This window comes from Streptomyces sp. NPDC029674 (assembly GCF_044903205.1).
Taxonomy (GTDB): domain Bacteria; phylum Actinomycetota; class Actinomycetes; order Streptomycetales; family Streptomycetaceae; genus Streptomyces.
On the sequence record NZ_JBJDPY010000004.1, the window covers coordinates 73,877 to 298,147 of the forward strand.

The 224,271-nt window shown below is 71.3% G+C and carries 212 protein-coding genes, 2 pseudogenes and 1 riboswitch; of the genes and pseudogenes, 111 read left to right on the plus strand and 103 right to left on the minus strand.

Translation table 11 applies throughout. From position 1 onward, the window contains the following. Positions 1-140: 140 nt before the first annotated feature. Complete coding sequence (locus ACI2L3_RS10810) at positions 141-641, minus strand: hypothetical protein (RefSeq protein WP_404752003.1); 501 nt, start codon at positions 639-641, stop codon at positions 141-143. A 272-nt stretch (positions 642-913) separates the two neighbouring features. Between ACI2L3_RS10810 and ACI2L3_RS10815 the strand changes: the two genes are divergently transcribed. From ACI2L3_RS10815 to ACI2L3_RS10825, 3 genes are all read left to right on the plus strand, one after another. Beyond that, positions 914-1,825, plus strand: a complete 912-nt coding sequence (locus tag ACI2L3_RS10815) for a winged helix-turn-helix domain-containing protein (protein ID WP_404752004.1) — start codon at positions 914-916, stop codon at positions 1,823-1,825. A 223-nt stretch (positions 1,826-2,048) separates the two neighbouring features. After that, on the plus strand, positions 2,049-3,479 hold the full coding sequence (locus ACI2L3_RS10820; RefSeq protein ID WP_404752005.1) for an endo-1,4-beta-xylanase: 1,431 nt from the start codon (positions 2,049-2,051) through the stop codon (positions 3,477-3,479). 152 nt (positions 3,480-3,631) lie between these two features. Continuing rightward, positions 3,632-4,339: a phosphatase PAP2 family protein gene (locus ACI2L3_RS10825; RefSeq protein WP_404752006.1), complete on the plus strand. Its 708-nt coding sequence runs from the start codon at positions 3,632-3,634 to the stop codon at positions 4,337-4,339. A gap of 7 nt (positions 4,340-4,346) precedes the next feature. On the opposite strand, the gene ACI2L3_RS10830 is transcribed toward ACI2L3_RS10825, so the two are convergent. The 23 genes and pseudogenes from ACI2L3_RS10830 to ACI2L3_RS10940 all read right to left on the minus strand — a co-directional run. Continuing rightward, positions 4,347-5,672 (minus strand): glutamate-1-semialdehyde 2,1-aminomutase, encoded by a 1,326-nt coding sequence (locus tag ACI2L3_RS10830; RefSeq protein WP_404752007.1) that lies wholly within the window; start codon positions 5,670-5,672, stop codon positions 4,347-4,349. A gap of 7 nt (positions 5,673-5,679) precedes the next feature. Further along, positions 5,680-6,231 carry a dTDP-4-dehydrorhamnose 3,5-epimerase gene (gene rfbC / locus ACI2L3_RS10835; protein WP_404752008.1) on the minus strand — a complete coding sequence of 184 codons (552 nt, stop codon included), beginning with the start codon at positions 6,229-6,231 and terminating at the stop codon, positions 5,680-5,682. After that, positions 6,228-7,454: a polysaccharide pyruvyl transferase family protein gene (locus ACI2L3_RS10840; RefSeq protein WP_404752009.1), complete on the minus strand. Its 1,227-nt coding sequence runs from the start codon at positions 7,452-7,454 to the stop codon at positions 6,228-6,230. The genes rfbC and ACI2L3_RS10840 overlap by 4 nt, the downstream gene beginning before the upstream one ends. Then, positions 7,451-8,407, minus strand: coding sequence for a glycosyltransferase family 2 protein (locus ACI2L3_RS10845; protein WP_404752010.1), 957 nt, complete (start codon positions 8,405-8,407; stop codon positions 7,451-7,453). Before ACI2L3_RS10845 ends, ACI2L3_RS10840 begins: the two co-directional genes overlap by 4 nt. Next, positions 8,404-9,705 (minus strand): hypothetical protein, encoded by a 1,302-nt coding sequence (locus ACI2L3_RS10850; RefSeq protein ID WP_404752011.1) that lies wholly within the window; start codon positions 9,703-9,705, stop codon positions 8,404-8,406. Before ACI2L3_RS10850 ends, ACI2L3_RS10845 begins: the two co-directional genes overlap by 4 nt. A gap of 5 nt (positions 9,706-9,710) precedes the next feature. Beyond that, complete coding sequence (locus tag ACI2L3_RS10855; protein ID WP_404752012.1) at positions 9,711-10,994, minus strand: DUF4910 domain-containing protein; 1,284 nt, start codon at positions 10,992-10,994, stop codon at positions 9,711-9,713. Continuing rightward, entirely contained in the window at positions 10,982-12,007 is a 1,026-nt protein-coding gene (locus tag ACI2L3_RS10860) for an NAD-dependent epimerase/dehydratase family protein (RefSeq protein WP_404752013.1), read from the minus strand. The genes ACI2L3_RS10855 and ACI2L3_RS10860 overlap by 13 nt, the downstream gene beginning before the upstream one ends. 3 nt (positions 12,008-12,010) lie before the next feature. Continuing rightward, a complete protein-coding gene (locus ACI2L3_RS10865) occupies positions 12,011-12,673 on the minus strand; it encodes a PIG-L deacetylase family protein (RefSeq protein WP_404752014.1) in 663 nt (220 codons plus the stop codon). Further along, positions 12,670-13,464 (minus strand): sugar phosphate nucleotidyltransferase, encoded by a 795-nt coding sequence (locus ACI2L3_RS10870; protein ID WP_404752015.1) that lies wholly within the window; start codon positions 13,462-13,464, stop codon positions 12,670-12,672. The genes ACI2L3_RS10865 and ACI2L3_RS10870 overlap by 4 nt, the downstream gene beginning before the upstream one ends. Beyond that, a complete protein-coding gene (locus ACI2L3_RS10875) occupies positions 13,461-14,705 on the minus strand; it encodes a class I SAM-dependent methyltransferase (RefSeq protein ID WP_404752016.1) in 1,245 nt (414 codons plus the stop codon). Before ACI2L3_RS10875 ends, ACI2L3_RS10870 begins: the two co-directional genes overlap by 4 nt. Further along, complete coding sequence (locus tag ACI2L3_RS10880; protein ID WP_404752490.1) at positions 14,702-15,913, minus strand: glycosyltransferase; 1,212 nt, start codon at positions 15,911-15,913, stop codon at positions 14,702-14,704. The genes ACI2L3_RS10875 and ACI2L3_RS10880 overlap by 4 nt, the downstream gene beginning before the upstream one ends. A 35-nt stretch (positions 15,914-15,948) precedes the next feature. Continuing rightward, positions 15,949-17,229, minus strand: coding sequence for an O-antigen ligase domain-containing protein (locus ACI2L3_RS10885; protein WP_404752017.1), 1,281 nt, complete (start codon positions 17,227-17,229; stop codon positions 15,949-15,951). Position 17,230: 1 nt separating this feature from the next. Then, positions 17,231-18,781 (minus strand): right-handed parallel beta-helix repeat-containing protein, encoded by a 1,551-nt coding sequence (locus ACI2L3_RS10890; protein ID WP_404752018.1) that lies wholly within the window; start codon positions 18,779-18,781, stop codon positions 17,231-17,233. A 15-nt stretch (positions 18,782-18,796) separates the two neighbouring features. Next, positions 18,797-20,764, minus strand: a complete 1,968-nt coding sequence (locus tag ACI2L3_RS10895) for an alginate lyase family protein (RefSeq protein ID WP_404752019.1) — start codon at positions 20,762-20,764, stop codon at positions 18,797-18,799. Then, the gene (locus tag ACI2L3_RS10900) at positions 20,761-22,953 is read right to left on the minus strand and encodes a bi-domain-containing oxidoreductase (RefSeq protein ID WP_404752020.1); all 2,193 of its coding nucleotides are present in this window, start codon (positions 22,951-22,953) and stop codon (positions 20,761-20,763) included. The genes ACI2L3_RS10895 and ACI2L3_RS10900 overlap by 4 nt, the downstream gene beginning before the upstream one ends. Positions 22,954-22,981: 28 nt before the next feature. Then, the gene (asnB, locus tag ACI2L3_RS10905) at positions 22,982-24,910 is read right to left on the minus strand and encodes an asparagine synthase (glutamine-hydrolyzing) (protein ID WP_404752021.1); all 1,929 of its coding nucleotides are present in this window, start codon (positions 24,908-24,910) and stop codon (positions 22,982-22,984) included. Positions 24,911-24,913: 3 nt separating this feature from the next. Continuing rightward, on the minus strand, positions 24,914-26,473 hold the full coding sequence (locus ACI2L3_RS10910) for a Wzz/FepE/Etk N-terminal domain-containing protein (protein WP_404752022.1): 1,560 nt from the start codon (positions 26,471-26,473) through the stop codon (positions 24,914-24,916). Next, positions 26,470-27,837, minus strand: coding sequence for a Wzz/FepE/Etk N-terminal domain-containing protein (locus tag ACI2L3_RS10915; RefSeq protein ID WP_404752023.1), 1,368 nt, complete (start codon positions 27,835-27,837; stop codon positions 26,470-26,472). The genes ACI2L3_RS10910 and ACI2L3_RS10915 overlap by 4 nt, the downstream gene beginning before the upstream one ends. Further along, positions 27,834-29,114, minus strand: coding sequence for a glycosyltransferase family 4 protein (locus ACI2L3_RS10920; protein WP_404752024.1), 1,281 nt, complete (start codon positions 29,112-29,114; stop codon positions 27,834-27,836). The genes ACI2L3_RS10915 and ACI2L3_RS10920 overlap by 4 nt, the downstream gene beginning before the upstream one ends. Then, positions 29,104-30,423, minus strand: coding sequence for a nucleotide sugar dehydrogenase (locus ACI2L3_RS10925; protein WP_404752025.1), 1,320 nt, complete (start codon positions 30,421-30,423; stop codon positions 29,104-29,106). Before ACI2L3_RS10925 ends, ACI2L3_RS10920 begins: the two co-directional genes overlap by 11 nt. Before the next feature lie 16 nt (positions 30,424-30,439). After that, positions 30,440-31,930, minus strand: a complete 1,491-nt coding sequence (locus ACI2L3_RS10930; RefSeq protein ID WP_404752026.1) for a sugar transferase — start codon at positions 31,928-31,930, stop codon at positions 30,440-30,442. A 586-nt stretch (positions 31,931-32,516) separates the two neighbouring features. Beyond that, on the minus strand, positions 32,517-33,710 hold the full coding sequence (istB, locus tag ACI2L3_RS10935) for an IS21-like element helper ATPase IstB (RefSeq protein ID WP_404752491.1): 1,194 nt from the start codon (positions 33,708-33,710) through the stop codon (positions 32,517-32,519). A gap of 231 nt (positions 33,711-33,941) precedes the next feature. Next, a pseudogene (locus tag ACI2L3_RS10940) lies at positions 33,942-34,031 on the minus strand (4-hydroxy-tetrahydrodipicolinate reductase); the annotation flags it as partial. Positions 34,032-34,231: 200 nt separating this feature from the next. Here ACI2L3_RS10940 and ACI2L3_RS10945 point away from each other — a divergent pair. Beyond that, positions 34,232-34,972 (plus strand): class I SAM-dependent methyltransferase, encoded by a 741-nt coding sequence (locus ACI2L3_RS10945; protein WP_404752027.1) that lies wholly within the window; start codon positions 34,232-34,234, stop codon positions 34,970-34,972. 83 nt (positions 34,973-35,055) lie between these two features. Beyond that, on the plus strand, positions 35,056-36,375 hold the full coding sequence (locus ACI2L3_RS10950) for an NAD(P)/FAD-dependent oxidoreductase (protein WP_404752028.1): 1,320 nt from the start codon (positions 35,056-35,058) through the stop codon (positions 36,373-36,375). 141 nt (positions 36,376-36,516) lie between these two features. On the opposite strand, the gene ACI2L3_RS10955 is transcribed toward ACI2L3_RS10950, so the two are convergent. After that, a complete protein-coding gene (locus tag ACI2L3_RS10955) occupies positions 36,517-36,747 on the minus strand; it encodes a chaplin (protein ID WP_404752029.1) in 231 nt (76 codons plus the stop codon). Between the two features lie 244 nt (positions 36,748-36,991). Continuing rightward, positions 36,992-37,897 carry a hypothetical protein gene (locus ACI2L3_RS10960; protein WP_404752030.1) on the minus strand — a complete coding sequence of 302 codons (906 nt, stop codon included), beginning with the start codon at positions 37,895-37,897 and terminating at the stop codon, positions 36,992-36,994. A 388-nt stretch (positions 37,898-38,285) separates the two neighbouring features. On the opposite strand from ACI2L3_RS10960, the gene ACI2L3_RS10965 reads away from it, so the two are divergent. The 3 genes from ACI2L3_RS10965 (at position 38,286) to ACI2L3_RS10975 (ending at position 41,942) form a co-directional block, all read left to right on the plus strand. Further along, positions 38,286-39,338, plus strand: coding sequence for a PucR family transcriptional regulator (locus ACI2L3_RS10965; RefSeq protein ID WP_404752031.1), 1,053 nt, complete (start codon positions 38,286-38,288; stop codon positions 39,336-39,338). 106 nt (positions 39,339-39,444) lie between these two features. Continuing rightward, the gene (locus ACI2L3_RS10970; RefSeq protein WP_404752032.1) at positions 39,445-40,662 is read left to right on the plus strand and encodes a cation:proton antiporter; all 1,218 of its coding nucleotides are present in this window, start codon (positions 39,445-39,447) and stop codon (positions 40,660-40,662) included. A gap of 11 nt (positions 40,663-40,673) precedes the next feature. Next, a complete protein-coding gene (locus ACI2L3_RS10975; RefSeq protein ID WP_404752492.1) occupies positions 40,674-41,942 on the plus strand; it encodes an ion channel protein in 1,269 nt (422 codons plus the stop codon). Here the strand turns inward: ACI2L3_RS10975 and ACI2L3_RS10980 are convergent. Both ACI2L3_RS10980 and ACI2L3_RS10985 read right to left on the minus strand, forming a co-directional pair. Then, a complete protein-coding gene (locus ACI2L3_RS10980) occupies positions 41,893-42,333 on the minus strand; it encodes an ATP-binding protein (RefSeq protein ID WP_404752033.1) in 441 nt (146 codons plus the stop codon). The two genes, ACI2L3_RS10975 and ACI2L3_RS10980, sit on opposite strands and share 50 nt — an antisense overlap. Continuing rightward, positions 42,333-43,214 (minus strand): MEDS domain-containing protein, encoded by an 882-nt coding sequence (locus ACI2L3_RS10985; protein ID WP_404752034.1) that lies wholly within the window; start codon positions 43,212-43,214, stop codon positions 42,333-42,335. Before ACI2L3_RS10985 ends, ACI2L3_RS10980 begins: the two co-directional genes overlap by 1 nt. 368 nt (positions 43,215-43,582) lie before the next feature. Between ACI2L3_RS10985 and ACI2L3_RS10990 the strand changes: the two are divergent. Beyond that, positions 43,583-44,542: pseudogene (locus tag ACI2L3_RS10990) on the plus strand (TerC family protein); the annotation flags it as partial. 251 nt (positions 44,543-44,793) lie between these two features. Here the strand turns inward: ACI2L3_RS10990 and ACI2L3_RS10995 are convergent. Next, on the minus strand, positions 44,794-46,257 hold the full coding sequence (locus ACI2L3_RS10995; RefSeq protein ID WP_404752493.1) for an amidase: 1,464 nt from the start codon (positions 46,255-46,257) through the stop codon (positions 44,794-44,796). A gap of 99 nt (positions 46,258-46,356) precedes the next feature. On the opposite strand from ACI2L3_RS10995, the gene ACI2L3_RS11000 reads away from it, so the two are divergent. Continuing rightward, entirely contained in the window at positions 46,357-46,989 is a 633-nt protein-coding gene (locus tag ACI2L3_RS11000; RefSeq protein WP_404752035.1) for a TetR/AcrR family transcriptional regulator, read from the plus strand. 9 nt (positions 46,990-46,998) lie between these two features. On the opposite strand, the gene ACI2L3_RS11005 is transcribed toward ACI2L3_RS11000, so the two are convergent. Next, positions 46,999-48,057: a VWA domain-containing protein gene (locus ACI2L3_RS11005; RefSeq protein ID WP_404752036.1), complete on the minus strand. Its 1,059-nt coding sequence runs from the start codon at positions 48,055-48,057 to the stop codon at positions 46,999-47,001. A gap of 184 nt (positions 48,058-48,241) precedes the next feature. On the opposite strand from ACI2L3_RS11005, the gene ACI2L3_RS11010 reads away from it, so the two are divergent. Together ACI2L3_RS11010 and ACI2L3_RS11015 are read left to right on the plus strand one after the other, a co-directional pair. Continuing rightward, entirely contained in the window at positions 48,242-49,663 is a 1,422-nt protein-coding gene (locus tag ACI2L3_RS11010) for an NAD(P)/FAD-dependent oxidoreductase (RefSeq protein ID WP_404752037.1), read from the plus strand. A 153-nt stretch (positions 49,664-49,816) separates the two neighbouring features. Next, complete coding sequence (locus tag ACI2L3_RS11015; RefSeq protein WP_404752038.1) at positions 49,817-52,567, plus strand: discoidin domain-containing protein; 2,751 nt, start codon at positions 49,817-49,819, stop codon at positions 52,565-52,567. Here the strand turns inward: ACI2L3_RS11015 and ACI2L3_RS11020 are convergent. From ACI2L3_RS11020 to ACI2L3_RS11035, 4 genes are all read right to left on the minus strand, one after another. Continuing rightward, positions 52,564-53,448, minus strand: a complete 885-nt coding sequence (locus ACI2L3_RS11020; RefSeq protein WP_404752039.1) for an alpha/beta hydrolase — start codon at positions 53,446-53,448, stop codon at positions 52,564-52,566. The two genes, ACI2L3_RS11015 and ACI2L3_RS11020, sit on opposite strands and share 4 nt — an antisense overlap. A 70-nt stretch (positions 53,449-53,518) precedes the next feature. Then, the gene (locus ACI2L3_RS11025; RefSeq protein ID WP_404752040.1) at positions 53,519-53,932 is read right to left on the minus strand and encodes a hypothetical protein; all 414 of its coding nucleotides are present in this window, start codon (positions 53,930-53,932) and stop codon (positions 53,519-53,521) included. Between the two features lie 154 nt (positions 53,933-54,086). After that, complete coding sequence (gene metE, locus ACI2L3_RS11030; protein WP_404752041.1) at positions 54,087-56,405, minus strand: 5-methyltetrahydropteroyltriglutamate--homocysteine S-methyltransferase; 2,319 nt, start codon at positions 56,403-56,405, stop codon at positions 54,087-54,089. Between the two features lie 165 nt (positions 56,406-56,570). Continuing rightward, positions 56,571-56,792: riboswitch (cobalamin riboswitch) on the minus strand. 24 nt (positions 56,793-56,816) lie between these two features. Continuing rightward, positions 56,817-57,332: a GNAT family N-acetyltransferase gene (locus ACI2L3_RS11035; protein WP_404752042.1), complete on the minus strand. Its 516-nt coding sequence runs from the start codon at positions 57,330-57,332 to the stop codon at positions 56,817-56,819. Positions 57,333-57,423: 91 nt separating this feature from the next. Here ACI2L3_RS11035 and ACI2L3_RS11040 point away from each other — a divergent pair, with 91 nt between their 5' ends. Beyond that, positions 57,424-58,299: an LLM class flavin-dependent oxidoreductase gene (locus tag ACI2L3_RS11040; protein ID WP_404752043.1), complete on the plus strand. Its 876-nt coding sequence runs from the start codon at positions 57,424-57,426 to the stop codon at positions 58,297-58,299. Positions 58,300-58,309: 10 nt separating this feature from the next. Further along, complete coding sequence (locus tag ACI2L3_RS11045) at positions 58,310-59,278, plus strand: LysR family transcriptional regulator (RefSeq protein ID WP_404752044.1); 969 nt, start codon at positions 58,310-58,312, stop codon at positions 59,276-59,278. A 26-nt stretch (positions 59,279-59,304) separates the two neighbouring features. Here the strand turns inward: ACI2L3_RS11045 and ACI2L3_RS11050 are convergent, their stop codons facing one another. Together ACI2L3_RS11050 and ACI2L3_RS11055 are read right to left on the minus strand one after the other, a co-directional pair. After that, a complete protein-coding gene (locus tag ACI2L3_RS11050; RefSeq protein ID WP_404752045.1) occupies positions 59,305-59,964 on the minus strand; it encodes a TetR/AcrR family transcriptional regulator in 660 nt (219 codons plus the stop codon). 54 nt (positions 59,965-60,018) lie between these two features. Beyond that, positions 60,019-60,960 carry an alpha/beta fold hydrolase gene (locus ACI2L3_RS11055; protein ID WP_404752046.1) on the minus strand — a complete coding sequence of 314 codons (942 nt, stop codon included), beginning with the start codon at positions 60,958-60,960 and terminating at the stop codon, positions 60,019-60,021. A 171-nt stretch (positions 60,961-61,131) separates the two neighbouring features. Between ACI2L3_RS11055 and ACI2L3_RS11060 the strand changes: the two genes are divergently transcribed. The 3 genes from ACI2L3_RS11060 (at position 61,132) to ACI2L3_RS11070 (ending at position 63,808) form a co-directional block, all read left to right on the plus strand. Beyond that, positions 61,132-61,773, plus strand: coding sequence for an HAD family hydrolase (locus tag ACI2L3_RS11060; protein ID WP_404752047.1), 642 nt, complete (start codon positions 61,132-61,134; stop codon positions 61,771-61,773). A 110-nt stretch (positions 61,774-61,883) separates the two neighbouring features. Further along, positions 61,884-63,059 (plus strand): acyl-CoA dehydrogenase family protein, encoded by a 1,176-nt coding sequence (locus ACI2L3_RS11065; RefSeq protein WP_404752494.1) that lies wholly within the window; start codon positions 61,884-61,886, stop codon positions 63,057-63,059. Next, positions 63,056-63,808, plus strand: a complete 753-nt coding sequence (locus ACI2L3_RS11070; protein ID WP_404752048.1) for an SDR family oxidoreductase — start codon at positions 63,056-63,058, stop codon at positions 63,806-63,808. The genes ACI2L3_RS11065 and ACI2L3_RS11070 overlap by 4 nt, the downstream gene beginning before the upstream one ends. Before the next feature lie 29 nt (positions 63,809-63,837). Here ACI2L3_RS11070 and ACI2L3_RS11075 read toward each other — a convergent pair whose 3' ends face one another. Next, positions 63,838-65,097: an MFS transporter gene (locus tag ACI2L3_RS11075; RefSeq protein WP_404752049.1), complete on the minus strand. Its 1,260-nt coding sequence runs from the start codon at positions 65,095-65,097 to the stop codon at positions 63,838-63,840. A gap of 353 nt (positions 65,098-65,450) precedes the next feature. On the opposite strand from ACI2L3_RS11075, the gene pstS reads away from it, so the two are divergent. Further along, positions 65,451-66,602: a phosphate ABC transporter substrate-binding protein PstS gene (gene pstS / locus ACI2L3_RS11080; protein ID WP_404752050.1), complete on the plus strand. Its 1,152-nt coding sequence runs from the start codon at positions 65,451-65,453 to the stop codon at positions 66,600-66,602. A gap of 27 nt (positions 66,603-66,629) precedes the next feature. On the opposite strand, the gene ACI2L3_RS11085 is transcribed toward pstS, so the two are convergent. Then, positions 66,630-67,841 carry a cytochrome P450 gene (locus ACI2L3_RS11085; protein ID WP_404752051.1) on the minus strand — a complete coding sequence of 404 codons (1,212 nt, stop codon included), beginning with the start codon at positions 67,839-67,841 and terminating at the stop codon, positions 66,630-66,632. A 289-nt stretch (positions 67,842-68,130) separates the two neighbouring features. On the opposite strand from ACI2L3_RS11085, the gene ACI2L3_RS11090 reads away from it, so the two are divergent. The 3 genes from ACI2L3_RS11090 (at position 68,131) to ACI2L3_RS11100 (ending at position 71,650) form a co-directional block, all read left to right on the plus strand. Then, positions 68,131-68,403 (plus strand): SCO0607 family lipoprotein, encoded by a 273-nt coding sequence (locus ACI2L3_RS11090; protein WP_404752052.1) that lies wholly within the window; start codon positions 68,131-68,133, stop codon positions 68,401-68,403. A 754-nt stretch (positions 68,404-69,157) separates the two neighbouring features. Beyond that, on the plus strand, positions 69,158-70,540 hold the full coding sequence (locus ACI2L3_RS11095) for a cellulase family glycosylhydrolase (protein ID WP_404752053.1): 1,383 nt from the start codon (positions 69,158-69,160) through the stop codon (positions 70,538-70,540). Between the two features lie 90 nt (positions 70,541-70,630). Further along, positions 70,631-71,650 carry a LacI family DNA-binding transcriptional regulator gene (locus ACI2L3_RS11100; RefSeq protein WP_404752054.1) on the plus strand — a complete coding sequence of 340 codons (1,020 nt, stop codon included), beginning with the start codon at positions 70,631-70,633 and terminating at the stop codon, positions 71,648-71,650. Positions 71,651-71,686: 36 nt separating this feature from the next. On the opposite strand, the gene ACI2L3_RS11105 is transcribed toward ACI2L3_RS11100, so the two are convergent. Continuing rightward, the gene (locus ACI2L3_RS11105) at positions 71,687-72,727 is read right to left on the minus strand and encodes a LacI family DNA-binding transcriptional regulator (protein ID WP_404752055.1); all 1,041 of its coding nucleotides are present in this window, start codon (positions 72,725-72,727) and stop codon (positions 71,687-71,689) included. Continuing rightward, a complete protein-coding gene (locus tag ACI2L3_RS11110) occupies positions 72,724-75,135 on the minus strand; it encodes a glycoside hydrolase family 2 protein (RefSeq protein ID WP_404752056.1) in 2,412 nt (803 codons plus the stop codon). The genes ACI2L3_RS11105 and ACI2L3_RS11110 overlap by 4 nt, the downstream gene beginning before the upstream one ends. 267 nt (positions 75,136-75,402) lie before the next feature. Between ACI2L3_RS11110 and ACI2L3_RS11115 the strand changes: the two genes are divergently transcribed. The 4 genes from ACI2L3_RS11115 to ACI2L3_RS11130 all read left to right on the plus strand — a co-directional run bounded on the left by ACI2L3_RS11115 (position 75,403) and on the right by ACI2L3_RS11130 (position 79,184). Further along, positions 75,403-76,722 carry an ABC transporter substrate-binding protein gene (locus ACI2L3_RS11115; RefSeq protein ID WP_404752057.1) on the plus strand — a complete coding sequence of 440 codons (1,320 nt, stop codon included), beginning with the start codon at positions 75,403-75,405 and terminating at the stop codon, positions 76,720-76,722. An 88-nt stretch (positions 76,723-76,810) separates the two neighbouring features. After that, the gene (locus tag ACI2L3_RS11120; protein ID WP_404752058.1) at positions 76,811-77,791 is read left to right on the plus strand and encodes a carbohydrate ABC transporter permease; all 981 of its coding nucleotides are present in this window, start codon (positions 76,811-76,813) and stop codon (positions 77,789-77,791) included. Further along, positions 77,788-78,669, plus strand: a complete 882-nt coding sequence (locus ACI2L3_RS11125) for a carbohydrate ABC transporter permease (RefSeq protein ID WP_404752059.1) — start codon at positions 77,788-77,790, stop codon at positions 78,667-78,669. Before ACI2L3_RS11120 ends, ACI2L3_RS11125 begins: the two co-directional genes overlap by 4 nt. A gap of 74 nt (positions 78,670-78,743) precedes the next feature. Next, positions 78,744-79,184, plus strand: a complete 441-nt coding sequence (locus ACI2L3_RS11130) for a four-helix bundle copper-binding protein (RefSeq protein ID WP_404752060.1) — start codon at positions 78,744-78,746, stop codon at positions 79,182-79,184. 70 nt (positions 79,185-79,254) lie between these two features. Here ACI2L3_RS11130 and ACI2L3_RS11135 read toward each other — a convergent pair whose 3' ends face one another. Beyond that, a complete protein-coding gene (locus ACI2L3_RS11135; protein WP_404752061.1) occupies positions 79,255-79,878 on the minus strand; it encodes an isochorismatase family protein in 624 nt (207 codons plus the stop codon). 108 nt (positions 79,879-79,986) lie between these two features. Continuing rightward, a complete protein-coding gene (locus ACI2L3_RS11140; protein WP_404752062.1) occupies positions 79,987-80,979 on the minus strand; it encodes a GlxA family transcriptional regulator in 993 nt (330 codons plus the stop codon). Between the two features lie 190 nt (positions 80,980-81,169). Here ACI2L3_RS11140 and ACI2L3_RS11145 point away from each other — a divergent pair, with 190 nt between their 5' ends. From ACI2L3_RS11145 to ACI2L3_RS11190, 10 genes are all read left to right on the plus strand, one after another. Next, positions 81,170-81,922, plus strand: coding sequence for a class I SAM-dependent methyltransferase (locus ACI2L3_RS11145; RefSeq protein WP_404752063.1), 753 nt, complete (start codon positions 81,170-81,172; stop codon positions 81,920-81,922). Next, entirely contained in the window at positions 81,919-83,058 is a 1,140-nt protein-coding gene (locus tag ACI2L3_RS11150) for a FecCD family ABC transporter permease (RefSeq protein ID WP_404752064.1), read from the plus strand. Before ACI2L3_RS11145 ends, ACI2L3_RS11150 begins: the two co-directional genes overlap by 4 nt. Then, complete coding sequence (locus ACI2L3_RS11155; protein ID WP_404752065.1) at positions 83,059-83,862, plus strand: ABC transporter ATP-binding protein; 804 nt, start codon at positions 83,059-83,061, stop codon at positions 83,860-83,862. It begins immediately after the preceding gene. Then, a complete protein-coding gene (locus ACI2L3_RS11160) occupies positions 83,859-84,875 on the plus strand; it encodes an ABC transporter substrate-binding protein (RefSeq protein WP_404752066.1) in 1,017 nt (338 codons plus the stop codon). Before ACI2L3_RS11155 ends, ACI2L3_RS11160 begins: the two co-directional genes overlap by 4 nt. Before the next feature lie 7 nt (positions 84,876-84,882). After that, entirely contained in the window at positions 84,883-86,004 is a 1,122-nt protein-coding gene (locus ACI2L3_RS11165) for a pyridoxal-phosphate dependent enzyme (protein WP_404752067.1), read from the plus strand. Beyond that, complete coding sequence (locus ACI2L3_RS11170; protein ID WP_404752068.1) at positions 86,001-87,284, plus strand: ATP-grasp domain-containing protein; 1,284 nt, start codon at positions 86,001-86,003, stop codon at positions 87,282-87,284. Before ACI2L3_RS11165 ends, ACI2L3_RS11170 begins: the two co-directional genes overlap by 4 nt. A 53-nt stretch (positions 87,285-87,337) precedes the next feature. Beyond that, on the plus strand, positions 87,338-88,561 hold the full coding sequence (locus ACI2L3_RS11175; protein ID WP_404752069.1) for an MFS transporter: 1,224 nt from the start codon (positions 87,338-87,340) through the stop codon (positions 88,559-88,561). Positions 88,562-88,689: 128 nt separating this feature from the next. After that, entirely contained in the window at positions 88,690-89,889 is a 1,200-nt protein-coding gene (locus ACI2L3_RS11180; RefSeq protein ID WP_404752070.1) for an acyl-CoA dehydrogenase family protein, read from the plus strand. Between the two features lie 76 nt (positions 89,890-89,965). Then, positions 89,966-90,706: a hypothetical protein gene (locus tag ACI2L3_RS11185; protein ID WP_404752071.1), complete on the plus strand. Its 741-nt coding sequence runs from the start codon at positions 89,966-89,968 to the stop codon at positions 90,704-90,706. Positions 90,707-90,752: 46 nt separating this feature from the next. Then, positions 90,753-91,313: a GNAT family N-acetyltransferase gene (locus ACI2L3_RS11190; RefSeq protein ID WP_404752072.1), complete on the plus strand. Its 561-nt coding sequence runs from the start codon at positions 90,753-90,755 to the stop codon at positions 91,311-91,313. Between the two features lie 36 nt (positions 91,314-91,349). Here ACI2L3_RS11190 and ACI2L3_RS11195 read toward each other — a convergent pair whose 3' ends face one another. The 4 genes from ACI2L3_RS11195 to ACI2L3_RS11210 are packed head-to-tail and all read right to left on the minus strand — an operon-like array spanning position 91,350 to position 96,623. After that, positions 91,350-91,826 carry a (2Fe-2S)-binding protein gene (locus ACI2L3_RS11195; RefSeq protein ID WP_404752073.1) on the minus strand — a complete coding sequence of 159 codons (477 nt, stop codon included), beginning with the start codon at positions 91,824-91,826 and terminating at the stop codon, positions 91,350-91,352. A 25-nt stretch (positions 91,827-91,851) separates the two neighbouring features. Next, the gene (locus ACI2L3_RS11200) at positions 91,852-94,134 is read right to left on the minus strand and encodes a molybdopterin cofactor-binding domain-containing protein (RefSeq protein WP_404752074.1); all 2,283 of its coding nucleotides are present in this window, start codon (positions 94,132-94,134) and stop codon (positions 91,852-91,854) included. 1 nt (position 94,135) lies between these two features. Then, complete coding sequence (locus ACI2L3_RS11205; protein WP_404752075.1) at positions 94,136-95,359, minus strand: oxygenase MpaB family protein; 1,224 nt, start codon at positions 95,357-95,359, stop codon at positions 94,136-94,138. A gap of 34 nt (positions 95,360-95,393) precedes the next feature. Continuing rightward, on the minus strand, positions 95,394-96,623 hold the full coding sequence (locus ACI2L3_RS11210) for an oxygenase MpaB family protein (protein WP_404752076.1): 1,230 nt from the start codon (positions 96,621-96,623) through the stop codon (positions 95,394-95,396). 119 nt (positions 96,624-96,742) lie between these two features. On the opposite strand from ACI2L3_RS11210, the gene ACI2L3_RS11215 reads away from it, so the two are divergent. The 6 genes from ACI2L3_RS11215 to ACI2L3_RS11240 all read left to right on the plus strand — a co-directional run bounded on the left by ACI2L3_RS11215 (position 96,743) and on the right by ACI2L3_RS11240 (position 103,920). Next, a complete protein-coding gene (locus ACI2L3_RS11215; RefSeq protein WP_404752077.1) occupies positions 96,743-97,426 on the plus strand; it encodes a TetR/AcrR family transcriptional regulator in 684 nt (227 codons plus the stop codon). A gap of 42 nt (positions 97,427-97,468) precedes the next feature. Further along, positions 97,469-98,611 (plus strand): acyl-CoA dehydrogenase family protein, encoded by a 1,143-nt coding sequence (locus tag ACI2L3_RS11220; protein WP_404752078.1) that lies wholly within the window; start codon positions 97,469-97,471, stop codon positions 98,609-98,611. Between the two features lie 89 nt (positions 98,612-98,700). Then, complete coding sequence (locus ACI2L3_RS11225) at positions 98,701-99,657, plus strand: oxygenase MpaB family protein (protein ID WP_404752079.1); 957 nt, start codon at positions 98,701-98,703, stop codon at positions 99,655-99,657. Next, positions 99,639-101,879 carry a tetratricopeptide repeat protein gene (locus ACI2L3_RS11230; RefSeq protein ID WP_404752080.1) on the plus strand — a complete coding sequence of 747 codons (2,241 nt, stop codon included), beginning with the start codon at positions 99,639-99,641 and terminating at the stop codon, positions 101,877-101,879. Before ACI2L3_RS11225 ends, ACI2L3_RS11230 begins: the two co-directional genes overlap by 19 nt. Before the next feature lie 249 nt (positions 101,880-102,128). Next, positions 102,129-102,377 carry an SCO4226 family nickel-binding protein gene (locus ACI2L3_RS11235; protein ID WP_404752081.1) on the plus strand — a complete coding sequence of 83 codons (249 nt, stop codon included), beginning with the start codon at positions 102,129-102,131 and terminating at the stop codon, positions 102,375-102,377. Positions 102,378-102,444: 67 nt separating this feature from the next. Further along, a complete protein-coding gene (locus tag ACI2L3_RS11240) occupies positions 102,445-103,920 on the plus strand; it encodes an MFS transporter (RefSeq protein ID WP_404752082.1) in 1,476 nt (491 codons plus the stop codon). Here the strand turns inward: ACI2L3_RS11240 and ACI2L3_RS11245 are convergent. Genes ACI2L3_RS11245 through ACI2L3_RS11255 form a run of 3 tightly spaced genes read right to left on the minus strand, consistent with a single transcriptional unit; the run spans position 103,889 to position 106,475 of the window. Further along, complete coding sequence (locus ACI2L3_RS11245) at positions 103,889-104,566, minus strand: response regulator (RefSeq protein WP_404752083.1); 678 nt, start codon at positions 104,564-104,566, stop codon at positions 103,889-103,891. The genes ACI2L3_RS11240 and ACI2L3_RS11245 overlap by 32 nt on opposite strands. Next, the gene (locus ACI2L3_RS11250) at positions 104,563-105,786 is read right to left on the minus strand and encodes a sensor histidine kinase (RefSeq protein ID WP_404752084.1); all 1,224 of its coding nucleotides are present in this window, start codon (positions 105,784-105,786) and stop codon (positions 104,563-104,565) included. The genes ACI2L3_RS11245 and ACI2L3_RS11250 overlap by 4 nt, the downstream gene beginning before the upstream one ends. Further along, a complete protein-coding gene (locus ACI2L3_RS11255) occupies positions 105,786-106,475 on the minus strand; it encodes a hypothetical protein (protein ID WP_404752085.1) in 690 nt (229 codons plus the stop codon). The genes ACI2L3_RS11250 and ACI2L3_RS11255 overlap by 1 nt, the downstream gene beginning before the upstream one ends. A 165-nt stretch (positions 106,476-106,640) precedes the next feature. On the opposite strand from ACI2L3_RS11255, the gene ACI2L3_RS11260 reads away from it, so the two are divergent. After that, positions 106,641-106,979 carry a hypothetical protein gene (locus ACI2L3_RS11260; RefSeq protein ID WP_404752086.1) on the plus strand — a complete coding sequence of 113 codons (339 nt, stop codon included), beginning with the start codon at positions 106,641-106,643 and terminating at the stop codon, positions 106,977-106,979. 86 nt (positions 106,980-107,065) lie between these two features. Beyond that, on the plus strand, positions 107,066-108,622 hold the full coding sequence (locus ACI2L3_RS11265) for a phytoene desaturase family protein (RefSeq protein ID WP_404752087.1): 1,557 nt from the start codon (positions 107,066-107,068) through the stop codon (positions 108,620-108,622). A gap of 45 nt (positions 108,623-108,667) precedes the next feature. On the opposite strand, the gene ACI2L3_RS11270 is transcribed toward ACI2L3_RS11265, so the two are convergent. Both ACI2L3_RS11270 and ACI2L3_RS11275 read right to left on the minus strand, forming a co-directional pair. Next, positions 108,668-109,021, minus strand: coding sequence for a VOC family protein (locus ACI2L3_RS11270; RefSeq protein ID WP_404752088.1), 354 nt, complete (start codon positions 109,019-109,021; stop codon positions 108,668-108,670). A 42-nt stretch (positions 109,022-109,063) separates the two neighbouring features. Then, on the minus strand, positions 109,064-109,537 hold the full coding sequence (locus tag ACI2L3_RS11275; protein WP_404752089.1) for a VOC family protein: 474 nt from the start codon (positions 109,535-109,537) through the stop codon (positions 109,064-109,066). A 117-nt stretch (positions 109,538-109,654) separates the two neighbouring features. Between ACI2L3_RS11275 and ACI2L3_RS11280 the strand changes: the two genes are divergently transcribed. Beyond that, on the plus strand, positions 109,655-110,782 hold the full coding sequence (locus ACI2L3_RS11280; RefSeq protein ID WP_404752090.1) for an NAD(P)H-dependent flavin oxidoreductase: 1,128 nt from the start codon (positions 109,655-109,657) through the stop codon (positions 110,780-110,782). Then, positions 110,779-112,398, plus strand: coding sequence for an acyl-CoA synthetase (locus ACI2L3_RS11285; RefSeq protein ID WP_404752091.1), 1,620 nt, complete (start codon positions 110,779-110,781; stop codon positions 112,396-112,398). Before ACI2L3_RS11280 ends, ACI2L3_RS11285 begins: the two co-directional genes overlap by 4 nt. Positions 112,399-112,416: 18 nt before the next feature. On the opposite strand, the gene ACI2L3_RS11290 is transcribed toward ACI2L3_RS11285, so the two are convergent. Then, positions 112,417-113,295 (minus strand): nitroreductase/quinone reductase family protein, encoded by an 879-nt coding sequence (locus ACI2L3_RS11290; RefSeq protein ID WP_404752092.1) that lies wholly within the window; start codon positions 113,293-113,295, stop codon positions 112,417-112,419. A 189-nt stretch (positions 113,296-113,484) separates the two neighbouring features. Between ACI2L3_RS11290 and ACI2L3_RS11295 the strand changes: the two genes are divergently transcribed. Continuing rightward, the gene (locus tag ACI2L3_RS11295) at positions 113,485-113,883 is read left to right on the plus strand and encodes a MarR family winged helix-turn-helix transcriptional regulator (protein ID WP_404752495.1); all 399 of its coding nucleotides are present in this window, start codon (positions 113,485-113,487) and stop codon (positions 113,881-113,883) included. Between the two features lie 82 nt (positions 113,884-113,965). Here the strand turns inward: ACI2L3_RS11295 and ACI2L3_RS11300 are convergent, their stop codons facing one another. Next, entirely contained in the window at positions 113,966-116,377 is a 2,412-nt protein-coding gene (locus ACI2L3_RS11300) for a penicillin acylase family protein (RefSeq protein ID WP_404752093.1), read from the minus strand. Between the two features lie 119 nt (positions 116,378-116,496). Between ACI2L3_RS11300 and ACI2L3_RS11305 the strand changes: the two genes are divergently transcribed. Next, positions 116,497-118,023 carry a fatty acyl-CoA synthetase gene (locus ACI2L3_RS11305; RefSeq protein ID WP_404752094.1) on the plus strand — a complete coding sequence of 509 codons (1,527 nt, stop codon included), beginning with the start codon at positions 116,497-116,499 and terminating at the stop codon, positions 118,021-118,023. Positions 118,024-118,029: 6 nt separating this feature from the next. Here ACI2L3_RS11305 and ACI2L3_RS11310 read toward each other — a convergent pair whose 3' ends face one another. Beyond that, positions 118,030-118,386 (minus strand): helix-turn-helix transcriptional regulator, encoded by a 357-nt coding sequence (locus tag ACI2L3_RS11310; RefSeq protein WP_404752095.1) that lies wholly within the window; start codon positions 118,384-118,386, stop codon positions 118,030-118,032. A gap of 127 nt (positions 118,387-118,513) precedes the next feature. Between ACI2L3_RS11310 and ACI2L3_RS11315 the strand changes: the two genes are divergently transcribed. Then, positions 118,514-119,344, plus strand: coding sequence for an ANTAR domain-containing protein (locus ACI2L3_RS11315; RefSeq protein WP_404752096.1), 831 nt, complete (start codon positions 118,514-118,516; stop codon positions 119,342-119,344). Between the two features lie 11 nt (positions 119,345-119,355). Here ACI2L3_RS11315 and paaK read toward each other — a convergent pair whose 3' ends face one another. Beyond that, a complete protein-coding gene (gene paaK / locus ACI2L3_RS11320; RefSeq protein WP_404752496.1) occupies positions 119,356-120,669 on the minus strand; it encodes a phenylacetate--CoA ligase PaaK in 1,314 nt (437 codons plus the stop codon). A 222-nt stretch (positions 120,670-120,891) separates the two neighbouring features. On the opposite strand from paaK, the gene ACI2L3_RS11325 reads away from it, so the two are divergent. Both ACI2L3_RS11325 and ACI2L3_RS11330 read left to right on the plus strand, forming a co-directional pair. After that, a complete protein-coding gene (locus tag ACI2L3_RS11325) occupies positions 120,892-121,737 on the plus strand; it encodes an alpha/beta fold hydrolase (RefSeq protein ID WP_404752097.1) in 846 nt (281 codons plus the stop codon). Next, on the plus strand, positions 121,695-122,078 hold the full coding sequence (locus tag ACI2L3_RS11330; RefSeq protein WP_404752497.1) for a chorismate mutase: 384 nt from the start codon (positions 121,695-121,697) through the stop codon (positions 122,076-122,078). The genes ACI2L3_RS11325 and ACI2L3_RS11330 overlap by 43 nt, the downstream gene beginning before the upstream one ends. Here ACI2L3_RS11330 and ACI2L3_RS11335 read toward each other — a convergent pair. Next, a complete protein-coding gene (locus tag ACI2L3_RS11335) occupies positions 122,057-123,148 on the minus strand; it encodes a YncE family protein (RefSeq protein ID WP_404752098.1) in 1,092 nt (363 codons plus the stop codon). The genes ACI2L3_RS11330 and ACI2L3_RS11335 overlap by 22 nt on opposite strands. Before the next feature lie 155 nt (positions 123,149-123,303). Here ACI2L3_RS11335 and ACI2L3_RS11340 point away from each other — a divergent pair, with 155 nt between their 5' ends. Continuing rightward, entirely contained in the window at positions 123,304-124,200 is an 897-nt protein-coding gene (locus tag ACI2L3_RS11340; protein ID WP_404752498.1) for a LysR family transcriptional regulator, read from the plus strand. Between the two features lie 128 nt (positions 124,201-124,328). On the opposite strand, the gene ACI2L3_RS11345 is transcribed toward ACI2L3_RS11340, so the two are convergent. Beyond that, on the minus strand, positions 124,329-124,502 hold the full coding sequence (locus tag ACI2L3_RS11345; protein ID WP_404752099.1) for a CsbD family protein: 174 nt from the start codon (positions 124,500-124,502) through the stop codon (positions 124,329-124,331). 293 nt (positions 124,503-124,795) lie between these two features. Here ACI2L3_RS11345 and ACI2L3_RS11350 point away from each other — a divergent pair, with 293 nt between their 5' ends. Continuing rightward, the gene (locus ACI2L3_RS11350) at positions 124,796-125,248 is read left to right on the plus strand and encodes an ATP-binding protein (RefSeq protein WP_404752100.1); all 453 of its coding nucleotides are present in this window, start codon (positions 124,796-124,798) and stop codon (positions 125,246-125,248) included. Between the two features lie 67 nt (positions 125,249-125,315). Continuing rightward, positions 125,316-126,185 (plus strand): SigB/SigF/SigG family RNA polymerase sigma factor, encoded by an 870-nt coding sequence (locus ACI2L3_RS11355; protein ID WP_404752101.1) that lies wholly within the window; start codon positions 125,316-125,318, stop codon positions 126,183-126,185. Here ACI2L3_RS11355 and ACI2L3_RS11360 read toward each other — a convergent pair. Beyond that, positions 126,182-127,792: an acyl-CoA synthetase gene (locus ACI2L3_RS11360; protein WP_404752102.1), complete on the minus strand. Its 1,611-nt coding sequence runs from the start codon at positions 127,790-127,792 to the stop codon at positions 126,182-126,184. The genes ACI2L3_RS11355 and ACI2L3_RS11360 overlap by 4 nt on opposite strands. 223 nt (positions 127,793-128,015) lie before the next feature. Between ACI2L3_RS11360 and ACI2L3_RS11365 the strand changes: the two genes are divergently transcribed. The 5 genes from ACI2L3_RS11365 to ACI2L3_RS11385 all read left to right on the plus strand — a co-directional run bounded on the left by ACI2L3_RS11365 (position 128,016) and on the right by ACI2L3_RS11385 (position 132,574). Continuing rightward, complete coding sequence (locus ACI2L3_RS11365) at positions 128,016-128,816, plus strand: crotonase/enoyl-CoA hydratase family protein (RefSeq protein ID WP_404752103.1); 801 nt, start codon at positions 128,016-128,018, stop codon at positions 128,814-128,816. A 173-nt stretch (positions 128,817-128,989) separates the two neighbouring features. Further along, the gene (locus tag ACI2L3_RS11370; protein ID WP_404752104.1) at positions 128,990-129,964 is read left to right on the plus strand and encodes a Zn-ribbon domain-containing OB-fold protein; all 975 of its coding nucleotides are present in this window, start codon (positions 128,990-128,992) and stop codon (positions 129,962-129,964) included. Continuing rightward, entirely contained in the window at positions 129,965-131,062 is a 1,098-nt protein-coding gene (locus ACI2L3_RS11375) for a thiolase domain-containing protein (protein ID WP_404752105.1), read from the plus strand. Next, entirely contained in the window at positions 131,055-132,221 is a 1,167-nt protein-coding gene (locus ACI2L3_RS11380) for a thiolase domain-containing protein (protein ID WP_404752106.1), read from the plus strand. The genes ACI2L3_RS11375 and ACI2L3_RS11380 overlap by 8 nt, the downstream gene beginning before the upstream one ends. Positions 132,222-132,331: 110 nt before the next feature. Continuing rightward, positions 132,332-132,574, plus strand: coding sequence for a DUF397 domain-containing protein (locus ACI2L3_RS11385; protein ID WP_404752107.1), 243 nt, complete (start codon positions 132,332-132,334; stop codon positions 132,572-132,574). A 25-nt stretch (positions 132,575-132,599) separates the two neighbouring features. Here ACI2L3_RS11385 and ACI2L3_RS11390 read toward each other — a convergent pair whose 3' ends face one another. Continuing rightward, positions 132,600-133,325 (minus strand): leucine-rich repeat domain-containing protein, encoded by a 726-nt coding sequence (locus ACI2L3_RS11390; protein ID WP_404752108.1) that lies wholly within the window; start codon positions 133,323-133,325, stop codon positions 132,600-132,602. A gap of 184 nt (positions 133,326-133,509) precedes the next feature. Here ACI2L3_RS11390 and ACI2L3_RS11395 point away from each other — a divergent pair, with 184 nt between their 5' ends. After that, positions 133,510-134,010 carry a hypothetical protein gene (locus ACI2L3_RS11395; protein WP_359640453.1) on the plus strand — a complete coding sequence of 167 codons (501 nt, stop codon included), beginning with the start codon at positions 133,510-133,512 and terminating at the stop codon, positions 134,008-134,010. A 167-nt stretch (positions 134,011-134,177) separates the two neighbouring features. Continuing rightward, a complete protein-coding gene (locus ACI2L3_RS11400; RefSeq protein WP_404752109.1) occupies positions 134,178-136,556 on the plus strand; it encodes a glycosyl hydrolase family 95 catalytic domain-containing protein in 2,379 nt (792 codons plus the stop codon). 76 nt (positions 136,557-136,632) lie between these two features. Here ACI2L3_RS11400 and ACI2L3_RS11405 read toward each other — a convergent pair whose 3' ends face one another. Together ACI2L3_RS11405 and ACI2L3_RS11410 are read right to left on the minus strand one after the other, a co-directional pair. After that, entirely contained in the window at positions 136,633-138,624 is a 1,992-nt protein-coding gene (locus tag ACI2L3_RS11405; protein ID WP_404752110.1) for an N-acetylmuramoyl-L-alanine amidase, read from the minus strand. 279 nt (positions 138,625-138,903) lie between these two features. Next, positions 138,904-139,311, minus strand: a complete 408-nt coding sequence (locus ACI2L3_RS11410; protein ID WP_404752111.1) for a RidA family protein — start codon at positions 139,309-139,311, stop codon at positions 138,904-138,906. Between the two features lie 119 nt (positions 139,312-139,430). Here ACI2L3_RS11410 and ACI2L3_RS11415 point away from each other — a divergent pair, with 119 nt between their 5' ends. Then, the gene (locus ACI2L3_RS11415; protein ID WP_404752112.1) at positions 139,431-139,811 is read left to right on the plus strand and encodes a winged helix-turn-helix transcriptional regulator; all 381 of its coding nucleotides are present in this window, start codon (positions 139,431-139,433) and stop codon (positions 139,809-139,811) included. A 79-nt stretch (positions 139,812-139,890) separates the two neighbouring features. Here ACI2L3_RS11415 and ACI2L3_RS11420 read toward each other — a convergent pair whose 3' ends face one another. The 3 genes from ACI2L3_RS11420 to ACI2L3_RS11430 form a co-directional block, all read right to left on the minus strand. Further along, a complete protein-coding gene (locus ACI2L3_RS11420; RefSeq protein ID WP_404752113.1) occupies positions 139,891-141,582 on the minus strand; it encodes an ABC-F family ATP-binding cassette domain-containing protein in 1,692 nt (563 codons plus the stop codon). Positions 141,583-141,756: 174 nt separating this feature from the next. Next, positions 141,757-142,029 (minus strand): hypothetical protein, encoded by a 273-nt coding sequence (locus ACI2L3_RS11425; protein WP_404752114.1) that lies wholly within the window; start codon positions 142,027-142,029, stop codon positions 141,757-141,759. A gap of 56 nt (positions 142,030-142,085) precedes the next feature. Further along, on the minus strand, positions 142,086-142,715 hold the full coding sequence (locus ACI2L3_RS11430) for a helix-turn-helix domain-containing protein (RefSeq protein ID WP_404752499.1): 630 nt from the start codon (positions 142,713-142,715) through the stop codon (positions 142,086-142,088). A gap of 145 nt (positions 142,716-142,860) precedes the next feature. On the opposite strand from ACI2L3_RS11430, the gene ACI2L3_RS11435 reads away from it, so the two are divergent. The 8 genes from ACI2L3_RS11435 (at position 142,861) to ACI2L3_RS11470 (ending at position 148,223) form a co-directional block, all read left to right on the plus strand. Then, a complete protein-coding gene (locus tag ACI2L3_RS11435) occupies positions 142,861-143,544 on the plus strand; it encodes an SAM-dependent methyltransferase (protein WP_404752115.1) in 684 nt (227 codons plus the stop codon). Further along, positions 143,541-144,011, plus strand: coding sequence for a DinB family protein (locus ACI2L3_RS11440; protein WP_404752116.1), 471 nt, complete (start codon positions 143,541-143,543; stop codon positions 144,009-144,011). Before ACI2L3_RS11435 ends, ACI2L3_RS11440 begins: the two co-directional genes overlap by 4 nt. A gap of 206 nt (positions 144,012-144,217) precedes the next feature. Continuing rightward, positions 144,218-144,790, plus strand: coding sequence for a hypothetical protein (locus tag ACI2L3_RS11445; protein WP_404752117.1), 573 nt, complete (start codon positions 144,218-144,220; stop codon positions 144,788-144,790). Positions 144,791-145,068: 278 nt separating this feature from the next. Continuing rightward, on the plus strand, positions 145,069-145,338 hold the full coding sequence (locus ACI2L3_RS11450; RefSeq protein ID WP_404752118.1) for a hypothetical protein: 270 nt from the start codon (positions 145,069-145,071) through the stop codon (positions 145,336-145,338). 42 nt (positions 145,339-145,380) lie between these two features. Then, a complete protein-coding gene (locus tag ACI2L3_RS11455) occupies positions 145,381-146,172 on the plus strand; it encodes an SMI1/KNR4 family protein (protein WP_404752119.1) in 792 nt (263 codons plus the stop codon). Between the two features lie 10 nt (positions 146,173-146,182). Continuing rightward, positions 146,183-146,860 carry a class I SAM-dependent methyltransferase gene (locus tag ACI2L3_RS11460; protein WP_404752120.1) on the plus strand — a complete coding sequence of 226 codons (678 nt, stop codon included), beginning with the start codon at positions 146,183-146,185 and terminating at the stop codon, positions 146,858-146,860. A 110-nt stretch (positions 146,861-146,970) separates the two neighbouring features. Further along, positions 146,971-147,489, plus strand: a complete 519-nt coding sequence (locus ACI2L3_RS11465) for a methanogen output domain 1-containing protein (RefSeq protein ID WP_404752121.1) — start codon at positions 146,971-146,973, stop codon at positions 147,487-147,489. Further along, complete coding sequence (locus ACI2L3_RS11470; protein ID WP_404752122.1) at positions 147,486-148,223, plus strand: hypothetical protein; 738 nt, start codon at positions 147,486-147,488, stop codon at positions 148,221-148,223. Before ACI2L3_RS11465 ends, ACI2L3_RS11470 begins: the two co-directional genes overlap by 4 nt. A gap of 3 nt (positions 148,224-148,226) precedes the next feature. Here ACI2L3_RS11470 and ACI2L3_RS11475 read toward each other — a convergent pair whose 3' ends face one another. Together ACI2L3_RS11475 and ACI2L3_RS11480 are read right to left on the minus strand one after the other, a co-directional pair. Further along, positions 148,227-149,060: an alpha/beta hydrolase gene (locus ACI2L3_RS11475; protein WP_404752123.1), complete on the minus strand. Its 834-nt coding sequence runs from the start codon at positions 149,058-149,060 to the stop codon at positions 148,227-148,229. Between the two features lie 161 nt (positions 149,061-149,221). Beyond that, entirely contained in the window at positions 149,222-150,409 is a 1,188-nt protein-coding gene (locus ACI2L3_RS11480; protein WP_404752124.1) for an aminoglycoside phosphotransferase family protein, read from the minus strand. A gap of 234 nt (positions 150,410-150,643) precedes the next feature. On the opposite strand from ACI2L3_RS11480, the gene ACI2L3_RS11485 reads away from it, so the two are divergent. Then, complete coding sequence (locus ACI2L3_RS11485) at positions 150,644-152,137, plus strand: hypothetical protein (protein WP_404752125.1); 1,494 nt, start codon at positions 150,644-150,646, stop codon at positions 152,135-152,137. Between the two features lie 26 nt (positions 152,138-152,163). Here ACI2L3_RS11485 and ACI2L3_RS11490 read toward each other — a convergent pair whose 3' ends face one another. From ACI2L3_RS11490 to ACI2L3_RS11505, 4 genes are all read right to left on the minus strand, one after another. Next, entirely contained in the window at positions 152,164-153,582 is a 1,419-nt protein-coding gene (locus tag ACI2L3_RS11490; protein WP_404752126.1) for a PP2C family protein-serine/threonine phosphatase, read from the minus strand. 405 nt (positions 153,583-153,987) lie between these two features. Further along, positions 153,988-155,088 (minus strand): SPFH domain-containing protein, encoded by a 1,101-nt coding sequence (locus ACI2L3_RS11495; RefSeq protein WP_404752127.1) that lies wholly within the window; start codon positions 155,086-155,088, stop codon positions 153,988-153,990. A 68-nt stretch (positions 155,089-155,156) separates the two neighbouring features. Beyond that, complete coding sequence (locus tag ACI2L3_RS11500) at positions 155,157-155,594, minus strand: NfeD family protein (RefSeq protein WP_404752128.1); 438 nt, start codon at positions 155,592-155,594, stop codon at positions 155,157-155,159. Between the two features lie 110 nt (positions 155,595-155,704). Continuing rightward, entirely contained in the window at positions 155,705-156,034 is a 330-nt protein-coding gene (locus ACI2L3_RS11505; RefSeq protein ID WP_404752129.1) for an STAS domain-containing protein, read from the minus strand. Positions 156,035-156,305: 271 nt separating this feature from the next. On the opposite strand from ACI2L3_RS11505, the gene ACI2L3_RS11510 reads away from it, so the two are divergent. Genes ACI2L3_RS11510 through ACI2L3_RS11525 form a run of 4 tightly spaced genes read left to right on the plus strand, consistent with a single transcriptional unit; the run spans position 156,306 to position 161,111 of the window. Beyond that, positions 156,306-157,538, plus strand: coding sequence for a polyprenyl synthetase family protein (locus tag ACI2L3_RS11510; RefSeq protein ID WP_404752130.1), 1,233 nt, complete (start codon positions 156,306-156,308; stop codon positions 157,536-157,538). After that, complete coding sequence (locus ACI2L3_RS11515; RefSeq protein WP_404752131.1) at positions 157,535-159,067, plus strand: phytoene desaturase; 1,533 nt, start codon at positions 157,535-157,537, stop codon at positions 159,065-159,067. The genes ACI2L3_RS11510 and ACI2L3_RS11515 overlap by 4 nt, the downstream gene beginning before the upstream one ends. Beyond that, the gene (locus ACI2L3_RS11520) at positions 159,064-160,098 is read left to right on the plus strand and encodes a phytoene/squalene synthase family protein (protein ID WP_404752132.1); all 1,035 of its coding nucleotides are present in this window, start codon (positions 159,064-159,066) and stop codon (positions 160,096-160,098) included. Before ACI2L3_RS11515 ends, ACI2L3_RS11520 begins: the two co-directional genes overlap by 4 nt. Then, positions 160,095-161,111, plus strand: a complete 1,017-nt coding sequence (locus ACI2L3_RS11525; RefSeq protein ID WP_404752133.1) for a DUF5914 domain-containing protein — start codon at positions 160,095-160,097, stop codon at positions 161,109-161,111. The genes ACI2L3_RS11520 and ACI2L3_RS11525 overlap by 4 nt, the downstream gene beginning before the upstream one ends. Before the next feature lies 1 nt (position 161,112). On the opposite strand, the gene ACI2L3_RS11530 is transcribed toward ACI2L3_RS11525, so the two are convergent. The 3 genes from ACI2L3_RS11530 to ACI2L3_RS11540 are packed head-to-tail and all read right to left on the minus strand — an operon-like array spanning position 161,113 to position 164,652. Beyond that, positions 161,113-162,687 carry an FAD-dependent oxidoreductase gene (locus tag ACI2L3_RS11530; protein ID WP_404752134.1) on the minus strand — a complete coding sequence of 525 codons (1,575 nt, stop codon included), beginning with the start codon at positions 162,685-162,687 and terminating at the stop codon, positions 161,113-161,115. Beyond that, entirely contained in the window at positions 162,684-163,412 is a 729-nt protein-coding gene (locus ACI2L3_RS11535; protein WP_404752135.1) for a class I SAM-dependent methyltransferase, read from the minus strand. The genes ACI2L3_RS11530 and ACI2L3_RS11535 overlap by 4 nt, the downstream gene beginning before the upstream one ends. A gap of 1 nt (position 163,413) precedes the next feature. Further along, a complete protein-coding gene (locus tag ACI2L3_RS11540; protein ID WP_404752500.1) occupies positions 163,414-164,652 on the minus strand; it encodes a lycopene cyclase family protein in 1,239 nt (412 codons plus the stop codon). Between the two features lie 136 nt (positions 164,653-164,788). Here ACI2L3_RS11540 and ACI2L3_RS11545 point away from each other — a divergent pair, with 136 nt between their 5' ends. Further along, entirely contained in the window at positions 164,789-165,553 is a 765-nt protein-coding gene (locus ACI2L3_RS11545; protein ID WP_404752136.1) for a ZIP family metal transporter, read from the plus strand. A 4-nt stretch (positions 165,554-165,557) separates the two neighbouring features. Here the strand turns inward: ACI2L3_RS11545 and ACI2L3_RS11550 are convergent, their stop codons facing one another. Then, on the minus strand, positions 165,558-165,947 hold the full coding sequence (locus ACI2L3_RS11550; protein WP_404752501.1) for a VOC family protein: 390 nt from the start codon (positions 165,945-165,947) through the stop codon (positions 165,558-165,560). A gap of 143 nt (positions 165,948-166,090) precedes the next feature. Here ACI2L3_RS11550 and ACI2L3_RS11555 point away from each other — a divergent pair, with 143 nt between their 5' ends. The 8 genes from ACI2L3_RS11555 to ACI2L3_RS11590 all read left to right on the plus strand — a co-directional run bounded on the left by ACI2L3_RS11555 (position 166,091) and on the right by ACI2L3_RS11590 (position 173,208). After that, the gene (locus ACI2L3_RS11555) at positions 166,091-166,981 is read left to right on the plus strand and encodes a LysR family transcriptional regulator (protein ID WP_404752137.1); all 891 of its coding nucleotides are present in this window, start codon (positions 166,091-166,093) and stop codon (positions 166,979-166,981) included. A gap of 86 nt (positions 166,982-167,067) precedes the next feature. Then, on the plus strand, positions 167,068-167,259 hold the full coding sequence (locus tag ACI2L3_RS11560) for a hypothetical protein (protein WP_404752138.1): 192 nt from the start codon (positions 167,068-167,070) through the stop codon (positions 167,257-167,259). Continuing rightward, complete coding sequence (locus ACI2L3_RS11565; protein ID WP_404752139.1) at positions 167,256-168,050, plus strand: hypothetical protein; 795 nt, start codon at positions 167,256-167,258, stop codon at positions 168,048-168,050. Before ACI2L3_RS11560 ends, ACI2L3_RS11565 begins: the two co-directional genes overlap by 4 nt. Then, on the plus strand, positions 168,047-168,973 hold the full coding sequence (locus tag ACI2L3_RS11570) for a DUF6895 family protein (protein ID WP_404752140.1): 927 nt from the start codon (positions 168,047-168,049) through the stop codon (positions 168,971-168,973). The genes ACI2L3_RS11565 and ACI2L3_RS11570 overlap by 4 nt, the downstream gene beginning before the upstream one ends. 50 nt (positions 168,974-169,023) lie before the next feature. Continuing rightward, positions 169,024-170,106 carry a serine hydrolase domain-containing protein gene (locus tag ACI2L3_RS11575; RefSeq protein ID WP_404752141.1) on the plus strand — a complete coding sequence of 361 codons (1,083 nt, stop codon included), beginning with the start codon at positions 169,024-169,026 and terminating at the stop codon, positions 170,104-170,106. Between the two features lie 5 nt (positions 170,107-170,111). Next, positions 170,112-171,065 carry a non-homologous end-joining DNA ligase gene (ligD, locus tag ACI2L3_RS11580; RefSeq protein ID WP_404752142.1) on the plus strand — a complete coding sequence of 318 codons (954 nt, stop codon included), beginning with the start codon at positions 170,112-170,114 and terminating at the stop codon, positions 171,063-171,065. A gap of 58 nt (positions 171,066-171,123) precedes the next feature. Continuing rightward, positions 171,124-172,074, plus strand: a complete 951-nt coding sequence (locus ACI2L3_RS11585) for a hypothetical protein (protein WP_404752143.1) — start codon at positions 171,124-171,126, stop codon at positions 172,072-172,074. A 129-nt stretch (positions 172,075-172,203) separates the two neighbouring features. Further along, positions 172,204-173,208 carry a Ku protein gene (locus ACI2L3_RS11590; RefSeq protein ID WP_404752144.1) on the plus strand — a complete coding sequence of 335 codons (1,005 nt, stop codon included), beginning with the start codon at positions 172,204-172,206 and terminating at the stop codon, positions 173,206-173,208. Positions 173,209-173,239: 31 nt separating this feature from the next. Here the strand turns inward: ACI2L3_RS11590 and ACI2L3_RS11595 are convergent, their stop codons facing one another. Further along, entirely contained in the window at positions 173,240-173,974 is a 735-nt protein-coding gene (locus ACI2L3_RS11595; RefSeq protein ID WP_404752145.1) for an NIPSNAP family protein, read from the minus strand. Positions 173,975-174,081: 107 nt separating this feature from the next. On the opposite strand from ACI2L3_RS11595, the gene ACI2L3_RS11600 reads away from it, so the two are divergent. Continuing rightward, complete coding sequence (locus ACI2L3_RS11600) at positions 174,082-175,074, plus strand: helix-turn-helix transcriptional regulator (RefSeq protein WP_404752146.1); 993 nt, start codon at positions 174,082-174,084, stop codon at positions 175,072-175,074. Positions 175,075-175,122: 48 nt separating this feature from the next. On the opposite strand, the gene ACI2L3_RS11605 is transcribed toward ACI2L3_RS11600, so the two are convergent. Both ACI2L3_RS11605 and hemC read right to left on the minus strand, forming a co-directional pair. Next, the gene (locus tag ACI2L3_RS11605) at positions 175,123-176,058 is read right to left on the minus strand and encodes a trypsin-like serine peptidase (RefSeq protein ID WP_404752147.1); all 936 of its coding nucleotides are present in this window, start codon (positions 176,056-176,058) and stop codon (positions 175,123-175,125) included. A gap of 128 nt (positions 176,059-176,186) precedes the next feature. Next, complete coding sequence (hemC, locus tag ACI2L3_RS11610; RefSeq protein ID WP_404752148.1) at positions 176,187-177,122, minus strand: hydroxymethylbilane synthase; 936 nt, start codon at positions 177,120-177,122, stop codon at positions 176,187-176,189. A 310-nt stretch (positions 177,123-177,432) separates the two neighbouring features. Here hemC and ACI2L3_RS11615 point away from each other — a divergent pair, with 310 nt between their 5' ends. Together ACI2L3_RS11615 and ACI2L3_RS11620 are read left to right on the plus strand one after the other, a co-directional pair. Beyond that, positions 177,433-177,906 carry a GNAT family N-acetyltransferase gene (locus ACI2L3_RS11615; protein ID WP_404752149.1) on the plus strand — a complete coding sequence of 158 codons (474 nt, stop codon included), beginning with the start codon at positions 177,433-177,435 and terminating at the stop codon, positions 177,904-177,906. Positions 177,907-178,050: 144 nt separating this feature from the next. Then, positions 178,051-178,614 (plus strand): hypothetical protein, encoded by a 564-nt coding sequence (locus ACI2L3_RS11620; protein WP_404752150.1) that lies wholly within the window; start codon positions 178,051-178,053, stop codon positions 178,612-178,614. 174 nt (positions 178,615-178,788) lie between these two features. On the opposite strand, the gene ACI2L3_RS11625 is transcribed toward ACI2L3_RS11620, so the two are convergent. The 3 genes from ACI2L3_RS11625 to ACI2L3_RS11635 all read right to left on the minus strand — a co-directional run bounded on the left by ACI2L3_RS11625 (position 178,789) and on the right by ACI2L3_RS11635 (position 181,917). Next, entirely contained in the window at positions 178,789-180,327 is a 1,539-nt protein-coding gene (locus tag ACI2L3_RS11625; protein WP_404752151.1) for an MFS transporter, read from the minus strand. Between the two features lie 144 nt (positions 180,328-180,471). Then, complete coding sequence (locus tag ACI2L3_RS11630) at positions 180,472-181,065, minus strand: sigma-70 family RNA polymerase sigma factor (RefSeq protein ID WP_404752152.1); 594 nt, start codon at positions 181,063-181,065, stop codon at positions 180,472-180,474. A gap of 117 nt (positions 181,066-181,182) precedes the next feature. After that, positions 181,183-181,917: a hypothetical protein gene (locus tag ACI2L3_RS11635; protein ID WP_404752153.1), complete on the minus strand. Its 735-nt coding sequence runs from the start codon at positions 181,915-181,917 to the stop codon at positions 181,183-181,185. 226 nt (positions 181,918-182,143) lie between these two features. Here ACI2L3_RS11635 and ACI2L3_RS11640 point away from each other — a divergent pair, with 226 nt between their 5' ends. Continuing rightward, positions 182,144-183,007 carry an alpha/beta fold hydrolase gene (locus ACI2L3_RS11640; RefSeq protein ID WP_404752154.1) on the plus strand — a complete coding sequence of 288 codons (864 nt, stop codon included), beginning with the start codon at positions 182,144-182,146 and terminating at the stop codon, positions 183,005-183,007. On the opposite strand, the gene ACI2L3_RS11645 is transcribed toward ACI2L3_RS11640, so the two are convergent. The 3 genes from ACI2L3_RS11645 to ACI2L3_RS11655 form a co-directional block, all read right to left on the minus strand. Beyond that, positions 183,008-184,264, minus strand: a complete 1,257-nt coding sequence (locus ACI2L3_RS11645) for a cation:proton antiporter (RefSeq protein ID WP_404752155.1) — start codon at positions 184,262-184,264, stop codon at positions 183,008-183,010. Between the two features lie 4 nt (positions 184,265-184,268). Continuing rightward, on the minus strand, positions 184,269-184,709 hold the full coding sequence (locus ACI2L3_RS11650; RefSeq protein ID WP_404752502.1) for a cation:proton antiporter regulatory subunit: 441 nt from the start codon (positions 184,707-184,709) through the stop codon (positions 184,269-184,271). Between the two features lie 182 nt (positions 184,710-184,891). Beyond that, positions 184,892-186,436, minus strand: a complete 1,545-nt coding sequence (locus tag ACI2L3_RS11655) for an ATP-dependent DNA ligase (protein ID WP_404752156.1) — start codon at positions 186,434-186,436, stop codon at positions 184,892-184,894. Positions 186,437-186,748: 312 nt separating this feature from the next. On the opposite strand from ACI2L3_RS11655, the gene ACI2L3_RS11660 reads away from it, so the two are divergent. After that, positions 186,749-187,162 carry an SsgA family sporulation/cell division regulator gene (locus ACI2L3_RS11660; RefSeq protein ID WP_404752157.1) on the plus strand — a complete coding sequence of 138 codons (414 nt, stop codon included), beginning with the start codon at positions 186,749-186,751 and terminating at the stop codon, positions 187,160-187,162. Between the two features lie 41 nt (positions 187,163-187,203). Here ACI2L3_RS11660 and ACI2L3_RS11665 read toward each other — a convergent pair whose 3' ends face one another. The 4 genes from ACI2L3_RS11665 to ACI2L3_RS11680 form a co-directional block, all read right to left on the minus strand. Beyond that, complete coding sequence (locus ACI2L3_RS11665) at positions 187,204-188,217, minus strand: Gfo/Idh/MocA family protein (RefSeq protein WP_404752158.1); 1,014 nt, start codon at positions 188,215-188,217, stop codon at positions 187,204-187,206. Positions 188,218-188,294: 77 nt separating this feature from the next. Next, on the minus strand, positions 188,295-189,521 hold the full coding sequence (locus ACI2L3_RS11670; RefSeq protein WP_404752159.1) for a D-alanyl-D-alanine carboxypeptidase family protein: 1,227 nt from the start codon (positions 189,519-189,521) through the stop codon (positions 188,295-188,297). Positions 189,522-189,692: 171 nt separating this feature from the next. Beyond that, on the minus strand, positions 189,693-190,184 hold the full coding sequence (locus ACI2L3_RS11675; protein ID WP_404752160.1) for a glutathione peroxidase: 492 nt from the start codon (positions 190,182-190,184) through the stop codon (positions 189,693-189,695). A 10-nt stretch (positions 190,185-190,194) separates the two neighbouring features. Next, positions 190,195-190,971, minus strand: a complete 777-nt coding sequence (locus tag ACI2L3_RS11680) for an ABC transporter permease (RefSeq protein ID WP_404752161.1) — start codon at positions 190,969-190,971, stop codon at positions 190,195-190,197. Between the two features lie 111 nt (positions 190,972-191,082). Here ACI2L3_RS11680 and ACI2L3_RS11685 point away from each other — a divergent pair, with 111 nt between their 5' ends. From ACI2L3_RS11685 to ACI2L3_RS11695, 3 genes are all read left to right on the plus strand, one after another. After that, positions 191,083-192,168 (plus strand): S-(hydroxymethyl)mycothiol dehydrogenase, encoded by a 1,086-nt coding sequence (locus ACI2L3_RS11685; RefSeq protein ID WP_404752162.1) that lies wholly within the window; start codon positions 191,083-191,085, stop codon positions 192,166-192,168. Beyond that, complete coding sequence (locus ACI2L3_RS11690) at positions 192,168-192,815, plus strand: MBL fold metallo-hydrolase (RefSeq protein WP_404752163.1); 648 nt, start codon at positions 192,168-192,170, stop codon at positions 192,813-192,815. The genes ACI2L3_RS11685 and ACI2L3_RS11690 overlap by 1 nt, the downstream gene beginning before the upstream one ends. A 140-nt stretch (positions 192,816-192,955) precedes the next feature. Continuing rightward, a complete protein-coding gene (locus tag ACI2L3_RS11695; RefSeq protein WP_404752164.1) occupies positions 192,956-193,669 on the plus strand; it encodes a DUF2470 domain-containing protein in 714 nt (237 codons plus the stop codon). Here the strand turns inward: ACI2L3_RS11695 and ACI2L3_RS11700 are convergent. After that, positions 193,634-193,921 (minus strand): hypothetical protein, encoded by a 288-nt coding sequence (locus tag ACI2L3_RS11700; RefSeq protein ID WP_404752165.1) that lies wholly within the window; start codon positions 193,919-193,921, stop codon positions 193,634-193,636. The two genes, ACI2L3_RS11695 and ACI2L3_RS11700, sit on opposite strands and share 36 nt — an antisense overlap. 144 nt (positions 193,922-194,065) lie before the next feature. Here ACI2L3_RS11700 and ACI2L3_RS11705 point away from each other — a divergent pair, with 144 nt between their 5' ends. Continuing rightward, the gene (locus ACI2L3_RS11705; RefSeq protein ID WP_404752503.1) at positions 194,066-194,590 is read left to right on the plus strand and encodes an isochorismatase family protein; all 525 of its coding nucleotides are present in this window, start codon (positions 194,066-194,068) and stop codon (positions 194,588-194,590) included. Positions 194,591-194,643: 53 nt separating this feature from the next. Here ACI2L3_RS11705 and ACI2L3_RS11710 read toward each other — a convergent pair whose 3' ends face one another. After that, on the minus strand, positions 194,644-196,017 hold the full coding sequence (locus ACI2L3_RS11710) for a HEAT repeat domain-containing protein (protein WP_404752166.1): 1,374 nt from the start codon (positions 196,015-196,017) through the stop codon (positions 194,644-194,646). 141 nt (positions 196,018-196,158) lie between these two features. On the opposite strand from ACI2L3_RS11710, the gene ACI2L3_RS11715 reads away from it, so the two are divergent. After that, positions 196,159-196,932: an SDR family NAD(P)-dependent oxidoreductase gene (locus ACI2L3_RS11715; protein ID WP_404752167.1), complete on the plus strand. Its 774-nt coding sequence runs from the start codon at positions 196,159-196,161 to the stop codon at positions 196,930-196,932. A 37-nt stretch (positions 196,933-196,969) separates the two neighbouring features. Here the strand turns inward: ACI2L3_RS11715 and ACI2L3_RS11720 are convergent, their stop codons facing one another. Continuing rightward, positions 196,970-197,761 (minus strand): hypothetical protein, encoded by a 792-nt coding sequence (locus ACI2L3_RS11720; RefSeq protein WP_404752168.1) that lies wholly within the window; start codon positions 197,759-197,761, stop codon positions 196,970-196,972. A gap of 116 nt (positions 197,762-197,877) precedes the next feature. Beyond that, positions 197,878-199,113 (minus strand): lactonase family protein, encoded by a 1,236-nt coding sequence (locus ACI2L3_RS11725; protein ID WP_404752169.1) that lies wholly within the window; start codon positions 199,111-199,113, stop codon positions 197,878-197,880. Between the two features lie 277 nt (positions 199,114-199,390). On the opposite strand from ACI2L3_RS11725, the gene ACI2L3_RS11730 reads away from it, so the two are divergent. Continuing rightward, a complete protein-coding gene (locus ACI2L3_RS11730) occupies positions 199,391-200,023 on the plus strand; it encodes a TNT domain-containing protein (RefSeq protein WP_404752504.1) in 633 nt (210 codons plus the stop codon). 61 nt (positions 200,024-200,084) lie between these two features. Beyond that, complete coding sequence (locus ACI2L3_RS11735; RefSeq protein ID WP_404752170.1) at positions 200,085-200,318, plus strand: hypothetical protein; 234 nt, start codon at positions 200,085-200,087, stop codon at positions 200,316-200,318. Here the strand turns inward: ACI2L3_RS11735 and ACI2L3_RS11740 are convergent. The 3 genes from ACI2L3_RS11740 to ACI2L3_RS11750 all read right to left on the minus strand — a co-directional run bounded on the left by ACI2L3_RS11740 (position 200,301) and on the right by ACI2L3_RS11750 (position 202,466). Then, positions 200,301-201,530: a GTP-binding protein gene (locus ACI2L3_RS11740; protein ID WP_404752171.1), complete on the minus strand. Its 1,230-nt coding sequence runs from the start codon at positions 201,528-201,530 to the stop codon at positions 200,301-200,303. The genes ACI2L3_RS11735 and ACI2L3_RS11740 overlap by 18 nt on opposite strands. A 5-nt stretch (positions 201,531-201,535) precedes the next feature. Next, positions 201,536-201,706, minus strand: coding sequence for a 50S ribosomal protein L32 (gene rpmF, locus ACI2L3_RS11745; RefSeq protein ID WP_404752172.1), 171 nt, complete (start codon positions 201,704-201,706; stop codon positions 201,536-201,538). Between the two features lie 250 nt (positions 201,707-201,956). Beyond that, complete coding sequence (locus ACI2L3_RS11750; RefSeq protein WP_404752173.1) at positions 201,957-202,466, minus strand: winged helix-turn-helix transcriptional regulator; 510 nt, start codon at positions 202,464-202,466, stop codon at positions 201,957-201,959. 104 nt (positions 202,467-202,570) lie between these two features. On the opposite strand from ACI2L3_RS11750, the gene ACI2L3_RS11755 reads away from it, so the two are divergent. The 7 genes from ACI2L3_RS11755 (at position 202,571) to ACI2L3_RS11785 (ending at position 206,622) form a co-directional block, all read left to right on the plus strand. Beyond that, positions 202,571-203,338, plus strand: a complete 768-nt coding sequence (locus ACI2L3_RS11755) for a class I SAM-dependent methyltransferase (RefSeq protein WP_404752174.1) — start codon at positions 202,571-202,573, stop codon at positions 203,336-203,338. 107 nt (positions 203,339-203,445) lie between these two features. Then, positions 203,446-203,628, plus strand: a complete 183-nt coding sequence (locus tag ACI2L3_RS11760) for a hypothetical protein (protein ID WP_404752175.1) — start codon at positions 203,446-203,448, stop codon at positions 203,626-203,628. A 133-nt stretch (positions 203,629-203,761) separates the two neighbouring features. After that, positions 203,762-204,043: a hypothetical protein gene (locus ACI2L3_RS11765; RefSeq protein ID WP_404752176.1), complete on the plus strand. Its 282-nt coding sequence runs from the start codon at positions 203,762-203,764 to the stop codon at positions 204,041-204,043. A gap of 14 nt (positions 204,044-204,057) precedes the next feature. Further along, on the plus strand, positions 204,058-204,234 hold the full coding sequence (locus ACI2L3_RS11770; RefSeq protein ID WP_404752177.1) for a hypothetical protein: 177 nt from the start codon (positions 204,058-204,060) through the stop codon (positions 204,232-204,234). A gap of 281 nt (positions 204,235-204,515) precedes the next feature. Continuing rightward, the gene (locus tag ACI2L3_RS11775) at positions 204,516-204,689 is read left to right on the plus strand and encodes a hypothetical protein (RefSeq protein ID WP_404752178.1); all 174 of its coding nucleotides are present in this window, start codon (positions 204,516-204,518) and stop codon (positions 204,687-204,689) included. Between the two features lie 105 nt (positions 204,690-204,794). Then, positions 204,795-205,412 carry a glutamate-cysteine ligase family protein gene (locus ACI2L3_RS11780; RefSeq protein WP_404752179.1) on the plus strand — a complete coding sequence of 206 codons (618 nt, stop codon included), beginning with the start codon at positions 204,795-204,797 and terminating at the stop codon, positions 205,410-205,412. 274 nt (positions 205,413-205,686) lie between these two features. Further along, positions 205,687-206,622 (plus strand): hypothetical protein, encoded by a 936-nt coding sequence (locus ACI2L3_RS11785; protein ID WP_404752180.1) that lies wholly within the window; start codon positions 205,687-205,689, stop codon positions 206,620-206,622. 605 nt (positions 206,623-207,227) lie between these two features. On the opposite strand, the gene ACI2L3_RS11790 is transcribed toward ACI2L3_RS11785, so the two are convergent. Next, positions 207,228-207,509: a hypothetical protein gene (locus tag ACI2L3_RS11790; RefSeq protein ID WP_404752181.1), complete on the minus strand. Its 282-nt coding sequence runs from the start codon at positions 207,507-207,509 to the stop codon at positions 207,228-207,230. A 969-nt stretch (positions 207,510-208,478) separates the two neighbouring features. Between ACI2L3_RS11790 and ACI2L3_RS11795 the strand changes: the two genes are divergently transcribed. Together ACI2L3_RS11795 and ACI2L3_RS11800 are read left to right on the plus strand one after the other, a co-directional pair. Further along, positions 208,479-209,390, plus strand: a complete 912-nt coding sequence (locus ACI2L3_RS11795) for a hypothetical protein (protein WP_404752182.1) — start codon at positions 208,479-208,481, stop codon at positions 209,388-209,390. Between the two features lie 123 nt (positions 209,391-209,513). Beyond that, on the plus strand, positions 209,514-210,065 hold the full coding sequence (locus ACI2L3_RS11800; RefSeq protein WP_404752183.1) for a hypothetical protein: 552 nt from the start codon (positions 209,514-209,516) through the stop codon (positions 210,063-210,065). A gap of 74 nt (positions 210,066-210,139) precedes the next feature. Here ACI2L3_RS11800 and ACI2L3_RS11805 read toward each other — a convergent pair whose 3' ends face one another. Continuing rightward, positions 210,140-210,367 carry a hypothetical protein gene (locus tag ACI2L3_RS11805; RefSeq protein ID WP_404752184.1) on the minus strand — a complete coding sequence of 76 codons (228 nt, stop codon included), beginning with the start codon at positions 210,365-210,367 and terminating at the stop codon, positions 210,140-210,142. Between the two features lie 482 nt (positions 210,368-210,849). Between ACI2L3_RS11805 and ACI2L3_RS11810 the strand changes: the two genes are divergently transcribed. Next, the gene (locus ACI2L3_RS11810) at positions 210,850-211,149 is read left to right on the plus strand and encodes a DUF6342 family protein (protein ID WP_404752185.1); all 300 of its coding nucleotides are present in this window, start codon (positions 210,850-210,852) and stop codon (positions 211,147-211,149) included. Between the two features lie 432 nt (positions 211,150-211,581). Beyond that, a protein-coding gene (locus ACI2L3_RS11815) for an IS5 family transposase (RefSeq protein WP_404752186.1) occupies positions 211,582-212,399 on the plus strand; the annotation gives its coding sequence in 2 pieces (ribosomal slippage) (positions 211,582-211,933 and positions 211,933-212,399; 819 coding nt in all). 30 nt (positions 212,400-212,429) lie between these two features. On the opposite strand, the gene ACI2L3_RS11820 is transcribed toward ACI2L3_RS11815, so the two are convergent. From ACI2L3_RS11820 to ACI2L3_RS11835, 4 genes are all read right to left on the minus strand, one after another. Next, complete coding sequence (locus ACI2L3_RS11820; protein WP_404752187.1) at positions 212,430-213,230, minus strand: GNAT family N-acetyltransferase; 801 nt, start codon at positions 213,228-213,230, stop codon at positions 212,430-212,432. A 125-nt stretch (positions 213,231-213,355) separates the two neighbouring features. Then, positions 213,356-214,882, minus strand: coding sequence for an amino acid permease (locus ACI2L3_RS11825; RefSeq protein ID WP_404752188.1), 1,527 nt, complete (start codon positions 214,880-214,882; stop codon positions 213,356-213,358). A 93-nt stretch (positions 214,883-214,975) separates the two neighbouring features. Then, entirely contained in the window at positions 214,976-216,010 is a 1,035-nt protein-coding gene (locus tag ACI2L3_RS11830) for a hypothetical protein (protein ID WP_404752189.1), read from the minus strand. Positions 216,011-216,860: 850 nt separating this feature from the next. Next, a complete protein-coding gene (locus ACI2L3_RS11835) occupies positions 216,861-217,790 on the minus strand; it encodes a LysR family transcriptional regulator (RefSeq protein WP_404752190.1) in 930 nt (309 codons plus the stop codon). Between the two features lie 114 nt (positions 217,791-217,904). Here ACI2L3_RS11835 and ACI2L3_RS11840 point away from each other — a divergent pair, with 114 nt between their 5' ends. The 3 genes from ACI2L3_RS11840 (at position 217,905) to ACI2L3_RS11850 (ending at position 219,743) form a co-directional block, all read left to right on the plus strand. After that, positions 217,905-218,432, plus strand: coding sequence for a DapH/DapD/GlmU-related protein (locus ACI2L3_RS11840; RefSeq protein WP_404752505.1), 528 nt, complete (start codon positions 217,905-217,907; stop codon positions 218,430-218,432). A gap of 340 nt (positions 218,433-218,772) precedes the next feature. Beyond that, a complete protein-coding gene (locus tag ACI2L3_RS11845) occupies positions 218,773-219,132 on the plus strand; it encodes a hypothetical protein (protein WP_404752191.1) in 360 nt (119 codons plus the stop codon). Between the two features lie 89 nt (positions 219,133-219,221). After that, positions 219,222-219,743, plus strand: coding sequence for a hypothetical protein (locus ACI2L3_RS11850; RefSeq protein ID WP_404752192.1), 522 nt, complete (start codon positions 219,222-219,224; stop codon positions 219,741-219,743). A gap of 404 nt (positions 219,744-220,147) precedes the next feature. On the opposite strand, the gene ACI2L3_RS11855 is transcribed toward ACI2L3_RS11850, so the two are convergent. From ACI2L3_RS11855 to ACI2L3_RS11865, 3 genes are all read right to left on the minus strand, one after another. Continuing rightward, complete coding sequence (locus ACI2L3_RS11855) at positions 220,148-221,674, minus strand: hypothetical protein (RefSeq protein ID WP_404752193.1); 1,527 nt, start codon at positions 221,672-221,674, stop codon at positions 220,148-220,150. A gap of 194 nt (positions 221,675-221,868) precedes the next feature. After that, complete coding sequence (locus ACI2L3_RS11860; protein WP_404752194.1) at positions 221,869-222,465, minus strand: DinB family protein; 597 nt, start codon at positions 222,463-222,465, stop codon at positions 221,869-221,871. A gap of 167 nt (positions 222,466-222,632) precedes the next feature. Further along, on the minus strand, positions 222,633-223,202 hold the full coding sequence (locus ACI2L3_RS11865) for a TetR/AcrR family transcriptional regulator (protein WP_404752195.1): 570 nt from the start codon (positions 223,200-223,202) through the stop codon (positions 222,633-222,635). Positions 223,203-223,245: 43 nt separating this feature from the next. Here ACI2L3_RS11865 and ACI2L3_RS11870 point away from each other — a divergent pair, with 43 nt between their 5' ends. Both ACI2L3_RS11870 and ACI2L3_RS11875 read left to right on the plus strand, forming a co-directional pair. Next, the gene (locus ACI2L3_RS11870; protein ID WP_404752196.1) at positions 223,246-223,557 is read left to right on the plus strand and encodes a VOC family protein; all 312 of its coding nucleotides are present in this window, start codon (positions 223,246-223,248) and stop codon (positions 223,555-223,557) included. Continuing rightward, the gene (locus tag ACI2L3_RS11875; RefSeq protein ID WP_404752197.1) at positions 223,554-224,261 is read left to right on the plus strand and encodes an NADPH-dependent F420 reductase; all 708 of its coding nucleotides are present in this window, start codon (positions 223,554-223,556) and stop codon (positions 224,259-224,261) included. Before ACI2L3_RS11870 ends, ACI2L3_RS11875 begins: the two co-directional genes overlap by 4 nt. Positions 224,262-224,271: the final 10 nt, after the last annotated feature.

Sequence of the window (224,271 nt, forward strand, 5' to 3'; positions counted from 1 at the left end):
CCTGTCCCCCCCCCGCGGCGGGGGGGGGGCACCTGTTGGCTTGTCTCTTGGCCTCTTTCCGTCCCGGGGGGGGGGGCCCCCCCCCCGCCCGCCCCCCCCCCCCCCCCCCAACCGGTCGACACGGCCGCAAGCGGCACGCTTCAGCGCAGGCCGTCGTAGCAGGAGGTGTAACCGCGGTAGCAGGTCTGCCCCTTGATGAGGTTCTGGTTTTCGTCGGTCATGTAGACCCAGACCCTGTCGGCCCCGCCGACGACGTTCGCGTTGAGGGGCAAGCGCACGTTTCCGGATCGGTTGCACCAGGTGCTGCTGCTCTTGAAGTCCAGTGAGGTGCTGCCTGCGAACGCCCGCCCGTAGTACCGCCGGCATCCGCTGGCGTTGGCCGTTCCGTTGACGTCGGCCGACCGGTTGTACCAGGTGACCGTGCCCCTGTAGTAGCTCGCCCCGGACTCGATCCGGAAGTGGCTGACGGGGTACTCGGCGACGGCGGCAGTGTCGGTGGCGCCAGTGTCGGTGGCGGCAGTGGCGGTGGCGGGTGCCGTCGCGAAAGCCATCCCCGCGGCGACCGACGCGGCCGCGGTCACGGCCGCGCCCACCTTCCTCGTGCGGCTGTTCACCTTCGATGTGCCCTTCAGTCTCACCATGACTACCACTCCCAGCCTCTTCGAGTGACGGGTGCGCAACCTCACCGCCGCGCGGAGGCAGCCACCTCAGGGCTGCCTCGGGTCGGGCCGTGAACGTTGCTGCCGTTGTCCGGCAACACGACGGAACCACACGCGGACCTCGCCCCGGAAAGCATTCGAGCCGGTTCAAATCCATCGTGACGACTGCTACCGTCGGCGCGGTGCTCACCCTGCGTGTAGACGCCGAAACAGTGTCCAGAACGCGGTTGGCCCCTTCCCCCGCGGCGGAGTCCATGGCGTGGCTGAGACTCACCGCGGCGTCGGGGCGGCACCCGGTGTTCGGAGACCCCGGACCGCTCGCCCGCGCGGCACTCTCCCATCCGGATGTCGCCCTGCTCGCGGACCTGTTGCCGCAGAACGGCGACACCTACACGCCCGACCTGCTCACCCCTCAGCCAGGGGCGGACGCGCACCGTCGTGACCTGCTCGACGAGCAGATCGCGCGGATCGAGGCCGCGGCGCAGGACGACCTCGAGACCCAGGTCTTCACCTACACCCGGACCCACTGGAACAGGCCGCTGCGGGATACGACCCGCCGGATCGCCGAGTCGGGGCGGCTGCAGCGACATCTCGCCAACGGACTCGCCCGGTTCTGGCGGGACACCCTCTCCGATGGCTGGCCCGAACTGCGCTCGGTCATCGACCAGGACATCGCCCACCGTGCGACGGCCATCGCCGCCCATGGCTTCGGCCGGGCGCTCGGAGCACTCCACCCCGACCTGGCCTGGGCAGGCGACGCGGTCACCCTCGCCACATCGTGGAACGGCGAAATCGATGTCACGGGACGGGATCTGGTCCTCGTCCCCGGCGTGCTCAACCGGCCCGACGTCATCGTCCAGGTCGACACTCCCGGGCAGTTCGTCCTCTACTACCCCGCCCGGCGGATCGGAGCCGGTCGGGACCGACGGTCCGGAAGGATCGCGCAAGTGGTCGGCAACGCCCGAGCGGCCTTGCTTGCGGACCTCGGAACCGCCCGCTCCACAGCGGAACTCGCCGCCCGGATCGGATGCGCTCCGGGCACCGTCTCCTACCACCTCGGCGCACTGCACCGCGCACGCCTCGTCACCAAGGTCAGGGACGGGCGCTACGTGTTGTACCGGCGGACCACACACGCGGCGGATCTGCTGAAGGAAGCCCGAGGCTAGGATCTGTCCGGTTCGCCGGACTTCCGGAAAGTTTCGGGCGAGGAGCGAAAACTTATCGGCGGGACGTATTGACGATCCACCGTCAATGCCTCAATCATCCCTGTCTGAGGAACCGGCTGAGGTTCGAGATGTCGAACTGTGCTGACCCTTGCTCGGGTTCCGCGCTGCAGTCCTTCCGTTCAGTCCTGCCGTGATTTCTGATTTCTGCCTTGGAGGCACCGTCATGGGCTTATATGTCCTCCCCAGACCTGATATCCGTCGAAAGGTCCGCGGGATGCTGCCGGCGCTGGTCGTCGGTGTCCTCGCCGCGGCCGCCACACTGGTCGCGCCGTCGTCCGCACACGCCGCCGAAAGCACGCTCGGCGCCGCTGCGGCGCAGAGCGGCCGCTACTTCGGCACCGCCATCGCCTCGGGTCGGCTGGGCGACTCGGCGTACACGTCGATCGCGAACCGTGAGTTCAACTCGGTGACGGCCGAGAACGAGATGAAGATAGACGCCACCGAACCGCAGAGGGGCCGGTTCGACTTCGCCGCCGGTGACCGCGTCTACAACTGGGCGGTGCAGAACGGCAAGCAGGTGCGCGGTCACACCCTGGCCTGGCACTCCCAGCAGCCCGGCTGGATGCAGAGCCTCAGCGGCGGCGATCTGCGCCAGGCGATGATCAACCACATCAACGGCGTGATGGGCCACTACAAGGGCAAGATCGCCCAGTGGGACGTCGTAAACGAGGCCTTCGCCGACGGCAGTTCGGGAGCCCGCCGCGACTCCAACCTCCAGCGCACCGGCAACGACTGGATCGAGGTCGCCTTCCGCACCGCCCGCGCCGCCGACCCGGCCGCCAAGCTCTGCTACAACGACTACAACGTCGAGAACTGGAACTGGGCCAAGACCCAGGCCATGTACAACATGGTCAAGGACTTCAAGCAGCGCGGCGTGCCGATCGACTGCGTCGGCTTCCAGGCGCACTTCAACAGCGGCAGCCCGTACGACAGCAACTTCCGCACCACGCTGCAGAACTTCGCCGCCCTCGGCGTCGACGTGGCCGTCACCGAACTCGACATCCAGGGCGCCTCGCCCACGACCTACGCCGCCGTGACCAACGACTGCCTGGCCGTCTCGCGCTGCCTCGGCATCACCGTCTGGGGCGTGCGCGACAGCGACTCCTGGCGACCGGAGCACACCCCGCTGCTCTTCAACTCCGATGGCAGCAAGAAGCCCGCCTACACCGCCGTCCTCAACGCACTCAACGGCGGCTCCACGACGCCCCCTCCGGATTCCGGGCAGATCAAGGGCGTCGCTTCCGGCCGCTGCCTGGATGTGCCCAACGCCGGCACCGCCGACGGCACCCAGCTCCAGCTGTGGGACTGCCACACCAGTACCAACCAGCAGTGGACCCACACCGCCGCGGGTGAACTCAGGGTCTACGGCAACAAATGCCTGGACGCCGCCGGCACCGGCAACGGCACCAGGGTCCAGATCTACAGCTGTTGGGGCGGCGACAACCAGAAATGGCGCCTCACCTCCGACGGAACCATCGTCGGTGTCCAGTCCGGCCGCTGCCTCGATGTCGTCGGGGGCGGCACCGCCAACGGCACCTCGATCCAGCTCTACTCGTGCTCCGGCGGAAGCAACCAACGCTGGACCCACACCTGAGTACACCTGAGTGACCGGCTGAGACCGGCTGATGATCCGCAACAGCGGCAAGGCGGTGGAGGCGCAGGGCGCCTTCACCGCCGTAGGGTGACGCGTAGACGGTGCCGACATGGTGCGCGGCCGAAGCGGACGAAACGGGAGGGCGCTGGTTCATGGCTGCCCAGCGGTCGGATGAAGAAGCACCCCCTCCTCTTGTGCGGTGGTCGGCGTTCGACGGGCCCGTGCTGCCGTCAGCGCTGCGCGCGTGGCTCGGAGTGGTCTCGGTCCTCGCCGCGCTGGGGGTCCTCGCGCTCGGGGTGCTGTACGCCGGGCACAGTGAGCCCGGCAGGGTCGACAGGTGGTTCGTCGAGCCGACGGCGGACAGCGTGGGGCAGCCGTGGCGGCGCGCCGCTCTGGCCACGGACTTTCTGGGGGAGCCCGCCGGAGCGGCGGCGCTGGCCGTCGCCATCGTGGCCGGCTGTCTGCTGCTCCGGTGGCTTCGCGCGGCGGTGCTCGTCGTGGTCGGCGGCGCCGTCGCCGTGGCGGCGACGATGCTGCTCAAGCCCCTGGTGGGACGCACCATCCACGGCGAAGGCAACCTGTCCTACCCGAGCGGGCACACCGCCTTCCTGACCGCGCTCGCCCTCGCGGTGGCGCTGCTCGCGGCCGGCCGGCTCGGCCTCGGCCGGGTGGCCGCTACGTTGCTCGTGCTCGCCGCGGCGCTGGCCGCCGGCGCCGCCATGGGCTGGGCGCAGGTCGCCCTGAGCGCGCACTACCCGACCGACGTCCTCGGCGGCTGGTGCACCGCGCTGGCGGTGGTCCCAGCAAGTGCGTGGCTGGTCGATCGGGTGGCCGACAGCCTTGAGGACAAACGTCGCTGACGTTACGTCACGCCGAGCGGCGGAACACCGGCTTCACCGGCCGCCCGCCCAACCACGGCGTGGGATCAGCCGCATCCAGCGCCTTCCGGTACACCGCACACGCCTGGGCCACCACCTCCACGGTGTGATCGATGTCCGCGTCGTCGAGCGCGCTGCTCACCACGAACGACGGGGCGAGCACGCCGCCCGCGAGGAGTTGGCGCAGGAACAGGGTGCGGTACTCCTGCGACGGCTGCCGGTCCTCGTCGAGGGTGGCGAAGACCAGGTTGCTGGCCCGGCCCCGGACGACGACGTGGTCGCCGACGCCCGTGTCGGCCGCGACGGCGCGGACACCGGCGGCCAACCGATCGCCCAGAGCGTGCAGTTGCGCGGTGACGCCCTCTTCGGCGTAGGTGGTCTGCACGGCCATCGCGGCGGCGAGGGAGTGGGTCTCCGCACCGTGCGTGGTGGACAGCAGGAACACCCGGTCGCCGGAGTGGCGAAGCCCGCCCCGCTCCATCAGCTCGCGGCGCCCGGCCAGCGCGGAGACGGCGAATCCGTTGCCCAGCGCCTTGCCGAAGGTGGAGAGGTCGGGGACGACGCCGTACAGGCCCTGGGCGCCCGCCTCCGACCAGCGCAAGCCGGTGATCATCTCGTCGAAGACCAGTACGCAGCCGTGCCGGTCGGCCAGTTCGCGCAGCCCCGCCAGGTAGCCCGGCGGGGGCTCGGTGTGACCGGCGGGTTCGAGGATCAGGCAGGCGACCTCGTCCTGGTACCGGGTGAGCAGCTCCTCCGTGGCGGCCAGGTCCCCGTACGGGAACGCCACGGTGAGCTCGGTGGTCGCCGCCGGAATGCCCGCGGACATCGGCGTGGTGCCGATGAACCAGTCGTCGGTGGAGAAGAAGGGGTGGTCGCCGCAGATAGCCACCCGCGGGCGGCCGGTGACGGCGCGGGCGAGGCGTACCGCCGCCGTGGTGACGTCGGAGCCGTTCTTCGCGAACTTCACCATCTCGGCGGTCGGCACGGTCGCCAGGAAGCGCTCCGCGGCCTCGACCTCCACGATGGAGGGCCGGACGAAGTTGCCGCCGCGGTCGAGTTCGCGACGCACCGCCTCGTTCACGCGGGGGTGGGCGTGGCCGAGGCTGACCGACCGCAGGCCGGAGCCGTACTCGAGGTAGCGGTTGCCGTCGATGTCCCACACGTGGGCGCCGTGGCCGTGGCTGATGACGGGGGCCAGGCCCTCGGGGTACTGGTCGTCGCCCTTGGCGTACGTGTGCGCGCCCCCGGGGATCAGGGCGTGCAGCCGCTCGTTCGCCGTCCGCGACTTGGGGAGTCGGAAATCTTCGCTGGTCACGCGGGCTTCAGCTCTCTCTCCGGGTCAGGACCTCGGCGAGGCTCGGCGCCTCTTGGTCCCGCTTCGACATCGAGGCGACCGGCAGCGGCCACGGGATGGCGAGCTCCGGATCGTCGAAGGCGATCGTCACGTCCTCGGCCGGGTCGTGCGGGCGGTCGATCCGGTACGAGGTGTCGGCGGTCTCCGTGAGCGCCTGGAAGCCGTGCGCGCACCCCGCCGGTATGTACAGCGTCATCTGTGTCTCGCCGGACAGCTCGAAGTGGGCGCGGCCCAGGTAGGTCGGCGAGTCCGGCCGCAGGTCCACGACGACGTCGAAGACCTTCCCGTACGAGCACCGCACCAGCTTCGCCTCGCCCGCGCCGGAGCGCAGGTGCAGGCCGCGCAGCACGCCCCGGGCCGAGCGGGACAGGCTGTCCTGGACGAAGGCGGCCGGGTCGAGGCCCACCGAGCGGAGGACGTCGGCGTCGAAGGTGCGGCAGAAGAAGCCGCGTTCGTCGGCGTACGGCGTCGGCTCGAACAGGTACGCACCGGCGATCTCCGGGACTTCGGTCACTTTCATCGGCTCTCCCGCAGGGCGTGGGCGTGGGTGGGGGCATGAGGGTGGGTGGTCGACGGGAAGAGGGCCGTGGTCAACTTGTCGAACTGCTCACGGAGTTGCCGGGTGGCGGCCCGGTTCCGCTCGGTGAGGGTGCGCCGCAGTTCCGTCGACTGCGTCTCCAACGCCCGGAACTGTACGAGCAGTTGGTCGGCGTCGACCTCGCGGGCCGGGTGGCGGTACGCGTCCAGGCCCATCCGGGCCATGAGCGCGTCGCTCTTCGCCGCGTAGCTGAGCGCGAGCGTCGGTGTGCCGGCCTTCAGCGCGCAGACCAGGTTGTGGTAGCGGGTCGCCACGACGGTGTCGGCTGCCGCCGTCTCCTTCATCAGGTCGGCGAGCGAGGCCGCATTGGCGGCGGTGACCAGCGGTGAGTCCACCGCGTCGAGGATCGCGTCGACCACGGGTGTGTCGCAGTCATCGCCGGTGAGCAGCCGGACCGGCCTGCCGTCCTCGACCAGCGCGCGGACGAACCGGGTCGTCCCTTCGAGGTAGTTCCGGTAGATCTCGTCGGCGCGGTCGCGGTCGTCGTTGCCGCCGTGGAAGGCCATGACGCCGACGCAGACCGTGCCCGACGGCGCGCCCGCGGGTGGCGTCGGCAGGGCGAAGGCGAGGTCCGGATAGACCTCGTCGTGCGCGGTGTCCACGCCCATCGCCCGCATCGCGTCACGGGACAGCGTGTCGCGGTACGAGCGGTACGTGGCGAGCCGCGCCGACCAGCGCACCAGGGCGCGGGTCGGCCGGTCGCTGATCGTGTCCGCGCCGACGCCGACCAGCGCGACCCGGGTGCCGAGCAGCCGGCCGCTCGCGCAGAGCAGGAACAGCGAGTACGGGAAGCCCCACGGCCGCAGCGGCAGCGTGGCCTCGAGCACACCCATGCCCGGCACGATCACCACGTCGTGCCGGCGCACCCAGGCAGCGGTGCGGAAGGCGTCGACGAGCTTGCCGAGGCCCTTGCCCGCGACCGCGCCCGCCCGTGACGCGGTCCGGTACTCCCCGCGGTACCAGTGCAGCCGCGTCGCGGGGATCCGGTACCGGGCCGCGACGGTCTCCGGGCCGCCGCACAGGGCGTCCACGACCGCCTCCGGGTGCTCGGCGCTGAGGTAGCCGAGCACGGCTTCGAGCGACCCGTCGTTGCCGAGGTTGCCGGAGCCCAGCAGGCCGAACACCCCGACGCGCACCGGCGTCACGCCTGCCGCCCTTCGCGGCCTTCGCGTCCGGCGACGAGGGCGTCGACGGAGACGGTGAGCTCGGCCGGGTCGACCGGGGCGCGGTCCTCGACCCGCTCACCGGCGCCCGGCCGGGCCCGGCTGGTCATCCAGGCGGCCAGGTGGCCGTAGCAGGCGCGCCGGTCGGCCGCGGACAGCGGCGCCCGCTGGATCGCCGAGACGAAGCCCCAGACGTACTCGGCGAGCAGCCGGGGCGTCGGGTGCAGCGAGCCCGCCCGGCGCGGATCCAGGTTGACGCACCGGGACCGCTTCGAAGGGTTGGCCCGCTCGGCGCGGGTGGGGTGGTCGCGGCGGAAGTACAGCAGCTCCGGCACCTGGTGGAAGGGCCCGTGCAGGCCGATCTCGGCGACGAAGGTGCGGTCGGCGTGGTGGTAGCTGTCGTGCGGCTTCACCCGGCGCAGCACGTCGGCCCGCATCACCCCGTAGAAGTCGTCGCCGCCGGGCTCGAACAGCATGCTGCGGAAGCGCTCGGGCGCGCGCGGCGACGCGGTGGCGAGCGTGTACTCGTACGGGACCTTCACCCGGCCGTCGCCGTCGATGACGGCCTGGTCGGCGTGGGCGAGGACGACGTCCGGCCGCTCGTCCAGCGCCTCCACGCAGCGCCGCAACAGGTCGCGGGCGTACAGGTCGTCGTGCGACGCCCACTTGAACAGTTCGCCGCGGCACTCGGTGAACACGTAGTTGTGGTTCGGCGCGGCGCCGACGTTCCGGGGCAGCCGGATGTACCGGATGCGGGAGTCCTGCGCGGCGTACTTGTGGCAGATGTCCTGCGTGCCGTCGGTCGAGGCGTTGTCGGAGATGACCAGCTCGAAGTCCTCGTAGGTCTGGCCGAGCAGGGCGTCGAGGGACTCGGCGAGGTACTCCTCGCCGTTGTAGACGGGCAGGCCGATGCTCAGCCGGGGATGGGCGGTCATGACGTCCTCACTTCACGGAGAGTGTTCTGGTGGTGCTCGCGCAGGGCGGACCGCAGCTGCAGCCACCACACGGCCGAGCCGGTGACGGTCGCGGCGGCGACGCCCCAGGCCGAGCCGACCGTGCCGGCCGCGGCCGCCCCGCCGAGTCCGCCGCTGACGTAACAGGCGGAGGTGATCAGCTGGACGCGCAGGCTGCGGCGGGCCGCGCCGAGCGCGCGCAGCCCGGCCGCGGCGCCGGTGCCGAGGCCGGCGCCCGCGACGCCGAGCGTGACCGGCACGATGAGCTCCGAGGCGGCGCCCCAGACGCCGCCGAGCACGAGCTCACCGCCCCGGTCCGGTACGAGGAGCAGCGCCCCGCCCCAGAGCAGCGCGGCGACGGCCTGCCCGCCGCCCAGCGCGAAGCAGAACGCGCCGAGGCGGTGCGGGGCCCGCCGCAGCACCCGGGCCGCCTCGGCGACGGTGACCAGGGACAGCCCCATCAGGACGGCGAGGAACGGGCCGAGCAGCAGCTCGGCGCCCCGGACCACGCCCACCGCGCCGACCCCGACGATCGCGCCGAGCCCGTACGCCCGCAGCTGGCTCGCGCCGCTGTTGCTGACGTTCTCGACCAGGTACCGGTAGCCGAGGTCGCGGTGCTCGCGGATCCACTCGCGCGCCCGGGTCGTCCGGGGCCGGATGCCGGACTGGAAGCAGCCGTAGACCGCGGCCACCGCGGCGGACCCGCCCCAGGCGAGGACGAACGCGGCGACGCTGCCCGCGCGGGCAGCGAGGACCATGGCAGGGATGAGCGCGACGCCCCACACGACGTCGTTGACGAACGCCTTCCGTCCGGCGCCGGCGGCGAAGAACGCGAACCGCCACGCGTCCTGCAGCAGCAGCCCCGGCAGCACGACGCCGAGGCAGGCGAACGCGGTCCCCACGCGGCCGCCGGCAGCGAGGCCGGCCGCCAGGGCCACCGCGCCGAGGATGGCACCGACGCCGAGCGCGGCGCCCGAGGCCCGGGCCGCGGCCCCGCGCCAGGACGCGTCCGGCACGCCGCTGAAGCGCACCACGAGCGGGTCGGTGGCCAGGCCGCGGGAGACGTTGAGGACCACGCCGTAGGTCACCCAGGCCAGGCTGAACACGCCGAACGCGGTCACGCCCAGCGAGCGGGCCACGTACACCCCCACCACGAAGTTGCTCATGCTGGAGGCCGCCTGGTCGGCGAGGCCCCAGGACAGCCGCCCGGCGAGGGCCCGCCGGGCGGAGCCTGCCGGTGCCGGCGCCGTCGTCTTCGAGCCCTCCTCCTCGGCGGTCATCGGTGTCACGCCTTGATCAGCCCGGCGCCGTGCAGGGCGTCGGCGGCGGTGGCGACGGTGTCGAACGGCAGCCCGGACCGCTCGGCGACGTCCAGCAGACTGTGCCCGCCGTCGGAGAGGTTGAGCACCCACAGCATGGCCATCTGGGCCTGCTTGGTGTCGCTGCGGCCGCCGAGCGCGTCGTACAGTCCGCGCCGGCCCAGCTGTGGTTCGCCGTAGGGGCTGAGGTTGAGGTAGCGGCGGTTGCGGTCGAGGACGGCGGACGCCTCGCGGCAGACGGCGAGCGTGTCCGCCATCGCCTCCGGGGAGACGAAGTCCAGGTTGTCCCCCGAGGTGTGGTACTCGGGATAGCCGGCGTACGGGGTCCGGGTGAGCGAGCCCACGCCGAGGTCGAACCCGGGCGAACAGAACTGCCGCTCGTCGTAGCCGTACGGCGTGAACTCCTTTATCTGGTGCGGCCGTTCGGAGGTAGAGAGGACGTGCCGCAGGACCCGGTCGATCTCCGCGTCGCCGCGCCTGCTCCGCTTGTACGTGAGCTGCCCCGGGTCACCGGCGCAGGCCAGCACCAGGCCGTGCTTGACCTGATCGATCCGCTCGGCGTTGCGGGCCAGCCAGGTGATCGCCCCGATGGTGCCGGGCGCGAAGATGAACCGGTAGGTGTAGTACGGGGTTTCCTCCGCCAGGGCCCGGGCCAGGAACGTCGCCACCGCGATGCCCGCCAGGTTGTCGTTGGCCAGCGACGGGTGGCAGACGTGGCAGGAGACGATCACCTCGTCGGTGACCCGCCCGGGAACCACGTGCTCGGCGTAGGTGAGGTGGCCGTCGGCGAGTGTGGAGTCGATCCGGACCTCGTACTCACCGTCCGGCATCGCGTCCAGGGTCTCCTGGGCCAGGCAGAAACCCCACTCCGGCTTGTAGTAACTGGTGCGGTACGGCACCAGGTCCGGCTGGTCCGGCAGGGTGTGCAGATGTCCGCGCAGCTCGGCCAGCGGCATGGTCGCCGCCACCGGCACGCTGTAGCCGAGCACGTGCAGGCTGGACGCGGCGAAGTCGACGATCCGGTTGCCCGCCGTGTCGGCGATGTACGCGTCCCGGATGTTCCACTCCTGCGGCACCGTCCAGTCGAGGACCTGCGTCCCGGTCGGCACCTCGTGCACCTGCAACGGCACGTACTCGTCGACGATCTCCAGGGTGGCGCGCACACCGTCCCCGGTGATGCTCCGGCACAGCGGGTACATCCGCTCCACCAGCGCGTACATCTGCTCGCCGGCCGTCGTCATCGGCGCCACCGCAGGGTGTCGTCGACGGCGCCGGCCTCGGACGCCGCCCGGAGCACGGCAAGACGGGTGAAGCGTCCCTCGAAGTCCTCCCGGGTCAGGCCGAACTTCCGGTAGGCGTCCGCGAGTTCGAGCGCGCCGCGCTTCACCGTCCACTCGCAGTCGAAGCCGGGCACCGCGGCGCGGAACCGGGAGAAGTCCACCCGGTACGAGCGCGGATCGGCGCCGGTCTCCCCGGTGATGACCACCTTCGAGCCGGCCACCGCCTCGGCGACCTGCCCGGCGATCTCCGCGACCGTGACGTTGTTGACCTCACTGCCGATGTTGAACGCCCGGTCGTGCACCGCCTCCCGCGGCGCGGTCAGCGCGGCCGCGAAGGCCCGCGCGATGTCGGCGGCGTGCACCAGCGGGCGCCAGGGGGTGCCGTCGGACATCACGAGCACCTCGCCGGACAGCAGCGCGTGACCCACCAGGTTGTTCAGCACGATGTCGGCGCGCAGCCTGGGGGAGAAGCCGAAAGCGGTGGCGTTGCGCATGTACACCGGGCTGAAGTCGCCGTCGGCCAGCGCGTGCAGGTCGTCCTCCACCCGCACCTTGGACTCCGCGTACGGCGTCACCGGGCGGAGCGGGGCGTCCTCGGCGACGAGGTCGCCACCGCCGGCGGCGCCGTAGACGGAGCAGGTCGACGCGTACAGGAAGCGCCGCACCCCGGCGTCGCGGGCGAGCCGGGCGAGGCGTACGGACGCGTGGTGGTTGATGTCGTAGGTGAGGTCCGGAGCCAGCGATCCCAGCGGGTCGTTGGAGAGCGCGGCCAGGTGGATCACCGCGTCCACCCCGGCCACGTGCTCGGCGGTGACGTCACGCAGGTCCACCTGATGCCCCGACACGTCCGCGGGCGGTGGGCCGAGGACGCAGTCGGCGAACAGGCCGGCGTCGAGACCGACGACCTCGTGTCCGGCGGCCGTGAGGACCGGGGCCATCACGGTGCCCAGGTAGCCCTGGTGTCCGGTGAGCAGTACGCGCAAGGTTCATTCCCCCAGGTTGAGAGTGCTCAGGTCGAGCGTGAGCTTGGTGACGGCGAACGCCTCGGCGTAACGCGCGTGGCATTCGATGCCGCGGATCCGTGCGAGGCCGAGGAAGGCCTCACGGTCGTACCAGGGCCGGTGCCGCTGCGAGGGATAGTGCTCCTGCAACAGCCGGACCTTCTGTTCGGCGGTCTCCGGCGTCAGCGGCTGGTACGCCGCCATCCGGCCGAGGTCGCCGTCCCACTTGACGATCTCGTAGCCGAGCACGAGATGGTCGCGGAACGCGGTGGGTACCAACTGTGCCAGGCCGCGGTGGTCCTGGTGCGCGTCGTCGGTGCGCGGGGCCAGGATCAGGTCCGGCTCGGTCTGGCCCCGCAGCTCCTCGACGGCGGCCTTGGCCTCCTCCCAGTGCACGGGCAGCCGGCCGTCCGGCAGTTTGAGCACGGTGAGGCGCAGGTCGGCGCCCGGGCAGAAGGCGGCGAGCGCGGCCCGCTCCTCCTGCTCCCGCTCGCTGCCGCCGCCGGAGAGCACCAGTGCGTCGATGCGGATACCGGGGTGCGCGAGGCACAGTGTCAGGAGTGTGCCGCCGGCGCCGATGGCGATGTCGTCGCAGTGCGCGCCCACCGCGACGACCCGGCCGAGGCGCCCGGCGCGGAGCCCGATCACGCCCCCGCTCCCGCGCCGTCCCGCTCCCACACGGCCCACGGCCGGTCGCCCCGGGCGTAGGCCTCGTCGAGCGCGGCCCGCTCCTTCACGGTGTCGGTCGGCTTCCAGAAGCCGCGGTGCTGGTGGGCCACGAGCCGCCCCTGCTTGGCCAGTTGGGCGCATCCGTCGGCGACCAGGTCACCGTTCTCCGGTATGTGGTCGAAGACTTCCTGGCGGAGCACGAAGTACCCGCCGTTCTCCCACATGGGCAGTTCGCTGACCGGGGTGATGCCTCCGACCAGGCCGTCCTCGCCCAGCTCCACGCAGTGGAACGAGGACTGCGGCGGCACCACCATCATCGACGCGCCGGCGTCGCGCCGCGCGAACCGGTCGATCATCTGCGGCAGCGGGGCGTCGGTGAGCACGTCGGCGTAGTTGGCGAGGAACATCTCGTCACCGTCCAGGTGGTGCCGGACCCGGCGCAGCCGCTCTCCGATCGGCGACTCGATGCCGGTCTGCGTGAACGTGATCGTCCAGTCCGAAATGTCGGTGGAGAGGAGTTCGGTCCGCCCGCCGCGCAGCACGAAGTCGTTGGACGTCGTCTCCTCGTAGTTGAGGAAGAAGTCCTTGATGTGGTGGGCGCCGTAGCCGAGGCACAGGATGAACTCGGTGTGCCCGAAGTGCGCGTAGTAGCGCATGACATGCCAGATCAGCGGGCGCGGGCCGACCATCGCCATCGGCTTGGGCACGTCGTCGGCGGTTCCGTTGCGCATCCGCATCCCGTAACCGCCGCAGAACAGTACGACCTTCATGACGTCACCTCGACGATGCTCAGTTCCGGGATGGGGAAGACGAGCCGGCCGCCCCAGTCGTGCACGAAGGACAGCTGCTCGGACAGTTCGGCCCGCAGGTTCCACGGGAGGACGAGCACGTAGTCCGGTTTGTCGGCGGCTATCTGTTCGGGGGGCAGGATCGGGATGCGGGTGCCCGGGGTGAACCTGCCGTGCTTGTAGGGGTTGCGGTCGACCGTGTACGCGAGCAGGTCGGGCCGGATGCCGCAGTGGTTGAGCAGGGTGTTGCCCTTGCCCGGGGCGCCGTACCCGACGACCGTCTCGCCGCGCTCGGCCGCCTCGATGAGGAAGCGCAGCAGGTCCCGCCGCACCTTCGCCACGCGGGCGGAGAACTCGGTGTACCCGGACAGCTCCTGGAGCCCGGCCGCCTTCTCGCGGGCCAGCACGTCGGCCACCCGCCGCGAGGGCTCACCGGCCACCTCGGCCGGGCGGGCCCACAGCCGGATGGAGCCGCCGTGCGTGGGCAGCAACTCGACGTCGACGAGCGCGAGTCCACCGCTCGCGAGCGCCCGGATCGCGGAGGCGACCGTGTAGTACTGGAAGTGCTCGTGGTAGATCGTGTCGTACTGGTTCTCCTCGATCAGGGTCAGCAGGTGCTGCACCTCGATGGAGACCCAGCCGTCGTCGGCGACCAGAGCGCGCAGGCCCTGCGTGAAGCCGACCACGTCGGGGATGTGCGCGTACACGTTGTTGGCCACGACCAGATCCGCCGGGCCGTTCTCGGCGCGGACGGCCGCACCTGTCTCCGGGGACAGGAACTCGGTGAGCGTGGGCACACCCGCGTCCCGCGCCGCGGCGCCGACGTTCACCGAAGGCTCGATGCCGAGGCAGCGGATCCCCCGGTCCACCACGTGCTTCAGCAGGTACCCGTCGTTGCTCGCCACCTCGACCACGAAGGCGTCGGAACTCTTGGCGTCGAGTCCCACGCGCCGCACGGCGTCGGCGACGAACGTGCGCGCGTGCTCCACCCAGGAGGTCGAGAAGGACGAGAAGTAGGCGTACTCCTTGAACGTCTCCTCCGGCGTGATCAGCGGCGGTATCTGCGCCAGCCAGCAGTCGGTGCAGACCCGCAGATGCAGCGGGTACGCCGGCTCCGGCTCGTCCAGTCGGTCCGCGGCGAGGAAGCTCTCACACGGTGGCGTCGCACCGAGGTCGACGACGCTCGCCATCGCTTCCGACCCGCAGAGTCGGCATCCTGTCATTTACTGCCCCCCATTGATTCCGTCCGACCCGCGATCGCGGTGCGGTACCCCTCCACCAGGCGCTCCAGGCCGACGGCCGGGCTGAAACCCTGCTCGTAGCGGCGCCGGGCTGCCTGGCCCATCTCCTGGTTGCGGTCCGGTCCGGCCGCGATCCGGCGTATGCACGCCGCGAGCGACGCGGGATCGCCCGGCGTGTGCAGCAGCCCGCTCACCCCGTCCTCGACGAGTTCGACGAAGGCGCCATGACGGGCGGCGACGGCCGGCACCTCTGCCGCCATCGCCTCCGCGACCACCAGCCCGAACGTCTCGCGTGCCATGGACGGAGCCACCACGGCGACCGACCGCGCGACGGCCCGCCGGCACTCCGCCGGCTCCCACAGGCCGGCGTACCGCACGTCGTCCCGGCCCGCCGCCCAGGCGCTCACCTCCCGCTCCATCGGCCCCCCGCCGGCGAGCACGAGCGGCACGCCCACACCGCCCGCCGCGGCGATCCGGTCCCACGCGGTCATGAGCAGCCCTATGCCCTTGGCCTCCGCGAGCCGGCCCAGATACAGCACGTGCTCACCGCGGCCCGCCCTGCGGACCTCCGGCTCCGGCACGAAATTGTGCTTCACCACCAGCCGGTCGGCCGGCATGCCGGACCGCACCAGGAGGTCGCGCTGCGCCCCGGAGATGCAGAAGAACCGCTCCACGCCGGACCACCACCGCCGCCGGTTCACCGCCAGGCTGACCGCCAGCGGCACCGTCGCGAGGCGCGAGTCCCGGTAGCAGCCGTGCCGCACGGCGGGCAGCGACAGCGTCGTCCCGACGCACTCGGAGCACGGCCGGCCGTCCCGGTGCAGCGTGCCGGGCGGGCACACCTGGGTGTAGTTGTGCAGCGTGGCGACCACGGGTACGCCGGCGTCGGCGCAGGCGGCGAGGACCGCGGACGACAGGAGCGGGAACACGTTGTGGACGTGCACCACGTCCGGCCGCTCGGCGCGCAGCCGGGCGGCGAGGTCCCTGCGCACCGCCGGGTTCCACGGCACCAGGAGCGGCACCGCGGCCTTGCCGAGGAGGGACCGGCCGGCGATGTCGTCGCTGCGCCGCTCGAACACCTCGGCCCGGTGGCCGGCCGCGCGCAGCAGCGCCACCTCCTGGTCGACGACCCTGTTCTCGCCGCTCGGCTGCGCCGAGGAGTAGCGGTTGTGCACCACTAAGACGTGCATGTCGTGCATGTCGTGCGTGTCGCGCATGTTCAAGGTCATCTCCGGGCCCATCGCGGGATACGTCGTCGGGGGACCGCGGCCGTCGCGAGAGGCGCGGCCGCGGCGGGTGCCGCGAGCAGTGAGGCGGCCAGGGCCAGGTGCAGCAGATACGGCGAGGCGTCCCCGAGGCCGGCCTCGGTGTACGACGAGATCGCGACGTAGCTGATCAGGAAGATCGCGCAGGCCCTCGAGAGCGACGGCGGCCGCAGCAGCGCGACACCGGCGAGGACCACGATGACGGACGCCACGAGGGAGACGCCGATCAGACCCTGCTCGTTGTAGACGGCCAGCCAGCTGTTGTCTATCGGCAGCCCTCCGAACGACTTGTCGCCGAGGCCCATGCCGAACACCTGCTCCCCGGCCGTCCGGGGCGCCGACAGGAGGGCGTCCCAGACCTTGGCCCGGCCGGTGAGGCTGGTGAAGTACTCCTTGCTCTGCCCGCGCAGGAACCACGCCTGGAGCGCGGAGGCGAACCCCACCGCGGCCACCGTGGACACCAGCACCGCCCAGACGAAGAACCGGCGGGCTGCGGCACTGGTCAGGACGAGCGAACCGATCGCCAGCGTGAGCGCGACGAGCAGGCCGACCGTCGCGGTGCGGGTGTGGGTCAGCGCGAGCAGGACCAGTGACGGCACGATCACCATCACCGCGCTGCCCTTGGTGGTCCTGCGGCCCAGCAGGAGCAGCACCGTGAGCCCGATGATGACCGCGGCGTACTGGCCGATCTGCGGCGGGGTGAGCGGCCACAACGCACCGACGAGGCGCCCGCCGTAGGTCTCGGGCATGGCCGCGCCCGGCGAGATCAGCAGGCCCGCGGCCGCCGACCCGAGCGCCACGAAGTACATCCGGATGTGGTGCCGGACGAACGTCACGCTGCCGTCCCACCACCGGCTGAGCAGCCACAGCGTGCCGACGAAGAGCGCGAGGCGGCCGCAGCGGAACAGCGCGCCGAGCCCGACCTCCAGGTCCGCGCTGGCGATCACGCTCGGCACGAGCAGCAGGGTGAGCAGGAAGAGGAAGGCGCTGGGCCGGATCCGCAGCCGGGAATTGAGGACGAGCGCCAGGGCGAACGCGGCGACCAGCGCGCCCATGGTGGCCATCTGGATGAGCGAGCGGGGCAGCGGAACGATCGTCTTCGCCCCGGCGGATCCCAGCGTGTTGAGACCGAGCAGCGCCCAGACGATCCCGACGGCCTTCGGCGTGCGGGCGGGGCGCGGTTCGACGCCGGCACCGGCGCCGGGCCGCGTGACCGCCGTGTCCGTCAGCTCTGTGCCCATCTCAATCACCGGCCCGTGCGGCGAAGGTGCTGCCCGCGTCCTGCCGGTACGGCGGGTCCTGCCACTGCCCGGCGTCCAGCTGCTTGTCGGTGTCGACCGCGACGAAGCTCCACGGCCCCCGGTAGACGTTGTCGTACCAGCGGTTCCGCTGCTTGTGGGTGATGGCCTCGGCCACCCGCTTCCCCTTGTACGGGGACCACTTGGGGTAGGTGCCGTAGTTGGCGAGCACCGCCATCCGGCCGCACTCCGTCTCGCACTCGACGACCGACGGGTCAAGGAGGAAACGGTTGTCGTGGATGTCCACGCGCTGGGTCTTCCACCGGCAGTCGGCGTAGAGCGGCGCGGTGGCGATCGCCGGTTTCGCGCAGCGGTCGGTGTCCTTCACCAGCAGCGTGCAGTAGCCGGTGGAGGTGTTGGCCGGGCTGTTGCAGAACCGGTCGGCGTTCTCCCACAGGGTGATGCCGTTCCAGTTGTCCTCCAGCACGTTCCGGTAGATCTCGATCTTGTCTGTGCGGGCCTTGACCCGTGGCTCGCCGCCGGCCTCGGACACATAGACGGTCGCGTACGGGAAGTTGTCGCCGCGGTCCGCGTACTTGCGGCCCTCGACCCAGTTGTTCCGCCGGATCGTGTTGTTCCGGACGACCGCGTTGTAGCTGGTCTCGTACATCAGCGCGGCACCGTCGTTGGCCTCGATGAGATTGCGCTCGATGCGGAAGTCGTTGTTGTTGTTGTCGGCCCACAACCCGGCCCCGCGGTTGTCGTGCACCCAGTTGCCGCGTATCTCGGCGCCGTTGACGGCCCAGAACTTGATGCCGCCGGTGCAGCCGCAGCCCGGCTTCCGCCGCTCCCAGTCGCCGGTGTTGTTGCCGACGATCTCGTTGCCCTCGACCACCAGGCCGCGGATGGAGTCACCGGTCTTGTACGCGTTCATCCCGTACTGGCCGTTGCCGCGCAGACAGTTGGCGCGGACCTGCTGGCGGGCGCCGGCCATCAGCCCCGCGCCGGAGTTGTACTGGATCTTCGAGTGCTCGATCACCCAGCCGTCGGCCATGTCGTGGTTGACCACGCCCTCGTCGTGCGGCGCGACGAAGTTCTGCACGGTCAGATGGCGGATGGTGACGTTGTCGGCGGTACCGCTGAACGCGTAGTTGTTGGTCTTCCTGCCGTTGAGCACCGCGCCCGGCGCGCCGAGGTAGCGGTTCCCCTTCTTGGCGATGACCTGGGCGTAGCGGTCCGGCTCGAGCGTGTGCTTGCCCGGCCGGAGCCAGAACGTGGTGCCCGCCGGGCTGCTCCTGGTCTTCTCGGCCAGGTCACCGACCACCTTGGGGTCGACCGTCACCGCGCCCGCCGGCGCCTTCGACGGGCCGGCTCCGGGCTTGGCGCACACGCGGGCCACGGGCTTGGCGGGCGCGCCGGACGAGGGCGACGCGCCGGACGAGGACGGCGTGCCGGTCGCTTCCGGCCGGTCGTCCGGCGTGCCCGTACAGCCGGTCGCCGCCAGCACGACCAGCGCCAGCGGTGCCGCCGGCAACCACCGGTTCCGCCACTTCATCCCCACGCGTCCTCCCTAGCCACGGAACCTGAGTACGGTGGTGAAGTCCTCCGTGCCGTCGGCGAATCCGGTGCCGACCAGCGTGGTGGCGGGTTCCTTGCGCCCGAAGCCGGCGGAGTACCAGCCAAGGGGCGGGCCGGTCTCGCCGCGATGTGCCCGCCAGCTCAGCCGGCCGGGCAGTTCGAGTACCGCGGAGCGGTCCTCGTCGTCCCGGGTCCAGGTGAGCACCGCCCGGTTCGCCACCAGCTCCGCGGTGACCGAAGGACCGAGGTGGAACGCCAGACGCGCCGCCCGGCGCGGGCCGCGCACCTCGTCGACCACGCGCAACTCCTGGCTGGCAGCGTCCAGTTCGACCCGGCGGCGGTGCACGGTGCGCTGGTATCCGTCGTGCTCGGCGCACCAGCGGGCCACACCGTCACCGGGCGTGTCCGCGGCCAGGACGCGGCTGCGGGCGTGCCGGGTCCACAGGAACGGGCCGCCGGAGACGGACTGGTCGGCGCCGTCCAGCTCCAGGGTGTTGTGGCCGAGGGTGGAGCGGAAGTACCGCCGCCACTCCGGCTGCCCGTGGTAGCAGTACGTCCCCGGGTCGGCGAGCACGTCGACCCCGTCGTGCCGGACCTCCACGGACAGCGCGTCGGCGTGGGCGTGTGCGGCGATGGACAGGAAGCCGTGCGGGCCGCCGTCGCACCGGCACCAGATCTCCTCCGGACCGCGCAGGATCGTCAGACCCGCGTCGGCGAAGTGCGAGGGCCTGCTCGCCGGACGGGACACGGCCGGTGCCGTTCCGGCCTTCCCGTACGGCCGCAGGAGCGCGGCGAGCAGCGGGGTGCGCACATCCGTGCCGGTCACCGCCGGCCACCAGGGGAGCCGGCCGAACACGGCGTCCCCGGTGGCGAGGAGCGACGCCCACCGGTCGGTGCCCGCGCCGTCCACGATCAGACCGTGCCCGTCGTCCGCGTCGCCCTGGCGCGGCGGCCGCAGCCGGTTGTCCACGACGGCCGCGAGCGCGTCGGTCATGCGCAGCAGCACGAGGCGGATGGTTGGCGGAACCGCGACGCCGGCGGCATCCGCCTCGGCCACCGCGACCAGGCCGAGCTCGAGGACGAGACCGTGGTACTCGGAGGCCAGTTCGCGGTTGAGGCCCGAGGGGAAGGTGTTGCTCTTCAGGTGCCGCTCCAGCGAGCGCAGCGCGTCGTCCCGCCAGCGCGCGGAGGACGGGAACCAGCCGAACGCGCAGGCAGCGGCGGCCTGCCCGGCGGCCTCGGCGACGATGTGGTTGTTCGCCGACGAGCCCCGGCTGGGGAAGGCGGCCAGCCAGCGCTGGTGGTGCCAGATCTGGTGCACCGCCACCGGGTTGTCCTCGAAGAGACCGGCCGCCCCCTGCCAGCCGTCGAGCAGTCGGCGGATCCACACCCAGGAGAGCAGCCGGATCCCCAGCTCGATGCCGCTGATCCAGTGCACCCCGTGCAGCGGCGCGTTGGCCGCCCACCACGAGCGCAGGTGCTCCGCCACGCGCTCGGCGTACCGCTCGTTCCCGGTGAGCGCGTAGGCGGCGGCGAGCACGGTGAGGTACTGGTGCCGGGACAGCTCCCAGATCTGCTTGATGTCCCCGACGGCGTCCTCGTCCCGGTAGGGCAGGCCGAAGGCGTAGCCCCACGGAGCCCGGCGCCCGGTCTTTGGGTCGTACCACCAGTCCGGGTCGGCCAGGTCGTCGCGGTCCACGCCGAAGAACTCGGCGTGCCCGGCCATCAGCCGGTCCGCCTCGGCCACCAGGCGTTTCGCGGCGTCCGACGGCACGGCGGCGAGCGCCCCGGCGGGCAGTACCGCGGTGAACCGGGCGCCGGTCACGCTCGGGCACTCCGGCCGCGCGGAGCGCCACCGCCGCCTGCGCACCGCGTCGCCCACCCGGCCGCCGACCTCCCGCGGCCCCATCCGGGACAGCCGCCGCAGGTACCAGCCCGCACTCGTCGAACCCGTCGTCATCGCGGACTCGCCAACGTCACCGGCGCACCGCCGGCCAGTGCGGCCCGCACGGCGAGGGTGGCCGCCGTGGTGGCGACGAGGGACTCCAGCGGCACCGGCATCGGTCCGCCGGTCCGCACCGCCTTGACGAACGCGGCCAGTTCGGCGTTCTGGCCCTTGTCCCGGGCTTTGGGAAGCCGCGAACTCACCCACCGCTTCCGGCCGTAGACCGAGGCACGGACGAAGTCGTCGAGCCGCAGCGCCCTGCCGTCCGCGATCAGGTCCAGCGTCTCCTTGGGCAGGCCGGCCGGGCCGGTGGTGACGTAGCTGATGGTGGCGGTGGACCCGTCCGGGTAGCGCAGGACGACCTGGAGGTCCTCGTTGCCGGGCGCGGCGGTCGCGTACACGGAGACCGGGTCGGCCCCGAGCAGCCAGCTCGCCGTGTCGATGAAGTGCCCGCCCTCGCCGGCGAACCGCGAGCCCTCGGAGCCCTGCTGGAGGTACCAGCTGCCGTGCTGCAGCCGGCCCGCGTTGACCAGGTAGCGCAGGCTCGCGGGGCCGGTCCGGGCGCCGAACCGCTTCCGCGCCTCCTGGAGGAGCGGCGAGAACCGGCGGTTGAAGCCCACCTGGAGCCGGTCGTTGCCGGACTCCTCCACCGCCGCGAGCACCCCGGCCAGCTCGTCCTCGGTGAGGGCCAGCGGCTTCTCCACGAACACCGCCTTGCCGGCGAGCAGCGCTCTGCGGGTCAGTTCGGCGTGCGAGCTGTGCCGGGTGACCACGAACACCGCGTCGACGGCCTCGTCGCCGAGTACGGCGTCGAGATCGGTGGTCGCCTCGGCGAAACCGAACTTCCGCTTGGCGTTGGCCGCGGACAGCGCCGTCGTGGTGACGACCGTGGACAGCTCGACGCCGTCACGCTGTGCCAGGTGCGGCAGCAGCATCGACGTCGCGTAGTTCCCCGCGCCGACGAACGCGAGGCGCACCGGCCCCCTGGCGGCCCTGGCCGGACTCCGCCGCACGTCCACCGCGGGCACGGCGGGCACGGCGATCACGGGGGCCGCCTCCGCTTCCCCCGTCACCCCCGCCTGCTCGGGGTAGCGGAACAGCACGGCCACCGCCTTCAAGTCGCCGTCCTTCAGGCGCTGGTACGTCTCCACGGCGTCGTCGAAGTCGGCCATGTGGGAGATCAACGGCTCCACGTCGACGCGGCCGCGGGCGGTGAGGTCGAGGAAGCACGCCAGGTTGCGGCGCTCGGTCCAGCGCACATAGCCGATCGGGTAGTCGCGCCCTTCCAGCTCGTACTCCGGGTCGTAGCGCCCGGGGCCGTACGAGCGGGAGAACCGGACGTCGAGCTCCTTCTCGTAGTACGCGTTCCACGGCAGGTCCAGGCGGCACTTGCCGATGTCGACGACCCGGCCGCGGTCCCGGCTCAAGTGGGCGGCCAGCTCGACGGGCTGATTGCTGCCTCCGCCGGCGGCCAGATACACCTGGTCCACGCCGTGCCCGCCGGTGAGCTCGGCGACGGCGCTCTCCACGGCCGCGGACGCGGGATCGCCGCAGGCCGTGGCGCCCAGCCGGGCGGCGAGTTCACAGCGCGCGGGGTCGGGGTCGGCCCCGACGACGCGGACCCCCGAGGCGGCGAGGAGCTGCACCACCAGCTGCCCGATCAGGCCGAGGCCGACGACAAGGGCCACCTCGCCGAGCTGCGGCTCGCCCTGGCGGACGCCCTGCATCGCGATCGAGCCGACGGTGCCGAAGGCCGCGTGCCGCGGCGCGAGGCCGTCCGGGACCGGGGTGTAGAGGTTCCGCGGCACCCAGTTCAGCTCGGCGTGCAGCGCGTGCTCGTTGCCGGCGCAGGCCACGAGGTCGCCGGCCTTCACATCGTCGATCCCGGTGCCGACCTGCTCGACGACCCCGCACAGCGAGTAGCCGAGGGGAGTGTAGGAGTCGAGCTTGCCCATCACCTTGCGGTAGGTGGCGGGCACTCCGTTGGTCGCCACGCTCTGCATGACCTTGGCGACCTGGTCGGGACGGGAGCGGGCCTTGCCCACCATCGACATGCCGGCCTCGGACACCTTCATGAGCTCGGTCCCGGTGGAGATGAGCGAGTAGGCGCTCCGCACCAGCACACCGCCCGGCTTGCAGCCGGGCACCGGCACGTCGAGCAGCGCCAGTTCGCCGCTCTTGTAGTTCTGCACAACCTGTTTCACCCGAGCTCCTCTTGTTTCCACGCTTGTTTCAGGCCGCCTGGCTCTGGCCGGAGCCAGAGGTGGCGCCGCGGTACCAGTACTCCAGGGTCAGCACATGCCACAGGTGCTTGGAGAAGTCGTGCTGCCCCGCGGCGTCCTCGGCGACCATGCGCGCCAGCGCGTCGCGGCGCAGGATCCCGGAGTTGACGAGCACGCCGTCGTTGATCACCTCGCGCACCAGCGGTGCCAGATCCCGGCTCATCCAGGCCCGCAGCGGGGCGCTGAACAGGCCCTTGGGCCGGTACACGATCTCCCGCGGCAGGATCGACGACGCCGCCTCCTTGAGGACCGCCTTGCCCTGCCGTCCGGCGATCTTGCGGTTGCCGGGCACGGTGAACGCCGCCTTGACCACCTCGACGTCCACATACGGCACCCGCACCTCGGTCGACGCGGCCATGCTCGACCGGTCCGTGTAGGCGAGGTTCAGGCCCGGCAGGAACATCCGGGCGTCGCCCAGGCACATGCGGTTGACGAAGTCGTCGAGGTCGTTGTCCTGGTAGATGTCCGCGTGCTCGGTCAGTACGTCGTCGACCGTCCCGGCCAGGTCCGGATCGATCAGGGCGAGCAGCTCGTCCTGGTCGTACATGGTGTAGCTGCGCCGGAACGCGGTCTCCTCCGGCAGCTCGGCGAAGGACAGGAACCGCTTGGCGAACCGCACCGACCGGTATCCCCGGCGGGCGGTGGCGACCGGCAGCCGGTTCACCGTCGCGGACAGGCCGCGCCGCAGCGGCCCCGGAACGCGCTGGTAGCGCAGCGCGAGCAGGTTGGCGAGGTGCTTGCGGTACCCGGCGAAGAGCTCGTCGGCGCCCATCCCCGAGAGCATCACCTTCACCCCGGCCTCCCGGGCGGCCGAGCAGATCAGGAACGTGTTGATCGCGGCGGGATCACCGATCGGCTCGTCCAAGTGGTACGTCATCTGCGGCAGCAGGTCGAGCACGTTCGGGGCGATCTCGATCTCGTGCAGGTCGACACCGAACCGCTCGGCCACCTGCCGGGCGTAGCGCAGGTCGTCCGGCATCGCCTCGAACTTGGCGTCCGCGGCGCGGAACCCGATCGTGTACGCGGAGATCCCCGGCTGGTCGCGGGCGGCCAGCGCGGTCAGATAGCTGGAGTCGAGACCGCCGGAGAGGAAGGTCGCCACCGGTACGTCGGAGAGCAGGTGCCGCCGGTTCGAGTCCTCCACGATGGCGGCCAGGTCCGGCCGCTCACCGGCGCGGGCCCGCTCCTGCGCCTCACCGGCGACGTCCTTGAGGTTCCAGTACCGGCCGCGCTCGATCCGGCCGTCGGGCCGGCACCGCAGCCAGCTCCCCGGCGGCAGCTTCTCCGCCTCACGGAACGCGCAACGCGAGTCCGGCACCCAGTAGTAGAGCAGCGAGGCCACCAGCGCCGCATGGTCGACTTCGAGCGAACCGCCGGTCACGGCGGCGAGCGCCTTGAGTTCGGAGGCGAACATCAGCCCCTCGCCGCGCCGCAGCAGAAACAGCGGCTTGATGCCCAACTGGTCGCGGGCGAGCACCAGTTCACCCGTCCGCTCGTCGAAGATCCCGAACGCGAACATGCCGCGCAGCCGGGGCAGGCAGTCCGTGCCCCAGCGCCGCCAGGCCTCGAGGAGCACCTCGGTGTCGGAGGTACCGCGGAAGCGCGCCCCGGCGGCCGCCAGCTCGGCACGGAGTTCGGGCGCGTTGTACAGCTCGCCGTTGTACGTCAGGGAGAGGCCGCCCGAGACCATCGGCTGGGCGCCGGTCTCGGACAGGTCGATGATGGACAGCCGGCGGTGCCCGAGGTGCACCTCGCCCTCGCCGAGGGGGTGGCTGTAGCGGCCCGCTCCGTCCGGGCCGCGGTGGGCGAGGACATCGGTGAGCCGGTCGGTCACGGCTTTCCCGTCCGGCCACCGGTAAGTGCCTGCGATGCCACACATGTTCTACCGTGCCTCCTGGTCGCTGTACGGGACCCGCGCGGCCGGCATCGAGGGCCGCTCCGTCCGAGGCCGGTTTTCCCCCACTGCCTCAGCGGCGTGGGAGGTGCCCGCGTCGTTCTGCCGGGCCAGCCGCTCGTAGTGGCCGCGCAGCGCGGTGTGCAGCCCGTCCCACAGCGTGCCGTCGGTCCGGTCACGCGGATCGGGGTCGACCAGCACCACACCGATCACCGGGATGCGCTGGTCCGCGAGCTGCCGTGCCACGGTGTGCAGCCACGCGGCGCTGCCGTGCCCGGCCCGCACCACGAGCACGGTCTGGCCGCCGAGGTACTGGAGGTCGGTCCACGCCGTGCCGGGCGCGACCGAGCCGACGCCGAGCCGCCGCGTACCGCGCGGCACGGTCGCGGCACCGTCGCCGCTGACCACGCTCGGGTCTCCCGGCTGCGGGCGGCCGTTGGCGAGCTCCTGGCCGGGCAGCCCGTCGACGATGACCACGGGCCCTTCCGCCGCCAGTGCCCTCGCGACGTCCCTGGCGATGGCACCGGTGGTCCGGGCGCAGCCCAGTTCGAGGAGCGACACCGGTTCCGCGGCGCCGCGCACGGTGCGCGCCACGGTCGTGGTGAGCCGTTCGGCTGCCGCGCGGGTCCTGCGGCGCTGCCACAGGCGGGCCGGCCGGGGTGTCCGGCACAGCTCCGCGATGACCGAGGCGCCCAGGTTCGCGGCGATCTCCCGGCGCAGCACGGGGCGGTCCGCCACCACCGAGCCGACCGCGGCCAGCGCGAGGCCGAGGACGAGCCCGAGGACGAGTCCGATGCCGGCGTTGGTGACGGCGGCCCTGGGCAGGGAGTGCTCCACCGCGCGCGGGGCGTCCACGATCTGCGTGCCGGTGATGAGCTTCGGCGTGCCGGTGCGCGCCTCCGCGGCGCGCTCGTCGAAATCGGCGATCCGCGAGTTGAGTTCGGCCCGGCGGGCGAAGAGCGACTCGATGCTCGCCGACGCCTCCGGGTCGGTCTCCGGCGACCGGTCCCCGATCGCCTCGTTGACCTCGGTGAGCTCGTCCCGCATGCGGTCACGCTGGTCGAGCAGCGCCTTGGCCTCGGCCTTCGCGGTCTCCCGCATGCGCCGCACGTGGTCCGCGACGAACGCGTCGGCCAGCGCCCGGGCCCGGGCCACCGCGTCCGCGTCGCTGTCACCCGTCACATCGATCTGCATCAGGTTGTTGGTGAGGCCGGTGCCCCGGTAGTCCTGGATGAAGTCCGCCGGTTTCTCCGGCGAGTCGAGGGACTTGAGGGCCTGTCCTGCGATCCGCGTGGTCTTCAGCAGCTCGACGTCGGTGCGGATCAGCGTTCCGGTGTCGTTGGGCTGGTCCTCCTTGTGTGCGACCAGGACCTTGGTCACCGCGGTCGGCGGTGGCGGCATCAGCACCGCCACCGCCACGCCTATCAGCAGTCCCAGCAGCGCCATGGAGCACCAGAGGCGGCGGCGCCTGCGCACCGCCACCACCAGCGCGTGCAGGTTCAGCAGCGGAACGGCCGCCGACGACTCCGAAGCCGTACTCGTCGTCATACGGAACCTCCCGTCGCGTGGCCGCGCGCCGCGAGCGCCGGCGTGGCGTTCTCCGGAGGATGGTCGGCGGACCGTGCCGGACGGGTCCGGACCGGCTCGGCGACGACGATGCCCACGACCTCGTGCCTGCCGTCCGCACACGCCTGGGCGATCCCGGCGAGCTCCTCCGCGGTCCGGCTGCCCGCGCTGAGCACGACCAGGGCACCGGCCTCGGTGTCGCGGTCCGGCACCATCGGCCGGTCCACGGAGACATCCACCACCCGCAGCAGCGGATCGCTCTTGGCCTCGGTGGCGAGCTGCCCGGCGGCCCGGCGGGCGAGCGCGTCGCCGTCCGGTACGACGACGAGCAGCCGCCGGGGGGCAGGCAGCTGGGTCCGGAGGCGGGCGCACACCCGCCGGTAGCGGATGCGTCTGCCCGCCTCGTCGCCGGACCGCTGCGGGGCCGGTACGTCCCACGGGGTGTCGAGGCCGAGGAACCGGCGGGCGCGGGCGCGCGGGCCCTGCCCCGCCGGCCGGTGCGCGCGCCGTTCGTCGGGTACGTCGACGGTGCCGATGAGCGCGGAGCCCAGCGCCGCGGCGATCTCCGGTTCGGCGCGCAGCCGGCGGTTCGCCCGCGCGGCCACGAGATGGCCGATGACCGCGAGCAGGAGGAAGAGGAGCGCGCCGGCGGCGACGAGCTGCGTCCTCGTCGGAGGCGCCTCGCCGGTCGGCCGGGCCGCCGGTCCCATGACGACCATGCCTGCCTTGTCGGACGCCGGGTTGGCCTCGTCCAGCTTCTTCATGGCCTCCTCCAGCTGGGTCCGCAGCTTCTCCAGCGAGGTGCGGGCCTGCACGCTCTCCACGGTCCGCCCCGGATCGGCCGCCTTCGCGAGCTCGGTGATGCGGCGGTCGGTCTCCCGCATCTTCTTCCGCAGCTCCTCGGGTCCCGTGGCCGCTTCGGGGTCGGTGCCGCCGCCCGTTATCCGTGCGGCGAAGGTGACGAACTCCTTGGCCACCCGGTCGGAGAGCCGCTGCGCGCGCTCCGGGGTCTCGGCCGTTCCCGAGATCTTGATGATGTTGCCGTCGGCGGCCTTGGCGCTCACGCGGTCCAGCAGCTCGTCGCCGCCGGTGTCCCGCCAGTCGAGTGCGGCGGCCGCGCGGTCGACCACCGCCGAACTGGTCGCGATGTCGACCTGGGTCAGCAGCTCGCGCTCCTCCCACTGCCCCGGCAGCAGCACCGATGCCGATGCCGTGTACCGCGGCGGGAACAGCACGGAGGTGCCGTAGCCGACGAGGGCGCCCAGCACGGCGAGGACGGCAAGCAGCCGCCACCGTCGGCGGAGGATCCGCCCGATCGTGGCCAGGCGTATCGTGTCGTCGCTCAACTGCGCGGCCTCTTCCCCGTCCGGGCCGGACCGCTCGCCGGCGCCGGAGTGCGGCCACGGCAGGCAGCGGTGTACGCGGCGAGCAGCGACCGCTGGGAGTTCCGCCAGGAAAGCTCCCCGCCGATCCGCTCCTGGCCGATCTTGCCCATCCGGGCCCGCTTCTCCGGGTCGTCGAGCAACAGCGCGATCAGCCCGGCGAATTCGGCCTCGTCGTTGGCGGCCGCGTAGACGGCGGCGTCACCGGCGGAGACGCGCGCCTCCCGGAGGTCGAACGAGACGATGGGCCGGCCCATCGCCATGTACTCCAGGACCTTGTTCATGGTCGACACGTCGTTGAGCGGATTGCGCGGGTCGGGGGAGAGGCACACGTCCGCGGTGGACAGGTAGCGCACCAGGTCGGCATCCGGGATGCGCCCGGTGAACTGCACCTGCTCCTCGAGCCCGAGCCGCCGGGACAGTTCCACCATCGCGTCGAAGGCGTCGCCGGCGCCGACGAACACCGCGTGCCAGTCGGTCCTGCCGAGCTCGTCGCGCAACTTCGCGAGGGCCCGCAGGGCGTAGTCGACGCCGTCCTGCGGCCCCATGACGCCGAGGTAGCACAGCAGATGGGGCTTGCCGCGCTTCAACTCCGGTTCCGGCGGAACCGGCTGGAACCGGTCGACCGCGGGCGCGCTGCGCACCACGAACACGTCCTCGGGCCGCCGGCCGCCGCGGCGCACCGCGACGTCCCGGTAGCTCTCGTTCGTGGCGAGCACGATGTCCGCGGCCCGGTACGTCATCCGTTCCAGCGCGCGCACCCCGCGGTAGAGCAGGTCCTCCCCGCGGTCGAACCGGGAGAGGTACAGCTCGGGCACCAGGTCGTGCTGGTCGAAGACGAACCGCGCGCCGCGCCGCTTCAGCCACATCGCGGGCAGGAACAGCAGGTCGGGCGGGTTGCAGGCGTGGACCACGTGGACCGGGCCGACCTTGCGGGCGAGCCGGGCCGTGTGCCACAGCGCCGTTCCGTACTCCCGCAGATAGCCGGCAGGGCCGCCGGTGGCCGCGCGCAACGGGTAGCGGTGGATCCGCACCCCGTCGATCTCCGCCTCCGCCTCCGTGTCCCGCTTCTCTCCCCGGGGGCAGATGACGTCCACCTGCCAGCCCGCGTCGCGCAGTGTCGTGCACTCCTGCCACACCCGCCGGTCGAACGGCACCGACAGGTTCTCCACCAGGATCAGGGCGCGCCCGGCGGGCCGGACGCCGCCGGTCATGTCATCGAACGATGTGTCACCAAGCAAGACCTACATACCCCGGTTCGGTACGACGCGCGTCGGCGTCGGGAAGATGGACGAGATCGATCAGCACCGGTCCTTCGTCGCCGTGCGGCAGGGCCGCGAGGACGGCCGGGTCCCTGGTGCCCACCAGGCACACCTCGGCGTGCTCGAGCACCTCTTCGACGGAGGTCGCGAGCAGCTGCGCGAGGTGCGGCAGCCGGGTCTCGATGTACTCGCGGTTCGCGCCGAGCAGCCGCGAGAGGCTCACGTTGGCGTCGTGGATCCGCAGGTCGTACCCCTTGCCGAAGAGTCTCTCCGCCAGCTCGACGAGCGGGCTCTCGCGGAGGTCGTCGGTGCCCGGCTTGAAGGACAGCCCCAACAGGCCCACCCGGCGCTTGCCGGTGCGCTCGACCAGCTCCACCGCGCGCTGCAGATGCGCGGAGTTGGAGGGCAGCACATGGGACAGGATGGGTACCGAGACGTCGGCGCGCTGCGCCGCGTGGACCAGGCTGCGCAGGTCCTTGGGCAGGCAGGAGCCGCCGAAGGCGAAGCCGGGCCGCAGGTAGGCGGAGCTGATGTTCAGCTTGCGGTCGGCCAGGAACACGTCCATCACCTGGTGCGAGTCCACCCCGAGCGCCTGGCACACCGCGCCCAGCTCGTTCGCGAAGCCGATCTTGAGGCCGTGGAACGCGTTGTCCGCGTACTTGATCGCCTCGGCCGTCGGGACCGGCACCCGGAACACCTCGCCGGGCAGGGCTTCGTACAGCGCGAGCACCGCGTCACCGCTCGCCGCGTCGAGCTCGCCGATGACGGTCTTGGGCGGGTCGAAGAAGTCCCGCACGCTCGTGCCCTCGCGCAGGAACTCCGGGTTGACCGCGACCCCGAAGTCCACCCCGGCGGTGCCTCCGACGTACTTCTCCAGGATCGGCACCAGCAGGTTCAGGCAGGTGCCCGGCAGCATGGTGCTGCGGAACACGACGGTCTGCCGCCCGCCCCGCTCGGCCACCGCGGCGCCGATCTGCTCGGTGACCCGCTCCAGGTACGTGGTGCACAGACTGCCGTTGGGCTCCGACGGCGTACCCACACAGACCAGCGACACCTCGCTGCCCATGATCGCCTCACGGACGTCGGCGGTGGCGCGTAACGCCCCGGTCCGCACGACCCCGGCGACGAGTTCGCCGATCCGCTCCTCGACCACCGGCGCCTTGCCGTCGTTGACCAGGTCGACCTTCACCTGGTTGACGTCCACCCCGATGACCTCGTGGCCCATGCTCGCCAGGCACGCGGCCGAAACGCAGCCCACATAGCCGAGTCCGAAAACGCTGACCCTCATGATCCGTCCCTCCCCATCAGTAAGCCCCGTGCCCGGAGAGCACCGCGCGCAGCGTCTTCCACAAGATCATCGTGTCCAGGGCGAGCGACCAGTCCTCCACGTACCGCAGGTCGAGGCGGACCGCCTCCTCCCACGGCAGGTCACTGCGTCCGCTGATCTGCCACAGGCCGGTGAGCCCCGGCTTGACGAGCAGCCGCCGCCGGATGTCCGGGCCGTACGCCGCGGACTCCTCCGGCAGCGGGGGCCGCGGGCCGACGAGCGACATCGAGCCGGTGAGCACGTTGAGGAGCTGCGGGAGCTCGTCGATCGAGTACCGGCGCAGCACCGCGCCCACCCGGGTCACCCGCGGATCCTGCCGGAGCTTGAACAGCAGCCCCGCGCCCTCGTTGCGGTCGGCGAGCGCGGCCCGCGCCCGGTCGGCTCCGACCACCATCGTGCGGAACTTGAAGATGGTGAACTCGCGGCCGTCCTTGCCGACCCTGCGCTGCCGGTAGAACACCCCGCCCCGGCTGTCCGCCAGCACGAGCAGCGCCACGGTCACCATCAGCGGCGTGAACAGCAGCAACAGGATCGCCGCGCCCAGCCGGTCGACGACCTCCTTGACCGCCCTGCGGCCGCCGGTGAAGGTCGGCATGCTGACCCGCAGCAGCGGGATCCCGAGGACCGCGTCGACGTGCAGCCGCGGTCCCGCCACCTCCATCAGCACCGGGGCCACGACCATCTCGGCGTCGCTGCCCTCCAGGTTCCAGGCCAGCCGCTGCAGCCGGTCCGGCGACCAGTGAGGGTCCGGGGTGACCGCGACGACACGGTAGCCGTCGCGGCGGACGTGGCTTGCTACGTCCGCCAGCCGGCCGATGACCGGCACTCCGTCCAGATGGTCGCCCAGCTCACCGTCGTCCAGCCCGAGAGTGTCCGTCGTGCACACCGCGTCCACCCGCCAGCCGAGGTGCGGGAGTTTGCGGGCCCGGGTGATCAGGTCGCGCACGGTGGCCGGGCTGCCGGCCGCGAGCACCGGTCTCAGGCACCGCCCTTCCTTCCGCTGTCTGTGCAGCCGAAGGCGCAGCAGATACCGCGCGGTCATGGTGATAAGCGCGATCGCGGGAATCGCGACGAAAATCCAGAGTTTGATGTTGCGTGACGTGAGGGCTATCCCGCCGAGCGCGAGTACGACGACCGCCGCGAACAGTGAGCGTCCGAGTCGGCGGAATTCCTCCGCTCCCTGGCCGAGAACGGCCGGTGCCCACGCCCGGCTCACCGCGAGTGATCCCAGCACCAGCAACTCGGTGCCGAAAGCGAGAATTCCCCACTTCTCATGCCAGTTGGCCGCGTCGCGGGCCCCGAAGAATATACCGATGGAGGCCACCACGAAAGCGGTGGCCACGGTATCGCTGGTGATCACGGTACGTCGGTACCGCTGTTCCCAGTCGATCGCGGGCCGGCTGATCTCCCCGTTCGCCAGACGCTCGCGCGCCGACGGAAACGGGCTCACTAATCCCCCCTGCCGCACAAAACCCCCCAGGTCACCAGAGGCCAGGCGTGATCGCCCGACCCTGCCCCTCTCCCCCCGGGAGGCTCCGCCTCCCGCGCCGCGCCGTTCTTTCCCCGGGAGGCCCCCGCCCCCCGCGTACGACAGCCGGTGATTCGGCGTCACTTGGGCAACCCGGCTTCGGACCTCGAATGCTCCCCGCACCCGAGGCCCGCTCGGGGCCGCAAGAATTGATCACCCCACGACTGGCGCGGGGACGCGATAACCGGCTGTTTGTAGCGCTGAACCCAAAGATCGTTACTGGTTGCTTCACGCCCGAACAGCTGAAGCACGGTCAATCTAGACCATCGGGGCCGCTATGGAGAGGGGATGTGTGGAATTTGTGCTCAAGGTTTGGGGTGGCTGCCACGGACCGGCGAGAAACCTCCGGGCACCCGGCCGTCATCGTGCGCTCCAGCGGCCGCGCACACAGGGTCTGACCGGGGCTTTGTCGCGCAGGACTCAATTCGGCCGGCGCTATGCGCCGCGATCTTGACCTGAATTGATGGTCAATGGACGGCGGTCAGGATCGCCGGTTTCGGCTGGAAAACGTCGCCGGCCCGGATCCCTACCAGCCGGCGACCGGCGCGCCCTCCAGGCGGCGCGTGCGGTAGCTGTCGGCGTCGAGGGTGATGACCTCCGCGTGGTGGGCCAGCCGGTCCACCGTCGCGGACGCCGTCGCGCTGTCGCCGAACACCTCGTCCCAGCGGCCCAGCGGCCGGTTGCTGGTGACGATCAGCGAAGCCCGCTCGTAGCGGTGCGAGACGAGCTGGAAGAGGAGGTGGGCGACCTGCGGATCGAAGGGCACGTAGCCGACCTCGTCCACGACGAGCACCGGGTACGCGTCGAGCCGGGCCAGCTCCTTGCCCAGCCGCCCCGCGGCCTTGGCGTCGGCGAGCCGCGCGCCCCACTCGGCGGCGGTCGCGAACAGCACCTGGTGGCCGGCCTGGCAGGCCCGCACCCCCAGGGCGACCGCGAGGTGCGTCTTGCCCGTGCCGGGACCGCCGAGCAGCACCACGTTCGCCTTGCGGGTGACGAAGTCGACCTTTCCCAGCCGGGTGATCACATGCGGCTCGGGCGCCCGCAACTGCCCCTCGTCGAACATCTCGAGGACCTTCCTGGCGGGGAACCCGGCGGCCTCGATGCGCTCCTCGGCACCGGCCCCCGGCTCCGCCGCCTCCCCGCCCTCCTCGGCCATCCCGCCCCCGTCCCGCTGTGCGGGGATGGCCACGGTGTGCGCGTCCTCCTTCACGGTGCGCGCCCTGGCCTCGTGCGCCGCCATCGGCCCGGACATGTAGGCGAGGATGGCCGCGGAGGCGATGAACGCCATATGGATGACCGTGCCCCACAGGAGGTCGTGCCGGGGCGTGTGGTGCACGTCGACGAACATCTGGAGCAGATGCACCGACGAGATGCCGACGATGGCGGTGGCCAGCTTCACCTTCAGCACGTTGGAGTTGACGTGCGACAGCCACTCGGGCTGGTCCCGGTGGCCCTGCAGGCCGATCCGCGAGACGAAGGTCTCGTACCCCCCGACGATCACCATGATCAGCAGATTGGCGATCATCACCACATCGACGAGCTTGAGGACGGCGAGCATGACGTGCGTCTCGTCCGCGTGCCCCGTGATGACGTGGTGGATGAGGTGCCACAACTCGTTGAAGAACTTGTAGACGTACACGCCCTGCGCGGCCACCAGGCCGAAGTACAGGGGTGCTTGGAGCCAACGGGTCGCGAAGAGGGCGCACCCCAGGGTGGTCATGTTCGTGGGGGGCGAGGCGGAGCGGGACACGAGACCTCCAACAGCCGTGAGGTCCGTCATTCTTGTGGGCCGCCACCGACAATCTGAATTCGAGCCACTCGTTGGGATTAATAGAAATCCAGTCGGATAACAGCGTGTGTGCTTATGTGTGGGCGCGTCTGCTTATGTGTAGAACCGCGTGAAACCGCGCAGGATCTCCCGGCCGTCGGTCCCGTACTCCAGGTGCGCCTGGGAGCCGACGAGCCAGCCCCGCAATGTGTTCAGCCGCTCGTCCGTCCAGCCAGTGGTACCGACGACGCAGTGAATGCCGTTGCGTACGCAGGAAACCTCGCTGCTCATGCGGCCGGCGGTGGGACCACCCGGAGCCCGTGAAGCTTCGGCCGACGACGTTCAGTCGTTCATGAGGCCAGGGGGAGGCCCTGATCTTTGTGGCTTCTGTGAGTACGACGGTCTGCCGGGGCGCGGGGAGACTGCCGCGACGGACGAGAGAACCAGGGTCAGCACAGGGGAGGACCGGCACCATGAGCACGCAGCAGTATGACGAGATCGGTGAGGCGTACGAGGGCTTCAAGGCGCTGCCGCTGGAGCAGTACGCCGTGGTGCCGAGTTTCCTGGCCATGGTGGGGGACGTGCGCGGCAGGTCGGTCCTCGACCTGGCCTGCGGCACGGGTTTCTACAGCAGGGAGTTCAAGCGGCGCGGCGCCACGGACGTGCTCGGAGTCGACATCTCCGGTGAAATGGTCGCAGTGGCACGGGGGTTGGAGGAGCGCGACCCGCTGGGCCTGCGCTATGAAGTGGGCGACGTGGCAGAACTGCGGCCCTTGGAGCGGCAGTTCGACGTCGCGCTGGCCGTCCAGCTGCTCAGCTACGCGCCGGACATCGCCACCACGGAGCGGATGTGCCGCAACGTGCACCGGAGCCTCGAGCCCGGCGGCGAGCTCTTCGTGCTCAACCAGTCGCCCGACTTCCGCTTCGACGGCCCGGCCCCGGACAAGTACGGCTTCCGCAGCGAGCTGACAGGCGCGCGGGCCGAGACGGGACCACAGGTGCGGATCACGGCGCTGCTCGCACCACCGGTCTCGTTCGTCGCCAACCTCCCGCGCCGCGAGGTGTACGAGAAGTGCCTGCGGGCGGCCGGCTTCACCGAGTTGACCTGGGTCCCGCTGACGGTCTCCGACGCCGGCGTACGCGAGTTCGGTGCGGACCATTGGGCGGATTTCCACGCCAACCCCCCGCTGGAAATGCTGCGCTGCCGCGCCTGACGACGACCGGCCGGACCCCTGACAGCTGTGGCGCTGCACCATGTAACCGACGGCATCCGCACTTCGAGGGGATCGATCGGCGCATGACCAAGCCTGAGAGCACGGGACATCAGGGCACGGGATACGAGTACGACGTCGTCATCAGCGGAGCCGGTCTCGCCGGCAGCGCCGCGGCGATCCTGCTCGCGCGGCGCGGCGCCCGCGTCGCGCTGCTGGAACGCCGCTCGGATCCCGCGGCGTACAAAGTGCTCTGTACGCACTCCCTCACGGCCAGCGCCTACCCGGTGCTGGCCGAACTCGGCCTCATCCCCGCCCTGGAGAAAGCGGGAGCCGTCCGCAACGAGGGGCGCTGGCACACCCGTTGGGGATGGATCGAGCCGAGGGCGGCGCCGACGGGACCCGAGCTGCCGTACGCGTACAACATTCGGCGGAGCGTCCTCGACCCGTTGATCAGGTCGCGTGCGGCGGAGACTCCCGGCGTCGATCTGCTCCTCGGGCACCACGTGAGCGGAGTGCTCCGGGAATCCGGCCGCACGTCGGGCGTGCGCGTGTCGACGGCACAGGGGGAGCGCGACATCCGGGCCCGCCTGGTGGTCGGCGCCGACGGCAAGGACTCCGCCGTGGCGAAGTACGCCGAAGTGCCCGCGCGGCGGTACGAGAACACGCGCTTCGGCTACTTCGCGCACTACCGCGACGTTCCGCTGCCCGGCGACGTCAGCCACGTCTGGTTCGGCGAACCCGACATGGCATACGCGTTCCCGAACGACGACGGGGTGACGGTCATCGCCGTGCTCCCGGACAAGGAACGGCTGCCGGCCTTCCGGAAAGACCTGGAGGGCAGCTTCCTCGCGGTCGTCCGCGCCCTGCCCGAGGCGCCGCCCATCGACTCCGGCGAACGCGTCACGAAGATCATCGGCACCATCGACTACCCCCTGCACAGCCGCAAGCCGGCCGCGCCGGGCGTCGCGTTCATCGGCGACGCCGCCCTCACCGGCGACCCGTTGTGGGGGGTGGGCTGCGGCTGGGCCCTGCAGTCCGCGCAATGGCTGGCGGACGCGGTCACGCCGGCCGTGATCGGTCGGGGCGACCTCGACACATCACTCGCGGCATACGCCCGCAAACACCGCCGCCGACTGAGCGGTCACCAGTTTCTGGCCGCCGACTTCGCCAAGGCCCGCCCGTTCAACCCCGTGGAGCGTCTGATGTTCGCGGCGGCGGCGCGCGACGCGTCGATGGCGCGGCACATGCACCTGTTCGCATCGCGTCTGATAGGCCCGATGCGGTTCCTGAACCCCGTGGCGCTGGCCAAGGCGGCGGCCGTCAACATCAGGCACCGTGCGGGTTCCGAGTCCGATCCGGCTTCCGGTCCCGCGCGGGGAGTCCGAGCAGCACCTCGTCCATGAACGCAGCAAGAGAGAGCCGGCGCCGGCGGAAAGCAGAAAGCAGAAAGCAGAAAGCGAGCGTGCCACCGCAAGGGAAGGTCGGCGGCACGCTCGCTCGGACCGCGGTGAGCCGTGCGGCTCCCTACGGTGTGCTGCGCGAGATCAGTCGTTGACGCAGGTGTTGCCGAAGGCCGGGTTGAGCAGGCCGATGATGTCAACGGTGTTGCCGCACAGGTTGACCGGGATGTGGACCGGGACCTGAATGGCGTTGCCCGAGATCACGCCCGGCGAGTTCTGGGCCGCACCCTGCGCGCCCGCGTCGGCGCTCGCCAGACCGGCGCTGCCCAGCACGAGGGCACCGGTGCCCAGCACCACACTCATCGTCTTCTTCATCTGATTTCTCCTTTAAAGGTTCGATGCGGCCCGTGGGCGTCCAGCGGACCGCAACGCGACATGTCGCATGGCCGGAGCAGCACACTCGGCCGACGCCCGGCAAGATCAACGATCGGCTCGTCCCCAGGACACGGGTCCAAATGGGCGTCCGACGCCTCATGCGCTGGAGTAGGAGTGGGTGGGCGGGGCCCGGGCCGGGCCCGTACCGGGTGGTGAGTCGAGCGGCACCCGGTACGGGCGCGACTCAGGCGGCGGGGACCGGCTCGAACTTGCCCGGGTCCGTGCTCGGGGCGACCGGCGTGGGGACGGGCCTGACCTCGTCGGGCTTGGCCGCGTCGGGCTTCGGCTTGGCGGTCTTGTCGGTGGGCTTGGGCGTGCCGTCCGGGACGGCGTCGGGGGTGGGCGTCCGGTCACCGTCGGGGAGCGGGTCCGGGGCCGGGGTGGGCTCCGGGTCGGGGTCCGGCGTGGGCGTCGGGTCCGGGGCGGGGGTCGGATCCGGCTTGGGGGTGGGGTCTTCCTTGGCCCCGTCGGCCCAGGAGCTGAGCCTGCCGTCGGGGGAGAGCACGACGTGCACCCCGTTGTTCTCGCCCGCGGCGGCGCGGCCGTTGGCGTCGAGCGTGCCGAGGGCCGCCTTGCCGCCGTATATGTCGGCCTGCCAGTGGTTGGCGGAGAGCTTGTAGACCTTGGCCTTGGAACCGTCCACCAGGGTGTCGACGCGGACCAGCTCGCGCTTGGCCGGCTTGGGCTTCGGCTTGGGCTTGGGGGCGGGCTTGACGCGGTCCACCCAGGAGGAGACGGCTCCGCGAGCGGTGAGCTTGACGTGCAGACCGTTCAGGTTGGCCAGGGCGGTCCTGCCGAACGCGTTGAGGCCGCTGATCTTCTTGCCGTGGAAGAGGATGTCGGCCTGGTACTTGTTCTTGCCCAGCTTGTACACCTTGGCCGTGTGCCCCTTCGAGGCGAGCTTCACGGTCTTCACGTGGACGCGCTTCGTCTTGCCCTTGGTCTTGGCGTGGGCGGCAGCCGTCACCGTGGCGGTGTCCGGCGCGTGCTGGGTGGCCGCGAGGGCGCCGGAGGCGGCGCCGAGGGTGATGGCCGTGGCGGCCGTGGCGGTGATGATGCTGGTGCGCAGGGCGCGAGGGGTCATACGCATGGGAAAGAGGGCCCTTCGGGATCTCGGATCTCGGTTCTCGGTCTCGTCGGTCTCGTCGGTCTCGGTTTCTCGTGGAGCGGCCGCCCCGTTGCGGCGACATCCACGAAGTTACGCACCTCACATCAAGCCGACCCATAAGCGATGTAACAGCTAAAAGGGATATAGGCGGCGAATTCGTCGCGATGCCGGTGACCGGCATCTCCGACGGCCGAGGACTGCCGGGACAGGGCAGTACTCCGGGCGACGGCGGCGCGCCAGGATGGCCGCCGACCCGACCGCTCGGACAAACCCACCGCTCATGCCGCAATTTCGCCATACCCGCTGGCACGCCCCCGTCGACGCTGCGCTAGAAAGGCGTCAGCACGACATCACGACACCGGGGGCGATCATGACCGACGACGCAGTGGCCTCCTACCTGGACGGCTACGCACGTCTCATCGCCGACGCCTCCGCCACCGGCCGCCGGCTGACCCGCGACGAGCTGGACTCCCGGCGCTCCCTGGGCGAGCAGGCGGCCGAGGCCGGCCTCGGGATGCGCACCCTGATGGCGGCCCACCTGGCCGCGGCCCGCACGAACTGGCCCACCGGCGCCTCGCCGGAGAGCGTCCTGGCGGCCGTCGCCCAAGGTCTCGACGCGTTCGCCGAAGGGTACGAGCGGGCTCAGCGGGCCGCCGTGCGGCAGGAGGAGGCGGCCCGCCGCGAATTCATCGACGACCTGCTGTACGGGCGCAGCGACATGGGCAAGCTCGCGGAACGCGCCGAACGCTACGGCCTGCGGCTCTCCTACGCCCACGCCGTGGCGGTGGCCCGTGGCGCGGCCGCGTACGAGGAGGGCGACCCGACGCCGCGCGCCGTGGAACGCGCCCTGGTCAGCCGTTTCGGAGACCGTCACATCCTGCTCACCACCAAGGACGGCCGCCTCGTCTGTGTCGCCCCCGCCGACCAGGACGAAGTGCTCACCTTCTTCGCCAAGCAGGCCTACGCCGCCACCGACGGCGGCCAGGTCGGCATCGGCCGCCCGCAGCCCGGACCCGGCGGCGTGGTCCAGTCGTACGAGGAAGCCCTCAACGCACTGGAACTGGCCGAACGGCTCGGCGTCGGCGACCCGGTCCTGCGCGCCGCGGACCTGCTGGTCTACCCGGTTCTCACCCGCGACCGGCAGGCCATGGCCGACCTGGTCGTCAACACCCTGGGACCGCTGCAGAAGGCCCGCGGCGGCCCCCAGCCCCTCCTCGACACCCTCGCCGCCTACTTCGACTCCGGCTGCGTCAGCGCCGAGGCCGCCCGCCGCCTCGCCCTCAGCGTGCGCGCCTTCACCTACCGCCTGGACCGCATCCACAAGCTCACCGGAGCCGATCCCGCCGACCCCGTACACCGGTACACCCTGCAGACCGCGATCATCGGCGCACGGCTCCTGGACTGGCCGGCTCAGCAGCTCTGACCACCCGCGCGGATCGCCCGCTCGGGCCGCCCCCGCATGCGGTATGGCTCCGCTGCCCCGACGCTCGGACCATGCGCCCCCGTACACACCTCGTCGTCGCCCTGCCGTGACACATCCGGGAACCCTCATCCTGATCATGGCGGTCGCCGTGCTCGCGCCCCTGCTGGCGCACGGCGCCGCCCGCCGGGTGCGCGTCCCCCTGGTCATCTTCGAGATCGTGCTCGGCATCCTCATCGGTCCCGACGTGCTCGGCTGGGCGCGCCACGACGAGGTCATCGACACGCTCTCGGAGCTGGGCCTGTCCATGCTCATCTTCCTGGCCGGGTACGAGATCGAGTTCGCGGCCATCCGCGGTGACACCCTGCGCCGCTCCGTCCGGGCCTGGCTCGTCTCCCTCGTCCTGGGCCTCGGCATCGCACTGGCCCTGACGGGCATGGACCTCTCCCGGAGCGTGGTCATCGGCACCGCGCTCACCAGCACCGCCCTCGGCACCGTCCTGCCGATCCTGCGCGACAGCGGCGACCTGCGCGGCCGCTTCGGCACCGTGATGATGGCCTTCGGCGCGGTCGGCGAGTTCGCGCCGATCATCGCCATGGCGGTGCTGCTGAGCGGCCGCAAGCCGGGGGCGGCCACCGTGGTGCTCGCCGCCTTCGCGGTCATCACCGCGGCGGCGGTCCACTGGGCGCTGCGCCCGCACCCGCCGTGGTTCGCCCGGATCATCCGTACGACGCTGCACACCAGTGGTCAGTTCGCCGTCCGCTTCGTGATGCTGCTGCTCGTCGCGATGCTCGCCCTGTCGTACGCGTTCGGCCTCGACGTGCTGCTCGGCGCCTTCGCGGCAGGGCTCCTGACCAGGCTCGTCTTCCAAGGAGCGGCCCCCGAGAGCGGCGAGGAGGTCCTCGGCAAGGTGGAGGCGATGGGCTTCGGCTTCCTCGTCCCGCTGTTCTTCATCGTCACCGGCATCGACTTCGACCTCGCCTCACTGCTCGACGGCGGCCGGTCCCTGCTGCTGCTCCCGGTCTTCCTGCTCCTGTTTCTCGTCGTACGAGGACTCCCGGTGTACGTACTGGCGCCGCGCGATCTGGACCGTGCCGACCGCCGGGCTCTGACCCTGTACTCGTCGACCTGTCTGCCGCTCGTCGTCGCCATCACCACCATCGGTCTCGACGAGGGAGCGCTGGCGAAGGGGGAGGCGGCGGCCCTGGTGGGCGCCGCCATGGTCTCGGTCCTCGTCTTCCCGCTGCTCGCACTGCGGGTACGGGCCAAGGCGGGGAAGGCCGCGGCCCCGGGCGGCGGCCCGGCCCCGGAGTCGGAGGCGTGGTGACCGGAGAAGCCATGATCCTGCCGCCGCAGGCCCGCGGGCTCGCCCCGATGATCGTCCCCGCGCTGCTCGTCGGCGTCGGATCGAGCCTGCTGCTCCTCGCGCTGAGCGAGGTGTCGGACCGGCTCCAGGACGTCCTGTGGGAGAGGCTGCCGGACGCGTTCGGGGTCTCTGGGACCTCGGCGGCCTGGATCCTCGGCATGCTCACCGTGGTCGGGTTCGTCGTCGGGCTCGTGGTGTGGAAGGTGCCGGGGCACGCCGGGCCCGATCCGGCGACGACGGGCCTCATCGATCCGCCGCTGCCGCCGCGGGTCCTGCCCGGCATCGCGCTCGCCGTGATCATCGGGCTCGCGGGCGGTGTCAGTCTCGGCCCGGAGAACCCGATCACCGCGATCAACATCGCCCTCGCGTACGCGCTCGGCATGAAGGTCATGCCGCGCACCCCCGGTGTCGCCTGGGTCTCCCTGGCCGCCGCCGGGACCGTCGGCGCGCTGTTCGGCACGCCCGTCGCGGCGGCCCTGATCCTCTCCGAGATCGGTGCCGCGGCCGATCCGCGGCCGTTGTGGGACAGGCTTTTCGCGCCGCTGGTCGCGGCTGGCGCGGGGGCCCTGACCACGGTGCTCGTCGCGCACCCGGCGTTCCAGGTCGACGTCGCTCCCTACCCGGGGGCGCGTCTGATCGACGTCGTCTCCGCCATGGTGATCAGCTCGTGCGCCGCGCTCGTCGGGCTGCTCGCCGTCTACGCCTTCCCGCTGTTCCACCGCGCGTTCCGGCAGCTGGGCCATCCCGTGCTCAGGCTCACCGTCGGCGGGCTGGTCCTCGGCGCGCTCGGCGTGCTCGGCGGCCCGCTCACCCTCTTCAAGGGGCTGGCCGAGGTGAAGGAGCTGACCGCGGAATCCGGCGCCCACAGCGCGGCGAACCTCCTGCTCCTGGCCGTGGTGAAGCTGGCCGCGCTGGTCGTCGCCGCGTCCTGCGGCTTCCGGGGCGGGCGGATCTTCCCCACGGTCTTCGTGGGCGTCACACTCGGCATGCTCGCGCACGCGCTCGTCGACTCGGTGCCCGCCTCGCTCGCCATCACCTGCGCCGTGCTCGGCCTCCTGCTCGCGACCACCCGGCAGGGCTGGCTCAGCCTGTTCACGGCCGCCGTCGTCCTCATGGACCTCGACCTGCTGCCGATGCTCTGCGTCGCGGCGCTGCCCGCGTGGCTCCTCGTCACCGGGCGTCCCGAAATGCTCATCGAGGAGGACGAGAAGAGTGGTGGGGCAGCCGCATGGCGAGGGTGACCACGGCTCCGACGGTGCCTGCGCAGACCGTGAGACGGTCGGTGATGCGGCCGGCGAGCCACAGGCCGCTCCCCGCGGCGTGCTCGCCGGTCCCGGCGGCCGAGCCGGGTACGACGCCCACGGGGAACTCCGGCCCGGAGTCGTGGATACGGCACTCCAGGTGGCCGTTGGCCCGCCGCAGGACCAGCGTGCCACCGCCGTCCGCGTGGGCGATGGCGTCGGTGGCCACGGCGTCGATGGCCACGATGAAGTCGCCGCGCCGGGGTTCGGGCAGCCCCTCGCGGTCGGCGTGCCGGTCGATGAGCATGCGCAGCCGGGGCAGGTCGTCCAGGGTGAGGGGGGATTCCAGCAGGGGAGAGGCGGGCAGGTCGCGGGGGCCGGGCGACGTCATCAGCGGCTCACCTCGCTGAGCACCAGGCTGGGCAGGTTCTCGGCGCCGGCCCGGCGCAGTATGCGGGCACCGGCCGGATGGCAGCGGACCTGGACCCCGTCGTGCGAGGAGGACGCCACCAGCCGCAGCAGGTCCACGGCACAGGCCGCGCTGAGGAAGACGAGCTGGGACATGTCCACCGCCAGCCGCCCGCTGTCCGAAGTGCGTGCCAGCCCTTCGCGTACGGCGGCGACGAACTCCTCGCGCGTGGCGACGTCCGCCTCTCCGGCCAGCCGCACGGTGCCGTCCGCATGCTCCGCGTGCAGCGCTCCGAGGCGGGACAGCAACCGGCACGGATGCGCCCTGTGCATGGCTTTCAGGACCTCGGGGGTGAACCACCGGCTGTCGTAGGCGCAGATCTCGGTGTACGGGCGGTCGGTGAACAGGTGCTGGGCGTGGGACTCGCGGTGCATCATCACCGCGACGTCGGCGTTCAGATCGCCCACCCAGTGCATGTCGATATAGGTCCGCAGGCCGCGGAACCCCTCCTCTAACGCGCGGTCGGTCTCTTCCTCGATGCGCTGCCACTGCCGCTCGGGGGTGAAGTGCGGGGCGGGGTGGATCAGCGCGCGCATGCTGCTGACCACCAGCTGACCGCGCTCCCGGGCGGCGCCCAGCAGCGGGCCGGGAACCTCCAGCCGGTTCCACACCTCACCGAGGGCGAGTTGCGGGGCGGCGAAGACCATCACCTTCTCGCGCTTGGCGAGCCCCGTCCACGCGAACGTGGTCACCACGTCCCGGCCCGCGTCATCGTCTTCGTAGCTGACAAAGGCGTGGTCTCCCGCCCGAAGCTGCTGTACCGGCATCGTGCCGCCAGATGCCGCATCGTCAGCAGCAGCCATCGTTCACCCCCTGGACACCGAACGGACCGCCGAGAACACGATCCGCGGAACTGCTGCCAACGGTAGTGATCTGTTCCGCATCCAGGGGCGCTCCGAGTGGAATCGACACCGGTCGTCCTGATCGACGCTCCTGATGACCGGACGCAGGCGCAGCGGGCCTGACTTCTGCCGTTTTCTGATCGGTGAGGCCGATGGTGGCGGCTCGAGCGAGTGCGGATGCCGCCGTGTCTTCGTCGCCGAGGCGGCCGGCGACATCCTGCGGCCGCCCGGCGCGACGCGGAAGCCCGAATGCTCCGCGAGAAGCGATGGCGCACACTTTCACTAGAGGGCCGGTGTCCTCGCCGCCGGCCGTGATGAGGGTGTTCGCTGTGCCTGAGGTCCCGCTGTGGCTGTGGGGGGCTTTCGCCGCGACCGTGGTGGTGTCGCTGGCGGTGGACTTGCTGGCCCACCGCACCGCGCACGTCATCGGCTTCAAGGAGGCCGCCGCCTGGAGCTGTCTGTGGGTCGGCCTCGCGCTGGCCTTCGGCGCCGTCGTCTTTCTCGTCCTCGGTACGACGGCGGGCACCGAGTACACGACGGCCTGGCTGCTGGAGAAGAGCCTGTCCGTCGACAACCTCTTCGTCTTCGCCGTGATCTTCGCCTACTTCAAGGTGCCGCGCGCCTACCAGCACCGGGTGCTGTTCTTCGGCGTCATCGGCGCCCTCGTCTTCCGCGGCGTCTTCCTGTCCCTCGGCGTCGCCGTGGTCGGCCGCTTCACCGCGGTGCTGTTCGCCTTCGCGGCGATCCTCTTCTACAGCACCTACAAACTCCTCAGGGGTGAGGAGGAGAGCTTCGACCCCGGCAAGAGCTTCGCGGTGCGGATGCTGCGCAAGGTCGTTCCGGTCCGGGACGAGTACGCGGGGGCGAAGTTCTTCGTCAAGGAGGCCGGCAGACGGATGGCGACGCCGCTGCTCGCGGTGGTCGCCGCGATCGAGGCCGCCGACCTGGTCTTCGCCGTCGACAGCGTTCCCGCCGTCCTCGCGGTCAGCGACGACGCGTTCATCGTCTACACCAGCAACGTGTTCGCGATCCTCGGTCTGCGGGCGCTGTACTTCCTGCTCGCGGGCCTGCTGGACCGCTTCCGACACCTGAGCAAGGGGCTGGCGGTCATCCTCGCCTTCATCGGCGTCAAGCTCATCCTCCAGGCGTCGCACAAGCTGATCAGCCCGGGCATCCCCGAGATCCCCTCACCGGTGAGTCTCGCGGTCATCGTCGTCGTCCTGGCGGGTTCTGTGGTGCTCAGCCTCCGAGCGCCCGCAGCCACCCCAGCTCCCGCAGGCCGGTCGGAGAGGCGGCCGCTTTCCAGTCGGGCATTTCCGGCATATCGTAAAGACATGGTCAAGATGAAGCGTGAGGTCGAGGCCCGCGAGTGTCCGACCTGCAAGAAGTCCGTGCCGGCCACGATCCACCGGCACAAGAGCCTCGGCGTCTACGTTCCCGCGTGGGGCCCCGGGGCATGTCAGAACCGCGAATGCCCCGACTACCGCCTGGATCCCGCACACAAGCAGCCCCCGGCGGCCCGCTGACGGCTGCCGCCTTTTCAGCGGCCGGTGCCGTCGCCCGCCCACACCATGGGTGTCCGGCCCGACCACGGGCTCGCTTGTTCGAGTTGTCCGGCGAGCCGGAACAGGCGGCCTTCGAGCCCGTGACCGGCGGCGAACTGCATGCCTGTCGGGAGCCCGGTCCCGGCGTCGGCCGTCACCGGTACGGACATGGCGGGGATGCCGGCCACGTTGAACGCCATGGTGAACGGCGAGCGGTCGTTGAGGCGGTCGATCCAGCCCAGGCCGTCCAGCGCCTCCGCGCCCTCGGTGTAGGCGCCCAAGGGCATGGGAAGTTCCGGCAAGGTGGGGGTCAGCAGTACGTCGTGGGTGTCGAAGTACCGCGCCAGGCTTCGGGCGACCCGGTTCCGGACCGCGAGAGCGGAGACGAACTGGGGGCCGGTGACCCGCTGTCCGTAGTGGTAGCCGGCAAGGGTGCCCGGTTCGAGGGTCGAGGAGTCGACGGGCCGGCCGAAGGCGCTGGCCAGCTCGTCGACCGAGGCCGTCAGATTCGCCGTCATCAGCCGGGCATCGGCCACGACGAACTCCTCCCAGCCGACCCCGAGTTCCACCGTCACCTCCTCCACCCGGTGCCCGAGGGACTCGAGCAGCCGCACGGTGCGGGAGAGCGCGTCGGCCACCGGGGCGGTGGTGCGGCGTCCGCCCCACGCCTGGGCGAGGACCCCGATCCGCAGCGAGCCCGGGTGGCGGTCGACTTCCTCCGTGTATGGCCGGGGCGGCTCCTGGGCGAAGTAGGGGTCGCCCGGCTCCGGGCCGCGGATCTGGTCGAGCAGCGCCGCACTGTCGCGCACCGTGCGGCTCACGCTTCCGTGTACGGCCAGGCCGTTGAAGACCTCGTCGGCGTCGGGGCCCATGGAGACCCGGCCGCGGGTGGGCTTCAGCCCGAAGAGACCGTTGTGGGCGGCGGGGATGCGGAGCGAACCGGCGGCGTCGGTGGCGTGCGCGATCGGGACCACGCCGGCGGCGACAGCCGCACCCGAGCCCCCGCTCGACCCGCCCGCGCTCCGTTCCACGTCCCACGGATTGCGGGTCGGACCGTACAGCTCAGGTTCCGTCGTGATGCTGTACGCCATCTCCGGTGTCGCCGTACGCCCGAAGGTCACGAGGCCGGCGCGACGCAGACGCCGCATCAGGGATGAGTCGGCACCGGCGACGAGGCCGGCCGCGAGCCGGCTGCCCAGCTCCATCCGCCTTCCGGCCATGGAGACCCCGATGTCCTTGATGAGGAAGGGAACCCCGGCCAGCGGAGCCCTGCCGTCGTCCTCGACGGGCCGGGGTTCGTCGTCGGTGGGCCAGGTCTCGACGATGGCGTTGATCCGCGGATTGACCATCCGCGCGGCCTCGCGGGCGGCCGCTTCCAGTTCGGCCGCGGTCACCTCACCTTTGGCCACCAGCCCGGCGAGCCCGACCGCGTCAAAGGTCACGTACTCGGCAACTCTCACTGTCACCCTCACTTCCAGCGCACGCAGCAATGACGATACCGACGAGTGCTGAATGATACCGATCGGTATCGCACAGGACGGATTGGTACCGTAGCAGCCATGGCAGTGACGAACGACAGAGCGACGGCGGGCAGAAGGCCGAGCCGGGTGGCGAAACTGCCCCCGCGTGAACGCATCCTCGACGCGGCGGAGGAGCTCTTCCAGAGCGAGGGGATCCGCCGTGTGGGCGTCCAGGCGATCGCCGAGCGGGCCGAGACCACCAAGATGGCCATCTACCGGCACTTCGAGACCAAGGACGCGCTCGTCGCGGAGTGGCTGCGGATCGTTGCCGCGGACTACCAGGCGGCCTTCGACCGGGTCGAGGCCGAACACCCCGGCCGACCCAGGGAGCAGATCCTCGGCCTGGCCCGCTTCATCGCCGAGGGGCTGCCCTCGGTGTCGCACCGGGGCTGTCCGTTCATCAACTCCATCGCCGAGCTGCCCGACCGCTCCCACCCCGCGCGGCAGGTGATCGAGGAGCACAAGGCCCTGCAGACCCGCAGGCTCATCGGCATGTGCGCCGCGGCCGGGCTGCCCGACCCCGAGCAGACCGCGGCCGCGATCACATTCGTACTCGAAGGCGCGCAGGTCAGCACGCAGAACGGAAGCGTCGACCGAGCGGGCGAGCGGCTGCTGAGGATCGTCGAGGGGATCCTCGGCCGGCACCCGCGCGAGGACGGCACAACGCGCTGACGCGGGCCCTCAGAGCATGATGAGCAGCCGCGTATTCGGCTTGAGTTTCCTGTTCACCGAACGGCTCTGCACATAGACCTCCAGCTTGGGGTTGTTTCCCGCTTTCACGGAGACCGTTCCCTGAATGCCCGTACCGAACAGAAGGCTGCGCGCCGCGTCCCCCGTATAGGCGCGATCGGTGTCCTTCTCCACCACGATGACTTCCTTGTTCGGCTGCACCTGGGCCCGGGCGCCCAATTGGTAGTAGCACGCGCCGCGTTCGTACGTGACGCCCGGGTGCGAGTTGACGAAGGGGCGGATCTCGACCTCCTGATCGACCTTCAACAGCCGGTATTTGTCGGCCGGTATCGGTTCGAGGTTCGCGCGCACCTCGTCCACCGATATGTCCTGGCCGACGGCGAACAGGTTCTTTGTGCCGCGCATTCCCTGCTCGCGTCCCCGGAGGAAGCTGGTGGCGGCGGCGCGCACGGTGCCGATGGCCTCCTCGACGCCCTTCTGGGAGTCGGCGTCCCAGATGGCGATGTTCCCGGCCGGGAAGCCGTAGTTCTGGGCGGTGCGCTTGGCCAGGGAGTTCGGGACCAGGATCGCCGAAGTCCAGTGGCCGGGGAGCCCGCCCATCTTCGCCGTGATCCTGTCGAGCCAGGGGCCGAGGATGGTCATGTCGCCGTCGTGCCGCCGGTCGCCGCCGGAGGCGTTCTCCTCGCCGTCCGTCACCACGATCTGGAGGAAGCTGTGCTCGCCGTACTCCTCCCAGATGTGGCCGAGGTCGTCCAGGGACTTCAGCGAAGCCTCGATGAGAGCCGTCGCTCCGTTATTGACCCGGTACAGGCCGCGCATGGACGGAAGATGCTTCACGTCCATGTCCCAGACCAGGTTCTCCACCCTGTGATCGAAGGAGTAGAGGCTGATCCGGGTCTCGTGACCGAGGCTGTCCGATTCGGCCTTCAGACCCGCCACGAATTCGTCCACGACGCGGATGAGTTGGCTCTCGTGCGGACGCATGGAACCTGAACAGTCCACCACCAACGCGACGTGATTCACCTTGTGCTGGATTTTGTTTGCGGACATGCTTTTGCTCCCCCTCCGAAGCTCCCCGAGTGATGTCTTCACTCTATGGGGAGGCACTGACAACGGCCTTTTCCCCGGCATCGGCCCGCAGGGTCCGGTTCGCTGCTTGTGCCGGGAGCGCGCAACCCGCAGTTTGGGCTCAACTCCCGTACTGGGCAGGCGTGCACGAGGGAAGGTCGTGGTCATGAGGGCGCAGGGCAGGATGCCGGACAGGGGCGGGCGCGCGGTGGTTCTCGGCGCGGGGATGGCCGGGATGCTGGCCGCGGGCGTCCTGTCCGGCCGGGTGGACGAGGTGGTGCTCGTCGACCGGGACCGCATGCCGGCGGGGACCGCACCACGCCGGGGGCTGCCGCAGGCCCGCCACGCCCACCTGATGATGTCCGGCGGCGCCCACGTCATCGAGGCCCTGCTCCCGGGCACGGTCGACGCGTGGGTGGCCGCGGGCGCACGGCGCGTGGGGGTGTCGGACGGAATCGTCGTACTCGGGCCGGGAGGCTGGTTCCCGCGCAGGCCCGACACGAAGTTCCTCGTCTCCTGCACCCGGGACCTGCTCGACGCGGTGGTGCGCGCACGCGTCCTGGCCCTGCCGCGCGTGGCCCTGCGGGACGGCACCGAGGCGGTGGAACTGCTCGGCGACCGGCGGCGCGTGGCAGGCGTGGCCGTACGGGAGACCGGCGGCGGCGCGGTCGAGGAGCTGGCGGCGGATCTGGTGGTCGACGCGTCGGGCCGCGGCTCGCAGGCCCCCCACCACCTCGCCCGCCTCGGACTGCCCGCCATACAGGAGGAGACGGTGGACGCCGGTCAGGTCTACGCCACCCGGCTCTTCCGGGCGCCACCGGGCACGGAACGCTTCCCCATGGTCAGCATCCAGCCCGACCCCCGCTCCGGAACCCCCGGCCGGGCCGCCACCCTGCTGCCCGTCGAGGGCGGCCGCTGGCTGGTCACCGTCGCGGGCACCCGCGGCGCCGAACCCACCAGGCGTGCCGCGGACTTCGAGCCGTTCGCCCGCACCCTGCGCGACCCTCTCATCGCCGACCTCATCGCCCGTGCCGAACCCCTGACCGACGTCCACCTGACCCGCAGCACCGTCAACCGGCGCCGCCGTTTCGAGCGGCTCACCGCCCCACCGGAAGGGTTCCTGGTCCTGGGCGACGCGGTCGCCACCTTCAACCCCGTCTACGGTCAGGGCCTGTCGGTCGCCGCGCACAGCGCGGCCGTGCTGGACCGAGCCCGGCGCGATCGCCCGGTCCACGCCGCGGGCTTCGCCCGGCACGTCCAGCGGGAGGTGGCCCGCGCGACGGCCGGACCCTGGGGCCTGGCCACCGGCGAGGACCTCAACTACCCCGGCACCAGCGGCAAACGCCCGCCGCCGGCCGCCCGACTGCTGCGCGGCTACACCCAGCGGATGATGCGGGCCGCCACCGGCGACCCGGCGGTCCTCCGGGCGCTGACCGACCTCATGACACTGTCCGCGCCCCTCACCTGCCTTGCCAGGCCCGCGGTGCTGCTCGGCGTCGCCCGGGGCCCGGGCCGACACGCGCAGCGGCACGCGCCCATCACGCCCGAGGAACTCGCCCTCTGCGGGCTCGGCGGCACGCGACGCTGAACCGGCCGACACGAAAAGCCCGACACACCCGGTGAGCCCGACTGTCTCTTATGTCTTCGACACTTGACCGATAACGCTCAGCTATTGACGTGACTCGTTCAGGAAATTTATGGTCCCTGGACCCTCGCAGGTGAACCAGAGTGACGGAGAACAATGACGTACTCCCTCGGTGCGCTGCCGCGTGCCGCCCGACTGACCGCGGTGCTACTGGCCGGAGCCCTCGTCGCCTCGGTGCCGCCGGCCGCCTCCCAGCCGGCGCGGAGCACCGACAACGCCGCGGCCCCGGACTGCCGGAAGGGCGACAAGGGCGGCGCCCGTGACGGCTGGACGCTCACCACGACCACCCGCTCCGACGCCTCCGACACCCACCACCCCTTCGTCGGCAACGGCTATCTGGGCCAGCGCGTGCCGCCGAACGGGGCCGGTTACAGCGACAGCGAGGCCAAGACCGGCTGGCCCTTGTTCACCCCGCGCTACGACGGCTCCTTCGTGTCCGGCCTGTACGCCCACAACAAGAAGACCGCCGAGGACCGGCAGGCCGTAGCCGCGCTGCCCAACTGGACCGCGCTCACCGTCAGCACGGGCGGGGCCCATGCCGATACCTTCAACTCTTCGACACCGGCCGGACACATTTCCGACTACCGTCAGTCGCTCTTCCTCAACTGCGGCCTCGTCCGTACGTCGCTGACCTGGACCGCCACCGACGGCCGCCGCACCGACCTCGTGTACGAGGTGCTCGCCGACCGAGTGAACCCGCACGTGGGCGCCGTCCGCATGAGCATGACGCCGCACTGGAGCGGCAGGGCGACCGTCACCGACATGCTGGACGGCCGCGGCGCGCGGCGTGTCCAGCAGACCGGTGGCGGCGACCGGACCGGCGAGCACCGCGGCGGCCGGACCGCACCGAGCATGGACGTGGCGTTCCGCACGGACGGCACGAAGGTCGACGGAGCCGTCGCCTCCACCCTGCGCGCCGGGCGCGGAGCACACGCCGCCAAGGCCCAAAAAGCCAAGGGGGCCAAGGAGCTGAGTGCACGTCAGGCGCTCGCCCTTCCCGTCAGGCGTGGGCAGTCGTACGACTTCACCAAGTACGTGGGCGTCGACACGGCCCTGACCTCGCGCACGCCGCGCCGGGACGCCACCGCCACCTCGCGGCGCGCCGCCGACCGCGGCTGGCAGGCCCTGCTCCGCTCCCACACCGCGGCCTGGTCGCGGCTGTGGCGCAGCGACATCGAGGTGCGCGGGCGGCGCGAGATGCAGTCGTGGGTGCGGTCCGCGCAGTACGGGCTGCTCTCCAACACCCGCGAGGGCGCGGCCAACAGCATCGCCCCGGCGGGCCTGACCAGTGACAACTACGCGGGCCTCGTCTTCTGGGACGCCGAGACCTGGATGTACCCGGCCCTGCTCGCCACCCGGCCCGAACTCGCCAAGTCCGTCGTCGACTACCGCTACCGGACCCGCGCCACTGCCCGCGAGAACGCCCGCGAACTCGGCTACCGAGGGCTCTTCTACCCCTGGAACAGCGGGAGTTCGGGCAACCTCGCCGAGGAGTGCCACAGCGTCGATCCGCCGCACTGCCGCACCCAGGTCCACCTCCAGTCCGACATCTCCCTGGCCACCTGGCAGTACTACCTGGCCACCAAGGACACCCGCTGGCTGCGCGAGCGCGGCTGGCCGGTGATGAAGGGCATCGCCGAGTTCTGGGCGGGCCGCGTCAGCCGCAACAAGGACGGCAGCTACTCGATCAAGGACACCGCGGGACCCGACGAGTACAGCAACGGCGTCGACGACGCGGTCTTCACCAACGCCGGCGCCGTGACCGCCCTGCGCCACGCCACCCGCGCCGCCGAACTGCTCGGCAAGCGGGCCCCCGCCGAGTGGAAGACCGTCGCCGACCGCATCCGGATCCCGTACGACGAGCGCCGCAAGGTCTTCCAGCAGTACGACGGCTACGACGGCAGCACCATCAAGCAGGCCGACACCGTTCTCCTGATGTACCCGCTGGAATGGAAGATGCCCGAGGGCTCTGCGGCCGCCACCCTCGACTACTACGCGCAGCGCACCGACCCGGACGGCCCGGCCATGACGGACTCCGTGCACGCCATCGACGCCGCCGGGATCGGCGAGCCCGGCTGCTCCACGTACACCTACCTCGAGCGTTCCATCAAGCCGTTCGTACGCGGCCCCTTCGCCCAGTTCTCGGAGGCCCGCGGCGACAAGGCGGGCGCCGAGGATCCCCTGTCGGGCTCGCCCGCGCACGACTTCCTGACCGGCAAGGGAGGTTTCCTGCAGACCTTCACCAACGGCCTGACCGGCATGCGGATGCGGGAGAACCGCCTCCACCTGGACCCGATGCTCCCTCCGCAGCTCGGCCGCGGCGTCACCCTGCGCGGACTGGCCTGGCAGGGGCGCACGTACGACATCGAGCTCGGCGCGCACCGCACCACCGTGCGCCTCACCGACGGCGAGCCGATGACGCTCGACACCCCGCAGGGCGAGCAGATCGTCAGCAAGGGCGCCCCGGCCGTCCTCAAGACCCGCCGCCCCGACCTGACCCCCACGACCAACGCGGCCCGCTGCACCACCGCCGAGGCCTCGTCCGAGCAGCCCGGCCTGTACGCGGGCGCCGCCGTCGACGGCAACTCGGCCACGGCCTGGGTCCCGGACGGTGCGCGCGGCACCCTGACGACGGACCTCGGCAAGCCCGTCCGTGTCGACAAGGTCACCCCCACCTGGACCGACACCGAGCCGGCCGCCCACACCGTCGAGCTCTCCCTCGACGGCCGGCACTGGCACCGCGCGGAGGCGGACGATGCCCGGCTCGCGCGGTACGTACGGGTGACGGTGCGCGGCGAAGAGGGTGCGAAGAAGCACTCCGGGGTCGCGGAGTTGACGGTGAACTAGCGCCGGCCATCGGGCACGTGGCGCCAGAAGGCGGCCAGTGCGGCGGCCAGTTCGGCGGGGGCCTCCTCGGCCATGTGGTGTCCGGAGGAGATCGGGCCGCCCTCGAGCCGGTCGCCCGCCCAGTCGCGCCAGACGCTCAGCACGTCGCCGTAGAGGTCGGTCATGTCGTCGTGGGTGGCCCACAGGATCTGGAGCGGACAGCCGATGCGCCGGCCGGCCCGCAGGTCGGCGTCGTCGTGCTCGCGGTCGATGCCGAGACCGGCGCGGTAGTCCTCGCACATGGCGTGCACGGTGGCCGGATCGTGGATCGCGCGCCTGTAGTCCTCGAAGGCTTCGGCGCCCATGTCCTGCGCGGTGGCCTTGTACCAGGCGTCGGGATCGGCGTTGATGACGCGTTCGGCGGGCTTGTCGGTCTGGCCGAGGAAGAACCAGTGCCACCAGCTCGCGGCGAACGTCGCGTCGCAGCGGCGCAGGGCCTCCCCGATGGGCACGGCGTCCAGCACGCTGACGGCGGACACGGCCTCCGGGTGGTCGAGGGCGAGGCGCGTCGCCACGTACGCGCCCCGGTCGTGCCCGACGACGGCGAACCGCTCGTGCCCGAGGCCGCGCATGACCGCCAGGCAGTCCTCGGCCATGGCGCGCTTGGAGTACGGGAGGTGCCGCGGGTCGGTCGGGGGTTTCTCTGATTCGCCGTAGCCGCGCAGGTCGGGGCAGACCACCGTGCGGCCGGCCGCGACCAGCAGGGGAGCCACGCGGTGCCAGGTCGCGTGCGTGCGGGGATGGCCGTGCAGGAGCAGGACCGCGGGTCCGCTGCCGCCGTGGCGCACCCGCAGCAGGACCCCGTCTCCCGCCCGGCGCGTCAACTCGAAACCTTCGAACACGTGCACCTCCTGTGCACTCGGAGAACGCAGGAGTGTTCTCGTACCCCGCGAGCGCGAGGAGACGAGTCCGTCAGCGCCGGTGTCCCAGCGGACACACCGCTCCGTCGCCGTCCGCCTCGTCCGGACGCCAGTGCCGAGCGCAGTAGGGGACGTCGCACTCCGCGCAGAAGCCCGCGTCCCCCTTGAGGCCGGCCGTGTGGACGCCGGCGAAGGTGCGTGGATAGCGGAAGGCGTTGCGGTAGCGGCCCGCGTCGTCGGCGGTGATGTTCTCACCGGCGCCGTTCGTGTACGCCTCGCTCTCCACGGTGAACCACCAGAGGGAGGGGTTTCTCGACGCGGCGTAGGCGGCGCGGCTCAACTCGCTCCAGCGCGGCATGCTCACGGGCTCCGTGCCGGGCGGTGTGAACTCGAGGTGCGCGACCCGTCCTTTGCACACGGCGCAGGCCACGTACAGGACGAACAGCACCGAGGGAACTTGACTCATGGCGGCGGCCTCGGAAGGGAGACGCGGAATGTTTCTCTGCTGCGCGCATCCTTCCACAGTGCGACGCGGTACAGAGGGGGTTGGGCGTGTGCGAGTGCCCTGCCGGGCGGGTGGGGCCGCACGCTGCCCCACCCGCCCGGCATCTCACACCGCGTCAGGACGCGGACAACTCCTCTCGGACCGTCCTGGCGGCCGCGACCAGGTTCTCCAGGGAGGAACGGGTCTCGGGCCAGCCGCGCGTCTTGAGGCCGCAGTCGGGATTGACCCAGAGCCGTTCGGCCGGGATGGCGTCGAGCCCCTTGCGCAGCAGCGCCGCCGCCTCCTCGGCGCTCGGCACGCGCGGGGAGTGGATGTCGTACACGCCCGGGCCCGCCTCGCGCGGATACCCATGGGCGGCGAGTTCGCGCGCGACCTGCATGTGGGAGCGGGCCGCCTCCAGGCTGATGACGTCGGCGTCGAGGTCGTCGATCGCCTGCACGATGTCGCCGAACTCGGCGTAGCACATGTGTGTGTGGATCTGCGTGTCCGGACGCACCCCACTGGTGGTGAGGCGGAACGACTCGGTGGCCCAGGCCAGGTAGGCGGGGCGGTCGGCGGCGCGCAGCGGCAGCGTTTCGCGCAGCGCGGGCTCGTCGACCTGGATGACCGGGGTCCCGGCCGCCTCCAGGTCGTTCACCTCGTCGCGCAGGGCGAGCGCCACCTGGCGGGCGGTGTCGCCGAGCGGCTGGTCGTCGCGGACGAAGGACCAGGCGAGCATGGTGACAGGGCCGGTCAGCATGCCCTTGACGGGACGGCCGGTCAGGGACTGGGCGTACGTCGTCCAGCGCACCGTCATCGGCTCGGGCCGGGAGATGTCACCGGCGAGGATCGGCGGCCGCACATAGCGGGTGCCGTACGACTGGACCCAGCCGTGCTGTGTGGCGAGGTAGCCGGTGAGCTGTTCGGCGAAGTACTGCACCATGTCGTTGCGCTCGGGCTCGCCGTGCACCAGGACGTCGATGCCCGCCTTCTCCTGGAAGCGGACGACCTCCTGGATCTCGGCCCTGATGCGCTCCTCGTACCCGGCGCCGTCGATCCGTCCGGCCCGCAGATCGGCGCGGGCCGTCCGCAGTTCCCCGGTCTGCGGGAAGGAGCCGATGGTCGTCGTGGGCAGCAGCGGGAGGCCGAGGGCGGCGCGCTGGGCCGCCGTCCGTTCCGGGTACGGCTGCGAGCGCCGTGCGTCGGCGTCGGTGACGGCCCCGGTGCGGGCGCGGACGGCCGGATCCCGGGTGATGGGGGAGGCCGCCCGCGATGCCAGGTCGGCGCGGTTCGCCGCGAGTTGGGAGGAGATCGTGTGGGTGCCCCTGGCCAGGCCCCGGGCGAGGGTCACGATCTCGGTGGTCTTCTGGCGGGCGAAGGCGAGCCAGCGCAGGATCTGCGGCTCGATGTCCCGTTCGAGGGCCGTGTCGATGGGGACGTGGAGGAGGGAGCAGGAGGCGGCGACGTCGACCCGGTCGGCGAGACCGAGCAGGGTGCCGAGCGTGGCCAGCGACTTCTCCAGGTCGTTGACCCAGATGTTGCGGCCGTTGACGACACCGGCGACCAGCCGCTTGCCGGGCAGTCCGCCCACGGCCGCGAGCGCGTCGAGGTTGGCGGCGGCCGCCTCGGTGAAGTCGAGGGCGAGCCCTTCGACCGGCGCCTTGGCGAGCACCGGCAGGGCATCGCCGAGCCGGTCGAAGTAGGAGGCGACGAGCAGCTTGGGGCGGTCGGTGAGGGCGCCCAGGTCACGGTAGGCGCGCTCGGCGGCGTTCAGTTCGGCCGGTGTGCGGTCCTGGACGAGGGCGGGCTCATCGAGCTGGACCCACTCGGCGCCCGCCGCGCGCAGGTCCGCGAGCACCTCGGCGTACACCGGCAGGAGCCGGTCGAGGAGGGTCAGCGGGTCGAAGCCGGCGGCCACCCCGGGCGCCGGCTTCGACAGGAGCAGGTAGGTGACGGGACCGACGAGGACGGGCCGGGCCGGCAGACCGAGCGCCCGCGCCTCCTTGAACTCGCCGACCTGCTTGCCGGAGTCGGCGCCGAACACCGTCCTCGGCCCCAACTCGGGCACCAGGTAGTGGTAGTTGGTGTCGAACCACTTCGTCATCTCCAGCGGCGCCACGTCCTGCGTGCCGCGCGCCATCGCGAAGTAGCCGTCGAGCGGGTCCGCGTCGACCGCGGCGCGGTGCCGCTCGGGGACGGCGCCGACCATGACGGTGGTGTCCAGGACGTGGTCGTAGTACGAGAAGTCGCCGGTCGGCACTTCGCCGATGCCGGCCTCCGCGAGGTCCCGCCAGTTGGCGCGGCGGAGGTCGGCGGCGGCGGTACGGAGGGCGTCGGCGGTGACGCGGCCCTTCCAGTAACCCTCGATTGCCTTCTTCAGTTCGCGGTTCGCGCCCTGGCGGGGGTAGCCGTACACGGTGGCCCGTGCTGTCGCGGCCGCGGGTGTGGTGGTCACGGAGATCTCCTTCGCGAGATGAATCCCTGAGATCCCGGGGACGGGACGAGAGCGCGAAGGGAAGCACTGACCGGACGGTACGGGTTCGCGCGGAAGCCGCGGTCGTCCGTCCGATGTGTGCGCCGACCCGCCCTCGAGGTCACCGGAATATCCGCGCCCGAAACGGTTCGCGCGCGGACAGCGGGCAGGTCTTCGGACTCGCGGGCACATCCTCCCGGGGGAGGACGCCTACTGGCCGTCGCTTCCCAGGACCGTTCTACGGTCCCAGTGCGTGTGACGGCGGTCGTTCCCGCTCACCGCTGCGGGGCAGTCCCGGATTCCCACCGGGTTCCCTCTTGCGACGCTCCCGTCTGGCGGACGGGGCGAACCAGCTGCACGGGTCACCTTACGGGCCCGGCCGTCGATGGGCCATCAGGGGCGCCAGTACAGCGCCGGGTCGGGATGGTCGACGAAGCCGAGGTTCCGGTAGAGCGGTTCGCCCTCGGGGGATGCGTACAGGTCGACGCGCGAGGCCTCCTGCGCGCGGAACCAGTCGAGCAGGGCTCGCATGATCGCGCGGCTGTGACCGCGTCGGCGGTACGCGGGGTCGGTGACCACGCCGATCACGTGGCCGACCCGGCCGTTGCGGTTGTGGGGGCCGGGGAACCACTGCTCGACGGTGCCGATGCCGCAGGCGGCGAGCCCGTGCTCGCCGTCCACGACGAGGATGCGCGCGGCGTCCGCGGTCAGCTGTTCCTTCAGCACGCGGGCGAGCTCGTGGCGCCAGTCGTCCTCGCCGGGCGAGGGGTTGAAGTACTCCCCGCCGAGGGTCTCGAAGAGCAGGGCCCGCAGGCGCACGAGTTCGGGCAGGTCGGCCTCGACCGCCTTCCGGACGTGGGTGGAGAGCGAGGCGGGTTGATCGGTGGCCTGGGCGGTGGGCTGACTCATGACGATCACTCTCATGTAACGCCCTTGTGCACGACAACCCTTACACGGAAAGGCTGTTGATCGTCGGCGTGGAGCGAGATAGGAAGGCGTCATGACGACTCTCGGCGTGGTGTTCCGTCCCCAGCTTCCCCCCGAGCGCCTGCGCGCCATGGTGCGCACGGCCGAGGAGGCGGGCCTCGACGAGCTGTGGCTCTGGGAGGACTGCTTCCTGGAGAGCGGCATCGCGAGCGCGGCCGCCGCCCTCGCCTGGTCCGAGCGGCTGCGTGTGGGCGTCGGACTGCTGCCCGTGCCGCTGCGGAACGCCGCCCTCACCACGATGGAGGCGGCCACACTGCACCGGCTCTTCCCGGACCGCGTCATGCTCGGCGTCGGGCACGGGGTACAGGACTGGATGGGGCAGGTGGGCGCGCGGGCCGAGTCACCGCTGACCCTGCTGCGCGAGCACCTCGACGCGATGCGCGCCCTGCTGGCCGGCGAACGCGTCACGGTTCGGGGGCGGTACGTCCACCTCGACGGCGTCAAGCTCGACTGGCCGCCCGCGTCGGCCCCCACCGTCTACGCCGGTGCGCGCGGCCCCCGCTCCGTACGGCTCACCGGAGAGGCCGCCGACGGCACCATCCTGGACGCGAGCACGACACCGGAAGGGGTGCGCCGGGCACGTCAACTCATCGCGGAAGGAAGGGAGGCGGCCGGACGCGAAGGGGCGCACCCCGTAGTGGTCTACCTCCTCACCGCGACCGGGCCCGACGCCGAGGCCCGGCTCCGTGCCGAGCAGCGGCGCGAAGGCCTGGACGGGGTCGCCGCACTCGGCGCCGCCGGGGACGCCGAGGACGTGGCGAAAGCCGTCCGGCGGCTCGCCGAGGCGGGCGCCGACACGGTCGTCCTGCAGCCCACCGCGGATGAACCGGACCCCGAGGGATTCATCCGCTTCGTCACGGACGAGGTGCGCCCCCTGGTCAGCCCTTAGGCTCCTGAGCATGGGAAAGACGAACGCTGACGCGGGGCCCCCGGGGGCGGGGGCCGGGGCGCCGGGCGGTGCGCACGGCACCGCGCCCCTGGACCTGAACCAGCTGCGCACGTTCCTGGCGGTCTACCGCTCCGGGTCCTTCACGGCGGCCGCGCGGCTCCTGGGCCTGTCGCAGCCGACGGTCACCGCGCAGATCCGTGCCCTGGAGCGACAGCTCGACCGGGAACTGTTCGAGCGGCTGCCGCGCGGCGCCGCTCCCGCGCCCTTCGCGGACGAGCTGGCGTCCCGCGTCATCGACCCCCTGGACGCCCTCGCGGAGGTCGCGGGCCACGGAGGTGACGGTTCCGCCGAGCCGGTGCACGTGGCGGGCCCCGCGGAGCTCCTCTCCCACTGTGTGCTGCCCCGGCTCGCGCCTCTGGTGGAGAAGGGGGTGCTGCTGCGGATCGCGACCGGACTGACGGAGGAGCTCCTGGAGGAGATGCGTGCGGGCCGCCACGACCTGCTGATCGCCACGACCCGGCCGCGCGGCCGGGCCCTCGCCGCCGTGCCCTTGGCCGACGAGGAGTTCGTCCTGGTCACGTCGGCGGCCTGGGTCGAGCGGATCGGCGGGCCCGCGCGTTTCGCCGCCGACGGGCCCGCGGCGCTGCACGGCGTCCCCCTGGTGGCGTACGCGGAGGATCTGCCCATCGTCCGCCGCTACTGGCGCCACGTCTTCGGCAAGCGGCTGGTCTGCAAGCCCGCCGTCACCATGCCCGACCTGCGCGCGGTCAAGGGCGCCGTCGTCGGCGGCGTCGGCTTCAGCGTGCTGCCGCGCTACCTCTGCCTCGACGAGCTCGCGTCGGGCGCCCTGGTGCTGCTGGCCGATCCGGACGACCCGCCCATCAACACCGGCTACCTCGTGCAGCGGCCGGGCTCCTCGGACAACCCGCACGTCGCCCTGGTCAGGGACCACCTGCTGGAGTCCGCGCGCGGCTGGTAGCGGCGCGTCCGGAGCCCCGCCGCCGGTCAGTCCTCGGGCGGCGCCGGGTCCCGCAGCCGCAGCCCGTTCTCCCAGATTGTGTTGAGCGTCGTGACGAGCCGCTCGTAGGGAATGCGCTGCCCGAGCACGAACACCATGTAGGCCATGCGGCTCACCATCACCGACAGGGCGTGCGCGGTGATCAGCGGATCCAGGCCGGTGTCGGCCTGACCATTCTCCTGGAGGGTCCGGATCAGCTTGGCGTTGCGCCGGGCGAAGGCGTTGCCGCGCTCGATGCGCAGCGCCATGAACTGCTCGTCCACCTGGGCGACTTGCTCGAAGAGCGCCATGAGGCGGGCGTTCTTCTTGTACGCGCGCAAGTATTCGCGGTTCGACGCGTCGATGAGCTCACGGGGATCGGTGATGCCGGTGCGCTCGCGCAGGTGCGGGTGGAGCATCTCCTCCTGTACCTGCTCGACCAGCGCCTGGAAGATCTCTTCCTTGCTGTTGAAGTACGTGTAGAACGACCCGGAGGCGACGTGCGCCGCCTTCGAGATGTCCGTGATGCGGGCGTCCAGATACCCGTCGCGCTCGAAGACCTCGCGCGCGGCGGCGATCAGGGCGTTGCGCGTCCTGACGCCGCGGGCGCTGCGGGGCGTGATCGGTTGCTTCTGACCGCCGTCTGCGGCCGGGGCCTGGGCAGCCACTGCGATCCATTCACTGTCGGTCGAACCTGTACGTATCGGTGGCAGCGGAGGTTATCAGCCGACCGTGGAGAGGAACTCGAGGAGAGCGGCGTTCACGTCGTCGGGCCGCTGCTGCTGGATCCAGTGGCCGGCGCCGTCGAGCACGACGTGGCCGCGCTGGTCGGTCAGCATCAGGTCGAGGTCCTTCGCGGGCATGAACTGCCCGACGGGGTCCTTGGAACCCGTGACGAACAGCGAGGGCTGCGTGACGCGACGGTCGGCCAGGTGCCCGGTGAGCTCCCAGTTGCGGTCCAGATTGCGGTAGTAGTTGAGGCCGCCGGTGAAGCCCGTCCGCTCGAACGTGTCGACGTAGTAGGCGAGTTCCTCGTCGTCGAGCCACGGCGGGGGCGGCGACTGCTCCTCCTCCTGATCGGCCCACCGGGCGGAGTAGATCTCCCTCGCGGTGAGCGTCCTGCGTACGTTCCGGCTCAGGGCCTCGTCCGCGACGCCGGGCTCCTGGAACCACACCATGTAGAAGTCGTCGCCGAGGCGCTTGCGCAGGATCGGCAGCGGCGGCGCCGGAGCCCGCCGCGTCACCGGCACGCTCATCCCGGCCACCGCGCGCACCCGCTCCGGATGGGCCAGGGCCAGCTGCCACACGACCATGGCACCCCAGTCGTGCCCGACGAAGACGGCGTCGTCGGCGCCCACGTCGTCGAGGACCGCGGTCAGGTCGCCGCAGAGCGTCAGGATGTCGTACGCGTCGACGTCGGCGGGGCGCGAGCTCCCGCCGTAACCCCGCATGTCGGGGGCGAGCACGCGGTACCCCGCCTCAGCCAGCGCGAAGACCTGGTGCCGCCAGGAGAACGCCAGCTCGGGGAAGCCGTGGCAGAGCACCACCAAGGGCTTGCCCGGCCGTGCGTCGCCGTGGTCGAAGACGCGGAGGGTGATGTCGCCGGAGGCGACCTCGCGCGTCGCGACCCGCTCCCACTGGGCGGTCGAGATGTGTGTCGTCATGCGCAGAACCTCCGTGCGGCGTTCCAGCTACTGAACTTGACGTTGGGTTCAAACATACAGGGCGCCCCCGCAGCCCTGCCCCGGCGCGAGGGCTGTGGACCGTGAGGGCTTGAACCTGAACCCGGATTCAAATACGTTGACGGAATCCGAGGAGAGCGAAGGTGCGGTCCGATGAGTGACGTGCGTACGCGCAATGCGGTCCTGTTCGACTTCGGCGGCGTACTGACCACCAGCGTGGTCACCGTATTCGAGGAGCTCGGCACGGAACTGGCCGGTGACGCGCGGCTGTTGCTCCGGCTGCTCTCCAGGGACGCGGAGAGCAGCGCGCTGCTCGTGGCGCACGAGGAGGGCCGCATCGGCGAGCGGGAGTTCGAGGACGGCTTCGCGGCACGGCTGCGGGCGCACGGGGCGGTGGTCGAAGGTCCTGGCCTGGTGCGCCGCATCCAGGAGCGGCTGCTCCCGGACCCCGACACGGTCGCTCTGACGGCGAAGCTGCGGGCCGCCGGATACCGGGTCGGGCTGCTCTCCAACTCCCTCGGCGACCACTGCTACGACGGCTTCGACCTGCCCGCGATGTTCGACGCCGTGACGGTGTCCGGGGACATCGGAGTGCGCAAACCGTCACGCCGCGCGTACGCCATCGCCTGCGAGCGCCTCGGCGTGCCCCCCGAGGAGGCCGTGATGGTGGACGATCTGCCGCAGAACATCGCGGCGGCGGAGCGGCTCGGCATCGCCGGGGTCGTGCACCGGGACGCGGCCACGACGGAGGCGGAGCTGGCACGCCTCCTCGGGCCGCCGGCCACCGGCGCGTGAACCGAGCCCAGACCCGGACCAAGACGTGCGGGACCACAACCGTTGGAGGACGAAGCGTGTTCGACGTGACCGACAGGGCCAAGGAGTACCAGGAGCGGCTGCTCGCCTTCATGGACGAGCACGTCTACCCCGCCGAGGCGGTGTACGAGGCACAGATGGCGGAGTCGGGCGATCCGCACTTCCACCCGCCGGTCCTCGAAGAGCTCAAGGCCGAGGCGAGGAAGCGGGGCCTGTGGAACCTCTTCCACCCGCACCCTGAGTGGGGCCCGGGCCTGACCAACCTGGAGTACGCGACGCTGGCGGAGATCATGGGCCGCAGCGCGCACCTCGCCCCCGAGGCCACCAACTGCAACGCCCCGGACACCGGCAACATGGAGGTCCTCACGCTCTTCGGCACCGAGGAGCACAAGGAGAAGTGGCTGAAGCCGCTGCTCGCCGGTGAGATCGCGTCCGCGTTCGCGATGACCGAGCCCGCGGTCGCCAGCTCGGACGCCCGCAACATCGAGATGCGGATGGTCCGCGACGGCGACGAGTACGTCCTCAACGGCCGCAAGTGGTGGACGTCCAACGCCCTGCACAAGAACTGCCGGGTGCTCATCGTCATGGGCAAGACGGACCCCGACGGGCCGAGCCACCGCCAGCAGAGCATGATGGTCGTCCCGCTCGACACCCCCGGCGTCACGGTCCTGCGCAACCTGCCGGTCTTCGGCTACCAGGACCGCGAAGGCCACGCGGAAGTGCTCTTCGAGGACGTACGCGTCCCCGTCACCGCCCTGCTCGCGGGCGAGGGCGACGGCTTCACGATCAGCCAGGCGCGGCTCGGGCCCGGCCGCATCCACCACTGCATGCGCACCATCGGCATGGCCGAGCGCGCCCTGGACCTGATGATCGACCGCGCCCAGTCACGCACGACGTTCGGCGCGCCGCTCGCCGACCGGGCCAACATCCAGGACTGGATCGCCGAGTCCCGCGTCGAGATCGACATGGTGCGCCTGCTGACCCTCAAGGCCGCGCACCTGATGGACACCGTCGGCAACAAGGAAGCCCGCACGGAGATCGCCGCCATCAAGATCGCCGCCCCCGAGGTCGCGCTGAAAGTCGTCGACCGGGCGATCCAGGTGCACGGCGGCGGCGGGGTCAGCGACGACTTCCCGCTCGCGAGCATGTACGCCCACCTGCGCACCCTGCGCCTCGCCGACGGCCCCGACGAGGTGCACAAGCGCACCATCGCGCTGCGCGAACTGCGTCGCCGCGAGACCGAGCGCGACGCGCGGGTCGCGGGATGAGCGGCCCGCTGGACGGCAAGGTCGCCGTCGTCACCGGCGCGTCGCGTGGCATCGGCCTCGCGGCGGCCGCCGCGCTGCGCGACCGCGGCGCGCAGGTCGTGATCACCTCGCGTAGCGAGGAGCGCGCCAAGGAGGCAGCCGCTCAACTGGGCAGTGGCGTCGCGGGGTTCGGTGCCCACGCCACCGACGAGGCCGCCGCGCGCGCCTGCGTCGAGCACACCGTCGCGACGTACGGCAGCCTCGACATCCTGGTCAACAACGCCGGTACGAACCCCGCGTACGGCCCGGTCATCGACCAGGACCACGGGCGCTTCGCCAAGACGATGGACGTCAACCTGTGGGCGCCGATCCTGTGGACGTCGCTCGCGGTGAAGGCGTGGATGGGGGAGCACGGCGGGTCCGTCGTCAACACCGCCTCCATCGGCGGGCTCTCCGTCGCCCAGGACGTCGGGATCTACCACGTCTCCAAGGCCGCGCTCATCCACCTCACCAAGCAACTCGCCCTGGAACTCGGCCCGAAGGTCCGCGTCAACGCCATCGCACCCGGCGTCGTCCGCACCAAGCTGGCGGAGGCGCTCTGGCAGGAGAACGAGGCGAGGGTCGCCGCGGCCACCCCGCTGGGCCGCATCGGCGAACCCGAGGACCTGGGGGAGGCCGTGGCGTTCCTCGCGGGGGACGGCGCACGCTGGATCACGGGCGAGACTCTTGTCGTGGACGGAGGACAGCTCCTCGGGGGCGGGCCGTTGTGAGGGCCGTCCGCCGGGCGCGGAGGTGGAGGTCACAGGGGTAGCGTCCGCCCGAGCCGTGCCAGTGGGGACAGCGCCATGCACAGCGGTGACAGCGCCAGGCCGACGGCCGCCACCAGAAGACCGGAGCGCAGCCCCAGCCCGTCGGCCAGGACCCCGCCGAGCAGCGAGCCGACCGGGGTCAGCCCCATGCCGACGAAGTTGACCGTCGCGACGACCCGGCCCTGGATCCTTACGGGCGTGACGGCCTGGCGCACGGCCATGAGCGTCACGTTGACCAGCTGGCTGCAGACGCCGAAGGCGAAGTTGATGCCCATGAGGAGAGAGACCGTGACGGCGGTCGGGCCGTGCAGCGCGGGTACGCAGAGCATCACGCCGTCGGCGAGCACGGCCGCGGCCACCAGCACCCGGCCGTGGCCGAACCGCCCGGGAAGCCGCGCGGCGAGCAGCGACCCGACGAGCGCGCCCGGCCCCGTCGCGGCGAGCGCGAGACCCACGGCGGCACCGGAGAGGTGCAGCCCGCGGGGCAGAAAGAGCAAGTACACGGTCATCAGGGCCGCGAACGAGAACTGGAACACGGCGGAGGCGATCCCCAGGGACCGCAACGCGGGTTGCCGGGCCACGAGTTGGAGCCCTTCGCGTATCTGCGGCCAGAGACGGCCGTTCCGTCGCTCCCGGGGCGGTGCCGGTAGCGCCTCCTTCCGGCGGATGCGCCGAATCGACACTGCGGACAGGACGAAGAAGAACGCGCCTGCCAGGGCGGCGACCGGCGCCGAGAGGAGCGACACCAGCGCACCCCCGAGCGCCGGCCCGCCGATCTGCGCGGCGGACCGGCTCCCCTCCAGCGCGCTGTTGCCCCGCGCCAGCTCGTCGCGCCCGACCAGCCGCACGAGACTCGCCTGATACGCCACGTCGAAGAACACGCCGAGCACACCGACGGCGAAGGCGGCGACGAACAGCACCGGAAGCCCCAGCACGCCCAGCGGATACGCGAGGGCGACACCGGCCAGCGCCAGCACGCGCCCGAGGTCGGCCACGACCATCACGTCACGGGCGCGCCGCCGGTCCACCCATGCGCCCGCGAACAGCGAGAACAACAGAATCGGCGCCTGCTCCACCGCACGCAGCGCACCCAGCCGGCCGGTGGAGGCGTCGAGTGTGAGCACGGCGACGAGCGGCAGAACGACCTGGCCGGCCTGCGCCCCGAACTGCGAGGCGGCCTGCCCCGCCCAGAGCAGACGGAAGTCACGGTCACGGAGAACGGTGCCGGAGGCACGCGAGGGAGACGGCACGACAACCCCTTGAAGGAGCCGAGAAAGCGGAGAAGGGCTCGCTGTGCCGCGGTGCGTACGGAAGGGCGTTCAGTACGGGCAGCACGCGATGACGGATCGAACGACCTGAAACGTCAGCGCGTGCTCGTGCGACCGGGCATCTCAACTCCTGGGAGGGGCGGGTGCGGTACCGAGGATACCTGGAGGCGGGGCGACGACCTCGCTTCACTCCGCGTCATGTTCCCCCTACCGATCGATCTCCGTACCGCAGTGCGTCGCTCGATGTTCGCCCCGGATTTACCCGCAGACGGCGCGGATCGGCGAACATCTGAGTCCGGTCGAGATCCATTTCGCGGTACCCCGAGGGGACAACGTTGCAACGCCCACGTCCAGGACGTACGTATCAAGGAGGGAGAGCGCGCACCGCGGTCTCCCTGACGGCTCTCCTGTCGCTGTCGCTGACGGGATGCGGTGTCCTCGGGGACGGGGGCGATGACGGGGACGGGTCATCCTCCGCCGGCCCCGCCGCCGTCGCGGGCATCGACTGCGCCGACGCGGGCAAGGTCCAGGGGACCGGTTCGAGCGCCCAGCAGAACGCGATGAAGTACTGGATCAAGCACTACCAAGCCGCCTGCCCGGGCGTGCGGATCGCGTACAACCCGATCGGATCCGGTGCGGGCGGCGCGCAGTTCCTGCGGGGCGCGACCGCGTTCGGCGGTTCCGACAGCGCGTTGAAGCCCGACGAGGTCGAGCGCTCGAAGGACGTCTGCCGGGGCGGGCGGGCCATCGACCTGCCCATGGTCGGCGGGCCCATCGCGATCGGCTACGACGTGCCCGGCGTGGACGACCTGGTGCTTGACGCCCCGACCCTGGCCAAGATCTTCGACCGGAAGATCACCACCTGGGACGATCCGGCGATCCAGCGCCTCAACCCCGGCGCCGAGCTGCCCGCCATGCCCGTCCGCCCCGTGCACAGGTCGGACGACTCGGGTACCACACAGAACTTCCAGGCGTACCTCGCGGGCGCGGCCCCGGAGGCCTGGGCCCACCCGGTGGGCAAGGCCTGGCAGGGCACGGGCGGCGCGTCCGCGAGCGGGTCCAGCGGCGTCGCCTCCGAAGTGACCTCCGGCTTCGGCGCGATCGGCTACTTCGAGCTGTCCTTCGCGCGGGCCCGCAAGATAAAGACCGTGAGCATCGACACGGGCGCGCCCGCCCCGGTCGAACCGACGCCCGCGACGGCCTCGGCCGGCATCGCGGCGGCCGCCCGGGTCGCGGGCCAGGGCAAGGACATGAAGCTGAAGTTCCGCTACGGCTCCTCCGCTCCCGGCGCGTACCCGATCGTCCAGGTCACCTACGAGATCGTCTGCGACAAGGGGAACCACAAGGAGACCCTGCCCGCACTCAAGTCCTTCCTGACCTACACCGCGAGCAAGGTGGGACAGAAGGACCTGTCCCGGCTGAACTACGCGCCGCTGCCGGAGTCGGTCGCAGGTCAGGTGCGTGACGTGGTGCGCACGCTCGCCTGAGCACGCCGCCGGGCGACGGGCGGCTGCCTACGCATCGCCCCAGGTGACGGGGAGTTCGTGGACTCCGAAGATGTTCATGCCCTCGCGCAGCGGTACGTCCTCGGGCGCGACCGCGAGGCGCAGGGTGGGGAAGCGGGTGACGAGGGCCGGGAAGGCCACCCGCATCTCGACGCGGGCCAGCTGCTGGCCCAGGCACTGGTGGACGCCGTGGCCGAAGCCCAGCTGTCCGGTCGCCCTGCGGCGCAGGTCGAGCACGTCGGGGTCGGGGAACTTCGCCGGGTCGCGGTTGGCGGCCTCCATCGACACGGCGACGGATTCTCCCTTCCTGATCAGCTCGCCCTCCACCTCGACGTCCTCCAACGCGGCACGCACCGCGGTCTGTGCGATGGTCGCGTACCGCATCAGCTCCTCGACGGCCCGGTCGGCGAGTCCGGGCTCGGCCCGCAAGGCGGTGAGCTGGTCCGGATGGGTCAGGAGGGCGAAGGTGCCGAACGCGATCATGTTGGCGGTGGTGTCGAGCCCCGCGCCCAGCAGGAAGCCGCCGATGCCGGTGAGTTCGTCGTCGGTGAGGTCGCTGTGGGTCAGATCGCTGAGCAGGTCGTCGGTGGGGGCGGCGCGCTTCCGCAGGACGAGCTCCCGCATGTACTCCTCGATCGCGGTCATGGCCGCGTAGCGCTCTTCCTCGGTGGAGTTCAGCGTCATGGCCGTCTCGGTGTGCCGTTGGAACAGGTCCTGGTCGGCGTAGGGCACTCCGAGCAGCTCGCAGATCATGAGGGCAGGGATGGGCCGCGCGTACGCCCGCATCAGGTCGAGGACGGGGCCCTGCCGCTCCATGGCGTCGAGGTGGTCCGCGGTGATCCGCTCGACCCGTTCGGTGAGCAGCCGCATGCGGCGCACGGTGAACTTGCCGACGAGCAGCCGCCGGTAACGCGTGTGCTCGGGTGCGTCGATGCCCGTGAGGTCTCCCGTCGGGGCGGGCGGCAGCTCGCCGGTGAACCCGGTGGGTATCGGCATGTGCAGCAGTTCGTAGCGCGAGCTGAAGCGCGGGTCGCTCAGGACCGCACGGGCGGCGGAATGACCGGTGGCCAGCCAGCCCATGTGCCCGTCCGGATACCGCATCCGCGCGAGCGGCCGCTCGTCGCGCAGCCGTGTCAGTTCGGCGGGCGGGTCGAAGGGGCAGCCCTCGGAGCGGGATTCCGGGAAGCTGCTGACGGGATCGGTCGACAAGTCGTTCTGCACGGGCGTTCCTTCCGGCGCGGAAAGCTGGATGACGCCATAGTGGCACGCGGAGTGACACACGTGCGACGCCGTAATGAGCCAAGCTGGCTCACGGTGGCGTCCCGGTCGAGTAGGTCGGCCTGGCCTGTCTGAGTACTCGTACTCATGAACGACTCTCGCGGTTCGCGCAAGCTGGTCGTACCAGCCGAAGGGACCCCCAGGGGTCGACGAGAGGGAGTCAACAGTGGGCAGCGGCATTCGAGTTCGTCAGGCGTCACGAGCGAGGGGCGGCCGCTCGGCGCGGTCCCTCGTGGGGCTCGCGCTGGCGGGCGCGACGGCCGCCGCGGTGCTGACCGGCTGCTCCACGGAGGACGCGATCTGCGGCGGCGGAGAGTACCCGGTCCTGCGCGTGGGCAGTAGCGGATCCGCGTGCCAGCCCGACGGGGAGGAGCCGCCGAAGGGCTACGCCCGCTACCCGGAGGGCAAGGTTCCCGAGCACGTCGGGGACAAGTGGGACAAGTACTGGAGCGACCGCACGCTCGACAAGAACGGGAAGATCATCAAGCTGAAGGACGGGCAGTGACCGTATAGCGGCAGCGGGGGAGGGCGAAGCGCCCCGGTGAGGGGCGAGGCCCGCCGCTGAGTCGACGGGGTCGGAATGCCGAATTCGGAATGCGATGCGGCAGCCGGGTGTGAGCGTCTCCTCAGCGGGCACTCGACTGTTGGGCCCCGCCGTGTCTCCCCCGTCGCGGCGGGGCTCACTTCGCGCGAGCCGTGAGCCGCGGGCTGCGGGCCCGCGCTCAGTCCGGTAGCTCGATGCGCAGGGGGCCGCAGCCGACGCGGTCGGCCTCCGCGGCCACGTTCGGAACGTCTCGCCCTGGTCGAGCTCGTCGGCCGGGCGCACCCGCAGCTCCTGGCCGGCGCACTGGAAGCGGGCGGCCTTGCCCTCGACGGTGATGCCGGGGACGTCGAGGCCCTTCAGCCCCGGCGCCCCTTGGTCGCCAGGGGCCCGGACCCCTGCGCCGGACTCTCCCTCGTCACGTCCCCGCCTCATTCCTCATCGCTGGCGCAGGAGTTGATCGTATCCAGAGGCGAGCCGCCATACGTGGCGGCCCCATGGCGCCCCGACAACATCGAACTTAACCGGTTCCGTACGAACCATTGTGCTCGGTTTCCGGGGCCTCTAGTGTCGTGGCCGTCGCCGGGCGGAAGCGTCGGGCCGGACCGTCGGGAGTGCGTTTGCGCAGGCGGGACGGTGTGCTGGCGGCCGCCCGCCCGGCCGCCCCGCGTCGGCAATGAGCCGCGCCCCCACACCCCCACCGGACCAGGAGCACCAGATGAGACGAACCCCGGCCGCCGTCGCGGCGGGCGCCCTGCTCGCCGCCTGTGCCTCACTCCTCACTCCCGCCTCGGCCGCTCAAGCCGCTCAGGGTGTTCAAGACGCCCGCGTTGTCCAGGCGGCGCCCGCCGCGACCGCCGGATTCCACGTTCAGGACGGGCGGCTCCTCGATGCCAACGGGAAGGATTTCGTGCTGAGGGGCGTCAATCACGCCCACGCCTGGTATCCGGGCAGGACCGACCAGGCGCTGAAGGACATCAAGGCCAAGGGCGCCAACTCCGTTCGGGTCGTGCTGAGTACGGGCGATCAGTGGACCAAGAACGACACCGCCGACGTCGCCCACGTGGTGGACGAGTGCAAGAAGAACCGGCTCGTCTGTGTCCTGGAGGCGCATGACACCACCGGTTACGGCGAAGCGGGCGCCGCGGTCGGCCTGGACAAGGCCGTCGACTACTGGCTCAGCGTCAAGGGTGCCCTCGTCGGGCAGGAGAAGTACGTCCTTGTCAATATTGGTAACGAGCCCTACGGCAATACCAATTACGCGGCCTGGACCGGCGACACCAAGAACGCCATCGGACGCCTGCGCGACGGCGGACTCGACCACACCCTGATGGTCGACGCCCCCAACTGGGGCCAGGACTGGTCCTTCACCATGCGGGACAACGCCGCCGGTGTCTTCGCCGCCGATCCGGACAAGAACACCGTCTTCGACATCCACATGTACGGCGTATACGACACCCCGGCCGAGGTCAGCGACTACCTCAACCGCTTCACCAAGGCCAAACTCCCCATCGTCGTCGGCGAGTTCGGTGACATGCACTCCGACGGCAACCCCGACGAGGGTGCCATCATGGCCACCGCACAGGCCCAGGGCATCGGATATCTCGGCTGGTCCTGGAGCGGCAACGGCGGCGGTGTCGAGTACCTGGACCTGGTCCGTGGCTTCGACCCGAACCAGCTCTCCGACTGGGGCAAGCGCCTGTTCGACGGCGCCAACGGCATCAAGGCCACCGCCAAGGAAGCCAGCGTCTTCGCGAACCCGGGGGACGGCGGCGGGAGTGACGGAGCCTGCACCGTCACCTACCGCCTCAGTGACTGGGGTGACTCCTTCAACGCCGACATCACCGTCCGCAACGCGACCCGGCAGGCGGTCGACGGCTGGACCCTGGACTTCGCCTTCCCCGGACAGCAGAAGATCAGGTCGGTGTGGAACGCCAGGGCGACCCAGGACGGCGCCCGCGTCCATGTCACGCCCGAGTCCTGGACGAGGACCATCCCCGCCGACGGGTCGGTGAGCTTCGGCCTCAACGGTTCCTCCACCGGCAGCAACGCCGCACCGAGCGCCTTCAGCCTCAACGGCAAGGCCTGCACCACCGCCTGAACCCCGGTTCTCCGACCGGATGAGTGCACTTCGGCGGGCGGCCGGTAAGGTCGGCCGCTGAAGTGCGGAACCGGTACAGCAGGAGGGCGCATGAAACGGCCGACTATCGCGGACATCGCGCGCAGCGCGGGCGTCTCGAAGGTCGCGGTGTCCTACGCCCTCAACGACCAGCCCGGCGTGTCCGAGCAGACCCGGGCCAAGATCAAGGCCATCGCGCGGGACGTGGGCTGGCGGCCCAGCAACGCCGCGCGCGCCCTCAACGGCGCGAAGGCCCGCGCCGTGGGCCTTGCCGTGTGCCGGCCCGCCCGCACGCTCAGCGTCGAGCCGTTCTTCATGGAGCTGATCAGCGGCATCGAGTCCGAGCTTGCGCCGCGGTCCATCGCCCTCATGCTGCAGACCGTCACCAGCCACGACGACGAGATCGAGCTGTACCGCCGCTGGTGGGGCGAGGGCAGGGTGGACGGCGCGCTCCTCGTCGACCTGCACGACGACGACATCCGTGTACCGGCCTTCGCGGCCATGGACCTGCCCGTGGTGGCCCTCGGCCCGCCCGAGGCGGCCGGCGCGGTGCCCGCCGTCTGGTCCGACGACGGCGCGAGCATCCACGAGACCGTCGCTTATCTGGCGGCGCTCGGGCACCGCAACATCGCGCGCGTCGCCGGTCTGCCGAAACTCGCGCACACCACGGTGCGCGACGCCGCCTTCGAGGCGGGCTGCCGCGCCGCCGGACTGCCCGCGCCCGTCGTGGTGCACACCGACTACTCGGGCGACGAGGGAGCACGGGCCACCCGCAGCCTCCTCATCGCCGCGGAACGCCCGTCGGCGATCGTCTACGACAACGACATCATGGCCGTCGCCGGCCTGTCGGTCGCCCAGGAACTGAACCTGGAAGTGCCGCGCGACCTCTCCCTCGTCGCCTGGGACGATTCACCCTTCACCCAGGTCGTACGGCCCCAACTCACCGCCCTGACACGAGACATCGCGGAGTACGGGGCCTGCGCCGCGCGCACCCTGCTGGCCGCTGTCGACGCCGAACCCGTCGAGAACAGCCAGGTGACGGCCGCCCGGCTGGTGCCCCGCGCGAGCACCAGCCCGCCGCGGCGCACATAGACACCTCCCTCCGGTCGCCCGCGACACGGATACGGCTCAGCCCCTCCGAGCCGCGCGCGGCGCCGCCGTGGACGCGCGTGGCGTCAGCGAAGGCGTCGAGACCGGGTGCGGGGACACCGCGCGGCCGGCGATGACGGCGAACAGCTCGCGGGTGACCTCCGCCCCGAAGCCGTACACGTCGTGGCTCATCGCCGACAGGGTCGGATGCGTGAGCCGGCACAGCTGGGAGTCGTCCCAGGCGAGCAGCGACAGCTCCTCCGGCACGGGGACGCCCATCTCGGCGGCGACGCCGAGACCGGCCACGGCCATCAGGTCGTTGTCGTAGACGATGGCGGTCGGACGGTCGGGGCGCAGCAGCAGCGAGCGCGTGGCGCGCGCCCCCTCCTCGCCGGCGAACCCCGTCGCCACCTGCGGACTCGGCTCCAGGCGCAACTCACGCAGGGTGGCCTGGAACGCCTGCTCCCGGATGGCGCTGTGCCCCAGGCCCGCGGGCCCGCCGACGCGGGCGATGCGCCGGTGGCCCAGGGCGGCGAGGTAGCGTACGGCCTCGGCCACCGCGGTGGCGTCGTCGGTCCACACCGAGGGGATCCCGCCGGTCAGGTCCGGATGGCCGACCGCGACGGCGGGCAGACCGAGCCGCTTGAGCGGTTCGATGCGCGGGTCGTCCTGGTGGAAGTCGACCAGGATGGAGCCGCCGATCTGCCGCTCCCGCCACCAGGTCTCCTGGAGGGCGACCTCCTCCTCCAGGCTGCTGACCAGGCGGAGCAGCAGGGAGCAGGAGTGTTCGGCCAGCACGCTCTCGATGCCGGAGATGAACTCCATGTAGAACGGTTCGAGGCCGAGGAGCCGGGCAGGCCTGCACAGGGCGAGTCCGATGGTGTCGGTTCGCCGGGTGGACAGGTTCCGGGCGGAGGAGTCGGGGGCCCAGCCCAGCTCCCGGGCGACGGCGAAGATGCGTTCGCGGGTCGGCTCCGAGAGCCCGGGTTTGTGGTTGAACGCGATCGACACCGCGCCCTTGGAAACGCCGGCGGCTGCCGCGACGTCCTTGATGGTGACGCGCCGCGAGGGAGCGCTCACGCCGGTTCCACGCAGAACAGGGCGGCCCGGACGGTGTTGGCCCCGGCGCCTCCCGCGCCGTGCACGCGGATCGTGGTCCGCTCACCCGGAAGCAGTGTGGTCAGGCCGCGGTCGGCCGAGGCGTCGGGGGCGATGCGGTCGGCCTGGAGCAGCAGGTCGCGCACGAGGGTCCGCGCGGTCACGGTGACGTCGACCGTGTCGCGGTCGCCGCCCACGGTCTGGACGGTGATCTCGTAGCGCGGCTCCGGGTAGTCGAACTCCTGGTCCCGTACGGGCAGATGGACGGCGCGGAGCTCGTCGGCGTCGGCGACCAGGTACTCCTTGGCGGAGCCCGTGGCGGGGACGGCCTCCGGCGGGACGGGAAGCCGCAGCACCTCGCGGGGCGGGGCGGTCAGCCCGAGCGGGACGCGTGCGGCGAGGGTGCCGTCGGTGCGCATCAGACGCAGCGTGACGGTGGTCGTCCACGGTTCGGCGCCCTGGTTGGCGAGGACGAGCTCGGGCCCTTCGGCGCCCGGCTGGAGGGTGAGGAGGCGGTCGGCGTAGACGCGGCGCAGCTCGTGGTGGAGCGGCTTGAGCCGGCCGTCGCCGTCGACGGCGGACCAGGAGCTGACCGGCCAGCAGTCGTTGAGCTGCCACACGATGGTGCCGGCGCAGCGCGGCCAGTTGGCCCGCCAGTGTTCGATCCCGGTGGCGACGGCGCGGGCCTGGACGACCTGGGTGAGGTAGTGCCAGCGGTCGAAGTCGCCCTCGGGCAGGGCGAAGTGGCGTGCGACGCCGCGGTTCAGCTTGCCGTTGCCGTCCTCGGCCTTCTGGTGGTGCAGCATGCCGGGGGAGTCCGGCGCGAGCTCCTCGCCCGGCAGGGCGCGGCGCAGGGTGGCCATCGCCGGGGGCGCCTGCCAGCCGAACTCGGAGACGAACCGCGGCACGTTCGCGCGGTACTCCGTGTAGTCCTGCCGGTTCCACACCTCCCACGAGTGGTACGTGCCGTGGTCGGGGTCGTTCGGGTGGTGGTCCCACGATCCCGACCACGGGCTGCCCGCGGTGTAGGGGCGCGTGGGGTCCAGCTCGGCGACGACACGCGGCAGAAGCCCGAGGTAGTACCCCTCGCCCCAGGAGTCGCCCGCGAGCTTGTCCTCCCACTCCCAATCGCGGAAGCCCCACAGGTTCTCGTTGTTGCCGTTCCACACCACGAGGCTGGGGTGCGGCATGAGGCGTACGACGTTCTCGCGCGCCTCGGCCTCGATCTCGCCGCGCAGCGGCTGTTCCTCGGGATAGGCGGAGCAGGCGAACAGGAAGTCCTGCCAGACCATCAGGCCGAGCTCGTCGCAGGCGTCGTAGAACGCTTCGTCCTCGTAGATGCCGCCGCCCCAGATGCGGATGAGGTCGATGTTGGCGTCGGCGGCCTGGGTGAGGCGGGTGCGGTAGCGCTCGGGGGTGATCCTGGAGGGCAGTACGTCGTCGGGGATCCAGTTCACGCCGCGCACGAAGACGCGCTCGCCGTTGACGACGAAGGTGAAGCCGGTGCCGTGTTCATCGGCGGAGTGGTCCAGCTCCACGGTGCGGAAGCCGGCCCGGCGGTGCCACGAGTCGAGTGCCGAGCCGTCCGAGAGAAGCGTCAAGTCGACGTCGTACAGCGGTTGTTCGCCGTACCCGCGCGGCCACCAGAGTCGTACGTCCGGCACGTCGAGCACCAGGGTGACGGCGTCGCCCCGGACATCGGCACGGGCCTCGGTCCCCGCCACGGTGGCGTGTGCGACGAGCGGCCGGTCCGTGCCGCGCGCGGTGCGCTCCAGGTCGATCCGCAGCTCCACGCGCCCCGCCCCGCCGTCGACGGTCACCAACGGCCGGACCCGGGCGATGCGCGCCGTCGACCAGTGCTCGAGCCGCACCGGTCGCCACATGCCGGCCGTCACCACGGTCGGCCCCCAGTCCCAGCCGAAGGATGACGCCATCTTGCGGATGTACTGGAACGGCTCCGGATAGACGTTGGGGCGCTCGCCGACCGCTTCCCGGACGGCCGCCGCCTCGTCGTAGGCGGACGCGAACTCCACGCGCAGCTCGCCGTCGAGGCCTGTCACGTCGAACCGGTAGGAGCGGTGCATGTTGCGGGTGCTGCCCAGCTCCCGGCCGCCCAGGGTGACGCGTGCGGCGGTGTCGAGGCCCTCGAAGACCAGGTCGGTCCGTTCGTGTTCACCGGCGAGCGCCCCGGCGGTGCCGAACGGGTGGGTGTACGTCCAGGACCGCCGCCCCGCCCACGCGATGTCGTTCTCGTTCGTGCCGAGGAAGGGGTCGGGAATCACGCTCGCGGCGAGCAGGTCGGTGTGGACGCAGCCGGGGACACGGGCGGCGAGACGCGCCCCGTCATGGCTGAGACTCCAGCCTTCCGTCAGCTGGGTGACGTCCTTCATTTGTGGCTCCAATCGGACAGGCACAGGCCCTGCTCGGATGCGATGCCGGTCAACTTAACTCGCCGTGGTTAACCGGTCCAGTGGTCATCGGCGATCGAGGGCGTATACATCCGGGCAGGTGGAGCGGGAGCCGACAACTACGGGCGCGGCAACGGGTAACGATCGGGTATCGCGCTGGAAATCAGTGCTTTACCGGTTCACGGATCGCTGACATAGTGCCGTCAGCCGCTGGGGCCTGAGCCGTAACCCTTGAAAGGAGTTGGGCACATGAGGAGGAAGTCGCTGAACGCCGCGCTGCTCGCCACCGCGATGCTGACCGTCGCGGGGTGCAGCGGGGGAGGGGCGCCGTCCACCGAGACGGCCACTGCCCCCTCGGACGCGGACAAGGTGTCGGGCACCGTCACGATGCTCACCCACCGCACCGACCTCGTGCAGGACGGCACGATGAAAAAGTACGCCGCCGAATTCAACAAGATCTACCCCAAGGTGAAGGTCAAGTTCGAGGGCATCACCGACTACGAGGGCGAGATCAAGATCCGGATGAACACGGAGAACTACGGTGACGTCCTCTCCATCCCGGCCGTGATCGCCAAGGGTGACTACCCCAAGTTCTTCGCACCGCTGGGCGAGACCCGGACGATGGAGCGGAAGTACCGCTTCACCGGCAAGACCGACGTCGGCGGCAAGACCTACGGCATCGCCAACTTCGGCACCGCGAACGGCCTCGTCTACAACAAGGCCCTGTGGAAGAAGGCCGGCATCACCGACTGGCCCACCACCCCGGCCCAGTTCCTCGTCGACCTGGCGAAGGTCAAGGACAAGACGGGCGCCACGCCCTACTACACCAACTTCAAGGACGGCTGGCCGCTGACCAGCCCCTGGACCAACAGCATCGGCTCGGCGAGCTGCGACGCCAAGGCCTCCGACGAGCTGGCCACCGCCGACAAACCCTGGGCCGAGGGCAGCGACCTCAACGTGATCGACACACTGCTGCACGACATCGTCCACGACAAGCTCTCCGAGAAGGACCCCACCACCACCAACTGGGAGAGCTCCAAGGCGCAGCTGGCCAAGGGCGAGATCGGCAGCATGATGCTCGGCTCCTGGGCCATCAATCAGATGCGCGACGCCGCGGAGAAGGCGGGGGAGAACCCGGACGACATCGGCTTCATGCCCTTCCCCGTCCAGAAGGCCGGCCAGTTCTGCGCCACGCTGCTCTCCGACTACCAGCTGGCGATCAACGCGCACTCCAAGAGCAAGGGCGCCGCACGCGCCTGGCTCGACTGGTTCACCGAGAAGTCCGGCTTCGCCGCGAAGGAGGGCGGTGTCTCCGCCCTGAAGGCCAACAAGCTGCCCGACGTTCTCAAGCCCTACCTGGACAACGATGTCAAGCTGGTCGAGCGGTCCGAGGCCAAGACCGAGGACGTCAACACGATCGACAACGCCTCCGAGATCGGCCTCGCCAAGCCGGACTACCGGCAGAAGCTGATCGACATGGCCCGCGGCGCCCGGGACGGCGATCTGCGGAGCTACTTCGACGACCTGAACAAGCGCTGGGCCGACGCGGCCGCGGCCGCCGGTTCCTGACCGGGCACGCACGGGACCCCGCGCCCTCCACGGCGCCGGGTCCCACGCCCGCCCGACCCGTCGCGGAACACGAAAGGCCCGCCCCCTCATGTCTGACACCACGTCCGCCGCGCCGCCGACACCCCAGCCGCCCCCGGCCACCACCCGCCACCGCAAGGACCGCGCCACCGGCCGCCCCACCGCGCCCACCCGCTCCTGGCGCGACCGTCCGCTGCGGCGGATCACCCCGTGGCTGTTCCTGCTCGCGCCACTGGCGCTCCTGGTCACGTTCACCTACGTCCCCGTGGGCAACATGATCTATTACAGCTTCACGGACTGGGACGGGGTCAGCCCGGACCGGAACTTCACCGGGCTCGACAACTACGAGCAGCTGTTCACGCGGCCCGAACTGTTCCGGGTCTTCTTCGTGAGCTTCTACTACCTGGCCGCGTCCGCCGTGCAGATCGTCATCGCGCTGTACTTCGCGACGGTGCTCAGCTTCGATCTGCGCTTCCGCAACTTCTTCAAGGGAATCCTGTTCTTCCCCTACCTGATCAACGGCGTCGCCATCGGCTTCGTCTTCCTCTACTTCTTCCAGGACGGCGGCACCCTCGACTCGATCCTGTCCTGGTTCGGCGTCGGCGGCGACCACGCCTGGCTCGGCGACCCCGAGTCGGCCAACACCTCGCTCGCCGGGGTGTCCGTGTGGCGTTTCACCGGCCTCAACTTCGTGCTCTTCCTGGGAGCGATCCAGTCGATCCCCGGTGAGCTGTACGAGGCGGCCCAACTCGACGGCGCCACCCGCTGGCAGCAGTTCCGGCACATCATCGCGCCGAGCATCCGGCCCGTACTCAGCCTCAGCGTCATCCTGGCGATCTCCGGCTCGCTCGCCGTCTTCGAGATCCCGTACATCATGACCGGCGGCGCGACCGACACCTCGACCTTCGTCATCCAGACGGTGAAGCTCGCCTTCCAGTTCAACAAGACGGGCCTGGCCTCGGCCTGTGCCGTCGTCCTGCTCCTGATCATCCTGCTGGTCACCTGGATCCAGCGCCGGCTCGTGCCCGACGACAAGGTGGACCTCGTATGACCACGCTCACCACGCCCGCCCGGCCCACGCGACCCGCCCGGCCCACGCGCCACAGGCGGCCCCGCATCGGCACGGCGCTGACCTACCTCTCCCTGGTCGTCGCCTCACTCGTGGTGCTCATTCCGCTGGTCGTCGTCTTCCTGACCTCGCTCAAGACGTCCCGGGAAGTGACGGACGGCAGCGCGATGAGCCTTCCGGACGACTGGCTGAACTTCTCCAACTACGCGACCGCCTTCAACGACGGCAAGATGCTCATGGCGTTCGGGAACACGGCGTTCATCCTGCTGTTCTCGATCACCGGCACCGTGCTCATCGGATCCATGACGGCATACGCGATCGACCGCTTCGAATTCCGCCTCAAGAAAACCGTCATGGCGCTGTTCCTGATCGCCACGCTCGTCCCCGGAGTGACGACGCAGGTGGCGACCTTCCAAGTGGTCAACAGCTTCGGCCTGTTCGACAGCCGGTGGGCGCCCATCCTGCTCTACATGGGCACCGACATCGTGTCGATCTACATCTTCCTGCAGTTCATCAGGTCCATTCCCACCTCGCTCGACGAGGCGGCCCGGCTCGACGGCGCGAACACCTTCACCATCTACCGCAAGATCATCCTGCCGCTGCTGAAGCCGGCGATCGCGACCGTCGTCATCGTCAAGGGCATCACGACGTACAACGACTTCTACATCCCGTTCCTCTACATGCCGTCCGAGGACAAGGGCACGATCTCCACGGCGCTGTTCCGCTTCAAGGGGCCCTTCGGCGCGCACTGGGAGAACATCTCCGCCGGGGCGATCCTCGTGATCCTGCCGACGCTGCTCCTCTTCCTCTTCCTCCAGCGCTACATCTACAACGGCTTCTCCCAAGGGGCCACGAAGTAGGGCGGCACGGTACGGCGGCTGGTTTTATCCGCCACGCGGCGGCTACCCGGGCGGGACCGAAGGGAGGGGTCCCCGTGACAACGACGACATCCCGGACTGCCGTGCGGACCACGCCGACGAGGGAGCGGGAGGAGCGGCAGGAGCGGCAGGAGCTCAGCCACCAGGACCTCGTCCGCTATCTGGAGGACCGCTTCGCCTGCGCGCAGGCCTGCGACGACTGCGTACGCGCGTGCACCATGCGCCAGGGCCCGGCCGAGTCCGGAGACGGGTCCCGGCTCAACACCGCCTGCGCCGACGTCTGCGACGCGACCTACCGCCTCCTCGCCGACCAGAGCGATCGGAGCGACCCGGGCGACCAGGACGAGCAACGGGTCCGTATGCAGGTCGAGTGGTGCCGCGCGGTCTGCCTCCAGTGCGCCGCCCTCTGCGGCCTGAACCCCGCCTCGGCCGGCTGCGCCGACGCCTGCCGCCGCTGCGCGAAGGCGTGCGACGACTTCCTGACGACACTGGGCTGAGGGCCGGGCGGGGTCATCTCCCGGGGGCGGGCCGGCTGCCCGGGCGTGGCGGCTGCCCGGGCGGCGCGGATCAGGCCGGCAGGTCCTCGACGGTGCGGACGACGGGACCGAACCGGTCCGTGATGGTGGTCAGGGCGGCGGCCCCCAGCGCCTGTGCGGACACCACCGTGCCGTCCGGCGCGGTGAGCGCCCGCGTGGCGGTGGCCTCGGCGACGACGGTGGGCCGGTAGCCGTGGTTGACGGCTCCCTGGGCGGTGAAGGCGACACACATGTGCGTCATGAAGCCCGCGAGGACGAGGTCCTTGTCACCGCCGGGGGCGAAGCCCAGCCCCGTCAGCGTCTTTTCGAGGTCGGTGTCCCGGAAGGAGTCCGGGAACGTCTTGACGATCACCGGTTCGCCGTCCAGCGGAGCGACCTCGTCGCTGATCGAGCCGATGTGGGCGCGGATGTCGTACGGCGTGTTCTCGCCGCCGTCGTTGATGACGTGGACGATCGGTATGCCCGCGGCGCGGGCCCGCGCCAGCAGCCGGGCACCCGCCGCGAGGGCCTCGTCGGCGCCGTGCAGCTCCATCACGCCCGTGCGGTAGGTGTTCTGATAGTCGATCAGGACGAGTGCGGAATCGGCGAGCCGGGGCGGCCGGTTGTCCAGGCCGAAGACGTCGCGCAGGGACTTGGACGGGTTGACGGTGCTCATCAGGTGCCTTTCCAGGGGGAGTTGGGCATGGCGGGGCTCGGGACCTCGCGGTCATGCCAAAGGTGTTCGGTACGGGTACGGGTACGAGTGCTGGTGGCCCGGGCCGCGTCAGGTGGTCTGGGTACGGAAGCGGCGGCGGTAGGCCACCGGTGTGGTGGCGAGTTGTCGGCGGAACGCCCGGTGCAGGGTCTCCACCGAGCCGAGCCCGGCCGCGGCCGCGACCCGGTCGAGCGGGCGGTCGGTGGTCTCCAGCAGGCGCCGGGCGACCTCGATGCGGGCGGCCTCCACGTAGGACGCGGGGCTGGTTCCCGTCTCCTGGGTGAAGACGCGGGCGAAGTGCCGCTCGCTCAGACACATCCGGGCGGCCAGGGCCCCCGTGGACAGGTCGTCGTCGAGGTGGTCGGTGATCCAGAGCCGTAGTTCGTCGATGTCGCGACGGCTGGTGGCGGAACGGCCGAGCGGCACCGAGAACTGGCTCTGGCCGCCCTGCCGTTTGAGGTAGAGCACGAGCTGTCTGGCCACCGCCAGAGCGGTCTGCTCGCCCTGGTCCTCGGCGACCAGGGCCAGCGCGAGATCCAGGCAGGCGCTGATGCCTGCCCCGGTCCACAGCCGGCCGCGGTCGGTGCGGACGAAGATCGGGTCCGGGTCGACCGTGACGGCCGGATGGTCGGCGGCGAGCTGGGCGGCGGTCGACCAGTGGGTGGTCGCCGTCCTCCCGTCCAGCAGCCCCGCCGCGGCCAGCACATGCGCCCCCACGCACACCGAAGCCACGCGCCGGGCGTGCGGGGCGGTGTCCTTCACCCAGGCCACGACGGCGGGATCGACCCGCGCCCGTGGCCCGTCGTCGGTCAGGTCCACCGCGCCCGGTACGAGCAGCGTGTCCACGTCGGCGCCGACCTCGTCGAACGAGAGGTCGGCGAGGAGCCGCACGCCCGCCGACGTCCGGACCGCGCCGGCGGCCGGCCCGGCGAGGCGGACCCGGTACCCCGCGCGGCCCCCGGTCTCCCGGTTGGCCAGCGCGAAGACCTCGGCGGGGCCGGTGACGTCGAGGAGGTCGACATCGGGGAAGACCGCGACGACCACCCGGTGTGTGAGGGGCATGTCCCCATCCTCACCGCAGGACTCCATGGCCGCAATGACGGTTCCCTGTCACATCCGGACATGGGGACGCCGGACCCGCGGACCACGTGGCGCCGACTCGCCGGGAACCAGAACGGATCTCCGTCCGACCACTGCACAGAGCCCCAGCACACTCCACGAGCACGACGCACCGGAACGAGGCGGCAGCTGTATGCACTGGTACGAGGACGACGGATTCTGGTCGGACTTCTCCGGGACCATGTTCTCCGAGCGCAGACGCGCGGACGTCGAGAGCCTGGTCACCGATTCGCCGCTGCTCGACTTCCCGGCCGGGAGCCGGGTGCTCGACCTGTGCTGCGGGCCCGGCCTGTACCTGGTGCCGCTGGCCCGCCGCGGCTGCGAGGTGACCGGGGTCGACCTCAGCGCGGCCATGCTCGAGCGGGCCGACGCCGCGTGCGCGGCCGCCGGGGCCGACGTCAGGCTGGTCCGGGCCGACATGCTGACCCACGTCGAGCCGGAGACGTACGACGTGGTGCTCAACCTCTTCACCTCGTTCGGCTACTTCGACGATCCGCTCGACAACGAGCGCGTGCTGCGCAACGCCCACGACTCCCTCGTACCGGGCGGCCGGCTGCTCGTCGACGTGATGGGCAAGGAGGTCCTCGCGGGCTGGATCGGCAGGCCTCAGCTCGTCGAACTCGACGGCGGGGCCTACGTGGTGCAGCGCGACACCGTCCTCGACAGCTGGACCCGGCTGCGCACCGACTGGACCCTGGTGCGGGACGGGGAGGCGCGCGAGTCGTCCATCACCTCCTTCCTCTACAGCGCGGCCGAGCTGCGCGCGCTCTTCGAGTCGGCCGGCTTCACCGACGTGCGGTGCTACGGCGGCTTCGACGGCGGCCCCTACGACAACCACTCGAAGCGGCTGATCGTGACCGGCACCCGGCCCGAGGGCACTTCATGACCCAGGCCGCGTCCGCCACGCCGGCTCCCGGCGGCGCCGCACGCTCGCGCGGCGCACCGCACCAAGGCTCCACGGGCCGTCCCTCGGCGGACCGGCCCGCGGGGCGCGGCCGCCTGCTGACCACGCTGGTGGCGCTCTCCGTGACGCTCGCGCTCTCGATCCTGGCCGGCATCGCGCTGGGACCGACCGTCGTACCGGTCGGCGACGTCGTGCACTTCCTGACCGCGGCCCTCACCGGCGGCGGCATCGGCGCCGACGAGGTGACCGGGTACTCCATCGTGTGGCACGTGCGCACCCCACGGGTGCTGCTCGCCGCGGTCGTGGGCGCCGGGCTCTCCGTCGTGGGCGTCGCCATCCAGGCGCTGGTGCGCAACGCCCTCGCGGACCCGTTCGTGCTGGGCATCTCGTCCGGCGCCTCGGTGGGTGCGACCGGCGTCGTCGTCTTCGGGATCTTCGCCGGGCTCGGGGTGTACGCCCTGTCGGCCGCCGCGTTCCTCGGTGCCCTCGGCGCGACCGTGCTGGTGTACCTGGCCGCGCGCGGTCCGCTGGGGCTGACACCGTTGCGGCTGGTGCTGACCGGGGTGGCGCTGGCGTACGGCTTCCAGGCGCTGATGAGCGTCCTGGTGTTCCTCGCGCCGAACGGGCAGGCCGCGCGGACGGTGCTGTTCTGGCTCCTCGGCAGCCTCGGCTCGGCGACCTGGGAGTCACTGCCCCTGGTCACCGCGGCCGTGCTCGTCGCGATCGTGGTGCTGCTGCGGCACAGCAGGTCCCTGGACGTGCTTTCGCTCGGCGACGAGACCGCGGCCAGCCTGGGCGTGGACGCGGACGGATTGCGGCGCGGGCTCTTCGTGCTCACCGCGGCCGTCACCGGGCTGATCGTCGCGGTCAGCGGCGCGATCGGCTTCGTCGGCCTCGTGCTGCCCCATGTGGTGCGGATCTGGGTCGGCTCCACGCACCGGCGGGTGCTCGCCGTCGCGCCCCTGGCCGGGGCCTGCTTCATGGTCTGGGTCGACCTGGTGGCCCGTACCGCGTTCGCGCCCGAGGAGTTGCCGCTCGGCGTGATCACCGCGCTGATCGGGGTGCCGGTGTTCGTCGTCCTCATGCGCCGCCGCGGCTATCTCTTCGGAGGCCGGTAAATGGTCCTGTCCCTACGTGACTTGACGGTCGAGGCGGCCGGACGCGCCCTCGTCGACCGGCTGAACATCGACGTGGCCGCCGGTTCCGTCGTCGGGATCGTCGGCCCCAACGGCAGCGGCAAGTCGACCGCACTGCGCTGCGTCTACCGAGCCCTGAGGCCGACCTCCGGGGCCGTGCTGCTCGACGGGACCGACCTGACGTCGCTGAAGCTTCGCGACAGCGCCCGCTCGGTCGCCGCCCTCACTCAGGAGAGCCACACCGAACTCGACTTCACCGTCGAGGAAGTGGTCGCCCTGGGCCGCGCCCCGCATGCGCGGGGCAACCACCCCCTGACCGCTCGCGAACGTGACCTGTGCGAGCAGGCGATGGACCGGCTGGACGTCGCGCACCTCGCTGACCGCAGCGTGCTGAGCCTCTCCGGAGGGGAGCGGCAGCGGGTCCTGGTCGCGCGGGCGCTGGCCCAGGAGCCCCGGCTGCTCGTCCTCGACGAACCCACCAACCACCTCGACGTACGCCACCAGGTGGAGCTGCTGTCGTTCCTGCGCGGCTCCGGACTGACCGTGCTGACCGCTCTGCACGACCTCAACCTTGCGGCCCAGGTCTGCGACCGCATCGCCGTGCTCGGCGCCGGCTGTCTGGTCGCCGCCGGCGCCCCTGCCGAGGTCCTGACCCCGGAGCTGGTCCGGAAGGTGTTCGGCGTCGACGCGGCCGTCGTACCCCACCCACGAACCGGAATCCCCCAACTGCTCTACGACCTCGCGCCGGCCTCCGCCGACGCGTCCCCGGAAGGACCACACTCGTGACCAGACCACCGTTCCCCCGAGCCCTCACCGCCGGGTTCCTGGCCACCGGGCTCCTGCTGACCGCGGGCTGCGGCGCCGAGGTCGAACGGGCGGCGGACAGCAAGCCCGTCACCGTCACCGTCTCCAACTGCGGCAAGGACGTCACGTACACCCGCCCGAAGCGGGCGATCGCGTACGACGTGAGCGGCGCGGAGAAGATGTTCGCCCTGGGGCTGGACGACCGCATGCGCGGATACGTCATGAACAAGCTCGGCGACCCCTCCATCAAGGGCTCGCCCTGGCGCGAGAAGTACACCGAGGTCGACCGTCTCGGCACCGAGCGCATCACCCGGGAGATCGTCGTCGACGCGAACGCCGACTGGGTGCTCGCGGGCTGGAACTCCGGCTTCAGCGAGGAACGCGGCATCACACCCGCCCTGTTGGACAAGGTGGGCGTCGCCAGCTACCTGCACACCGAGACCTGCTGGGACTACGGCAAGAAGAACGCCGGTGACACCGATGTGTCACCGCTCCAGGCGCTCTACACGGACCTGGACAACCTCGGCAGGATCTTCGGCGTCGAGAAGCGGGCCGACAAACTCGTCACCGGCCTCGAGAACCGCGTGGCCGCGCTGAAGAAGACCTGGCCCGACAAGGGCGACCCGGCCAAGGTGTTCGTCTACGACTCGGGCACCGACCAGCCGTTCACCGCCGGCCGGCACGCCGCGCCGGACAGCATCATCACCGCCGCCGGCGGCACCAACGTCTTCGGGAACCTCGACAAGGGGTGGACGACGGTCGGCTGGGAGCCGGTCATCAAGGCCAGGCCCGACGTCATTGTGATCGTCGACTATGCGGACCAGCCCGCCAAGGAGAAGATCGCCCACCTCAAGTCGCTGCCGTCCCTGAAGTCCGTTCCCGCGGTGAAGAACAACCGCTTCCACGTCATGTCGTACGGCGACGTCGTCAGCGGCCCCCGCAACGTCACGGGCGCCGAGGACCTGGGCCGCTACCTGCGCTCGGTCGGGCGGTGACGGCGACGTGACGCCTACCGAGACCGCCCACGGCACCGCGCCCGGCCCTGCCCCCGTCCCGGCTCCCACCCCGGTCCACGAGCACATCACCGACGCGATCAAAGCCCCCGACCTGCTGCGGCTCTCCGGCAACGCCGTGCTCGCCCGCTTCGAGACCCTCAAGGTCTACGCCGCCCTCGGCGCGGTCCGCACCCTGCTGGAGCGCGGCACCGTGCAGCCGGGCCAGACCCTCGTCGACAGCTCCAGCGGCATCTACGCCCTCGCCCTGGCCATGGCCTGCCACCGCTACGGACTGCACTGCCACATCGTCGCCTCCACCACCGTCGACGCCACCATGCGCGCCCAACTGGAAGTCCTCGGCGCCACCGTGGACCAGATGCCGCCCTCGAAGGACCTGCGGCTCGACCAGGAGGGCCGGGTCCGGCGGGTTCGCCGCCTGCTGGCCGAGCGGCCCGGGATGCACTGGATGCGCCAGTACCACGACGCCGTCCACTACACCGGCTACCGGGAGTTCGCCGCCCTCGTCGACCGCGCGCTGCCCGGCGTGCCGCTGACCGTGGTGGGTGCCGTGGGCACGGGCTCCTCCAGCGGGGGCCTCGTCCGGGCGCTGCGCGGGCGCGGGCGTGACGTACGTCTGCTGGGCGTGCAGCCCTTCGGCAGCGTCACCTTCGGCAGTGAGGGATTCAGCGACCCCGAGGCGATCATCGCCGGAATCGGCAGCTCCATCCCGTTCGACAACGTCCACCACGACCTCTACGACACCGTCCACTGGCTCGACTTCCGGCACGCCATGGCGGGCGCCGTCGGCCTGCTGCGGGAGCACGCCGTGTTCGCGGGGCTTTCGACCGGCGCCGCCCACCTCGTCGCGGGCTGGGAGGCCGCCCGCGACCCCGACCGCACGCACCTGGTCATCGGCGCCGACACCGGACACCGCTACACGGACCGCGTCTTCGCCCGGCACCGCGAGGCCCTCGATCCGCGCACCCTGAAACCGCACCAGATCACCGACCTCGCCGACCTCACCCCGCCGTGGTCGGCGATGGAGTGGAACCGCAGGCGTTACGACGTACGCCACGACTCATTCGCCGCCCCGCTCGGCGCGCCATCTCAGGAGGACCGGACACCGTGACCATCGCCGCTCTGGAAGCACTCACCTTCGGCCTCGGCCGCCTCGTCGAGGCGGCGGGGAATGCCGGGCACCGGCTCTGCCTGCTCACCGGCGACCGTGACGTCTACCGCCACGAACTCGCCCACCTCGACCCCGGGGCGCTCGACATCGTCGACCTGGACACCACCGACACCGCGGCCTGCGCCGACGCCCTGGCCGCGCTGCCCGGCCTGAAGGGGCTCATCAACTCGACCGATACGTGGGGCGTCCCGGGCGCCGACCTCGCGGCCAAGTTCGGCCTGCCGGGCCCTGACCCGAGCGCGGTCCGCCTGCTGCGGGACAAGAGCCGGGTGCGCGCCCTCCTCCACGAGCGGGGCCTGAGCCGCAGCGGTGCCGTCGACGTACCCGCCGATGTCTCCGCGGCCGCCGAGATCCTCCGTACGGTCGGCCTGCCCGCCGTCCTGAAGGACTCCGCGGGCACGTCCTCCCGCAACGTGTGGCCCGTACGCGACGAGCGACAGCTCCGTACGGCCCTCACCGAGGCAGCTCAACGCGCTTTCAGCGGGCGGCTGTTCGCCGAGCGCTACTTCTCCGGACCGGTCTACAGCGCGGAGACCCTCGGCTGGGAGGGCGAGACGAAGCTGCTCGGCGTACTCAGCCGCCAGATGTCGCCCGAACCCTCCGTCCGCGAGGAGGCCGCGGCCTTCCCCGTCGCCTTCCCACGCCCCGAACTCGCCCTGATCGAGGAGTGGGTGGGGCGCGTGCTGGCCGCCGCGGGCCACGACAGCGGCTTCGCCCACGTGGAGTTCGTCCTCACCGCGGACGGTCCGGAGCTGGTGGAGATCAACCGCCGCATCGGCGGCGCGCTCGTCGGTGAGGCGCTGTGCCGGGCGCTGGACACCAACGTGTACGACGCCATGGTCGACACGGCGCTGGGCCGGCGCCCCGCGCTGCTGGACGCACTGGATGCCCTGCACCCGCTGGACTTCCCGGACGCTCCTGCCACCGCCTTCGTACTCGTCTACCCCGACCGCCCCGGCACCCTCACCGGCTGGAGCGGCCTCGACGGCCTGTCCGCGTTCCCCGGCTCACCCGAGTGGTATCCCACCGCCGTCCCGGGCCGACGCGTGGAGCACCTGAGCGACCAACGCGGCTGCACCGGCATCCTGCTGGCCGGGGCAGCCACCGCCGAGCTGGCCCTGCACCGGGCGCTCAGCGCAGCCGGGAGCATACGCCCGACCATCGAGACCGACACCGAGACCGACACCGGGACCGGCGTCGACACCGACGACCGGGGATGACGAAGGCACCGTCGCGGAAACCGCCCGGACGGCCGGGCCCCCGCCTCGCACGGTTGACCGAACTCACCGGCCCGCAGTACTTCCTGCTGGCCGGGTCGTTCCTCATACCTCTGGGCAGCTTCGCCGTGCTGCCCTTCATGTCGGTCCTGCTGCACGAACGGCTCGGCATGGGGCTCGGCACCGTCGGCGCGGTGCTCGCCGTCGCCTCGTTCGTGCAGTTCTCGGGCGGCGTCGTCGGTGCCGCCATCGCCGAACGCATCGGCCTGCAACGCACCATGCTGCTCGCCCTGCTGGTCCGCACCGCCGGGTTCGCCGCCTTCCTGCCCGGACTGGGCCGGCCGGCGGCGGCGATCACCGCGCTCTTCCTCGTCTCCTGCGGGGCCGCGCTCTATCTGCCGGCGAACAAGGCGTACTTGGTGCACGGCGTGGGGGAGGACCGGCGCCCGCTGCTCCTCTCCGCGAGCAGTTCCGCCCTCAACGCCGGGATCGCGCTGGGCCCGATCGCCGCCGCCCCGTTCATACTCACCGCCTCGGCCGGTTTGTTCACCGCCGTGACGGCCCTGTTCGCACTGATCACGGCGGGGCACGCGCTGCTGCCCGTAGAGACGCACGAGGAGACGCACGAGGAGACGCACGAGGAGACGCACGAGGACCGACCGGAAAAGGCGGAGCAGGCAGCCGCTCGGCAGAGAGGCGCCGGGCCGCTCCCCGCGCACCTCCCCTTCGCGATGACCGTGCTGAGCGTGTACGCCTTCATGTTCTTCCAGCACTACCTCGCGCTCTACGTCGTGGGCAGGACCTCGACGCTCTTCTACAGCCTCGTCCTCGCGCTCTACGCCCTGCTCCTCGTCGTCACCCAGCCCCTCCTGTCGGACCGGATCGCCCGCCTGCCCTACTCCCGCGCCCTGCGCGTCGGTTTCGCCTCGCTGGCCGCAGGCATGGCCGCGCTGGCCCTCGGCCACCCCGCAGCCATCCTGGCCGGAGCGCTGCTCATCTGCCTCGGGGAGGTCGTCCTCTTCCTCAAGAACGACCTCGAAGCCCTGGCCCGGTCCGCCCGGTCACCCGCCGTCGTCTTCGGCCGTCAGCGCATGGCGGCCGGGATCGGCGCGTTCGCCAGCGGGATCGCGGGAGGCGAAGGCTACGCATGGGCCGAGCGCTCCGGCCACGCGAACCTCTTCTGGCTGGCGGTCGCGGCGCAGTGCGTGCTGCTGCCGCCGCTCCTGATCCGGACCCTGCGCCGCCTCCGCCGTCCCGTAGGGGCCGCCGCCGGGAGCTGAGCACCGTCGCACCGTCCATTCCCTATTTCTGCAACGGGTTCTACTGTGTGCGCCGTCAGGTCCGGGACCGAGCGATCCGGGCGCGCCCGGGCGCGCCGGGCAGTGAGCCAGTAGAGCCTGGAGGGGCCGTGCACCTCGAATACACGCCTGAGCAGCAGCAGTTGCGCACCGAGCTGCGTGCGTATTTCGCCGAGCTCGTGCCGGACGACTCCTATCAGCGGTACGGCGAACCCGCGGCCCAGAAGCGGTTCTACCGGGAGACCGTCCGGCGCCTGGGGGCCGACGGGTGGCTCGGGGTCGGCTGGCCGGAGGAGTACGGCGGGCGCGGGCTCTCGCCCATGGAGCAGTTCATCTTCTTCGACGAGGCGGCGCAGGCGGGCGTACCGCTGCCGCTCATGGCCCTCAACACCGTCGGCCCGACCATCATGCAGTTCGGCACGGACGAGCAGAAGGCGTACTTCCTGCCCCGGATCCTCTCCGGCGAGCTGGACTTCGCCATCGGCTACAGCGAACCCGACGCCGGTACGGACCTCGCGTCGCTGAAGACGAAGGCGGTCAGGGAAGGCGACGAGGCCACCGGCCACTACACGGTCAACGGGCAGAAGGTCTGGACCACCAACGGCGACACCGCGGACTGGGTCTGGCTCGCCGTCCGTACTTCGACGCCCGAAGAAGGAGTTCCGCTCCACAAGGGCATCACCATGCTCCTGGTCCCGACCAGCGACCCCGGCTACTCCTGCACCCTCATCAACACGCTCGCCTCGCACGACACCACCGCCAGTTACTACGAGAACGTCCGCGTCCCCGTCTCCCGCCGCGTCGGCGAGGAGAACAAGGGCTGGCGCCTCATCACCAACCAGCTCAACCACGAACGCGTCACCCTCGCCGCCCACGGCACCATGGCCATCCGCGCCTTCCACAACGTGCAGCGGTGGGCCATGGACACCAAGCTGGCGGACGGCCGCCGGGTCGTCGACCTCCCCTGGGTCCGCGGGCGGCTCGCCATGACCCACACCAAACTCGACGCGATGAAACTCCTCAACTGGCAGATGGTGAACGCCGTTCAGGAAGGCACCCTCACCCCGCAGGACGCCTCCGCCGTCAAGGTCTACGGCTCCGAGGCGCGCCGTGACGCGTACGCCTGGCTCATGGAGGTCGTCGGGGCGGCCGGCGCCCTGAAGGAGGGCTCGGCGGGCGCGGTCCTCCACGGCGAGCTGGAACGCGGCTACCGCTCGGCGGTGATCTTCACGTTCGGCGGCGGGAACAACGAGATCCAGCGCGAGATCATCTCCTGGATCGGCCTGGGGATGCCGCGCGTGCGCCGCTAGTGCGCCGCTGGAGGGAGCTCCGCCCGGGGCGCCGCGGACGCTTCGTCCGCTGAGCAAGCGGCTAATGTCCGCACGTATGACCGATTCTCAGACGCGCGGCCCGGTCGTGGGCGACCTCGCGAGACCGTCGCCCCGCTCCCGCCGCGCCTTATGGCTCGCCGCGGGCGCCACCGCCTTCCTACTCGTCGCCGATCTCGCCACCCGCGCCTACAACCACTACGACGCCATCCCGACGATCCGCAGGCTCGTGAACGTGGATGTGGAGGCCAACCTCGCCACCTGGTGGAACAGCACGCTGCTCCTGACCGTGGCGGGCACGGCGCTGATCGCCGCGCTGCTCAGCGGGCGCGGCGCGCGGCCCGGGCGGCTGTCCTGGCTCGGTCTCGCCGCCGCGACGGCCCTGCTCAGCGTCGACGAGACGGTCTCCTGGCACGAACGCCTCGGCGAGGTCGGCCGGTCGTGGAAGGAGTGGGCCGGGGGCTCGCTGCCCACGCACGCCTGGGTGCTGCCCGGCGCGGCCCTCGCGGCGGCGGGCACCGTGTGTGCCGTGCTGTGGGCGCGGAAGCTCCCGCGCGACCTCCGGTACGGGCTGCTGGGCGCGCTCGCGGTCTACCTGGGCGGAGCGCTGCTGACCGAGGCGTTCAACGGGTGGGCGCTCGACGGCGGCCACAGCACCGTCCTCATGCTGGGCACCCTCGTTGAGGAGGGCTTGGAGATGGGCGGCTGCCTCGTCGCCCTCGCGGCCCTGAGCCGGTACGTGGTGCTGGAACACGCCCCGGGCAGCGGGCGGATGGCGATCCGCCTACGGGACGGCTGAGGCGAACCGCCGGAGTACTCACACGGGTGTGCGATACGTTGCCGCCATGACTGAGCCCGGACCCGTCGCCCTTGCCCGGCCCTCCGCCCCGATCAGAACCGAGCGGCTCGTGCTCCGGGAGTCCGAGGCCCGGGACCGTGCCGCGTTCATCGAGCTGTTCGCCTCACCTGAGGTGGGCACCTACACCGGTGGCCCCCGACCGCGCGACGAGCTCGAACGCGCGGTGCCCGAGGTGCCGGGGCGGCGCCCCGGCTTCTTCGTCGTCGAGCTCGACGGAGCGATGATCGGCATGGTCACGCTCGACCGGCGCGGCGCCGAGCGTCCGGGACACGTCCGTCCGGAGGCCGGAGAGGCCGAACTCGGCTACATGTTCCTGCCCGGGGCGTGGGGACGCGGATACGCCGCCGAGGCGTGCGCCGCGGTACTCGACTGGTTCGCCGGCACGCTGCCCGGCGAGCCGGTGGTCCTCTGCACCCGGAGCGCCAACGTCCGCGCCATGCGCCTCGCGGCGAAGCTCGGGTTCACCGAGGTGGAGAGGTTCGAGGAGTACGGCGCCGAGCAGTGGTTCGGCGTGCTCGCTCGCGAAGGGGCGCGGATCCGGGAGTGACCGGGGCCCGGCCGCGCCCCCTTCTGCCGTCGGCGGTCACATGTTCCGTGCCCCCGCCCTGACCGCCTCACGTATGCGGAAGTACGTTCCGCACCGGCAGATGTTGCGGATGCCGTCGAGGTCCGCGTCGGTGATCTGCCGGTTCTCCTCGGCGGCGCGTGCGACCAGGGCGACGGCGGCCATGATCTGGCCGGGCTGGCAGTAGCCGCACTGGGCCACGTCCTGGTCGAGCCAGGCCTGCTGCATCGGGTGCAGGTCGGCGTCCACCGTGGCCGGGAGCCCTTCGATGGTGGTGACCTCGTCGGTCGGCCGGAGGTCCTTGACGGGGATGGCGCAGGGGTTGGCGGCCTTGCCGTTGAGGTGGCTGGTGCAGGCCTTGCAGACGTTGATGCCGCAGCCGTACTTCGGTCCGGTGACGCCCAGGACGTCGCGCAGCACCCACAGCAGCCGCACGTCGTCGGCGACGTCGACCGTGACCTGCTCGCCGTTGAGTCGGAAGGTGTGCTCGGGCACGGGGGGTTCTCCAAATGGTCGGCGGTCAGCGGACGTGGTCCAGGCCGTCGGTGGGGGACTGGGGGATCGGCGGGACGGTCGGTTTCGGCGTGAAGGAGAGCTTCCCGTGGTTGATCGGGAACGTGGTCGGCATCGTGCCCGTCGCCCGGCCGTACGCGCAGGCGACCGCGGCCGTCGACGCGGCGACACCGAGCTCTCCGGCGCCGCCGGGCTTCCCCGTCGTGCCGGGCATGACGACGATCTCCAGCTCGGGCGGGGTGTTCCACTGCCGGGTGTAGAAGTAGTTGTCCCAGCTGGCCTCCAGGAAGTGCCCGTCGCGCAGGTGCAGGCTGGAGGTCAGGGTGAGGGCGATGCCGTCCATGAGGCAGCCCATCATCTGGGCCTCCAGGCCGCGGGGGTTGACGGCGAGCCCGACGTCCACGGCGATGACGGCCTTCGTGACCCGCGGGCCGGTGACGCCGTCGCGGACGGGCCGGTCGACGGTCTCGGGCCGGCAGTCGATCTCCACGAGGACCGCGCTCGTGGCGTGGTACTCGGAGTGCACGGCGATGCCCTGCGCCATGCCGGCCGGCATCGGGCGGCCCCACTTCCCGACCTCCGCGGCCTTCTCCAGCACCGCACGCGTGCGGTCGTCGCGGAGGAAGTCGCGGCGGAAGGTGAAGGGGTCCTTGCCCATCCGCGCGGCGAGCGCGTCGACGATGAGCTCACGGGCGCAGGTGACGTCGGGGGAGTAGACGTTGCGCATGCTCCCGGTGTTGAAGCCCTTGTCGGTCTCGCTGAGCAGGCGGCTGTGCACGCCGAAGTCGTACGGCATCGACTGGGACAGGTGGAAGAAGGTCTGGGAGAAGCCGATGTCGCCCACCGGCAGCTTCGCGGCCATGGCGGTGAAGAGCTCGCCGAGGCCGTGCCCGAGGTCCGTGGAGACGCTGGTGTGCCGCTGCTTGTAGCTGAGCACGGTGTCGCCTGCGTAGGCGACGCGTACGCGTGAGGTGGCCATGGGGTGGGTGCGCCCCTGGCGGGAGTCGTCGGCGCGGTGCCACATGAGCTTGACGGGTTTGCCGAACTCCTTGGAGATCTCGGCGGCTTCCAGCGCGGCGTCGAAGAACAGCTTCCGCCCGAAGGAGCCGCCGCCCTCGGTCACGTGCACGATGACCGCGCTCAGCGGAAGCCCGAGCCGGGCGGCGATGGCCTGTCTGGCGACGATCGGCGCTTTGAGGGAGCCCCAGATCTCGGCCCGGTCCGCACGCACGTCGGCTATCGCGCAGTTGGGTTCGAGCGCGCTGTTGCTGCGGAAGTGGAAGGTGAACGAGGCCTCCACCGACGGTGTCAACGGAGGCAGCCCGAGCGGCGGTTCGGCCGCCCGCAGCTCCTTGAGCACCGTCTCGTCGGACTTCCCCGCCGCGCTGCCGGGCTTCCACGACACGCGCAGGGCCCGTACGGCGTCGATGCACTGGCCGAAGGTCCGCGCGCGGACCGCGACCCCGGTGGAGATCACCGCGGCATCGGTGACCCCCGGCATGGCCCGTACTTCTCGGAGGTTGGCGACCGAGTGGACCTTGCCGTTGATGGTCGGCGGGCGGCAGACCATGGTGGGCTCGGCGTCGGGTATGTCGAGGTCCATTGTGAACTTCTTGCGCCCGGTGACCGCGGCGAGCGCGTCGACGCGGTTGTGCGGCCGGCCGATGACGGTGAACTGCTCGCGGTCCTTGAGCTCGACGGACATCCGCCGCGGCGCACGGCTCGCGGCCTTCTCCGCCAGCGCGCCGATGCCCACGCGACCGCCCGCCCCGTCGCTGACGACCCCGGCCTTCAGCGTGAGGTCGCCGGCCGCCGCGCCGAGTTCGACCGCCGCCGCGTCGAGGAGCCGGCGCCGGGCGAGGGCCGCGGCCACCCGGATCGGGGTGTAGGTGGAGATGGTGGTGTTGGACGCGCCGGTGAGCTGGTTGAACACCAGCTCGGGGCGTGCGTCGGCCAGGGTGACCCGGACCCGGTCCAGGGGGACGTCCAGCTCCTCGGCGATCAGCATGGCCGTCGACGTCGTGATGCCCTGCCCGACCTCGGCGCGCGGCAGCGCGAACGACACGGTGCCGTCCCTGCCGACCTCGACCGTGATCAGGTTCGAGGTCGGCAGGGCCGCCGCGGTCATCACGTCGTTCAGGTCGACCAGCTCGGTGACGTCCGGTGACGGCACCGCGGCCTCGGCTTCGGGCGCGAGCTGGGCCGCGGTCACCAGGGTCGGAGCGGCGAGCACGTAACCGAGGAAGCGACGCCGCCCGATGCCGGGCGTACTCGACTGCGGTTCCGCCATGTCAGCCGGGCCGGTTCGCGTCGGGGATCTCGAGGTGGATGGGCCTGCCCTCGGACAGGTAGAGCAGGACGAATCTGCGGAGTGCCTCCTCCATGGCCCAGGCGGCCTCCGGGACCAGGGGCAGCGGGATCAGCTTCTCCCGGAAGGCCACCAGGAGCGGCCAGGACTTCGAGATCAGCGGCTGCCAGAAGGGTTCCCTGGACAGCCCGATCATGTCGCCGATCCGGTCGCCGAGCGTGTACCTGGAGAACGCGCTGACCAGCGGCCGGGTCACCCCGGCGTCGAGCTCGGCGATGAGGTCGAGGAGCACCTCGGTCAGTTCGACGCCCTCGTCGGTGCGGGCGAGTACCGGGTCGAGGAGCTGCCGGGACTGGGCGTTGGCCGCGTCCCAGGTGGCGGGGATGTACTCGTCGTGGACGCCGAGCATGTGGGCGGTCACCTGCCACACGTGCAGGTAGGCCTCGGACTCGGCGCGGGAGACCGGCACCTTCCAGTCGAGCAGTTTGCGCATGACGAAGGTGGCCAGGCTGTGCCAGGTGACCAGCACGTCCGCCTGGCTGATGGGGATCTGCTGGCCGTCGCTGGTCCTGGACCACCCCGGTGACTTGGGCAGCAGGTTGCGTACGGCCGCGTGGACGAGCCGGGTCCGTACCGCGGTCGCGATCATGGAGCCCTCGGGACGGTACGCGTCCAGGTCACCGACGTCGTACCCGAACTTCGCTGTCTTGGCGATGCGGTCCTTCATGTCCGCGCCGCCCTTGGAGTAGTAGACGGCGCGTGCCTCCCTGGGGATCGCGGTGCTCATGAGGCCGCTGCCGAGGCCGTACAGCGCGCCGACGTAGATGCCCTTGGTCCTGTTGAACCGGGCGGCGGTCTCCAGCTTGTCGCGGTCGGCCCACGCGGGCAGCCGGCGCGCCTTCTCCATGAACGCCCGCAGGTCCTGGGGGAGTCCGTCGGGAAGGGGCTGGTCGTTGCGGGTCCAGTTCCGCAGCAGTTGGTTGACCTTCGGTATGTCGCCGCGGTCGAGCAGCGAGCCGAGCAGCCGGTCGGCCTCGTCGTCCCACACCCACTGCGGGTCGGTGCCCGCGCCCGCTCCGGCGACCGAGCCGCTCGCGGCCCACGACCACAGGGGCCGTGCGCCGGCCGGCGCCGCCGCGCCGAGCACGCCGAGCGCGCCCAGCGCGCCGCCCGTGAGCAGCATCTTGCGTCTGCTGAGTTCGTCCATGAGCGCAACTCCTCCTTGGTGTCCGCCCGTTGGTTCAGGCGGGGCGGTTGGTGTCGGGGATGTCGATGTGAATCTCGCGCCCCTTGGAGAGGTAGAACAAGATGTACTTTCTGGCCGCCTCGTCGATCGTCCAGGCGATCTGCGGCACCAGGGGCAGCTCGATCAGCTTTTCGCGGAAGGCCACGAGTGGCGGCCAGGCGGTCCTGATCGCCGTCTCCCAGAACGGTTCGCGGGGGATGCCGTCCCAGTCGGCGACCCGGTTGCCCACGAGGTACCGGGCGAAGGCGTTGACGAGGGGGCGGTCGACGCTGCCGGGGCTCGTCTGCTCGGCGAGCTGGCCCAGCAGGATGTCGGTCAGCTTCACGCCTTCCGGCGTGGGGCCGAGCACCGGGTCGAGCAACTGCCTGGACTGCGCCTCGGCCGCCGCCCAGGTCGCGGGGATGTACTCGTCGAGGATGCCCAGCATGTGGGCGGTCACCTGCCACACGTGCAGATAGGCCGCGGACTCGGCGGAGGTGATCGGGACCTTCCACTCGCGCATCTTGCGCATCGCGTAGGTGGGCAGCGTGTGCCAGGTGACCAGCATGTCCGCGAGGCTGATGGGGATCTTCTGGCCGTCGCCGGTGCCGGTCCAGCCCGGCGACTTCGGCAGCAGGTTGCGTACCGCCGCGTGCACCATGCGGGTCTTCACCGCTTCCACGACACAGGTGCCGTCGGGCCGGTACGCGTCGAGGGCGCCGACGGCGAAGCCGAGCTTGCTGGTCTTGGCGACGCGGTCCTCCATGTCGGCGCCGCCCTTGGAGTAGTAGACGGCGCGCGCCTCGCGGGGGATGGCGGTGCTCAGCATGCCGCCGCCGATGCCGTTGAGGATGTTGAGGTAGAGGCCCCTGCTCTCGTTGAACTTCGCGGCCGCTTCGAGCTTGGCACGGTCCGCCCACGGGGGCAGCCTGCGCGCCTTCTCCATGAATTGCCGCAGGTCGCCCGGGAGTCCGCTCGGGAGGGGCTGGTCGTTGCGGGTCCAGGTCCGCAGGAGTTCGTTGATCCTGGACACGTCGCCCCGTTCGAGGACGGCTCCCAGGAGTTCGTCGGCCTCGTCGTCCCACACCCACTGCGGGTCGGTGCCCGCGCCCGCTCCGGCCACCGAGCCGCTCGCGGCCCACGACCACGTGGAGCGCGCGCTCGCCGTCGAGGCCGTGCCGAGCACGCCGAGCGCGCCCAACGCGCCGCCCGTGAGCAGCATTTTGCGCCTGCTGAGTTCGTTCATGCCAGGAACTCCTCCTTGAGTCGCCTCAGCGCCGGCTGATACCCTGCCTGATACTCTGATACAGAATCTGTTGCTGTGTTTCATCGAGAGAAGCACAACCCGGATCGGAGCACCAGACTGTGGAACCCGCATTTCCCTTTCTCGCCGCGCCGCAGGACTCGGGCTCCGTGCTGGACCGCGCGTTCGCCGAGGCCGCCGAGCGGGCCGACGACGACCATGACCAAGTCACCGCGCGCGTGCTCGACGCGGCCTTCGAGCAGTTCCGCCGCATGGGGATCCGGCGGTCCACGATGGAGGACGTGGCCCGCCGCGCGGGCGTCTCCCGGATCACGGTCTACCGCCGGTTCGCCTCCAAGGACGCACTCGTCGAGCAGGTCGTGCGCCGCGAATTCCGGCGGTACTTCGACCAGTTCATCGTCGACGTCCAGGGCGCGGAGACCGTCGCCGACCGCGTGGTCCTCGGCTTCGTGAGCTCCCTGCGCGCCATCCGCGGCAACCCCCTCATCGGCGGCCTGATGGACGCCGAACCGGACGCGGTCGTGCCGTCCATGACCACCGACGGAGGCCGCACGCTGGCCGTCGTCCAGCAGTTCGTCGCGGGCAGGCTCCGCCGCGAACAGCAGGCGGGCAACGTGGCGCGGGACGTGGACGTGGACGTCGTCGCCGAGATGATGGTCCGGATGTCGGCGTCCTTCCTGGTCATCCCCAGCCAGGTGGTCGACCTCGACGACGAGGAGCAAGTCCGGGCGGTGGCACGGCAGTTCCTGGTGCCGATGCTGGGGCCGCCGCCCACCGCTCGGTGAACGTCATGTGCCACTGCCCCTGTTCGAGGAGGAACGCGCACCATGCCACGAGTCCTGACGGACGAGCGACGCGACCTGGTCAAGGCGATCGGTGACTTCTGCCGCCGCGAGTGCGGCACCAAGGAACAGCGCGACAAGCTGACCGACGGCGGCCGGGAGCCGCACAACCAGAAGCTCTACGAGAAGATGGCGGAGCTCGGCTGGCTCGGCATCGTCGTTCCGGAGGAGTACGGCGGCGCGGGCCGCGGCATGGCGGACCTGTGCCTGTTCCTGGAGGAGACCGCGTACGGCCTCGCGCCGATCAGCGGCTTCGGCACCACGGTCATCGCCGCCGCGGCGTACGACAAGTTCGGCACCGAGGACCAGAAGCGCGTCGTCCTCCAGGGCGTGGCAGCCGGGCGGGTCGAGGCCATCTCGATGTCCGAACCGGGGGCCGGCTCCGACGTGGGCGCGCTCACCTGCCGCGCCGACCGCGCCGACGGCGGCTATGTGATCAACGGGCAGAAGGCCTGGTGCTCCAACGCGCACATCGCGGACCACATCCTGCTCATCGCCCGTACGTCGCACGGAGCGTCGAAGCACGACGGGCTCACCCAGTTCATGGTGCCGAGCGACATCGCGGGCCTGGAGATCAGAGGCATCGACACGATGGGCGGCCGCGAGGTCAACGACCTGTACTTCACCGACTGCCGCGTCCCCGACTCGGCGGTCGTCGGCACCCCCGACCAGGCCTGGCCGCAGCTGATGGCCGGACTGAACCTGGAGCGGATGATCCTCGCCGCCCTGATGCTGGGCACCGCCCGCCGCGCCTTCGACGACACCCTCCAATACGTGCGCCAGCGCGAGCAGTTCGGCCGGCCGGTCGGCTCCTTCCAGGTGCTCAAGCACCGCATCGCCGACATGGCCACCGAACTCGAATGCGCCCGGCTCCTGGTGGACGACGTCGCGGCGGCCATCGACGCCGCACCCGGCCGGGTGTTTGCCCGCGAAGCCTCCATGGCCAAGCTCAAGTGCACCGAACTCGCCAAACACGTGACTCTGGAAGGCATGCAGATGATGGGCGGCTACGGCTATGCCACGGAGTACGGCATGGAAGCCCTGCTCCGCTCGACCGTCGTGTCCACCGTGTACGGGGGGACGAGCGAGATCCAGCGAGACATCATCGGCCGGACGTACGGGCTGTAGAGCTGGCCGTACGGGCTGTAGGGAAGGGGCGAGGAGCCGCGATACTGGTCGCGGACGTTCGGCGTCACCCGTCAGGAGATGGTCGCACCATGCCCGATCACATATCCCCGTCCCGGCTCGACTGCCGGCCCGACCCCGGGCTCTTCGGGCCGGCCTCCGTGACCTGGCAGGCACACTCCGACCCCATGATGTGGATCGCCGGCATCCGGGCCCTCTACCTCCAGGCCCTGCACCCGCGCGCCGTCCGCGGAGTCATGGAGAACTCCGACTTCCGGAAAGACGCCTGGGGCCGCCTCATGCGCACCGCCCACTTCGTCGGCACCACGACCTACGGCACCACCGAGGTCGCCGAGAAGGCGGGCGCCCGGGTACGGAAGATCCACACGATGCTCGAGGCCACCGACCCGGAGACGGGGGAGCGCTACGGCGTCGACGAGCCCGAGCTGCTGCTCTGGGTGCACTGCGCGGAGATCGACTCCTACCTCCACGTCGTACGCCGCTCAGGGCTCCGCCTCACCGACAAGCTGGCCGACCGTTACGTCGACGAGCACCGGCAGAGCGCCCGCCTGGTGGGCCTCGACCCCGCCGGCGTACCCGCGTCGACGGCCGAACTCGCCGCGTACTTCGAGGAGATGAGGCCCCGGCTCGCCGCCGGGCCCGACGCCCGCGCCGTCGACGACTTCCTCCGACGCCCGCCGGCCCACCCCCTGCTCGTCCCGGCGCGCGACCTGCTGTGGCGGCGCGTGGCGAACCTGGCGTACGCCTCCCTGCCGCCGTACGCCCACGAGCTGTACGGCAGAACCGCCCCACCACCCGCCACGGTCACCCGCCGCCTCGTCCTCACCGGCACCGCCCTGCGCCGCATCCCCACGCGTATACGCTGGCAACTCCCGCCCAAACACATCCTGCGCGCCATGGCCCGCCTGGGCCCCGGCAGCCGCCCCGCCCCGTACAAACTCGACAGACTGAACGCCATACTGGACGGGCCGGGGAGGGCGCAGCGAGGCAACGGGGGCGACAACACGAGATGGCGGACACCAGGCTGATCCAGAGCCGGTACCGGCTCCTGGATCTGATCGGGCGCGGCGGGATGGGCGAGGTGTGGCGGGCGCGCGACGAGTCGCTCGGCCGCCAGGTCGCCGTCAAATGCCTCAAGCCGATGGGGCACCAGCACGATCAGTCCTTCACACGCGTGCTGCGCGAGCGCTTCCGGCGCGAGGCGCGCGTCGCGGCGGCGCTCCAGCACCGCGGCGTCACCGTCGTCCACGACTTCGGCGAGTACGAGGGCGTGCTGTACCTCGTCATGGAACTCCTCGAAGGACGCAACCTCAGCCAGCTCCTGGAGGACAACAAACAGCATCCCCTGCCGGTCGCCGACGTCGTGGAGATAGCCGACCAGGTCGCCGCGGCCCTCGCCTACACCCACGAACAGGGCATAGTGCACCGGGACCTGAAGCCCGCGAACATCATGCGGCTCGCCGACGGCACCGTGAAGATCTGCGACTTCGGCATCGCGCGGCTCGGCGCCGACATCGGCTTCACCTCGCGCCTGACCGGCACGGGCATCGCGATGGGCACACCGCACTACATGTCGCCCGAACAGATCGGCGGCGACCCCGTCGACCACCGCAGCGACCTCTACTCCTTCGGCTGCGTCCTCTACGAGATCGCCACCGGCGCCCCGCCGTTCGACATGGAGGACGCCTGGGCCGTCCTCGTCGGCCACCGCGACACCGCCCCCGCACCACCCCGCAGGCACCGCGGCGAACTGCCCGAGTACTTCGACCGGATCGTCCTCGACCTGCTCGCCAAGGAGCCCGGCGGCCGCCCGCACGACGCCCGGGAGCTCGGCCGCCGCATCGCCGCGGGCCGCACCTCGCTCACGTACGTCCCGACCGTCGCCACGCCCGCCGTGCGCCGCCGCCCCGACCACCTGCCGCCGCACGAACCGCGGCTGCCGTCCTGGACCCGCGGCATGACCACCGGGCACAAGGCGTCCGGCGCGTCCGTGCTGCGCACCACACCGCCCGACGCGGCCGCGGGCCTGACCGGCGAGTGGATCCCGCGCATCGACGCCCGCCGCGCCGCGGCCCCCCGCCGCCCCGAGCGGCCCACCCCTTCCCCCGAGCTGGTCGCCACCCTCACCAGCCGCCACAACGCCGGGCTCAGTCTGGGCCGGCTCGGCCGCTGGGCCGAGGCGGGCGAGGTGCACCGCGCGGTCGCCGCCGAACGCGAGCACGCCCTCGGCCCCGACCACCCCGACACGCTCGCCAGCCGGTACGAGGTCGGCTTCACGCTCAGCCGCACCGGCCGCGCCGCTGACGCCCTGCGCGAGTACGGCCGCGTCGCGCAGGGCCGGGAGCGCACCCTCGGCCCCGAGCACCCGGACACGCTCGCCGCACGCCAGGAGATGGCGTACGTACTGGGCCAGCTCGGGCGCCACTTCGAGGCCCACCAGACGTACACCTCGGTGCTCGCCGCCCGCGAGCGCACGGCGGGACCCGACCACCCGGACACACTGCGCTGCCGCCACAACCTCGCGTACAACCTGAGCCGCCTCGGCCGCCTGGAGGACTCCTACCAGCTGGCCGAGGAGGTCGCGGCGGCCCGCTCCCGCGTGCTCGGCCCGGCCCACCCCGACACCCTCGTCACCCGCTACGAAGTGGCGTACGCGCTGGGGCAGTTGGGGCGCTGGCCGGAGGCGCTGCAGACCTACCGCGAGGTCGCCGACGCGCGGATGCGGGCTCTCGGCGCCGACCACCCCGACACGCTCGCCGCCCGCTACGAGGTCGGCATCAGCCTCGGCCGGCTCGGCCGCAGCGCCGAGGCGCTGGAGGTGTACCGCGACCTGATCGCGGACCGTACGCGCGTCAACGGCCCGGCCGACCCCGAGACGCTGCGCGCCCGGCACGGACTCGGTGTGAATCTGGGACGACAGGGCCGCTGGGAGGAGGCGCTCGCGGAGGCCCGGGACGTGTGCGCCATCCGCGAGCGGGTCCTCGGCCCCGACCACCCCGACACGCTGGTGAGCCGCCGCGAGGTCGCCGTCGGCCTCGGCTGGCTCGGCCGCTGGGCCGACGCGCTCACCGAGTACCGGAGGGTCGCCGCGGCCCGCGAGCACGTCCTCGGCGCCGACCACCCCGACGCCCTCGCCAGCCGCAACGACGAGGCCCACTGCCTGGAACAGCTGGGCCGCGGCACGGAGGCCGTCGCGCTCTACCGCCGGGTGGCGGCGCTCCGGCAGCGGCGGGGTGCCGGAAGCCACTGAGAGCCTGTCTTTGAACCCCCGCCTGCGCCCCGACGCCCGGCACGCCCTCCCCCAAGCTCTCGGCTCCGCTCGAGCAGGGGGGACCCCCATGCCGCACGGCGCCCCAGGACAGGTGGCTCCGCCACGAACGCCGCTGCGCCCGCGCTCCGCGCGGACGACGGGGGTTCAAAGACAGGCTCTGACGGAGTCGACCACACCGTCGCGGGGGCGCAGGATGGAGATAGCGAAGACAGAAGGAGGTGCGGCGTCATGTCGAAATTCATGGACGTCCACCACGGGATGAACGGCATCACGGCGGACCAGCTGAAGGCGGCCCATCAGGCGGATCTCGCCATCGAGAAAGAAGAGGGCGTGCACTTCGAGAAGGCGTGGGCGGACCCGGACTCCGGCACGGTCTACTGCCTCTCCGAGGCACCGTCGGCCGAAGCGGTCCAGCGCATCCACGAACGCGCGGGCCACCGGGCGGACGAGGTGCATGCGGTGCCCCTGACCGTGTGAGCCGTGCGCCCAGGGCGGACAGAAAAGATGTGGCCTCGGCTGCTTGGCGCTGGGTACCGTCGCGGCCATGACGACGGCGGGGGCTCCGGCACGCGAAGACCGGCGTGAGAGCGGACGGCCCTGGGCCCTCCTGCTCGTCCTGTGCGGCACGATCTTCCTGGAGGGCAGCGATGTCGCCATGCTGGCCGTCGCCGTCCCCACCATCCGCGCCGACCTCGGCCTGACCACCGGCACCACGGCGTGGGTGATGAGCGGCTACGTGCTCGGCTACGCCGGTTTCACCCTGCTGGGCGGGCGCACCGCCGATCTGCGGGGCAGACGGCGGACGTTCCTCACCTGGCTGGGCGTCTTCCTGGTCTTCTCCGTGCTCGGCGGCTTCGCGACAGACGGTTGGACGCTGATCCTGGCCCGGTTCGTCACCGGCGTGGCGGCGGCCTTCATGACCCCCGCCGCCCTGTCGATCATCACCACCTCGTATCCGGCGGGGCCGGGACGCGACAAGGCCCTGCTGGTCTTCGCCGGCGTCGGTGCGGGCGGCTTCTCACTGGGCCTCGTCATCGGCGGACTGCTCACCGAACTCGGCTGGCGCTGGGTGTTCTTCGCCCCGGCCTTCTTCGCCGGCGCCCTCCTGCTCGCGGCGACCGGGCTGCTGCCGGCCGAGGCCCGCCCCGAGCCGGCGCAGCGCGGCTACGACCTGGCGGGCGCGGCCGTCGCCGCCACCGCGATGCTGCTGCTCGCCTTCGGCATCGTCCGGCTCGAGCACCGCGGCGAAGGCATCGGGCTCACCCTCGGCGCGCTCGCCGCCGGGCTCGCGCTGGTGGTGACGTTCATCGCGATCGAGCGGCGCGCCACGGCGCCGCTCGTCCGGCTGGGGATCTTCCGCAAGGCCGCGATGGTGCGGGCCGATGTCGGTGCGGCGCTGTTCCTCGGCGCGTTCTTCGGCTTCCAGTTCATCGTCACCCTCTACCTGCAAGAGCTGCGCGGCTGGTCCTCGCTGCAGACGGCGATCGCGCTGATCGTCATGGGCTGCGACGCCGTACTGGCGCCCACCCTCACCCCGCGCCTGGTGCGCCGCTACGGCAACGGCCGGGTCATCTTCGGCGGATTCCTGCTGGCGATCGTGGCCTACGGGCTCTTCCTGCCGGTCGGGATGGACTGGCCCTACGCGGCGATGTTCCCGAGCCTCGTCATCGCGGGCACCGCCTTCGCCCTCGCCTACGGTCCGCTCACCATCGCGGCGACCGACAGCGTGGCCGAGGAGGAGCAGGGCCTGGCCGGCGGGCTGCTGTACACGTGCACCCAGTTCGGCTCGGCGGTCGGGATCTCCGCGGTGACCGCGGTGTACGGGATCGCCGCGGCAGGGGCCGATGGGTCACCGGGGACAGTGCTGGACGCCTACCGCACCGCGCTCGTCGTCCCGGTGGTCATGGTGCTGCTGGGCGCGGCCGTCTCCGCATGGGGCCTGCGCGCCGCCGGGCCCGCCGACGGCGCTCCGGCCGAGTCCGCCGCGGTCAGGGCCGCGGCGGGGAAGAACCCGGCGTGACCAGTCCGCTCTGGTAGGCCGCGGCGACCGCCTGGGCGCGGTCGCGCATGCCGAGCTTCAGGAGGATCCGGCCCAGGTGGGTCTTGACCGTCGCCTCGCTGATGAACAGGTGGGCGGCGATCTCGGCGTTGGAGAAGCCGTGGGCGACGAGGACGAGGACCTCGCGCTCCCGGCCGGTGAGCGCTGCCAGCTCCTCGGGGGCCGGCCTGATCCGCTCCGGGCGGGCGGCGAACTCGGCCAGCATGCCGGAGATCACCGCGGGGTCCAGCCAGCCGTCGCCGTCGGCGAGCGCCCGGACCGCGCCGACCAGCTCGTCGGGGGCCGCGTCCTTCAGCAGAAAGCCGGAGGCCCCGGCACGCAGTGCCTGGTAGACGGCCTCACTCACGTTGTACGTCGTCAGCACGAGCACGCGGGCCTCGCCGGGGAAGGCGTCGGCGGTGATTCGCCGGGTCGCCTCGACGCCGTCCGTGCCGGGCATCCGCACGTCCATGACGACGACCTTGGGCCGCAGCTCGGCCGCCAGGGCCACGGCCTGGTCGCCGTCGGCGGCCTCGCCCACCACCTCGATGCCGTCCTCACCGGTGAGCAGCATGGCGAGCGCGGAACGCACCATCGCCTGGTCGTCCGCGATCAGTACCTGAATCATGACGCGGCCTCCTGTCGGAAGAGTCCGTGGGCCGGCAGGGTGGCGGCGACTCGGAAGCCGCCCTCCCCGGTGGGGCCGGCGTCGAACGTGCCGCCGCAGACGGCCACCCGCTCGCGCAGCCCCAACAGGCCGTGCCCGGTGGAGAGTTCGGAGCGGACCGCCGCCGGAGTGCCCCGCCCGTCGTCGCCGACCTCGATCCGCAGCCTGCCGTCGGCGCCGTGCCAGTCGAGGCGTACGACGGTGGCCGCTCCGGGCCCCGCGTGCTTGGCCGCATTGGTGAGCGCCTCCTGCACCAGCCGGTACGCGGTCAGGTCGACGCTCCTGGGGAGCGTGGCGGGCACCCCTGTCACCTCCAGGCGGGCGTGCAGCCCCGCCTGGCGCACCCCGTTCAGGAGCGGGTCCAGATCGGCGAGCCCGAAGCCCGCCCCCTCGGCGGCGAGCCGCTCACCCTCGGTGCGCAGCACGAGCAGCATGTGCCTCAGCTCCGCGACAGCGGTCTTGCCGCTCGACTCGATCTGGTCGAGCGCGCGCTCGACCCGGTCCGGGTCGGCCCGCAGCACATGCCGGGCACCACCCGCCTGCAACACCATGACGGTGACCGCGTTGGCGACGATGTCGTGCAACTCCCGTGCCGTACGCGCCCGTTCGGCCAGGATCGCCTCCTGGGCGCGGGCCAGCGCGAGCCGGTCCCTGGCGCCCGCCGCCCGCCCCGCCCGCACCCACCGGCCGACGCCCCACACCTCAAGGTTGAGCAGCCCGTAGAAGCAGGCCACCCCGATCAGGGAGGTCAGTCGCTCCGCGGCGGGTACGTCGGCGAGCGCCGCCCGCACCGAAAGGGCCACCGGCACGGTCACACAGGCCAGCGCCAGCACGGCGGGCCGGGCGCCCTGGGAAGCGGCGACGGTGTAGAGCGCGGCGAGCAGCGCCAGCGTCGGGCTGTAGTCGAACACCCCGGTGGCGGTGAGGAGTTCACCGCCGAGGGCATGCGCCCACACGTACCCGAACACCGCGCGGGGAGCCCGCCGCCGCCCCGCGAGCGCCGCATGGCCGAGGACGGCGTACCCGACCGTGACAAGCCGGTCGGCCAGGCCGACGTTCGGCAGCGCGAAGTCCGAGAAGAGGAACAGGTCGGGCAGGAGCAGGGCGCCGGCGAGCACGGAGTCCTGGACGGCGGGCGCCGCCCGATACAGCCTGCCGAGGGCGGCGCCGGGCCCGGCCATCACGGTCCGGTGGGCGGGTGTGGGTGCGGGTGCGGGTCGTCGTGGTCCGAACCGTCGCCGTGCGGCGGCTGCGGGTTGTCGCGGTGCGGGTCGTCGCCTTGCGGCGGGCGTGGCGGGTGCGGGAAGCACGTACGGATGACCCGGCAGGGACCTGCCGCGAACGCGTCGAGCCGGTCGAGTGGATCGAGCCCGTTCGCCGCGTCGGGCCCTTCCTCGCCGGCCACCTCTTCGCCTACCCCTGCCCCTGCTTCGGTCAGGCCCGCCCTTCTGGGGCGCCGGGGCACCGGAGAGTCGTAGCCCAGCGTCCGCATCGCCGCCCACAGGTCACCGTCCTCGGCGAGCAGCGCCTCGGCGAGGCGGCGCTGGGTGGAGGGCTCGGCGCGCACCATGTAGCGCGAGCGCCCCGCGAGCCGGACGACGCTCGCCGTCACGCCCGGCGCGGGCTCGCCGGAGCCGAGGTGCTCCACCTCGGACACGGCGATCCGCTCGACCGGCCCGCTTCCGGCGGGCAGCGGTGCGATCACGGCGACCAGCGGGCCCGGCGGCCGGAGGAGGAGCGGCGGCGGATCCGGGACGAGGAGCGCGTCCCTGTCGACGAGGAGGGCCCGGGCGCCGATCGGTTCGAGGGTGACGTCCGCAGCCGTGACCAGCACGGTTGTCTCGTCCATGGGGTCGTTCCAGTCGCTCATGGACCCATGAAACTTTCTCGCTCCCACGCAGAAACGTACCCCCTGGGTCGTACACGGTTAATCCACTCCGGAGTGGACGCGAGGGTGGTCCCGATGCGCGCATTCTCATGGGTGTCGGAAACACGTCCGACGAGGTGGGAGACCGGAAAGGACCGGGGAGACGCCATGGGATACCAGGTCAAGTTCTACCAACTGCGGTGCATCGAGACCGAGGACAACGGCGAGGACGAGCTGTGGGTGGACTTCCGCGGCCAGCGCGTCTGGGGCCGCGGCGACATCAACAACGGCGCCGTCATCAACGTCAACAACGGGCCGTTCACGATGGTCAACAGCGGTGCCGACGTCGTCTCCATGTGGGACAAGGACGACTTCGACCCGGACGACCACCTGGGCGACTTCCACATCAGCCCCGCCGTGTCGGGCCGCGGCGAGCAGGTCGCCACGTTCCGCAACAACGGTGCCCACTACACCCTCACGTACGAGGTGCGGCCGGACAACTGGTAGTCCGCTCGGGCACGCCGCCCCGGGGCCTTCGGGTCCCGGGGCGGCTTCGTACGGAGAGCCCGCGGCGGCTCGTGTTAGGAAGAGCCATGCCTGATCGTGATGCGTACGACGCCGTCATCGTCGGCGGTGGCCACAACGGTCTTGTCGCCGCCGCCTATCTCGCCCGCGCCGGACGGTCCGTGCTGCTCGTCGAGCGGCTCTCCGCCACCGGCGGCGCCGCTGTCTCCAGCCGGCCCTTCCCCGGAGTCGACGCGCGGCTCTCCCGCTACTCCTACCTCGTCAGCCTCCTCCCCAAGAAGATCGTCCGGGACCTCGACCTCGACTTCAGGGTGCGCACCCGCACCGTGTCCTCCTACACGCCGGCCGAGCGCGGCGGCCGCCCCACCGGCCTGCTCGTCGGCGGCGGCGAGGCCCGGACCCGCCAGTCGTTCGCGCGGCTCACCGGCGGACAGCGCGAGTACGAGGCCTGGCGCGACTTCTACGCGATGACCGGGGAGGTCGCCCGCCGCGTCTTCCCCACGCTCACCGAGCCCCTGCCCGGCCGCGCCGAGCTGCGTGCCCGCGTCGACGACGACACCGCGTGGCGCGCCCTCTTCGAGGAGCCGATCGGCACCGCGATCGAGGAGCGCTTCGCCGACGACCTGGTGCGCGGCGTTGTCCTCACCGACGCCCTCATCGGCACCTTCGCCGACGCCCACGACCCGTCCCTGCGCCAGAACCGCTGCTTCCTGTACCACGTCATCGGCGGCGGCACCGGCGACTGGAACGTTCCCGTCGGCGGCATGGGCGCCCTCACCGCGGCCATCGCCGACGCGGCGCGCTCGGCGGGCGCCCAGCTGCGGACGGGGTGCGAGGCGACCCGGATCGCCACCGACGGGCAGCGCGCCGAGGTCACGTACGCGACGGAGGACGGCGAGCGGACCGTCGGGGCCGGTCACGTCCTGGTCAACGCGTCACCGCAGGCCCTCGCCGCGCTCGTCGGCGAGGAACCTCCGACGCCCGCCGAAGGCGCCCAGCTCAAGGTCAACATGCTGCTCAAGCGGCTGCCGCGGCTGCGCGACACGTCCGTCGACCCGCGTGAGGCGTTCGCCGGCACCTTCCACATCGCCGAGGGGTACGAGGAGTTGGCGGCCGCGTACGCCCAGGCAGCGGCCGGTACGCCACCCGTGGCGCCGCCCTCCGAGATCTACTGCCACTCCCTGACCGACCCGACGATCCTCGCCCCCGAACTCGCCGAGACCGGCCATCAGACCCTCACCCTCTTCGGCCTGCACACCCCGGCGAGGCTCTTCGCCCGGGACAACGACGCCGTACGGGCCGAGCTCCTGCGGTCGACCCTCGCCCAGCTGGACGCACACCTCGCCGAGCCGATCACCGACTGCCTGGCCCTCGACGGCGAAGGACGCCCCTGCATCGAGGCGAAGACCCCGCTGGACCTGGAGCGGGACCTGCGGCTGCCCGGCGGCCACATCTTCCACCGCGATCTCGCGTTCCCGTACGCCGAAGGGAACGCCGGGCGCTGGGGCGTCGAGACCCGGCACGCGAACGTCCTGCTGTGCGGCGCGGGCGCGGTGCGCGGCGGCGGCGTCAGCGGCATCCCCGGTCACAACGCCGCGATGGCGGTCCTGGACGGCTCACGCTGACAGCTCCATGCGAATCCATGCGGATCCATTCGGAGGTATGCGGTTCTATTCGGAGGAGGGGAGCGGCGCGCCGCCGAAGCCGATCTCGTTCCCGTCGGGATCGCGGTAGGTGGCCTTGCGGACGCCGTTCGCGTACGTCTCCCGGCGGTCGGGCCTGAGGCTGCGCTCGGCGATCCGCGCGACACGGGCGTCGAAGTCACCGGCGAAGACGGTGTGGCGGGCATGGCCGGCGTGCTCGGGCAGGTGCTCGATGTACAGGTAGCGGTGTTCCGCGAGCTCCCAGACGGCTTCGACGTCGTTCGGGCAGAAGGTGGGCGGCCCGCCGAGGAGGCGTTCGTACCACTGGAGGGCCCGCGCGTAGTCGCTGACCGGGATACCGGAGAACAGTTCGATGGCCATGCGGCCATCGTAGGAACCCCGCGTGCTCGCCGCGTGCCCGCCTCACCGGTGACCGGTCGCACCGGCGGGACCGGTCTCGTCGATGGCGGGCATCGGCTCCCCGTCCGGATGCCATGCCCGCAGGAAATTCTCCTGGCGGCCGATGTCGACGAGCTCGATGCGGGCGCCGATGCTGTCCATGCGGTGGTAGACGAACGGTCGCCCGTGGGGGCAGCCCGAGAAATCCACGGGGAAGCCCTCCCGCTCCAGGCGACGTGAGCCCTCCCGGACATCGCTCGACCAGAAGCCGACATGATCGAATCTGGCACCGCCGGCCGCATGCCAGGGACTGCCGGGAGCTCCCTCGATGAGCTCGATGAAGGGCGCCCCGCCGGCGGTGAAGACGATCCGGTAGTCCCATCCCCCGAGCCGGTCGGAGACGGGCTCACACCACTCGACACCGGCTGAGCGCTGAAAGTCCCGCATCGCTCGTTCGAGGTCGGGGACGGCGAAACACACGTGATAGAAGGCAGCCATCCGTCCATGATCGGATGCGGTGCGCCGGAGAGCCACAGGTTTCGGCGGCACCCGTTTACCTGACACTGCATCAGAAAATCTCTTCCCTCGGTCGGGCCGCTGCGGCATCCTGCGCCCATGCAGACGGAGTTGAGCAAGAAACTCGGGATCGAGCACGCCGTCTTCGGCTTCACGCCCTTCCCCGCGGTGGCCGCGGCCATCAGCAGGGCGGGCGGGTTCGGGGTGCTCGGCGCGGTCCGCTACACGGCGCCCGACGAACTCGCCAGGGACCTCGACTGGATGCAGGAGCACGTCGACGGAATGCCGTACGGGCTCGATGTCGTCATGCCCGCCAAGAAGGTCGAGGCCCAAGATGGGCAGGCACTGACCGAGGCCGACGTCGAGGCGATGATCCCGGACGGGCACCGCCAGTTCGTCCGGGACACCCTCGCCAAGCACGGCGTGCCCGAGCTCGCCGAGGGCGAGGCGTCCGGCTGGCGCATCACCGGCTGGATGGAGCAGGTCGCCCGCAACCAGCTCGACGTCGCCTTCGACTACCCGATCAAGCTGCTCGCCAACGCGCTCGGTTCACCGCCGGCCGACGTCATCCGGCGCGCCCACGACCAGGACGTCCTCGTCGCCGCCCTCGCGGGCAGCGCCCGGCACGCCCGCAAGCACGCGGAAGCGGGCATCGACATCGTCGTCGCCCAGGGGTACGAGGCGGGCGGCCACACCGGCGAGATCGCCTCCATGGTGCTCACGCCCGAGGCCGTCGACGCGGTGGCGCCGCTGCCGGTGCTCGCCGCCGGGGGCATCGGCAGCGGGCAGCAGATCGCGGCCGCGCTCGCGCTCGGCGCGCAGGGCGTCTGGCTCGGCTCCCTGTGGCTCACCACCACGGAGGCCGACCTGCATTCGCCTGCACTCACACGGAAACTCCTCGCGGCCGGCTCCGGCGACACGGTCCGCTCCCGTGCCCTGACCGGGAAGCCCGCCCGTCAGCTGCGGACGCGGTGGACCGACGCCTGGGACGACCCGCAGGGCCCGGGGACGCTGCCGATGCCGCTGCAGGGGCTGCTGGTCGCCGAGGCCGTGTCGCGCATCCAGAAGTACGAGGTGCAGGACCTGCTCGGCACGCCGGTCGGGCAGATCGTCGGCCGGATGAACAGCGAACGCAGCGTGCAGGCCGTCTTCGACGATCTGACGCGCGGCTTCGAGCGGGCCGTCGACCGTGTCATCCGCATCGCGGGAAGGGAAAGTCAGTCGTGAGCACACCTCCCCACAGCGCCCAGCCTCCCCACAGCGCCCGGCCTTCCAACAGCGCCGAGCCTTCCAACAGCGCCCCGCCGAACGGCTTCTGGGCCCAGGCCACGGCCGACCCCGCCCGCACCGTCCTCACCGCGCCGGACGGCGAGGAGTGGACGGCGGGCCGGCTGCACGGCGCCGTCAACCAGTTGGTGCACGGGCTGCGCGCCGCGGGCCTGGAGCGCGGCGACGCGTTCGCCGTCGTGCTGCCCAACGGCGTGGAGTTCTTCACCGCCTACCTCGCCGCCTCCCAGGCCGGCTTCTATCTCGTCCCCGTCAACCACCACCTGGTCGGCCCCGAGATCGCCTGGATCGTCGCCGACTCGGGTGCGAAGGTGCTGATCGCGCACGAGCGGTACGCGGCTGCCGCGGTCGCGGCGGCCGACGAGGCGGACCTCCCGGCGACCCACCGCTACGCCGTCGGCGACGTGCCCGGCTTCCGCCCCTACGCCCAACTCCTCGACGGGCACCCCGATGCGCCGCCCGCCGACCGCACGCTCGGCTGGGTCATGAACTACACCTCGGGCACGACGGGCCGCCCCCGCGGCATCCGCCGCCCGCTGTCCGGCAAGCTCCCCGAGGAGTCGTACCTCGGAGGATTCCTCGGCATCTTCGGCATCAAGCCCTTCGACGGCAACGTCCACCTGGTCTGCTCGCCGCTCTACCACACGGCGGTCCTCCAGTTCGCGGGCGCCGCCCTGCACATCGGCCACCCGCTGGTCCTCATGGACAAGTGGACGCCCGAGGAGATGCTCCGCCTCATCGACGCGCACAAGTGCACACACACGCACATGGTCCCGACCCAGTTCCACCGGCTGCTCGCCCTGCCGGAAGCGACACGGGCCGCGTACGACGTGTCCTCGATGCGGCACGCCATCCACGGCGCCGCGCCCTGCCCCGACCACGTGAAGCGGGCGATGATCGACTGGTGGGGGGAGTGCGTCGAGGAGTACTACGCGGCCAGCGAGGGAGGCGGCGCCTTCGCCACCGCACAGGACTGGCTGAAGAAGCCGGGGACGGTCGGAAAGGCCTGGCCCATCAGCGAGTTGGCGGTCTTCGACGACGACGGGAACCTCCTGGGCCCCGGTGAGCTCGGCACCGTCTACATGAAGATGTCCACCGGCGGCTTCTCGTACCACAAGGACGAGTCGAAGACGAAGAAGAACCGCATCGGCGACTTCTTCACCGTCGGCGATCTCGGTCTCCTCGACGAGGACGGCTATCTCTTCCTGCGCGACCGGAAGATCGACATGATCATCTCGGGCGGGGTCAACATCTACCCCGCCGAGATCGAGTCGGCGCTCCTCACCCACCCCGCGGTCGCGGACGCCGCCGCCTTCGGCATCCCGCACGACGACTGGGGCGAGGAGGTCAAGGCCGTCGTCGAGGTCGCCGAGGGCCACACCGCCGACGACGCGCTCGCCACCGAGATCCTCACTCACTGCGAGCGCCGCCTCGCGGGCTACAAGCGCCCGAAGAGCGTCGACTTCATCGAGACGATGCCCCGCGACCCCAACGGCAAGCTCTACAAACGGCGGCTGCGCGAGCCGTACTGGGAGGGGCGCGAGCGCACGATGTGACCGGGGCGGGCGGCGGGTTCAGCCACGGGTGCCGTACAGCGACGGCAGCAGCTGCTCCTCCTCGTACGCGAAGTGCTCCTCCAGGTCGGAGGTGAGCTTGTCCAGTTCCGCGACGAGGTCGACGGCGGCGTCCGGAGCGGCGAGAAGCGCCTCCAGTTCCCCGAGTGTCCGTGCCACGACTTCGTGCTCCGCACGGAGCCTGGCGACGGCCGGGGACAACTCGGGGAACTGGCGCTCCAGTTGAGCGAAGGCGTTGTCCTCATTGGTGTGGTGCTCGTGGAGCGCGCCGCAGAGCGTGAGGCAGTGCCGCGAGAGCTGTTGGCCCAGGGGCCGGAGTGGTCGCGTCGGTGTGCCGGTCGGATGCTGGGCGGCCTCCTCCCGTACGGCGGCCAGCTCGCGGCGCAACTCGCCGTGGACCCGTACGAGGTGGTCGGCGATCGCGCGGTGGCGTGCCGGTTCGGCGACGGTGAGGCGTTGCAGCGCGATCACGGGGATGGTGCGGACCGTGCCTTGCTGGTAGGCGGTGAAGGCCGGATCGCGCTCGCACTGGGCGCGGTACAGGGAGTCGCGCTCCGCGCCGCGCAGTACCTCGGCCGTGGCGGGGAAGCGCTCCACACCGCCCGCGCCGTCGCCGATCTCGACGGTGACCGCGGGGTCGGCGAGGAGGTTGTGGTACCAGGCGGGGTGGGCCGGAGCGCCGCCGTTGGAGGCGAAGACGATGAGGCGTGCGCCGTCCCGGGCGTAGACGGCGGGGGTCGTGCGGGCCATGCCGCTGCGGGCTCCCGTGGTGGTCAGCAGGAGGAGGGGCGCGCCGGCGAACATGCCGCCGACCTGGCCGCCGCTCGCCCTGAACTCCTCGATGACCCGCTGGTTGAACGCTTCGACGTCGTCGGGCATGGGTGTGGCCTCTCCGATAGCATCGGTGTCACAGACTGCTTTGCTTTGAAAGCAAAGTAGATTTGAAAGCAAAGCTATTGAGGGGAGTGCCGGGTGTCAACCGGCGACGAGAACCGAGGGAGCCTCGGGCGCGGGGCCGACGGGGCCGGACCGGAGGTCGACGACGCCGTCAGGACGCTGCTGCTGCTCATGCCGCGCATGGTCGGACGCGTGAAGCGGATCAAGGTCCCGGACGAGCTGCGGTCGCTGGACCTTGCGCCCCGTCACCTCTCGCTCCTGGCCTACCTGTTGTTCGACGGCCCGATGAGCGTGAACGACATCGCGGCCCGCCTCGGCGTCGCCCCGACGACCGTGAGCCTCATGGTGGGGGACCTCAGCCGCAAGGGGGTCCTGGCGCGCCAGGAGGACCCCGCCGACCGCCGGCGGAAGATCGTGAGCATCGCCGACGAGCACCGTGCGTCGATCGACGGCTGGCTCGGCCGCGGCGCGCTCGCCTGGCGCAGGGCGCTGGCCCCACTGACCCCGGCGGAACGGAAACTGTTCATCGACACGCTGACGGCGTACGAGGACGGGCTCGCCGAGGAGTGACCCCGGTGAACGGCGCGAGGCCGGACCCCGCCGCGCGGTGCGGCGGGACCCGGCCTCGTCCCTGTGGTCGGCCGACGGAGCGTCAGCGGCGTTCGCGCACCCGCACCACCTTCAGGGCCGGGTCGCCGAGGATGTCCTTCTCGCAGAAGCGCGATGTCACCCAGCGCTCCTTCGCGTACAGCTTCGTCTGGTCGCTGTAGTGCGGGGAGTTGGGGTTGGAGGACTGGGAGTACGACAGGAGGGTGCGGGCCTCGGGGCAGCGGTCCTTGTTCCAGCCGACCGCCTGGATGTGGCTCGAACCGTGTGCGACCTCCGTGTAGCCCTTCTTCGCGTCCCAGTTGGCCTCGATCTTGTTCCAGACGCCGAGGGACTCCGTGCCGCCGGAGACGGGGATGCGCTTGCCGCCGCGTACGACGTACTGGTTGTCGCCCAACGGCGCGTCCAAAGCGATGCCGGCCGAGGTCAGCTCGGTCACGGCGTCGGCCAGCGCGGTCCTGAAGCCCGGCCGCGTGGTGTCGAGGGTGTTCGGGGTGCGCACCGGGTCGGCCGCCGAGAACGGCACCTTCCAGAGCTGCGCGTTCGGCACGGCCGCCGTCAGCTTGCGCCAGAAACGGTCGAAGAGCAGGGCGCCGCGGCTGTCGGTGTCCATCGTGCGGTCCCAGCGGGCCAGGACCTCGCAGGCCTTGCGTACGTCAACGTCCTTGCCGTCACTGCTCGTTGCCGTGCCGCCCGGCAGGGCCGCGCACGCCTTCGCGGTGTCGGCCGCCGCGAGACCGGCCGCCGGCACCCGGTTCGCGAACTGCTGGCGCTGGAGGTCCCGGACTCTGAGGTCACCCTTCTTCGCCATCGCCGCCACGTCCTCGATGGCGCCGCGCGTGCGCATCGAGCGCTGCGTGCCGATGGTGCCGAAGACCCGCTCGTAGCCGGTGATGGGCCGGTCGGCGTTGGTCAGCCAGGCGCTGTCGTTGGAGTTCTCCGCGTACGGGGCGTCCTTGAGGGTCGGCATCCGTGACGGGCCGAAGATGCCGGGCTGCACGGCGTCCTTGTCCGAGCCGAGCGCGCACGCGCCGCGGGAGCCGTCGAGGACGGCGACGCCGGACGCCGGGTAGGTGACCTTGCCGAGCGGTGTGCTGCAGCGCTGCGCCAGGTCGTCGGTGATGCGGGGGAGCACCTGTGACTGGCTGAGCAGCGAGTGGCCGTGGCGGTCGGCCGCGACGGTGTTCACCCAGGGCAGCCCCTGCGTGTCGCGCAGCGACTTGAGGATGCCCGCGGTGGAGCGGGCCTTGCCGAACCCCAGATTGGTGTCGCTGCCGCGCAAATTCACGGCGTTGGGGTCGTTGAGGGCGTACGCCGTGGTCGAGGACCAGGGCAGCGGGAGCTGGGGTCCGAGGCCGGTGACGACGGGGCCGTATCGGGTCCACCACTGGGTACGGGTCACCCGGCCGCCGTCCTTGACCGGCACCGAGACCGTGCGCTTCGTCATCCGGTGCGGCTCGCCGTCCACCAGGTAGGTGGTGGGGTCGGCCGGGTCCAGCGTGAGCTGGTGCAGGTTCAGGGTGACGCCGGTCGCGACCGTGTGGCTCCACGCGACGTCGCCGTTGAAGCCGATGTTGACCACGCTCGTGCCGAGCAACGAACCACCGGAGACGTTCAGTTCACCGGGGATGGTCTGCTGCGACTGCCAGAAGCGGCGGCCGCCCTGCCAGGGGTAGTGCGGGTTGCCGAGCAGCAGCCCCCTGCCGTTGGCGGTGGTCTCTCCGCCGAACGCGACGGCGTTGGATCCCATGTCGGCGTCCTGCGCGGAGAACAGCTCGCGGGCCGCCCGCGCCGTGCGCTTCGGATCGGGCGCCCGGTCCGCGGTCGTCGTGGCGCCCGGCGGGGCGGCGGCCGTGATGCCGTCGATGCCGCGTCCCTGGCCGCCGAGCACCTGTACGGCGAAGCCCTGCCTGGCCACGTCGAGCGCGGTGATCGGTCGCACCCAGTCGGCCTTGGCGCAGGCCGGGTCGGTGATGCGGTTCTGCTTCAGCCAGGCGTTGTAGCCCGCCGCGAAGCCGCGCATGAGCTCCTTGGCCCGCCGGCTCGGCCCGGCGGGCGTGGGCCGGTCGAGGAGCTTCTCCACGGTCCCGGCCTCGCGCACGCCGCGGAAGTACAGGTCGCTGCTGAGGTTCGTGGACGCCGACGACAGCGCCGAACCGGGAGAGGCGTCCGGTCCGAAGTGCCGGGAGCGCTCGCCGCGGACGGTCAGATACCCGTCGGCGAGCGTGCACACCTGGTCGGCGGCCTGCGCCCAACCGGTGCCGAAACCGAGGTTCTTGTAGTCCTCGGCGAGGATGTGCGGAATGCCGTACTCGGTGTAGCGGATGGTCGCGTGCAGACCACCGCCGGAGGGGCGGGCCTCGCGGGGCGCGGCCCCCGCGCCGGACGACGGCAGCAGGGCCACCGCTGTCAGCAGGGTGATTCCCACGGCCGCCGAGCGTCTTGTGCGGATGCGCATCGTGCCTCCCAACTGGGTTCCGGGAAGGAGCGGTTGAGCGTACCAAGCGGTTGGTCATTTGCCCTGTCCTTGGTCCTTGTCCCTTGACCCGGGCGGCCGGGGAGACGCAGGATCACGCCATGACGGGTGCGGGTGGCAACAGGGTCGACGACGTACTCGCGCGCAGTGCGCGCCGCACACCGGGCCGGGTGGCGCTCCGCTACGGGGAGCGGGTGTGGACGTACGCGGAGCTGAACGACGCGGTGTCCGAGGCGGCCGCGTTCCTCATCGGCGAGCGGCTGGGCAACGGCGACCGGGTCGGCGCCTACGGGCACAACTCCGACGCCTACCTGATCGGTTTCCTGGCCTGCTCACGCGCAGGCCTCGTGCATGTGCCGATCAACCACAACCTCACGGGCGAGGACCTGCGGTACATCGTCGAACAGTCGGGCTGCTCCGCCGTGCTCGCGGACCCGCAGGTCCAGCACCGACTCCCCGGCCACGTACGGGTGTTGCCGCTCCGCGACGCGACCGGTTCACTCCTCGAACAAACGCGCCGCCGCCGGGCGGGCGAGGCGCACGTCCACCTGGGCACGGACGACGGCGACGGACTCGCCCAACTGCTCTACACGTCCGGTACGACGGCCCTGCCCAAGGGCGCGATGATGTCCCACCGCGCCCTCGTCCACGAGTACGCCAGCGCCATCACCGCCCTGGACCTCAAGGAGAGCGACAAGCCCGTCCACGCGCTGCCGCTCTACCACTCGGCGCAAATGCACGTCTTCCTCATGCCCTACCTCGCGGTCGGCGCCGAGAACACCGTCCTCGACGCGCCGGACGCCGAGCGGATCTTCGAACTCGTCGAGGCGGGCCGCGCCGACAGCCTCTTCGCGCCGCCGACCGTGTGGATCGGCCTGTCGCGCCACCCGGGCTTCGCGAGCCGTGACCTCGGCGCGCTGCGCAAGGCCTACTACGGGGCGTCGATCATGCCGGTGCCGGTCCTGGAGCGGCTGCGCGCCAGGCTGCCGGGGCTCCGGTTCTACAACTGCTTCGGACAGAGCGAGATCGGTCCGCTCGCCACCGTCCTCGGGCCCGACGAGCACGAGGGCCGCATGGACTCCTGCGGGCGGCCCGTCCTGTTCGTCGAGGCACGCGTCGTCGACGAGCGCGGCCGGGAGGTGCCTGACGGCACGCAGGGCGAAGTGGTCTACCGCTCACCGCAGTTGTGCGCGGGCTACTGGGAGAAGCCGGAGGAGACCGCCGCGGCGTTCCGCGACGGCTGGTTCCGTTCCGGGGATCTCGCGGTGCGGGACACCGAGGGCTTCTTCACCGTCGTAGACCGGGTGAAGGACGTCATCAATTCCGGGGGAGTCCTCGTGGCGTCCCGGCAGGTCGAGGACGTCCTGTACGAGCATCCGGGCGTCGCCGAGGCGGCGGTGATCGGGCTGCCGGACGAGCGCTGGATCGAGGCCGTCACCGCCGTCGTCGTACGCGGTGACAGAGACCTCACCGAAGCGGTGCTCCTCGCCCACGCACGCGAGAAGCTCGCCCACTTCAAGGCGCCCAAGCGGGTCCTCTTCGTGGACGAACTGCCTCGCAACGCCAGCGGGAAGATCCTCAAACGGGAGCTGAGGACCCGCTTCACCGCCGGCCGGGCCGGGGCCTGACCGAGGTCAGGCCGGGGCGTGGTGCCGCTCGTCGTCCTGGTCGGAATCGGATCCTGTCCGGTCCGCCTCGTCCCTGGCCAGCAGGGAGAGCAGAGAAGCGACGGCGAGTCCGGATTCGGCAGGGTGACGCAGCACCTTGCCGGGGTCGATGCGGTATGTGTTGGTCCGTCCCTCTCTGGTGTGGGAGAGGTAACCGTCCTGCTCGAGGTCGGCAATGATCTTTTGAACGGCACGCTCCGTGAGCCGGCAGTGCGCGGCGATGTCACGGATGCGGGCGTTGTGGTTGTCGGCAATGGCCGCCAGGACGCGGGCGTGATTGGTGAGAAAAGTCCATCCGGTGTGTGGCTCGGGCACTCCATCCATGCGTCAACTCTAGTGCGTGACATTCGCGTTTTCAAAAACACGTACTCGATTTCAGGTATTAGTTGACGTGCGTGAGAGTTGAGGGGCAGTCTAGGAGCGGCGGTAGGCAGCGACAGAGGGAGAGGCCATGCCGGAGCCCGCATACTCGCAGCGGTCCTTCGTGGAAAAGGGTGGCGAGCACGGTCAGGGCGGCAGTACAGCCGCGGCCCCATCGCCGCGTACACCGCTCGACGCCGAGCCGGCCGGCGTCAGGAGGAGCCTGGCCCTGCGGGGAGAGCTCGACCTCGACTCCGGTCAGTGGCTCCGTGCGGACCTGTACCGGACCCTCAGCCATACGTCCGACGGGCTCGACCTGGACCTGGCCGAGGTGGAGTTCTGTGACTGCTCCGGTCTCAATCTGCTGCTCGGCCTGCGCCAGCACGCCATCGAACAGGGCAAGACGATCGTGATCCGCTCCAGCAGCCCCGCGGTGGAGCGCCTGCTCGACGTGACCGGCACCCGCCACCTCTTCATGCCCCCCGGCCGCGAGGAGGACGAGGACGCGCCGTGCCCCGTCGTCCACGAGGCGAACCCGCCCGAGGGTGCCGAACAGGATCTGCACCTCCTGGTGGCGCAGCTGCGCCGGGCCATGCGGACCCGCCCGACCATCGACCTGGCCCGCGGCATCCTGATGTCCTCCTTCAGCCTCAGCCCCGAGCAGGCCTGGGACGTCCTGGTCACCGTCTCCCAGAACACCAACATCAAGCTGTACGTGTTGGCGGGGGACGTGGTGAGCACCGTCGAGGGTGTCGCCCTGCCGGCCGCCGTGCGCAAGCAGATCGAGCTCGCGGTCGCCAAGTCGAACGCGGCGGCCGCCGCGGCAGCCGACGCGGCGGCCGAGGAACCGCTGGGCGTGCCGCGCCCCGACGGGGCCGTCCGCGAGGCCGAGCTCTGCCACCCCCCGGACAGCGTTCCTTGACGTGGGCTCAGTCAGTCCCGTAGGCCGGGACCGGTGTCGGCTCGGTCCCGCAGATCCACGATCCGCTTGAACTTGCCCACCGACCGCTCCAGCGTCTCCGGGTCGACGATCTCCACGCCGACCGAGACGCCGATGCCGTCCTTCACCGCGGCCGCGATCTCCCTGGCCGCCTCATCGCGCCGCTCCGCCGGTGTGTCCGCGCGCGCTTCGGCCCGCACCGTCAGCGCGTCCATCCGGCCCTCACGCGTCAGGCGCAGCTGGAAGTGCGGGGCGATGCCCGCCGTCCGCAGCACGATCTCCTCGATCTGCGTGGGGAAGAGATTGACGCCGCGCAGGATCACCATGTCGTCGCTGCGGCCCGTCACCTTCTCCATCCGCCGGAAGATCCGCGCCGTGCCGGGCAGCAGCCGCGTCAAGTCCCGTGTCCGGTACCGGATCACGGGCATGGCCTCCTTCGTGAGCGCGGTGAACACCAGCTCGCCGCGCTCACCGTCCGGCAGCACCTCGCCGGTGATGGGGTCCACGACCTCCGGGTAGAAGTGGTCCTCCCAGATGTGCAGCCCGTCCTTGGTCTCCACGCACTCCTGCGCGACACCCGGACCGATCACTTCGGAGAGCCCGTATATGTCGACGGCGTCGATCGCGAAGCGCTCCTCGATCTCGCGCCGCATCTCCTCCGTCCACGGCTCGGCGCCGAAGATGCCGACCCGCAGCGAGGTCGTACGCGGATCGACGCCCTGCCGCTCGAACTCCTCCAGGAGCGTGAGCATGTACGACGGGGTCACCATGATGATCTCGGGGCGGAAGTCCTGGATCAGCCGCACCTGGCGCGCCGTCATGCCGCCGGAGGCGGGAATCACCGTGCACCCGAGACGCTCGGCGCCGTAGTGCGCGCCCAGGCCTCCGGTGAACAGGCCGTACCCGTACGCCACATGGACCTTGTCGCCGGGGCGGCCGCCCGCGGCGCGGATCGAGCGGGCCACCACGTCCGCCCACATGGAGAGGTCCTGCTCCGTGTATCCGACGACCGTCGGCAGGCCCGTCGTACCGCTCGACGCGTGCAGCCGGCGCACCTCGGACTGCTCCACCGCGAACATCCCGAACGGGTAGTTGGCCCGCAGGTCGTCCTTGGTGGTGAAGGGGAACCGCGAGAGGTTGGCGAGCGAACGGCAGTCGTCGGGGCGCAGCCCCGCCTTGTCGAACGCCGCGCGGTAGAACGGGACGTTCTCGTACGCGTGCAGCAGGGTGTCCTGGAGGCGCTCCAGCTGCAGGGCTGCGAGCTCGCGCGGGCCGAGCCGTTCGGCCGCGTCGAGCAGTAGCGGCATACGCGTCATAGGGAATGCTCCCGTCCTGAACGGGCGACCGATCATTCGGTCGTCGATCTTCTGTGCAGCTCAGTAATCCAGGCCCGGAGGTGGGCGTCAAGAGATCTCGCACAGCGGCTTTGAGCTGCGGCGCTAGCCGCGCCGCGGGGGCATGGGCCACCGTCATGAGCCACGCCGGGACAGCGTTGCCCGGGCGGGGCGACGGATGTGATGATCACTGGCATGCCGACATTCAGCGCGTACGACGGGACGGAGCTCGCCTACCACGAGAAGGGGGACGGCGAACCGCTGCTCTGCCTGCCCGGCGGCCCCATGCGCGCCTCCGCCTACCTCGGCGACCTCGGCGGCCTCACCGCCCACCGCCGCCTGATCCTGCCCGACCTGCGCGGCACGGGTGACTCCGCGGTGCCGGACGACCCGGCGACGTACCGCTGCGACCGGCTCGTCGACGACGTCGAGGCGCTCCGCGAGCACCTGGGGCTCGACCAGGTCGACCTGCTCGGCCACTCGGCGGCCGGCAACATCGCCACGCTGTACGCGGCCCGCCACCCGAAGCGGATCCGCACGCTCGTCCTCGTCGCCCCGGCCACGCACTCCCTCGGCCTCACGGTCACCGACCAGGACCACCGCGACGCCGCGGCCCTGCGCGCGGACGAACCCTGGTACCCGGCCGCGGAGGCCGCACTGCGGGAGCTCGCGGCCGGCCGCGGCTCCGCCGAGGTGTGGGACGCCCTCGCGCCCCTCGCCTACGGACGCTGGGACGCGGCCGCGCGGGCACACCGCGCGGCGAGCGCCACGGAGAAGAACGCCGAGGCGGCGGCCGCCTTCTACGGGGCCGGCGCCTTCGACCCGCCGGCCACCCGCGCCGCCCTGACCGACCTGGCCGCGCCGGTCCTCGTCCTCGCGGGGGAGTGGGACGGGGGCCCGAACCCCGCGCACGCCGAGGAGTGCGCCGCGCTCTTCCCGCACGGCGTCCGCCAAGTGCAGCCGCGCGGTGGACACTTCCCGTGGCTGGACGACCCGGAGTGGTTCGTGCGGCGGGTCGAGGGGTTCCTCGCGCAGGACTGACGGCGCCACACGCACGGATCCGATCTGCTCCGTCGTGCGTTTCGCCACTCCCAGCCGCCGCCAAGTACGGCACCGGCAGCCCCATCGACGACCCGGCCCGCGAGCGGCAGGTGCTCGAGGCCGTGGCCGGGCAGGCGGAGGAGATCGGCGCCGATCCGGAGGCGACCGTCCGCGTCTTCCGCGATCAGATCGAGGCCCACGGCGCTGCGCTCAGTCTGCGCGCACTGAGCGGACTGAGGCGACTGAGCGGACTGACGCCCGCCACGGCGAACAGCACCGTGCCGACGCCCACGGTGCCGCCGAGCAGCCGGCCAGGTGTTCAGGACCGGCGCGGGACGTAAGCCAGGCCGTGGGCCCCGGGCTCGCCGCGTTTGGTGATGTCCAGTCGGGACAGGACCCGCAGCGTCTCCAGGTCGACGACGTCGACGGTGGACGAGGAGACGCAGGCCACATAGGCGATGCGGCCGTCGGGCGAGGACGTGATCGTCAAGGGGCCGCTTCCCACCTCGACGTCGCCCAGGCGTTTGCGGGTGTCGGTGGAGAAGACGGTGAGGCGGCCCGCGGACTGGCGGCCGAGTTGGGAGGCCGGGTCGGCGGACATGCGCAGCTCGCCCGCGAGCAGTTTCCCCGTCGACGTCAGGTGCACCGGCAGGACGACGTCGTCCGTGGGCAGCATGTCGACGACGGATGCCGTCGTGGCCTCGATGACTCTGATGCCGGGGGCCGGCCTCTCCGCGGCGGTGGTGGGGGTGAACCCGGCGTAGGGCGAGGCGACATAGACGTGCGCGCCGTCCGCGGAGACGGCGAGACCCTCGCTGCCCGGCACCTCGACCTTCGCCGTGAGAGTGCCGCGTTCGAGGTCGACGACCGAGACGAACGGCGCCTCCTTGTTCGTGGCGTAACCCGTCCGGCCCGCCGGGTCGATGGCGAACCAGTGCGGTCCCGGCGCGTCCGTGTCGATTCTGCCCACCGGCCGGCGGGACTCCGTGTCGAGCACCACGACGCCGCCCGGCCGGTCGGCCGAGCCCTCCACGCTCACGTAGAGACGACGGCGCGCCGGATCCAGCGCGAGGCCGTGCGGCCCGTGTTCGGGGGCGAGGTCGACGACCTCGACGACGCGGCGTGCGTCGGGGTCGATGACGGTCAGCTCGGTGCGGCGGCCGCTGTTCGCGTGGTAGTAGCCGGAGTGGTACGCCGTGGTGCACCACAGCAGACGCTGCGACGCGTCGAAGCACAACTCGTGCGGTTCGGCGGGAACCTCCACCGCGCCGAGGCACCGGTCGGACGCGGCGTCGAAGAACGAGACGGTCGGCCCGCTCTGACTGACCACGGCCAGTACGTCGCCTTCCCGGCCGGCACGCGGGTCGTGCCGGTCACGCGGGTTGTGAGGGTCACTTGGGTTCTGCTGCATGGGGGAGCTCCTCAACAGGGTGCGGGGATGTCACGCGTAGGCGCGTCGACCCCTCCACTCTCCGCACGGGAGCGTTGCGCGACAATGCAAAGATCGGCATCGGATCATTGCCGTAAGTGGAAAGCGAGAGAGGTGGAGTGAACCGGACCGTGACCATGGACCTCAATCTTCTGCGGGCGCTCGACGCTCTCCTCCAGGAGAACAGCGTGACGCGCGCCGCCGAGCGGCTCGGAACCTCACCGGCGGCGGTCAGCCGCACGCTGGCCAGGCTCCGGCGTGCCGTCGGCGACCCGCTGCTGGTCCGCGCGGGACAGGGCATGGTTCCCACGCCCCGCGCCCTGGAACTGCAGGGCGAGGTCAGCGCGTTGCTGCGCGGCTGCGACAACGTCCTGCGGCCCGGCGCCGGTTTCGACGCCGTCCATCTCCGGCGCAGCTTCACCGTGCAGGCCGCCGACGTGCTCCTGGCGGGGCTCGCCGGGACGCTGACCGACCGGATCCACGCGGAGGCGCCGCACGTCGACGTGGTCTTCCTGCCGGAGTCGGTGGAGGGCGGTCCCGCGCTGCGGCAGGGCTGGGTCGACGTCGAACTGGGCGTACTCGCCCACCTGGACCCGGAGATCCGGACCCGGCCGCTCACGCGGATGACGGTGGTCGCGGTCGCGCGCGACGGTCATCCCCTCTTCTCGGGGCGGCTCGACGCGCGACGCTTCGCCGCGGCCGACCACATCGGTGTCTCCCGCCTCGGCAAGCGCCACGGTCCCATCGACAGCGCCCTCGCGGAGCTCGGGCTGCGGCGCAGGACCGCGGTGGTCGTGCCCAGTCACACGAGTGCGATGCTGCTCGCCCGCGACACGGACCTCGTCGCGCTCACCCTGGACGACTGGCTCCCCGACGCGGTCGCCGCACTGGGGCTGCGTACGTTCCCCATCCCGCTCGATCTCGCTCCGGTCGACCTCGGAATGGCCTGGCATCCCCGCAACTCGGCCGACCCCGGACACCGTTGGTTCCGCGAACACCTGGCGGCCGCGGTCCTGGGCTCGGAGACCGCCTAGCACCGGGTGCAGCGTGCTGCCGCGTTCCGGGGTGGGTCTCGCGCCGTCAGGGGCGGCCCCATGGCGGGGCCGCCCCTGACGGCGTGGTGCGCGTGGTGCGCGTGCTGCGCGTGGTGCCGGTAAGGCGTTCAGCGCTTGCCGATGTCCTTGGTCTTCTCCTTGGCCTGGCGCGCGTCGCCCTTCATCTGGTCGGCGCGGCCCTCGGCGGTGAGGCGCTCGTTGCCGACGGTGCGCCCGGCGGCTTCCTTCGCGGCGCCCTTGGCCTGTTCGGTCTTCGCCTTGGCCTTCTCGTTGGCGGTCATGATCCGCTCACGCTCCTTGGCATCGACATCATGTGCTGGGGGTTCGCCTGGCCGCTCAGCCGCGCGGCAAACATCCTCGTACCGAACGTTGCCGAGGTCACGTGGGTCGACAGATGGCCCTGACCCGGGGGCATTTCACGGTTGTGAACGTGCTCGGCGGTCGTGCGCACGGCGGAGGTGTGCGGGCTGAGGGGCCGGGCATGCGAAGACGAGGAACGGCACCGAGGAATGGCTCGAAGGAACGGTGGGACGCGGTCGTGTTTGCACGTGTGCAGGGAAAGGATCACAGCCCGATGAGCGTTCCCGAGACGCCCGACACGGCTCGGACGACCTGCTCCGAAGCCCGGGCCGCGGTCCGCTCGGCGCTGCGACCGGTGTGCCGTGCGATGCCGCCCGCGCAGGCGCGACGTGTGCAGGGGGACGCTCTGCTGGTGGTCAGCGAACTGACGGCCAATGCGATCCGGCACGGCGGCGGCCTCACCCACCTCGATGTCCAGGTCCAGAACGGTGTCCTGCTGCTCGGCGTGAGTGACCGCAGTGAGACGGTACCGTGCCACGTGCCCGCGGACCCGGCCCGGCCCGGCGGCTTCGGCTGGTCGATGGTCCACCGCCTCAGCGCGAGCGTCACGGTGGAGGTGGAGCGCGGCGGCAAGACGATCACCGCCGCCATGAACGTGTCTCCCGACGCCGGAAGCGACGCCGGAAATGAAGCCGGAAGCAATAAATTCGAAAGTCAGCACGCGTGAGCGGCAACCATTGGGGTAAGCGTGGCGCTGCGGGGGAAGCAGCCGAGCTGACAAGGAGCGGAACGCCATGATTACCGTGACGCAGGAGCAGACGCAGGACACGGCCACCACCCGGGCCGGGGCGGACCTCGTCGAGCGCGCGTACACGGACCCCTCCTCCATCGCGCCGAAGGACGCGCGGGAGGTCGGCAAGCGATTCTTCGAGCGCCTCACCGAGCTCGAGGAGGGCACGCACGAGTACCAGTACGTGCGGAACGCGCTGATCGAGATGAACCTCTCGTTGGTGCAGTACGCGGCCTCGCGGTTCCGGCACCGCGGCCCGCAGGAGATGGAAGACATCATCCAGGTCGGCACCATCGGCCTGATCAAGGCGATCGACCGTTTCGAGCTCACGCGCGAGGTCGAGTTCACGTCGTTCGCCGTCCCGTACATCACCGGTGAGATCAAGCGGTTCTTCCGCGACACGTCCTGGGCCGTACACGTGCCGCGCCGCCTCCAGGAAGCCCGCATCGAGCTGTCCAAGGCGACGGAGGAGCTGCGGACGCGGCTCGGCCGCATGCCGTCCACGGCCGAGCTCGCGGAGCTGATGCAGCTGGAGCCGGCGGAGGTCGCGGAGGCGCAGAAGGCGTCCAACGGCTACAGCGCGGTGTCCCTCAACGCGGCGGTGAACGGCCAGGACGACGAGTCCGACACGATGCTGGCCGACTTCATCGGTGTCGACGAGGAGTCCTTCGAACTCGTCGAAAACTTCCACTCCCTGGCGCCGCTCATCGCGGAACTCGACGACCGTGACCGTACGCTCATCCACCTCCGCTTCGTCGAGGAGCGGACCCAGCAGCAGATCGCCGACGAGCTCGGCTGCTCGCAGATGCACGTTTCCCGGCTGATCTCCCGCGTCGTGGCCAAGCTCCGCGCCGGCCTCCTGACGACGGACTAACCGGCCGCCACCGCCTTCGCCCAGCGGTAGTCCGCCTTGCCGCTGGGCGAACGCTGTATGTGGTCCGTGAAGACCACGGACCGCGGAATCTTGTAGCTGGCGAGCAGTGCGCGGCAGTGGGCCTGCACCGCCTCCAGGCCCAAGGGGGGTGCCTCGGCGCGGAGCTGGACGACCGCGGCCACCCGGCTGCCCCACCGCTCGTCGGGAACCCCGGCGACCAGCGCGTCGTACACGTCGGGATGTGACTTCAGGGCCTGCTCGACCTCCTCCGGGTACACCTTCTCGCCGCCCGTGTTGATGCACTGGGAGCCGCGGCCGAGCACGGTGACGATGCCGTCCTCGTCGACGGTCGCCATGTCGCCGAGCAGCACCCAGCGCTCGCCGTCCTTCTGGAAGAACGTCTCTGCCGTTTTCCCCGGGTCGTTGTAGTAGCCGAGCGGTACGTGGCCGCGCTGGGCGAGTCGGCCGGGTTCGCCCACCGCGACCGGCTCGTGCGTCGCCGGGTCCACCACCTGCGTACGGTCGTTGACCTCCAGGCGGAAGCCCTTCTCCGGGCCCGAGTCGTCCGTCGCCTTGCCGTTGGAACCGGACTCGGACGATCCGAAGTTGTTGAGGAGCAGGACGTCCGGCACGAGTTCCTGGAACTGGGCGCGCACCGTCTCCGACATGATCGCGCCGGACGAGGAGACGCTGAACAGCGACGAGAGGTCGGTGCCCGCGAGCGGGCCGCGCAGCGCGTCGATGAGCGGCCTCAGCATCGCGTCACCGACCAGCGAGACGCTGGACACCCGCTCCTTCTCGATCGTGCGCAGCAGTTCTTCCGGCACGTACTTGCGGTGCAGGGCCACCCGCTGTCCGTAGTTGAAGGCGATGAACGACGTCAGTGTCGACGTGCCGTGCATCAGCGGGGGAGCGGGGAAGAAGGTGAGGCCGGAGCCGCCCGCCGCGACGCGCTCGGCCAGCTCCTCGGGCCGCTTCACCGGCTCACCCGCCGGCTCGCCCCCGAAAAGCCCCGCGAAGAACAGGTCCTCCTGGCGCCACATGACGCCCTTGGGCATGCCGGTCGTGCCGCCGGTGTAGATGATGAACAGGTCGTCGGCCGAGCGGGGCCCGAACCCGCGACCCGGCGAGCCCGCCGCCTCGGCGTCGGTGAAGGCCACCACATCGAGCGGGGGAGCGTCCGCGGGCGGCGCTCCCACCCGGATCAGATGCCGCAGCTTCTCGGTGCGCGGCAGCGCCGCCGCGACGCGCTCGGTGAACTCGGCGTCGAAGACGAGCGCCGCGAGGTCCGCGTCGCGGTAGAGGTAGACCAGCTCCTCCTCCACGTAGCGGTAGTTGACGTTGACGGGCACGAGCCGCGCCTTGAGGCAGCCGAGGACCGTCTGCAGGTACTCGACGCCGTTGTACAGGTGCAGGCCCAGGTGCTCGCCGGGCTCGAGGCCGCTGTCGATCAGATGGTGGGCGACGCGGTTGGCCGCCGCGTCGAGCTCGGCGTAGGTCAGCCGGCGCTCCGCGCCCGTGCCGGGGTGGTCGATGTAGACGAGCGCCTCGCGGTCGGGGACCACGTCGACGACCGACTCGAACAGGTCGGCAAGGTTGTACTCCACCGCACTCCTCCTGACCCCGGCGTCCTCACTGACGTCTCGCTTGGCGGTCATCAGAGCAGAGGCACCCACAAGTGGGAAGGGCCCCCGCGGAAAGAAACTGACTGGGTGTCAGAAAACTATTGAACTGGCACCCCGGCTACTGCAACCTGTTCCAGGTCCGGAGGCGACGGGCCGGCCGCTCGGGTGGCCGTCGTCGGTGGCCGTCGATGGAGGGAGCACGGCAATGGGTGGGACGGAACACCTCTCCGTGCGGCGCGAAGGCGCCACACTGATACTCACGCTGAACAGGCCCGAAGCGAAGAACGCGCTCTCGCTCGCGATGCTCGTGGGCCTCTACGACGGATGGGTCGAGGCCGACAGCGACGACGAGGTCCGCTCCATCGTGCTCACCGGCGCGGGCGGCTCGTTCTGCGCGGGCATGGACCTCAAGGCGCTCGCGGGCAAGGGGATGGAGGGCGAGGAGTACCGGGACCGGCTCAAGGCCGACCCCGATCTGCACTGGAAAGCGATGCTGCGGCATCACCGTCCCCGCAAGCCCGTCATCGCCGCCGTCGAGGGCCACTGCGTGGCGGGCGGTACGGAGATCCTGCAGGGGACCGACATCCGCGTCGCGGGCGAGTCGGCGACCTTCGGGCTCTTGGAGGTCCGGCGGGGGCTCTTCCCCATCGGAGGGTCCACCGTGCGGTTGCCGCGGCAGATTCCGCGTACGCACGCCCTCGAAATGCTGCTCACCGGGCGTCCCTACGCGGCGGCCGAGGCCGCCTCGATAGGCCTGATCGGACACGTCGTGCCGGACGGCACTGCGCTGGACAAGGCGCTCGTCATCGCCGAGCAGATCAACGCGTGCGGGCCACTGGCCGTGGAGGCGGTGAAGGCGTCCGTGTACGAGGCGGCCGAGCTGACGGAGGCGGATGGCCTGGCGGCCGAGCTGAAGAGGGGTTGGCCCGTGTTCGACACGGCCGACGCGAAGGAGGGGTCCAGGGCCTTCGCGGAGAAACGGGCGCCTGTCTTTCGGCGGGCGTAGGTCTCTTGTCGGCTGCGGGCCGGTGGGGGCGGGCCGCGCAGTTCCCCGCGCCCCTTCGGGGGCTCCGGCCCGTCGATCGGCGCGGGCCCTTCGTGGCTGGCCGCGCAGTTCCCCGCGCCCCTGGCGGGGCGCCTGTCGCCCCACCCCGTTCCCCTAGCAGAGGGAGTCTGTCCATGACATCCGCTCCGTCCCCCGAGGTGCTGCGTGCGCCTCTCGTCGTCGAGTTTCCCTTCACCCGGTCGCTCGGGCCCGTGCAGAGCGCCTTTCTGACCGGGCTGCGGGAGCGCACCGTGCTCGGGGTGAAGACCCGTGACGGGCGCACGCTCGTGCCGCCCGTCGAGTACGACCCCGTGACCGCCGAGGAGATACGCGACCTCGTGGAGGTCGGGACGGCCGGCACCGTCACCACCTGGGCCTGGAACCACGCCCCCCGCCGCGGCCAGCCCCTCGACACCCCGTTCGCCTGGGTCCTGGTCAAGCTCGACGGCGCCGACACCGCGCTGCTCCACGCCCTCGACGCACCGGACGGCCCCGACTCCGTGCGCACCGGCATGCGCGTCCGTATCCGCTGGGCCGCCGATCGCGTCGGCGCGATCACCGACATCGCCTGCTTCGAGGCGGGGGAGGGAGAGGGAGGGCCCGGCCAACCCGCTGCACACAGTGGGGAGTTCGATGACGCCGTCACCGGAATCGTCGCGCCCGCCCGGCTCGACTACACCTACTCGCCGGGCCGCGCCCAGTCCGCGTACATCCACGCGCTCTCCGCGCGGAAGACCGTCGGCGAACGCTGCCCGTCCTGCCGCAAGGTGTACGTCCCGCCGCGCGGCGCCTGCCCCACCTGCGGCGTCGCCACCGCGGAACGGGTGGAGGTCGGACCGCGCGGCACCGTCACGACGTACTGCATCGTCAACATCAAGGCAAAGAACGCCATGAATGACGCCATCGAGGTCCCGTACGTCTACGCGCACATCGCCCTCGACGGCGCCGACCTCGCCCTGCACGCGCGCATCGCCGGCATCCCCTACGACCAGGTCCGCATGGGTCTGCGCGTCGAACCGGTGTGGAGTGAGGGCGGCCGTTTCCCCGACCACTACCGGCCCAGCGGTGAGCCCGACGCCGACTACGACACGTACAAGGAGCTGGTGTAGATGGCGCCCCACGAGTCGTCGCCCCGCAAGGCGTCCGTGATGCGGCCCGCACGCGACGTCGCCATCGTCGCGTTCGGGCAGAGCGACCACCTGCGCACCACCGACGACGTCTCCGAGGTCGAGATGCTCATGCCGGTGCTGCACGAGGTCCTCGCCGCCACCGGCCTGAAGACCAGCGACATCGGGTTCACCTGCTCGGGGTCATCGGACTACCTCGCCGGGCGGGCCTTCTCCTTCACGATGGCGCTCGACGGGGTGGGCGCCTGGCCGCCGATCTCCGAGTCGCACGTCGAGATGGACGGTGCCTGGGCCCTGTACGAGGCGTGGGTGAAGCTCCAGACCGGCCAGGCCGACACCGCGCTCGTCTACTCCTACGGCAAGACGTCGCCCGGCTCCGTGCGCGACGTGCTCACCCGGCAGCTCGACCCGTACTACGTCGCCCCGCTCTGGCCCGACTCCGTGGCGCTCGCCGCACTCCAGGCGCAGGCACTGATCGACGCGGGGGAGACCGACGAGCCCGCCCTCGCCGGAGTCGCGCACCGCAGCCGCACGGCCGCCGCCGCCAACTCCCATGCGCAGCTGACCGGTTCGGTGGCGCAGGGCGAGTACGTCGTACGTCCGCTGCGCACCGGGGACTGCCCGCCCATCGGCGACGGGGCGGCCGCCGTGATCCTCGCCGCGGGGGAGCGCGCCCGGGAGCTGTGCGGGCGGCCGGCGTGGATCCGCGGCATCGACCACCGCATCGAGGCACACGCGCTCGGCGTGCGCGACCTCACCGACTCGCCGTCGACGCGGCTGGCGGCCGAGCGCGCCGGAGTCCACGAACGCCCCGTCGACACCGCAGAGTTGCACGCGCCCTTCACCTCGCAGGAGATCGTCCTGCGCAAGGCCCTGAAGCTGACGGACGACGTCACCGTCAACCCCTCCGGCGGCGCCCTCGCCGCCAACCCCATGATGACCGCCGGACTCATCCGGCTCGGCGAGGCCGCCGCCCGCATCCACCGGGGCGCGTCGGACCGGGCCGTCGCCCACGCCACGTCCGGGCCCTGCCTGCAGCAGAACCTGGTCGCCGTCCTGGAAGGAGAGTCCCGTGTCTGAGGAACCCGTGGCGGTCGTCGGGATCGGCCAGACCAAGCACGTGGCGGCGCGGCGCGACGTGTCCATCGCCGGGCTGGTCCGCGAAGCCGCCCAAGAGGCGCTGCTCGACGCAGAGTTGACGTGGGCCGACATCGACGCCGTCGTCATCGGCAAGGCGCCCGACTTCTTCGAGGGCGTCATGATGCCGGAGCTGTACCTCGCCGACGCGCTCGGCGCCGTCGGCAAACCCATGCTCCGCGTCCACACGGCGGGCTCCGTCGGCGGCTCCACGGCGCTCGTCGCCGCGAACCTCGTCGCGGGCCGCGTCCACGGCACCGTCCTCACCCTCGCCTTCGAAAAGCAGTCGGAATCCAACGCGATGTGGGGCCTGTCGCTGCCCATCCCGTTCCAGCAGCCGCTGCTCGCCGGCGCGGGCGGCTTCTTCGCCCCGCACGTGCGCGCGTACATGCGGCGTACCGGCGCCCCGGACACGGTCGGCTCCCTCGTCGCGTACAAGGACCGCCGCAACGCCCTGAAGAACCCCTACGCACACCTCCACGAGGAGGACATCACCCTGGAGAAGGTCCAGGCGTCGTCGATGCTCTGGGACCCGATCCGCTACTCGGAGACCTGCCCGTCGTCCGACGGCGCCTGCGCGATGATCCTCACCGACCGTGCGGGGGCGGCCCGTTCGCCCCGGCCGCCCGCCTGGATGCACGGCGGCGCCATGCGCAGCGAGCCGACGCTCTTCGCGGGCAAGGACTTCGTCTCCCCGCAGGCGGGCAAGGACTGCGCGGCCGACGTCTACCGGCAGGCCGGCATCGCGGACCCGCGCCGGGAGATCGACGCCGTCGAGATGTACGTGCCGTTCTCCTGGTACGAGCCGATGTGGCTGGAGAACCTCGGCTTCGCGGCGGAGGGCGAGGGCTGGAAGCTCACCGAGTCCGGCGTCACGGAACTCGACGGCGACCTCCCGGTGAACATGTCCGGCGGCGTCCTGTCGACCAACCCCATCGGCGCCTCCGGCATGATCCGCTTCGCCGAGGCGGCACTTCAGGTGCGCGGCCAGGCGGGGGAGCACCAAGTCGACGGCGCCCGCAGGGCACTTGGGCACGCCTACGGCGGTGGCGCGCAGTTCTTCTCCATGTGGCTCGTCGGCGCCGAACCGCCCACCACCTGACGGGGCCCTGCGACGCCGGACGGGCCGAGGTCCTGCACCCGCGGCCTGTCCGGCGCCCGGAGCGAAAGCTAGGCTGGCGCCCGACCGACGCATTCGGGAGGAGCACGGACGTGGCCGACAGCACCACTCAGCAGCATCCGCTCGCGGGCTGGGACAAGCCGGAGCTCGACCTCAGCACGGCGCACTGGCGATCGAGCAGCGAGGGGCGCGGGGACGTGGAGATCGCGTTCGTCGAGGGCTTCGTCGCCATGCGCAACAGCGGCCGCCCGGAGAGCCCTTCCCTGATCTTCACCCCGCAGGAGTGGGGAGCCTTCGTCCACGGCGCCCGGGCGGGCGAGTTCGACCTGACGTAACGCATCGGAACCGGCCGCCCGGGGCTCAGCGCAGCACCACGCAGCCCCGGGTGGCCAGGGCGCGCAGGAGGCGGTCGCTGACGCGTACGTCGTTCCAGCGCAGGTCCAGCTTCTCCAGGGCGGGCAACTCGGCGACCCAGTCCGGGAGTTCCGTGAGGTGGTTGGCGCGCAGGTCGAGGCGGCGCAGGAGGGGCAGACCGCGCAGGACGCCCGGCACCTCCGTGAAGGCGTTCTCGCGCAGCTCCAGTTCCCGCAGCTCGGAGAGGCGGCCGACGCCCGTCGGTAGCCCGGTCAGCCGGTTGCCGCGGAGCCAGAGCTCCCGGAGCGCGCCGAGCGAGCCGATCGACTCGGGCAGGCTGGTCAACTCGTTGTGCTGGGCGCGCAGTTCCACGAGCCCGGTCAGGCCGCCGAGCGTCTCGGGGAGTGCGGTCAGACGATTCTCGCCGACGTTCAGATACGCGAGCCGGGTGAGACGGCCGAGGGATCCGGGCAGCTCGGTGAGCTCGTTGTCGTGCAGGTAGAGGAAGCGGCTGAGGGCCGTGAGGTCGCCGAGCTCGTCGGGGACCGCGCGCAGCTTGTTGTGGCCGAGGTCGAGGGTGTGCAGCGAGGTGAGCGTGCCGATGCGGGCGGGGAGGCGGGTCAGCGCGTTGTCGGGCAGGAGCAGGACCTCCGGGCCGGGGTGGCACCACACCTCCTCCGGTATGTCGTCGAGGCCGCCGCGCCAGTAGTTCAGGACGGAATCGTTGGTCACTGGGGCTCCCGTGTTGGTAGTGGGGTCATGGTGGCTGAGGGCGCGCCCGGCTTCGGGGCTCGGGGGTTTCCTGAGCTCCAGGGGCCGCCAGGAAAGCTCCGTGGCTGGTCGCGCCGCCCCCGCCACCTGGGCAGCGCGTCCGCCCCCGCGCCGGAACACCCCGCAGGCCACGTACCATAGGCGCATGTCCTTCCTCCGCCGCCGCAGCTCCGCCACCCCCGCGGGCCCGGACTTCGATGTCCTGGCCATGGACCCCGGTGACTGGCCCGGCAATCTCGGCGCGGGCCTGCTGCCCGCCCCCGACGGCAGCTGCCAGGGCGTCTTCCTGCGCTACGACCTGTTCGGCGGCCGCGGCCCCGCGATGATCATCGGCAACCTCCCCGAGGGGTCGCCGGCGCGCGAGACCGCCGAGGGCGAGGTCCCCTTCGAGGTGGCCCAGCTGCTCCTGGCGCTGGAGAACGACGAGGACATCACGGTCGTCTCCACCGAGGACGTGCCGGTGATGCAGGGCGACAACCTCCTCATCGTGCGCCGCCTCAAGCTCTCCGAGAGCCGGATCTCCTGCGTGCAGTTCGACCGCAGTGACAACGTCCTGGTGACCATCGCCGCCTGGGACCGGCCGATCACCGACGACCTGTACGCGCTCCTGAAGCCGCTGCCCGCGGAGCTCTTCCAGCAGGGCTGACGGCCCGCACTTCCCTCCGCGTTCCCACCACGTACTACCGCGTTCCATCCAAGTGCTGCCCCGTTCCGTCCAAGGCGCGGGGCAGTTTTCTGTCGTGCCCTTGCCAGCCAGTCATCGGACTTTTAACGTGACCGGTCATGACTCAGGGGATCACGCGAAGGACGACCATGAGGTCCGCGCTCGGCGGCGCTGCCGCTGTAGCGGCGAGCGGAGGCGCCCTCGGCGGAGCCCGGACGGCCTCGGCGGCGACCGCAGCCACCGCCGCGCACGCGGAGACGAGCCACGACACCTCCGATGAATCACCGCTCGACTCACTGCTCTGGTACGACGCGCCCGCCGCCGACTGGGAGCGCGAGGCCCTGCCCATCGGCAATGGCGCCCTCGGCGCCATGATCTTCGGCACGCTCACCTCCGAGCGGCTCCAGTTCAACGAGAAGACGCTGTGGACCGGCGGCCCCGGCTCCCGGGAGGGTTACGACTTCGGCAACTGGCGCGCGCCCCGGCCCGGCGCCCTCGACGCCGTGCGCGACGAGCTCGACGAGAAGGGGCGGCTCGCCCCGGACGCCGTGGCCGCGGAGCTCGGCCAGGGCCGGCGCGGGTACGGCGCCCACCAGACCTTCGGCGATCTGCACATCGACGTGCCGGACGCGCCGGCCGATCCCGACGCCACGTACCGCCGCGCCCTCGACCTCGGACAGGGCCTCGCGTCGGTCACATACGTCCATGAAGGGGTGCGTCACCGCCGGGAGTTCTTCGCCTCGTACCCCGACAAGGTGATCGTCGGGCGGCTCTCCGCCGACCGTGCCGCGCAGGTCACCTGCACCCTCCGCTACACCTCGCCGCGTGCCGACTTCACCGCGGAAGCGGGCGGTGACCGCATCACGGTCCGCGGCGAACTCGCCGACAACGAGCTGAAGTTCGAGGCCCAGCTGCGCGTCGGACAGCAGGGTGGGACGCGCGTCGCGAACGACGACGGAAGCGTCACGGTGACCGGGGCCGACCACGTCTGGTTCGTCCTCGCCGCGGGCACCGACTACGCCGACACCTACCCCGGCTACCGGGGCGACGACCCGCACGCAGCCGTGGCCCGTACGGTCGACAGAGCCGTTTCGGCGGGCCACCGCGCACTGCGCGCCCGCCACCTGCGCGACCACCGCGCCCTCTTCGACCGCGTCACCCTCGACATCGGCCAGGCGCCCCCCGCCGATGTGCCCACGGACCGGCTGCTCAAGCAGTACGGGACCGGGGTGAGCGCCGCCGCCGACCGGGCGCTGGAGGCACTCTTCTTCCAGTACGGCCGCTACCTCCTGATCGCCTCCTCGCGCGCGGGATCGCTGCCCGCCAACCTCCAGGGCGTCTGGAACCACAGCACCACCCCGCCCTGGTCGGCCGACTACCACACCAACATCAACCTTCAGATGAACTACTGGCTCGCCGAGGCCGCGAACCTCCCCGAGACGACCGCTCCGTACGACCGTTTCGTGGAGGCCCTGCGCGCGCCCGGCCGCCGCACCGCCAAGGAGATGTTCGGCAGCCGCGGCTGGGTGGTGCACAACGAGACCAACCCCTACGGCTTCACCGGCGTCCACGACTGGTCGACCGCGTTCTGGTTCCCGGAGGCCGCCGCCTGGCTCACCGCGCAGCTCTACGAGCACTACCGCTTCGGCGGCTCGACGGAGTACCTGCGCACCACCGCGTACCCGGCGATGAAGGAGGCCGCCGAATTCTGGCTCGACAACCTGCGCACCGACCCGCGCGACGGCACCCTGGTCGCCACGCCCAGCTACTCGCCCGAGCACGGCGACTTCACCGCGGGCGGCGCGATGGCCCAGCAGATCGTGCACGACCTGCTCACCAACACCCTGGAGGCCGCCCGCGTGCTGGGCGACTCGCCGTCCTTCCGCGCCGAGCTGAAGAAGACCCTGGACGCCCTGGACCCCGGTCTTCGCATCGGCTCATGGGGGCAACTCCAAGAGTGGAAGGCGGACTTGGACGACCGTACGGACGGCCACCGGCACGTCTCGCACCTGTACGCCCTCCACCCCGGACGGCAGATCCGGCCCGGCAGCGAGTGGGCCGAGGCGGCGAAGGTCTCCCTCACGGCGCGCGGCGACGGCGGCACCGGCTGGTCCAAGGCCTGGAAGGTCAACTTCTGGGCACGCCTGCGCGACGGCGACCACGCCCACAAGATGCTCGGCGAACAGCTGAAGTCCTCGACCCTGCCCAACCTCTGGGACACCCACCCGCCGTTCCAGATCGACGGCAACTTCGGCGCGACGTCCGGAATCGTCGAAATGCTCCTGCAGAGCCAGCACGACACGATAGAAATCCTGCCCGCGCTGCCGGCGACCTGGCCCGAAGGGTCGGTCCACGGCCTCCGCGCCCGCGGCGGCGCGACCATCGGCATCACCTGGACCTCGGGCCACGCCACCCGCATCACCCTGGTAGCCTCCCGCACCCGCGAACTCACCCTGCGCAGCGACCTGTTCACCGACGGCGTGAAGACGGTGAAGATACGCGCCGGACAGCGTTACGTCTTCGACTGAGCGAGGGCGAGACCGTCGGGTCCGGGCCCGCTCCCACGCGGCCCCGGACCCGACTGCACGGCACGTTCCTACGGCGTCACGAACCCGACCGGACCACCTGTACGTCCGCCGCGCGCACATAACCGATCCGGTGTCCGTACTGGATCACGTAGTACATGTCCTTGCCGCGCACCACCTTGTGCCGCGCGGTGTCGAACGTCGGGGCGTAGAAGTACTCGCCCGGCACCTTGTCGCCGATCACGTACTTCTGGCCCGCGAGGATCTTGTAGGGGAGCGGGGAGACCGCCTGCACCGGGACGCCCGCAGGGTAGGCCTCCTTCTCCGGGTACGCGCGCCCGTACACCGGGACCTCGGCCGCGCCCGCCTTCGGCGTCACCACGAGGCCCTTCGCGTCGACCGCGGTGGGCTGCTTCTTCGGGTTCTTGAACCAGGCCTTCTGGCCGAGGTACCAGACGGCCGTCCAGTCGCCCTTGCGCTCGGCGACCGCGTACTGCTGGCCGGTGGAGAGCCGCGCGCCGACATCGTTCACGTCGATCGTGGAGTCCTGGCCGCCCGGACGCTTGCCGATGTCCTTGATCAGCGGCGCGTCGTCACGGGGTTCGGTGTGGACGCGCACCGCGGCCGAACCGTGCGGCACGCACTTCTCGCCGGGCTTGGCGCAGCCCGTGTACTCGGGCCGGTTCTTGGAGTACTCCGGCGCCACCGTCACCATGCCGCCCGCCGGGCCCGCCGTGGGGCGGAACGGCGCGCCGAGCAGCGTGAAGTAGTGCTGCCAGTCCCAGTACGGCCCCGGGTCCGTGTGCATGCCGGGGATGGTCGAGGACACGGTGCCCTGGACGTTGTCGTGGCCGAGGATGTGCTGGCGGTCCAGCGGGATGCCGTACTTCTTGGCGAGGTACTTCACCAGACGGGCCGACGTGCGGTACATGGCCTCCGTGTACCAGGTGTCGGGCGCGGTGAGGAAACCTTCGTGCTCCAGGCCGATCGACTTGGAGTTCACGTACCAGTTGCCCGCGTGCCAGGCGACGTCCTTGGCCTTCACGTGCTGGGCGATGTGCCCGTCGGTGGAGCGCAGGGTGTACTGCCACGACACGTAGGTCGGGTCCTGCACCATCTTCAGGACGCCCTCCCACCTGCCTTCGGTGTCGTGGATGATGATCGAGTCGATGCTCTGGCTCTTCGGCCGGTCCGACTTGTCGTGGTTGCCGTAGTCGGGATTGCCGTTGGGATCCTTGAACTCCTCGTACGGCGCCGGGATCCACTCGCACGACACGGTCTGCGGGCACTCCGTCTGCCCCGCGGGCACCTTCCGCAGGCCCATGCGCTTCACCTGCGCGGCGTCCGGCTTCAGGCCCGGCTCGGGCGCGAGCTCGACGCGCTGGCCGGCGTCCGTGGTGCGCCGCTCGCCGTCCCGGATCACGGCGAACACGTCATTGGCGTACGTGGCCGCGGTGGCCTCGTCGTCCGCGCCGGAGAAGCGGGCGATGGCGCCGTACCAGTCGGCGGGATCGCTGCTCAGCGGCTTGCCGAGCTTCCGCTGCGCCGCCGCGAGCAGCGCCGCCCCGCCCGCCACGTTCGCGGCCGGATCGGTGCGCAGCTCCTCGGCGGACCGGCCTGACAGCTCGGCCGCGCGGGGCAACGTCCTGAGCCGGGCGGGGAGTTCACCCTCCTCGGGCAGCTGGGCCCGGGGTGGCGGGGCCGGACGTGAGGTGTCGCCGCGCGGGTCCTCGTCGCCCTCGCTGTGGTGCGGGGCCGAGGTCAGCGCGGTGCGCGCGTCGGTGAGGTGCATGGGGCCGTAGCCCCCGGTGACGCTGGCCGCGCCGCCGTGCGCGTCCCAGCGCGACTGCAGGTACGAGACGCCGAGCAGCACGCTCTGCGGCACGCGGTACTCGGTGGCGGCCGACGCGAAAGCTCCCTGCAGCCGCTCGGCGGGGGCCTGTTGGGAAGTGCCGGACGACGGGGCCGCGCCGAGCAGCGGCACCAGCAGTCCTGCCGACGCGAGGGCGCCCACGGTCATGACGGTGCGTCTGCGGGTGGACGAGGTAGGGGCGGTGTCGGATCCTCGCAATGCAGCCTCCTGGGCCGGTGAAGCGTGACGGGGCGTGCGGGGCCGGGCGTGCGTCAGTGGTACCGGCTCTCCGACGATCCGTCAATCATGCCCAGGAGGCGGGATTCCGCATGTCAGCCCCGGTCCCGGCGGGTCAAGGGCGGGATTTCGCCGGACGGGCCCCACCGCCTGCGGCGCGTCAGTGGCGTGGACCAATGAGCGGTGCGGAGATCCACCTGTTCGGTGGCGCCCGTCGGGGGAGCGGCGAGGCCGGTCCCAGGTGCGGGCGCATGCTCTGAATCAGTCGAGTACGGCGGCGGCTTCGACCTCGACCAGATGGTCGGGTACGTCCAGTGCCGCGACGCCCAGGAGCGTGCCGGGCGCCATCGGTGTCACCCCCAGCTTCGCGGCGGCCCGGGCGATTCCCTCCAGGAGAAGCGGCATCTTCTCGGGGTTCCAGTCGACTACGTAGAGGGTCATCTTCGCCACGTCGTCGAAGGAACCGCCGACCTCGGCCAGAGCGGTGCCGACGTTCAGATAGCACTGCTCGACCTGAGCGGCGAGGTCGCCTTCGCCGACCGTGACCCCCTCGGCGTCCCAGGCGACCTGCCCGGCGATGTGGACGAGCTTCGTCCCGGACGCGATCGACACCTGCCGGTAGGCGCCGACTTCCACGAGTCCGGTCGGGTTCACCAGGGTGACGGCCATGCTCTGTGCCTCCTCGTCGGACCGGGGGAGCGGTCCCCGGTCTCTTGTGGTTACTCGGGAACCGTAGGAGAGTGGCCGCTGACGTGGAAGAACGCACTTTTCAGTGACTGGGGAACCTGATGGTGACCAAGCAGTACGACGGCTCGCCCGACGCGGCGGACCTGCGGCGCGCGGACTCTCTGGCGCGGGAGATCTTCTCGGACATCGCCAACAAATGGGCGCTCCTGATCATCGAGGCGCTGGGAGAGGGGACCCTGCGCTTCAGCGAGGTCAGGAGCCAGGTCGAGGGCATCAGCCACAAGATGCTCACGCAGAACCTGCGCATGATGGAGCGCAACGGACTGGTCGAACGGACCGTGCACCCCACCGTGCCGCCGAAGGTCGAGTACACCCTCACCGAGCCGGGCCGGGCCCTGCGGGAGACGGTCGACGGCATGTGCGCGTGGACGCACCGGTATCTGGGGGAGATCGACGCCTCCCGCCACCGTTTCAACACCTGATTCGACCGCTGCCCGCTGCCCGCTGCCAGCCGTCCTCGGCTCGCTCGCTCCCCTCTGTCTCTGTTGTCTCCGCCGCGACTCATCGAGGCATGCGTGCCACCTCCAGGCGCGGCCAGTCGGCGAGGTCACGCAGCAGTTGCCGGTCGTGGGTGGCGACCATGACGGCGGCGCTCGTGCCGCGGATCGCGTCGGTCAACTCGTCGACCAGCGCGGACGACAGATGGTTGGTCGGCTCGTCGAGCAGGATCAGGCCGGGCCGCCCGGCCAGTGCCAACGCCAGGTCCAGGCGCCGCTGCTGACCCTGCGACATCCGCCCGACCGGCGTACGCATCGCGTCGCGGTCCAGCAGCCCGACCGAGCCGAGGGGGACGGCGTCGGCGTCGCGGAGCACCCCGCGGGCCACCAGCCGCCCCACGTGGCGGGCGTACACCTCGCGGGCGGTGAGGCCGGGCTCCTGCTCAGCGGTCTCCTGGGTGACGCGGACGACCCGCGCCCCCGCCGCCGTACGAACGTATCCGCTCGTAGGAGCGAGTGAACCGGCGAGCACCGCGAGCAGCGTGGACTTCCCGGCACCGTTCGGCCCGGTGACCAGCAGCCGGTCGCCGCCGTCGAGGGCCAGGTCCACCGGACCGGCGAGCCGCCCGTCGACCGTGACGCCGTGCGCCCGCAACTGCGGCGCCCCCGGCCGGACATCGAGGTCGGGCCACCGCAACGCCGACGGCGGCTCCGGCACATCGATCCGGTGCGCCTCCAGGGCGTCCTGCTGCCGCTTCAGCGCCTGTACGACGCCCGGCGCGCGGGACTGGCGCTGGTGCTTGCCGGTTCCCTTATCCGGCCGCCAGCCGGTGGAGAGCCGGTCGCGGGCCTTCGATGCCGCGTCCCGCAGCCGCCGGTGCTCGTCCTGCTGCTCCTCGTGGTCCTGCTCCCAGCGCTCGCGCTCGCGGCGCCGTGCGTCCTGCCAGGCGTCATAACCTCCGGCATAGAGGCGCGTTCTGCCGTCGCGGGTGGGGTCGAGGTCGAGGAACCGGTGCGCGACGTCGCGCAGCAGCGCACGGTCGTGGCTGACCAGAGCGAGACCGCCGTCGTGCTCGAGCAGCCTGCGGGTGAGGAAGCCGAGACCGTCGGCGTCGAGGTGGTTGGTCGGTTCGTCGAGCAGCAGGACGTCGTGGCGCGCACCGAGCAGACACGCAAGGCGGACCCGATAACGCTGCCCGACCGAGAGCGTCGCCAGCGGGCGTTCCCGGTCCGTACAGGCGCCGAGGGCTTCGAGGGCTACGTCGACACGGCGTTCGGCGTCCCACGCGTCGAGCCGGGTGGCGGCGTCGAGCGCTTCCGCGTATCGGTCGCCGGCCGCGGGGTCGCCCTCGGCCATCGCGAGGGTCGCCCCGTCCAGCGCGGCGAGGGCCGCGAGCGACGCGGCGAGGGCCTCGGACGTGAGGGTGCCCACGGTCTCGCCGTCCCGGGCGGTCAGCTCCTGGCGGGCCAGGCCGATGGTGCCGGCCCGGTGCACGGTGCCCTCGTCGGGGCCGATCAGCCCGGCGAGGACGTGCAGCAGCGTCGTCTTGCCCCGCCCGTTCTCACCGACGACGGCGATCCGCGACCGCGCGGAGACGGTGACCGAGACGTCGTTCAGGACCTGCCGGGATCCGAGGGTGACGGTGACGCCTTCGGCGCGTACGTGGGCGCTGCCGCCCGCTTCGACGGGGAGGCGGGACGGGTCGGCCGAGGACGTGGTTCCAGGAAAGGTGAAGGGGGAGAGGTTGGGGTTCACGGGTGCTCCGCAGCTCGCAGTGGAGCCGGGCAGCGGAAAGCGGCCGCCCGGCGGGAACCGGGACGGCGAGCGCTCGTTCAGTGGGAGAAGGCGCCGCCGTCAGCGGGCGGAGCGGACCTTCTGCGACCAGATACCTCGTGCCATGACAATCAGGTTAGCGGATGCCGTCGGCTGTCACCGGATGTCGCCGGACCAGTCGAAGCGGCGCGGGGCGCCGGGGCGTGGGCGGTACGTCGCCCGGCCGCCGGCACCGAACCGCCCCAGCTCGGTCGGGAGAGCGACACCCGCGTCCACGTCCTCCTGCGTCCAGCCGGTGATGTCGAGCAGCAGCCCGTCCAGCGGGCCGCCGACCAACTCGGCGTAGCACTGACCCGGACGCGGGCCCGGGTGGTCGTGATCCTGGCCGTATACCCGGCCGCGCAGCAGCTGCTCGTCGTCGCTGTCCATGCGGTCCAGCCTCCCAGCCGCCACTGACAACGGGCCCCGAGAGGGACGATGGTCGGTCAGTGCTCGGACGGTGCCAGGTGCGCGCGTTCCCCCTGCGCCCCGAACAGGGCGAGCAGCTCGGCGGGCCGGCTGTCGGCACTGCCGATCCAGTGCGGGACGCGGGTGTCGAACTCCGCGGCCTCGCCGACTCCGAGCTGGAACTCCCGTTCGCCGAGCACGAACCTGACGCATCCGTCGAGGACGTAGAACCACTCGTACCCCTCGTGGGTCCGCAGCTCGATCCTGGCCGCGATCCGGTCGGCGGGCGGGTAGATCACCTTGTAGGCCTGGATGCCGCCGGGCCGCCTCGTCAGCGGCACCATCACGAGACCGGACCGCCGCACCGGACGCAGGTGGACACGCGGGTCGCCGGTGGGCGGTGCCGCGACGAGGTCGTCGAGCGGTACGTCGTGCGCCCGGGCCAGGGGCAGCAGTTGTTCCAGCGTGGGGCGGAGCTTGCCGTTCTCCAGACGGGAGAGGGTGCTCGCGGTGAGGCCGGTCTCGGTCGCCAGCGCGGCCAAGGTGGTGCCGCGTGCCTGGCGCAGGGCGCGCAGCCGTGGCCCGACCCCGGCCAGGACGTCCGCCGCGCGGTCGTCCCTGCCGCTACCCCCGTTGCCGGTACTGGTGCTGCTGCCTGTCTTTCCCATGCTCTCCATGGCCCGATGATGCGGATCCGCAATTTTTCTTGCAAGGGCGAGACGGCGGTCCCGATGCTGTCGGTACACCACCGGCGTTGCGGGCACGGATCGGATCCCGCTCGGCACGCCGGACGACGAAGGGGCACGCACTCACATGGAATCCACCGGACGCCGCCTCACCGCAGACACTGAAGCCACTACCGACACCGCCTCGGCAGGCGACGACGCCGAGCTGTTCTGGGAGCAGCTCTACCAGGCCCGGCGCACCTGGGGCGGACGCGTCAACCCGCTGCTCACCGAGACCGTCGCACCGCTGCGCCCGGGCGCGGCCCTCGACCTGGGATGCGGCGCCGGCGGCGACGCCCTCTGGCTCGCCCGGCAGGGCTGGCACGTCACCGCCGTGGACATCTCCGCCACCGTCGTCGAACGGGTACGGGAACGCGCCTTGGAACTCGGTGTCGGGGACCGGGTCACCACCGAACGGCACGACCTGGCCGACAGCTTCCCCGCCGGCCGGTTCGATCTCGTCTCCGCCCAGTACTTCCAGACCCCGTTCGCGCTGCCCCGCAGCCGCGTCCTGCGCACGGCCGCACGTGCCCTGCGCCCCGGCGGCCTCCTCCTGATCGTCGACCACGGATCCACCGCCCCCTGGTCGTGGAACCAGGACCCCGACACCCACTACCCCACACCCGCCGAGACCGCCGCCGACCTCGACCTCGACCCCGCGCGGTGGTCCGTCCTGCGCGCAGACATGCCCCGGCGCCGGGCGACCGGCCCCACCGGCGAGACGGCGACCGTCACCGACAACGTCCTGCTCGTCCGGCGAGCCGCCGAATGACACAAGCCCCTGCTCCCCACGGAACGGCCGAGAAGGCCATGCTGCGAAGCTTCCTCGACCAGCTGCGGACCTCGGTCACGCACAAGGTCGCGGGCGCACCCGAACCGCAGGTCCGAACGGGCGGCGTGCCCTCGGGCACCAACCTGCTCGGACTGCTCAAACACCTGGCGTTCGTCGAACGGTTCTACTTCCTCGGCGAGGAACCCGGCGACTGGCGCGCGACGCTGCGGCCGTCCATGGACGACACCGTCGACAGCGTGATCGCCGACTACCGGCAGACCGTCGAGCGGGCGAACCAGGTCATCGACGCGTGCCCGGACCTGGCCTTCCTCGCCCCGAGACCCCCACGCCGGGGCCCGGCCCTCTCGATGCGATGGGTCCTGATGCACATGATCGAGGAGACCGCCCGGCACGCCGGCCACACGGACATCCTGCGCGAGCGGATCGACGGTTCCACCGGCCGCTGACGAGCCGGACGGAAGGCATACGGATCACGGGTGTTGTGTCTGCTTCATGGCCTGAAGTGAGCTACGTCAGTTTCAGTCAGCTTTGCGAAATGGGTCGCGCATGTCGGGGGAATTGCCAAGATGACTGCTGTCCCCGTCGGGCCCTGGTGACAGGCTGCCGGGCGGGCGGCGCGTGCATGCCGAGTCGTCCACCGAAGGGAAGCCCCGTGGCGAACGAGCTCAAGTACGGCGACCACATTCACCTGCAGAACGGCTACAACGGCTGGCAGGGCGGCTACCTCGACACCAACGGCCACAGCGCGGCCGGCGGCGGCAAGTACAACGTGGCCACCGCGGACACGCCCACTCGCGGCAAGGGCACCGGCACGTGGGAGATCGCCTCCGCTTCGGGCAAGTCCTCCGGACAGCCCGTCGTGAGCGGCGACCTGATTTACCTGCGTAACCTCTACGGCGGCGACGGGGGCTACCTCGACACCAACGGCCACGCCTCCGACGCGCAGAAGGGGGCCGGAGCCAAGTACGACGTGTCGACCTCCCAGTCCAAGGACCGCGCGGCGGGCACCGGCCGCTGGCGCGTCTTCGCCCGCACCTCCTCACCCGCCGACCAGAACATACGGGTGGGCGACGTGGTGCATCTGTGGAACACCTACGGCGACAACGGCGGCTTCCTGGAGACGAACGACCACAGCACCCTCCAGGGCGGCAAGCTCGACCTCTGCACCAACGCGTACTTCAACCGCAGCTCGGACGTCGCCGACTGGAAGATCCACAAGGCCTGAGCGGCAATGAGAAGCCCCGGCTGGACGGGGGAGACCAGCCGGGGCCGTAAAGCGTGGCGAGCGGAGGGCGGTCGCCTCTCGGCGAAAGGCTCCATGGGGCTTCAGCCGAACGATCTTCCCCATGGGCTATAGGTGAGGCCCGGGGACACTGTCCCCTCCGCAGCCACACCTGGACCAACGACGGACCACCGCCTGTTGTTCCGGACGATTGCCTCATACGGGGTGATCTGGGCCACACCGCTCACCCTCCCCGCGCGGCGGCCTCCTACGCTGCACCCATGAAGATCCGCCTCATCGATCCGCGCGACACGACCTGGGAGCGGCAGTACGCCGACTTCCGGGTCTACTTCTGGGACCTCTCCGCCCATGCCTCCCATGCGTACGCGATCCTGGCAGAGGTCGACGTCGGCGAACTCCTCTCCTGGGCAGAGGAGTACGCGGCGGGACGGGGCTGGACCTACACCCTCTATGCCGCGGTCACCGACAGCCACGGCCCTGGACTCATCCGGCTCGCCGGAGTCGCGGACGATCCGTTCGACGACCGGTAGTTGATCGTTCACATCCCGTCGCGTGGGGGGCAGGATGGCCCCATGCTTGCTGATCACCAAGAATGCGACGTGGTCGTCACGGCCGTCGCCCCGGTGGGCGCGGCGGTCCGCGCCTGCGGCCACGAGGGCTTCATCGACCAGGCGAAACACCCCTCCTGGCGGTCGGACGTGCCCCCGGCCGCCGTCGGCGACCGGATGCGCGCGGTGGTCCTGGACTCCACCAGGACCCCGGCACGGCTCAGCGCCCTGCCCGCCGACATACGCATTGCCCGCAGCCTGCGCCACACCGAACCGCTGGCACGCCTCTGTCCGCCGCCCGGTAGCGGGCGGACCGTGGAGTGGGCCGCCGTGGAGGCGGAGTTGGGTACGGCCCTGCCCGCCGACTACAAGCGTCTCGTGCGGATGTACGGCGGCGGGGTCTTCGCCGGAGAGCTCTGGCTGCTGGAACCGGACTGCCCGGACCCGGCGTACGACCTGGTCACCCAGACCGCGGAGTGCTCGGAGACGCTCGCCGATTTCTGGGCAGCGGGCCAGAAACGGCCGCCGGAGCTCGACGAACCCGGCGTCAGGCTGGTGCCCTGGTGCTACGTGGACGGCGCGGGCCACTTCCTGTACTGGCTGGTCCGGCCCGGCGTCGAGCCGGAGGAGTGGACCGTGATCCTCAACGAAGGGCGCGGCCCGCTCTGGGAGGCGTATCCGATGTCGTGCGGGGAGTTCCTGCACGATGTGGTGGCCGGTACGACGACGTCGTTCTACTTCACGGACCCGGATGAAGCGGACGACCCGGAGGAGAGGCTGAGCTTCGTGCCCAACTCCCGGATCCTGGGCCCCTAAAGTCACTCACGTGACTGAGCCCTCCTATCTCGCCGCGGTCCGGGAGTCGTACGACGCCGTCGCCGCCGACTACGTGAACATCGTCAAGGACCCCGTGGAACTGGACCCGTTGTCGCGCGCGATGCTGGCCGCCTTCGCGGAAACCGTGCGTGAGGGCGGCCGCGGACCCGTCGCGGACGTGGGATGCGGGCCCGGCAAGGTCACGGCCCACCTGGCCGGCCTCGGGGTGGACGTCTTCGGGATCGACGTGTCCCCAAAAATGATCGAACTGGCCCGGCAGGCCTACCCACACCTGCGCTTCACGGTCGGATCAATGACGGCACTGGACATCCCCGACAACCAACTCGGCGGGATCCTGGCCTACTACTGCGCCCACCACACGCCGCCCGAGCTGCTGCCGACCGTATTCGCCGAATTCCATCGGACCCTCGCCCCCGGCGGGCAGCTGATGCTGGCCGGTCATGTGGGAGAGAACGCGGAGCTGCGCCCGACGCAGGCCTACGGCGGCCACCCGGTGTCCTACACCTCCCACCTGGTGCCGCCCGAACGTATCGCCGAACTGCTGGACCAGGCAGGCCTGACCGTCACCGCGCACCTCGCGGAGGCACCTCCAGCACGCCGATCGTCTTCGGCACCCGGCAACGGAGTCAGAAGGAGCATCGCCACCTTCATGGCCGGCAAGAGCTGATCCGGCCGGCCTGCCGAAACCGGTCGACAACAGGTGTCACGACGGGCGACCATTGCATGACACAAGGTGAGGGTCGTGCGCTGAGCGGCCGCACCGCTAGGGGGCTTTCAGTGGAACCGTCCGAAGCACCCGTCGTCCTCGACCGCGATGTGTTCATGCGGAGCCTGATCCGCGAACTGGCACGCGTCCTGGAGGACGTGGTCGGCCTCGAGGAGGCGGCGGGGTACGTCAGCCTCGTCAGCCAGACCATCGGCAGCGACATCAACCGCCAGTACACCAAGGCGCTCTCCGTGGACCGTCTCGACCGCGGACAGGTCGCACAGGTCATGGTCGACCTCAAGAGACGCCTCGGCGGAGACTTCTTCGTCCTTGAGGAGAACGACCAGCGCATCGTGCTCGGCAACCGCGTGTGCCCCTTCGGCGAGAAGGTCGTGGGCCGCCCTTCGATGTGCATGATGACGTCGAACGTCTTCGGCACCCTCGCCGCGGAGAACCTCGGGTACGCCCGCGTGGAACTGGACAAGACCATCGCCCGCTGGGACGTCGGCTGCCGCGTCATCGTCCACCTGCGGCCGCCGTCCGAAGCGGAGCAGAGCACCGGGCGTGAGTACTACGGCGACCTTCAGTGATCCACGACGAAGCGCTGAGCCTCTTCCGGAAGATCACCGCTCTGCTCAGCGAGCCCGTACTGCTCGTCGCCGCCGACTCCCAGGTCCTGGCCGGCAACCCGGCGGCGGCCCGGCTGCTCCCGGGCGTCGCGGACGGCGTCCCGCTGAGCGACCTCGTCTCCGAACCCGCCGACGACGTCGCCCGCTTCGTCCGGCAGTGGCTCCGCACCGGCCATCCGACGCCGGCGGGCCTCACGCTGCACGGATTCGACGGGGCACGGCTGCGCTGCCGCTGCTTCGGCGCCCGAGCACAGTGGCTGCCCGCCCCGACCGTCCATCTGCGGGCCGTCCGCATCGACCCCGGCGACCGTTTCCTCACCCTCAAGGAGCGTGTCGACGCCCTCGACCGCGAACGTACGCTCCGTTTCCGCGCCACCGAGGACCACGCCGCACTCACCGCGTCCCTCACCACCGCCCAAGCCAGGGTCGAGCACCTGCACGCGCTGATCGTGGCGCTCGCGACGGCCACGACGACAGCGTCCGTCATCCAACTGGTCGCCAAACACGTCCCCGCGGTCCTCGGCTGCACGGAAGCCGACCTGCACCTCACCCCACCGCCCCCGGCACCCGGCCGCCTGGACGTCCCCGTCCCTCCCCGCGCCACCCTCGTCCTCACCTCGGACAGCCCGCCCCCGCCGGACCACCTGGAGTCGATCCGCGTCCTGATCGGCAGTACGCTCACGCGTCTCCCGTGAAACTCAGACGAAGCGGCGCACGAAGGCCAGTGCGACGTCGGCGACCTCCTGCCACCTGTTGTCGAGGGTCAGCGCGTGGTCCCTGCCGTGCAGTTCGATGATCTCCGTGACGCACGCATTGCGCTTCTGGCGCTTGTACGCGCCGCTGGCGAGTGCCCAGGGGATGGCGTTGTCCTGGCCGCCCGAGATGATCAGGAGCGGGCCGCGCCGCGGGGTGCGGTAGTCGGCCTTGACCTCCGTGCGGGGATTGAGGTTGGCGAGCGCCGCCTGCATGGGCGGGGCGCACGGCGCGGGCACGGCGTACCGCTCGTAGATGGAGCGGGCCTCCTCCTCGCTGACGGCGTTGGCGTAGGCGTAGCGGAACTGCTCGTAGGTCAGTGGCTTGGCGCGCTTCCGGTTGGCGGGGTTGGCGATCATGGGAAGCAGTGAGCGCACCGTGGACAGGGGCATCGCGAGGACGCCGCGGAACGGTGCCGGGTCGATCGCCACCGAGGCGGCCGACAGACCGCGGCCCGCGAGGATCTGGGTGAGCAGCCCGCCGACGGAGTGGCCGACGATCACGGGTTTGCGCTCCAACGCGCCGATGCGCTCGGCGAGATGGTCGGCGACCTGCGCGACCGTCGTGCCCGCGATGGCCTCGGGGTGCCGCCTCGCATCGTCGGTCGTCGCCGGTTCGCCCGGCCACGTCAGGGCGACCGGGGCGAACCCGGCGGCCTCGAAGTGCGGAAGCCAGTGGTCCCAGCTGCTCGCCAGCATCCACAGGCCGTGCACGAACACGGCCGGCGTGCGGCCCGAGGCGTTGGCCCGGTCGATCTGCTCTGTGTCGGTTGCGGACATACCCTGACGCTACGGTCGTACGTCCCGGCGCGTAAGCGGGCATCGCCACTGTGGCCGATACTGCACGGCGGCGGACCGACATAGTCCTCGGGTACTCGCCAGAGGCATACGAAAGTCCGCGGTGCGCCCCTGTCCAAAGCGCACCGCGGGCTCCGCCCCCGTCAGCGGGTTCCGACCGCCGCGCGTACGGCCCGGCGGGCCAGCTGGCAGTCGTCGTGCAGCCGCCTCAGCAGCAGCCGCTGTTCCTCGCCGGTCGGCGCGGCACCGGGCTGGGCCGGGCCCGGGGCCACCGGGGCCGAGTCATGCATCGAACGCTGCACGGCGGATTCGTACGTACGGATCTCGCGGGTCAGGACCAGCATCAGGTTGACCAGGAAGGCGTCGCGCGCAGCCGGGCCCGCGGCCTGCGCCAGCTGGCTGATCTCGCGTCGCGCCACCGGGGCGTCGCCGAGGACGGTCCACAGCGTCGCCAGGTCGTATCCCGGCAGGTACCAGCCGGCGTGCTCCCAGTCGACCAGGACGGGGCCGGTGGGGGAGAGGAGGATGTTCGAGAGCAGGGCGTCGCCGTGGCAGAACTGCCACATGGCCTGGGGTCCGCCGCCCTGGTGACCGACCGAGTGCGCGATGCCGTGCAGCAGCTTCTGCAGGTCGCCCATGTCGCGGTCCGTCAGCAGGCCCAGCTCGTGGAAGCGGGAGATGCGCCGGGGGTAGTCCAGCGGCTTGCCGAACATCTCCGTCGGCGGCCGCCACTGATTGAGGTGGCGGACGGAGCCGAGCGCCGCCCGGATGTCCGCGCGCGGCGGGGCCTCGGCCGGGTGCCGGTGCAGGGCCGCCACCCGTCCGGGCATCCGCTCGATGACCAGCGTGCAGTCGTCGGGGTCGGCAGCGATGAGCCGCGGCGCTCGAACCGGCGGGCGGTGCCGGACGAACGAGCGGTAGACCGCTATTTCGTGCCTGATCCGCTCGGCCCAGCCGGGCGAGTGGTCGAGCAGGCACTTGGCGACGGCGGTACCGCGCCCCGCCGTGCCGACGAGCAGCACGGTGCGGCCGCTCCTGCGCAGCACCTGCACCGGATTGAACTCGGGACAGATGCGATGCACGGAGGCGATCGCGGTGCGCAGTTGCGCCCCCTGGGGGCCGGACAAGTCGAGTCTCCCGCTGAGCGGTTGCGTGCCGGGCCCTGCCATGCGGGGCGTGCGGCCGACGCCTGACGGCGTGCCCCCGGGGCGCACCGGCTCCAGATAAGGGCCGTTCCCCGGTGACGGGGGAACCTCGCGGCTCCGGTGGACCGGGGGGCGCGGGCGGAGCGGCCGGGGCGGGGCGGACACGGAGGACGATGCTGCGTACATGGGCGATACAGATCCCTTCGTGTGCCTGTGAGTTGCGTGCGCCTCCCGGCCCGATCACTTCGGGTGCACCCTGGGGAGTGCCTTGCGGCGACCGGGTCGGGGTGGCGCACTCCTACCTGACACCCGGCGTCCCCTGGCACACCATGTGGCGCACCCTGGCGAACCCTGGCGAATAGTCGCTCAGCAACTGACAGGCGGTTACTGTCAACTCAGCCGAGAACCTGGGGGCTTGACGTGAACGGACAACCAAACACCCGCCTTTCCGACCTGTTCGGCCTGGCCGGCTGGTCGAAGGGTGAGCTCGCGAGACTGGTGAACCGGCAGGCGGCGGCCATGGGCCACCCCCAGCTGGCCACCGACACCTCACGGGTGCGGCGGTGGATCGACATGGGAGAGATCCCGCGCGATCCGGTGCCGCGGGTGCTGGCTGTTCTGTTCACCGAGCGTCTCGGCCGTGTCGTGACCACTGAGGATCTAGGTCTGGTCCGGCACGGGCGCGCAGGGAAGCGGCGTGGCGACGGGAGTGTGGAGCACCCCGACGGCGTGCCGTGGGCGCCCGAGCGGACAGCCGCGGTCCTCACCGAATTCACGGGAATGGACCTCATGCTCAACCGACGCGGCTTGGTGGGCGCGGGCGCTGCGCTTGCCGCAGGCTCCGCACTCAGCAGCGCCATGCAGGACTGGCTGCACACCGACCCGGCCCTCAAGGCCGACGCCCCCCGTATCGAAGATCCCCTGCACGCCGACCCCGCCGGGTTCGACCGCTACGAGGCCGCCCCCATCGGGTCCCAGGAGATCGAGGAGCTGGAGCGCTCGGTCGAAGTCTTCCGCGCCTGGGACGCGGCCCGCGGCGGCGGCCTTCAGCGCAAGGCCGTGGTGGGCCAGCTCAACGAGGTGGGCGGCATGCTCGCCTACCGGCACCCCGACCACCTCCAGCGGCGCCTCTGGGGTGTCGCCGCCAACCTCGCGGTGCTCGCCGGCTGGATGTCGCACGACGTCGGCCTCGAGCCCACGGCACAGAAGTACTTCGTCATCGCGGCGCACGCGGCCCGTGAGGGCGGCGACCGGCCGCGCGCGGGTGAGGCACTGTCCCGGGCCGCGCGGCAGATGGTGCACCTCGGCAAGCCGGACGACGCCCTGGACCTGATGAAGCTCGCCAAGTCGGGCGCCGGCGAGGAGGCGCTGCCCCGCACCCGGGCGATGCTGTACACGATCGAGGCGTGGGCGCACGCGTCGATGGGCCGCGGGCAGGCGATGCGGCGCACCCTCGGCCTCGCCGAGGACCTCTTCGTGTCGGACAAGGGGGACGTGCCGCCGCCGAGCTGGATGCAGATGTTCGACGAGGCGGATCTGCACGGCATGCAGGCCCTGGCCTACCGCACCCTCGCCGAACACGAGGCGTCCGCGGCCGGCGCCGCGCAGCGGCACGCCAAGGAGGCGATCGAGTTGCGCGCCAAGAACCGCGACCGGTCGCAGATCTTCGACTACATCTCGCTCGCGTCGGCCTGCTTCATCGCCGATGACCCCGAACAGGCCGACAGGTACGCCCGATTGGCGCTGGTGTCGATGCGAGCGAACTCCTCGCACCGAACCTGGGACCGGCTGCGCGAGATGTATCGGCTGACCGCGCAGTACGCCGGTTACCCGAAGATCCAGGATCTGCGCGAGGAGATCAAGCTCGCGCTGCCGAGGCCGAAGGGGGCCAAGGGAAGGACGGTCAGGGCGTAGCGCCCCGGTACTCCCGGTACGAAGGCTCAGATCCGCACGGCCAGCAGGCAGGCGTCGTCCTCACGTGGTGCCTCGCCGAACTCCTCCACGACGGTTCGCACGCAGTCCTGTGCCGTACGCGCCCCGGCCAGACGGGACGCGAGGGAGAGCAGCAGTCCCGTCGCGGTCTCCCTGTCGCGCCGCGGCACCAGGCCGTCGGTGTGCAGCAACAACAGGTCTCCGGGCCGCAGTTGCTCTTCGGCCTGCCCGTACTTCGCCCCGGAGGTGGCGCCGAGGAGCACACCGTGCGGTGGCGTCAGCGTGCGCCCCGTCCCGTCGCGGAACAGCAGTGGGGCGGGGTGGCCCGCCTGCGCCCAGGTGAGCAGATGTGTGGCGGGGTCGTAGCGGCAGCAGACCGCGCTGCCGAGGGCGGGCTGGACCGTGGCGTCCAGTAACTGGTTGAGCCAGCCCATGACCTGGTCCGGCGGAGCGCCGGTGACGGCCATGCCGCGCAGTGCGCCGAGCAGCATCGCCATGCCGGAGGTGACGGTGACTCCGTGCCCGGTGAGGTCGCCGACGCTCAGCAGCGCGTGTCCCTCGGGCAGCTCCATCGCGTCGTACCAGTCGCCGCCGATGAGGGCGCCGGTCGAGGAGGGGAGGTACCGGGCGGCGAGGTCGAGCCGGGCGGGGCCGCCGTGCGGAAGCCGCAGGGAGCCGCGCCACGGCGGAAGGACCGCCTCCTGCAGCTCGATGGCGAGGCGGTGCTCGGTCTGTGCGATGTCGCGGTGGCGCTGCAGCGAGTCACGGCTCTCGCGGACCACGCGCTGACTGCGGCGCAGCTCGCTGACGTCCCGCAGGACCGCCCACATGGAGGCGGTGGAGCCGTCGGTGGCGAGCACGGGCTCACCCATCATGTGCACTTGACGCGCGCGCCCGTCGGGCCGCAGGACGCGGAACTCGCCGTCGATGGGCTTTCCGTCGATGAGGCAGTCCGTGACCATCGCGGTCAGCAGGGGCTGGTCGTCGGGGTGCACCAGGGACGGGAACTCGTCCAGGGAGAGCGGGGGAGCGGCCGGGTCGCGGCCGAGGATCTCGTAGAGCTCGGCGGACCAACTGGCCTCGTCGGTGAGGAGGTTCCACTCGGCGCTGCCGACCCGGCTCAGGAGGGAACCCCGAGGCGGCTCCACGGGCGCCGGGGCGGCCGGTGCCGCGGGCTCCCCGCCCGCTCGCGGCGGGCCGTCCCGCAGCTGCGCCAGATGGTCGTCGAGGTCGTTGAGCTGGTGGACCGCCAGGTCGCAGAGGGCTCGCTGCCAGCGTCCCGCGGGGTCCCCGTGGTCGGCCACGGCGTCGCGCCGGACGGCGTCCACCTCGCCGCGGAGCCGACGTGTCTGCGAGATCAGCGCGTCGACCGTGCCGCGCTCGGGCGGCTGGGCGGCTGCGTGGTCCGCAAAGACATGGGGCGGCATGAGGTGCTCCGTTGAAGGTGCGGTGCGACCAACTTGACGAGTGGTGGACCGCTAATGACTTTCGCACAGCCGAAGGGGGGCCGTAAGGGATTTGGCAACACACGATTCGGTGGTGCTTCTGGCATATGCCTATGTCCTGCAGATACGCGGCCGCAGGGGCTGGAGTCCAGTCCGGAGCGGTGAAGAAAGCGTAGGGTCATACGGCGGAATGTGGAGGTCCGGTGGCAGGTCAGGGGTGAGCGGTGACTGTGGGTGCCGTGACGGGCGGGGCCGGCACCGCGAGCTGTTGCCCGCGGCCGGTGGCACACGCGAACTTCCGTACGAACAGCCGCTGTTGATGCTTCAGAACGGCGTGAATTGGTTGCTGGGGTGACGCCGAACGACGCCGAGCGGGGCGGTCGTCCGCTACCCCTTCTGCCCCCGGCCCGGCACCTGCGGCGACCTCGCCGCCTCCGCCTCGGCCTTGGCGTCGCTCACTGCCGCGGCAGCCTGCTTCGCGACCTCGTCCGCGGCCGCCGCGGCGTTGAGCGAGAGCGGCGGGTCCGCCGCGAGCTCCGCGCCGCCCTCGACAGGTGTGTCGTCGGCAGCGGCCGTCGCTGTCTCCGCGGGCGGTGTGGTCTCGGGCAGGCCCACCGTCGAGTGATCGCCGAACGCGCTGGTGACGGCGCGCACCGCCTCGGTCAGCTCGCCCGGGATCACCCAGAACGTGTTGTTGTCGCTGCTCGCCAGGTGCGGGAGCGTCTCGAGGTATTTGTAGGCCAGGATCTTCGGGTCGGCGTTGTTGCGGTGGACGGCCTGGAAGACCCGCTCCACCGCCTTGGCCTCGCCGTCCGCTCGCAGGATCATGGCCTGCTGCGTGCCCTGCGCCTCCAGGATGTCCTTCTGCTTCGTGCCCTCCGCGGTGAGGATCTTGGCCTGCCTCTCGCCTTCGGCGTGCAGGATGGCCGCGCGCTTGTCACGCTCGGCCCGCATCTGCTTCTCCATCGCTTCCTTGATGGTGTTCGGCGGATCGATGGCCTTGATCTCGACGCGGTTGACGCGGATGCCCCACTTGCCGGTGGCGTCGTCGAGGACGGTGCGCAGGCGGGTGTTGATCTCCTCGCGCGAGGTGAGGGTCTCCTCCAGGTCCATGCTGCCGATGACGTTGCGCAGGGTGGTCACGGTGAGCTGGTCGATCGCCTGCAGATAGTCCGCGACTTCGTAAGCCGCCGCCCGTGGATCAGTGATCTGGTAATAGAGCACCGTATCGATGTTCACCACGAGGTTGTCCTCGGTGATCACCGGCTTGGGCTGTGAGGAATACACCTGCTCGCGCACGTCGAGTTTGGTGTTGACGCGGTCGGCCACCGGCAGGACGAGATTCAGGCCGGGTTGCAGCGTCCGCCGATATCTGCCGAACCGCTCGATGTTGTAGCGGCGGGCCTGCGGGACGATGCGCACAGAGGAAGCCACGAGGAAGACGACAACGATCGCCGCCACGAGAATCGGAATGACAACCGGATCCATACTTCCTCCATTGCCACAGATTCAACTGTTCACGGAAGGAGCTCACGGAAGGAGCTCACGGAAGGAGCTCACGGAAGGAGTTCGCGGGGGTAGACGATGGCGGTGGCGCCTTCGATCTCCATGACGTCCACCAGTGCTCCCGCCGGGATCACATGGCTTTCGTCGAGGGTGCGGGCGGACCATTCCTCGCCGCAGAGTTTGATGAGGCCGTGGGAGGCGGTGACCTCCCGCACGACCTCGGCCCGCTTGCCGATCAACGCGTCGCTGCCCTCGTGGGTCAGGGGCGCCTGCGCCATGTGCCGCAGCGCGACGGGGCGGACGAGGACGAGGCCCCCTGCCGCCGCCGCGGCGAAGGCCACGAGCTGACCCGCGATGCCGATGCCCACACCGGAGACGACGGCGGCGACCAGTGCGGCGCCCGCCAGCAGTCCGAAGGCCAACGTCAGCGTGAAGAACTCCGCGGCGCCCAGCGCGGCGGCGGCGACCAGCCATGCGAGCCACGGCATCGGATCAGCCTCCCTCGGGGGACTTGTCTACCAAGCTACCTCCGTGAACACCTGACGGAACAGGCCTGTCCCGGCTCGACCCGTGCCCGCACCGGGCCCTCGGGGATCGCTCACACCGGGCCCTCGGGTGCGGCCGGGGACAGGCCGAGCCGGTCGGCGGTACGGGTGTGGTCGACGAGGCGGGCCACCAGCGGGCGCAGCGGTCCGCGTATGCGGAAGTCGGTGCCGGCGCGCAGGGTCTCGTCCTTGGTCTGCAGCAGGGCGCGGAGGCCGACGCAGTCGCAGAAGGACACCTCGTGCAGGTCTATCAGGAGGCGGGCGGGGCGAGTGTCCAGGCAGGCGCGGACCGCTTCGTAGAGCGTGCCGACGGTGCCCAGGTCGATCTCGCCGGACAGGAAGATCACGGTCTGCTCCGGCAGCAGCACCGTGTCGGTACGCAACCGCGCGCATTCATGCGGAACCGAAATCACGTTCCCCTCTCGACAACCCTCTCCACCACACCGGAATCCCGGGGGCAGGGCGAAAAGGCCGGGTACCCCCGCGCCTCCAAAGCACGCACGGCACAGGAAACCGAGTACTCGACGGGACCGACAGGACCGGATCAATCACGGGATTTCGAGCACGTCCGGGATTTCATGTGCATCCGGGCGGCACTCCCGGGCCGAAGCGTTCTGTAGCCCTATTTCGATGGAATGGCCGAGAGGACGTGCAATGCACACGGGGCAGAACACCCTGGATCCGGAGAGCGCGGCGCATGGAATCGACACCGACGTCTCCGCCGCGGTGGGACGCACGCTCGAACACATCCTCCACCGGCGGCTGGCGGAGGCCAGGGCCATCGACGCCACGTTCGCCGAGGACATCGCGGAGCGGGTGGTCCGCTTCACCCTGCGCGGCGGCAAGCGCATCCGCTCCCGCTTCCTGTGGTGGGGTCTGCGCGCGTGTGCGGGGGGTACCGACAGCGGTGAGGTGGAAGCGGCCCTTCGCCTCGCCGCCGGACTCGAACTCATCCAGACCTGCGCGCTGGTCCACGACGACGTGATGGACGGTTCACCGCTGCGGCGGGGCCGAGCCGCCGTACACGTGGACCTCAGGACCCAGTACGCGGCGCACGGAGCGGGCAGCCCTCGGGAGCCGTTCGGTGAGGCGGCCGCCATCCTTGTGGGTGATCTGGCGCTCAGCTGGGCCGATGACGTGCTCGCGGCGACCGATCTCGACGCGGCGAAGGCGTCCCGCACGCGCGCGCTCTGGCAGTCCATGCGGGCCGAGATGGTGGCCGGCCAGTACCTCGACCTGCACGGACAGATCACCGGCTCACGGTCGATGGGCAGGGCCGTCCGGATGGCCTCGCTCAAGAGCGCCCTGTACTCGGTGGAGCGGCCGCTGGCCGTCGGCGCGGCGCTGGCCGGCGCGGACGAGGCGGCCACCCGGGCGCTGTGCTCGGCGGGTCGCTGCGCCGGAATCGCCTTCCAGCTGCGGGACGATCTCCACGGCGCGTTCGGCGAGCCCGGCGAGACCGGCAAACCCTCTGGAGACGACATCCGCGAAGGCAAGGGCACGTACCTCCTGGCGGTGGCCACCGCCCGCGCCCGGGCCACGGCGGACCGCGACGTGCTGACCCTCCTCGAATCCCGCGTCGGCACGGCGCGGCCGGACGAGAACGCCGTGCGTCAGGTGCGGGAGGCGCTGGTGGCCACCGGAGCCCGAGCGATCGTCGAGGACAAGATCCGCCACCTGGTCGGGCAGGCGGACCGGCACCTCGCCGCAGGCGCCTTCGTCCCCTCCGCCGAACAGCAGCTGCGCGGCCTCTTCCACCGCGTGGCCGGACTGACCACGGCCGGCGCGCGGAACCCGTCGGCCGGCGCGGAAGAACCCGGTGCCGAAGCGGCAGTACCACCCGGTGCCGAAGCGGCAGAACCCTGTGCCAAAGGCGGGATCCTATGAAGACCGTTCCAGGGCCGACCGATCACGTCGTGGTCGTGGGCGCCGGACTCGCCGGCCTGTCCACGGCCCTGCATCTGCTGGGTGCCGGACGCGCGGTGACGGTGGTCGAACGGGCCGGGCACCCGGGCGGCCGCGCCGGGCTGCTGCTGAGGGCGGGCTACCGGATCGACACCGGCCCCACCGTCCTGACCATGCCCGACATCGTGGAGGACGCCTTCGCCGCGGTGGGCCGGAACATGCGGGACCACCTCGACCTCATCGCCCTGCACCCGGCCTACCGGGCCCAGTTCGCCGACGGCAGCTCCCTGGACGTACACACCCGGCCCGAAGAGATGGAAGCGGAGATCGCCCGCTTCGCCGGCGCCGGGCAGGCCGCGGGGTACCGGCGGCTGCGGGCCTGGCTGGAGCGCCTCTACCGGCTCCAGATGCGCCGGTTCATCGACACCAACTTCGATTCCCCCCTGGAGCTGCTGACCCCCGATCTGGCCCGGCTCGCCGCCCTCGGCGGCTTCGGCCGGCTGGACGCGCGCATCGCCTCCTTCGTCTCCGACGAGCGACTGCAGCGGGTCTTCTCCTTCCAGGCGCTGTACGCGGGTGTGCCCCCGGCCCGTGCCCTGGCCGCGTACGCGGTCATCGCCTATATGGACACCGTCGCCGGAGTCCACTTCCCGCGCGGCGGCATGCACGCCCTGCCCCGCGCCATGGCCGACGCCGCCGCCCGAGCGGGCGCCGACTTCCGGTACGGGCAGGACGTCCGGAGCCTGGAGCGGACCGGGTCTCGGGTCACGGCCGTCATCACCGACCACGGGCGCATCGCCTGTGACGCCGTGGTCCTGACGCCCGATCTGCCCGTCACGTACGAACTGCTGGGCCGTACGCCGCACCGCCCGCGGCCACTGCGGCATTCACCGTCCGCCGTGGTCCTGCACTTCGGCAGCGCCCGCACCTGGCCCCGGCTGGCGCACCACACGATCTCTTTCGGGGCCGCCTGGCAGCGCACCTTCCACGAACTGACCCGCACCGGACGCCTCATGTCCGACCCGTCCCTGCTCATCACCCGCCCGACAGCCACCGACCCCGGCCTGGCGCCCCCGGGACGCCATCTCCACTACGTGCTCGCCCCGTGCCCCAACACCGACATCGGCCCCGGCGCCCGGGACTGGCGGGAGCTGGCCCCCCGCTACCGCGACAGCCTCCTCGCCGCACTGGAACGGCGCGGCCTCACCGGGGTCACCGACGCCATCGAGGAGGAGTGCCTGGTGACTCCCGCGGACTGGACGGCGCAGGGCCACGCCGCGGGCACCCCGTTCTCCGCCGCCCACACCTTCGCGCAGACCGGCCCCTTCCGGCCCCGCAACCTGGTGCGGGGCACGGAGAACGCGGTCCTCGCGGGCTGCGGCACCACACCCGGAGTCGGCGTGCCGACCGTCCTCCTCTCCGGCAAGCTGGCCGCCGCACGCATCGCGGGCCCCCGCCGCTCGCCACACCCCGCCTCCCCACGGCCCGCCGCCGAGAGAGGAACCGGATGAGCACCCGGGAGCTGGACGCCGCGGCCATCACCGACCCCGCGCTGCGCTCCGCCTACACCCACTGCCGCCGCCTGAACGCCCGCCACGGCAAGACGTACTTCCTGGCCACCCGGCTGCTGCCGGTCGAACGCCGGCCCGCCGTCCACGCCCTGTACGGCTTCGCACGATGGGCCGACGACATCGTCGACGACCTGGCGGACACGGCCGCACCGGCCGAACGCGCCCTGGCGCTGCGACGCCTGGACCACCACCTCGACCACGCGATGCGCACGGGGACGAGCAGCGAACCCGTCGCCGCCGCCCTGGCCGACACGGCCCGGCGCTACGACATCGACCCCCAGCACTTCACCGACTTCATGACGTCCATGCGGCAGGACCTCGAAGTGAGCGAATACCCCACCTATCACGACCTCGAGCGGTACATGCACGGCTCGGCCGCCGTCATCGGCCTGCAGATGCTGCCCGTCCTGGGCACCGTCGTACCCCGCGAGGAAGCCGCCCCGCACGCCGCCGCCCTCGGCACGGCCTTCCAGCTGACCAACTTCCTCAGGGACGTGGGCGAGGACCTCGACCGCGGCCGCACCTACCTCCCCGGTGAACTGCTCGCCGCGCACGGCGTCGACCGCGCGATGCTGCACTGGAGCCGGGCCACCGGCCGCCGGGACGCCAGGATCACCGCCGCACTGAAGGCGGCCGCCGCCCTCACCCGAGACACCTACCGCGTGGCGGCCCCGGGCCTCGCCATGCTCGACCCGGTCGCACGCCCCTGCATCCGCACCGCGTTCGTGCTGTACGGCGCCATCCTCGACGCCATCGCCGACGACGGGTACGCGGTGCTGCACCGCCGGGCCGTCGTCCCCCGCCGTCGCCGCGCCACCGTCGCCTGCGACGGCCTGTGCCGGGTCGCCGCGGCCCGGCTGCGCCACCGCCTGGCCGACGGACCGCCCCAGATGCGCGAACAGGCCGTACCCGCACCACCGCACCTCATCCGCGGCGCACAGCGCCGACCGTCCTCGAAGGAGCCGGTATGACCGGAGGCCCGCGCGGAACCGGACGCCTTCCCCTGCGGCTGCGCCGTCGGCCCGTGGCCTGGAAGGACCAGCGCCCGACCTGGCGCGAGGCGAGACCCGCGGTGATCGCCGCCGCGTTGAAACGCGCGCAGAGCCGGCCGTCCGGGAACTGGTACGTGCTCGGCGCCACCCGGGACATCAGGGACGACCTCCCCCTGGGCCGCACCGTCGCGGGCCTGGAGGTCGTCGTGTGGCGCGGCGCCGACGGGGCGCTGCGGGCGGGCCCCGGCGCCTGCCCGCACCTGGGCGCCCCGCTCAAGGACAGCCCGGTGCACTGCGGCACGCTGATCTGCCACTGGCACGGACTCGCCCTGACCGGCCGGCCCTTCGGGGCCTGGCACCCGTACCCGGCGTACGACGACGGTGTGCTGACCTGGGTCCGACTGGACGACGTCGGTGGGGAGGAGGCTCTGGAGCGACCCGTGCTGCCCGCGCGCCCGGATCTGGCCCGGAGCGTGGCGACCGTGGTGACCACGAGCGGACGCTGCGAACCCGAGGACGTCGTCGCCAACCGCCTCGACCCCTGGCACGGTGCGTGGTTCCACCCGTACTCCTTCGTCGATCTGAGTGTGGTCCCCGTGACCGGTGACGCCCAGGACGACCCGGCGGACGACGCGTTCACCGTGGACGTGTCGTTCAAGGTGGGCGGGCGCGCGGTCGTACCGGTGCGGGCGGTCTTCACCGCGCCGGAGCCCCGTACCGTCGTCATGCACATCACCCACGGCGAAGGCGCGGGCTCGGTCGTGGAGACACACGCGACTCCGCTGACCGCGGCCGGCGCCGGGCACCCCCGAACCGCCGTCGTCGAAGCGGTGATCGCCACGTCCGACCGCCGGGGCTTCCTCGCCGCCAAGGCCGCCGCTTCCGCACTGCGACCGCTGATGCGGGCGGCGGCAGGGCGGTTGTGGCGCGACGACATCGCTTACGCGGAGCGGCGCTGGACCCTGCGCGGCACGGGCCGCTTCCCCGGATGACTCACGTCGCGCCGGTGCCGGCCAGCCGGTTCAGCGTCCGCAGCGCGCCCACCCTGCCGCGGGTCGGCACCGACCACAGCGTCTGCCCGCGCAGCCCCCAGCGCTGGAGCAGCGCGTTCGCGGCCTGGAACCCGGTCGTCACGGCCCGCTCCATCAGGGCGACCGGCAGATCGGTGCGCACCAGGTCGCCCGCGACGGTCACGGCCGGATCCGGGGTGCGTACGGTGGGCCGGTCCCGGTAGGTGCCGACCGCGAACAGGGGGCAGTCGGCGCGCCATTCGTGGCGTTCGTCGATGATCCTGGCGTCGCGTGTCTCCGGGTAGACGCGCCGGAGCTGGGTCAGCAGCCGTTCCTGTTCGGCGGTCCGGTCGGTGCCCGAGGGGACGGCGTAGGCGTGCAGTTCGACCACTGAGCCGCCCGTGCGTGCGACCCATCGCAGGGCTTCACCGTCCCACCGCTCCAGCACGCTCACGTTGTCCAGCGGCCCGTATCCGCTGGTCCCGAGGAATCCCGGGCGGTCGTGGGCGACGGGCCGGTCGAGCCAGAGGCGGGAGACGAGGAAGGCCGGCGCGGTCCGCAGCCGCATGATCCGCTCCCGCCAGTCCCTGTCGGCCAGTTCGGGCGAGCGGGCGACCACGTGCTGGAGGCCCGCCGTGTCCAGGGCGAGCACCACGGTGTCGTGCCGTTTCTCGCTGTCCGAGGTGGTGACGAGGAACCCTCCGCCGGAGACGGGCCGCACGTTCTCCACCGCGTGCCCGGTGCGGATGTCCGTGCCGTGACCGGCGAGATAGCCGGCCAGCGGCTCCCAGAGCGCCGCGGGGAAGGGCTCCTGCGGCACGTCGAACAGCAGGCCCTCGCTGGAGCCGAGGAAGTAGATGTGGAACATGAGGGCGAGTTCGGCGGCCGAGAGCCGGCGTGGATCGGCGAAGAAACTGCGGGAGAACACCTCGAACGCCAGATGATGGGCCGCCCGGGGAAACCGGATCCGCTCCAGCAGATCCTGGGCGCTGACCCCGTCGAGCCGCCGGTAGACGTCGGGGACGCGCACGTCCATCAGCGGCAGGGCGGCGCGCGGGTTCATCCGGGCCAGGTCGCGCGGGCCGAACGTGGGGCTCCGCACGGCGAAGCCGAGGGCGCTCCAGGGCGGTGTGCGCGGCACCTTGGCGAAGCTGTCCCGGTGCCCCGCGCTGTGCCACAGGGGGTAGTCGGGCAGGCGGGTCAGCATGTCGAGACCCGGATCGACCCGGCGCAGCAGGCCGCGCAGGTTGTAGTACTGGCGGAAGAACGCGTGGAAGCCGCGGGTCATGGTCGCGGTGGTGCCGTCGGCGAGTTCGACCGGCCAGCCCGCCAGGCGGCCACCCAGCTGGTCGTCACGTTCGTACAGGGTGACCTGCACGCCCCGTTCGGCAAGCGCCGTCGCGGCGGCGAGTCCGGCGAGACCGCCGCCCACGACGGCGGCCGTGGGCGCCGGGCCCCGAGCCGGGCGGGGAAGGCCGACGGGCGCGGGCCACACCTGGGCGCGGCGGTCGAGGCCGCGGCGCGCCGCACCGTACGGCGACGTGGTGCTCCGCTTCATCGCACGGCCTCGCGGGCTCCGCCGGCACTGGCCAGCACGGTGTGCACGATGCCGGTCTGCCAGCCGGGCATCGGCAGGACACGGACACCGGAGAAACCGGCGCGACGGATCCGCGCGGCGAACGCGCCCGCGGTGTCGAAGCCGGTCACGCTGTGGAAGAGGTGCCGGTAGAGGGGCCCGTCGCCGGTCAGGGTGCCCGCAGGCTGCACCACCGCCTTGCAGACGGCCAGCCACACCAGGCGGTCGACCGGCCGGCCGCTGAGGGTGTAGTCGTGCACGGCCAGCCGGCCGTGCGGTGCCAGGAGGGCGCGGACCGCGGTGAGCACGGTGTCCGGGTCGGCGAGGTTGCGGAAGAGATAGGCGGCGAAGACCGCGTCGAACGGCCCCCGCACGCCCGCCTGTTCGAGCTGTTCGGCGGGTGCGTGCACGAAGGTCACGGTGGGTGGCCAGGCCTTCGCCGCGGCCTGGTCCAGCATGCCCGGTGAGGCGTCGACCGCGACGATCTCGGCCAGTGGGGCGGCCCTGTGCAGGGCGGCGGTGGAGGCGCCGGTCCCGCAGCCCAGGTCGAGCAGCCGCAGCCCGGCGCCGCCGCGCGGCAGCCGCAGCCGGCGGGCGGAGCGGCGCAGGTGAGCGTGGTAGCCGGGGTTGACGGCGACCAGCCGGTCGTACGTACGGGCGGCGTGGTCGAACGCCGCGGACAGGCTGTCGTCGCGCAGCACGGTCATCTCAGGTCTCTTTCCGGTCGGCCGGGCGGCCCGTCGTGCCGGGGGCGTGGGCGAGGCGGGTGCGGTACTTGGGCAGCAGGGGAAGTTCGAGGGCCGTGCGCAGCATGGGGCGCACGGGGGTGCGCAGCCCGATGAACAGGTCTTCGCGGGTGCTGGTGCGACCGTCGAGGAAGCGGAGCAGCCGCTCCATGGGCACCTGGCGGAACAGGCCGGTGAAGAACTCCGCCCCGCTCACGCGTCCGGTGTGCAGGGCCCGCAGCAGGACGGCGTCCATCGTCCGTGACCACGGTGAGTGGGCGGCGGGGGGCCGGGGCGTCCGGCCCTGGTGACAGGCGGCGGCGATGGCGCGGGTCTGGCGTTGGACGGCCGCGAAGGTGTAGCCGGTCGAGGGCCGTGTCGCGCCGCCCGCGGTGCCGATGCGGAAGACGGAGGGACTGGTGCGGCGCGGGAAGCGCGCGTCGGTCATGGGGATGACACCGTGCTCCACCCGCGTGATCTCGTACCGCTCCAGGGCGAGTTCGTGTCTCAGGTAATGGCGCAGGGCATCGTCGTAGCCCCGGTCGTCCAGGACCCGGCGGGAGAACTCCGTGTACTCGACCAGGGTTCGGGAGGGGCTCGTGGGCAGGGCGTAAACGAAGGAGAGGCCGTGTGCGGGCTGCGGGGTGCGGAAGTCCATCAGGTCCGCGACCCGCGGGTCGAAGGCCGGGCGGTCGGTCGTGATGAACCAGCCGCGGAAGTGCTGCAACAGCGTGGTGCGCCCCGGGGGAAGGACCCGCAGAGGACGGGAGTCGAACACCCATCGGGCCCGCAGCGCGCAGGGCCGCCCGTCCGGGGGCCGCAGGCGGATCTCGGCGCCGCGCCCCAGCTCTCGGATCGCGCTGACCACCCCTTCGAGCCGGACCACGTTCGGCTCGCCGGACAGACGCTCGCCGACGAGGGCCTCGAAGGCCGTGGAGCGCAGCATCTTGTAGCGCAGCGGGGCGGGCGAGGCGGCGACGGCGGTGCCGTCCGGGGCCCTGACCCGCAGGGTGTCCCAGGCGGCCGACAGGGCGGTGTCGAACTCGCCGCCCGGCTCCTCCCAGAAGCACCAGGTGCGCTCGGCCGGCTTCAGCGGCCCCGCCGGGGCGTCGACGAGCACCACCGAAGGTGTACGGCCGACGGAAGCGCCGTTGACGAGGTGGTACGCCAGCGAGAGCCCGGCCGCGCCGGCTCCCACGATGGCGATCTGCGTGTCGAGCATGCACCCCTCGCCGGTCGTCTCGCCGGTCGTCCCGCTGGTCACTTCCTGTGCACAGCATTCCGTACGGGGCCGCCACTTGGATGCACCGTCGCGGGCGGGTTGCGTGGCCGCTTACGTGTCGGGTACATGGGCCCGCATGACAGATGTCGTACAGGCTGGACTGTGGGGACTCGTGGCAGGCTCCGCGCTGCTGCTCGGGGCCGGGGTCGGGTACGGGCTGCGGGTGCCGCAGAAGCTCGTCGCGACCGTGATGGCCTTCGGAGCGGGCGTGCTGATCTCGGCGGTCTCCTTCGAACTGGTCGGGGAGGCGTACGAGCAGGCGGGGCTCGCCCCCGCGGTCATCGGCACGCTGGGCGGCGCCACCGCCTACACCGCCGGGAACGCGTGGCTGGCCCGGCGCGGCGCCCGGCACCGCAAACGCTCAGGCCACCGCAGGTCCCAGTCGCAGCCGACGGAGGCCCAACAGGCCGGGTCGGGAACGGCGTTGGCGTTCGGTGCCCTGCTGGACGGGGTGCCGGAGTCAGCGGTGATCGGGGTCAGCCTGCTCGACGGCGGCGCGGTCAGTCTGGTGACCGTGGCGGCGGTGTTCCTCAGCAACATCCCCGAAGGGCTGTCGAGCGCGGCGGGCATGAAGCGGGCCGGCCGCGGCCGGGGCTACGTCATGGGTGTCTGGGGAGGGATCGCCGCGGAGTGCGCCGTCTCCGCGGTGCTGGGTTACGCCGTGGTCGGCGGCTTCTCGGCCTCCGTCATCGCGGCGGTGACCGCGGTGGCCGCCGGGGCGATCCTCGCCATGGTCGCCGACACGATGATCCCGGAGGCGTTCGAGGACACGCACCTGGCCATCGGCCTGATCACCGTGAGCGGCTTCCTGGTCTCCTTCGCGCTCTCCCACTCGGGCTGAGCGTTCAGCCCTCCTCCGGGTACCAGCGCAGTTCCACCGTGTTGCCGTCCGGGTCCTCGACGTAGAGGGAGATCGCGGTGCCGCGGGCGCCGAAGCGCTCGCCGGGGCCGTCCACGACCGTGAAGACGCCGGAGTCGATGACCTGTTGCCAGTCGAGCGGCTCGACCACGAGGCAGATGTGGTCGACGTTGGACCCCTTGGCCTCCCCGTCGGGTCCCTCGACGAGGTCGATGATGGTGGTGGGGCTCACCCGCACGGAGGGGAAGGGGACCTTGCCGGCGCGCCACTCGTCCACCCGTACCGGCTCCAGTCCCAGGGGGCCGGTGTAGAAGGCGAGCGAACGCTCGATGTCGGCGACGTTCAGGACGAGGTGGTCGAAGGCGATCACGCGCATGAGGATCTCCGTGAGGTCGGGGTGCGAGGCGTGGGCCGGGCAGTGACTGCCGTGGCCCGTCGATGAGTTCAGCATCGCCGACCGGTGATCCATCGGTCCAACGCATGTTTGTCATCCGATCCATCGTGATTCACGATGCGTCGATGGATCTCCAGCAGATGCGTTACGTCCTCGCCGTGGCCGAGACCGCGAGCTTCACGCGCGCGGCCGAGCGGTGTCACGTCGTCCAGTCCGCACTCAGCCACCAAGTGGCCAAGCTGGAGAAGGAGCTGGGGGCCCGACTGTTCGACCGCACCAGCCGCCGGGTGCGGTTGACCGCCGCGGGCGAGGCGTTTCTGCCCGCCGCCCGGCAGGCCCTGGAGGCGGCGGAGCGCGCCAGGGCGGAAGTGGCGGCGGCCACCGGCGAGATACGGGGCAGGCTGACCGTCGGTTCGATCCCCACCGTCGCGGCCGTCGACCTCCCGGCGGTGCTGCGCGACTACCGCCTGCGCTACCCCGACGTGCGCATCACGCTGCGGACGGGCTCCAGCGAGCGGCTGGTGGAGCAGGTGCGCGAGGGTGTGCTGGACGCGGCGTTCCTCGGCGTACCGCCCGGATTCCGGCCGCAGGGTGTCCGGGACCACGAACTCGCCCATGGGGAGCACGTCGTCGTGGTCTCCCCGGGGCACCCGCTGGCCGCGGAGAAGGAGGTCGACCTCCAACGCCTCGTCGACGAGGTGTTCGTGGACTTCGCCGAAGGCAGTGCCGCGCGGGCCCAGTCGGACGAGGCGTTCGCGGCGGCCGGACTGCGGCGCGAGGTCGCCTTCGAGGTGTCCGGCGTCGAGCTCATGGCCCGGATGGTCCGCAACGGCCTGGGTGTGGCCCTGCTTCCCGCGCTGTTCTCCGTCGAGCTGCACGGCCTGCGGAGCGTGCCCGTCACCAACGGGCCCGTACGGGTGGAGCGGCTCGTCTGGAGCCGGTTCGAGCCGTCCCCCGCGGCTGCCGCGTTCCTCGCCCTGTTGGGGGTCGGCGGATATCAGGAGGTTCTGAACTAAACAGACATTATGAGTTATTGCCCTTAGACTTGTCCGAGGGTGGGCGTCACTGGACATAGTGACGACGTAACGATGAGGAGGCTCTAATGCTTGCTCAGCACACACCGCTTCTTGTCACTCCGACGGACACCGCGGCGCTCGGTACGGCCATGGTGGAGCCAGAGGCGATTCTGAGCGACGCGCCGACATACGCACCGGAAGCGCAAGGCGCTCTCCTGCTTCTGCTGCTCGTCTCGCCGAAGGAGCCCAAGGAGCCGAAGGGGCCGACGGGTAAGTGACCCCCGACAGTCCCAGCAGTCCCGACAGTCCCGATCAGTCGCAGACCGCATACGCCGCGTCAGCGGCTGACCTGGCACTCATCGCCCTCGACGCTCTTCACGGCGTCGGGGGCACCGCGATGTTCGCCGAGCACGTCGAACGCTCGGACGACCCGAAGGCGGCCCTCGCCGCCCTCCGTGTCGTGGGCGCCGACGCCTTCGCGCCCCAGCTGCTGGCCGACGCCGTGTTCCACCCCCAGGACGCGGCGGCCGTGGCCCAGTCCTTTATCCTCTTCCCGCCTGCGGTGAACCCGCCCGCCCCGCCACCCGCGGGCGCCGCCGAGCCCTGGCTGGCTGCGTGGCGCGACTGGGCGACGGCGACCCTGCTGGACCGGTTCGCCGGGGCGGAGGCCGGGGGAGTCCTCGCGCCACGGCCCACGGGAGCGCCGGTCCTCGCGGAACCGCCTCGCGGAGAGGCCGTCCCCGTCAGCGGCGACCCCTGGCAGCGCTGGTCCGTCCGCATGGGCCAGCTCTCCCCGCTCGCGCTCCCGTATCTCGACGGGCCCGTGCACGCCGCCGCCCGCGCCGCCCCGCAGGCCCTCGCGCGCGGCGCCACGCGCGCGATGCTGCGCCGCGACTACCCCACCGCCGCGCGCATCGCGCGCTGGCTCGCCCTGCTGGCCTACGAAGGCGTATCTCTGCCCCTCGACCCGGCGCCCCTCGTCGAACACCTCCGCCTGCACGGCGGCGGTCCGCGGCTCGCCCTCGACGCCGAGATCGCCCGCCGGCTGCTCGGACCGGAGACCACATGACCGCGCACGTGACACGGACCGCCCACGAAGTGAGCGCCCGGGCCCTGGCCTGGCTGCACGCGCACCGCGAGTGCGGGACGCTGCCCGCCGACACCACCGCCGACCTCTGCGACCCCGACAGCGTGTACAAACCGCTCGGCGAGAGCGCGCTCGCCGCCTCGCTCGTGCTGCGCGAGTCGGTCGCGGGCAGCACCGAACAGCGGCTCGTCCGCGAGCTGCTGGGCTTCTGCTGGCAGCAGCTCGGCGAGGGCGACATGCTCTACGAACGGCTGCTGCGGTACACCCTCATGACCGACCCACTGGAGACGTACGTGCCGTTCGCCCGCAGCGGTGTCCGGCACGAACCCCTGGAGCGGCTGCTCGGCCACACCAGCGCGCTGCACGCCGTGCGGGGCGCCGAACTCCTGCCCAACCGCAGGCTCGCCGTGGCCAACGCGGCCCGCGTCGTGGGCCTGGACCGGAGCACCCCTGCGTACGACTGGGACGTACTGACCCGGGCCACCTGGCTCGGCGCGACGCCGGAGCCCTGGCTCATCGACTGGACGACCGGCTACTGCGTCACCCACACGGTCTTCCACCTCACCGACTGGGGCAGCACGCCCACCGGCCTGCCCGACGACCTCGCCGCATACGTGACCACCTGGCTGCCCGTGTGGATCGACATCTGGGCCGAGATCGAACAGTGGGACCTGGTCGCCGAGCTCATGATCGTCGGGTGCTGCCTCGAGGAGCCGTACTGCGATCCGGCGGACTGGGAGCGGCTCGCGGGCGTCCAGCACGCCGACGGCCTGGTGCCGCGCGACGGCGACCCGGTCACCGACGACCCCGGACAGCGCTTCGCCGACCACCAGCACACGGCCGTGGTCGCCGCGATCGCGGGGACTCTCGCGGTGTCCCGGACGCTGGGCGGGGCGACGGGGTGAGCCGCCGCGGAGCCCGGTGCGCAGAAGGCGACGAGCCGGGTGGCGCGGCGGTGGGGGCCACGGAGCCCGCGTGGGCGGTACGCGTACTCGCCGGCCTGCGGGGCGCCGCTCCCGGTGCGAGCGCGGTAGCCCTCGCCGTGCGGCGCGGACCCGAACACGCACTGCTCACCACAGGTGACACCGCGTTTCGGAGCGGAGCCCCCGCCGGCGCCGACACCCGATTCGAGATCGGCTCCCTCACCAAGACGTTCACCGCGCTCCTGCTCGCCGAAATGGTGGCGCGCGGCGAGGTCGCGTACGACGATCCGGTCTCCCGCTTCCTGCCCCGCGCCGCCGCCCCACACCTCCGGGACACCGGCATCACCCTCCTCCACCTGGCCACCCACACCTCCGGCCTGCCCCGACTGCCACCCGGCCTCCTGCGCACCGGGGCACCGGCCTGGTTCAGCAACCCGTACGCAGGTTTCTCCACCGCCGCCCTGCACCGCGCCCTCACCCGCACCCGGCCGCGCTCCGCCCCCGGCACCCGCGTGCGCTACTCCAACTACGGAGTCGGCCTCCTCGGAGAACTGCTCACCCGCGCCGCCCACGGCTCCGCCGACGCGGACTTCGCCGACCTGCTCGCCGACCGCGTCCTGACACCGCTCGGCCTGACCAGCACCAGCTGCGCCACGGACCAGCCGCAGGCCACCGGCTACTGGCACGGCAGGGCCCGCCCCCTCTGGCAGATCCCCGCCCTGCCCGCGGCGGGCGCCGGCCGCTCCAGCGCCCGCGACCTGCTCACGACCCTCGACGCCCTCCTCGACCCCACCGCGCAGCCGCCCACCGTCCCCCGCACGCTGCGCACCGCACTCGCCGACGTGACCCGCCCACGACTCGTCCTGCCGCGCACCGGCAGACGCATCGCCCTGATCTGGAACGTCAGGCCGCGCCCCGGCCACGACCTCTACCACCACTCCGGCGGCACCCGGGGCTTCACCACGTTCGCGGGCTTCAGCCCCCAGGCGAACGTGGCACTCACCGCCCTGGCCAACACGGGTCCCGCGTTCACCGGCACCTTCATCCAGCGCGCCTACCTCGAACTGTGGGCGCTCGCCCATACGGAGAGTTCCCGGCTCCGGGGCGAGGGCTGACACTCATGACCACCCTGCCGCGCATCGCCCCCATGCTCGCCACCCCGGGTTCGCTGCCGCCCGCGCGGAGCGAGCACCTGTGGAGTACGGAGACCAAGTACGACGGACAGCGCGCGGTCGTGTACCTGCCCGGCGACCACACCGTGCTGATCCGCTCGCGCTCGGGCGAGGACATCACCGCCGCCTACCCCGAACTCCACGCCCTGGCCGACGCCTTGGGCGACGTGCCGGTGATCCTCGACGGAGAGATCGTCGTCCTCGACGAGGCGGGCCGCGCGAGCTTCGAGCGCCTCCAGCCGAGGATGGGCCTGGCCGGCTCCCCGGCGAAGGCGGCCCGCCTCGCCGCGCAGGCCCCCGCACACCTGGTCCTGTTCGACGTCCTGTTCCTGGACGGCCAGGACCTTACCCGCGCGCCCTACATCCGGCGCCGTGCCACTCTGACGCAGCTGATCGAGGCGGGCCCGGCCTGGTCCATCCCCACAGCGGTCACCGGCCGGTGCCGCGAGGCCCTGGAACTCGCCCACGCCCAGGGTCTGGAAGGCGTCGTGCTGAAACGGCTCGACTCGGTGTACGAACCCGGCAGACGCTCACCGGCCTGGATCAAGATCAGGAACGTACGCACCGTGGACGCGGTCGTCGGTGGCTGGCTGCCCGGCCAGGGACGTCTCGGCGGGCTGCCGGGCGCGGTCCTGGTCGGAGAGTACGAGGACGGGGCCCTGGTCTACCGGGGGAGCGTCGGCACGGGATGGAGCGAGCGGGAACGCGCCGAGCTCGCCCGGCTCCTGGACGTCGCCGCCATCGACGACTGCCCGTTCACGCCCGCACCCGCCGTGCCCGGCGCCCGGTGGGTCCTGCCCCGGCTCGTCGCCGAGATCCGCTACGCGACCCGGACCCGGGCCGGGCTGCTGCGCCACCCGGTGTGGCACCGGCTCCGCCCCGACCTGGCCCCCGAGGTGTGATCGCGGCAGAGGGCGGTCCGAGGTGCACGCGCGCGCCGCTCGGGCCACTCTGATGAGGATGCGGCGCAAGGGTGCGAGTACGAAGGACGGCGAAGAGCGCGACGTCGAGAGTGTCCTCGACGATCTCTACGCCACCGCGCCGCCCCGCTTCGTCTCCCGGCGTGAGGAGCTCGCCGCGCGGGCCAGGACGGACGGCCGCGCGGCGGACGCCCGCCGGATCCGTGCCGCACGCCGCCCCACCCTCGCGGCCTGGGCGGCGAACCTCCTGGTGCGCTCCCGGCCCGAAGAGGCGCGGCGGTTCCTGGAGCTGGGGCAAGAGCTGCGTGAGGCGTTCCGGACCCTGGACGCAGCCGAGATCAAGGAGCTGTCCAAGCAGCGCGGCAGCGTCGTCGCCGGCCTGTCCCGGCAGGCCGCCACGCTCGCGAGGGACGCCGGGCACCGGCTGTCGGACGCGGCGCAGCAGGACGTCGCCGCCACGCTGCACGCGGTGCTCGCGGACCAGGACGCGGCGGACCAGTGGGCGGCCGGGCGCCTGCAGAGTGCTCTCATTCCGCCCGCGGAGTTCCCGTCCGGCACCGCCGACGCACAGCAGAAGCCGTCACCCACCCAGAAGCCGCCACGGAGCCAGAAGGAGGCACGGGGCCAGAAGGCGTCACAGGCGACGGACGAACTCGCCGAGCGGCGCCGGCAGAAGCGGGAAAAGCTCGCCCGGAAGGCCCGCGAGGCCGCCGAAGAGGCAGCCGAGCAGCTGCGCGAGCGGCATGCCGAACAGCAGGACGCCGACGCGACGCTGCGGCAGGCCCGCGACCGGCACGACGAGGCACGTCAGCGAGTGACCGAGGCCGAGGAACAGCTGCGGCGGGCACGCGACGAACTCCAGCGCGCCGAACAAGCGCAGCAGGAGGCCGAGGAACGGAGCCGGGAGACGGCCGACGCGGTCGTCGGGGCCGACGAGGCGGCACGGGATGCCGCGCGGGAAGCGGAACGCCTGCTCGACCCCCGCGCATAGACGACGACCTCCTCCACTCGCCCGCTCCCAGCGAGCGCACCACGCGCAGGAGTGCCAGCGTGGTCGGCAGAGACCTCCGCACTTCGCTGTTCTCACGGCGACGGTGAAGCACGATGGGAGTAGACGCTCATGGCACGCGCGATCTGGACCGGCGTGATCACCTTCGGGCTGGTCAGCGTGCCGGTCGGCCTGTACACCGCGGTCGAGAACCACACGGTCCACTTCCACCAGCTGCAACGCGGCACCGCCGACCGGATCCGCAACCGGCGCGTCAACGAACGTACCGGCAAGGAAGTGTCGTCCGAGGACATCGTCAAGGGCTACGAGGCGGCCGAGGGCGAGTACGTCGTCGTGGAACCCGACGAACTGGACGAGATCGCTCCGGGCCGCTCCCGGACCATCGACATCAGCGACTTCGTCGACCTGGACGACATCGAGCCGGTCTACTTCGACCGCACGTACTACATCGCCCCGCGCGGCAAGGACCACACCAAGGTGTACGGGCTGCTGCGGGAAGCGCTGGCGGAGGCGGGCAAGGCCGGCATCGCGACGTTCGTGATGCGCGGCAAGCAGTACCTGACCGCGCTGCGCGCCGACGACAAGGTCCTGGTGCTGCAGACCCTGCACTGGGCGGACGAGGTGCGCGACCCGGACCAGGAGCTGCCCGAACTCCCCTCCGGCCAGGCGGACAAGGGCAAGGAGCGGGACATGGCGATCCAGCTGATCGACGCCCTGGACGCGCCGTGGGAGCCGGCCAAGTACCACGACACGTACCAGGAGAAGGTGCGGGAGCTGGTGCGCGCGAAGGCGGAGGGCCAGGAGATCGAGGCCGCGGAGGAGGCACCGCAGGCCACCAACGTCGTCGACCTCATGGAGGTCCTGCAAGGCAGCCTCGACCGGGCCCGGGGCACCAAGAGCAAGGAATCGACGAAGAGCAGGCCCAAGCCACGGAAGACGGGGTCGAAGAAGAAGACCGCGCCGCGGAAAGAGACCGGGCTCCAGCAGCTCAGCAAGAGCGAGCTGTACCAGCGAGCCACGGAACAGGGCATCGAGGGACGCTCCAAGATGAGCCGGGAGGAGCTGATTGAGGCGCTCTCCGGAACCGGCCGCCGCCGCGGCGCAGGCGCCGCCTGACCACGGCCGTCCCACCTCGGAGCCCGGAACGTCAGAGGAGCGAGCGGCCTGTCGGCGCGAGTCGCAGGGTTCTGGGGGCTCCCGTCTGCTCCCGCTCGATGCCCGGCAGGATCTCGCCCCGAGCGAGCGGGTGAGCGAGCACGTCGGCGAGGTGCTGTCGGTACGTGCTCTCGTCGGGGTACGACGTGATGACCGCCGCGACGTTCTCCCCGGTGCGGACGGGCAGCCTGGAGAAGGTGTTGTGGGCCGTCTCAGTGGTGAGGGCGGCGAAGGGCGCGGGTCCCGTCGCGCGCAGCACGGGGAGGAGTCCGTCCCGTATCAGCGCGCCGCCGTCGGGCCGGCCGGGCGCGAAGGACCACACGGTGGCGCAGACGAATCGCTCGGGGGCCGGGGCACCGGAAGGAGCCCGCCCGGAGGGGGAGACGCTCAGACCGTCGTCCGTCAAGGGGCGCAGCAGCAGGACGTCGTCGGAGTCGGCCATGGTGTCGTTGGCCTGCGGGCCGTGCTCCGCCCACACGGGACCTTCGTAGAAGGCGGTCAACGCGCGGTGCCGTGTCGCCATGTCCTGGAAGCCGCGCAGCCACACGAAGCGGTCCGGGTCATCGAGGTCACGGAACTGGCCGAGCACCCGCATCCCCGCCGCTTCCTGGGTCTCCACGAACTCCCGGTCGAACAACTCGATGAGCTCGTCGCGACGGCCAGGACGCGTCGTGTACTGGCGAAGCTCGACGATGGCGGGACGGCGGGACGTCTCGGTGAGAGGCACGCGGCAGGCTCCTTCTGGGGTTCGGTTCGGTGGCTCGGCGGTCGGGGCACCGACGGTAGGGCGACCTCGTGCCAGGGGCTGTCAGGGTTTACGGGGAGAATGCGGCCATGTCTGCCGGTCGACTGCTGTCAGTGCTGCTGTTGCTGCAATCCCGGGGCCGTATGTCCGCGCGGGGCATCGCCGACGAACTGGGCGTGTCCGTGCGGACCGCGTACCGTGACGTGGCGCGGCTGCAGGCCGCCGGGGTGCCCGTGTACGCGGAACCGGGCCGCAACGGCGGCTACCGGCTGGTCGAGGGCTACCGCACGCGCCTGACCGGGATGAGCGAGGGCGAGGCGCGGGCGCTGTTCTTCGCGGGGCTGCCCGGCCCCGCCGCCGACCTGGGGCTCGCGGACGAGGTGGCTGCGGCGCGGCTGAAACTGCTGGCCGCGCTGCCCGCGGGACTCCGCGACGAGGCGGCGCGGGCCGCGGCGGTGTTCCACCTGGACGCTCCGGCCTGGTACCGGGAGCCCGAACGGACGCCGCACCTCACCCTGCTCGTCGACGCGGTGCTCACCCGGAGGGTGGTGGACGTCCGCTACCGGCGTTGGCGCGCGCCGCAGGAAGTGCGGCGTCGGCTCCGCCCCTACGGTCTCGTGCTCAAATCCGGCGTCTGGTACCTCGTGGCCGCCGCCGAGAGCCGCGTCGGGACCTACCGCGTCACCCAGGTCCTCGACGCGACCCCGAGCGACGAGCGGTTCGACCGGCCGCCCGACTTCGACCTGGGCGCCTACTGGCTCTCCTATCTCGACGGCTTCGAGAAGCGCCGTTACACCGGCACGGCCACCGTCCGTCTCTCTCCTCGGGGACGCCGACGCCTGCCGGACAACCTGCCCCCGGAGGCGGTCCGGGCGGTCGAGTCCAGCGCGACCGCCGTCGGCGACGACGGATGGACCGAGGCGGTCATCCCGACCGAGAGCACCGGACATGCCTGCGGCGAGCTGCTGCGGCTCGGCGCCGACGTCGAGGTCGTCGCGCCGCCGGAACTGCGCCGGGCCATGGCCGACACGGTGAAGGCACTGGCCGAGACGTACGGCGCCGGGCGGGGCGAAGGAGCGTGAAGCCGCGTCGGAGTGTGAACCCGCGTCGCGGTATCTCCGGGGCAGCGGTCAGCGCTGCTGGGCCCGGTCGTACACCTTCTTGGCCGTGGCACCCAGCACCTCGCCGTACATCCTGGTCGGCGTCAGGGAGTCCAGCGAGCTGTTGACGGAGACCAGGACGCCCTTGCCGGTGGTGGCGTTGAAGTCGGCCAGCCAGGGGCCACCGCTGGAGCCGCCGCTCATGTCGCACGGGATGGCCTGCGTGCCGTTCTTCTTCTTCGCCGTACCGACGCAGCGGAGGAGTTCCTCGCCGAGCTGCGGGCGGGTGGCGGAGTAGCCGAAGGAGGAGACGGTGCCGCCTACGGGGCGGTTGAAGGCGATGGGCTGGCTGCCCACCGTGTCGGTGAGCTTCTTGCCGTTCTTGCCGGCGTCGACGGTCAGCGCGGAGACGTCGTTCGTGGAGTCCTCCTCCCAGGTGCGCGGGGAGACGGCCTGGCGGACCGCGAACGCGCCGTGCGGCGCCTTGCCCTTGCTGTAGCCGGGGACGAACACCATCGAGAAGTTGGTGTTGTGCGGGGACGAGCCACGGCGTACGCAGTGCGCCGCCGTCATGACGGCGGAGCGGTTGGCGCTCTTCACCGCGGTGGCCGTGCACCAGGTGTCGGCCCCGCTCGCGTTGACGAAGAACAGCCGCCCCACGGTCTTCAGTTCGGTGCCGCGCCACGGCTTGGCCTTCGGCCCGGTGGGGCCGAGGTCCACGGATTTCCCGACCGCCTTCATGCGGGCCGGCGTCCAGTACGCGAGGGCGTCCTTGCGCTCCTTGGTGGTGAACTTCAGGACGGAGACCGGGTCGGCGGCGGCGGTACGGGCCTGGGCCGTCGCGGTGGCTGCGGTCGCGGCCGTCGCCGGGATCGTGACGGCGAGGGCGAGGGCCGTACCGGCCACGGCGCGTACCGTGGCGCGGCCGCGCGGTGGCCGGGTCACGGAAGCGGTTGTCTCGGTCATCGTGGATATCTCCTCAGTGGCCGCACGCGGCGGGCGGGCTGTCGGTCGGTCCGCCGTGCAAGAGGAGGCATCCGGCTGTCCGGTTGGCGCTGTCGACGTTCTGTGACAGAAGCGCGCGCGTCGCTCGCTCAGTGAGCGATGCCGTCGATCAGCTCGCGGGCGCCCTGACGCAGCAGCGCCACCGCCACGGACGTGCCGAGCGTCGCCGGGTCGAGCGGGCCCGCCCACTCGTGCGCGTTGAGGACCGTCTTGCCGTCGGGCGTGAACACGCAGGCCCGCAGCGACAGATCGCCGCCGCGCTCCGACCGCGCGTATCCGGCGATCGGCGAGTTGCAGTGCCCTTGCAGGACGTGCAGGAACATGCGCTCGGCGGTCGCCTCCCGCCAGGCGTCCGTGTCACCCAGGTCCGTGACGGCGTCGATGGTCGCGGTGTCGTCCTCGCGGCACTGCAGAGCGAGGATGCCCGCACCGATCGGCGGGCACATGGTCTCCACCGACAGAATCTCGCTGGCCAGCTCGGGGCGGCCGATGCGGTCCAGGCCCGACTGGGCGAGCAGCAGCGCGTCGGCGTCGCCCGCGGCGAGCTTCTCCAGCCTGCGGCCCGCGTTGCCGCGCATCGGGACGCACTCCAACTCCGGGTGGGAAGCGGCGAGTTGGGCCACGCGACGGACCGACGACGTGCCGATGCGGGTGCCCGCGGGGAGCTCGTCGAGGGTGAGGCCGCCGGGGTGGATGAGCGCGTCCCTGATGTCGTCGCGCTTCAGGAACGCGGCGAACGTGGTGCCCGCGGGCAGCGGCCGGTCCGCGGGCACGTCCTTCACGCAGTGCACCGCGAGATCCGCCTCACCGGCGAGCAGTGCGGCGTCGACCTCCTTGGTGAAGGCACCCTTGCCGCCGAGCGCCGCCAGATCGCCCATCCAGCGGTCACCCGAGGTGGTGACCGGCACGACCTCGGTACGGATGCCGGGGTGCAGCGCGGCGAGTTCGGTGCGGACGCGCTCCACCTGGGCGAGGGCCATGGGGGAGGAGCGGGAGACGATGCGGATCAGCTCAGGAACGGACATGCGCTCCACGATAAGGGCTGCGAAGGGGTGCCTCGGACACGCGTCCAACTGATCAAAGGGCCGTTGGCTCGGGTGAGTTGGGGGCGCGGAGGCGGGTGGTACGACCTTTCGGCCATCCGGGGGAGCGCTCCGGCGCGGCGTCGCGGTGCGTCGAGCACGCCACGTGTGCTGGGGCCGGGTCCCCACCCCGGGCGCGCTGTGCGTGCCCCTCCGGGGCCAATACCTCGGCGTGCGCGAGCACCGGCCGCCACATAGCGTGAGCCGCAGAGCCCGCCCCGGCGCGGCGCCGCGCCCGCCCCCTGGAGGCCCCATGTCCCACGCCGCCGCGCCGGACCCCTCGGCCGGTATCGGTCTCGCGCCGATGACGGCCACCCATCTGGCCGACGTCCTCGCCCTGGGCCGCCGGGTCTACGACACGTCCGTGAAGCCGTACACCTCCTGGTCGCTCTCGGCGATCGCCAGGCACCTGGACAGCGAGGCGTCCGCGTGCTGGGTCGCGCTGGACGGGGACCACCTCGCGGGCTTCGTGCTGGGCTCGATGGGCTTCGACCAGCGTTCCGACTGGGGCAACCTGGAGTGGATCGCCAGCGCCCCCGAGTACCAGGGGCGGGGCGTCGCGAGCCGCCTCGTGAAGGCCTGCTGCGCGACCCTCACGGAGGCGGGCGCGAGCGCCGTCGTGACCGACGTCGAGTCCCGCAACACCGCGTCGTCCGCCCTCATGCGGCGCAACGGCTTCGAGGCGAGCGTGTCGGTGACGCTGTTCGTACGGGAGTCGCCGCGGTAGCCGTTCTCGTTCCCGGTCACTCCGAAGTGCGTTTCCGGTCGCTCTCCGGCGCGGCCCCGGGCTCCAGAGGCGGTGCCCCGACACAAGCTTCGGTGCTCAAGCCGCTATGTAGCCTGTCGATCTGTTCGCACCGGAGGGCGGGACGTGGAGAAGCTGGTAGAGAGGGCCGTCGCCGAGACGCTTCGTGACGGGGGTGGCGAGGCGATCTGCCTGTATGTCGCCGCCTGCACCGAGCGCATGGCGCCACTGTTCATGGGTTTGCGAGCGAACGCGCCGGGTCGGGAATCCGACCTGGACTTCTACGCGGAGACCGTACGAGAGCTCTGGCATGCCGACCGGCCGCTCGCCGACGCTGCCGAGCGCGTGCGCCTGCTGGAGCAGTTCCCGGAGCTGCAGCCGAACGAGGAGGGGATCACCGATGTCGTCGACACCTACGCCTTCTTCGCTGTCCTCACCTTGCGGTATGCCCTGCCGGGCCATGGCTCGGGAAGCGCTGATGACGCGGTGTCCTGCGGCCATGCGGCGCTCACCGCGATGGGGATGCTGGACCAGAATGAGGCGGGGGCCGGCCTTCTCGCCGAGGAACAGCGGCTCCAGTCCTTCTCGCTGAGTGGTGACGCAGCAGGTCTGTGGGACGCGAGCGTCACGGCAGGCCGGGAGAGGTTCCGTGCCGTGCTGGGCCGCCTGCCCCGCCATGCATGCTTCTGATCTCTCGCCGTGAGATACGGCGTCTGGTCGTGCGGCCATCGCCCCCACCTCGCCGGGCGGAGGTCTCCGTGGTCGTCACGACGCCTGCGGTAGTGGATTTTGGCGCCGGAGGGCGCGGGCGTCTGGGTCCGAAGCAGGACCCGGAGCCGGCCCCGAAGTCATCGCGTCACCGCCCTACATGTGCACCGCGCCGCTGCCCGTCTCCGTCGGCACCGGCGGCCCTCTGCGATACAGGACGACCGTAACGACGAGGCCGATCGCGAAGAAGAGGGCTGACCACCAGTACGCGGTCGCGTACGACTGCATCGCCGCCTGTTCCTCCACCCGCCGTGTCGGGTTCCTGCCCTCCATGTAGTGGGATGCCGCCGTCGTGGCGAGCGTGTTGAGCAGCGCCGTGCCGATCGAACCGCCCACCTGCTGGCTGGTGTTGACCATGGCGGAGGCCACGCCCGCGTCGTGCGCCGCGACTCCGGCGGTCGCCATGCTCATCGCCGGGGCGAAGATGAGGCCGAGACCGAGCCCGGCGACGAGCAGCGGCGGCAGCACATGGGCGGCGTACCCGCTGCTGACGTCGAGGGCGGTCAGCCACGCCATGCCGGCCGCCGAGAGCCCCATGCCCAGCGGCACGATGGGCTTCGCGCCCATCCGCGGCACCAGGTTGTTGGTGGTCACGACGGAGGCCACCACCATCACCGCGACCATGGGCAGGAAAGCCAGACCGGTCTTGACGGGCGTGTACTCCAGGATCTGCTGGAGGTAGTACGTGAGGAACAGGAACACCCCGAACATGCCGGCGCCCGAGATGAACATCGCGAGGAACGACGCCCCGCGATCCCGGTCCAGGACGACCCGCAGGGGCAGCAGCGGGTGGGCGGCGCGCGTCTGCCACCAGGCGAACACCACCAGAAGTACCGCGCCGACGACCAGGAAACCCCAGGTCAGCGCATCGCTCCACGCGTGTGTCTCCGCGTTGGAGAAGCCGTAGACGATGCAGAAAAGACCGGCCGACACCAGCACCGTGCCGGGCACGTCCAGCTTGGGCCGGTCCGGGGGCGCGCCGGCGTGCAGCAGCCGCGCGCCGCCCACCATGGCGACCGCGGCGAACGCGAGATTCACGTACAGGCACCAGCGCCAGTCCAGATACTCGGTGAGTACGCCGCCGAGCAGCAGCCCCACCGCGCCGCCCGCGCCCGCGATCGCGCCGTAGATGCCGAACGCCTTGGCGCGCTCCCGCGGGTCGGTGAACGTGGTCGTCAGGAGCGACAGGGCGGCGGGCGCGAGGAGCGCGCCGAACACGCCTTGCAGCGCGCGGGCCGCCACGAGCATCGAGAAGCTCGTCGCCGCGCCACCGATCGCGGACGCCACCGCGAAACCGGCGAGACCGGCGAGGAAGACGACCTTGCGCCCCACCAGGTCGGCGACGCGCCCGCCGAGCAGCAGCAGGGAGCCGAAGGCCAACGCGTACGCGGTGACGACCCACTGGCGGTTTCCGTCGCTGAAGTCCAGGTCCCGCTGGGCCGAGGGCAGCGCGATGTTCACGATCGTGGCGTCGAGGACCACCATGAGCTGTGCGATGCCGACCACCGCGAGGATCAGCCAGCGGTGCTCGTGACGGCCGCCTCCCGCGTGTGGCGCGTGAGCGGACGGTCCGGTGTCGCGGGCGCAACCGGGCACCGGGGAGGGTTCCGGCGATGGCACGGCTTCACGGTCCATGGTGCTGGCCTCCAAACACCCCCGAACAACGCTAAACGCCCTGATCGGAGGCCGCGACCGGGATCTTCGCGCACCCCGGTGCCGGACCTCATGGGGGCCCGGCACCGGGGTGCGCAACCGCCGGACGGCAGCGCATGCGGACCGCTATGCGGCGTCGTCCGCCGCGAGCAGCAGCTCGCTCACCCGTTCCCGCGCGCGGGCCACGCGCGAGCGGACCGTGCCGATCGGGCAGCCGACGGCGGCCGCCGCGTCCGCGTACGGCAGCCCGGCGAGCTGGGTGAGGACGAACGCCTCGCGGCGCGGCGCGTCGAGCGTCTCCAGGAGGTCGAGGAGGGCCACCCCCTCCTCGAACCCGGGCAGCCCGCGCGGCTGGGCCCGCTCCGCGGCCGCCTGCCAGTCGCCGGTGTCGGCGATCCGCGGCCGGGCCGCCGCCGAGCGGAAGCGGTCGGCGACGGCCCGGCGGGCGATGGCGAGCAGCCAGGTGCGCGCACCGGACCGGGCGGCGTAGCCGGGCAGCGCGGTCAGGGCCCGCAGATACGTCTCCTGGGTCAGGTCGTCGGCGCCGTGCAGGTCGCCGCTGAGGTGGGCCACGAAGCGCCAGACGTCACGGCGCGTGGCCTGCACGAATTCCTCGAAAGCCCGGGCGTCGCCGTCGCGGGCCGCCAGCGCCCACTGGGTGATCAGGTCGTCACGGGTCCGGTCCGCGCAGGACCGGGATCGCAAAAGGGCAGCAGTCATCGCAGAAGGTCCTTCGGTGAAGGGAGTTCAGGAAGCGGCGCGGACGTACGACGGAGGTGTGACCCCCGCGTGCGCGGACGCCGAAGATCCGCCCGGCGCCGAGGGGCGCGGGCGGTTTCAGGAACTGGCCGGAAGGACCGGCGGACCTCTGCGTGAGACGGCGTACTGGAGAAGGACCCCGCGCAGCCGCGGCACGGGCACGAGGGCGCCGACGTGGGGCGGCGCGGGCGGGAGGGCCGCGAGGAGGACCGTGAGGACGAACCGCAGCGGCACGAAGACGGCCGCCGCGAGCGCGCGTCCGGTACGGAAGACGGCGGCCTCGCCGCGCCACAGCCACAGGGCGCAGATCAGCGCGGCGACGACGTGGGCGAGGAACATGCCGGAGCCGCTGTGCCCGAAGACGGACATGACCCAGTGGGACACGCCCTCGTCCGGCATCGCGGACGCGTACATGGAGGCGTCGGACGAGCCGGCACCGGACGAGCCGGTCCCGGCCGGCGGCACGGTCGCCGGCATCGCGTGGTTCAGGTGGTTCATGCCGTCGTCGGGGTGGCCCGGCGCCGCGTCCGGCGGCCCGCTCCCGCCCGCCGGGACGCTCACCCGCTGCGCCAGGCCGAACAGTTCGTGCAGGCACAGCTGCGCCGCGACCGTGGCGCCGGTGACGGCGACCGCGCCGCGCTCGCGTCCGGTGAGCCACCACGCGGCGGCCACCGTGGCCGCGAACGCGTAACCCACCGCCCACCAGGGCAGCGTGGCACCGGACATGACCGCGTGGCCCAGGGCCGTCGCCACCACGCACACGGCCGCGAACATCGCGGCGCGTGCGAGGCGGAACCCTGGACCTGAGGTCATGGGAAGCATCGTGCCAGGCGGCGGCCCGGTGGCGGGCGGCGAGTCCAAGAGATGCCCGAAGTGCCCGGATAACGCGCGCTGTCGCCGAAAACCCCCTTGACGTGGCGTGTACGCAACGAAAATGATCTCGTCCAGCGGTCGGCATTGTCGAACTGTGTTCGCCCACGCGCCACTTGCCACGCACCTCGCCTCCCGGCCGCCGCCCTCACCCCCTCACCACCTCACGATGGGAACCCCGATGCACCTGCGCCCCGCCGTACGGTCCCTGATGACCGCCGTGGCCGCCCTCGCCCTCGGATTCGTGGGCCTCGCCGCCCCCGCCCCCGCGTCGGCCACGACCTCCGCGTCCGCGCCGACGTCGGTCCTCGACATCCCGCCCCGCGGCGCCAACGACTGGTCCTGCAAGCCGGATCCGGCACACCCCGAGCCGGTCGTCCTGGTCAACGGCACGTTCAAGCTGATGGCGGAGAACTGGGCCACGCTCTCGCCCAGACTGAAGAGAGCGGGCTACTGCGTCTTCGCGTTCAACTACGGGAGGCTGGCGACCGCGCCGGTCCCGCGCTCGGCCACCGAGCTCAAGGACTTCGTCGAGGCCGTGCGCGGCGCGACGGGCTCGGCGAAGGTCGACCTCGTCGGCCACAGTCAGGGCGGCATGATGCCCCGCTACTACGTGAAGTTCCTCGGCGGCGCTGACAAGGTCGACGACCTGATCGGCATCGTGCCGTCCAACCACGGCACCACCAATCCGCTGACCAAGCCGCTCGGCGACCTCGCCTGTCCCGCCTGCCTCGACCAGATGGCGGGCTCCGAACTGCTGGCGAAGCTCAACGAAGGCACCGAGACCCCGGCGGGCCCCGACTACACGGTCCTCACCACGCGGTACGACGAAATCGTCATCCCGTACACGAGCGCCCTGTTGAACGGCCCGAAGGAATACGTCACCAACGTGGTCCTGCAGGACCGCTGTCCGCTGGACCCGTTCCTGCACGACCAGGTGACGAAGGACCCGGTCGCCGCTCAGTGGGTCCTCGACGCGCTGGGCCGGAAGGGGCCGGCCGACCCGGAGTTCCGGCCCAGCTGCGTCGGCTAGCTACGGCCGGTCGGCCACGTCCTGCCCGTCCAGCGTCTCGACCGTCTTCCGGGGCCCCGGCACCTGCGGGCCTGCCGCGCCGGCGGTTGCGCGGCGGCGGGCCAGCGCCCCGCTCACGTATCCCGCGATGGGCTGCGTGTAGCGGGCGGTCAGCGGCCCGACGATGACGAGGATCAGCACGTACGCCGTCGCCAGCGGTCCGAGCGACGGCTCGATGCCCGCGGTGACCGCGAGCCCCGCGATGACGATGGAGAACTCGCCCCGCGCCACCAGTGCGCCACCGGCCCGCCAGCGGCCCTTGACCGAGATGCCCGCACGGCGGGCCGCCCAGTAGCCGGTGGCGATCTTCGTCAGCGCGGTGACGACGGCGAGCGCGAGCGCGGGCAGCAGCACCGGCGGAATGCTCGACGGGTCGGTGTGCAGCCCGAAGAAGACGAAGAAGACGGCCGCGAAGAGGTCCCGCAGCGGCGCGAGCAGCGTGTGCGCGCCCTCGGCGACCTCACCGGACAGCGCGATGCCGACCAGGAACGCGCCGACGGCGGCGGACACCTGGAGCTGCTGCGCGATGCCCGCGACGAGGATGGTCAGGCCGAGCACCACGAGGAGCAGCTTCTCCGGATCGTCGCTGGAGACGAACCGGGAGATGAGCCGCCCGTACCGCACCGCGATGAAGAGGACGATCCCCGCGGCGCCCAGCGCGATGGCGAGCGTGAGACTGCCCGCGGCGAGCCCGACCCCCGCCAGCAGGGCGGTGATGATGGGCAGGTAGACGGCCATCGCCAGGTCTTCGAGGACCAGGACGCTGAGGATGACGGGGGTCTCGCGGTTGCCGAGCCGCCCGAGGTCCCCCAGGACCTTCGCGATGACACCGGACGACGAGATCCAGGTGACGCCGGCGAGTACGACGGCCGCGACCGGACCCCAGCCCATGAGCAGCGCGGCGATGGCGCCCGGCAGCGCGTTCAGCGTGCAGTCGACCAGACCGGCCGGGTACTGCGTCTTGAGATTGCTGACCAGGTCGTTGGCCGTGTACTCGAGGCCGAGCATCAGAAGCAGCAGGATGACGCCGATCTCGGCGCCGATGGCGACGAACTCCTCGCTCGCGCCGAGCGGCAGCAGGCCGCCCTCGCCGAACGCGAGCCCGGCGAGCAGGTACAGCGGGATGGGCGAGAACCGGAAGCGTCCCGCGAACCGGCCGAGCAGGCCGAGGGCGAGGATGATCGCGCCGAATTCGATCAGAAAGACAGCGGAATGCACGCGATCACTCCCGCCCGAGTATCGTCGCGGCGGTCTCCACGCCCTCACGCGTTCCGATGACGATCAGGGTGTCCCCGCCGGCGAGCCGGAAGTCGGGGGCCGGCGACGGGATCGCCTCGGCCCGCCGCAGCACGGCCACGATCGAGACGCCCGTCTCGGTCCGCATCCGGGTCTCGCCGAGCAGCCGCCCGTTCCAGTGCGAGGTGGCCGACAGCAGCACGCGCTCGGCGACCAGGCCCAGGTCGGTGGTGTGCAGCAGGGTCGGGCTGTGGTGAGAGGGCATCAGGGCGTCGATCAGCGCCTCCGCCTCGCCCGAACTCAGCCGCAGCGACAGCGCGCACTCGTCCGGGTCGTCGGACCGGTAGGCGCTCAGCGTCCGTGCTCCGTCCCGGTGCGCGACCACCGACAGACGTCGTTGTTCTCGGGTCGTCAGGTCGTACCGCATGCCGATGCCTGGAAGCGGCGTGCGGCTGAGTCGTGAGGCGGGCACAGCTTTTCCCCTTGCGTGATAGATGATCTCCCCCGGCTGTCACCCTATCGGGGCCAAGGATTGGCAAAATCCCACCGGAGTCGGGCCCGTTTTGGTACGCCGGGCTCAGTCGGTCGGGGAAGTGCCGCCGCGGTGGGCTACGCCGGGCCGGGACCGCCCCGCAGCACCGTCTCCACCGTGTCCGCCTCCTCGGGCGACTTGTCCTCGCGGTACCGCACGACCCGCGCGAAGCGGAGCGTGACGCCCGCCGGGTAGCGGGTGGATTTCTGGAGGCCGTCGTAGGCGATCTCCACGACGAGCTCGGGGCGCACCGTCACGACGTAACCGCTCTCCTCGACCGCCAGCTCCTGAAGGCGCTCGGTCTGCCAGGCCAGCATCGCGTCCGTCATGCCCTTGAAGGTCTTGCCCAGCATGGCGAACGTGCCGTCCGGCCGCCGCGCGCCCAGATGCAGGTTGGAGAGCTTGCCGGTGCGGCGGCCATGACCCCACTCGGCGGCGAGAACGACCAGGTCCAGGGTGTGGACCGGCTTCACCTTCAGCCAGGAGGCACCCCGGCGGCCCGCACTGTAGGGGGCGTCGAGCCCTTTCAGTACGACCCCTTCGTGGCCGCGCCCCAGCGTCGCCTCGAAGAACTCCTGGGCCTCACCGCGCGACCGTTCGTCGGCCGGGTCCGCCACGAGCGTGCGCCGCACCCGCATCGGTTCGGGCACCAGCGCCGCCAGCTCCGCGTGGCGCTCGGTGAACGGCAGGTCGAGCAGGTCCCGCCCGGCCACGGACAGGGCGTCGAAGAAGACGGGGGAGAGGGGCAGCCCGGCCGCCGCCGTCGACACGTCGACCCGTGAGCCGACGCGCCCCGCGATCTCCTGGAACGGCCGCGGCCGCCCGTCGGCGTCCAGCGCGATGACCTCGCCGTCCAATATGAAGTGCGACCCCGCCATGCCGAGGGCGGCGGAGGTCAGCTCGGGGAGGCGGTCGGTGATGTCGTCCAGGGTGCGCGTGTAGACGCGTACGTCGTCCCCGTCCCGGTGGACCTGTACGCGGATGCCGTCCAGTTTCTCCTCGACCGCGCAAGCGCCCAGCTTGTCGATGCCCTCGGCGACGGACGCGGCACTGTGCGCGAGCATCGGCAGGACCGGCCGGCCCACGGTGAGCCGGAACTCGTCCAGGGCCTCCGCCCCGTCCGCCAGCAGCGCCTGGGCGACCGGGCTCACGGATCCGGCGAGCATCACCGCACGCCGCACCGCGTCCGCCGGGGTTTCCGTGGCGAGCGCGAGCCCCTCGACCGCCACCGCGTCCAGCGCGCCCTGCCGGACCTCACCGGTCAGCAACCCGAGCAGGAACCGCTGCTCGTCGGCGGTCGCGGCACCCATCAATTCCCCGACGAGACGCTTCCGTTCGGCCTGCGACCCGGCGCCGGACACCGACCCGATCGCGGTGAGCGCCGCGTCCACCCCGCGTACGGTGAGCGTCGCCTCGTCGGCGGGCGGCACCGTGTGCTTGAGCGTGCTCCAGCCGATGCCGAGCCGCCCCTGAGGCAGCCGTCCCGACAAGTAGGGGATGGCGATCGGTACGTCGTCCGGCTCCGCGGCCCGGAACAGCTCGGCGAGCAGGGCGATCTTCCGGGACCGCGCCGAGGTGGCGGCCACTTCCTTGGACACGTGTGCGAGCCGGGCGAGCAGCATGAGGCCATCCTGCATCGGGGCGGCACGTGACGCATGGGGATCGCAACGCGCGAGTGGGCCGAGAGGCTGATGTTTCCCGAAGGTACGCGTGCACTTGCTTGAGGCGGGCACCCGGACCGGCGTGTGCCGGCCGGGCGGGTTTCGAGGCTCTGGGCGACACATGACCGCCTACGGGAAGGCGAGTGACGCAGGTCACATGAATAACTCGACATCGTGGCGTAATACCGCCCCTCCCTGAGGGGTCATACGGGCACAGGAGCCCGCCGGAACCGCAGTACCGAGCACTGGAAACATCAGAAGTGGAGTCCCCTCATGGCCGTCACCCTCGAACAGCCCGCCCGTGCCCGTCTCGTCACCCCCGAGGGTCGTGAGCGCGCTCTGCCCGTGGTGCTGCGCTACTCCGCGGAAGACCCCCTGGCCATCCAGATGACCTTCCCCTCGCAGGCGTCGCTCGACGGCGCGGAAGTCACCTGGGTCTTCGCCCGGCAGCTCCTCGAGGACGGCCTCGTCGCGCCGACGGGCAGCGGCGACGTGCACATCTGGCCGTGCGGGCGGGCCCGGACGGTCCTGGAGTTCCACTCGCACCAGGGTCTGGCCCTGGTGCAGTTCGACAAGATCGTCCTGCGCCGCTTCCTGGTGCGCTCGTACGCCGTGGTGCCCGCGGGCGGCGAGGGCGCGCAGATCGACCTCGACGAGGGACTCTCGCGGCTGCTCGGTGGTGTCTGAAGCCTGCGCGCCGTCCGGACGCCCCGCGCCGGCGCCCCGCGTCACCCGTACAGCGCGGGCCGCTCGGCCATCTCCACCGTGACGCGTGAGCCGGTGCGCAGCGCCGCGACACCGGCCTCGGCGACGGCCGACGCCGCGTACCCGTCCCACGCGCTCGGCCCCGTGACCCGGCCGTCCCGGGCGGCGGCCACCCACGCCCGCACCTCGCGGTCGTACGCGTCGGCGAACCGGACCAGGTAGTCCTGCGCCACCTCCTCGTGCGCGCGGCCCGCCGACCTGACGACCATCGTGCGGTCGTCGCCGAGCCGGGCGCTGCCCCGCTCGCACACCGCCTCGCATGCCACCTCGTAGCCGAAGCCGCAGTTGACGAAGACCTCCACGTCGACGACGGCGCCGCCCGCCGTCTCGAAGAGCACCAGCTGCGGGTCGAGCAGACCCTCCGGGGCGTCCGCGGACGGCGTGGGCCGGACCACCGTCACCGCCGTGATCTCCTGCCCGAGAAGCCACCGCGCCGCGTCGATCTCGTGCGAGACGGAGCTGCTGATCAGCATGGAGGAGGTGAAGTGCGGGGGAGACGACACGTTCCGGTGACGGCAGTGCAGCAGCAGGGGGCGGCCCAGGCGCCCGGAGTCGAGGAGCGTCTTGAGGGCCGCGTACTCGGCGTCGTACCGGCGCATGAACCCGACCTGGATCAGCCTGCGCCCCAGCCGGACCTCCGCCTCCACCACTCTCAGGGCCGAGGCGGAATCGGGGGTCAGGGGCTTCTCGCAGAGCACCGGGAGGCCGCGCGCGCAGGCCGCGAGCAGCGCCTCCTCGTGCGCCGCCTCGGGCGAGGCCACCAGGACCGCCTCCACCCCGGGCGCACTGATCGCGGCCGACGCCTCACGGTGCACGGACACCCCCGCGCGCCCCGCCACCGCCGCCGCGGCCCGCTCCGTGTCGGGGTCCGCGACCGCCACCACACGGGCCCCGCCCACCGTTTCGCCGATCCGCCGCACGTGATCGGCGCCCATGTGGCCCGCCCCCAGCACGGCCACCCCCAGCAGATCGCTCACCCGAAGACCTCCCCGTGTCCGCGCACTGGACGACCCAGCCGCACCACCCGACGTATCCGCGCCGCACGCACCCCGGCCTACTCCACGACGCGTTCCGGGTCCGCGCGGCGTCGAGCCACCGTAGCCCTCCGCCGCCGGACCGCCCGCCGCCGGGCCGCCACGACGCAGCCCGCGAGCAGGACGACCGAGCCCGCGACGACCAGCAGCACCGCCGGCCACTCGGAGTCGTCCGGCTGTACGGCCAGGTCAAGCCGGCCGGCCGCGCCCGCCGGGTGGGGCGCCGAATCCGTCCGGGTCCTCTCCGGCGGCGGCTGCAGCGAGCCGACCGGCCGCACCTTCCCGGCCGCCGCGAACCCCCAGTCGAGCAGCGACCTCGCCTCCTCGTAGACGGCACGCCCGCTGCCCCCGCGCGGGTTCATCACCGAGACGACGAGCGTGCGCCCGCCGCGCTGGGCCGCGCTGATCAGGGTGGAGCCCGCGTGGCTGGTGTAACCGTTCTTGACACCGAGCAGGCCCGGATAGGGCGCCACGCCGTCGGCACCGGTCAGCAGCCGGTTGGTGTTCTGGATGGGGTACGACCAGCCACCCGCCGGAAAGTGCGCGACCCGGGTCGAGCAGTAGCGGGCGAACTCCGGATCGGCGAGCCCCGCCCTGCCGAACACCGCCAGGTCGTACGCCGACGAGACCTGCCCGTCGGCGTCGTAGCCGTCGGGCGACACCACGTTGGTGTCGTTCGCGCCCAGCTCGCGCGCCTTCGCCCGCATCTCCCGAACCGTTTTTTCCAGGCCGCCGTTGAGGCCCGCGAGAACGTGCACGGCGTCGTTCCCGGAGCTGAGGAACACCCCCCGCCATAGATCCGACACCCGGTAGGCGCGGCCCTCCGCCACGCCCACCATGCTGCTGCCCTCGCCCACATCGTCCAGCTCGTGCTCGGCGACGACGTGCCGCAGGCCCGGGTCGAGACGGGGGAGCGTCGCCAGCGCGAAGAGAGACTTGAGCGTCGAGGCGGGCGGCAGCGGAAGGTGCGCGTCCCGGGCCGCGAGCACCTCCCCGGTACCGGCGTCCGCCACGAGCCAGGCGCGGGCGGACACGCCGTCGGGCAGCCCGGGCGCGCCCGGGCCGGGCCGGACCTGGACGCCCGGCCGGTCGAGAAGGGTGGACGAGTACGCGGGCAGCGGTCGCGGAGGCGCCGGTTCGGCGGGGACGTCGGAGGCGGCGACCGGCGAGGACAGGAGGACCAGAGCGCCGAGGGAGAGGGCCGCGGCGCGTACGGAGGAGGAGCGCGAAAGGTTCCTGATGACCATTCAGCCACCGTAGGAGCGCCGCTCGGAGTCCGCAGATCGGCTTGGCCCGGCTGGAGGTATCCCCGGCCCGCCCGGGGACCGTCCCTCTCAGCCGGGCAACCGTCGGCCCTGTCGGCCCGTCACTTCAGCTGCCGCACACCCCGGTACGCGAAGACACCGGAAGCCCGACCATCAGGCCGGCAGGTGCTTCTCGACGGCCACGACGAGCTCGGGGGCGTCGGGCTCGGTCTGGGGCGAGAAGCGGGCCACGACGTTGCCCGCCGGATCGATCAAGAACTTCTCGAAGTTCCAGCGGACATCACCCGTGTGCCCCTCCGCGTCGGCCGTGCCGACGAGCTTCCCGTACAGCGGATGCCGCGCCTCGCCGTTGACGTCGACCTTCTCCGTCATCGGGAACGTCACGCCGTACGTCGCCGAGCAGAACTCGGCGATCTCCTCGGACGAACCGGGCTCCTGCCCCATGAACTGGTTGCAGGGCACGCCCAGCACGCTGAAGCCCCGGCCGGCGTACTGCTCGTGGAGCCGCTCCAAACCCGCGTACTGCGGGGTCAGCCCGCACTTGGAGGCGACATTGACGACCAGGACGGCCTTGCCCTCGTACTGGCGCAGGTCGGCGGGGCCGCCCTGCAGGCTTGCGATCTCTACCGCGTCGTAAACAGACATGGTGGCGAGCCTACGCCTCGCGGTGCAGTCGGCCGTGGGCGACCAGTTCGACCGTGACGGCCACGGCGATCGCCTGGACCGCCATCAGGGCGATCAGCACGAAGAGCTGCACAGCTCCGGCGAGGGCGGGGGAGGCGCCGCCCAGGAGCATGCCGACGAACGCGCCGGGCAGGGTGACGAGGCCCACCGTGCGGGTCTGGTCGAGGCCGGGCAGCAGGGCGTCCGAGGCGGCCGGGCGGATGACTTCGAGGCGCGCGTCGTGGTCGGGCAGGCCCAGCGCGATGCCGGCCTCGTACTCGCCGAAGCGGGTGTGGAGTTCGTCGAGGGAACGGCGGCCCGCGAGGACCGTCGCGGTGAGCGCCCCGCCGATGAGGATGCCCGTCACGGGGATCATGGCGATGCCCCGTACGGGCAGCAGGCCCGCGAGGGTCAGTCCGGTCACCACCGGGACGACGGGGCCCGCGATGGGCAGCGCCGCCCACCACCAGGTGCCGTTCGGTGTGATGCGCCGCCCGGCGGTGCGCGCGGCCACGGCGAACATGAGGAGCAGGAAGGCGAACAGCGCGGCCACGTGGTGCACGACCCAGGCGATCACGAGGGAGACCACGGCCAGTTGGGCGGCCGCGCGCACGCCCGCGATCAGGATCTCCCGCGCCCTGCCGCGCGAGCCGTCGGGGGCGAGCCGGAAGACGGCCGCCGTCGTCGCGGCGGCCAGCAGCAGCACGAGCAGGGCGGCGGCGAGCGCCGCGTTGACCGGCAGGAGGGCCTGGGCCGCGAGATTGCGCACGGAGCCAGCCTAGATCGCGAGGTCGTTCTCCCCGTCGACCTGCTGTATCACAGCGCTTCACCTGTAACGATGTGGTGGGAAAGACGTGTGGAGAAAGAAGGGCTGGAAGTCATGGCGCAGCAGGTGCAGGGCGTGGTCGCGCGCGCGAAGGGCGAGCCGGTGCGGATCGAGACGATCATCGTCCCGGATCCGGGCCCCGGAGAAGCCGTGGTGAAGGTCCAGGCGTGCGGGGTCTGTCACACCGACCTGCACTACCGGGAGGGCGGCATCAACGACGACTTCCCGTTCCTCCTCGGGCACGAGGCGGCCGGCGTCGTCGAGTCGGTGGGCGAGGGGGTCACCGAGGTCGCGCCCGGCGACTTCGTGATCCTCAACTGGCGTGCGGTGTGCGGGCAGTGCCGCGCGTGCCTGCGCGGCCGCCCCCAGTACTGCTTCGACACGCACAACGCGAAGCAGAAGATGACCCTGGCCGACGGCACGGAGCTCTCCCCGGCGCTCGGCATCGGGGCCTTCGCCGAGAAGACCCTCGTCGCCGCCGGGCAGTGCACCAAGGTCGACCCGGCCGCCTCGCCCGCCGCGGCCGGACTCCTCGGCTGCGGTGTGATGGCGGGCATCGGCGCCGCGATCAACACCGGAAACGTCGGCCGGGGCGACTCGGTCGCGGTCATCGGCTGCGGCGGCGTCGGCAACGCCGCGGTCGTGGGGGCCCGCCTCGCGGGAGCCGCCCGGATCATCGCCGTCGACATCGACGACAAGAAGCTGGAGACGGCGAAGGGCCTCGGCGCCACGCACACGGTCAACTCGCGCTCCGCCGACCCCGTCGAGGCGATCCGCGAGCTGACCGGCGGCAACGGAGCCGACGTCGTCATCGAGGCGGTCGGCCGCCCGGAGACGTACGAGCAGGCCTTCTACGCCCGCGACCTGGCCGGCACGGTCGTCCTGGTCGGGGTCCCGACGCCGGAGATGAAGATCGAGCTGCCGCTGCTCGACGTCTTCGGGCGCGGCGGCGCGCTCAAGTCGAGCTGGTACGGGGACTGCCTGCCGTCCCGCGACTTCCCGATGCTCATCGACCTGTACCGGCAGGGGCGCCTGGACCTGGACGCGTTCGTCACGGAGACCATCGCGCTCGAGGACGTGGAGAAGGCCTTCGAGCGCATGCACCACGGCGACGTCCTCCGTTCGGTGGTGATGTTCTGATGGCGGCCGAAGCCTCGGACGGCGCGCGCGTCGACCACCTCGTCACCTCCGGGACCTTCTCGCTCGACGGCGGCACCTGGGAGGTCGACAACAACGTGTGGATCGTGGGCGACGACAGCGAGTGCGTCGTCATCGACGCCGCGCACGACGCGGACGCCATCGCGGACGCGGTGGGGGAGCGCCGCCTCGTCGCGATCGTCTGCACGCACGCCCACGACGATCACATCGACGCGGCCCCGGCGCTCGCGGCCCGCACGGGAGCGCCCATCCTGCTGCACCCCGCGGACACGGATCTGTGGAAGCTGACCCATCCCGACCGCGCCCCGGACGGCGAGCTCTCCGACGGGCAGGAACTGGCCGTCGCGGGCACGGCCCTGAAGGTGCTGCACACGCCCGGGCACTGCCACGGCGCCGTGAGTCTGTACGCGCCCGGCCTCGGCACGGTGTTCACCGGCGACACGCTGTTCGCCGGCGGCCCCGGCGCGACGGGCCGTTCCTTCAGTGACTTCCCGACGATCGTGGAGTCCATCAAGGAGCGGCTGTTGACGCTGCCGCCCGAGACGGTGGTGCGTACGGGCCACGGCGACAGCACCACGGTCGGCGCCGAGGCGCCGCACTTGGAGGAGTGGATCGCGCGGGGTCACTGACGCCCGCTCCTCTCCGTGGACCTCCTCGGATGTACGTCCTCATGGCCCCGCACGGTTCGCCGCGCGGGGCCATGAGGCGTACTGGCCCTGTCCCGCAATCTTCGATAAGTTAGGCAAGGCTTACCTAATGGAGGTTGAGGATGGCTGTCCGTCACAGCAGCACGACCGTGCCCACAGCGGCGGCACGCGCTCGTTCAGTGCTTGCCACCGCATGGTCCTGCGCGGTGACCACGGAGATCGGCAGGGACGAACTCGTGGGCGCGCACACCGTCACCGAGGACGGCAGGCTCCTGCTGTCACCGCCCGAGGACAGCGCGCTCGCCGCCGCCCTCATCTGCACGCCGCGCGGCGAACCGTCCACGCTGCTGGAGTTCGCCGACGTCGCGCCGGTGCCGCTCAGGGACCGGATCCGCGCGCGGCTCTGGCTCTCCGGGGCGCTCGCGTACGACGGTGAGCAGCTCGTCTTCGAGCCGACGTGCGCCGTGCTGCACGACTCCACCGGGGAACGCCAGGGGATCGAGCTCGACGAACTCGCCCTGACCGTGCCCGACCCGCTCGCCGAGGCGGAGTCACGGCTGCTCACCCACCTCGCCGACGCCCACCCGGACGCCGTCGAGCAGCTCACCCGCCTCATCAGCCCCGACAGTCTGCAGGGCGTGGTGCGGGTCCGCCCGCTCGCCATCGACCGGCACGGGATCTCCCTGCGCCTCGAACGCGCCCGCGGCCAGGCGGACGTCCGCCTCCCCTTCCACCAGCTCGTCGAGGACGTCACGCAGGTGACGGAGTGCATGCACGCACTCCTGATGAAGGCCCGCCTCTCAACCACGCGGCGTGGACGACCCGTCGGAGGCTGACCGCATCGACTTCAACGCCAGCACCAGTACGCCGATGTCGTCGAGCAGTATCGGGTCGGGCAACAGGTCGGTGGGCAGCACGAGATAGGCGATCGCGCCCCAGAAGACCCACTGCCGCTCGACGGGAAGCCCGGCTCTGCGCAGGGCGCGGCGGGTCCGGACGAGGCGTACGAGCAGCACGACCGCGACGGCGAGGGTCGCGGCGACCAGAACGGCGGCGCCGGCAAGGAGTACGGCAAGGTCCGTGCTCATACCCACGCACGTTAATCCAGTTGAGGTCCCGCGTCCCGCAGGGATGATGGCGTGGTGACAGAGTCGCCGAAGCCCACGCAGCCCTTCTCGCCCCCCGGGCCCGCCCAGCCCGTCGCGCCCGTGCAGGCGCTGATCGTCATCGACATGCAGTCCGCTTTCGTCACCGGCGACGACGCCGTGCCCGACGCGGAGCGGCTCCTGGACCGGGTGCACGGCCTGCTGGCCAGGGCCCGGGAGAACGGCGCGCTCGTCGTCCAGCTGCAGAACGACGGAGAGCCCGGCACCCCCGACGAGCCGGGCACCCCCGGCTGGGAGCTCCACCTGCCCCTCGACACCGGCCGGGGCGAGCTCCTCGTGCGCAAGACCGTCGACGACGGCTTCGCGGAGTCCCGGCTGGAGGAGCTGCTGCGCGACGCCGGTGTGCGGGAACTGGCCGTGTGCGGCGTGATGTCGGAGATGTGCGTCAGGGCGACGGCGTCCACCGCTCTGGAACTCGGCTTCCGCGTCGTCCTGCCGCACGACGCGCACGCGACGTACGACATCCCGGCCGCGGAGGGCATCAGCGACGTGGTGCCCGCGGCGACGGTGTCGCGCGTCGCGGAGTGGACCCTCGGCGACGAGATCGAGCTCGTCGCACGGGCGGCCGACGTGGACTTCACGAAGCCGTAGCGCCGCCGGACGGACCGAGCACCCCGGGCCACCGCCGCCCACCCGAAGCACTGTCACCCGGCATCCGCATCCGAAGCCGCCTCCTTCCGCCGCCACCTCCAGTTCCAGAGCTCGAGCGCCCGGTGATCCTCCTCGAAGCCCGGACCGAGAGGCCCCACGCGCTCGTACGCCTCCTCGGTCCGCGGGTCGTCGCGGCGGGCGAGACCCCAGGCGGCCTCCAGCCGCACGAACCGGTCGTCGTCGTCCAGCACGGACATCAGGGCCTCCGCGACGGCGGGCGCGTCGTCCCGGGAGGCGGCGAGGGTCACCGCCGCCCTACGGCGCGCGGCGGCGTCCGAGCTCTCGACCATGAGGAGCAGCGCCTGGGTGACCTCGGGGCGCAGGAGCTCGTCGTCCGCCCCCACCGCGCAGGCCCTGAGCCGCACTTCGGTGTCCGGGTCGCGGGTGAGGGCGAGCACCGCGTCCCGGGCGGCCGGCGAGCGCAGCCCGTCGTTCGACACGAGGGCGTAGGGCACCTCGCGGCGTACGCGGGGGTCGCAATGGCTCGCATGGCGGAGCCCGACGGCCTCCTGACCGGGGTGTTCGTACTCGGTCAGGGCGCCGAGCACTTTGGCGAGCACCGCACTGTCCGGCTCTTCGGCGGCCCAGGCGAGCAGAAGCCCGGTCTCCTTCTTCCCGTAGTACGGGTGGCCCGGGTCGACGAACGAACGCATCCGCAGGTAGTCCGCCACGAACCGCCGGTGGGCTGGATCGGGGTGGTGGCGGTGGGTGACCACGGCCGACCAGGTCTCGTTGCTGCGGCGCCCGACGAGAACCCAGCAGACCGCCGACCAGTCGGCATGCTCCTCGTCCGGGCGGCGCACGGCGCGGGCGACCAGTTCGTCGACGGGGGTCAGGATGCGGAAGGCCCATTCGAGCGCGCTCAGGATGCCGCCGTGCCCGGCCCGTACGACGAGCCCGCCGAGCGCGACCTGATCGACCCAGCCGTACTCGCCGTCGGTGACCCGCTCCGTGGTCGCGGGCCCCACCGCGCCGGTCCTCCGCCGCAGCTCCTCCTCCGGCCCGGTCTCGTACCAGCTCCTGGCCAGCGCGACGAGTTGGTCACGCATGACTTCCGGCAGCCGCAGCCGGGGCTCCGTGCCGAGCACGGCGGAGAAGACCGCGTACGAACCGCCGTCGACCGCACGCCACAGTGGTGTGGTCCCGTCCGGTAGCACCCGGTCGGGATCGGCTCCACCCTCCACCAGCGCTTCGGCGACCGCCGCGTCGTACGCAGCCACCGCGAGCCCCAGTGCCGGCAGCCCGCTCTCGTCCACCGCGTCGACCGCGTCCGGATCGGCCCCCTCGGCCAGCGACGCCCGCACCGCGTCGACGTCCCCCGCCCGCACCGCCGACATGAGCCGCGCCGCGAACCCGTCTCCGCTCACGCACCCACCCCTCCCTGATCTCCGATCGACACTGCAAGTGTGTACACGCCGTGGAGGCGGAGCGCAGGGGGTGAACACTGTGGGGGATCTCATGATCACTGAGGGGTGCCATCCCGGTGCGTACGGCGATTTACTCACCGCATGACCGACACGAATGGAATGCTGGCCGGTAAGGCCGTCATGATCACGGGGGCGTCGAGCGGGATCGGTGCGGCCGCCGCGCGCCTGTTCGCCGCCGAAGGGGCGGCGGTCCTGCTGATGGCCCGCCGTCAAGACGCGCTGAAGCAACTCGCCCAGGAGATCAACGACTCGGGCGGCCGCGCGGCGATCAGCGCGGGTGACGTCTCGGACCCCGAGGACGTCCAGCGCGCGGTCGACGCGACGCGTGAGCACTTCGGCGCCCTGGACGCGGCGTTCAACAACGCGGGGTACGCCGGCGAGATCCTGGCGCCCCTGCACGAACTCGACCAGGCCGTCTTCGACCGGACGATGGACGTCAACGTACGCGGCACCTGGAACTGTCTGCGCTCCCAGATCCCCGTGATGCTCGAAGCCGGAAAGGGAGCGATCGTCAACACGGCCAGCACCGCGGCCATGGTGGCCACCGGAGCCCCCGTGCCCTACGTCGCCGCGAAGCACGCGGTGCTCGGCATGACCAGGGCCGCCGCTGCCGAGTACGCCCCGCACGGCATCCGCGTCAACACCCTGGTCGTCGGCACCACACGCACGGACATGATCAGCCAGGCGGTGGAGGCCCACCCCGAGCTGGAACACGCCTTCGTGGCCCGCCAGATGCAGCAGCGCATGGCCGATCCGGCGGAGATCGCCCAGGCCGCCCTGTGGCTGTGCAGCGACCGCGCCTCGTTCGCCACGGGATCGGCACTGGCGGTGGACGGTGGCATGACGTCCAACTGACGGCGCCGGGCGGGGCGTCGGGCACGGCGTCAGGCGCTCATGCTTCGATACGCAGCCAGGTGTCCCCTGCGCGAAGCCACAGGTGACCGTCGCGTCCTTGCCCACAGCGCCCGACGACACGGCCGGGCACTCGGAGCCGTCGTCGGTCGGTCACCGCCCAGGTGGCGCCGTTGAGCTCGGCCCGTACGAGCTCGACGGACCGCATGTTGTGGTCCCGGCGCGTGAACACCGCCCGGCGCCCGCGGCAGGCGAACCCGTCCGGTGCGGGGACGGGGCTGGGCCAGCTGGTCACGTCGCCGCTGGACGGAGTGATCCGGGTCAGGAAGGTGCCGCCTCTGCTGCTGCCGGAGTACCAGACGAGCCACACGTGTTCGCTCTCGGTCGCCGCGGTACAGCCTTGCAGTGGGTGGTCGGGCAGCCGCCCGTCGGGAGCCCAGGACGCCTGGCCCCGGATGCTCCAGCCCGCGAGTCCGGCTCCCGACTCGGGATGGCCGCCGTAGATCCCTTCGTCGCCGTGAGCCGTCCAGATGCCGCCGCGGAGGTCGGTGACCAGGGCGGAGATGTCGTCGCCGACGCAGAACTCGGCCTCGGGTGCGCCTGCTGGGGAGAACACCACGGCGTTGGGTTTCCAGGGCCCTTCGGTCCCGTTCCGGGATGTGCGGAACGTACGGCCGCTCACCAGCAGGAATCGGGAATCCGGCAGCAGAGCCAGGTGGCCTGGGCGCATCCGGATGTCCCGCACCGGGACGCGCCGCTCATCCTGCCCCTCGACGGTGACCAGCTCACCGGCGAACGGGACTTCTGGCCCCCACCCGGCCCACCCCTTCACATGGCTCCACCAGAGGGCTCGCCCCCCCGGGCGGCACCGGCGGCGGGAAGCCGCCACACGTGGTGTACCGCGTCATCGGAACGAGCGGTCGTACGAGCCGATACCTGGCACGTCTCCTAAAGAGGCAGCGCGCACACCGCGATCGGTGACCTGAACGGTTTGCCCGTGAGGCGCAGCCCGCCGTTGCGGGCGTCGACCTCGAAGACGCTCACCGAACTCGACTTCTGGTTCGCGGCGAACAGCAGGCGCTGGGACGGGGAGAACGCGAGCTGGCGGGGGAAGTCGCCGCCGACGGGGACCGTGTCGAGGAGCCGGAGCCGGGCGCCGCCGCGCTCGATCGCGTACCGCGTGATGCTGTTGTGCCCCCGGTTGGCGAGGAAGGCGAAGCGGCCCTCGCGGGTCACCAGGATCTGCGCCGGATAGCTGGTGCCTTCGCCGGTGCCGGTCGACTGCGGCTTGCCCGGGGTGAGGCGGCCGGTGCCGGGGTCATACGCGCAGACGACGACCGTGTTGTCCAACTCGGCGGCGAGATAGGCGAAGCGGCCCGAGGGGTGGAAGGTGAGGTGGCGCGGGCCCGCACCCGGCCGGAGCACCGCGTGCGAGACGCGGCGGAGCGTACCCGCCTTCTCGTCGAGGCGGTACGTGTAGACGGTGTCGTTGCCGAGGTCGACGGCGAGGATGTGTCGGCCGTCCGGGGCGGTGCTGATCTGGTGGGCGTGCGGCCCCTCCTGTCCGGGTCCGGGCGGCGGCGAGGAGTGCGTGACGAGATCCGTCCGCTCGCCCAGCGCGCCCGACGTCCCGATGGGGTGGACGGCCACGCTGCCGGAGAGGTAGTTCGCGCTGAGCAGCCAGCGGCCGCCGGGGTGCACCGAGAGATGGCAGGGGGCGCCGCCGCCGGTGTCCCGCGTGCCGAGGACCTCGTGCTTGCCGGCGGGGGAGAGCGCGACGGCGGTCACGCCGCCCTTCTCCCGCTCGTTGACGGTGTAGAGCGTGCGGCCCGAAGGGTGCAGCGCCAGGTAGGAGGGGTCCGGGACGCCGGTGAGGGTCCCGGTGCCGGTGATCCGCCCCGTGACGTCGTCGTACGTCGCCAGACCGATGCCCGAACCGCCGCCGTCCTGCGAGGTGTACGTCCCCAGGAACAACTGCCGCTCGCGGCGCGGCCGGTGGGCCGCCGAGGAGGCCGCGTCCTGCCGTGCGGGTTCGGGGCGCTCCCGCTGCGCCCGGTCCGGCGAGGCGCAGGCCGACGTCGCGGACAGAGCCCCCGCGGTGGCCGTCCCCACGAGTCCGCCGATGAACCGCCGCCGCCCCGGCCCGCTTCCGGAACCCGTGGCCGACCCTGCTCCGCTGTTCATGCCTGCACCTCGTGCGTCGGTGGTGACGGATGTGGCAGCCACAGTGCCTCGTACGCGAGGGAACGGACAAGAGGACCGCGCGTCGGCGCGGCGCGACGCCGGCCCATGATCGCGAGGCAGAGAAGCCCGCATTGTCGACCGCCGAGAGTCATCGCTCCGATACGGTGTGCAAACGATTGTCGTCAAACGCTCACAGACGTACAGGAGTTGGCGAGTGGAACACAGCCGTCTGATCAGGGTTCGTACCGTCCTGGCCGCGTTCGGTGTGGCAGGCGCCATGGCGGCCGCACCCGCCGCGAGCGCCACGGCCTCCGCCGCGCCGGCGCCCCCGGTGGCCGCCGGCGCCGCGCACGAGCCGTGCACGGGGGAGTTCCGCGGTGACGCCCGCCTCGGCCCGGCCTGGCTCCCCAGGAAGTGGGATCGCCCGGTCGGCCCGCTCCTGAAGAACTGGAAGCGGACGGGCAAGCTGTCGCCGAAGGCCTTCCTGAAGAAGTACTGGGAGGGCCCGGCCGACACCGGCAGCTGGAAGTACCCACCCAACGACGGCTTCGAAACCGTCAACGGCCGCGTCGACAAGCACGCCGAACTCCTGGAGGAGGGCGAGGAGCTGGACCGCTTCGGCTCGGAGTTCGGCGGGTACCTCGCACCAGCCGGCGATCCCTACGCCAAGCGCGCCCTGCCCCCGCAGAACCTCAACACCCGCGACGCCGCGGTCGCCTGCGACTACCGCGTCTACGAGGTGAACAAGCCCTTCTACGTCTGGCAGGGCAGCATCGCCCCCTGGTTCGAGCAGCCCGGCCGCGGCCAGCAGATCAAGCTGGACCCGGTCTTCCTGAACCCGGGCGAGGGCCAGCGCCTCAACGTGAAGTGGCTCCTGGACCACGGCTACCTCGAGCCCGCGAACGACTGACAGCCCGCGAACGACTGACGTCCCGTGAACGCCTGACGACCTGCGACCGATTGGTGCCCCCGTGGACGTCCGAGAAGCTGCGGCGGCCCTGCGCGCCGCCCACGTGGCCGACGGCTACTACTGGATCGAGGGCGTCCACGAACCCGCCCCCACGCCCCCCGACTTCGTCTACTTGCGCAGAGCCGAAGACGGGGCGTGGGAGGTCGGAACGTACGAACGGGGCACGCACCGCCCCCTCGCCCGGCACACGGATGAGGGGGCGGCGTGCGTCCACCTGCTACACCAGCTGATCTGAGTATTCACAGACATCCACGCCATCCGCGCCATCCACGCCGTGGGCGTCCCACGCCGGGAACGGATCGTACGGCGGGACCTCCTCGCCCTCGGCAAGCAGGCACCGCTCCAGAGCCGCGTGCAGTGCCGACGCACACAGATCAACGCCGATGAAGACGAGCTCCTGCCCCTGCTCCTGCCCCTGCCCCTGCCCCTGCCCCTGCTCCTGCGAGTCGTCCGCGGCTCGCGCCGCCGACGGCTCGAAGCGGGCGACGGAGCCCGCCTGCGACCACATGCCGATGACCCGGGGCCGGCTCGCCAGCCAGAAGAACCCCTTGGAGCGCAGGATCCGCCCGAAGGTACCGCTGTCCATCTCCTCCGTGACGAAGGACCACAGGCGGCCCGGGTGGAAGGGCCGCTGGGCACGGAACACCGTGCTGGAGATCCCGTACTCCTCGGTCTCCGGCACATGGTCGCCGTTCAGCTCCCGCACCCACCCCGGCGCCTGCTGGGCCCGTTCGAGGTCGAACAGGCCGGTGTCCAGGACCTGGCCGAGCTCCACCCGCCCCCGAGTCGCGGGTACGATGCGGGCGAGCGGGTTGAGGCGCGCGAGGGTGGCGGCGAGCCGGTCGGCGGCCGCCGCGTCGACGAGGTCGAGCTTGTTGAGGACGATGACGTCGGCGAACTCGACCTGGTCCATGAGGAGGTCGCTGACGGTGCGCTCGTCGTTCTCGTACTGATCCAGGCCGCGCTCCACCAGGCCGTCCCCGTCCGACAGCTCGGCCAGGAAGTTCGCGGCGTCGACCACCGTCACCATCGTGTCGAGCCGGGCGAGATCGCCGAGCGTCGCGCCGTCGTCGCGCGGGAACGCGAACGTCGCGGCGACCGGCATCGGCTCGGAGATGCCGCTGGACTCGATGAGGAGATGGTCGAAGCGGCCCTCGGCGGCCAGCCGGCCGACCTCGTCCAGCAGATCGTCGCGGAGCGTGCAGCAGATGCAGCCGTTGGTCAGCTCGACCAGGCGCTCCTCCGTGCGCGACAGCGCGGCCTCGCCGCCGCGCACCAGGGCGGCGTCGATGTTGATCTCGCTCATGTCGTTCACGATCACCGCGACGCGCAGGCCCGCGCGATTCGCCAGGACGTGGTTGAGCAGGGTCGTCTTGCCCGCGCCGAGGAAACCGGACAGGACGGTCACGGGCAGCCGGCCGCCCGCCGCGGGTCGTGCGTGCGCCATGTACGTCAGCTCTCCGGGCGCAGCAGGCCGCGCTCGTACGCCTTGACCAGGCGCTGCGGCACCATGTGCGGCACGCCGTCGACGGTGACGGGCACGAGCTGCGGGGTGCTGGCCTTCCACTGGGCGCGGCGGTGCCGGGTGTTGCTGCGCGACATCTTCCGCTTGGGTACGGCCATGAGGTCCTCCTGGGGTTGGGGGGCTGGGGGCGGGTGCGGCTGAGTGAGGCGGCGGCGGTCCACGTACCACCGTCTGTCCGCACGGCGACGCTATATGAAAATGAATCTCATTAACAACCCGCGCCGGGCTGAGGCAGGCTGTAACGCTCAGACCCTGACGCTAAACCTGAGGTTGAGAGTCCCCGCCCCTCTCCCTCTCCCTCTCGCTTCCCGGCTGAAACTCTGGCTGGTGCGGGTGCGCCACCAGGCCCTACCCTTGCTCGCCCCGCGCGGCGATCAGCGGCCCCAGCAGCAGGGTGCCCGGCCCCACCTGCCCGCCAGGACCGGGGAGTTGAGTCGTGTCCGCCACCGTGAGCGGCCCCTGGCAGACGTCGCAGGCCACGACCGGTGTGGCGACGTGCCCGCAGGCGTCGTGGCGGATCCGGGCGGGCGGGCCCGCGGGAGCCGCGTACCACTTGTCGCCCCAGGCCATCAGTGCCAGGAGGACGGGGTAGAGCTCCTGGCCCTTCTCCGTGGCCACGTACTCCTCGCGCGGCGGGCTGGCCTGGTACTGCTCGCGGGTCAGTACGCCCTCCTCGACCAGCCGGGCCAGGCGCGCGGAGAGGACCTTGCGGGACAGGCCGAGATCCTGCGCCAGCTCGTCGAAGCGGCGGATGCCGAGGAGGACGTCGCGCATGATCAGAACCGTCCAGGCGTCGCCGAGCAGGTCGCTCGCGCGGGCGATCGAGCACGCGACGCCGGAGAGGGGGGTGCGGGTCATGTTCCCAGCGTATGGCGGCTGGGTTCCCCCAGGGAACTCGACGATGCTAGGTTCCCTCAGCGAACCCAAAGCGCCGCCAACTCGGAATACCGATGGAGCCCGCCATGACCACCGCCCCGCGCATCACGCTCGACACGGCCGGCTCCAAGGCCGTCGACGGCCGCTACATCAGGGCCCTGACCTTCCACTCCGTACGCCTTGAGTACGTGCGGCAGGTGCTCTCGGAGCTGGGCATCGCGGCGGTCGGCGGCCGGGCCCTCGTCGTCGGCAGCGGGCGCGGCCTGCCCGCCCGAGGCCTCGCCCGGCTCGGATTCGAGGTCACCGCTGTCGACCCGTCTCCCGCAGCCACCGCCCTCGCCCGGGAAGCGGACGACGGTCACCGGATCACGTACCGGACGGCACCCGCCGAGGAACTCGGCGTGCCCGACGGCTCCTTCGACCTCGTGTACTGCGCCGACACCCTGGAAATCACCGAAAGGCCGGACGCGGTCCTCGCGGAAGCGGCACGCGTGCTCAGCCCCGGCGGCGCCTTCGTCTACGACACGGTGAACCGCACCCTCGTCTCCCGCCTCCTCTACCTCGGCGCATTCCAGGCCTTCCCGGGCACCCGGATCATGCCCCGCGGCCGCTACGCCGCACACCGGCTGCGCCGCCCGGCGGAACTCGCCGAGGCCTTGGACCGGGTGGGGCTCTCCCCGAAGGACACCTCGGCGTTCAAGCCGCGCGACGTCCGCCGCCTGGTGCGGGCGACGCGCGGACGCAGACGCGGCACGCTGACCGACGAACAGCTGCCGAAGCTGGTCGACATGGTGCTGGAGCCGCAGGGCAGCCCGCTGGTGACGTATCTGGGATACGCGGTGCGGCGGGCGTAAACGACGCTCGGTGACTGTAGGCGCGGCGCGTCGACCACGGCCCTGTTGGCGGGCAGGAACACCGCGTCGAAGGGGCTGAACCGGCTCGCGATGCGCCACCAGTAGCCGTGGAACATCGTGTCGCCGCCGTGGAGGACCTGCTCGTCGACCTGCTGCCCGCCGGCCTCCACCACCCAGTGCAATTGCGGGTCACCCGGCCCGCCGACGACCGGGACCGTGATGACGCGGAACACTCGCGGCCGACCCGGCTTGATGCCCTGCGGCAGCAGAGTGCCCGGTTGAGCGAGTAACTCTGTCGGGAGTCTTGATGGTTGGGCTCAGGCGTCGAAAGGCCGCCAGGACTTCGGCCGAGGTTTTCGCACCGGTTCTGGAAGGGCCCGACGGGCGTGGTCAAAGTGGTGGTACGCGTGTGAAGTTGACCGAGTGGACAACGGCATGGCCGTCGCGCTGATCGGTGCGATCGGCGTGGGTGGCACCATAGTCGGAACCTTCACCGGTACGGTGCTCGGCGCCCGCATCCAAGCCCGCGGCGGACACGACCAAGCCCAATCCGCACGCGACGCAGCGGAAGGCCCCGAGGCATGGCGGCGAGCGTCGGTGGCCCAGGCCGCAGGCATACGGCACCCCGATGCGCGTATCTCCTACCGTCAAGTGGGCCCCGGCGACCTGTGGGGTTCCTGCCGAGTGGCGCGGTCGATGGAGTGATGAGCTGTCCGGTGATGGCCAGCACCTGTGATGTGGCGATGGTGGAGCAGGTGATCCGCGAGGCATGTCGCGTCCTGCGTCCTGGCGGGACCTTCGTCGTGCTGGAGGGGCACCCCGAGGGCGCGGGCATCACCTACACGATGAAGCGGCCCGCTCCCGGGCCGCTTCCCGTCCAGCCCGGGGAGCCGTGACCGGTGAGGCTGAGGGCAGCCGTCGGAGAAGACCTCCACGTCGTACTTCTGGATGTTTAGACCTATCTACGGCTGTTCAAAGCGGCCGGCTTCCGTGAGGCCGAGTGCCTGGCTTCCCTTCTCCAGGACGATGAACGGCTCGCTTCTCCGCACGAGTTGGTCCACAACACCTGGACGGCCGAGCGCCTCCACCCGCCGTACCTCATCATCAGTGGTCGCAGATGAGCGTCGTCGGGAAGCCGCAACCGCCGCCCGCCTGCCCGCCGTCGCTGACTGGGGGAGTGGAGGAAGAGTTCGCACTGACGGACGTCGACAGCGGCGCACCCCTGGCGTGCGCGTCCGCCGTCCTCGCCCGCACCGCCGACAGCCGCCCGCCCGAGGCCGGCGCCTTCCACTCCGAACTGCTGGCAACCATGGTGGAGTCCACCACCGGAATCTGCTCCACCCTGGCCTAGAGGAGGGGGCACGGCTGGGTTGTGGGCCCCACCACAGCGGCCCGCCCCGGCCGGTGGGGGGATGATGGTGCGCACTACCGCCGGATGGAAGCCCTGTACGGGGAGATGGCCACCGACACCGAGACGTGTGGCTGCCACGTTCACGTCGGCAGCCTGGACCGAGAGACCGCAATCGTCGTGATCAACCACCTGCGCCCCTGGCTCCCCACTCTCCTGGCCCTGTCCACTGCGTCAGCCCCCAGCGGGGCCAGTACCAGTTACGCGAGCCCGCGCACCATCGCACTGTCCCGCTGGCCGACCGTGCAGATCCCCCCGCACTTCACCTGCGCAGCCCACTACGACGAAACTCTGGCGGCCCTCCAGCGCGGAGGTGTCCTGCCGCGGGGCGCGAACGCCTGCTGGCTCGCCCGGCCATCGCTGCATCTGACCGACGCCCTGCCCCAGCGATCAGTGACCATCAGGCCGCCGCCGCTTCATGGACAGCAGCACGCCACTGCCTGCGTGGACCGGCCCTCCACCCCACCGACGGACATCAGATCCCCGCAACAGCCTTGGCCGATGAGCTTTTCACCCTCCTGCACCCTGCCCTGCGCGCTACCGGAGACCGCGATTCCCGCGAAGACTTCGCCCTGGTCCGACGACGGCCTCAGTGGCATCAGCGGCCCCGCCGGGACGGCACCTCACATACCGCGAGTGGTTTGCCAAGAGGCGGGGCGCTCGTAGCGCCGGGGTCAGCGCGGTGCCCGGGTGCCGGTCCCCACCACCCGCCTGACCGCTGCTGGAAGACGGCCGCCTCGTCGTGTGAAACTACGCCGACGGCACTGATCCAGCTCGCACCGGTCCCCGAACTGTCAGATGCATGGCCCGGCTCCTCCGTACCGCCTGGCTCAACTCTTGTGACGGAGCCACTGCAGTCCCCGGTCTTTCGACATCATCCCGCGCCAGACATCCGCAAGGCCTGGCCGGTGCACGCGAACGGGAAGAGGAGACACGACGCATGAGCGCTCATCCTGGCGGCACGGAGGCCACGACGTCCGCGAGCGGCCCGCGCCCGCCCATGACACGGTTCGACGACATCTACGACCTTCCCGACCCCCGGGCCTTCTTCCGCGCGCTGGGCGCGTGGCAGTACCAGACCCCTCATCACGCCCAGCCGTTCTTCCGGCGTTTGGTGGACGTCCTCGCCGCGGACGGGGCACGTGGCGACCGAGCCGTCACCGTGCTCGACATTTGCTGCTCGTACGGAATCAACGCAGCCCTCCTCAACCACGACCTCACCCTGCAGGATCTGTACGCGCACTACACGGATCCGGCGGTGGCCCGGCTGACTACCGCCGAAGTGATTACACGCGACCGTGCCTACTACGCGGCCCGCCGCCGCCCCGGGGCGGCCCGCGTGATCGGGCTCGACGTGGCCCACCACGCCGTCGATTACGCCTGCGCAGTCGGACTCCTGGACGCGGGCTTCTGTGAGAACCTGGAGACCACACCGCCCTCCGCAGCCCTGCTGAGCGCCACCAGCGCCACCCGCCTGATCACCGTCACCGGCGGGGTCAGCTTTCTCTCGCCCCGCAGCTTCCGACCCTTTCTGAGCGACGTCGGCAAACCGCCGTGGGTCGCCGCCTTTGTGCTGCGTACCGGCTCCTACCAGACCATCTCCCACGACCTGGAGTCCTCCGGCCTGGTCACCGAAAAAGACGTCGCACGGACCTACCCGCAGCGCCGGTTCACCAGCCCCCAAGAACAGCAATCCGCCATCGACGCGGTGACGGCAGCCCATGAGGACCCCGAAGGCAAGGAGACCGACGGATACTTCCACACCGCACTGCACCTGTCCCGGCCGGCCGAGGACATCGCAGCCATCCCGCTGGCCGCCCTGACAAGGGACGCAACTGATCCGGCGGCCGGGCCGCGAGAGCCCGTACAGGGATAACCGTCCGCCAGTGCTCCCGCGCAGCAAGGGCGGCCAGGAGCATCAGGTGATGAACCATGGGACCGGGCCAAATGTCTCCCGTGCCACCGGCAGTACGGGCAGGGGAGCACGGCAACTCCCGGTCGGCGGATGGTGGTGGTCATCGCAACCAGCGTGGTGTGCGGCGAGGTAACCGAGAGGGAAGCCCTGGCGGTCCGGGCGGCCCGCCAGGGCTTGGCGCAGCCGGCGTTCTCCTGCTGGGTCCTGACGGGCCTGGGGATGACCACGCGGGTGGCGGCCCAGTGGGAACCGGCGCCGGTGGTGTCTCCGGAGGGTCCGGCCGCCTGCGCCGACTGGTGGAGGTTGTCCGGGCTCGACGTGGCTTGCTTGTCCGGGCTTCGGGGGCGGCAGCCGGACGAGGCCGTCTTCGGCGAGCGCTGCGGCACGCGCTGACCGAGCTGGTCCAGGCGTAGGCCGAACACCACCGGCTTCGTCGTCCTGCACCGCTGGGTGGAGATCCTGCAGCGCCACTTCCCCCCCAACTGCCGGACCCCAATCACACCACCGAACAGCCGCACCCACGGCCCGGCCACGCTTCGGGCGGGCCCGCGTGGCGATCGGGGGGTTCAGGCGGCGTCGCCGTCTCCGGCCGGAAGCTGGGGCCGACGGATCCGCTCCCGTTCGACCTCGGCAGCGATGACCGCACGCTGCGTCTCGCCACGCTGCTCAATCGCCGTCCGCTCCGTTGCGCCGTGTTGCTCGATACGCGCCTTCGCCACCTGCCCAGCCATCGTGATCACCGTGGCGACGGGTACGGCCGTGGCCAGGACCCCCGGCCAGGCGGAGCCGGTGAGGGAGCCACCCGGCGGGAAGTCGGTCGACGCAACATCAGGCTCGTCTGTGCTCATAACGCTCATAGTCCGACCTGCATACCCTTGTTGACCAGCACAGTCACCTGTACAGCCCAACGGGAGGCCGGGTCAGGAATCGAGAGAGTCGGCGATGTGCTCGACGCCGCTCAGTAGGTGTCTTTGAACTCTGGCTGTGAGGCATTGGCGGCTGGATGATCTGCTATGCGGGGCCGGCAGAGGGCTCAACGGGGCGAGCAGGTGGTGTGCCCGGTGTGCGGCCGGTCGTGGACGGTGGGGGTGGAACAGGCGAAGTCGGCGGTGTGCTGCTCCAGCCGGTGCCGGGCGCGGGCCTGCCGACAGCGGCATGCGCGTCGCGTTTCGACGTTATGGAAAGGCCGTTGGCGAACGCCTCGCCACCCCTCCAACTCCCCTTGGTTTGCAGAGTAAATGGGCCCATCCTGGGCGCTGGGGACACCCCGAGTCGTTCTCGCAAGCCGGCTCGTTCAAGCGGCATGAGGCTGGGCAGGGCCGGGATGCGGCTGCGGGACAGCAGGGACGCGTCCTGCCGCGATGGTCCCAAACACGGCTTATGAGTCCATAAGCCGATGCAAGGTAGTGGAAAGTTGGACAACTGTGAAAGATGGGCGTCCATATCCCATAGCGAGAGATTTGGTTGTTCCCTTGAAGTGCATACGTATGGCAGTCCTGGCTGCTGTCTCGGTGGCCACCCCGACGCTGTTGGCTGCTGCACCCGCGGTGGCGGCAGAGGTCAGCCCGCCGGCCCTTTCCATGCCAGAGCCTGCTCCGGAGCCCGGGAACCCGGAGCCCCCGACAGGGGGAAGAGGGCCGTCGGCCGGAGATCCGGCCATACCCGGTGCCACATCACCGTCCCAGGCTCCTGCGGCGCCCAGGGCCGGAACGAGCCTGGCGGCGTCCTCGGCCGGAGTTTCCGCCGAACCGACGCCCGACACTGCCGGCCCGGAGCCAACCGATGCCCCCACCTCACTGCCCGAAACTCCGGGCACCGTGGACGCGACCGCAGGCGAGGGGACCGGCAGCCGAACCTGGCCGTCTTCCCTCACCACCGCCCCGGGCGACATCATCGAGCCGACCGGGACCGCCGAGCCCACCATCCCGGCCCAGCCTGCCGCCGGACCGACCCGGGAATCCGAAGAAGACCCGGCCGATGCCGGGCAGTCGGACCAGGCGGCACTGAGCACTACGCTGCACGGTCTGCCCAGCAAGGTCGTGGCCGGCTCCGGCTGGAAGAACTTCACGTTCCGCGCCACCAACACCTCTGCCAAGGTGATCAAGTCGGCCGACGTCCACACCCGGCTGGCGGCCCTTGACCACAGTGGTCGCGAAATGTGGCGCCTGCTGACCCTGCAGTGGTACGACGAGGCCGCGGGTGCCTGGAAGACGGTCGACCCCGAAATCGGCTACCTCACCACCCTCGCCGAGATGGCGCCCGGTGAGCACGCCGACATCGAGTTGCGGATGAAGGCCGACGCCAGCACGCCGGTAGGCCTTGCCTGGGCGTTCGGCTCATACGTCGACGAGGACGACGTCTACGGCCATTCGGAGCCGACGGGCTACGACTTCGAGATCGTGGTTGAGGGCAGCTCGCCGTCGGCCGAGGGCAACAAGCCCGCTCCACAGGACGACCTGAAGGAGCTTCCGGTCACCGGCAAGCCCGCCGCTGCCACCGGCACGGGCAAGCCCACCGCCACCGGCATACGGGACGACGTCACCAGGCCGGTCACCGGGCGGCCCGGCTCAGCCGATGACTCCACCGGGCGGGCCGACTCGGGCACCGCCTTGGCCGAGACCGGCAGCGATGCCGCCTCCGGCTGGATGCTCGGTGCCGGCGGTGCCTCGATCGCCCTGGGCACAGTGCTGACCGCCGCTGCCCAGAGGCGTCGCCGTCACATCTCCTGACCGGCGACCGATGTGGACGACCGGGAGGACGGGGCCCACCACGGGGCCCGGCTCGTACTACCGCGGGGCGGGATGCGGAAGGCCCGATCGTGGTGCAGGAATCTTGGATGAAGGATTGAGTGAATGTTCGACCGGTGGGGTGTGTGGGATGTGCTCCCGGACAGCAGGCGGCGGCGATGGCTGCTGGAACCGTTCGAGAGCGTGGGCCCGCTGCGTTTCGGGATGCGGCCCCAGGAGGTCACCGCGGAGCTCGGAGGCATCGCGCGCAACCCCCAGCACTACACGCGGGGGGCTCTGTCGCAGGACCGGTACGGCACGGTCAAGGGGGAGTGCTGGGGGCTGGGGCTGACGTTCTACTACGGCCTGGAGGAGCGGCTGCGGGGAATATCGGTCGACGCCCTGAAGGGACCTCAGATCTACGCGGACGGCGTCGCGTTGGTCGGCCGGACGCCCTCGGAGCTCGAGCAGTGGATCGTCGACCGTGCCGGGATCCGCGAGCCCTTCTCGGAGCTGTTCCATGCGAACCTCGGTGAACCCGGATCACGGAGCCTGGGCGTGGTGATCGGCGTCCAGCGGGCAGGTGACCGCCTGCTCACCCGGCCGGTATTCCTCCCCGCAGACGCCATGGATGCACCGGTGAGCTTCCTCCCTTCCGAGGCATGGGTAATCCACTGACCAGAAGTCGGGCCGCCCGGGGGGGAGTCTCACCTCCGGGCGACCCGACCTCAAAGCGGGGCTGCGTGTGCGGTTCATCCCGGCTGATGAAGGGTGCCCAGGGTGGTCGTGGTGCCGCCGCTGCCGGAGCAGACCATGACGTGCGGAGAGTCGGCGTCCAGGTCGACGCAGATCGTCCGCCCGTCGGTGCCCACGCCGATCAGGACCTTGTCGGCGGTCAGCGCTTCGAGCTGCTCGCGGATGCGGGGGTCGGCAGGGAAGGCGGGCCCCTGGCGGTACTCGGAGTCATGCTCGAAGTGCACCGCGTCAGGGGCGTCTTCGCCGGGGCTGTTGTCGCAGCCGGGCCTCCGCATGGCCGCGCGTAGCGCCCGGCGCAGGACCGACCGGTGAAGCACACCGAGGACGGCAAGAGGGGGGCAGCCCGTCGGCAGCAAGGCGTTTCCCGCCCGCGGTCTGCGCTCGCCTGCCGAGGTAACGCGGGCACAAGACCCGCATCTTCCACCCGCCAGAACGGAAAAACGTATTCCTCTTTTTCCGGTGAAAGCCTCTGAACTGAACTAAAGCGATATGCCCGATGATCCAGAAAAAAAGTATGTGTACTACTCTATGCTGACAGGTAGTCAGTCTGCGTATATTGCGAACTCAACCGGGTGGCACCGGTGCCGCTGAACAGGGAAGATCTTCCACTGGAGCGGGTTCCTCCCGTTCGGGCTGCATGCGCGGAGCGACGCGGTTGCGGCCCGTGCGAAGAGATATGGCCCGCCGGTACTTGAGAGGAAGCCTCATGGCTGACATTGATCTCGGACTGGCGTCGGACTGGGACGAGGGCGACACCCACGGCCGCATCAAATTGCGGCCGAACCAGGTCTACCAGAATTCCCCCAAGAAGGACGTGATGATCAGCTCGCCGGTGAGCATCGAGCTCGCCGTGAACACGAACATGTCCACCTCTCAGGAGGCGGACAAGGTCTACTTCACGACCTACCACGGCCGGACGAAGAAGATCATCGCGGTGCTCGACTCCGACGGCAACCTGCGCATCGCCGGCCGCCTGATCACCGAGCAGAAGGACCTCTCCTACTAAGACCGACCAGCACGTCGGGGCTACGTCCGCAGACGTACGCAGCAGCGGCCACGTTGCCGGACAACACGCAGGTCCCGGCGTTGCACGCGGCCCTGAAGTGGCAGACCTGCACGCAGTCGGCCAGATCGCCTCAGTGCACGCAGCGGCAAAGACGACGACAATCTCCGCTACGTCTTGGGGTGCAACCCGGGCCGGGTAGGTCTGCGGTTTTCGAAGCACTTCCACGCGTCGGGCCCCCGGCCGCACCGCCGGGGGCCTGCTCTGGTGTCTACCGGCCGATTCCTGGCGGGTGGACACCAGTTGGCTTGTTCGGTTCAGGTCAGAGCGCTGATGGGCTCTACCGTTGCTCGCCGCCCCCCTCCCCGGCCTTACTGGCTCTAACAAAAGCTGCTGATCACGAGGCTGTCGACCTCCCTGCTCGTATGTCTGGGTATGGGAAACCGCCAGTCGCGGCCGTGGATCGTGTCGGATGAACTGTGGTCGCTGGTCGAGCCGTTGCTGCCGAAGCCGGATCCGAAGAAGGTCGAGGGCAGACCGCGGGTGCCGGACCGCCAGGCGCTGTGCGGGATCCTCTTCGTCCTGCACACCGGCATCCAGTGGGAGTACCTGCCCCAGGAACTCGGCTTCGGCTCGGGCATGACCTGCTGGCGGCGCCTGGCAGCCTGGAACGAGGCCGGCGTCTGGGGTCGGCTCCACCAGCTGCTGCTGAACGAGCTGCGGTCGAAGAACCGGCTGGACTGGGAACGGGCGGTGATCGACTCCTCGCACGTGCGGGCCGCCCGACGGGGCCCAAAAGCGGGCCCGGTCCGGTCGACCGCGCGCGGCCGGGCAGCAAGCACCACCTCATCGTCGACGGACAGGGCATCCCGCTCGCGGTGTCGCTGACCGGAACAAACCGCAACGACGTCACCCAGCTCGAGCCGCTGCTCGACAAGATTCCGGCGGTGGCGGGCCGGGTTGGCAGACCGCGCCGACGACCTGACGCGCTTCTGGCCGACCGCGGCTACGACCATGACAAGTACCGCCGCCTGCTCCGGCAGCGCGGGATCCGCCCCGTGATCGCGAAACGGGGCGAGCCACACGGCACTGGCCTGGGCGTCTTCCGCTACGTCGTCGAGCGCACGATCGCCTGGCTCCACGGCTTCCGTCGCCTGCGCATCCGGTGGGAGCGACGCGACGACATCCACGAAGCATTCCTCGGCCTCGCTGTCTGCCTGATCACCCACCGCCACGTCCAACGCCTTTGTTAGGACCACTAAGCGTGGGCCGCCCCAGTGGGCTCACTGCTTCAAGTTGTAGAAGTGGATGGGGGAGTTCGGAGTGAAGCCGATACGCGGGTATACGGGGGCCCCGGCTACCGTCGCATGCAGGGTGGCGCGGGTCAGACCGGTGGCTCGGGCGCCCTCGTGCAGGGCCTTGCGCGTGACTGCCTCGCCGTAGCCCCTGCGCTGCCACTGCGGATCGGTGGCGACGAAGGCGACGAAGAGACGGCCCTGCGCTTCGACCGTCGCGGCGCACGCGACCGGGACGTCACCTCGCATGCCCAGGTACGCGTACACCTCGCTCTTCCAGTACGCGGACCCGACCAGGCCGTCGCGGCCTTCCTCCAGGGGGAACCCGTAGGCGCGCGACTGGAGGTCCGCGTAGGCCCGCAAGTGCTCGTCGGTGCGCACACGCACGAAGGTCAGGTCGGGGTGGACCGGGTCGGGGATGGGCAGCAGGTCCCCGGCCATGCCCGTGCCGGGGAAGGCGTACTGCAGGCCGGCCTGGTCGGCCGCAGCGGCCAGTGCGGTGCGGGCCTCGTCGTCGAGGAGGCCCTCGAAGAGCCACAGGAAGCCCGGGTGCCTCTTCGCGCGCATGATGTCCGCCGCCTGGCCCAGACGTCGGGCGACGAGATCCGCTCCTGCTCCTGCCTCGGTCAGGGTGATGCAGTTGTAGAACGAGAATCGGCAGTCGGCCCAGCGGACGGCGATGCCGGGGAGGTCACGTACATCCGCGTCCGCATCGCGGTCGAGCACCATGGCGCGCCAGGCCACAGTGAGTTGCTCTGCCGATTCGATGGACTCCGTGAGGCCAGTCACCGTACTCCCCGGGATGGTTGAGGTCTGAGGTTTGAGGTCTGAGGTCTGAGGTTGTTGAGGCTGTGGAGGTCGTGTGGGTTGTTGCGGGCGTCGAGGTCGTGTCGTCGTCATCAGGTGATGCCTTCTCAGATGATGCCTTCGAACTGGTTGTCCTCGGCGTGGGAGTGGGAGCGCGGCACGTGGTAGGAGCCGCGCCCGAAGCGCCGCCACAGGGCGGCGATGAGGAAGGCCACCACTACGGCGACGGGGGTGTAGTTGAAGGTGGTGGCGGTGATCGGGCTGCTCTGCGGCAGCAGGAACAGCACGGTGACCGCAGCCGCCCACACCACCGCCACCCAGCCGATGGGCCGGCTCCAGCGGCCCAAGTGCCAGGGGCCGGGGGTGAATCGATCACGGTGCAGCAGTCGCAGCAGTACCGGGATGGCGTAGGCCGAGGTGAATCCCACGACCGAGATTGCGGTCACCGCCGAGAACGCCGTGTTGGAGTACAAGGAAGGCAGTGCGAGTACGAAGGCCACGACGACCGCGAGCCAGACCGCGTTGGCGGGGATGGCGGTGCGGCGGCTGACCTTCTTCCAGCGCGCCGATCCGGGCAGGGCACCGTCCCGGGCGAAGGCGTAGATCATGCGGCTGGCGCTGGCGGTCACGGTATAGCCGCACAGGAACTGGGCCACGATGATCACCAGCAGCAGCGCCTTGGCCGCCGCCATGCCCAGCGCGTCCAGAAGGATCTGCGCCACGGGTACGCCAGTCTGGCTGTCCAGCGTAGCGGCGTAGTCCTGGACGGCGAACAGCAGCGTGATCAGCAGGATGCCGCCGGCGATCCAGGACACCGCCACCGAGCGGAAGACCCCGCGGGCCGCGGCGACGGAGGCATGGTTGGTCTCCTCGCTCAGGTGGGCGGAGGTGTCGTAGCCGGCCAGCGCGAACACCGGCAGCAGCATGCCCAGCAGGATCACGTAGACCGGAGCGCTCCAGCCGGTGTTGTTGGTGAACTCGGAGAAGACGAAGCCGGCCGACTGGTGGTGGGAGGGCACGAGCGTCAGGGAGCCGATGATGACGACGGCCCCTGCCAGATGCCACCACGCGCTCAGGGACGTCAGGATGTTCATCAGCCGGGTGCCGAAAAGGTTCAGGATCGCGTGCAGGGCGAGGATGACCGCGTACAGGGCCAGCAGGGAACCCGGGGACGGCGTGTATCCGAATTGCAGGTTCATCCACGCCGCGGTGAACGTCGCTATGCCGTAGTCCTGGGCGGCGATTCCGCCGAGCAGGCCCAGCAGGTTGAGCCAGCCGGTGTACCAGCTCCAGCGCTCGCCGCCGAGTTGCCGGGCCATGTAGTACAGACCGCCGCTGGTGGGGTAGCGGGAGGTGATCTCCGCCAGGGAAGCGGCCAGGCACAACACCAGCGGCCCGACGGCGAGCCAGCCCCACGTGATCACCGCGGGGCCGCCCGAGTTCAGGCCGTAGCCGAACAGCAGCAAGGTCCCCGACATGATCGAGATGACCGACAGGGAAGCCGAGAAATTACCGAAAGCCCCCATACGGCGGTGCAGTTGCTGGGTGTAGCCCAGCGACTGGAGGAGGCGCGCGTCCTCCTCGTCGTTGTCGACCGGGTTCGGCTGCTGGCGCGGTGTTCTTACCGAAGTCATGGGTTCTCCGCACAGGAAAGCTGACGAGCTGACATGGGGGGTAGGCGGGTGGTTACCGGGCCGCCGACCGGACGTGGTGGGCCGGGTCGGCTGTCATGGGTGTTCTCCCGTAGGCCGCGGGTGCGATCTCAGGCAGGCGACACGGTCCTCCTCGAATGCCTTCCGCCACTGGTCCTGCGGGTACCGGGCGTCGTAATGCCACGGGGCGGGGGTGGCGAAGTCGCCGATGGCGTCGAACACCTCGGTGGCCCACTGGGCGAAGCCGCCCCTGGCCAAGGCGTAGGCGAGGTAGTTCAGATCCAGCTGGGAACTGGTGGCCGGCTCGCGCTTCCGGAACCAGCCCTCGAACGCCTGCGTGACGGCCCGGGTGATGTCCTCCCTGGTCCACAGCAGGTTCAGCATGACCGCGGCGCCGTTGTCCCGCCGCTCCCGGTGCTCCTGCACACGGGCGTAGAGGGGCAGCAGGAGCAGTGGTGAGTCGGGCGGTGCGAAGGAGGCCGCCCAGCGGGCGAAATCCGTCGCGACGGCCTGTCGCCCCGCCGGACCCGGGCGGGCCTGGAGCGCCTGGGACATGCGGTGCCATGCTTCGCGGTTGAACGGATCTCGTCGGTGCACTTCCGAGAGCAGGCCCCACGGCCCGCCGGGCAGCAGATACTCATGGGGCGGCGGAGCCACCTGGTGCTCCGGGTAGCGTCCTGCGATGTCCGTTTCGGCCAGCGCCAGGCGGCATATCCAGGGCACCGAGTCGTGAGGATTGCCGTCACTCGCCCTGTGGCACGCGTCCCGGGCCCGGGCCACCAGTTTGTCCAGGTCCCCCGCCTTCCGGTAGTCGCGCGCCCAGTTCTTCCGGTGGGCCTGCAGCACTCGCTCGGTGGCGACCCGGGCGTACATCACCCGGGCGGCGAGGCTCTCCGGTTCCTCCTTCAGCCACAACTCCACGACGTTGGCCTGAGCCGCGACAACTCCCAACACCTGGGTACGGGACGTCCATTGCGGCCAGTTGCCCGTCCGGGCCAGCACCTGCCGCATCTGCAGCCAGTAGCCCGCCTGGATGTCCTGCACTGCCGCATAGAGGTCTGTGTCTCGGCCGGCCGGGTTCACTCCGCCGGCCGGGTTGGGAGTCTCCATCAGTGGCTCCCTGGCCCGGCGGGCTCGTGCGGCTGCGGCGCCTGCAGTGGCACGTCGTGCGCCTTCAGTCGGCACTCCTGCGCGAGGCATGCTCTACGCGGGGTCGCGTGCCGGCCGCCGCCTCCCTGAGCGCTGCGGCTCGCCGGGCGATGTGAGCATGACACCGGCCGGTGTGCACTGGCGGCCATAGGCAGAAGGACTCTCGGGGCAGTCGGGACGGGGTGGCACGGTCATGCGAGTCGGCGGCTCCCGCCCGTAGCCGGTAGCGAGTGCATGACAGGTACTTAAGTGCCTGGAGAGGCGCATGACCAGAGAATCCAAGATTGTTCGGCGGTTCAGACGCAGGTTTCGGCCATGTGAGAATGGGGCGTTGCCATCCGTGATCAAACCGGTCGGTCGCAGCCGCTCGGCCGGTACGCCGGTGCTTGGACTGGGACGCTCGTAGTGGCGTAGCCGCCGCCCTGAGCGGAGGGGGCGGACCTCTGGTGTGCGGTACGGGCCTCTGGTGTGCCGGGCGGAGGGTCGAGCGCGAGGCGAACCAGCCGTACGGTCCGGCGAGGGAACGCGAGACCGCCCCCTGGATCGGTAGCGAGATCTCGCATGAGCGAGTTGCTTGCTGACCAAGCAACTGGCCTACGCGGAGCGGGAGTTGAGCCATGTGGGGGTGCGTAGGTGGCGTGAAGGGTGCTGCGTTCCGGCGCGCTGGAGTGTCCCCGGTGGTGACCTTTCAGGTGCTGACTTATTCGGCCAGTTCGGTGCGGTGGTCACTGACTGTGAGCAGATGTCATCGTGGGTGAAAATACGTGCAGACCGTCCTCTCCAGGGCGTGGCTGTTAGTTCGGTCGTCTGGTCAGTGGTCAACCCAGTCCGGCGCCCACACGTCATGCGGGGTTCGCCGGCCTGCGGTGCGCAGATGATCGCGTAGCGCGGTCAGTGCGGGGTGCTGGTCTCCGCTGCGGAACAGCAGCACGTGCGGGTAGACCGGGGTCGGTTCGTGCAGGGGGATGCGTCGTAGGTCGTGGGTCTGGGGCCACAGGTACCGGTCCCCGCTGCCGACGAGGGTGGCGAGCGACGCCGAGTCGGCCAGCGCGTCCATCAGGGCCTCGTCACCGAAGTTGGGACCGAGCGCGTCGATGCTCAGACCGAAGGTCTCGGACAGCGCCTGGTAGAACGCCGCCCATTCCGTGCCCGGCCTGATCCCGGGGATCCAGATGCGGTGGCCGGCCAGGTCCGCAGGCCTGGCCCAGGGCGCGCCGGCCAGCGGGTGGCCGGGTCCGACAAGGAGCTCCAGGGGTGCGTCCAGGAGTCGTTCGGCGCTGATCCCGGCTGGGACCTGGTCTGCCGGGAGGGCGCGGAAGGACGCGTCGACGGTTCCTTCGAGCACCGCCTGGGCGGCCTGGACGGCGTCCTCGTTGCTCAATGTGACCGCGTCCAGGTCCGTCTCGGGGTGGGAGCGGTAGAACTGGTAGACGGCCTGGGCCGGAGCGATGCGCCGATGGAGGACATCGACGCGCAAGGGCCGGCTGCCGGGGCGCACGGCCTGCTCGGCCTGCTCGAGGGCTGCGAGGGCCTTCTTGGCGTACGGGAGGAAGACCTGCCCGTCCAGGCTCAGCCGGGAGCCTCGGGAGGCCCGCACCAGGAGCGTGACCTCGAGGTGTCTCTCCAGGGCCGCGATCCGCTTGGAGACCGCCTGCTGGCTGATCCCTAGTTCGTCGGCCGCTGCCTGGAACTGGCCGGCCTCGGCGACGGCCACGAACGTCCGCAGCGCTTCAGTATCCACGCTTCCACCCTAATTCCACAACCATTGGTTGTGTCTGGTGTGGTGCGCGGTTGTTTGATCGAGTGTTCTGCGCGGTGGTGGGATCAGCGCATGTCTACTCGCACAGAGCAGGTCATGTATGTCCGGACGCCTGAGTTCGCGCGTCACGTGGAGCGAATCGTGGAGGTGACCGATGCGACGTCTCGACTGAACGTGCTTCCGTTCAGCGACAGCGAAGGTCGCGCGGAACTACTTTCTGTTGTGTTCGGCGGCCCGCTGCCGGAGTCGGTGACGATCTATCCGCCGTTCTTTACCGAGTGCGGGCTGAACACGACGTTCGGGGGAAACGTCTTCGTCAACCAGGGATGCACTTTCATGGACAAGGGAGGCATCCGTATCGGCAACGGCGTCATGATCGCTCCGAAGGTCAGCCTCATCACCGGAGGCCATCCACTGCCCCTGGCCGAGCGCCGCGAGTACCTCTCCTTCGCCCCGATCGTCATAGAGGACGACGTCTGGATCGGGACGGCTGCCGTGATCACGCAAGGGGTGACCATCGGTGCCGGTGCGGTGGTCGCTGCCGGTGCGGTGGTCACTCGTGATGTCCCTGCCGGCACCCTGGTCGCAGGAGTGCCTGCCCGGGTGACCAGGCAGATCGACTGAGGCAGAGCCACGCCTGGCACCCCTGGGCAGCCCAACCTCGCGAATGGCTCGGCCGACCTGCGCCAGGAACTTAAGCCCTCTTCGGTGGAGGGGACGCGGGTCGCCCTGTTCCAGGCGACAAGGCTACGAGGCGACAAGGCTACGAGGCGACGAGGCGACGAGGCGGCGGAGCTGAAGGCCGTCGATGGTGATGGCTGGGCCGGACGTGGCCGATCGAGGCGTCGGGAGTCGGGTTGCGCCAGCTGAGTACGACCCACGGTGCCGATGAGTATCCGCGCCCATGCCGTCGCGGGGCGGGTGGAGCGAGCATCGTGCGTACCGACGACGGAAGGAATCGACGATGAACCCCGGCACCTACACGCGCTTGTACGGCCCTGCCCAGCCCGCATCGCGCTCCGGGCGCACGGGTCTCGTCGTGGCGGCAGGCGTCCTGTGGGCGCTCACTCTGGCATCGCTGGCCTGGATCACGTTGCTCGTGGGTTTGGCCGCGCTCTGGGGTGCGGCGGAGGGTGCGGAGGTCGGCGCCTTTGTCCTGCAGTACGCGGCGATCGTCGCCGCTGCTGCCGCGGCCCTGACGGCCCTGGTGTTCGCCCCCGGCGTCCGCCGTCTGTCATGGGCAAGCCGCCTGTTCCTGGCGGGTGTCGTGGCTTGCCCGGTCGCCACGGGCTTTGCGTTCTGGTCGTGGGCCCACACCGGGTGACTCCCTGCTGTCGGAGACGATGAACGAGGACTGATGCAACAGGCTCTACACCCCTGAGCGCGCGTCGGAAGTGGTCTAGCTTGGCTGGCGTGACTGGGCGGGGGCGGAGTTATCGATATGTCGGTCCGGTGGAGCTGAAGGTTGCGCTCCGGCCTGGTGACGGCGGGCGTCGCATCGGCTCGGTGGGCGACTTCGGTGACTGGATCGTGGAGCAGTCGACGGCGGAGCTGGCTGAACCGTTCACCTTCGTGGTCGGTATGGATGGTGTGCTTCGGTTGGCGCCGCGGCGAAGCGAGCACGTGGCCTGTGCCGGCGGAGACATGGTCCTGAGTGCCGGCGAAATCAGCTTCATGCGCGAGGCGGACCGGTGGACCGTGAGCGAAGTCAGCAACCAGTCCACCGGGTACTGCCCGGACGTCAGCTCATGGGCGGAAGTTGCCTGTGCTCTGGACGCCATAGGGCTCCAGCGGCCTTCCGGCTTCACCCATGAGGTTGTGTTCCGGCGGTGCCCCGCTTGCCAGGAGCACAACATCGTGCGGGAGGACGATTTCGTCTGCGTCTTCTGCGGCAGCGATCTGCCCGTGGCGTGGAACGTGGATCCCACCGTGTGAGAGTCGTGGGTCCCAGCCACTCGTGGTCGGTTGGGTCGGAGCTCGGCGGTCGGCCGCCGCGAGAGCCGACCCTTCGGCGGCTGCGGGCCGGGTCGACCTTGTCGGGAATGGCGTAGTGGGTCGGTCCCGCGGCGGCGCAGGTAGGTGCGGTTCTGCGGGAGGTGTACGCCTTGTCGGCGCGGACCCGGTCGGGGTGGACGCATGGCCGACCCGACCCGACTCGACCCTCACCCGAGGCGGGGCACCCGAGCCTATGCCGACACGGGCTTGAACTGACTGCGTCGAGTCCCCACGCTGCCCTGCCGTCACCACGACCGACGGCGGGTCCTTCTGCAGGATCAACTCTGCTTACGAGACCCGGCCACACCCTGGTGGGAGCAGCCACGCGTGCCGGGCTCGTGCAGTCAGGCGGCGAGCAGCAGCGCGAGAATCATCGCCGAACAGTAGAGGGCGCATAGCGGTCCGGCCGCCCGCGCGAAGCGGCCGGGCGCGCGGGCGGGCTCGGTCGGCCGGAGTGCCGGGTCGGCCGCCAGAGCGCGGATCCCGTCCACCGCGGCCCGTGCCCGCGGCCGACGGGGCAGCAGCTCAGCGAGCCAACGCGCGGGCAGAACACCGTAGATGTCCGCGACACGGTCGGTGGCGTAGCGGACGCGAAACCCGCGATCCTCCGCACTGACACCGCGGAACCTGTCCCACGGCACCTGGTGAACCGTGAATGTGCCCCTGACCCTGAGACCGTCACAGTCGGCCACGACCTGCCAGTTCAGCAGGGTGACGACGGGGAGCGCCAAGGCTGCCACGAGACAGGCGAGGGCATAGACGTGCCTGGATTCGGCCTCATGGAATTGGAGGCCGATGACCACGAGCGGCAGCACCGCCAGGTATCCCAGCACGATCGAACGAACCCCGGTCCCGGCCCTCCACCGGACCGGCCCCGCACCGGTCCGCCAGGTTTCGGCCGCCGGCTCCGCGCGGTACTGGGGCCGCACCGGTTTCGTGGTGTGCCCAGAACCTTCGGCCGTCTGCAGGACCAACTCGCCGCCGCCATGCGGAACTCCGTACAGCACCGCCTCGTGCAACGTGCCGTCCCTGGGCAGGGTGGTGCGGCAGGAGAAGACCGGTGACTTGCCCGTGGTGTCATCCCCCGCGAAGACGTCCGTGCGCCGGTCGTCCGAACCGCCACCGGCCCGCAGGAGCACCCGCAGCACCGGCACCGGCACCGGCGACCGGCGCAGGGCTGCGAGCCCGTGCCATGCCGCCAGGCCCGAGCCACCCCAGTGCAACCCCACCGCCAGGGCGAAGACCGCGGCGAACCGCCAGTCGTCCGCACTCATCAGCCAGCCGCTTCCCACGGCCGACAGTACGAGAGCGAGCACGGCGAACCCGAGGACCGGGATGCCGCAGCCGAGGTTCGATCCGCCGCGACCGGTGGTATCGACATCCTCCGGCAACGGCAGCCGCACGGGACCGGCTGCGTCGAGAGCAAGCGTCCGCTGCCTGGGGGCGACCCGGCAGCGGTGCAGGCAGCCCACGAATGCGTATCCGGCCGCCAGGGCAACGGCGGTACTGGCCGCCGCAGTTGTCCGCGGTTGCAGCGCGATGCCGAGGACGACCAGCGGTAGAACGGCCGCCGCCAGGTGCGGCAGGCGCCAGAGCCAACCGAAGATGACCGCACCCACGAGAGCGAGGTGCGCGGTGACCCACCACCGGGGTTCACACGGGTCGAGCCGGCCGCAGAGGTAGGTGTCCATGCGCGGGAAGCCTGTCGCCGCGACGAGAGCGCAGGTCAGGGCCAAGACGGCGGGTAGCGGGTGGGACCAGGCGGCGGGCCGGGCTTTCAGCCATCGGCCGGCTTCCGTCGAATTCCAAGCGGCGACGCCTCTCGGAATCGGGTCCTGCGGCCGCGGTGGCGGAACGGGGCTTTCGATCACGCCCGATGGTCCTGGCACGGACATGGCCCGCCGCCTCCCGCCGCACGACGGAACGGTGAACACCGCGGCACGGATCGGTATCGGCTCGGCCGCTCATGTCCGCATCCTTCACCCACGGCCACGGCCACGGCCCGTCGCCGGAGGCAATCAGGATGTGCCGCAGGCCTGGCGAAGGCTTAGAGGATCTCGGATCTCTAAGCCTTGATCGGTGCGGCCGACTCGGCGGCCGACCCGGCGGCCTGCTCGATCTTCGCGCAGTAGGCCGCACGCGCTTCGTGGTCGATCTGCTGCTCGTGTTCAGGGCGCATCCCGGTCCGGCCGTCGAGGCCCTCGCGCAGGATGTCGGCGTGCCCGGCATGCCGGTTGGACTCGCCGAGGACGTGAACCATGATGGCGAACAGGTTCGTGTTGGGGTACGGCTCCGGCCACCACGGCACGTGGCCGGGGGCGTCGAGGGAAAGCTCGTTGATCGTCGCGTCCGAGTGTTCCCACGTGCGCCGGTAGAACCCGATGATCTGGTCGCGGGTCTCGTCCTCGGTCGCCCACAGGTCGCTGCCGTCGTAGTCCTGCCACCGGGTCAGCGGTTCCGGGGAGGGGCGGTCGAAGACCTCGCCGAAGTACCTGGCCTCGACGGTGGCCACGTGTTTGACCAGGCCGAGGAGGTTGGTCCCGGTCGCTGTCAGCGGCCGCCGGGCGTCGTATTCGGACAGGCCGTCGAGTTTCCAGAGCAGCGCCTTGCGGTCCCGCCGCAGTCTCCCGTGCAGGTTGCTTTTCGCGAAGTCATCGATCATGCGGCATGAGCCTGCCATGGGCAAGCTCGTGGTCTCAAGATCCCGTACGTGGTCCGCAACGCCTGGCAGAGCGGGGGCCTGGCCATGGCCGCCGCAGCCCGTCAGCCTGGGGCGCGCGCTGCCCTGTTCATCGGGGCACTGCCCTATTCATCGGGGCGCTGCCCTGTTCACCGGGGCGGGAGCAGGGTGTGGCGGAGGATGGTGAGGACTTCGTCGCGGGTGGGGGGCGTGGGCGCGGTCATCGCGTGCAGGCACAGTCCGGTCATCAGCGGGGGGATGGCCGCGGCGGCGACGGGGCCGACCAAGGGGGTCATGACCTCGGTGCTGACGTGGGCGGACAGGCCGGCCGCCTCGCGCAGTTCCGGGCGGCGCAGGGCGGCGACGTGCAGCTCGTACTCGACGACCGCGCTGGTGCGGCCTTCGCCCAGGCAGGCCATGACGCTGTCGGCCAGGGCCTCGGCGATCCGGTCGGGGCCGGCGGTGGCGTGTTCCTGGACCCAGGACCGTACGAAGCCCGCGAAGCGTTCGGCGGCGCGTTCCAGGGCGGCGCGGATGAGGGCCTCGCGGTCGGCGAAGTGGTAGGTGGTGGAGGAGAGCGAGACGTCGGCCCGCTCGGCGATCGCCCGGTGGGTCAGCCCCTCCAGGCCGCGTTCGGCGATCAGCTCTTCGGCCACCTCGGTGATGCGTTCCCGGCGGTCGGGGTCGTGTCGGCGTGTGCGGCGGGTCTTCTCGGTCACGGTGGTCAGGCTCCTTTTCGTAGCGCACATCCCCCTGAACCTGGTGGACGTCACGGAGGGCAACCCGGAGTCCGGCGACCTGTCGACGTTCTGGCAGACCGGCAAAGCGGTGCCCTTCCTCGGGACCCAGGACGTCGAAGCCACCCTCGCCGAGGTGGAGCGGCACGGCGGCAAGGTCGCCGCACCGCCGCGGCAGACCGGCCCCGTCAAGGTCGCGGTCTTCCAGGACCCGAGGGGCAACCACTGGTTCCTGTGTGAAACCGGCAATGAGAACACTGAGAACACTGAGAACACTGAGAACACTGAAAACACTGAGAACAGTGAGAACAGCCACGAGAACGGAGTATCGGCATGAAGATCGCAGTCCTGGGCACCGGCGGCGGGGGCCGCGCGCATGCCGCCGAACTCACCGCACTCGGCCACACGGTCGTCGTGGGCACCCGCGACCCCGAGGCCACCCTCGCCCGCACCGAACCCGACTTCATGGGCACCCCGCCGTTCGGGCAATGGCTCGCCGATCACCCGGGCATCGAGCTCATGACCTTCGGGGAGGCGGCAGCGGAAGCGGACTTCGTCATCAACGGCATCGACGGCGCCAACGCGGTGGCGGCACTCACCGCGATCAGCGAGCACCTGGCCGGCAAGACCCTGATGGATTACGCCGTCCCCTACGTCTACAACCCGGAGCACGAACACCCCTGGCCCACCCCCTGGGGCATGATGCCCGCGCTGGACCCGGTGGACTCCGACAGCCTGGGTGAGCGCCTCCAGCGCGCCCTGCCGGAGACGAAGGTCGTCAAGGCCTGCGTCACCCAGGAGCAGGAGACAGCCGTCAACCCCAAGGCCATCGGCGGCGGCGAGCACACGATGTTCATCGCCGGCGAAGACGCGGACGCCAAGGCAGAGGTCACCGAGCTCCTGCGCGCCTACGGCTGGCAGGATGTCCTGGACCTCGGGCCGATCGTCTCCTGCCGGGGCATGGAGATGTACGCCCACATGCACAGCGCCATCCAATTCGCGCTCGGCGGCGCGCGCTTCGGGATCAAAGTCGTCCGCTGACACAACCACC

What these genes read in the sequence shown, in the direction of transcription:
- ACI2L3_RS11530 (WP_404752134.1), bottom strand. Translation starts at nt 162,687, where the DNA reads ATGAAGCGGAGCACCACGTCGCCGTACGGTGCGGCGCGCCGCGGCCTC.
- ACI2L3_RS11650 (WP_404752502.1), bottom strand. Translation starts at nt 184,709, where the DNA reads ATGCGGTACGACCTGACGACCCGAGAACAACGACGTCTGTCGGTGGTC.
- rpmF (WP_404752172.1), bottom strand. Translation starts at nt 201,706, where the DNA reads ATGGCCGTACCCAAGCGGAAGATGTCGCGCAGCAACACCCGGCACCGC.
- ACI2L3_RS11780 (WP_404752179.1), top strand. Translation starts at nt 204,795, where the DNA reads ATGGCCACCGACACCGAGACGTGTGGCTGCCACGTTCACGTCGGCAGC.
- ACI2L3_RS11280 (WP_404752090.1), top strand. Translation starts at nt 109,655, where the DNA reads ATGCAGACGGAGTTGAGCAAGAAACTCGGGATCGAGCACGCCGTCTTC.
- ACI2L3_RS11540 (WP_404752500.1), bottom strand. Translation starts at nt 164,652, where the DNA reads ATGCTCGACACGCAGATCGCCATCGTGGGAGCCGGCGCGGCCGGGCTC.
- ACI2L3_RS11600 (WP_404752146.1), top strand. Translation starts at nt 174,082, where the DNA reads ATGTCTGCCGGTCGACTGCTGTCAGTGCTGCTGTTGCTGCAATCCCGG.
- ACI2L3_RS11615 (WP_404752149.1), top strand. Translation starts at nt 177,433, where the DNA reads ATGTCCCACGCCGCCGCGCCGGACCCCTCGGCCGGTATCGGTCTCGCG.
- ACI2L3_RS11840 (WP_404752505.1), top strand. Translation starts at nt 217,905, where the DNA reads ATGTATGTCCGGACGCCTGAGTTCGCGCGTCACGTGGAGCGAATCGTG.
- ACI2L3_RS11770 (WP_404752177.1), top strand. Translation starts at nt 204,058, where the DNA reads ATGGCCAGCACCTGTGATGTGGCGATGGTGGAGCAGGTGATCCGCGAG.
- ACI2L3_RS11005 (WP_404752036.1), bottom strand. Translation starts at nt 48,057, where the DNA reads ATGTCCGCAAACAAAATCCAGCACAAGGTGAATCACGTCGCGTTGGTG.
- ACI2L3_RS10845 (WP_404752010.1), bottom strand. Translation starts at nt 8,407, where the DNA reads ATGACCGCCCATCCCCGGCTGAGCATCGGCCTGCCCGTCTACAACGGC.
- ACI2L3_RS11295 (WP_404752495.1), top strand. Translation starts at nt 113,485, where the DNA reads ATGCCGCGCATGGTCGGACGCGTGAAGCGGATCAAGGTCCCGGACGAG.
- ACI2L3_RS10910 (WP_404752022.1), bottom strand. Translation starts at nt 26,473, where the DNA reads ATGACGACGAGTACGGCTTCGGAGTCGTCGGCGGCCGTTCCGCTGCTG.
- rfbC (WP_404752008.1), bottom strand. Translation starts at nt 6,231, where the DNA reads ATGAAAGTGACCGAAGTCCCGGAGATCGCCGGTGCGTACCTGTTCGAG.
- ACI2L3_RS11830 (WP_404752189.1), bottom strand. Translation starts at nt 216,010, where the DNA reads ATGGAGACTCCCAACCCGGCCGGCGGAGTGAACCCGGCCGGCCGAGAC.
- hemC (WP_404752148.1), bottom strand. Translation starts at nt 177,122, where the DNA reads ATGTCCGTTCCTGAGCTGATCCGCATCGTCTCCCGCTCCTCCCCCATG.
- ACI2L3_RS11120 (WP_404752058.1), top strand. Translation starts at nt 76,811, where the DNA reads ATGTCTGACACCACGTCCGCCGCGCCGCCGACACCCCAGCCGCCCCCG.
- ACI2L3_RS11700 (WP_404752165.1), bottom strand. Translation starts at nt 193,921, where the DNA reads ATGAGCACGGACCTTGCCGTACTCCTTGCCGGCGCCGCCGTTCTGGTC.
- ACI2L3_RS11560 (WP_404752138.1), top strand. Translation starts at nt 167,068, where the DNA reads ATGCTTGCTCAGCACACACCGCTTCTTGTCACTCCGACGGACACCGCG.
- ACI2L3_RS10960 (WP_404752030.1), bottom strand. Translation starts at nt 37,897, where the DNA reads ATGCGTATGACCCCTCGCGCCCTGCGCACCAGCATCATCACCGCCACG.
- ACI2L3_RS11065 (WP_404752494.1), top strand. Translation starts at nt 61,884, where the DNA reads ATGGACGAGCACGTCTACCCCGCCGAGGCGGTGTACGAGGCACAGATG.
- ACI2L3_RS11675 (WP_404752160.1), bottom strand. Translation starts at nt 190,184, where the DNA reads ATGTCTGTTTACGACGCGGTAGAGATCGCAAGCCTGCAGGGCGGCCCC.
- ACI2L3_RS11240 (WP_404752082.1), top strand. Translation starts at nt 102,445, where the DNA reads ATGACGACGGCGGGGGCTCCGGCACGCGAAGACCGGCGTGAGAGCGGA.
- ACI2L3_RS11190 (WP_404752072.1), top strand. Translation starts at nt 90,753, where the DNA reads ATGACTGAGCCCGGACCCGTCGCCCTTGCCCGGCCCTCCGCCCCGATC.
- ACI2L3_RS11550 (WP_404752501.1), bottom strand. Translation starts at nt 165,947, where the DNA reads ATGCGCGTGATCGCCTTCGACCACCTCGTCCTGAACGTCGCCGACATC.
- ACI2L3_RS11225 (WP_404752079.1), top strand. Translation starts at nt 98,701, where the DNA reads ATGCCCGATCACATATCCCCGTCCCGGCTCGACTGCCGGCCCGACCCC.
- ACI2L3_RS10850 (WP_404752011.1), bottom strand. Translation starts at nt 9,705, where the DNA reads ATGACCGCCGAGGAGGAGGGCTCGAAGACGACGGCGCCGGCACCGGCA.
- ACI2L3_RS10965 (WP_404752031.1), top strand. Translation starts at nt 38,286, where the DNA reads ATGACCGACGACGCAGTGGCCTCCTACCTGGACGGCTACGCACGTCTC.
- ACI2L3_RS11255 (WP_404752085.1), bottom strand. Translation starts at nt 106,475, where the DNA reads ATGAGCGACTGGAACGACCCCATGGACGAGACAACCGTGCTGGTCACG.
- ACI2L3_RS10925 (WP_404752025.1), bottom strand. Translation starts at nt 30,423, where the DNA reads ATGAGGGTCAGCGTTTTCGGACTCGGCTATGTGGGCTGCGTTTCGGCC.
- ACI2L3_RS11750 (WP_404752173.1), bottom strand. Translation starts at nt 202,466, where the DNA reads ATGACCCGCACCCCCCTCTCCGGCGTCGCGTGCTCGATCGCCCGCGCG.
- ACI2L3_RS11480 (WP_404752124.1), bottom strand. Translation starts at nt 150,409, where the DNA reads ATGTACGCAGCATCGTCCTCCGTGTCCGCCCCGCCCCGGCCGCTCCGC.
- ACI2L3_RS11135 (WP_404752061.1), bottom strand. Translation starts at nt 79,878, where the DNA reads ATGAGCACCGTCAACCCGTCCAAGTCCCTGCGCGACGTCTTCGGCCTG.
- ACI2L3_RS11520 (WP_404752132.1), top strand. Translation starts at nt 159,064, where the DNA reads ATGAGCACCCGGGAGCTGGACGCCGCGGCCATCACCGACCCCGCGCTG.
- ACI2L3_RS10890 (WP_404752018.1), bottom strand. Translation starts at nt 18,781, where the DNA reads ATGAAGTGGCGGAACCGGTGGTTGCCGGCGGCACCGCTGGCGCTGGTC.
- ACI2L3_RS11245 (WP_404752083.1), bottom strand. Translation starts at nt 104,566, where the DNA reads ATGATTCAGGTACTGATCGCGGACGACCAGGCGATGGTGCGTTCCGCG.
- ACI2L3_RS11440 (WP_404752116.1), top strand. Translation starts at nt 143,541, where the DNA reads ATGACACAAGCCCCTGCTCCCCACGGAACGGCCGAGAAGGCCATGCTG.
- ACI2L3_RS11055 (WP_404752046.1), bottom strand. Translation starts at nt 60,960, where the DNA reads ATGACGACACACATCTCGACCGCCCAGTGGGAGCGGGTCGCGACGCGC.
- ACI2L3_RS11045 (WP_404752044.1), top strand. Translation starts at nt 58,310, where the DNA reads ATGGGAAAGACGAACGCTGACGCGGGGCCCCCGGGGGCGGGGGCCGGG.
- ACI2L3_RS11535 (WP_404752135.1), bottom strand. Translation starts at nt 163,412, where the DNA reads ATGACCGTGCTGCGCGACGACAGCCTGTCCGCGGCGTTCGACCACGCC.
- ACI2L3_RS11685 (WP_404752162.1), top strand. Translation starts at nt 191,083, where the DNA reads ATGGCGCAGCAGGTGCAGGGCGTGGTCGCGCGCGCGAAGGGCGAGCCG.
- ACI2L3_RS11545 (WP_404752136.1), top strand. Translation starts at nt 164,789, where the DNA reads ATGACAGATGTCGTACAGGCTGGACTGTGGGGACTCGTGGCAGGCTCC.
- ACI2L3_RS11375 (WP_404752105.1), top strand. Translation starts at nt 129,965, where the DNA reads ATGGCGCCCCACGAGTCGTCGCCCCGCAAGGCGTCCGTGATGCGGCCC.
- ACI2L3_RS11155 (WP_404752065.1), top strand. Translation starts at nt 83,059, where the DNA reads ATGGTCCTGTCCCTACGTGACTTGACGGTCGAGGCGGCCGGACGCGCC.
- paaK (WP_404752496.1), bottom strand. Translation starts at nt 120,669, where the DNA reads ATGCCGCTACTGCTCGACGCGGCCGAACGGCTCGGCCCGCGCGAGCTC.
- ACI2L3_RS11305 (WP_404752094.1), top strand. Translation starts at nt 116,497, where the DNA reads ATGACGGGTGCGGGTGGCAACAGGGTCGACGACGTACTCGCGCGCAGT.
- ACI2L3_RS11455 (WP_404752119.1), top strand. Translation starts at nt 145,381, where the DNA reads ATGCTTGCTGATCACCAAGAATGCGACGTGGTCGTCACGGCCGTCGCC.
- ACI2L3_RS10870 (WP_404752015.1), bottom strand. Translation starts at nt 13,464, where the DNA reads ATGAAGGTCGTACTGTTCTGCGGCGGTTACGGGATGCGGATGCGCAAC.
- ACI2L3_RS11785 (WP_404752180.1), top strand. Translation starts at nt 205,687, where the DNA reads ATGAGCGCTCATCCTGGCGGCACGGAGGCCACGACGTCCGCGAGCGGC.
- ACI2L3_RS11365 (WP_404752103.1), top strand. Translation starts at nt 128,016, where the DNA reads ATGGGTGGGACGGAACACCTCTCCGTGCGGCGCGAAGGCGCCACACTG.
- ACI2L3_RS11810 (WP_404752185.1), top strand. Translation starts at nt 210,850, where the DNA reads ATGGCTGACATTGATCTCGGACTGGCGTCGGACTGGGACGAGGGCGAC.
- ACI2L3_RS10885 (WP_404752017.1), bottom strand. Translation starts at nt 17,229, where the DNA reads ATGGGCACAGAGCTGACGGACACGGCGGTCACGCGGCCCGGCGCCGGT.
- ACI2L3_RS11400 (WP_404752109.1), top strand. Translation starts at nt 134,178, where the DNA reads ATGAGGTCCGCGCTCGGCGGCGCTGCCGCTGTAGCGGCGAGCGGAGGC.
- ACI2L3_RS11395 (WP_359640453.1), top strand. Translation starts at nt 133,510, where the DNA reads ATGTCCTTCCTCCGCCGCCGCAGCTCCGCCACCCCCGCGGGCCCGGAC.
- ACI2L3_RS11705 (WP_404752503.1), top strand. Translation starts at nt 194,066, where the DNA reads ATGCAGTCCGCTTTCGTCACCGGCGACGACGCCGTGCCCGACGCGGAG.
- ACI2L3_RS11525 (WP_404752133.1), top strand. Translation starts at nt 160,095, where the DNA reads ATGACCGGAGGCCCGCGCGGAACCGGACGCCTTCCCCTGCGGCTGCGC.
- ACI2L3_RS11260 (WP_404752086.1), top strand. Translation starts at nt 106,641, where the DNA reads ATGGGATACCAGGTCAAGTTCTACCAACTGCGGTGCATCGAGACCGAG.
- ACI2L3_RS11670 (WP_404752159.1), bottom strand. Translation starts at nt 189,521, where the DNA reads ATGGTCATCAGGAACCTTTCGCGCTCCTCCTCCGTACGCGCCGCGGCC.
- ACI2L3_RS11430 (WP_404752499.1), bottom strand. Translation starts at nt 142,715, where the DNA reads ATGGGAAAGACAGGCAGCAGCACCAGTACCGGCAACGGGGGTAGCGGC.
- ACI2L3_RS11625 (WP_404752151.1), bottom strand. Translation starts at nt 180,327, where the DNA reads ATGGACCGTGAAGCCGTGCCATCGCCGGAACCCTCCCCGGTGCCCGGT.
- ACI2L3_RS11025 (WP_404752040.1), bottom strand. Translation starts at nt 53,932, where the DNA reads ATGAGTCAAGTTCCCTCGGTGCTGTTCGTCCTGTACGTGGCCTGCGCC.
- ACI2L3_RS11035 (WP_404752042.1), bottom strand. Translation starts at nt 57,332, where the DNA reads ATGAGTCAGCCCACCGCCCAGGCCACCGATCAACCCGCCTCGCTCTCC.
- ACI2L3_RS11070 (WP_404752048.1), top strand. Translation starts at nt 63,056, where the DNA reads ATGAGCGGCCCGCTGGACGGCAAGGTCGCCGTCGTCACCGGCGCGTCG.
- ACI2L3_RS11235 (WP_404752081.1), top strand. Translation starts at nt 102,129, where the DNA reads ATGTCGAAATTCATGGACGTCCACCACGGGATGAACGGCATCACGGCG.
- ACI2L3_RS11185 (WP_404752071.1), top strand. Translation starts at nt 89,966, where the DNA reads ATGACCGATTCTCAGACGCGCGGCCCGGTCGTGGGCGACCTCGCGAGA.
- istB (WP_404752491.1), bottom strand. Translation starts at nt 33,710, where the DNA reads ATGACCACCCTGGGGTGCGCCCTCTTCGCGACCCGTTGGCTCCAAGCA.
- ACI2L3_RS11140 (WP_404752062.1), bottom strand. Translation starts at nt 80,979, where the DNA reads ATGCCCCTCACACACCGGGTGGTCGTCGCGGTCTTCCCCGATGTCGAC.
- ACI2L3_RS10875 (WP_404752016.1), bottom strand. Translation starts at nt 14,705, where the DNA reads ATGACAGGATGCCGACTCTGCGGGTCGGAAGCGATGGCGAGCGTCGTC.
- ACI2L3_RS11725 (WP_404752169.1), bottom strand. Translation starts at nt 199,113, where the DNA reads ATGAACAGCGGAGCAGGGTCGGCCACGGGTTCCGGAAGCGGGCCGGGG.
- ACI2L3_RS11270 (WP_404752088.1), bottom strand. Translation starts at nt 109,021, where the DNA reads ATGGCCATCGAACTGTTCTCCGGTATCCCGGTCAGCGACTACGCGCGG.
- ACI2L3_RS11060 (WP_404752047.1), top strand. Translation starts at nt 61,132, where the DNA reads ATGAGTGACGTGCGTACGCGCAATGCGGTCCTGTTCGACTTCGGCGGC.
- ACI2L3_RS11500 (WP_404752128.1), bottom strand. Translation starts at nt 155,594, where the DNA reads ATGCCGTGGCTCGCATGGCTGGTCGCCGCCGCCGCGCTGGGCGCCGCG.
- ACI2L3_RS11450 (WP_404752118.1), top strand. Translation starts at nt 145,069, where the DNA reads ATGAAGATCCGCCTCATCGATCCGCGCGACACGACCTGGGAGCGGCAG.
- ACI2L3_RS11475 (WP_404752123.1), bottom strand. Translation starts at nt 149,060, where the DNA reads ATGTCCGCAACCGACACAGAGCAGATCGACCGGGCCAACGCCTCGGGC.
- asnB (WP_404752021.1), bottom strand. Translation starts at nt 24,910, where the DNA reads ATGTGTGGCATCGCAGGCACTTACCGGTGGCCGGACGGGAAAGCCGTG.
- ACI2L3_RS11200 (WP_404752074.1), bottom strand. Translation starts at nt 94,134, where the DNA reads ATGGCGGAACCGCAGTCGAGTACGCCCGGCATCGGGCGGCGTCGCTTC.
- ACI2L3_RS11350 (WP_404752100.1), top strand. Translation starts at nt 124,796, where the DNA reads ATGAGCGTTCCCGAGACGCCCGACACGGCTCGGACGACCTGCTCCGAA.
- ACI2L3_RS11210 (WP_404752076.1), bottom strand. Translation starts at nt 96,623, where the DNA reads ATGAACGAACTCAGCAGGCGCAAAATGCTGCTCACGGGCGGCGCGTTG.
- ACI2L3_RS11755 (WP_404752174.1), top strand. Translation starts at nt 202,571, where the DNA reads ATGACCACCGCCCCGCGCATCACGCTCGACACGGCCGGCTCCAAGGCC.
- ACI2L3_RS11010 (WP_404752037.1), top strand. Translation starts at nt 48,242, where the DNA reads ATGAGGGCGCAGGGCAGGATGCCGGACAGGGGCGGGCGCGCGGTGGTT.
- ACI2L3_RS11790 (WP_404752181.1), bottom strand. Translation starts at nt 207,509, where the DNA reads ATGAGCACAGACGAGCCTGATGTTGCGTCGACCGACTTCCCGCCGGGT.
- ACI2L3_RS10955 (WP_404752029.1), bottom strand. Translation starts at nt 36,747, where the DNA reads ATGAAGAAGACGATGAGTGTGGTGCTGGGCACCGGTGCCCTCGTGCTG.
- ACI2L3_RS11015 (WP_404752038.1), top strand. Translation starts at nt 49,817, where the DNA reads ATGACGTACTCCCTCGGTGCGCTGCCGCGTGCCGCCCGACTGACCGCG.
- ACI2L3_RS11630 (WP_404752152.1), bottom strand. Translation starts at nt 181,065, where the DNA reads ATGACTGCTGCCCTTTTGCGATCCCGGTCCTGCGCGGACCGGACCCGT.
- ACI2L3_RS11875 (WP_404752197.1), top strand. Translation starts at nt 223,554, where the DNA reads ATGAAGATCGCAGTCCTGGGCACCGGCGGCGGGGGCCGCGCGCATGCC.
- ACI2L3_RS10815 (WP_404752004.1), top strand. Translation starts at nt 914, where the DNA reads ATGGCGTGGCTGAGACTCACCGCGGCGTCGGGGCGGCACCCGGTGTTC.
- ACI2L3_RS11110 (WP_404752056.1), bottom strand. Translation starts at nt 75,135, where the DNA reads ATGAAGGACGTCACCCAGCTGACGGAAGGCTGGAGTCTCAGCCATGAC.
- ACI2L3_RS10810 (WP_404752003.1), bottom strand. Translation starts at nt 641, where the DNA reads ATGGTGAGACTGAAGGGCACATCGAAGGTGAACAGCCGCACGAGGAAG.
- ACI2L3_RS11555 (WP_404752137.1), top strand. Translation starts at nt 166,091, where the DNA reads ATGGATCTCCAGCAGATGCGTTACGTCCTCGCCGTGGCCGAGACCGCG.
- ACI2L3_RS11125 (WP_404752059.1), top strand. Translation starts at nt 77,788, where the DNA reads ATGACCACGCTCACCACGCCCGCCCGGCCCACGCGACCCGCCCGGCCC.
- ACI2L3_RS11150 (WP_404752064.1), top strand. Translation starts at nt 81,919, where the DNA reads ATGACCCAGGCCGCGTCCGCCACGCCGGCTCCCGGCGGCGCCGCACGC.
- ACI2L3_RS10880 (WP_404752490.1), bottom strand. Translation starts at nt 15,913, where the DNA reads ATGCACGTCTTAGTGGTGCACAACCGCTACTCCTCGGCGCAGCCGAGC.
- ACI2L3_RS11605 (WP_404752147.1), bottom strand. Translation starts at nt 176,058, where the DNA reads ATGACCGAGACAACCGCTTCCGTGACCCGGCCACCGCGCGGCCGCGCC.
- ACI2L3_RS11740 (WP_404752171.1), bottom strand. Translation starts at nt 201,530, where the DNA reads ATGGCGCACGCACGACCCGCGGCGGGCGGCCGGCTGCCCGTGACCGTC.
- ACI2L3_RS11570 (WP_404752140.1), top strand. Translation starts at nt 168,047, where the DNA reads ATGACCGCGCACGTGACACGGACCGCCCACGAAGTGAGCGCCCGGGCC.
- ACI2L3_RS11325 (WP_404752097.1), top strand. Translation starts at nt 120,892, where the DNA reads ATGCCGACATTCAGCGCGTACGACGGGACGGAGCTCGCCTACCACGAG.
- ACI2L3_RS11825 (WP_404752188.1), bottom strand. Translation starts at nt 214,882, where the DNA reads ATGACTTCGGTAAGAACACCGCGCCAGCAGCCGAACCCGGTCGACAAC.
- ACI2L3_RS11275 (WP_404752089.1), bottom strand. Translation starts at nt 109,537, where the DNA reads ATGGCTGCCTTCTATCACGTGTGTTTCGCCGTCCCCGACCTCGAACGA.
- ACI2L3_RS11800 (WP_404752183.1), top strand. Translation starts at nt 209,514, where the DNA reads ATGTTCGACCGGTGGGGTGTGTGGGATGTGCTCCCGGACAGCAGGCGG.
- ACI2L3_RS11100 (WP_404752054.1), top strand. Translation starts at nt 70,631, where the DNA reads ATGAAACGGCCGACTATCGCGGACATCGCGCGCAGCGCGGGCGTCTCG.
- ACI2L3_RS11435 (WP_404752115.1), top strand. Translation starts at nt 142,861, where the DNA reads ATGGAATCCACCGGACGCCGCCTCACCGCAGACACTGAAGCCACTACC.
- ACI2L3_RS11590 (WP_404752144.1), top strand. Translation starts at nt 172,204, where the DNA reads ATGGCACGCGCGATCTGGACCGGCGTGATCACCTTCGGGCTGGTCAGC.
- ACI2L3_RS10825 (WP_404752006.1), top strand. Translation starts at nt 3,632, where the DNA reads ATGGCTGCCCAGCGGTCGGATGAAGAAGCACCCCCTCCTCTTGTGCGG.
- ACI2L3_RS11310 (WP_404752095.1), bottom strand. Translation starts at nt 118,386, where the DNA reads ATGGATGGAGTGCCCGAGCCACACACCGGATGGACTTTTCTCACCAAT.
- ACI2L3_RS11635 (WP_404752153.1), bottom strand. Translation starts at nt 181,917, where the DNA reads ATGACCTCAGGTCCAGGGTTCCGCCTCGCACGCGCCGCGATGTTCGCG.
- ACI2L3_RS11220 (WP_404752078.1), top strand. Translation starts at nt 97,469, where the DNA reads ATGCCACGAGTCCTGACGGACGAGCGACGCGACCTGGTCAAGGCGATC.
- ACI2L3_RS11410 (WP_404752111.1), bottom strand. Translation starts at nt 139,311, where the DNA reads ATGGCCGTCACCCTGGTGAACCCGACCGGACTCGTGGAAGTCGGCGCC.
- ACI2L3_RS11415 (WP_404752112.1), top strand. Translation starts at nt 139,431, where the DNA reads ATGGTGACCAAGCAGTACGACGGCTCGCCCGACGCGGCGGACCTGCGG.
- ACI2L3_RS10975 (WP_404752492.1), top strand. Translation starts at nt 40,674, where the DNA reads ATGATCCTGCCGCCGCAGGCCCGCGGGCTCGCCCCGATGATCGTCCCC.
- ACI2L3_RS10950 (WP_404752028.1), top strand. Translation starts at nt 35,056, where the DNA reads ATGACCAAGCCTGAGAGCACGGGACATCAGGGCACGGGATACGAGTAC.
- ACI2L3_RS10820 (WP_404752005.1), top strand. Translation starts at nt 2,049, where the DNA reads ATGGGCTTATATGTCCTCCCCAGACCTGATATCCGTCGAAAGGTCCGC.
- ACI2L3_RS11660 (WP_404752157.1), top strand. Translation starts at nt 186,749, where the DNA reads ATGGCCGTCACCCTCGAACAGCCCGCCCGTGCCCGTCTCGTCACCCCC.
- ACI2L3_RS11730 (WP_404752504.1), top strand. Translation starts at nt 199,391, where the DNA reads ATGGCGGCCGCACCCGCCGCGAGCGCCACGGCCTCCGCCGCGCCGGCG.
- ACI2L3_RS10895 (WP_404752019.1), bottom strand. Translation starts at nt 20,764, where the DNA reads ATGACGACGGGTTCGACGAGTGCGGGCTGGTACCTGCGGCGGCTGTCC.
- ACI2L3_RS11290 (WP_404752092.1), bottom strand. Translation starts at nt 113,295, where the DNA reads ATGCCCGACGACGTCGAAGCGTTCAACCAGCGGGTCATCGAGGAGTTC.
- ACI2L3_RS11265 (WP_404752087.1), top strand. Translation starts at nt 107,066, where the DNA reads ATGCCTGATCGTGATGCGTACGACGCCGTCATCGTCGGCGGTGGCCAC.
- ACI2L3_RS11300 (WP_404752093.1), bottom strand. Translation starts at nt 116,377, where the DNA reads ATGCGCATCCGCACAAGACGCTCGGCGGCCGTGGGAATCACCCTGCTG.
- ACI2L3_RS11845 (WP_404752191.1), top strand. Translation starts at nt 218,773, where the DNA reads ATGAACCCCGGCACCTACACGCGCTTGTACGGCCCTGCCCAGCCCGCA.
- ACI2L3_RS11715 (WP_404752167.1), top strand. Translation starts at nt 196,159, where the DNA reads ATGACCGACACGAATGGAATGCTGGCCGGTAAGGCCGTCATGATCACG.
- ACI2L3_RS11640 (WP_404752154.1), top strand. Translation starts at nt 182,144, where the DNA reads ATGGGAACCCCGATGCACCTGCGCCCCGCCGTACGGTCCCTGATGACC.
- ACI2L3_RS11585 (WP_404752143.1), top strand. Translation starts at nt 171,124, where the DNA reads ATGCGGCGCAAGGGTGCGAGTACGAAGGACGGCGAAGAGCGCGACGTC.
- ACI2L3_RS11315 (WP_404752096.1), top strand. Translation starts at nt 118,514, where the DNA reads ATGCCGGAGCCCGCATACTCGCAGCGGTCCTTCGTGGAAAAGGGTGGC.
- ACI2L3_RS11425 (WP_404752114.1), bottom strand. Translation starts at nt 142,029, where the DNA reads ATGGACAGCGACGACGAGCAGCTGCTGCGCGGCCGGGTATACGGCCAG.
- ACI2L3_RS11370 (WP_404752104.1), top strand. Translation starts at nt 128,990, where the DNA reads ATGACATCCGCTCCGTCCCCCGAGGTGCTGCGTGCGCCTCTCGTCGTC.
- ACI2L3_RS11230 (WP_404752080.1), top strand. Translation starts at nt 99,639, where the DNA reads ATGGCGGACACCAGGCTGATCCAGAGCCGGTACCGGCTCCTGGATCTG.
- ACI2L3_RS11495 (WP_404752127.1), bottom strand. Translation starts at nt 155,088, where the DNA reads ATGGATCCGGTTGTCATTCCGATTCTCGTGGCGGCGATCGTTGTCGTC.
- ACI2L3_RS10985 (WP_404752034.1), bottom strand. Translation starts at nt 43,214, where the DNA reads ATGGCTGCTGCTGACGATGCGGCATCTGGCGGCACGATGCCGGTACAG.
- ACI2L3_RS11000 (WP_404752035.1), top strand. Translation starts at nt 46,357, where the DNA reads ATGGCAGTGACGAACGACAGAGCGACGGCGGGCAGAAGGCCGAGCCGG.
- ACI2L3_RS11510 (WP_404752130.1), top strand. Translation starts at nt 156,306, where the DNA reads ATGCACACGGGGCAGAACACCCTGGATCCGGAGAGCGCGGCGCATGGA.
- ACI2L3_RS11040 (WP_404752043.1), top strand. Translation starts at nt 57,424, where the DNA reads ATGACGACTCTCGGCGTGGTGTTCCGTCCCCAGCTTCCCCCCGAGCGC.
- ACI2L3_RS11490 (WP_404752126.1), bottom strand. Translation starts at nt 153,582, where the DNA reads ATGCCGCCCCATGTCTTTGCGGACCACGCAGCCGCCCAGCCGCCCGAG.
- ACI2L3_RS11250 (WP_404752084.1), bottom strand. Translation starts at nt 105,786, where the DNA reads ATGGCCGGGCCCGGCGCCGCCCTCGGCAGGCTGTATCGGGCGGCGCCC.
- ligD (WP_404752142.1), top strand. Translation starts at nt 170,112, where the DNA reads ATGACCACCCTGCCGCGCATCGCCCCCATGCTCGCCACCCCGGGTTCG.
- ACI2L3_RS10945 (WP_404752027.1), top strand. Translation starts at nt 34,232, where the DNA reads ATGAGCACGCAGCAGTATGACGAGATCGGTGAGGCGTACGAGGGCTTC.
- ACI2L3_RS11335 (WP_404752098.1), bottom strand. Translation starts at nt 123,148, where the DNA reads ATGCAGCAGAACCCAAGTGACCCTCACAACCCGCGTGACCGGCACGAC.
- ACI2L3_RS11355 (WP_404752101.1), top strand. Translation starts at nt 125,316, where the DNA reads ATGATTACCGTGACGCAGGAGCAGACGCAGGACACGGCCACCACCCGG.
- ACI2L3_RS11205 (WP_404752075.1), bottom strand. Translation starts at nt 95,359, where the DNA reads ATGGACGAACTCAGCAGACGCAAGATGCTGCTCACGGGCGGCGCGCTG.
- ACI2L3_RS11860 (WP_404752194.1), bottom strand. Translation starts at nt 222,465, where the DNA reads ATGATCGATGACTTCGCGAAAAGCAACCTGCACGGGAGACTGCGGCGG.
- ACI2L3_RS11690 (WP_404752163.1), top strand. Translation starts at nt 192,168, where the DNA reads ATGGCGGCCGAAGCCTCGGACGGCGCGCGCGTCGACCACCTCGTCACC.
- ACI2L3_RS11115 (WP_404752057.1), top strand. Translation starts at nt 75,403, where the DNA reads ATGAGGAGGAAGTCGCTGAACGCCGCGCTGCTCGCCACCGCGATGCTG.
- ACI2L3_RS11340 (WP_404752498.1), top strand. Translation starts at nt 123,304, where the DNA reads ATGGACCTCAATCTTCTGCGGGCGCTCGACGCTCTCCTCCAGGAGAAC.
- ACI2L3_RS10980 (WP_404752033.1), bottom strand. Translation starts at nt 42,333, where the DNA reads ATGACGTCGCCCGGCCCCCGCGACCTGCCCGCCTCTCCCCTGCTGGAA.
- ACI2L3_RS11095 (WP_404752053.1), top strand. Translation starts at nt 69,158, where the DNA reads ATGAGACGAACCCCGGCCGCCGTCGCGGCGGGCGCCCTGCTCGCCGCC.
- ACI2L3_RS11695 (WP_404752164.1), top strand. Translation starts at nt 192,956, where the DNA reads ATGGCTGTCCGTCACAGCAGCACGACCGTGCCCACAGCGGCGGCACGC.
- ACI2L3_RS11345 (WP_404752099.1), bottom strand. Translation starts at nt 124,502, where the DNA reads ATGACCGCCAACGAGAAGGCCAAGGCGAAGACCGAACAGGCCAAGGGC.
- ACI2L3_RS11145 (WP_404752063.1), top strand. Translation starts at nt 81,170, where the DNA reads ATGCACTGGTACGAGGACGACGGATTCTGGTCGGACTTCTCCGGGACC.
- ACI2L3_RS11515 (WP_404752131.1), top strand. Translation starts at nt 157,535, where the DNA reads ATGAAGACCGTTCCAGGGCCGACCGATCACGTCGTGGTCGTGGGCGCC.
- ACI2L3_RS11655 (WP_404752156.1), bottom strand. Translation starts at nt 186,436, where the DNA reads ATGCTGCTCGCCCGGCTCGCACACGTGTCCAAGGAAGTGGCCGCCACC.